This window comes from Enterococcus sp. AN402 (assembly GCF_040719405.1).
Taxonomy (GTDB): Bacteria; Bacillota; Bacilli; order Lactobacillales; family Enterococcaceae; genus Enterococcus; species Enterococcus faecalis.
The window spans coordinates 2,201,787-2,385,000 of sequence record NZ_JBFDTM010000004.1 but is presented as its reverse complement, the minus strand read 5'-3'; the positions used below and the strand labels follow the sequence as shown (position 1 = coordinate 2,385,000).

Here is a 183,214-nt window from a genome sequence, read left to right as displayed (position 1 = left end):
ACGCCTATTTAATTGCCAAAGAATTGGAATTAGATTTAATTCATACACATACTGAATTTGGTGCGGGTATTTTAGGGAAAATGGTTGGGAAAAAAATGAAAATTCCTGTCATCCATACGTATCATACGATGTATGAAGATTACTTACATTATATTGCTAAAGGAAAAGTCGTCCGTCCATCACATGTTAAATTCTTTTCAAGAGTGTTTACAAATCATACGACAGGTGTTGTTTGTCCCAGTGAACGTGTAATTGAAAAATTACGGGATTATGGAGTAACCGCACCAATGAGAATTATTCCAACAGGGATCGAAATTGATAAGTTTTTACGTCCCGATATTACTGAGGAAATGATCGCTGGAATGCGTCAACAACTAGGTATTGAAGAGCAACAGATTATGTTGTTATCGTTAAGTCGAATTTCTTATGAAAAAAATATTCAAGCAATTATTCAAGGGTTACCACAAGTTATTGAAAAATTACCACAAACTCGTTTAGTAATAGTTGGAAATGGTCCCTATCTAGAGGATTTAAAAGAATTAGCAGAAGAACTAGAAGTCAGTGAATACGTTCAATTTACGGGTGAAGTGCCAAATGAAGAAGTCGCCATTTATTATAAAGCTGCTGACTATTTTGTCAGCGCCTCAACGTCGGAAACACAAGGCTTAACTTATACAGAAGCGATGGCTGCTGGCGTTCAATGTGTTGCAGAAGGGAACGCCTATTTAAATAATTTATTTGATCATGAAAGCTTAGGCAAAACTTTTAAGACAGACAGTGATTTTGCCCCAACATTGATTGACTATATACAAGCAAATATTAAAATAGACCAAACTATTTTAGATGAAAAATTATTTGAAATTTCTTCTACAAACTTTGGCAACAAAATGATTGAATTTTATCAAGACACATTGATTTACTTTGATCAACTTCAAATGGAAAAAGAAAATGCGGACTCAATAAAAAAAATTAAAGTAAAATTTACATCTTTAAGAAAATAAACTGCAAAACTTTCCTCCTTCGTTTATACTGAAGGAGGAAAGTTTTTTATTTTAAGAACGGAGGAAGCTACTATGTCTAAAATCGGCTTTATTGGAACGGGTGTCATGGGGAAATCAATTATTCGTAATATGATGAAAAACAATTTATCTGTCAATGTTTATAATCGAACAAAAAGTAAAACAGATGATTTAGTTGCTGAAGGAGCAGTTTGGTATGATACGCCAAAAGCAATTGCGGAAGCGAGTGATATCATTTTTACAATGGTTGGCTTTCCTTCAGATGTTGAAGGCGTGTATTTTAATGAAACAGGGATTTTTCAAGCAGATCTTACAGGTAAAATAGTAGTAGATTTAACCACAAGTACGCCAACCTTGGCTGAAAAGATTGCCAAAAAAGCAGCAGAAGTGGGTGCTCATGCGTTGGATGCGCCAGTTTCTGGTGGTGACTTAGGTGCTAAAAATGGTACTTTAACAATTATGGTTGGTGGCGATCAAGAAAGTTATGACACCGTCTTACCAATTTTCAAAACATTTGGTAAAACGTTTATGCTACACGGCTCAGCTGGAAAAGGGCAACACACTAAGATGGCGAATCAGTTAATGATTGCAGGCACAATGACCGGTTTGACTGAAATGCTCGTTTACGCAAATGCGACAGGATTAACTTTAGAAAAAGTTCTGGAAACAGTCGGTGGTGGTAGTGCTGCAAACTGGTCATTAAGTAATTATGGTCCGCGTATTTTAAAAGAAGATTATACGCCAGGCTTTTTTGTTAAACATTTTATCAAAGATTTAAAGATTGCGTTAGATGAAGCAAAAAAACTTGACCTTCCATTGCCAGCGACGCAAAAAGCGACAGAATTATATGAAAGCCTTGCAGATAAAGGGTTTGAAAATGATGGCACACAGGCCTTAATTAAGCTTTGGTGGACAGATGGCAAGCAACCAACGAATAAAAATTAAAGAACAACAAAAAAATCAAAAAAAATGACGAAAAATCATGCAAGTTAGGCAATGTTTTGTTACAATGGTACAGAACTAGTTTGCAAAAGGAGGCCCACTGATGAAACATTCACAACTTGTGGCGATTATTAAGAGACTGGAAGCAATGATCGAAGCAGCAGATAATGAAGTACAAGTACGCCGCTTTGAACGTGAAGGCGTAGAGAAATGTATTGTAAGTTTTGATAAATCAACAGAAACATTTGAATTAACAGAATCTGATACGCACCAAAGCTATCAATTCGATAACATCGATATTGTAGCAATGGAAATTTACGACTTAATTCAATAATTAATCGTCCTACATTTTAATAAGGGAGTGGAGTAGAAGCACCAAAGCTTCTGGTTCACTCTCTTCTCGTATTATCCAGTCAAGTTGTAGCAATAGCTTAGTGGGAATTTAAGAATTATATAACAAAAATCACTGGCACTTCTCAATCAGGGGAGTGCCAGTGATGCTTTTTAGTTGCACTTCTTTCCTTTTTCTGTGAAAATAGTTTGGGTATCAAAGTAATTGATCCTTTTTTTAAAAGCCTCGTCCCTTGAAAATGCGCCTTTTTTGAAATATTTGAAGAATATTTCATTAAAAATATAGAAAATTCTCTTGCATTCTTTGCTTATTTACGATATAGTTTGAACATCAAATGTTTTGATAATCAAAGTATATGGATGGTGCACAGAATGGAACCTAATTTAGAAACAGTCAACGATTACTTAGTCAGTGTCTTTAATGACATCTTAACGATTGAAGAATCTGAATTGAAAAAATCACAATTTAATGATTTATCCATTACGGAGATGCACACAATCGAAGCAATTGGTATGTACAAGAAAAAAACGTCTTCAGAAGTAGCCAAGGAACTTTCAATTACTGTCGGAACACTTACTGTAGCGATTAACAACTTAGTTAAAAAAGGCTATGTTGAACGTTTGCGTAGTGAAGATGATCGACGTGTAGTAAAGCTTGGCTTAACTAAAAAAGGAAAATTACTTTTTAGAGTCCATCAGCATTTTCATCGTGAAATGGTTAAAAACATTTTGAAAGGCATGGAGCAAGAAGAAGAACAAGCGCTGTTAAGAGCACTAAAAAATCTTCATGATTTCTTGCAAGAATACAAATAAAAAGTGAGGATCCCCATGAAGAATTATGCACGAATTAGTTGTACAAGCCGTTATGTTCCAGAGAATTGTGTCACGAATCACCAACTGAGTGAAATGATGGATACCTCTGATGAATGGATACATTCGCGAACAGGCATTAGTGAACGTCGCATCGTTACGCAAGAAAATACGTCTGATTTATGTCATCAGGTCGCAAAACAGTTATTGGAAAAATCTGGAAAGCAAGCAAGTGAGATTGACTTTATTTTAGTTGCAACAGTGACACCAGATTTCAATATGCCTTCTGTTGCTTGCCAAGTGCAAGGCGCAATTGGCGCCACTGAGGCCTTTGCTTTTGACATCAGTGCAGCGTGTTCTGGTTTTGTCTATGCCTTAAGCATGGCAGAAAAACTAGTCTTAAGTGGTCGTTATCAAACAGGTCTAGTAATTGGTGGCGAAACATTTTCCAAAATGTTGGATTGGACCGATCGCTCCACAGCGGTGCTTTTCGGTGATGGGGCTGCTGGCGTCTTGATTGAAGCGGCTGAGACACCGCATTTTCTAAATGAAAAATTACAAGCAGATGGACAACGGTGGGCGGCTTTAACGTCAGGCTACACGATCAACGAAAGTCCTTTTTATCAGGGGCATGAGCAGGCTAGTAAGACGCTACAGATGGAAGGACGTAGTATTTTTGATTTTGCGATTAAAGATGTTTCACAAAATATTTTATCACTCGTGACGGACGAAACCGTGGATTATCTTCTATTACATCAAGCAAATGTGCGCATTATCGATAAAATTGCACGTAAGACGAAGATTTCCCGCGAGAAGTTTTTAACGAATATGGATAAATATGGCAATACCTCAGCTGCTAGTATTCCTATTTTGTTGGATGAAGCAGTTGAAAATGGGACCTTAATTTTAGGTTCCCAACAACGCGTGGTGCTAACAGGATTTGGCGGCGGCTTAACATGGGGCTCACTGCTCCTAACGCTGTAAAAAACTGTTCACATATAAATGAAGAAAATGACTATTTTGGAGGAATATACACATGGTATTTGAAAAAATTCAAGCAATTATCGTAGAAGAATTAGGAAAAGATGCTGAAGAGGTACAATTAACTACAAACATTCAAGAAGAATTAGATGCGGATAGCTTAGATTTATTCCAAATCATTAACGAAATCGAAGATGAATTTGATGTGAAAATCGAAACAGAAGATGGCATCCAAACCGTTCAAGATTTAGTAACATATGTAGAAAAACAACAAGCAAACTAATACATGAAAATAGGGGGCTGGGACATTTAATTGCTAAATGACCCAGTCCCTAAAAAAACAAGTAAATAAGCCGGAAAAATCCTTTTTTACTTGAATGAAGTGTACTTATCTTAGAACTAAAGGACGTATAAAATCAATGAATCAACAGTTATGTGAGTTGCTTGGAATCAATTATCCCATTTTTCAAGGCGGTATGGCTTGGGTAGCCGATGCTTCATTAGCAAGTGCCGTGTCAAACGCTGGTGGATTAGGGATTATTGCTGGCGGCAATGCCCCAAAAGAAGTCGTAAAAAAAGAAATTAAAAAAGTTAAAGAATTAACGGAGCAACCCTTTGGTGTCAATATCATGTTACTTTCACCTTTTGCCGATGAAATTGTCGATTTGGTTTGTGAAGAACAGGTTCCTGTCGTAACGACAGGTGCAGGCAATCCAGCCAAATACATGGCTCGTTTTAAAGAACATAACATTAAAGTAATCCCAGTAGTTCCTTCAGTTGCTTTAGCAAAAAGAATGGAAAAAATTGGTGCCGATGCTGTCATTTTTGAAGGAATGGAAGCTGGTGGACATATTGGCAAGTTAACCACTATGAGTGGCTTACCGCAAATCGTTGACGCTGTGTCAATTCCTGTGATTGCAGCAGGTGGGATTGGTGATGGTCGTGGTATGGCTGCGGCCTTTATGTTAGGTGCTGAAGCAGTCCAGTTAGGCACACGTTTTTTAATTGCCAAAGAATGCAACGTTCATCCAGATTATAAACAGAAAGTTTTAAAGGCACGTGATTTAGATGCAGTAATTACCTGCCAACATTTTGGCCATCCAGTGCGTACTTTAAAAAATAAATTAACCGCTCAATATAATCAATTAGAAAAGCAAGAACTCCAAAAAGAAGTGCCTGATTTAGAAATGTTTGAAAAAATTGGTCAGGGCGCTTTGCGCAAAGCTGTCGTTGACGGGGATATGGATTACGGTTCCGTCATGGCGGGACAAATTGCCGGGTTAATAAAAAAAGAAGAAACAGCCCAAGAAATCATTGATTCACTCATGTCTGAATGCAAAGCGATTGTACATAAGATGAATCAGCGTTGGGGCTAAGTGAATAATTTTAACAAAAAATGAGGTGTCGTATGAAAACAGCGATTTTATTTAGTGGACAAGGAGCCCAGTATCAAGGGATGGGTGAAGAATTATATCACCAAGAAGCGATTGTTCGGGAAACTTTCGATGAAGCAAGTCATATCTTAGGTTATGAGATGGCAGAACTTTGTTTTACTGAAAATGAACGTTTAAATGAAACAGAATATACGCAACCTGCTATTTTAACAGTCAGTGTCGCATTTTACCGTCTTTTGCAACAAAAAGGACTAACGCCTGATGTCGTAGCGGGTTTAAGCTTAGGGGAATACAGTGCTTTGGTTGCCAGCGGGGCTTTGCGCTTTTCAGAAGCAGTGGCCTTGGTCCAAAAGCGCGGTCAGTACATGACAGAAGCAGCACCACAAGGAACTGGCAAAATGGTTGCTGTTATGAATGCTGAGCGTGAAGTAATTGAGAAAGCCTGCCAAGAAGCCAGTGCTTTCGGAATTGTGGCTCCAGCAAATTATAATACACCACAACAAATCGTGATTGGTGGTGAGGTTGCTGCTGTTGATCAAGCGATGACACTTCTCAAAGAAGCTGGTGTGAAACGAATGATTCCGTTAAATGTGAGTGGTCCTTTCCATACGGCGCTGTTACAACCAGCATCAAAAAAATTGGCTCAGGATTTAGCAAAATTGAACTTTCAAACGATGCAAATTCCTGTCATTAGTAATACGACTGCCGAAATTATGCCCCAAGAGGCAATTCAAGCGTTATTGGAAAAGCAAGTCATGTCTGCGGTACGTTTTGAAGACAGTATCGAAACGATGAAGGCTATGAACGTAGGAACGATGATTGAAGTTGGTCCAGGGAAAACATTAACTGGTTTTGTTAAAAAAATTGACAAAACAATTGAAATGCACCGTGTGGAAGATGTTGCAACATTAAAAGAAACGTTAACAGCACTTACTGGGAGGTAAAAAATGGAATTAACAGGGAAAAACGTATTTATTACTGGAAGCACTCGCGGGATTGGCAAAGCAGTTGCGTTGGCTTTTGCGAAAGAGGGCGCCAATATTGTTTTAAACGGTCGGAGTGAGATTACGCCAGAACAACGACAAGAAATTGAAGCCTTTGGGGTAAAATGTATTGGCCTTTCTGGAGATATTTCCGATTTTGATGCAGCAGGTGAGATGATTCAAGCAACTGTTGACCAATTAGGCTCGATTGATATTCTGGTGAATAACGCTGGGATTACGAATGATAAATTATTATTACGAATGACAAAAGAGGATTTTAATGCCTGTTTAGATATTAACTTGGTAGGAACTTTTAACATGACCCAACAAGCGGTTAAACGTATGATGAAACAACGAAGTGGTCGGATTATTAATATGGCTAGCGTTTCTGGTTTAATGGGAAATGTTGGTCAAGCAAACTACGCTGCGAGTAAAGCAGGTGTCGTTGGTTTTACTAAATCGGTGGCACGAGAAGTTGCGCCGCGCGGTATTACCTGCAATGCGATTGCACCAGGGTTTATCCAAACAGAAATGACGGATGTTTTATCGGAAAAAGTTAAAACACAAATGAATGCGCAAATTCCCTTACAAACGTTTGGGCAAGTCGAAGATGTCGCAGCTACAGCGATTTTCTTAGCTAAAAGTCCCTATATTACTGGGCAAGTAGTGAATGTTGATGGCGGCTTAGTCATGCACGGATAAACGAAAGGAGTCAAAAGGATGAATCGAGTAGTTATTACCGGTTACGGTGTCACCTCGCCGATTGGCAATGAACCTGAGACTTTTTTAGAAAGTTTGAAAACAGGGAAAAATGGTATCGGACCGATTAGTAAATTTGATGTTAGTGAAACAGGTGTCACCTTAGCAGCTGAAGTGAAAGACTTTCCAATGGAAAAATATTTTGTTAAAAAAGATGGCAAACGCATGGATAAGTTTTCGTTATTTGGCATTTATGCGGCCTTAGAAGCAATGGCTATGAGTGGCTTGGATACCAGTCAACTAGATGTGGATCGGTTTGGCGTCATGGTGGGTTCCGGGATTGGTGGTTTGGAAACAATTCAAAATCAAGTAATTCGGATGCACGACAAAGGACCTGAACGTGTGGCACCGTTATTTATTCCAATGGCGATTGGAAACATGGTGGCGGGAAATATTGCTTTACGTGTTGGTGCCAAAGGAATTTGTACGTCAACAGTGACGGCTTGTGCTAGTGCAACCCATTCAATTGGGGAAGCGTTCCGCAATATCAAACATGGCTACTCCGATGTCATTATTGCTGGTGGAGCAGAAGCGCCTATTACAGAAATCGGTATTTCAGGATTTGCTTCCTTGACCGCTTTAACAAAGGCGACTGATCCAGAAAAAGCCTCAATTCCCTTTGATAAAGAACGTAGTGGATTTGTGATGGGAGAAGGTGCGGGTGTCTTTATTTTAGAATCATTAGATCATGCTCTAGAACGAGGCGCAACTATTTTAGGTGAAGTGGTTGGCTATGGTGCTAATTGCGATGCCTATCATATGACATCACCAACACCAGATGGGAGCGGCGCAGCGAAAGCCATGGTACTAGCAATGGAAGAAGCGGGGATTTCTCCAGAAAAAATTGGCTATATTAACGCCCATGGAACAAGCACACAAGCCAATGACAGTGCAGAATCTAAAGCTATTGAATTGGCTTTAGGTAATGCCGCAAAAACGGCGTATGTAAGTAGTACGAAGAGTATGACGGGACATCTCTTAGGCGCCGCTGGTGGGATTGAAGGAATTGCTACCCTAAATGCTTTACAACATCAATTTATTCCGCCAACCATTAATGTGGAAAATCAAGATGAAGCAATTACGGTGAACGTTGTTTTAAACGAAAGCAAAGAGCATAAATTTGATTATGCTTTAAGTAACTCGCTAGGCTTTGGTGGCCACAATGCAGTTATTTGCTTAAAACGCTGGGAGGATTAACATGCAGTTAGAAGAAGTAAAAGCACTATTAACACAATTTGATCAATCAACTTTAACCGAATTCGATTTACGAGAAGGCTCGTTTGAATTATATATGAATAAAAATACAGTTTCTGGACGAAGTGCCGTAGAACCAGTGGCGCAACCACAAGAAACACCAGTAGCCGCTAGTGGTGTGTCAGTGCCTGTTGAAACAGTTTCTGTCGTTGAAGAAACGCCAACCAATACACCGACAGTCAATAAAAAGACAGAAGAAATTACGTCACCTATTGTAGGAATCGTTTATTTACAACCAGCACCAGATAAAGAGAACTTTGTCAAAGTAGGAGACACTGTTAAAACGGGTGACGTTGTGTGTATCGTTGAAGCGATGAAATTAATGAATGAAATTACGGCGACAGTTGACGGTGTGATTACCGAAGTGTTAGTCAACAATGAAGATGTGGTTGAATTTGGTCAGCCGCTATTCCGAGTTGCTAAAGGAGAATAAAACATGAAATTAACAATTACAGAAATTCAAGAAATTTTACCACATCGCTATCCCTTTTTATTATTAGATAGTGTTGAAGAAGTCATTCCCGGGGAACGCGTTGTAGCGAAAAAGAATGTAACGGTTAATGAGCAAGTTTTTCAAGGTCATTTTCCTGGGAATCCTGTTTTGCCAGGAGTTTTAATTATTGAATCGTTGGCTCAAGCAGGCGCCGTGGCATTACTTTCAATGCCTGAATTCAAAGGGAAAACGGCATACTTTGGTGGATTAGATAAAGCAAAATTTAGACAAAAGGTAACACCAGGCGACACATTAATTTTAGAGGTTGAACTTTTAAAAGTCCGTGCTTCTGCTGGAATGGGTAAAGGTGTGGCAAAAGTTAATGGAAAAAAAGTTGCCGAGGCTGAATTAACCTTTATGATTGGATAGGTGAAAAATGTTTTCGAAAGTATTAATCGCAAACCGCGGAGAAATCGCTGTTCGTATTATTCGTGCCTGTCGCGAATTAGGCGTTCAAACAGTTGCTGTTTACTCTGAAGCGGATCAAGAAGCGTTACACACACAGTTAGCAGATGAAGCCATTTGTATTGGACCGGCGAAAGCAACTGATTCTTATTTAAATGTTCAAGCTGTTTTAAGTGCAGCGATTGTTACCAATGCTGAAGCGATTCATCCAGGGTTTGGTTTCTTATCTGAAAATAGTCAATTTGCTTCAATGTGCGAAGAATGTAACATTACTTTTATCGGTCCTAAAGCAGAAACGATTGATGCAATGGGCAATAAAATAAACGCACGTCAACTGATGCAAAAAGCCAAGGTACCTGTTATTCCTGGGAGTGATGGCGTCATTGATTCTGTCGAAGAAGCGTTGACGATTGCTGAAAAAATTGGTTACCCAGTGATGTTAAAGGCAGCTGCTGGTGGTGGCGGAAAAGGAATCCGAAAAGTTCTTTCAAAAGAAGAGTTACCGAAACACTTTACTTCAGCGCAGCAAGAAGCCAAAGCCGCATTTGGTAATGATGATATGTATTTAGAAAAAATTATTTATCCAGCACGTCATATCGAAGTGCAAATTTTAGGTGATCAATATGGGCATGTGATTCACTTAGGAGAACGTGATTGCTCACTACAAAGAAATAATCAAAAAGTGTTAGAAGAATCACCATCGATTGCTATTTCTGAAGAAAAGCGTCAGATGTTAGGCGAAACGGCCGTTCGAGCGGCACAAGCTGTGCATTATGAAAATGCCGGAACCATTGAATTTTTGATGGATCCAGCTGGCGACTTTTATTTCATGGAAATGAATACCCGCATCCAAGTCGAACATCCAGTTACGGAAATGGTAACAGGGATTGATTTAGTCAAAGCACAATTAGAAATTGCTTCAGGTGAACCTTTAGGCTATACCCAAGAGGATGTTATCATGACTGGGCATGCGATTGAGTGCCGAATTAACGCTGAAAATCCTGCCTTTAATTTTGCTCCTTCACCAGGTAAAATTCAAAATCTCTTGTTGCCTAGTGGTGGAATGGGCTTGCGTGTAGACAGCGCTATGTATTCAGGGTATTCAATTCCGCCTTATTATGATTCAATGATTGCAAAAGTCATCGTACATGGTGAAAATCGTTTTGATGCCTTGATGAAAATGCAAAGGGCTTTAAATGAAATTGTAACAGAAGGTATTATTACGAATGCCGAATTCCAATTAGATTTAATTACACATGACAATGTTTTGACAGGTGACTATGACACAAGCTTTTTACAAGAAACATTTCTACCAAATTGGGAGCCAGAAAGCAATCATTAAAGAAAGAACGCCGCAAGAGCTGTGCTCTTGCCGCTAAAATACGAGGAGTAAGCAAATGGCATTATTTAAAAAGAAAAATTACATTCGCATTAATCCAAATCGTGCTGATGCAAATGATGCATCAAAGAAGCCTTCTGTTCCAGATAATATGTGGGCAAAATGCCCTTCTTGTAAGCGAACACTGTATACAAAAGAAATGGGTGCAGAAAAAATCTGTCCGCATTGTGGCTATAGTTTTCGGATTGGTGCATGGGAACGATTAGCGATAACCGTTGATGAAAAAAGTTTCCACAATTGGGACAGTGAATTAGTGACAAAAGATCCACTAAATTTTCCTGGTTATCTTGAAAAAATTGAAAAAATGCAAGAAAAAACTGGGCTAGATGAAGCTGTCTTAACGGGAGAAGCAACAATTGAAGGACAAGCTGTTGCAATTGGAATCATGGACGCTAATTTTATCATGGGCAGTATGGGAACGATTGTTGGTGAAAAAATCACACGCTTGTTTGAGCGGGCGACAGAAAAGCATTTACCAGTAGTGATTTTCACTGCATCTGGTGGTGCCCGTATGCAAGAAGGAATTTTTTCATTGATGCAAATGGCGAAAATTTCGGCCGCTTTGCAACGGCATAACAAAGCAGGGCTGCTGTATCTTACGGTATTGACTGATCCAACGACTGGCGGTGTTACCGCAAGTTTTGCGATGGATGGAGATATTATTTTGGCAGAGCCTCAGAGTTTAATCGGTTTTGCTGGCCGCCGTGTAATTGAACAAACGATTCGTCAAGAGTTGCCAGATGATTTTCAAAAGGCCGAGTTTCTTTTAGAACATGGTTTTGTAGATCAGATTGTGCCAAGAAATCTTTTGCGTCAACGATTGAGCGACTTGTTACGTTTACATTCTTTGGAAGGGTGGCGCTAACATGGAAAAGAAAACAGCCAATGATGTTGTTACCTTGGCAAGAGCCCAAGATCGTTTGACAACTTTAGAATATATAGAAGCCATTTTTGAGGACTTTTTAGAATTTCATGGGGATCGTTACTTTGCCGATGATTTAGCTGTAGTCGGTGGTGTTGCTACTTTGCAAGGGAAACCAGTTACAGTGGTAGGTATCCAAAAGGGTCGAAATCTACCAGAAAATATTGAACGTAATTTTGGTTCACCTAATCCTGAAGGGTATCGCAAAGCGTTACGTTTAATGAAACAAGCGGAAAAATTTAACCGCCCAGTCATTACCTTTGTGAACACTGCTGGTGCCTATTGTGGAATTGGTGCCGAAGAGAGGGGAGAAGGGGAAGCCATTGCGCAAAACCTGTTAGAGATGTCTGATTTGAAAGTGCCAATCATTTCAGTCATCATTGGTGAGGGCGGTAGTGGCGGTGCTTTAGCGTTAGCAGTCGCAGATGAAGTTTGGATGTTGGAACACACGATTTATGCGGTTCTTTCGCCAGAAGGTTTCGCCTCTATTTTGTGGAAAGATGGCAGTCGTGCGAAAGAAGCAGCAGAATTGATGAAAATCACAGCGACAGAGCTGAAGGAATTAGCTATTGTAGATAAAGTAATTCCAGAAGTTATGAACGGTCAGCCTCTGGAACAAGAAAAAATTAATCGCATGTTACAAAAAGCGTTTATTTCAAAATTAACTGAATTAGCTAAATTAGATACGGAAACGTTACTAGAAAAAAGATACCAACGTTTTCGCAAATATTAGAAGTTACTACTCATCAACGAACTTTTCAGGGGTTGATGGGTGGCTTTTTTTATTTTTTCTTTTATTTTACTTGTTCTTTTACAAGGAACGACCGTCCTTTATAGAAATTTTCAGTAAAATGCAGTATAATACAATAGGTAGAGACTGAAGCATAATTGTTTAGTTATGTTTCAGTCTCTTAAAATCGAAGAAACTACATAGTGTCAGTGAGAGGAGTCACGATGTTTTCAAAATATAAACCGACATGGATGATTGATGCGATTTATAAAATTACCCCCGCACAATTAAAAAAACTAGGGATTAAGGCAGTACTAACTGACTTAGATAATACGTTAATTGCTTGGAATAATCCCGATGGAACAGAAGAATTAAAAACTTGGTTATTAGAAATGAAAAATGCAGGAATTACTGTCCTCGTTGTTTCAAACAACAAAGACAGCCGGATTAAACGCGTTGTTGAAAAGTTTGACTTAGATTATGTAGCACGTGCCTTGAAACCAACCGCACGTGGCTTCAAATTAGCAGAAAAAAAATTAGGCTTGAAGCCATCTGAAATGTTAATGGTCGGCGATCAGATTATGACAGATATTCGGGGAGCTAACGCAGCGGGTATACGCAATGTTTTAGTTCAACCGATTGTCGATACAGATGGCTGGAATACTAGAATCAATCGGTTCTTTGAACGGAAAATTATGAAATACTTATCAAAAAAACATCCAGAAATGACATGGAGAGGCGGATTAGAATGACAGAGGCAATTCATTGTATTGGCTGTGGTGCGATTATCCAAACGGAAAATCCTCATGAATTAGGCTATACACCAAAAACAGCTTTCGAAAAAGGAATGGAAACAGGGGAAGTTTATTGCCAACGTTGTTTTCGCTTAAGACATTATAATGACATTCAAGATGTCCAATTAACAGACGATGACTTTTTACGTTTATTGAATGGTTTAGGAACAGAAGATGCACTGATTGTGAACGTAGTGGATATTTTTGACTTTAATGGCTCTCTTATTCCAGGACTACATCGTTTTATCGGAGATAATCCTGTGTTGTTAGTTGGCAATAAAGTGGATATTTTGCCTAAATCATTAAAAAAACCTAAAATGGTTCAATGGATGAGAGAACGGGCCCATGAAGCAGGATTACGCCCTGTTGATGTTTTACTAACAAGTGGCAAGAAACCACAAGAAATGCAAGAGTTATTAGATACGATCGAAAAATATCGTGAAGGCCGAGACGTTTATGTCGTAGGTGTGACCAATGTTGGAAAGTCAACATTAATCAATCAAATCATTCAACAAACAGTGGGTGTTCAAGATGTGATTACGACATCACAATTTCCTGGAACAACGCTAGATAAAATTGAAATTCCATTAGACGATGGCCACTTCTTAATCGATACGCCCGGAATTATTCACCGTCATCAAATGGCACATTACCTAGGTAAAAAAGACTTGAAAATTATTGCACCGCAAAAAGAAATCAAACCGAAAGTTTACCAATTAAATGCTGAACAAACCTTGTTTTTAGGTGGCTTGGCTCGCTTCGATTATGTCCAAGGTGCTAAAAGTTCCTTCATTGCCTACGTTTCCAATGACTTAAATTTACACCGAACAAAAACAGCAACCGTCGATGCTTTTTATGAAAAACATGTTGGTGGCTTATTGCAGCCTCCACGTGCCGATGAAGTCGCTGAGTTTCCTGAATTAGTGCGCTTTGAATTTTCCGTGAAAGAAAAAACGGATATTGTGTTTGCTGGTCTAGGTTGGATTACTGTCACAGAACCTGGTGTAGTCGCTGGTTGGGCGCCTAAAGGTGTCGATGTTTTACGTAGAAAAGCATTAATTTAAATTTTAGAGAGAAGGCAAACAATTTGAAACTTAGAGGAAAACAAAAACGTTATTTACGTAGTCAGGCACATCATTTACAACCTATTTTTCAAGTAGGCAAAGGTGGTTTGAATGACGCAATGATTACACAAATTGATGAAGCGTTGGAAAAACGTGAATTGATTAAAATCACGTTATTACAAAATACAGATGAAGTAGCAGAAGAGGTTGCAGAAGAACTAACAGCAGCCATTCATTGCGATGTGGTACAAATTATTGGTCGCGTGTTGGTCTTATTCAAGCCATCAAGTAAAGAAAAATATCAAAAAATTTCAGCAGCAGTCAAAGAGATTTAATATTGGAGGGATGAACAATGGGAGAAAAAAGACAAGCGCGTCAAGGAGCGGACGTTCTCTTGCAAGAGGAACCGTTACGTTTTCAAACAAGAAAGCAAGTCGGCTTGTTAGGTGGTAATTTTAATCCCGTTCATTTAGCACATCTTGTCATGGCCGATCAAGTTCAAAATCAACTAGGTTTGGACAAAGTTTACTTAATGCCTACGTACTTACCACCACATGTAGACGAAAAGAAAACAATTAGCAGTGAACATCGGTTAGCGATGTTAGAACTAGCAGTGGCTGATAATCCCTGCTTAGATATTGAGCCAATTGAATTAATTCGCAAAGGCAAAAGTTACACATATGATACGATGAAAGCTTTAAAAGAAGCCAATCCAGATACTGATTATTATTTTATAATTGGTGGAGATATGGTGGAATACTTGCCCAAATGGCATCGGATTGATGACTTACTCCATTTAGTTCAATTTGTCGGCATTCGGCGTCCTAATTATCCAACGGAATCTACCTATCCAATTATTTGGGTCGATGTTCCGCAGATGGCGATTAGTTCCACTTTGATTAGACAAAAAGTCAAAAGTGGTTGCTCAACACGCTATCTTCTTCCAGAGAATGTGATAAACTATATTCAAGAGAAGGGACTGTATCAAGATGAGCTGGATAACAAATTATGATGCTGCACAACGTGAATTATTAATGCAAAAAGTTCAAATGCAAATGAGTGAACGTCGTTTTCGCCATGTGTTAGGAGTCGAGGAAACAGCTGTGGCCTTGGCAGCGAAATATGGTGCCGATGAAGCGAAAGCCAGTATTGCTGCTTTGACGCATGATTACGCCAAAGAACGTCCAAACGATGAATTCGAGTTGATTATTCGCCGAGATGGTTTTGATTTGGCTTTATTAAACTATGGCAATGAAATTTGGCATGGCTTAGTTGGGGCGGATATTGTTCAACGGGAATTAGCCATTGATGACGAAGAAATCTTGCAGGCAATTCGTGTGCATACAACTGGGGCTGCTAAGATGAGCTTGCTAGATAAAATTATTTATGTCGCAGATTACATTGAACCAGGACGTGATTTTCCAGGTGTGAAAGAAGCCCGTGAAATTGCCCTTGTTGACTTAGATGCAGCGGTTGCTTATGAAACGAAACATACCTTGTTACATTTGATTGAACAAGAACATAAAATTTATCCAAAAACGTTAGAGACCTACAATCAATGGGTCGTTAATCAAAAATAAAAGAAGAAAGAATTACTAGGAGGGAACTATCATAGATAGCCAGAAAATTTTAGAAATTGCTGTCAAAGCAGCAGATTCAAAACGAGCAGAAGAAATTGTCGCATTAGACGTAAGAGAGATTTCATTATTAGCAGATTATTTTTTAATTTGCCAAGCCAATAGTGAACGTCAAATCAATGCGATTGTTGATGAAATTAACGAACAAGAAGCCAAAAATCAAGTAGAAGTCAAACGTGTGGAAGGTAAAGAAGGCGGAAAATGGATTTTAATCGATTTAGGCGATGTTATTGTCCATGTATTCCAATCTTCAGAACGTGCCTTTTACAATTTAGAAAAATTATGGTCAGATGCCCCAATGGTTGATCTAAGCGCTTGGGTCGACTAAAATGGCCTATGAAACGTTTGCTTTCGTCTATGACGAAGTGATGGACGAAAGCCTATACCAAAAATGGTTGGATTTTTCCAATCGTCATCTCCCACAAGGAACCCAACAAATTCTTGAAATGGCTTGTGGTACAGGCGCTTTAGCAGTTGATTTTGCGAAAAGTGGTTACGATGTGACGGCCTTAGACTTATCAGAAGAAATGTTGATGATTGCTAGTGAACGGGCCTTTGAAGAAGAAGTGCCAGTTCAATTTGTTCAGGGAAATATGCTAGATTTATCTGAAGTGGGACAATACCAAGCCATCACTTGTTTTTCTGATTCACTGTGCTATATGGCTAATCGCCAAGAAGTACAACAAGTGTTCGATGAAGTTTATCAAGCGTTAGAAGAGGAAGGAACGTTCATTTTTGATGTTCATTCTACTTACAAAATTGATTCAGTTTTTCCAGAATATAGCTATCATTATCAAACAGAAGAATTTGCTTTTCTATGGGATAGTTACGCTGGTGAAAAAGAACACAGCATCGAACATTTCTTAACATTTTTTGTGAAAGAACAGGAAACAGATGAGCACTTTGTTCGGTATGATGAATTGCATCAAGAACGAACCTATTCGTTAGATAACTATTTACGAATGTTAGAAAGTGCTGGTTTCATGAACGTCAAAGTTTATGCAGATTTTACAGATGAAGCACCAACTGAAACAAGTGAACGCTGGTTCTTTGTTTGTCAAAGAGATTAATAAGATTTGGCTTATGAGCTTGGGACAGCGCTTAAAAACGTTTGTCTCTTTGCTGATAAGTCCATTTTTTTATAACGGAGGTGGCTAGAGTGAAAGCCTGTGGCATTATCGTGGAATATAATCCCTTTCATAATGGACATCGCTATCATGCCCAACAAGCTCGCCAACAAAGCGGAGCTGAAGTAGTGATTGCTATAATGAGTGGAAATTTTTTACAAAGAGGAGAACCAGCCTTACTAGATAAGTGGGCCAGAGCAGAAGAAGCTTTGCAAAATGGTGTGGATTTAGTCATTGAATTGCCGACAGCTTGGTCGGTACAGTCTGCGGATTACTTTGCCAAAGGCGGTATAAAGTTATTGCAGGCGTTGCAATGTGAGAGCTTATGTTTTGGAACAGATAGTACAAGCGCAATTGATTATGCGGCTTTCGGCCAGTTTGTCCAAGAAAATCAATCCTTAATTGATCAAACGTTCCACGCATTGACAGACAAACAATTGAGTTATCCACAAAAAATGACTGCTGTTTTTCGTCAAGTATATCCTGAAAGCAGGTTCGATTTTTCTTCGCCTAATCATATTTTGGGGATGAGTTATGCAAAGGAAAATGCCACGTATCCAACCCCGATGACGCTCTACCCAATTGCTAGAAAACAAGCGGGCTTTCATGATGCAACGATTTCTGGGAAAGTTGCTAGCGCCACGGCGATTAGGCAAAGTGTTTTTCAACAAGAAATAACGCAAGTACTGCCAACGGTTCCTTCTATAACCGCACAACATTTACAAACACAGGCAATGATTTCATGGGAAAATTATTGGCCCTTCCTAAAGTATAAAATTGTTCAATCCTCGTTAGAAGAGTTACAAGCCATTTACCAAATGACGGAAGGACTTGAATATCGACTAAAAGATCAAATCCAAGCAGCAGGTTCTTTTCACGAATTAATGGAACGTATGAAAACGAAGCGTTATACTTGGACAAGATTGCAACGATTAGCAACCTATATATTGTTAAATATGACCAAAGAAGAAGTTGAAACTGTTTGGCAAGACAGCTATCTCCATGTGCTAGGATTTACGCCAAAGGGACAAGCTTATCTAAAAGAAACCAAAGCACAGATTCAATTGCCGGTAATTTCCAAAGTATCTAAAGAAAACCGCGCAATGCTTTCGTTAGATATTCGCGCCAATCAACTATACCAGATGGGAGATTCTTCTTTAAAAGAACAAAATTTTGGTCGGTTTCCCTTACGATTTTCGCCAGATACCTAAAAAATACTTAACAAAAATCAGTTTCCCCAGTATAATAAACAAGGGATAAGATACTAACAACAAATCAGAGAAAGCGAAGTGAGAATATGGGCCGTAAATGGGCAAATATTAAAGAGAAAAAAGCTGCCAAAGACGCAAACAATAGCCGTGTTTATGCAAAATTCGGGATTGAAATTTACGTAGCAGCGAAGTCAGGAGACCCTGATCCTCATGCAAACCAAAAATTACGGTTTGTAATCGAACGCGCCAAAACATACAATGTACCAAAACATATTATTGATCGCGCTATTGAAAAAGCAAAAGGTTCAGCAGATGAACAATATTCTGAATTACGCTATGAAGGATTTGGGCCAAATGGTTCAATGGTCATTGTTGATGCTTTAACAAACAACGTGAACCGAACAGCAGCAGATGTGCGGGCCGCATTTGGTAAAAACGGCGGAAACATGGGTGTCAGCGGTGCTGTTTCCTACATGTTTGATAATACAGGTATCATTGGCTTTGCTGGTGACGATGCGGATGAAATTTTAGAATACTTAATGGAAAAAGACATTGATGTTCGCGATGTTGTTGAAGAAGACGGTCAAATTATCGTTTACACAGAACCAGAAGATTTCCACCATGCACAAGAAGCGTTAAAAGAAAAAGGCATTGAAGAATTCACGGTTACTGAGTTAGAAATGGTTCCACAAAACGAAGTAACATTAGAAGGCGACGATTTAGCGAACTTTGAAAAAATGTTAGACGTTTTAGAAGATTTAGAAGATGTTCAAAAAGTTCATCATAATGTAGATTTACCTGAATAATCCATTTGTTCGTTTGTTTTAAGATTTAGAAAGTGAGCCATCGGTCATTTTGACTGATGGCTCACTTTTTTTCATATAATACATAGAAAAAAGAAAGTTGATTGATAGGTTCATGTGACACAAAGCATTCAATGACTGGTTCAACTTTTGTCTGTTCCATAAATATTTGTCTAAACAGTTGAATTAATAGTACAATAGTCTAGTAAGATAGATCATTGAACGGGGTGAATAGGCGTGAAAAAGGGAATGTTCGCGTTTTTTGTCGGGCTAGCGGTTTTATCATTAACTGCTTGTCGGGAACCAAAAGAAAAGAAAGTAACCGCTTCAACGGAGGCATCCTCTAAAGTTGAAGAGACGAATACGAATGAAAAAACCAGTGAAACAATTGATAAGACAAATGAACAAGCGAGCAGCAGTATCGAGTCTAACGAATCAGTGAAAAATGAAGAGCAGACAGCTGATGAAAACAATAGTCAGCTAACTGTAGCTGATTTAGATACTACAGCGATTAATGCTGGCGATTTTACTACTTTAGCTGGAACATGGAAAAATGGTAAAGGAGAGAGTTTGATCATTCATCCTGATGGTAGTACAAATACCGGAGGAATGATTACGAAGGATTTACCTACTGATGAGTCGCGACCAATTACAAGCTTAAGTATTAGGTGGGGGCCTACTGGTGCTGCGTTATTATTATATAAAATTGGTGTTGAAAATCCTAACGGCGACCAATCGGATAAGACGAAACCACGATTGTTAATTACTCAAGATAGTGGAAATTATCCTGCGGAAGAGTATTACTATCGTTCTTCTGAAGAGGAAAATCAAGACCAAAATGAAGAGGCAAAAATCATCGATACACAAGAAAAAGCAGAGACATATATTAGAAAGACATTGACTGATGCAGAAAATAATGATACGAACCTTGGATTTTTGGGTATGAATGGAAATGACTTCTTTTTTAGAGCCCAATCGAAACAGATGGTTGCAAATGGAGGGACAGGAACTGTCGGTTTTTACAGAGTATCACCACAAGGAGCAGTCAGAATAACGGATGCACGAGGCAACTAAAGATAGTCTCGTGGCAATCTATTTAATTCCTATAAAAGTAGCAAAATAAGAATGAAATGATCACAAAATCTTCACATTTAGTTTGTAAGATATAAGCATATCAACAAACAACCTTAACAACACAAAACACTTTTTCATTTTTAACTCCTTTCCCGTCCTTACCCAAAGGGCGGGTCTTTTTTTGTGTAAAACTATTCGCTCAAGATACCAAAAAGCCAGCTTGTAGTAAGCTGGCTTTTAACTCTTTACATGTTGGCGCTTGTAGACACGAGATAATATTAAGGTGTTGGAACAGTTGGTGAATAGTTCGTTTTTCGACCATAAAGTTCTTGTGTCGCCGCCGAGATATACGCAGATGAATCTTTTCCTGGGAGGTTATACATTAGATAAATACCATATTGCTCCGCTTTTGTACGTTTGGCATATTGCGCAGCTAGATTTTGATTGACACCAACTTCAACGGCAGAAGCACCTAAACGAGAAGCAGGCATACCTGCAATTTGTGGTGGATTCCAGGTACTATAATAAGGGTTCCAAGCATAATCAATTAAAGAACTCATTTGAGGATTAGCTGAAGAGTTCGCAGCCGCTGGTCCAATATTATAAAAAGTAATTAATTTATCATTACCTAAGCGATTTCTTAAGGCTTGAAGTAACCAAATGAACGAAGAATTATTTGGTTGAGGCGTCCCATTTTTTCCGTATTCAGCATACTCATCATCAAAATCAATACCATCTAAATGATACGTATTAACGACTTGTTCTAATTGAGCTGCAAAGGCATCCGCACTTTCGTAAGTTGGGAAGTTAGCAAAGCCAGCACCTTCATGGTTGCCTAAAATAGACAATAGGACTTTAGTGCCGCGTGCTTGAACTGGACGAATTTGTGTTTCAGCTTCGTTTAAAGTTTGTTGGACCCGTTCATTTAGATATAAGTAAGGTTTTTTATTGACCGTATCATAATTAATATTGGCTGCAAAAATAATCCCCATATCAAAAGCAGGTTGATTGGTTCCAGCTAAAGTATATTTTCCCACATTGTTAAAATCGTGGTTGTTTACTTCTACATACATGACTGTTTTAGGTGTAACAGTTGATGCTGCTTGTACTTCAAATGCAGGTAGTGCAAACAGTAACCCACCGACTAAAAGTATCAAACTTAAAAAAGTTGAAATAATCCCTGTTTTCTTGTTAAAAAAATGAGTGCTCAATTGATGCCCCATAACTTTCTCCTCCTATAAAATAAATATTTTTTGTAAGCGTTAACAAAGATATGTTATCATTTTTATAATTTAAACACAAGAAGAAGAGAACAAAAGTGAGCAAATCCACAGAATATAAAAGCGTCCTTCGCAAAATGGTCTTGCGAAGGACGCTCTTTTACCAATCAAAGAGTAAGGCATAGCCTAAAGAAAGCAGCTCTCGACCAAAATTTTTGATATCTTTTGGAAAAGAAGAAGCCGCAGTGATGCCTGAAACATTTGAGATGCCTGCTCGCTTGGCTAAAAGTTGCGAGCGGTACATGTGAAAGTCACTAGTAACAATCACTAGCCGTTTAAAAGAAAGGAGTTTTTGTGAATTGACAATATTTTCTTTGGTGCGTGTGGCACGATTTTCTAAGAGAATCTGTTTTTCTGGAACACCTTTATTTAGCAAGTATTGTTTCATAACCGCGGCTTCCGTAGCCGGCTCATCTGCTCCTTGCCCTCCGCTAACAATAACGGGTGTCTCGGGGTGTTGTTTAATATAGGGGATAGCCACATCTAACCGAGCTTGCAAAACACGGCTGGGCAGTGCGGTTTCTTTAGACGTCCCTAAAACACGGGCCCCTAAAATTAAAATAGCATCTGGTTTATCGGTGGGTTGCGTATTTTTGCCAGTAAAAATAAGTAGACCTAAAATCAAAAGAATACAAAAGCCAAAACTGACAATGGATAAACTTGTTATTTTTAACCAATGCATGAAACATCCCTCCTTGTAATGTTAGTGTATACGAAGTACCATAGAAAAAGCGATAGAAAACAAAAGACTTATAAAAAAATCTATGTTTTAATAGAAACTTTTGAAGAGAGGGAGCGAATGCATGCGTACAGAAGAAGAAATGTTTCAACTTATTATGGATGTAGCAAAACAAGAAGAACACATTCGAGCTGTGGGAATGGTGGGTTCTCGCACGAATGTGAAAGCGCCAAAAGATAGTTTTCAAGATTTCGACATTGTTTATATTGTAGAACCATGTGCTGAGTTTTTTGAAACAGCAACGTGGATAGCAAAATTTGGACAACCATTAATTATGCAACGTCCCAAGGAAATGACCTTATTTCCCACAGAACCGAAGACGCGGGAAACATTTTTAATGTTATTTGAAGATGGTCAACGTATCGATTTAACGTTGTGTCCTCTCGCAGAAAAAGACAATTGGCATGAAGGCGATTCTTTAGCAATTATCTTGTTAGACAAAGATGAAAATTTGCCACCTTTACCTGTAGCATCTGATAAAAATTATACAGTAACAGTTCCGAATCAGCAGCAGTTTAACGATTGTTGCAATGAATTTTGGTGGGTTAGTACGTATGTAGTTAAGGGGCTTTGTCGGAATGAACTATTTTACGCTGTCACACATCTCTATGAATATTGTCAGCAGGAACTGTTGCGCTTGCTTTCTTGGCAAGCGGCTTGGCAGGAACCGGAGCCAATTTCTATTGGGAAACAATTTAAGTATCTGAAAAATTATGTCACTCCTGACACGATGGATCAATTAGCATCATTGCTGGATTTTTCTAGTAAAGAAGCTTGTTGGAACAGCTTAATAAAGACACAAGCCTTTTTTGACGTCGTCGCTCAGGATTTTGCTAAAATGGCCCAGTTTACGTATCATTTACAAGAAGCAAAAAAAGTCACAGAGTATACAAATTCTTTAAGATTAAAGGATTTACAAGGAAAATAAGCTGAAAACAACGTAAAAATAGTGTATAATTGAAAAAATTAATCTGCGAGAGAAAGGGAACCTTTTTTGATTGTAGATCACCGCAGTTGTTTGTTGCCTAGTCTCTAAGAAATAAACCTAAAATTATTGATATAAAGGATGAACAAATGAAAAAAGAAGAAATGCAAATGCGTAATACACGTCGTCAAAAATCAGGAAAAAATAATAAAAAGAAAGTAATTATTACTTCTTTGGTTGGACTAGCTCTGGTTGCTGGGGGCAGCTATGTTTATTTTCAAAGTCACTTTTTACCAACCACAAAAGTAAATGGAGTTTCTGTAGGCTGGTTAAATGTAAATGCTGCAGAAGAAAAATTAGCGCAAGTTAATCAAACCGAAGAAGTTGTGGTTCAAACGGGGACAAAAGAAGAAAAAATTCAACTTCCTAAAAAATACCAATTGGATCAAAAATTTTTAAAAGACCATTTACACAGTAGCAAGGTGAAGCTACCGTTAAACGAGGCATTCAAAAAAGAACTAGAAGCCAAATTAGCAACTTTGAGTTTTCCAGAGGGGAAACCAAGCAAAAATGCGAGTATCCGTCGAGGCAATGGTACTTTTGAAATTGTTCCCGAAGAAAAAGGCACAGTAGTGGACACACAGCGCTTAAATCAGCAGATTATTGCGGATGTTGAAGCGGGAAAAGGCAACTATCAATACAATGCCAAAGATTTTTATAAAGCCCCTGAAATTACAAAAGAGGATCAAACGTTAAAGGCAACATTGACAACGCTCAATAACAAGTTAAATAAAACAATTACAGTTGATATTAATGGTGAAAAAGTAGCCTTTGATAAAACACAAATTCAAAACGTGCTGAATGATGATGGCACAATCAACAAAGAAAAACTAACTACTTGGGTGACACAATTAGAAACAACATATGGTTCTGCTAATCAACCAGTTTTATTTACAGATGTTCACGGTACGACACGTCGTTTTAAAAACAATGGAAGTTATGGCTGGTCGATTGATGGGGCCAAAACGCAAGAACTACTAGTAAACGCGCTGAATAGCCAAGAACAAATGAATGCAATCACTGCTCCGTTGGTTGGCGATACCAAAGAAAATAGTAAAATTGCCAATAATTACATTGAAATTGATTTAAAAGATCAAAAAATGTATTGTTTCATTGATGGCAAAAAAATAGTCACCACAGATGTCATTACTGGCAGATATAACAAAGGAACCGCAACAGTACCAGGATTCCATACAATTTTATATCGGACAACCGATGTGAATTTAGAAGGTCAAATGCTTGATGGTTCTCGATACAGTGTGCCAGTAAAATATTGGATGCCGTTATTAAGTCAAGGGGGCGTTGTCACACAAATCGGGATTCATGACTCCGACCATAAATTGGATAAGTATGGCGATAAAGAAGCCTTTAAAACCGATGCTGGTAGTAATGGCTGTATCAATACGCCAGGAACAGAAGTTTCAAAAATCTTTGATGTATCCTATGACGGAATGCCGGTAATTATTTACGGACATATCTATGATGATGCACCAGGTGAATTTGATAAACCTGTAGATTACGGCGAAGAAGTATAAAAAGAGATATTAGGCAAGACCGTACTTTGGTCCAGCTGTGTATCTGAAAAGTAAAAATTGGAGACGTCAACCGTAACGACTGACGTCTCCAATTTTTTATTGACAAGCGTCATAACCCGCTCTATGATACAAACAGAACAAGCAATTTAAATTGGGGGAACGAAGATGCCATTTGTACATGTAGAATTAATTGAAGGCCGAACAGAAGAACAGTTAACTAATATGGTCAAAGATATTACAGAAGCTGTGTCAAAAAACGCTGGTGCACCAAAAGAGAATATCCATGTGATTGTCAATGAATTGAAAAAAGACCGCTATGCACAAGGCGGCGAATGGAAAAAATAAGTTTTCAGAGAATTTCTGTTGAATCACTTGCTTTTTCTGAAAATAAGTGGTTAAATAAGTGCATAAATGATTGATGAGAAAGACAACTGAACTTGCCCGCGATCTATTAGAGAGGAAAATCTTGGCTGAAAATTTTCCAGATTGGCACAAGGGATGACCACTTTCGAAACCTTTGTTGAAACAAAGGCGGTCGCACCGTTAACACGCTAGAGGAACACAGATTATTTGTGTTCAAAATTAGGTGGAACCACGATATTTTCGTCCTAGTATTCGTTAGAATACTAGGACTTTTTGTTTTTTAACAAGGGGAACAGGTGGCTGTTTCGTTTAATTGTGAAAAACAGGAACACAATGAAACGCTTCAAATCAAAAAAATTAAAAGGAGAGAATTTTATTATGTCTATTCACATTACTTTTCCAGATGGCGCTGTTAAACCGTTTGATTCTGGGATTACAACATTTGATGTTGCTAAAAGTATTAGCAACAGTTTAGCCAAAAAAGCTTTAGCTGGTAAATTCAATGGTGTTTTAATCGATTTAGATCGTCCTATCGTAGAAGATGGTTCGCTTGAAATCGTGACACCTGATCATGAAGATGCTTTAGGAATTTTACGTCATTCATCAGCTCATTTAATGGCTAATGCCTTACGCCGTCTTTTCCCTAACATTAAATTTGGCGTAGGTCCTGCGATTGATTCTGGGTTCTATTATGATACAGATAATGGAGAATCCCCTGTGACAGCGGAAGATTTACCTGCAATTGAAGCCGAAATGATGAAAATTGTGAAGGAAAATAACCCAATCGTTCGTAAAGAAATCTCACGTGCAGAAGCGTTAGAATTATTTGCTGATGATCCTTACAAAGTTGAATTAATTACAGATTTACCAGAAGATGAAATCATCACTGTCTATGATCAAGGCGATTTTGTTGATTTATGTCGTGGTGTTCACGTCCCTTCAACAGGACGGATTCAAGTCTTTAAATTACTTTCAGTAGCTGGTGCTTATTGGCGCGGAAACTCTGACAATCATATGATGCAACGGATTTACGGCACTGCCTTTTTTGATAAAAAAGATTTAAAAGAATTTATCAAAATGCGCGAGGAAGCCAAAGAACGTGACCACCGTAAATTAGGAAAAGAATTAGATTTATTTATGGTTTCACAAGAAGTTGGTTCAGGGTTACCTTTCTGGTTACCAAAAGGCGCAACCATTCGTCGTACAATTGAACGTTATATTGTGGACAAAGAAATTAGCTTAGGTTACCAACATGTGTATACACCAATTATGGCAGATGTGGAATTATACAAAACATCTGGTCACTGGGATCATTACCATGAAGATATGTTCCCACCAATGGATATGGGCGATGGCGAAATGCTGGTATTACGTCCAATGAACTGTCCACACCATATGATGGTTTATAAAAATGACATTCATAGTTACCGCGAATTGCCAATTCGAATCGCTGAATTAGGGATGATGCACCGCTATGAAAAATCTGGCGCATTATCAGGGTTACAACGTGTTCGTGAAATGACTTTAAACGATGGCCATACTTTTGTTCGTCCTGACCAAATTAAAGACGAATTTAAACGTACTTTGGAGTTAATGGTGGCAGTCTATGCTGACTTTAACATTACGGATTATCGTTTCCGATTAAGCTATCGTGATCCAAATAATACAGACAAATATTTTGATGATGATGCGATGTGGGAAAAAGCGCAAGCGATGTTAAAAGCTGCCATGGATGAATTAGAATTAGATTACTTTGAAGCAGAAGGCGAAGCTGCCTTTTACGGTCCGAAGTTAGATGTTCAAGTAAAAACAGCTTTAGGAATGGAAGAAACATTATCAACCATCCAATTAGACTTCTTATTACCAGAACGTTTTGACTTAACTTATGTTGGCGAAGATGGTGAAAATACACATCGCCCAGTTGTTATCCACCGTGGTATTGTCTCAACAATGGAACGATTTGTGGCTTACTTAACAGAAGTTTACAAAGGCGCTTTCCCTACTTGGTTAGCACCAATTCAAGCAACTATTATCCCAGTTTCTGTAGAAGCGCATTCTGAGTATGCTTATGAAATCAAAGAACGTTTACAAGCACAAGGCTTACGTGTTGAAGTCGATGATCGTAACGAAAAAATGGGCTACAAAATTCGGGCCTCTCAAACCCAAAAAGTACCTTATCAATTAGTGGTCGGGGACAAAGAAATGGAAGATGCAACGGTGAACGTCCGTCGTTATGGAAGCAAAGAAACGTCTGTCGAAGATTTATCAATTTTCATTGACAGCATGGTTGCTGAAGTTCACAATTACAGCCGTTAAAAAAAGAGAAAAAGTCAAAAGGACTTCTGAATTCAGAAGTCCTTTTGACTTTTTTTTAACAAAAAAATAATTAAATATTTCCTTAGAGCTGGGAATAATCCTGATTTTTTGACTATTTTTTGTTACAATGAGAATGCGAAACTTTTTAGTGAAGGGACTAGAGGTATGAAGAAAAACTCATTTATAGATAAAATAAAAAAAACAGATGCCGCAGCAAAGAGTCAACGAGGTAGAAAGCCACATATTCCTTTTCGATTGAACTTATTATTTTTTGTGATATTCACTTTATTTGTTTCATTAATTGTCCGTTTAGGGTATTTACAGATTGTAGAAGGAGAAGAGTTTAACAAAAAAATCACTGCCAATTCTTCACTGCAAATCACGACACCATCCCCTCGAGGACAAATTTATGATTCACAAGGAAAAGCCTTGGTTTCTAACAAAGCCAATTTAGCAATCACTTACACACGAGGAAAAAATATTGAAGGAAAAGATATTTTACCGATTGCGAATAAAGTTAACGAACTTATTAACGTTCCAGTTGATCCAAACTTAACGGATCGTGACAAAAAAGATTATTGGTTAGCGAATCCTGAAAATTTAAAAGCAGCCCAAGCCCGTTTAACCGATCAAGATAAAGAAGATGAAAAAGGCAACAAAATTATGGACGAAGGCACATTGTATGCCAAAGCAGTTGAAAAAGTCACCCCTGAAGAAATTGCGTTTGATGACCGAACCTTACAAGCAGTGACGATTTTTAAACGAATGAATGCCGCGTCACAAATGAACACGGTCTTCATCAAGAATGAAGGGGTAACAGAAGGTGAAATTGCGACAATTGGTGAACACACAGCGGAAATATCAGGTGTTTCAACAGGGACTGATTGGACGCGTGATTATTCTCAAAGTGGTGCATTACGTAGCCTGTTGGGTACCGTTTCAACTGAAAAACAAGGATTGCCAGCCGAAGAAGTCGATGAATATTTGAAAAAAGGCTATGCACGAAATGACCGTGTTGGAACTAGCTATTTAGAAAAACAATATGAAGACGTTCTACAAGGTAAAAAAGCAAAATCAGAAGTCGTTTTAGACAATAACGGAAAGATTGTTTCACAAACCCCAATTTCCAAAGGGGAAAAAGGCTCCAACTTAAAATTAACGATTGATTCAAATTTCCAAAACAAAGTTGATGAAATTTTACAACGAAACTATTCACAAATAGTCAAAACCATTGGACCATACTCAGAAAATGCGTATGTCGTTGCTATGAACCCTCAAACAGGAGCTATTTTAGCGATGTCCGGAGTTAGTCATGATTTACAGACAGGAGAAGTCACACCTAATCCTTTAGGGCCTATTTTAAACTTTGAGGTACCTGGATCTGTTGTGAAAGCAGGTACTTTAACAGCTGGTTATGAGGCGAAAGTATTACAAGGAAATGATACTCTATTAGATGAACCAATTATTTTAGCTGGTACAAATCCAAAAGCTTCTTGGTGGAATAGTGGTGGTCGTAATGCACAAATGCAATTAACTGCTGAACAAGCATTAGAGTACTCTTCTAATGCCTACATGATGAAAGTTGTGTTTAAACTAATGGGTGTAAATTACTATCCTAATATGGTCTTCCCGTATGAAATTGGCGATGACAAAGTTTTCAAAGAGCTAAGAAACGCTTATGCTGAATATGGAATGGGGATTAAGACAGGCATCGATTTACCTGGTGAAAGTCCTGGATATGTAAATAAAGATTTCAAAGATCCTGCTGAAGCGCCTAAAGGCGGAAATCTATTAGATTTATCATTTGGACAATATGATAACTACACACCATTACAATTAGCACAGTACGTTTCCACTGTCGCAAATAATGGTATCCGCGTACAACCCCATGTGGTAGAAGGCATCTATGGCAATGATGAAAATGGAGCTTTAGGAAAAATTTTGAAAGAAATCGAACCAAAAGTTTTGAATAAGGTGAATATTTCTGAAGACCAGATAGGAATTCTTCAACAAGGTTTCTATAATGTGGTAAATGGAACTAGTCAATTGACTACGGCACCAGGTTTAAAATCAGACAAGTTTTCGATTGCTGCTAAAACAGGGACCGCCGAAACGCAAGCAAAGGATGCTAACGGAGTTGTTCACACGACGGTTAATAGTAACTTGGTGGCTTATGCGCCTTACGAAAACCCTGAAATTGCAATTAGCGTTGTTTTACCACACTTAAATGACGAAGAATCAAAACCAAACCAAACGATTGCCAAAGAAGTTTTAGAAGCGTATATGGAAATGTACAAAAAATAAAATTTGTAAAGTAGAACTACTTTACAAATTTGCCCAAAAGGGTAGTCAAATGACAAAAAAAATGGTATGATATTCAAGTCTAAGAAATCTCTTGGAAAGATCAATTATTAGTAGGAGGGGAAAACATGCGCGTAAACATCACTTTAGAGTGTACTTCTTGTAAAGAACGTAACTACTTAACAAATAAAAATAAACGTAACAATCCTGATCGTTTAGAAAAACAAAAATATTGCCCACGTGAAAGAAAAGTTACTTTACACCGTGAAACTAAATAATTTATTTTAATATAGCCTAGAATCCTTGCTTTATAAGGGTTCTAGGCTCTTTTTTTGTTGTTAGGAATTTACTGATTTAGTTATTGATGTAGATTTGCTATTTTAAAAATTTACATAGCTACTGAAAGCATCTGTTGCTTCTTTAGTAACTTCATCAGAAATATGAGTGTAAGTATCCATAGTTATTTGTAAAGAAGAATGTCCTAAACGTTCTTGGATTATTTTAGACCTAACGTTATCTGATTCGAATAATAAGGTTGCGTGGGTATGCCGAAAACCATGACAACCAATAGAATGTAAGTTAGCTTTTTCTGCCAATCTTTTAGAACGTTGGTAAATGTCTTGACTTCGGAACATGGTACCATCAATTTTTGTAAAAATGAGTTGTGTTTTAAATCCACCTTTTTTCATTAAAGCTTCATGCTGTCTAAGTTTCCATTTTTTTAAGATATAAGCAGTCTTGTTATCAAAAGAAATTTTACGAATAGAATTGGGAGTTTTAGGATCGTTTATAGTCAATCCATTTGTACTGATAGCAGTAGTTTTATTTATATTAACTACCTGCTTTTTTAAATCAATATCATTCCAATTCAATGCTAAAGCTTCACCAACACGTATACCAGTAAAAGAAAGTAAGCGAAAAATAGCACAGTCTAAGTCGGCATAGTATTTTAGAACTAAACTTTCTTCTTTGGCTTGATTGGCAATGCTATCAGCTGTATTTAAGAAATGTTCCAGTTCGTCTTTTGTATAGAACTTTCTTTTTGTATTCTTTTCTAATTTCTTTAGCGAACTAGGTTTAGTTATTTTCTTAAATGGGTTTGAGTCTATTATTTCTAAACCAACAGCATAGTCACAAACACGAGAAGCATAACTTAAAAGTACTTTTCCCATTTCATTCTTTTTATACCATTCATTAACAGATTTTTGCACGATCTTGACTGTTAAACGCTCAAGTCGCATTTTCCCGAATGTGGGCAAAATGTGTTTTTTCATACGTCGTTCAGTAGCGATGAATGTGGATTCCCTAACTGTTTTTTTGTATTCGTCCAACCACATATAATAAACTTCTTCAAAAGTGGTTAAACGAGTATGCTCGTTAGCTAGATTTCCATTATCAAAATCTATTTTTTTTTGATTAAGCTTGAGCTGTGCTTCTTTTTTTGTATTACAGTTTCTGATAGTGACATTAATTTGTTTTCCAGTTAAATAATCTACGCCTAAATAGGCAGTTACTTTCCAGTATTTTTTTCCTTTTTTTGTATATTGTTTAAAAGTTGCCATTTTTTATCCTTTCCACTTGGGCAAGCGAATAGAAGGAATGACAAATTTCTAGCACCTCCTTATTAAATTTTAAAGCCCCTAGCATGAATCGAACACGCTAGAACTCACCAGAGAGGGGGATTTATAGTAGAAATTATGTTATAATTGGCCTATGAAGAGGTCATCCAATTGTAAAGGGGTTTTCTATGATGGTTACTGAATACTTAAATATTTTTGCAGTACTTATACAATCTACTGCTACAGGATATTTTACCTATTTCTTAATTAAGAGTAATGACTTGTTAGTTTTATCAAATGCACAAAAAGAAGAAAAAATAGCAGTAGTATCAATATTGTCAGCCATTAATTTAGCTGTATTTTTGTTAGCTCAAAGTATCATTTCTTACAATTTGTCGAATATGGAACCGTACATCCAACAAATTGCGGCTGCAATACTATCATTTGTATTAGTATTAGTAATTGGGTTGTTCGTTTTACCTAAAGCAATTTTATCTTTTTTTTCTTGGATAAATAAACTTAGAAAAAAGAAGGGTAAGCTAGAATTTACACATAGAGCAATTAGAGATACTGCGTTGGATAATTCTTATCATCAATACATCTATGTTTTTGATTTTGCAAACAACTATATCGCTTCTGGCTATTTAAATGTTTATCAATATAATACGGATGAATACAATGAGTTACTATTATATGCACCAAAAGAACCTGAAAAAAGACGAACTGTCGAAGCAGTTGAAATTCTATTTAAAAATAATGATATAAATATTTTGATTGATTATGAGAAAAAAGTGAAATTGTATATAGTGCCTATGGACGAGGCTGTGGGCGAGTAGGTGGCGGAGGAGGTGCTCCTTTGCCACCATTTCTTTTTTCTCCATAATCGGGCATTGTTCTAGTAGTTGGCATTTTTAATATTCCTTTCTAATTTATTTAATTCGTAGTGGTTGACCAGGATAAAAAACAGAGTTGTCAATGCCTGGATTTAATGATAATAGTTGTTCTAAGGTTAAGCCATTTCTTTCAGCTACTTGTCGAGCTCCTTCACCGCTTCGTACTTTGTCATATACAGGTTGTTCAGATTCAGAGCTTTGAGGTTGTTCAATTACTGAAGATGATTGAGTAGATGGCAATGGTTGTTGTGATGTAGAAATTTCCGTGTCAACAGCAGCTAATTCGGTGTACAGGTCTGTTAACTTATTTGCTTCAGCAGTATAAACATCTGTCAGTTTATTTGCCCAAGATTCATATAATGAATAGTCGTCTTTATTAGAAAGTTGTATGTTTGCCATTTCCGAAATTCCAGTATTTGAAATATCTGCTAATTTTCCTATTTTAGAGTTTAAAACCTCAGCTAATGCTGAAACATTGCCTTTTATAGGTTCTCCTTCATTTCGCAGTTCTTCAATCAATATAGGTGTAGTTGTAGTCAACTTTTGAGTATAAGTCTCTAAAATTTGGGAATAGGTAGACCCGCCTAATTCTTTTTGTGTTGTTTCATCTGTTTGTGTACTTGAATAATGTATAGTTGATGACTCACTACTTGAGCTATTAATTTTTTTAGAATCAGAAATATCTTTCTTTTCAGATGTAATTGAGGTAGAACTTGAGTTTTGCTTTGAAACCTGTTTAGTTTCGTTAGAACAAGCAGTAAGCAGTAATAATGATAAACCTAAAGTAACAATTTTTTTCATTTTTAAATTAATCCTCATTTCTGTTATAATATGCTTGTCAGTAAATCTCGAAATGAGGTTTTAAGTCCGTGTTGTCGCATGGGCTTTTTTACTGTGCGTAAGAATAATTCTTTTTGAAGTATGAATGACAAACATCGAAACATTCCGTTCTTAAATTACTATTTATAGAATAAAAATCCATAAAATTATCTAATTTAAATTGTGATTCATCCGTGAGTTCATTTTCTACAAAAATGTTTAATAGAATTATAATTGCTATTTTATTAGCTTCTGCCTCAAATTTTGAATGAAAAGTATTAGAGCGGCTATCATATAACGTTGTATATTTATAGTGTGAAGCGATAAAATGACCGAGCTCATGTGCTAAGTGAAAGGCTTCTGCTCTGTCCTCATGTAATTTTTCGTTTAAAAATACGATTCTTGGCTTAGGGTAGTAGAATCCAGATTCTTCCATTTCCATATAAACCAATTTTAAATTATAATCACTTAGCAATTCTTTCAGTTTTAAATACATACCAACTACCACTCCAATTACTCGTTTTCTTCCAAAGCTTTAGCAATAGCAATTGCTTTACGCATTGTCTCCTTTGAAATTTCTTTTCCATCAAAGGAAAATACAGTATCATCTTCTGATAAATCTACTCTCTTCGATATGTTCTTATTCTCTCTTCCGAGTAAGTAGTCAACAGATACATCAAAGTAGTCTGCTATGCGACTTAATTCATCTGAATTAGGAGTGTTTACTCTCCATTTTGCAAGATAACCGTTCGAATATCCTAAATTCATTTCTAATTGTCTAATAGATAACTTCTTTTGCTTTGCCAATTCTTTTATTATTTCATAAGAGTTCATTGATTTATCAACCTTTCTAAATGCTTACAAAAAAAGTTTAGAAAAATAAGCAGAATTCAGTTGATTAATTCTGAATAATAAGCTATACTATTTTTTGTAAACGAGTTTAACAACTAAAAAGACAACAAAAAATATTATTGATAATAAAACGCCTACCGCCAAGAAAGCTTTTAAATCAATATATTAATGCCTTATTTAACTATGCTCATAGTATAGAGTAATGCTCAGCGTATGTCAACTAAATATAGAAAATAGTTGTTAAATTTGTTTACAAATTTATAGAAGGGAGAAAAATCATGGCAAATGTTCAAGAAACACGTCAAAAAATTTTAGACCATTTTAAATCTAACGATTGGGAAATTCCTGATGTAGCAAGTGCGTTAGGGATTACAGAACAATATCTACGAAAAATCCTAAACAATCCAGAAAAACATCTGAAACAAATGACCGATATTATTGCTTATTACAAAATCAGATAGGAGGTGTAAAAAATGGAAGTGATTTTAACTCCAGAAAATGAAGCTTCTCTAAGAGATTTTGTACACGGAATTATTGTTGATGAAATTGAAAAAGCACGAAGAGATACCGCAGTTGATAAGCGAGTCTTAAATCAAACAGAGATTGCAAAATATTTCAATGTTTCCACAACAACAATAAGGGAATGGGAGAAGCTAGGGCTTCCACATGGATCAGTAAGTAAACAAGGGAAGTTCTACGACAAAGAAGAGTGTCGCAGATGGCTTCTATCACAAAAAAGATAAATCTTGGGCAAGCGAAATTTAGGGAGGAAATAATATGAATACGGATGAAAGAACAGTTATTGCATTGGAAAGCATTGCAAACAGTCTTAGTACTTTGGCAGAAGATACTAAGGCGAAAAATAGATATAAAGAATCTTTGTTTGTTCAAGCATTCATCTTTATTCTCGGTATAGTTGTTGGATGTATGTTAATCCAGCTAGGAACAGACTTGTGGAAATGGTTAATAGTTTAAAAAAGTTATCTGAATCGTTTCTAAAATAAGATGTTGTATTGAAAGAAATATACGCAAAAATAAATGACAAAAGTAGAATATTGTTTGTTCTTTTCCAGTAACTTTTGTAAAGGTCAATCCAGCTACTAGTTAATTGTATTTGATGATTTTTATTTTTTTCATTGTATGCAAAAATTTCAAAATACTTTCGTTCGTAATTGTTCTTGGCTTTATTAGTTAAATAAGAAATATACAGCTTACTTTTCTTTTGGATAACCCAAAATAAAAATAACGCTATCGACACCCAAAAAGAATATTTTTCTAAAAAGGGTATAGATTTTTCTACAACATTATACATTACCTCACCACCTTATCAGTTATTTCAGCAGAGCACTTGCTGATAAGAAAATTATACCAGAAGGGGAAAACAGTAAATGAAAAAATTATATCAATCGAGACTATTTGGCGCATTTCTAGCAATGATTGCATTAGGGATTACGCTAAAAAGTAACTTTACACTTATCGCTTTAATAATAATCGGCACACCCGCATTTATTGTATGGTTTTTCGGTTGGGACGAAGCAAAGTACGAATTAAATGAAAAAAAGACTAACAAGGACGGCCATCCAAGTTAGTCAGTTACAAAAATAAATGTTTACAAAAGTATAACACAAATTAAAACGGAGGAAAAACAATGATTGAAGTAAGAGGTTTAAGTGATGATGTTTACGAATTAATGTTAGCGAATGCTCAAAATAGAATTGTTCAATTAATTCGAACTGCAGCAGCAAATGGTAATACAAGTTGCGTGGTGAATAGTAAAGGTATTACATCAACGTTTTTATTTCAATTAGAAACAGAAGGATTTGATCACGTTGAACTTGAAGAAAACAAAACGAAAATATTCTGGGAGTGGTAAACATGGGAGTAATTGATGTTGCAAATAAAAAGCTTCTATATTTAGAAAATTTGATTAGCCAGATAAAAGAAGCTGAGGAGTATCTAGTAAGTATAAAGAACCCTGCTTTAAATAATAAAAAAGAAGTGATGTCAGATATAGAAATTGGTATACCTACACACTTTATGGGGTCTGGATTTTTCCGAGAAGAAGGACATAGTCGTTGGCACAAAGTTCGGCTAGAAGAAGATTTAGGGATAGTTGGAATTCAAGCAGACATCAAGGAACTAGTTGAAAAGGCTGTAAATGACAGGATAACAGAGATGAAAGACGAACTAAGAAAATCGATTAGTAAATTGGAGGTAGATTGTCACGAATGAATTTGATTCATTAGGAGCTAGACAAGAGCCGCCAGAAGAAAAAGAAGTATTAGAGCCAACGTGGGAATATGACGAAGAAGAGGAGAAACAAATATGAATAGAAAGCAATTGATAATGAGAATGAGTTTAATGGATCAACGTGAAATTTTAGGTTTTGATTTAGATATTGAGGAAACAGCCTTGTACGATGAGTTAAAAAAGGTAATAAAAAAACATGGTCTTAGTTATGAACAAATAAATAGGGTCATCACTGTAATTGATGACCGCTATTTTGAAAATGCGGTTACTAAAAACCGTACTTTTTCTCAATGAGTTTTTCGAGTTCATCCTTAGATTTTTTAATGGGATATTTTTCAGCAGTTTCTTTAGATGCACCCAAAATAAAGAATGATGACGCAAAACCTTGTAACGTCGAAGAACCATCAATAGATTCTTGAACAATTGATAATATTTTCCAACCATGATCAAGCAAAAGATTTACAAGCTCTGTTTCACTAGTATCAATTTTTTCAACTCTATCAACATCATAATTCAGCAACATAATCACCTCACTTTTACGAATAGTATAACAAAGAATAGGAGCAAAAATATATGAGTAACGATTTAGATGTAAAAGCAGATCAAATTATAGTAGCAGTGATTGAACCGTTTTTACCTGCTTTGTATGAATTTCAAGAAAGTACAAAAGATATGATTAAAAAAAATGCAAGAACTTATAAAGAAGCAATGGATTTACAAAGAACGATAGATTCTAAAGTCGACAGCATTTTGTTAGATGTCTTTGGTAATGAGGACATCATGAGAAAGGATAATGCGTTTAGATTACTAAGTGCGACTTTATTATGGACGTACAAAGAAATAGAAAAAGAAGCTATGAATCAAGAAATCAATCCATAGCAAAGTTTGTTGTAAATTTTAGATGTATGCACAATGCTCACTTAAAAATATTATACCAAGAAAGGAACATAAATATGAGTAACGATTTAACACAAATGACACAACGATCTTTAGATGAACAAGTCATCGGAAATTTAAATAGATTGCAAGAGCAGGGATTAGAAATGCCACCAGGTTATAGTCCACAGAATGCATTGAAAAGTGCTTTCTTTGAACTAACCAACAATTCAGGAGGAAACCTTCTTCAGTTGGCAGCTAACAATCCAGAAACTAAAACATCTATTTCTAACGCTTTGCTTGATATGGTCATCCAAGGATTATCGCCAGCTAAAAAACAATGTTATTTCATCAAATATGGAAATAAAGTTCAGCTTATGCGCTCATATTTTGGAACCATGGCTGTATTAGATCGAGTAACTGGAGGGGCAGATATCACGCCTGTTGTAGTAAGAGAAGGCGATGTATTTGAAATTGCTATGGATGGTCCCGACTTAGTTGTTGCTAAACATGAAACGTCCTTCGAAAACCTAGACAACGACATTAAGGCTGCTTATGTGGTTATTAAGCTAGCAAATGGTAAAGAAGTAACAACCGTCATGACAAAGAAACAAATTGATAAGTCATGGAGCAAAGCAAAAACAAAAAATGTTCAGAATGATTTTCCAGAAGAAATGGCAAAAAGAACTGTCATCAATCGAGCTGCTAAATATTTAATCAATACTAGTAACGATAATGATTTATTTGTGCAAGCCGCTAAAGACACACTCGAAAATGAATTCGAACGAAAAGATGTGACACCAGAGCGAGAAGAGCAAGCTGCGGTACTTGAAGAAAAACTATTTTCCAACAATAAAAAAGCTGTTGATCAAGAAAAAGATAATGAACGAATTACACGTGTGGCTGATGTAACAGAGCAACCAGATATCGAACAAGCCAAACCAATTGAAAAAGAAGATTTAATGAAAGCGGCGGACCGAATTTTAGAAGAGCCAGTTCAGGAAACTTTAGATGTGATGGCTGGTTATGAAACCAATCAGAAAGAGAGTGAAGCTGATGTCTCAACGATTGAAGAAGACGATTATCCTTTCTGATGAAAATTATTATTCACAAGAAGCGGACCTAGCTTATATGTCTGTATCTCAATATAAAAAATTTCTAGAATGTGAAGCTGCAGCTCTTGCCAAGTTAAAAGGCGAATGGACACCAGAGAGTGATTCAAAAGCATTGCTAGTTGGTAATTATGTTCATTCTTACTTTGAATCACCAGAAATTCATGAAGCATTTAAAGAAGAAAATAAAAACAAGATGTTTTCTTCAAGAAAACCGTTTGCCCTATTGAAAGATTTCCAAATTGCGGAGCAGATGATTGAAAGATTAAAACAAGAAGAAGCCTTTTTAAATATTTATCAAGGCGAAAAAGAAGTGATCGTCACAGGTGAAATTGGCGGTGCAGTGTGGAAAGGGAAAATTGATTGTTTGAATTTAGAAGAAAAGTATTTTGTAGATATCAAAACAACCAAAGATATGCACGAGAAGAAATGGAATGAACGTTTAAACAGAAAAGCAAACTTCATTGAACGCTTCGGTTACGTGTTGCAAATGGCTGTTTATTGCGAACTGCTTCGACAACAATATGACAAAAATTTCCTTCCTCTCATTGCAGCCGTTTCGAAACAAACACCTAGTGAAGCAAAACTAATCACTCTTAGCGAAGAAAAAATGATTTATGAATTAGAAGAATTAAAAGAAAACATTGAACATGTTGTGCGAGTGAAAAACGGCGAAGAGGAGCCAATTAGTTGTGGAACTTGTGAATATTGTAGAGGACACAACAAAATTACAAATTTTACCAGTATGGACGATTTATAGGAGGTGCATAACGAATGAATACTGGATATATAAAATTGTATCGAAAAGTGACTAATTCATTCGTTTGGACCAATTCCGATATGTTCAAGCTTTGGATACTTTGTTTAATGAAAGCAAGTCATGAAGACAGGAAGTTTTTGTTTAATGGTCAAGAAGTACGCTTGACAAGCGGACAATTCGTCACGGGAGCCCATGCGATAGCAAAAGAGTACAACGAAGGAGCGTCGAGTGACAAAGCGATTGCATGGCGAACGCTATGGAGATGGCTTAAGAAATTTGAAAATGAAGAATTATTGACAATCCAGTCAAACGCTAGATACAGCGTTATAACAATAAAAAATTGGTCTGATTATCAATCAGGTGACAAGCCGTTGACAAGCCAAAGACAATCGAGTGACAAGCCATTGACAACATACAAGAATGAAAAGAATGATAAGAATGAAAAGAATGTTGTAGTAGTAGAAGAGCAGCAGTCAGTTTTTCAACTTTATCAATCAATTTTCGGAATGCTAAATTCGGTCACCACTCAAAATTTAGAGTACTGGTGTAATGATTTATCAACTGAATTAGTAAGTGAAGCTTTAAAAATTTCCGCAAAATCAAATGCTAGAAATTTCAAATATACAGAAAGCATTTTGAGAAATTGGGAACAAGAAGGCGTTAAAACTTTAGATGATGTAAAAGCTTTAGCCGTAAAAAGAGAACGTAATACAACCAAGCAACAGAAATCAAATACAGGTCATTCGGATTATGATGATCTTGGATTTTAGGAAGTGAAAGAATGCAGTCAGCATCAGATGGATTTTCAAAAATGATTAAAACGTTGCTTTATATCACACCTGATCCATGTCCAGAGTGCGGAGGAAATCTTTATGCGTGGCGTGCCAAAAATAAAGATGGGTCCGATAGATGTCCACCAACTTGCATGGAATGTGGCTATAAAGCACGCAAAAAAGCAGAAGACCTCGAAACAGAGAAAATGTTTAACGATAGTTTGAAAGCTAGAGCGATTAATTACTTGAAGTACAGCTCTCTTTATACCGACAAAAATTTAATTAATTGTCGTTTTAAAACTTACAAAACAGTAGACACAGAAACTAAGCTTGCTTTTGAAATTGCCAATCGAGCCACGACTGAAATTCTTTTGAATAAACCAATTCATATGATTCTTTCAGGAAAAAGCGGTGTTGGTAAAAGTCATTTAGCTATGTCAACGGCTTGGGAAGTGTTGGAGAAATCAAACTATGATAAACGCTGCCTATTTATTAGCTATGCGGAACTCTTAGAACAGCTAAGATTTGCCATGAATGATGAGCAAGCTAGAAAAGAGATAACAGGTAGTTTGATGGCAGAGATAAAAAGCGCTGATTTAGTTGTTTTGGACGACTTAGGGGCCGAGTTAGGCGTTAAAGGGAATGACAGTACCAACTTTAATAACGACACCTTAAATCGCATTGTAGAAGCTCGGCAGAATAAAGCAACAGTATTTACAACGAACTTAACAGGTAAAGAAATGAGCCAAGCTTATGGGGAGAGAATCCTTTCTCGCATCATGAGTAATTCACAAGGTTTTGTGATGAAAATTGAGGGAACGTCGGATAAGCGAGTATCAGGTATCTAAAATGTTATTTTTAGCGAATATATTCAGCGTAGGACAGTTTTACAATCAAGCGAATATAAATAGATGTAAAGAAAGAAAAACGGCTTAAAACGCATTTTAAAGCCTTAAAAATAAATCGATAGAAAGGGGAATCATTCAATGCCGTATGTAGTGAAAATTTCAGCCTATCTTGGCAAAGATGGTCGACCAGTAGCCAATTTAAAAGATGCTGTGCTATTTGAGCATAAAGAGACAGCAGCTATTGCAACAATCGTATCTGGCGGAACTGTTTCAGAAGTAAAGGAAGCCATCATAATGCCAGAAAAACCGAATAGGTATACAGCAAAATCTACCAAAGTAGATTTTAAAAAGGAACCAATTGAAAAAGCAACAAAAGATAACCAAGCTTGGATGAAAGGGGCTAAATGAGAATGAAGTGTGTTAGATGTCAAGACCAGCGTGTGATTTGGGGAAAAGACAGATTTAATTATGCAACACCTATTCCATGCCCAGAATGCAACAAAGATGGAAAAGCAGTTCGAGCGGAAACTGCGACCAAGGAAAGGGAGTTAAAACAATGCAATCACCAACAGCCCTGAATAAGCGAGGAAATAAAGTCACGATTGATGGTTACACATTTGATAGCCAGAAGGAAGCTAACTTTTATGTAAAGTTTGTCAAAAATTGTGGGTTGCCTTTTGAAGTTCATCCGCGTTTTAAACTAACTGAACTTACACCAACTGCGGATGGTATAGGCAAAATTTCGGCGATAGCTTATTCACCTGACTTTATCATAAAAAACTTAGATGGGAGTTGGAGACATGTCATTGATATTAAAAACTCTTTTAGCGTGTATGGCATTGACCAATCCGTTAAGCTTCGTTTTCGTCTATTTGCCCTTAGATATGGTCATCCAGTTGAAGCGATTGTTGTTCGTGCTAGAGATTTTAAAGTGATCACACAAGGCGTGACTAAGCCTTTAAACGAAAAAAGACCATTCATAACCGATAATTTCGATTACGAATGGAAAGATGCGACTAATTATTAAACGAAAGCAGGAAAATAAAATGACAAAACAAGTAAATTTTAGACCAGAAGTAAAGAAAGTGACATCTAAATCAAACGGTAATATCGAAGTGTTATTAGTGGTTAGCAACGCTTCATTAAAAGGAAAATATGAAAGTTTAAACGATTTTTTAGGCAAAACAGTATCAACGACCATTGAGCCAGAAACAGTAGAATACAAGGTACCAGTTAACAAGCAGACGAATAAGCCGAATGTCGAATATATTGTGAATAACGACGGAACAGTTGAAGTTCTAAAAGAAGAACAAACTTCTTTAGAAATGGGCGATGATGTGCAAGAAGTCGAAGAAGTTGCTGTGCAAGTATCGAAAGAAACTATTGACGAATTCATCAAGAAGGCAACGACTATCGAATGGCCAGAATCAGTAACAATCAACGTTCGTGGCGTGTTGCATCGAATCGATGAAGGGGAAGCGCTAGAAGAAATTGCGGCTGATCATGATGTTTCAGTTGAAAATTTAATCAACCAAGTTGAACTTGCACGCCAACATTTTGCACCGTTTGCAGATTCTTGGAGCAAAAACAAAGAGAACATCATTTTCCCTGAAAAGACAGTTGAAGATGAAGAAGAAATCGAAGAATAATCTCGTAGAAAGTGAGTGTTCATTTTGCTTGAGATTTATTATACGCCAACATCCGCAATAATTGCGGATGCATTGGCTAAAACATATGAAGTTGTTTCTTTAGAAACAGCTAGAAATATTGCCAAGAAATTTAAAGCTAGTTTGAAGCAGAAGACGGACCTTTATGTGATTGAGGGAATTTTGATTGATGCTGGTTATAAAAATGAGCCAGTGAATTTATAGAAGGGAGTGGAGTTTGTGGCCACAGTAAAGAATTCTTTACTCCTTTGAAATTATGCAGAGAGAAACGAAAATACAATTATTTAACGATCATTTTCAAAATTATAAACGATATGGCATACCAAAAGCACAACTAGTTATTGCAGATATTCCTTATAACCTAGGTAAAAATGCATACGCATCGAGTTCTGCATGGTATGAAGGCGGAAAAATTGAAAATGGAGAATCGGATAAAGCGAATAAAAGTTTTTTTGATACTGATGAAAATTTTAGAATATCTGAATTCATGCACTTTTGCTCAAAAATGTTAAAAAAAGAACCGAAAGAAGTAGGGAAAGCGCCTGCTATGATTGTGTTCTGTGCCTTTCAACAGCTTCAAATGGTGATTGACTATGGTAAAAAGTACGGCTTTAACAATCATATTCCACTAGTTTTTATTAAGAAATCCAGTCCTCAGGTATTAAAAGCAAATATGAAAGTTGTAGGAGCTACAGAATATGCGCTCGTTCTTTATAGAGAAAAACTTCCGAAATTTAATAACGACGGCCGTATGGTTCTAAATTGGTTTGAATGGGAAACGGATAACAGCTACCCAAAAATACATCCGACACAAAAACCGGTACCCGTTATTAAACGATTAATTGAAATTTTTACAGATTATGGAGATGTTGTAATTGATCCATGTGCTGGCAGTGGTTCTACGCTTAGAGCGGCTGCAGAACTTAATAGAAATGCTTATGGTTTTGAAATAAAGAAAGAGATGTATGAAGCTTCTCAGGAAAAAATGTTGTCAAATATCCCAATGGGGCTATTTATATGAACTGGAGAACAGCTGTCATTATTTTAGAAAGTGAGTGAAGAAGATGATTCCCAAAATTTAGAGCGTGGGATAAAAACACCAACGACATGGTGAACGTTAAAACAATTGACCTCGAAAAAGATGGCAGTATTGGTTGCATAGTAGATTATAGTGGTATCAATTTAGATGTGTCTGAATGTGTTCTCATGCAATCTACAGGTTTGAAAGACAAGAACGGCGTTGATGTTTATCAAGGGGACATTATTCGATGTACTCGAGGATGTCCGCATGAAGTAATTTGGTTGGAAGAATATGGCGGCACATTTTTTGGTGGCATGCCTGCATGGTACTTATCAGGATTCAAAAAAGGATATGCGTGGACTGGTGAAGAAGAAGTTATCGGAAATATCCACGAGAACCCAGAGCTATTGGAGGTCGCAGAATGAGTAAAAAAGCCGTTTGGTTATCAGATATTGAATTCATTGAGATGCATAGTAGCGATTGGGAAAGATTGGAAAGTGAAGCGTTTGAAGCAGACGAAAGTGTACAACCACAACTTAATAAAAATCAGGAGCAAGTACTTGGTTGGTTGAAAGTAGACTACTGTAAAAAAGATTCTTTATTTGAGGCACTTGAGCGTATTGGAGAGGTCTACGAAGACCCTAAAACGGAAGAAGCATTCTACTCTTTATCAAGGGTTGAGGAAGCAGAAGTTATTCAGATGTTCGTTGAGTGGTTTTTAGATCAGGAGGGAACAGAATGAGTGAATTGAATCAATTAATTGGTTTTCTTGAAGAACAATTAACAGTAAGCGAACCAACACCTGATTATACTAGGCATAATCAGGAAATTATAACATATATTGAATATCTAAAATTAATGAAGCAGCCGCAGTTCAACGAAAATCAGCAGATTGTACTGGATTGGTTGAAAGAATCATGCAAATTACACGGATTACGTGAAGTTATCGAAATTATGGGGTTTTTATCAACTACTGGTGGAAAAATGAAGTATAAGCAAGTAGCTTATGCATATGGTGATTTAAATGATGATGAATTGAAGCAAGTCTTACAAGCGTTTGTAGATTGGATTGAACAGGAGGAAAAATAATGGAAGAGAAAAAATATACGCTAAATGAGCTTGTGGATCAGTTGATTGGTCCAGTTATGCCTATTGGAGATACGGCAATTGACGAAAAACGAAGCCAAAATTTAGATGAATTAATAAATTTGATTCATCTTTTAAATGGAAAATTGTATGAAGTGACAGTTAGTAATTTAGATATGTATGCTAGTGCGAACGCTGTGATTAACAAAGCTAAAGAAGCATCAAAAGAGCTAAGTGAATGGTTTGTGGAGCAAGAATAGATGAAAGATAAGAAATTTTCACCTCTAACAATTATTTGTGTGATTATAGGCATATGCTGGATTGTCTCAATTGTTGGAATCGGATATTTTATTTCACATCCAGAAATAATTGGCCATTGGTTTAGTCGTTTAATAAGTGGGTTCAAATAGTTTTGAAACTAATGTATTTTAGTTTTTACAATCGATAGTATAAAAAAACTACCTAGTTTCCGCTAGGTAGTTCTGTAAGAAATAATATTAAGTTTATTTTTTATAGTATTTTTATACCAAACCCATTATAAAAAATCAAGTATAAAAAAGCCAACCGACCACTGGTTGACTAAGAAGAATATTTTACCAGAAAAGTGGTAGCTTGTGATATGTGAGGTTACTTTACCCCAAACATTGGTCACAATAAAATTATTTTATCATAAATAGAAAAACTCAACTAGTTTTTTCTAGTCGAGTTTTCCAGATGACATCACTCAAGATGAATTGAGTTGTTTGTATTATATCATGATGAAATAAGGAAATTCAATAAGAGTAAATAAAAAAAGCCGGATTGCTCCGACTGTGAGTAATGTTTTCGACATAGTTATTATACCACAAAAGGAGCGATTCCACTTGATTAAATTGCTAAAAGAAGTAGATTTTCGACAAACAAAAGCGAATGCTAGAAATGTGTTGAAGAATTTTAGACGTTTAGAGCGAATAGCTGGTCGCTCTTTGATAGATTTAAAATCACCAATTATTACAGATATGCCTAAAAGCCAAAGTCACGGGAACAAAGCAGAAGATGCGCTAGTAAAATTAGCAGATGCAGAAGCAGAAAGAGATGCAATTCTATCTGCGCTTATGGCATTAAGCCTAACTAGTAGACAAATTTTGCATTATAGTTTCTGTGTGCAGGACCATTACTCTAATTACAAGATTGCTAGAGAAGTTGGATATTCCGAAAGAAGTATTCAACGAATGAAATCAGAGGCTTTAATTGAATTTGCCGAAGCGTATCGAAATGGAAAAATAATCGCCTATAGATAAAATTTTTGGCGGTTTTTTGGCGGAAAGTTGGCGGTTTTTATCAATATTTAGATGTTATTATGGTAGTGTCAAAAGATAAGGAGACGAGGGTAAGGCATGCATTACCTATCTTAGCTCCGTTTCGCTTATATTTTGAGGCTACCTACAAAAAAATAAAGAATAAGGATGTGGAAAGTCCAGTTCTTTTGGTCTCGTTTAGTCGTAGGTAGCAAATATTGCAATGAACTTGGCATGAAGCTTACACGTAGACGTACGCCGAAAGCACTTGTCAAGAGAGCGCTATGTTAGTTGCAATGCTCACTCACAAATCAGACGTTCTCAAACTAAAGAAATGGGGTGCAATTCCTCTCTCTTTTTTCTACAGGTTTGTGAGTGAGTACTATTAAAAATTGAAAAATCAATAGATTTAAACCTAGTGAAGAGCATTTGAACAATGTGCTAGGGTAGTATGGGGTAAGTCGATAACTAAAATGAATTGGGATACTGATTGATTTTAGTGGTGGATTTTACAGCAATGTAAAAAGGACTAATAGTAAAAGCTATTAATCGCAAAGTACTACGTGGAATTTGTGCAGGTGTAAGGTACGAAACTTTCGGGCGTGACAATAGATGCTCCAGTGGAGAATAATCTAAGTTAGGTGGAAGTGTGAGAAGCTTGGCAGACCTTAGAAACCTCAAACCAAGCGCTTTGCAGAGAAACTGAGAAATCAGTGTTTAACGAAAGAAGTCGGTACGAGTAGCTTAATGCAGCAATTTATTTACAGATGACAAATAATAAAAATGGGACTCTTATGTAAATGCTGAATGTTCAAGTGAAAGTTATTAGCCGTTAGAGCTAGATCATACAGAAAAAGTAAAGAGAAGCTATTAGGTAGCGCCTGATAGTTCAGCCTCTTTGGGTATGTGACTGAATAACACTGTAAACAAAGGAAGCAGAAATAAAAGCCTAAATCTGTTGATTTTTGAGCTTTTAATTATCGCTGTGGCGGAATAGGTAGACGCTCGTACGTGAGATTAGACATTGGAACAACGTATAAGTTCGTATGTAGGGCTTTGGCCCATCGGATAAATCTAATCATGCAAGGTGCAAATCCTTGCCAGCGATATTGAGTTTGCGGTAAATCTCGACTGCCTGTAGCGAAAACCGTACAGAGATTGATCAGCAGTGATGGTATTCAAAGATATAAACCATTCTTATGCTGATGGAATGACAATCTCAAAAATGGCATAGTATAAAAATCCTTTCGGTTGGCGTGTAGCACCTGGGATGCAACGAGCATATAGCGAGATAAGAGGCAGGTTCGATTCCTGTCACGCCAATAGGTAGCTTTGCTACTTAAATAAAAGAATCGTCAATAAATGTTTCTTACTTTAACGGTCGGTTCACCTCCTTTCAGAACAGCCAGCCTGCGAAACAGGATAAAATGGCTAGCAACCTAGTATTGTTATATAAGTGTTAGATTGGCTAGGCAGTCTAATATAAATCTTTAGACTACTCAATAAAAATGAGTGGTCTTTTTTGTACATAAAAAAGCCACTAGACTATGGGTTCTAGTGGCTAGGTAGCATTCGTGCAAAATTTTTGTTGGTTGCTATATTGGATTGTTAATGGTTGCTATTTACAAAAAGGAGTTGCTACCCATAAATAGTATAACAAAAGATAATTTATTGAATCAAGTACATAAAAATAATTAGGAGAGAAAAATATGAAAAGCTATTGGTATGTATCGCTAACACATAAATATCCACAACCGAACCGTACAACTGATTCAGTACGTGTTGTAATGTCGGTGCAGATTAAGAAATACTATTCCATTATTGAGATGACACGAGAAGCTACACCACAAGAAATTGACTATTGTAAGTTGGTATATTGCGGTCATGGATGTTGGAGTGACAAGCATGTACAAGAGAACTTGCAAAAGATTGCTAAAAGATACGTTTAGTTTTATACTTTAGTTATCATGATGAAAAGAAGAGTGAGTCCATGGGGATAATAGGGATTTTAGCATTATTATTTGTCATCTGTTACTTTTGTGGTTGGGGCATCCAATCGTTTGTTAAGTATACAGTGGCTGTTGCAGTATTTGTGTATGGAGGGATAGCGTTAATCATAGTGTCGATAATCAAGGCGGTAACAGGAACAAATCATAATAATCAATCTTAGTAGATCGCTTCGGCGGTCTTTTTTTGTAGGTGATCGTAGATGAGAGTCATTAGGTGCAAACACCAAGGCTGTATTAAACTTGTAGACAGAGAAGAACTGTTTTGTAGTTCACATATAGCCGAACGCAAGAAGTATCTCGAGAAGCGAAAGCAGTGGGGAGAACGAAACAAACAGAGGCAGCGAAGGTACAATTCTGTTCTACGATACAGCAATGACAGAAGTACACGAGAACGCTTCTACCATTCGAAGGCGTGGAAGTCCCTTCGCCAACAGGTACTAGAACGGGATAACTATCAGTGTCAGTACTGCAAGCTACAAGCGATAGTTAGTCCAGCAAAGATTGTTGACCACATCGTTCCAACGCAATTCAATGAATCAATAATGAACGATGTGAATAACTTGGCTTGTTGCTGTCAAAAGTGCCACGACAAGAAGACACGTTGGGAACAAGCATACTACGGGACAGGTTACAACAAAGATGGTACAACTAAAGGGCTAAAAGAAGTCGAAGAGATAGCTGACCTGAATGGGTTAGCTTTTTTGTTTAGACCCCCGGGGCTATAGGCTTTTGGGAGACAGCTCGCTCAGTGGGCCACAGCTCAAAAAAAACTGAATTTCTGAAAAATTTTTTTCTTGCTATTTTGGAGGTGGTAAAGTGGCTAAGGATACTGTTAAATCAACAAATAAGAAGATGCAGGCAACTAAAAAAACGGCAAAAACTTGCTCACAAAACCCCGTAAAAAATGAACAAGAAAAGCTAAAAATACGAACTTCTGCACCGAATCAATTACCAAGTGAAGGAAAATATCTTTGGACGAAAATTATTAAAAATTTCGAATCTGTAGACAGTCTCACGCGGCTAGATGAACCAAATTTAGAATTATTCTGTGCAAACTATGCTATGTATCGGCAAGCTTTGGAATCTGTCAAAGAATTTGGAGTTGTAATCGAAACGGAAACAGGTATGAAGAAGAATCCAGCAGTAGGTGTAATCGATACAGCTTCTAAGACAATGCGGTCATTGAGCACAGCACTGGGATTTGACTATCAGTTCAGGGAAAAAGTGATCAAGGAAGCGGATGAAGAAGTCACAACAGATATATTGGAGGTGTTCAAATTTTGATTGATGTATTTGAAGAATTCTCAAAACTAAACACGGCGAAAATCAAACGTCGTTTCCGAGATGCTGGAACGGCGTATTGTTTTGCTGTATTAACAAACAAACAAATTGCAGGTTACTATATCCAACTGGCTTGTCTTCGTCATTTACGGGACTTAGAGCGATCGATGAATGCTCAATCAGCTTACACATATAACCTGAAAGCTGTCCAAAGCATTTTAAGTTTTGCAGCTATCTGCCCGAATGTAGATACAGGAGAGCCAACAAAACTCATGCCATGGCAAGAGTTTATTTTAAGTCAAATGTTTGGTTGGCGGGATTCGTTAGGTAACAAGCGTTTTAGTCGTGTATTGCTGTCAGTAGCACGTGGGCAAGGAAAGACCTATCTATGTTCAATTATTAGCTGTTACAGCTTTTTGGTCGAATGTGCGGGTTTAGCCAATCAAGACTTGATGGTTGCCTCAAATATCAGTGAACAAGCTCAAAAATTGTATGGTTATGTTAGAACGATGATGCACCAATTACTAGATGGACCATTTTCCAGAGTAGCGGCTGAGTTAGAGATAGAACCACAACACAATCGAGTGATTCAACGTAAAGGCGGAAATATTTTACGACAGATGTCTGCCGAATCTGGAAAGTTTGACTCTTACCATTTTGTTTCTGCTATTTTCGATGAAGCAGGTGAAACAGAACACTCAGAAGTGACGAAAAAAATCACGAGTGGGCAAGTCAAAGTAAGAAACAAACAATTCATTCAAATCTCTACTGCTTACCCAGACCCAACGGTTCCATTCAAACAGGAAGAAGATTTAGTTATCCAATCTGTCGAAAAAGATGACGGAAAAGCAGAAGAACAGCTTTGCCTTATGTGGTGTCAAGATTCGAAAGAAGAGATTAATCGACCGCAAACATGGGTGAAAAGTAATCCATTGCTTGACTTGGAAAGTGATAGAGAAGTATTGCTAAACGGGCTGTTTACACAACGAGGGACAGCAGAATTGTTAGGAGAAGTAGACTCCTTCATTAATAAGAATCTCAATCTTTGGCTGACAGTGAAGTCAAATTCTTATGTCTCATTAGATGACTTCGAAGATACAACAATTCCTAATTTCGATATTAGAGGCAGAGAAGTCTATATTGGGTTTGACGCGAGTCTTTCGTCCGATAATACTGCTTTTGGATTTGTTTTTCCATATCAAGATGAAAATGGTAGCCAGTTGTATCACTTAATGCAGCATTCATTTGTCCCTTATAAACTTTTAGGAAGTATTGAAGGGAAAGAGAAGTCTGATGGTATTGCGTACCGTGATTTGGCTACTAAAGGACTATGTACAATCACAAATGATCCTGTAGGACTAATCGACTTAGATCAGGTCTATGATTGGTTGTTAGAATTTGTCGAAGCAAACCAATTAAAAGTAAAATTGTTCGCCTACGACACTGCACGAACAAATAAACTCACGCAGTTGTTAGAAGAAAATACGAGTTGGGATATTCTAAATCTCAAACAAACCTCGATGGTATTGTCTGAAAGTATTAAGTTCTTGCAGGATGGATTTGTCCGTAAACAAGTGACACACTTTGAGGATAGAATTATGGAAAAAGCGTTGCTTAACGCGGATTTAGAAGAGAACAAAGGTGGTTTAGTCATTGGGAAAAGTAAGCGATCGTTTAAAATAGACGTGGTCGATGCGCTCGTAGATGCCATGTACCAAGGAATGTATCACTTCGAAGGATTTGCGAAGTCAGATAATCCATATGACAAGTTAAGCAATGAAGAAATAGAAGAGATGATACTGAATGGAAAGGTTGGTTTTTAGCTGATGAAAAAATTGTGGTTATGGTTAAAACGAATACGAGAACTTATCTTCGCACAATTACATTCTATTTTGTTTTTAGGCGGTTTGTACTGCTTGGTACGAATGGTCTATTTTTTTAACTCGATTTTAGGGATGGGCGCTTTAGGAATTGCCTTGATTTTTGTCGCTCTTTTGCTGAATCGAGCGAACGGCGGTGACGAACAATGATTTTTCGAAGCATGAAAAAAGATTACACGACAATTCAAGCTGGATATACAAATGTTGGGATTCAATTCGATGGAAACTCATTAATTTTTTCAGGGGATTATGTGGATGCAAAAAAAGCATTGAAGCACTCGGATATCTTTTCAGTTATCCATTTGTTGAGTAGTGACCTTGCCGCCATAGAGTTCGAAACCAAGCGGAAACAAGTCAGCAAAGCACTAAAGAATCCTAACCAAATAGCCAATGGGTACACCTTTTGGCAAGCGGTATTTGCGCAATTGTTGCTCTCTGGAAATGCATATGCTCGAATTTATGGAGACAATCTAACAGGTCGAATTGATACGATAGAATATCTTTTACCTAGCCAGGTGACGGTGAACAAAGATAGTCAAAATACTGCACTTTGGTATGACATTACGTTTCCTGACTCTGAACGGCCAGATGAACGAGCGACACCTGCGGATCAAGTGTTGCATTTTCGTATTTGTTCTACGGATGGCATGGTTGGAAACTCGCCTCTTATCGCGCTTACAAAAGAACTGAAGCTGCAGGATACGAATCAAAAATTCACACTAAACGCCTTTGTGAATGCACTGAACGTCAAAGGGATATTAGAAATCCAACGAACAGATATTAGCGATAAAGCACAGAGGGCCTTCAAAAAGCGGTTTATGGAAACGTTAAAAGAAGACGGTGTTGGCGTTGTCGACCAGTTATCAAAGTATCACTCAATCGAACTGAATCAAGACTTAGCAAAGTTGCTTCGAGCAACCGATTGGACAAGCGATCAGATAGCAAAAGTTTACGGTATTCCGAAAGACTATTTAGGGTCTGAATCGGAACATTCGAATATCGAAATGGTGTCGAATCTTTATACGACAGCTTTAGCTAGATATATCAGACCCGTGATTTCAGAGTTGAAAAATAAATTAGCGTTCGATATCGAACCAAGTACACGACATATTTTAGATATGAACGGTGAATTGTTGGAAAATCGTGTGGCAAATCTTGTGCAGAAATCTGTCATTACACCAGGTGTCGCACAAGAAGTGCTGTTGCAATCAAATGCAGATTTGTTAACGGAAGACATCCTCAAATCGGTAAAAGTCAAAGGATATCCTACATTGCCACCAATACCAATAAATAAGATGAAGGGTGGTGAGAACAATGAACCAAAAGGAAATCAGAGTACGACAAATCCAAATTCAGACGCGTGATACCATCGAAAAAAACACGAATGTGATAAGTGGATACGCAGTCAAGTTCAATGAAGAAAGCGAAAATTTAGGTGGTTTTGTGGAAACAATTGCACCAACTGCATTTCAAAATGTCAATATGCAAGAAGTTTTGTGTTTGTACAATCATGATACAGCAAATATTCTAGCACGTAGCGATAGCGGAAATTTAACGTTGAAAGTCGATGATACGGGGCTTTACTTTGAAGCAAAATTACCTGACACCACCTTAGCACGAGATGTCTTAGCAAACGTTACGGCTGGCAACATCAAAGGGTGTAGCTTTGGCTTTACGGTAAAACGTGACAGTTGGCAGTGGTCAAAAGGATCAGAACCTGATCTACGCACCGTCGAAGAAATTGATAAGCTATTTGAAATCACGCTGACACCGATTCCGGCTTACAAGCAAACGACCGTAGACAAGCGATCATTAGAACACCAACGATCAACTGTAAATCAACGAAAAAAAATACTAGATTATTACAAAATTGGAGATGAATAGCATGGACAAATTGTTAAAAGAGTTATTGGAAAAAAGAGCAAAATATAATGAAACACTGAAGGAAACTCGTTCTCTAGCAGAAACTGGAGAAGATGTCACGAAACAATTCGAAGAACTAGATGAATTGCGTCAGGAAATTTTAGATTTAGAAGAGCGAAAATTGCAGTTCGAAAAACTTAATCAATTAGACGCAATCGAAGAGGACGAAGAAAAACGATTTTCGCCTAAACTATCAAACGGATCGAACACAATGAGAGAAATTACGAACGAGGATCCTAGAAAAGAAGTACGGGATGGTATTAATGCTTATTTGCGTCATGGGGAATTAAGAGAGAGTGTTACAACAATCAACCAAGAGGTCATCATTCCCAAAGATATTTCTTACATCCCTCAAAAAGAAGTTCAAACAGTTTACGATTTATCGGCAAATTTTAATAAAACTGATGTTGGAACAAAGTCGGGGAGCTATCCAATTTTGGAAAATCCAACAGACGCACTTCCTTCAGTAGAAGAGCTTGCAAAAAATCCAGAATTGGCAGCACCAAAATTTCATGAAGTCAAGTGGGAAGTAGGGACATATCGTGGGGCATTACCGATTTCACAAGAAGCCATTTCAGATGCACAAACAGATTTAACTGCTCTAATATCCAATCAAATTTCCCAACGGATGTTAAATACAACCAACAAGTTTATTGCTGCTAAGCTAAAAGCGTTTGAAAAGGTGACTCCAGGCGCTAAAGATGATTTGGTTGATAGCATTAAGGAAATTTTAAATGTGAAACTCGATCCAGCATATGTACCTCAAATCATTTGTACGCAAAGTTTGTACCAAACATTGGATACACTGAAAGACAAACAAGGACAATATATTTTCCACCGTGATGTAATTTCAGCATCTGGTGGAACATTACTTGGTGTTCCTGTCGTGAAAGTACCAGACACCTTGTTAGGTGAAAAAGTTGGTGATCAAGTTGCTTTCATTGGAGACCGTCGTGCAGTGACTGTTTTCGATCGCAACCAAGCATCGGTTGTTTGGGCTGAAAATGGAATCTATGGACGCTACCTAATGGGTGTTTTACGTTTCGATGTGGAAGTAACAGATAAGAAAGCTGGTTTCTTATTATCTATCAACGATACACCGAAACCCTAAGAACGCCCGATATGATTCGGGCGCAACCTATAGTAGTGGAAAGCAATACAGTTAGGTGGTACGAAGATGAATACGAAACTATTGGATATGCTAAAACTTAGTTTGAGAATAGATGGCGATTATGACGATGAAATTCTCAAACGAAATATCATTGCAGCGTCCACCTATCTCAAACAGGCAATCGGAGAGGAAGATTCTGTGATGGCTGATTTTTACTCATTGCCTGAAGTGGAGTCGTTATTTGAGACGGCTTTGATTGCGCTGGCATCCACCTACTACATGTATCGTGTATCTGTGCAGATATCTTCTGTCAATTCTGTGGAACCGGTTAGCCGTGCAATCATTGGACAACTTCGAACAGTCTATCTCATGGAGAGGAGCAAACGCCTTGAAAAAAGTGAATCCTAGCCGATTAACGTATAGAGTCCAACTTGGGGTCATGAAAGATGTCGATACACCTTCAGGCATCAAAAAACCAAAATTTTCTTCTGAAAAAGAAGTGTGGTGCAGTTTGTTTTCACTGTCCACCGCTGAAATTATTCAGTTGATGGGAACAGAACAACATTTTTCTCGTTCTATACTCATTCGTACATTGAAATACGGACTAGGAGATTGGACACACGCACAATTTCAAGGAGTCGTATACAAAATAGCTTCTTATCATCCTGATGCAGACGATGGCCCTAAATCTTTTGATATGCTCGTTTTGAAGGAATTGAGCAAGAATGGCTGATGAGTTAGAAGAACAACTAGAAGCGTTTTTAGAACAAGTGGAGAGCCGTATCCCAACGCTGGAACAAAAGAAGCGTATCACCAAGGCTGGTGCAAAAGTTTACAAAAAAGCGCTAAAAGAGAATACACCTACTAGTGGACACAAAGAAAACAAGCATGTAGTAGATAGCCTAAAACAGAGTACAGATGGCGCGACCGGCAATAGCTCGGTTTTTTTTAGTGCCAAAAAAGGGGATAAGGGGTATATTGCACGACTTCTAAATGATGGTTACATGTCACACGGCGGTAAGGGAAAATCGGCACACACTGTAAAATTCATACCTGGACGCCATTTTGTGGAAACAACTTACCTTGAGACTCAGCCTAAAATTTTAGAAGCAATGAAACAAGCTTACGATGAGGAGATGAGGCGAAAATGATTGTGACAGATGTTCAAAAACTATTGTCGGGTATTAACAATGTGTTCGCCTATCATCTACCAATAGAGTATAAAATGGACAAAACATTCATTTTGCTAACTGAAGTCTATTCTGTAAGAAGTGTTGCTGGTAGCAATGTAACCACAGCTAAGACAGAAGAAGTGCAGATGACGATTACGTATGACGATGAAACAGAACCAGACGAATACGAAGACAAAATTAATGAATTACTGGAATCGAATAATTTTGTGCAAATTTCAGGATACCACCAATATGACCCTGAAATTGCACAGTTTCAAGCAATTCTAAAGTATCAAAAAACAAAATATTTAAGAAAAGAGAGTGACTAACTATGGCAACATTTGGATTTAGAAAAGCGATTATCGCTATTTATGATGAAAATGAAAAAGTAAAAGACACGTTTGTGATCGATCAAAAATCAGGTTCAACAGTGGATGCAAATATCTCAAACATTGCCCCTTCTGGGCAAGCTATTTATGGTTCAGACGGCATATGGAAAAATCCAACTAAAGGTGTCGGAAACATCCAAGTATCCTTTACGGCAAATGCCATTCCTAAAAACGTCATGGATGTTATCTTAGGAAAAGCACGTCCAGACGGATTTGGGCACATTAATAAAGATACGCAGCCACCACAATGTAGCTTTGAAATGATTTCAGAAGATGCAGCAACTGGGAAGACCGGACATGTCGCAATCTTAAATGGCACTTTCTCGGCAACGTCTATTGATATGAAGACAAATACTGCTAGTCAAGTGCATTCACCGGATAAATTGACCTTCAAAGCGGAAACACGGAAAAGCGATGGAGAGATTTATGTGGATGTAGTTGAAAATGAAAAATTCGACAAAGTGAAATGGGAAGCGTTAGTTCGCCCTGGAGCAAAGCCGGACAACGAATCTAAGTACGATGCACCCGAAAGCAAATACGATACAACAACTACTTATGCCTAAAGGGAAAGGATGACAACGATGAAAGCAAACTATGTACAAGCAAACGAAGAAATCAAACACACAGACCACAATGACTTAGTCGACGATACGAAAGAGTTGGAAATAAAAATTAGTCAAATTCCAGCAGGCCCTAAGGGGGACAAAGGCGACACTGGCGCACAAGGACCAAAGGGTGATAAAGGTTCAGATGGAACTAACGGAAAAGACGGTCTTGGTGTGAAAGCCATCGAACTAACCAAAGACGCTTCTGGTCAAATTGTATCAGGGACAATGACGATGACTGACGGCACGATAGCACCGATTTCAGTAAACGCCAAGAAAGTTGAGGAATTCTAATATGTTAGAAGAAAATTTATTAGAACGTATGCCACAAGAGCCAACCGTGAAACAAGTACGGTTGGCTCTTAAATTTGGGAAAGAATTTAATCAATTAGAAAAAATGAGTAAAGAAACAGAAGCTGAATTACAATCACTAGAATATTTTGAAGACTTACTTAATGTGTCGTTAGATTTTTTAAAAGTAATATTGAGATTAAAGCCAAAAGAAGTAAAAGAGCTGGAAGAATGGCCGATGGCACGAATGACGAGTTTTGCTTTCACCTTATTCTATAAACTAATCAATCCAACAGGAGAAACAATAGAAGAAAATGAAAAAAAGTAACCTCTTTAGATGCTTATAATGATTTTTTAGACTTTGAAAAGCGATTATTAGATGATTCTCAATGGGATTTAGCGACAATAGAAAGACAACCTTATTACGTTCTTATGGAACTATATTCTCAAAGAGAAGATGGAAATTTAAACAAAACAAATGCGAAACAAAGCATGGCATCATTCATCGAAAATGGTGGCATACTCACTTGTTAGAAAGGGCGGATGAACGTGGCAAAAGATGAACGCACATTAGAACAAACCATTGCGTTACAGACAGAAGGTGCGATTGCGTCGTTACGTGGTCTACGTTCTGAAGTCAAGCAAGTGACGGATGAATGGAAATTACAGAATGCGCAATTACGTCAAAATGGAGAGTATGAAGAAGCGTACAGAGTCAAAGTAGAAGGTTTAGAACGGGCAATGCAAGAGCAACGACAAGGAATAGAACGACTCAAGCAAACCATGGAAGGAATCTCAACGGAAACTAAGGCGGGAGCCTTAGCTCACGAAAAATTAGCGCAAGAAGTCCTAAAAGCAGAGCGCAATCTCCAAACGATGACCGAGCAACAAGAAAAAGCGAAGAATACGCTGTCGCTCTATGAATCGGGCATTATCCAAGCACGTAGAGAATTAGAACAGTCTGAACGTGTATCCACTAGTTATCAAGAGAAGCTTAGAGCTGAAGGCAAGGAACTAGAAGCAAATCAAGAAAAACGGCGGTTCTTAGGCGAAAAGATTAAGTCTTTGCAAGAACTCCAAGAAAAAGAAAACAGCATTTTGGAGAAAGTCCGTCATAATTCTGGCGAAACGTCTGATGCCTTCAAAAAACAAGCAGTGCGTGTGAATGAACTTGGCACGAAAGTCGCGCATAGTAAGAAAGAATTCACAGAATTGGATAGTGCCATGTCTAAACGTCCAAGACTTAATTTTGCTTCAGTCAGAGAACAACTTGACAAGGTCAATGAAAAAGCTGAAAAAACGCATCATATTTTCGGAAAGATACTCGGTGCTGAACTTATTGGTCGTGCGGCAATTGCTGGGTTGCAAAGCTTGAAAATCCACTTCACAGAAGCGCTACACGCTGGTATGGAATTCAATCAAGAACAGCAAGTGATGAGTGCTGCGTGGAACACGCTAACCAGTGATGCCGAGAAAGCGCAAGCAATGGTGGCGACGATTAATGATATTTCTGTGGCTACAGGTCGCTCGCGCGACTTGGTTAACGAGTTAGAACAAGGATTTTACCATTTGCATTCCAACAAAGAAGAGTCTGACAATCTAACGAAATCTATGCTCAATATGGGTGATGCCGTCGGATTAACTGATGATCAAATCACCACCGTTACACAAGATATGGTGCACGGACTTGCGACTGGAAAACTCAATTTACAAGAACTCAATCAGTTGAGTCAATATTTCCCAATGTTCTCCGAAAGTTTATTGGAATATGAACGAAAAGTGACAGGCAACAGTGAATTAACAATGGCCCAATTACGTAAAATGACTACACAAGGGAACATTAGTGCAGAAACTGTCGAGAAACTGTTTAACAAATTAGGACAAGACAAATACGGTAAAGCTGCAGATAATATGTTGCAAACCATGTCAGGCATGAAACGTACTATTGATTCTCAAGTACCAGCATTGATCGGTGCTTTTGAAAAGCCTATCCTCACTGCTCAAAATCCTTTTTATGGCGCGATATCTAAGTGGGTATCTGATCATAAAACGCAAGATAAGTTCACGGAAATGGGTAATGCTGCTGAAAAGGGTGTAGAGACTATCTTATCTTCCTTTGGAAAAGTATTTGCTAAAGATAGTGCGGTAAATATGGCGGATGGGCTCCTAGATTGGATAACCCAAAAGATCACTGTGGGATCTGACTGGATTGCAGGGCATGCACCGCAAATCATTGATTTTTTTGGAAAAACAAAAGAAGCAGTAGTTGCATTGTTTACAAGAGGAAAAGAAACACTAAATGGATTTTATGAAATTGCCAAGCCTTTTTTAAGAATTATTCAAAAATATCCAAAACAATTTGGTGAATTAATTGCTGTAATGTATTTAGCAAAACCTGCTATCAGTGGTGTTAGCTTAGCGATGAAAGGATTTAGTATTTTCAAAACAGCGAGTGGCTGGGTAGGGGATTTGCTTGGCAATATGAAAACTTTCGAAGGCCTAAAAATAGGCAATCTATTTGGTGGTGGGAAATTAGCAAAAGAAGCAGAGGGTTCGGTACAGTTAGCAAAAGGTTTGGAAGAATCTGTAGGTTTGATAGGCAAATTGGAAAAAGGCGTTCCGATACTTTCGGGACTAACAAGCCTTTTAGAACTTAAAGGTATGACCAAAAACACTGCTGGAGAACATATCGGAGGGGCTTTAGGTAATTTTGGTGGTGCTCTGGGAGGTGCGGCTATCGGAAGTGCAATTCTTCCTGGAATTGGAACAATTGCAGGAGGAATATTAGGTGCATTAGGTGGTTCGAAAATAGGGAAAACACTAGGCGAACAAATACAGACAGGTCTAAAGAAAGCTTTTGCTAGCAAGACACCGATAAAAGACCATTTTGAAAAAGAGACCCAGGGATTATCAGACAAAATTAATGAAGAACTTGTGAAAATCGGAAGTGGCAGTCAAAAATTTAATGAGAACGAAGAGAAAAAGGTTCAAAGCTTATATGATGATTTACAGAAAAAGACAGATCATTATTTTTCTTCAAAGCAAAACCAGTCAAAAAAAGACTTAGACATTTTAGTTAAAAATGGTGTACTAACGCAAGAACAAGCAGATAAAATGCTGAAAAAAGAACAGGAAAACGATAATAAAAAGAAAAAAAATGTAGAAGATGCCTATAAGAATCAATCAAAAATTGTTCAAGACTATTACAAAACGTATGATGAAACGGTAAAACGCCAACAAGACAATGAACAGAAAACATTGGCTGACTATGCAAAAAAATATGGCAAAAATTCTAAGAAGTACAATGATGAAAAGGCAAGAATTGAACAAGAAAACAAAAAAGAGCTTGAAAAAATCCATACGAATTATTTCTCTAAACTTTCAAAAGCCCAACAACAAACAGATGCAACAGTGGCTAAAGAACTAAATATCTCCGCTAAAAAACAAGAAACAATTTTAACAGATTTGAAAAACGCCAAGCATCAAATCAGTTCCAGCGAAATGAAAGAAGCCATTGTGAATTCTCGAAAAGCTCGAGACAAACAGATTGAGGATGCAGAGAAAACATACGATTCTACGAAAGAAAAAGCAGAAAAGAAATATAAAGCAACGGTTTCAGCTGCTGAAAAGGAATATTTTGAATCAGGGACGATTAGTAAACAAAAGTATGATGAAATAGTCAAGAATGCTAAGCATGAACGCGATGACACCATAAGCGCTGCAGATGAGACAAGAGACAAAACAATTACCAAAGCGAAACAAGCTCACTCTGCCATTGTAGAAGAAGCAGAAAAACAGGCCGGCGAGCACAAAGGGGCAACAGACCAAGAAACAGGAGATGTTATTGGTTCGTGGGATGAAATGAAAGACAATATGGCAGGGGTTATTGAAGCAGTTGCTCATGGAATTGGTCACTTGATTCACGCATTAAATGATGGCTGGGGCAATGATTTGATTAAGTTTAAATTTGGCGCTCATGCACAAGGTACAAGTGGATTATCACAAGACGAAATAGCGCTAGTCGGGGAGGAAGGCTTTGAATTAGCTCATCACCCTTCGTCTGGTATTTTCCCTGTGGGAACAAAAGGACCTGAAATACGACCGCTATTAGCGGGCACTTCAATTCTCCCACATGGTCGTTCAAAAGAATTTCTAGCGATGACGCAAGGCCTACCAGCGCACGCTTCAGGTGTTTGGGGAACAATTAGTAACATTTACGACTGGGTGAAAGACAAAGCAGAAGATGCGATGTCTTTTGTTGGTGAAGGCGCAGACAAGTTATATGAAACAATTATCGATAAATTAGGTGTTTCAAAATTTATTCATTCTTTAGGGAATGGTGCGGGACAAGTTGTAGCACAAAGCGCATTTGATAAAATAAAAGATAAAATGATCGGCTACGTTCAAGGCTTATTTGATCAGTTCCAGAGTGAGACTGGAGGTAGTGGCTCTCGAGGAGATTTTCTAAGGATTGCAAAAGAACAAGCAGGAAAACCTTATGTATTAGGCGCTGAAGGTCCAGATGCATTTGATTGTTCAGGACTAGTGAAATGGGCCCTAAAACAGATAGGAATTGATTTTCCGCATTATTCTGGCGATCAATTCAGTGCTACTACTGCCATTGACGAAGAAAAAGCCATACCTGGGGACCTAGCGTTTTTTGGGCCTAACGGAAGTGAACATGTCGGTATCTTTACAGGTAAAAATCGGATGTTTAACGCCATGAACCCTAGAGACGGAATTGGTATGGCCGATATTCATTCCTTTAGTGATCCATTTGTCGGTATTCATCGAATTAACCAGTTAACAGATGGTAGCAATCCATCAATTGGAAATCATCAATGGGGCAATGCAATTACTGCTGCAGCGAAACAGTTAGGGGTACAATTAGCACCCTGGCAAATTCAAAACTTACTGAAACAGATTCAGACAGAATCTGGGGGGAATGAAAAAATTGTTCAAAGTTCTGCTGTTTGGGATGTAAATACAGCATCCGGAAATCCAGCTAAAGGACTATTACAATTTATCCCTCAAACTTTTGCTCAATGGGCAGTTCCTGGACACACGAATATTTTTAGCGGATTTGACCAGATTTTAGCTGCTATCAGACGGCTAAATGCTATGGGTACTTGGAACTTTATTGGACAAGGTCATGGCTGGGAACGTGGAGGATTCGTTAGTAGACATGGCTATTATGAACTAGGAGAAAATGGTCGTGAGGAAGCGATAATACCGCTACACAAAGGCATGCGCTCTTTAGAGATGCTGTACAAAACGATGGCTAAGTTAGGTGTATCTCCTGTTGTTCAAGTAACAAATGACCAAACAGAATTGATTGAATTGGCCAAAGGTCAGCTAAGAGAGTTGGCAGAACAAAATAATTTTTTGAGAAAAATTGTTGAGTTGATGTTAACGCCAAAGGAACAATCAACAGATGATTATCATACGCTTTTAAGAAAAATGCAAAATAATAAAATGGTAGGTGACTATCAGTGGGGATAGAACGAGAGTTACTCATAAAAAAAGGAAACGAGAAGGAACAAAGCACAAAAGATATTTGTGGCCTGTGGTTTCGAGGAATGGAAATAGGAACACCTCAATTACAAATCCCAACGCAATCTATTGCCGGGATAGATGGAGAATTTTTACAAGCAGGTGGGCGATTTGGGGCTACGACATATAAAGCGGAATTTTTTTTAGATGCAGAAGACGAACAAGATTTAGTCTTGGCTAAACAAAAGCTGTGTCAACTAGTCTATGATCGTAAGCTTATCCGTGTTAGAGATTCTATGGAACCTAATAAGGCTTTTTGGGGATATGCAAAACCTACCACTTTCCAAAGCATTCACTATACGCAACGATTATTTTCCGTTGAACTGATTAACCCCGCTGGATTGAGGCGCTCCATTTTCTATAGTGACGACGCAGATGCGCAACAGTATTTTTCTGGCTTTGGAATGAACTTTCCGTACGATAAAGAGGTTCCTTATGAATTCTCAACGAATCACTTCTATGTATACAACGCTTCGGATATTTCAATAGACCCACTCAGACAACGGCATGAGTTCTTGGTGGCACTGCATGCTGACGGAAGTCCTACAATCGAAAATAAAACAACAAGAACAAAAATTAGTTACAAAGGAAAATTGAAGTCAACCGATCAGTTGACGATAGATGGTGTTCAATTGCTGAAGAATGGCGAAAATGTTGGTAGAGATACCGATTATGGTTTTTTGGTCCTTGCTCAAGGGTGGAATAAATTCTCGATTACAAATGCCACGATTCACCGCGTTCGATTTCATTTCCCTTTTTATTATTTTTAGGAAGTGGTGTACATGGAAGTAATTATTGAAAGTTTAGACAAGAGTCAACGTGAAAATCTGTTACCTTACATTGACCCAGAATCTTTTTGCATCGAAGAGGAAGCAAATACTAAGAACCAAATTAGTTTTACCTTGTCAGTCACTCATGCTATCTCTTCGTTGTTAGCCGATATTGAAGCGGTAGTCTTAGTGAATAATCAAACATATATTATCAAACAGTTAGAAAATAGTTATGAACAAGAAACGAAAAAAAAGAAAATAACCGCTACGCATCTGTTCTTCGAGACACAAAATTATCGAAGCTATAGATATGCCGAAGGAAAGAAGACTTATAGTATCCAACAATTATTGGAACATTATTTCAAAGACAATGAACGAGGATTTCGATGGTCGGTACATGGTGAATTTCCTAAAGTGGAAATAGAGAATCTAGGACATGGATCTTTGCGAGACGGAGTGCAACAAGTCCTAGCCAAATACCCTAAAACATATATTCGCATGGATAATTTGTTTATTCACTTTTATACGGAAAAAGAATGGTTACGAAAAAATCAAAAAGTTTTGCATTACTATCACGATACACAAAATGTGACCTTAGCGGTTAATTCATTGGAAATGTCCAATATTGTCAAGTGTTTTGGTGGAAAAGATGACAAAGGGAAAGAGTATTTCCCACCATTTTTTGTAGAAAATTCACAATCGATAAAAGCATTTGGCAAAAAGTATTTAGAAGATATTTCCGATGAACGATTCCGTAAAAAACAAGAGATGACAATCTTTGCGAAAGGGAAATTAAAACCTGAACCAGATATCTCTTTACAAATGATTTTTGCTGGTAACGTGAATCGGCCTATTCTAGGAGAACAATACCCATTTATCCTCCACATGAACGATTACCAAACAGAAGTCACAATTATGAGTTATCGGTGGTATCCATTAGCCCCTTATAAATTGGCAGAAATCACTTTTAATAATCTTGCGAAAAGCTTTCTACAATATCACAATCAAGTGGAAAAAGAAGTCAAAGAAGTAAAAAAAGAACAAAAAAAAGTGAATCAATCGATTAAAGATGTAGATAATAAGCTCAGTACGGTAACTGAAATCGCAGAAGATGCCAAGCAGACTGCCAATCAAGTAGACCAAAAGGCAACGGATGCACAAGAGAAAGCAGAAAAGGCACTGGCCGGTCAAATTTTTGGAAAGGTGGTTGGGGAAGTTGAAAATTATTGAATTGACAGCTCCAGTAGATGATGAAACCTTAGGTCTAAAAAAAGGGGAGCCCTACTATGTCCTAACCACAGCTAAAGGCGTAGATGGTCTAAAGGAATTCATTTTAAAAATCGCTCCTATCTATGCAGTAGCGACAGAAACCAATGATGGATTGCTTTCAAAAGAAGACAAAACCAAATTGGATCATTTAGATCCTGAAGCATTAGAAAAACGATTAAAGTGGTTAGAAGACCACATCAAGGAGTGAAAAATACATGACAAAATTAAATGAAAATCTCCCGTTAGATGGACGAGACATGCGTCTGGCTTTAGATGGGAATTTTCACTTGCTGAATGAAATCATCGATTTCAAAGATCGACAAACGTTAGAACAGCTTGTACGACAAATTTGTGACCTGTATATTAAAACTTATGATAAAGAAATCCATCAAGAGATTCGAGCGATTATCACACCTGACCTCTCTCCACTACAGATTACCCAAGAAGTACTTGCTTTCAGAAAAGATTCTCAAGGAATCGAACAATCCTCGATGTCCGCGCGTTTAATGGCGGAGATTCAATATCTGATTGCGAAGTATCTGGAATCCTCTGATATTTGGAAAAAACCGATTGCGGTGGACGATAGTGGGAGAATCACAACTAACTATTTAGCGGTTTCCTACGTCAAACAAGCAAAACGAATCGGCATTATTGGGGATAGCGTCGCAAGAGGGTATCTTGCAAAGTATAACTTTGGCGATTTATTCAAAAAAGTTTCGGGAGCAACCGTGACCAATACCGCTGTCAATGGTGCACGAATGACGAACAATAATGAAGCGAGTATTTATGCCCAGTCGAAAAAAGTAGGAGGCTGTGATTTAGTCATCATTCAAGGGACAGACGATGATTGGCTAGGAAATGTGCCAATTGGCTCTAAATATGATGATGAAAATACGTCCTATATTGGGGCTTTTTACCGTGTGGTTGACAATATTCGAGCGCTCAACCCAAATGCAAAAATTCTAGTGATGACAGCGACCCTACAGGCTCCAGCAAGTGGGGGTAGTATTAGCCGAACTGATCGATGGAAAAATAAACTTGGAAAAGATTTGCATGACTATACGGATGCTCAGAAAATGGCTTGTAATGATTTACAGTTACCTTATGCAGACTTCATGAAAACCGAATTATTCGAACCCTTGAATCCTGCTTTTCGCAAAAAAATGATGTCTGAAGGCTTACACCCTAACGAGATTGGCCATCAGATGATCGCCCAAGAATTAGCCAAACAAATTTATTATTTTTATGGATAGGAGTGAAAACTATGGCCAATCAAGAGTTAGTTTTTGAGATTACCAAGCAAGCAGAGATGCAAATTCCGCAACAATATGTGACTGGTCGTTTAGGTGACGGTGGGTTAAAAGCCGTGACAGTGAAAGTATTGTCGAATCAGCTACCGTATGATCTAACCGGCTTAAGCGGAAAATTTTTAGGAATGAAAGCAGACGGGAAACGATTGATTGACGATGCTGGGTTTGTGATTCTGGATGCGCACCAAGGTGTTTTCCGCTACGTCTTTCCTCCAGAAGCCTTCACATTTGAAGGGGAATACCAGGAAGCTTTTTTCAAGCTTTATCGTGGGGAACAATGCGATACCACGTTGTCTTTACAGATTAATGTTTTACCGAACAAAATCGAGATGGGCATTAACAGTACCGACTATATTAGTGATTATGAAAAGCTCATCCGAGAATTGAATGAAAAAACGGAAGTGTTTCTCAAAAAGCTTGCGGACAAAGAAAATAGTTTTGAAGAACAAGTCAAAGTGATCCAAGGCGAAGTGAAAAATCTTCAAGACGCGATTGCGAATTTGGAAGAAAAGATTAAGTCCGATGATTTAGTCACAAACAAAGAGTTGGAAGAAAAACTAGCAAAATTCAATTGTATGATTGCTTATGATACCAACCAACGGGAAATTCTTTAGGAAAAGGGGACAATAAAATGACGGAATATATCGATCAGCTTGTAGACAAAGAGGGATCTCTTACTCATCCGAAAACACTCGTACGAGCAATCAAAGATGCAGAAGAAAAATTATTATTAAATGGTGGGGACCAACTCAATTTCCGAGGAGTAAAAAACTTTGTGGATGGCTTACAAGTCAACGGGAAGGACGTACTAACTGAAAATTTCTTGACTGTTGATACGTGCACCGATTTACATGGTGTAACGAAATCGGGCTTTTACCGATACGACGAAAACACCAAGAACATTCCTTATATGGAAAGTAAAGAGTTTGCCAATGGTTATTTCTTTGCTTTATTCAAAGATGATAGTAATGGGATTGTTGTTTTTTTAGGTTCGTATATGTATGTTGAAAAGTATGGAAATAGTTGGAGACAACCCTTTAGTCCATTTCCAGTAAAGCTTTGGGAAGGTGGTGCACAGACCGGAGATATTATCACTCTGCCTGATGAGGCCAATCATTATAAAAGTTTTCGTTTCTATGTCCATTGTACGAATGGTATTCATGAGCTTGAAGCAAACTTTGACAGTGGAAATAATCTATTTCTTACGCCCGTGGGATTAAGTGACACCGGTAAAGGACTATGGGTAGTGGAAATTACGGTCAACAAAGTAAATGAACGACAATTAAAAATAGTGAGTCAAAAATTTTTGAACACAGATAAAGGGACAACGGTTGACCAAGTTCAAAAAAGTCTTTATCGAATTGATGGCTTGCGGTTTTAGTACACGCGTTGACGTGTATTTTTTATTTTCGGTAGGAAGGTGGCACAGCGGGTGACTATTTTAGGCTATTCCATTGAGGACTGGATTGCAGTTTTGACCTTTCTTGGTGGAATTATTTTTGGGTTAATGAAGTTTTATGCATTATTTACGAGAATGGATAATACGTTGAAACGATTGAATGACACAGTAAATTCTATTGAAGGTAGATTTGAAGCACATAATACACGATTAACCCGTTTAGAAGAACAAAACAAAACAATTTTTAGGAGAATGGAGAAGATGAAAAATGATTAATTGGAAAGTTCGGATACAATCAAAATCTTTTTGGCTGACCCTTGTTCCAGCAGTATTATTACTGATTCAAGTAGTGGCGGTCCCCTTTGGTTATAATTTTAAGATTGATGCAATCAATAAAGAATTATTGGATATTGTCAATGCGGTATTTGTCGTGTTATCCATTTTAGGAATCGTGACGGATCATACGACACCAGGGATTTCAGATAGCCAACAAGTATTAGATAGAAAGGAAGGCGAAAAAGAATGACACTAAATGTCGTTGATGTTTCTTCTAATAATACAATTCAAGCAGCGATCACACCAGGTGCAGACGGCTGTATAGTAAAAGCTACGCAAGGAACCACCTATATCAACCCAAGTTGTGATGCTCAGTATCAACTAGCAAAAGAACATGGTTTAAAATTAGGTGTGTACCACTATGCTAGTGGTGGAGACGCTGTAGCAGAAGCGGAATTCTTCTACCAAAATATCAAAGGCTACATTCATGAGGCAATTTTAATTTTAGACTGGGAAGAAGCTCAAAATGATAATTACGAAGACTGTACTTGGTGTGGTAAATTTGTTAATCGAATTCATGAGTTAACAGGGGTCTGGTGTATCATTTATGGGAATCGGCAAGATATCAATCACTGTACAAACTTAGCTAATACCTGCGGGCTTTGGTTTGCAGGGTATCCAACAAACACAGAATGTAACTGGAATGCCCCTGAATTCACTTACAATATCGCGCCTTGGCAAACGATGGTCGGCTGGCAGTATGCTGCCGTGGATGTCGATCGGAGCAAATTCTATTTAACTAAAGAGCAATGGGAGGCATACGCTAAAGGAGAACCACCAGTGTCTCCTAAACCAAAACGTCGTTATGGATACCGAGTAGACGACTTACAGTTTGTGAACGGTATTTGGCAAGTAAGAAATGATGTCTTAGGTCAACCAGATTTTGACTGGACAGAAAACGGGATTAATGTTGCTTATATTGATAAAATTAATCCAGGTACAGGAGAGAATACATCTGATCAAGAGTTAAAAGTCGGAGACTACTTTTCTTTTCAACCGTCATCTGTAGGGATTATTAACGAACAACATGCTTTGAATGGAAAAACAATCTCACATGTGCAATTCCCAGACGAGTTTATTTGGTTGTACACAGAAAGTGTTGAAAAATTAATTTATGGGTAAAAAAATTCTTGCCTGAAAGTAAAAATAATAGTATATTAGACCTACAATAAAGGAGTCATTCACTTAAACCGTCCTTGCCAAGGGACGGTTTTTGTTTTACATAAAAAAATCTGTATAGTATACTTTCTGTAGTGATGACATTCACTATAGAATCTCAATTAATGGCAAAATCACTCACCGTCATACGACAGATTGTGGGTGATTTTGTTTTTATTCGCCTTCCTCAAGTTGGCCCTTTTTTGTTATTTAATTAAATTTAACAAATATGGCAACCAGCTTATTATTAGGCTTATTTACGTGTTTGTAAGTGAAATAATCTTCTTAAACTTGTTTTTATGCCGTTTTTCAAAGGGCTGAAAGCTATATTTTTATTGCATACAAAACATTTGAGTGTTATATTATATATGAGGAATAGATATCATTACCTCGCTTTCTGAATTAGGTTGGGATGATTTCCAATCAAAGTGGGAACGGAGTGCACCCACGATCCCCAGCAGGTGGGTTAACCTAGCGTTGGTCTGCATGGGACGGTAGCCATGTTTTGCACTCTTTTTTTTTGCCCAAAATTACAGAGGAGTTGTAAAAATGCCTAAAGATTTGCAAAAAACTTATAACTTATTTTTATCAAATCTTGATGGGAAGATGGCTGTTATTACAACGCCATTTGTTAAATTGGACTGTTTTTATGTAAAGTTTGACATTCTACAACTCCCACATTTATTGGGTTTACACAAAATTTACAAGGATTCACCTAGAATAATTTGTCAAAAATTGAATGATGGAGTTATTACATATAAACATCTGCAAAGGCACAGCAATTTTGGCACTATAAAAGATCGAGTAGAGCTATTTGAGTTTATTCTAGAAATATTTTTAGAGGGATACAATGATTCAGTGATATATGTTTCTGAAGCAGATAGGTTTGGTTCATCTATGAAACTAGATATAGCTTTTAGTCATCCACATAAAAATAAAATATTAACACTTGGGTTACGTGAAGTAAACGATTGTGTCTATGCTCCAGTCACTTTCTACGTATCAAAGAGTAGTCGCCCAACATTTACTAAATCAAAAAGAGCAAAAATTCTAACTTTAGAACTTATTTCATTTAATTTATAGATTGCTTTAAAGTTTTCAGGACCATTAGCTCAGCTGGTTAGAGCAAACGGCTCATAACCGTTCGGTCACAGATTCGAGTCCTGTATGGTTCATAATGAATCCCTACTTCTCATTGTGAGAGGTAGGGATTTTTTTATTTATTCGGTATATTTTATATGTCTATTCGCTTGCCTTTTTTTATTTTTTGATGTAGATTTTATCTTGTTGTTATAGTCTATTTTGCTAATTTGAATTAAAATGATATTACGCAAACCCTTGTGAGTTCTAGTCTGTCTAAATATGGTGTTGTAGAAAAATTACACCGTGAAACTAAATAATTTAGTTAGATAGAGCCTAGAATCCTTGTTGTGTAAGGGTCTAGGCTTTTTATCTATTGATTCATTACATGTTCATTTGTAGATGGAATGTAGAGGGAGGATTACCCAAGTTTGGCTGAAGGGGACGGTCTCGAAAACCGTTAGGCGAGTAACATCGTGCAAGGGTTCGAATCCCTTATCCTCCGTACCGAGAAGCAGTTGAGTTATTAGTTGCAAATAAAACGACAGAGACGTACACTTAAAGTAGAAAAATACTTAAGAAGAGGTGTCTATTATGTCAAACTATGAAGAAAAAGAAGCGCAAGCATTAGCAAAAATTGCCGACGTTTTGAACAAATTGGATGCAAGTTTAGAAGAGTTGGGCTCGCTAGATGAGGATACAAAAAAACATAGTATGAAGAAATGGATTGTTGAAAAAAAAGCCATTCATGAGATTAAAAAAATTGCACACGAAGCTGGTAAGTATGATAAGTATGATGAAAAAGAATTAGAAAAAGAAATGGATCTGTTGGAAAAGTTTATGTAAAAAAGTGCTAGCTTTTGTTCAACAGTTATTTAAGTTTGAGCCTAGAATTAATCGTTTTGATTTTTTCTAGGCTTATTTTTTATGAAGTAAGCAAATCGTATCGGGAGAGGTATTGAATTAAGAAATAAAGCATGTATTGATTCAGAAAAAAAGTTGTAGTAAAATGTTCGTCACAACTACTTTTCTTATGATTTCATAGAAGGAAAAGTTGGAATAATGAATTGAGAAGAGTCGATTTTTAGGAGATGATTTTAGGTGACTTTTTATCAATTATTGCAGTTAGATCCATTTATTTTAAAACAAAAAATTCATCAAGCGGACACTAAAAAACAGCGGAGATATTTTTGGCGCGCCTTGTTAATAAGGGATATTTTATTAGTTTCGTTTGCGATTTTATGGGTGTCGACGATTACTTTTTTCTTTGGAAAAGCTGTAGCGCCTTTTTCAATTGTATTATTTTGTTTGCTGTTGAGTATCCGTTTCGTCTCATATGGCTACAGGGAAAAACAGGCCTTGTTTAGTTTAGGAATCGTGTTAACAATTCTAGGTGTTAGTCCACTAATTTCACTGATTTCTGTATCATTTTTACAATGGGGTCTTCATTTTATCTGCTTGCTGGCATTGTTTTTCTTAACTGGTAAAAACCCTAAAATGGGTAATCCTGGCTTGTATACGTTCTCCTACTTATATTTAGTTGGCACGGTTCACTATCAATCGTTTCAGCAATTAGAACAAACTTTCTTTGTATTAGTGTTTGCTTATCTACTTTTAGCTTTTGTTTATCATGTGAAACATAAAAAATTGGATCAAGAGATTACTTTTATACAGATGGTTACAGAAAATGGTTTTTTTAATCAAAGAAATATTTGGTTTGGTTATTACGCTTTAGGCATTAGCTTATTACTTTTTATAGGAACGCACCTTCAGATTGACCGCTTTATGTGGGCAACATTTGCTAGTTCGTCATTATTTTCTGGGTATAATACGTTTAAATTGTCTGAACGAGCCGAAGAACGAATAATAGGGGTCGTTATTGGTTCTCTAGTATCGGCTATCTTGTTATTTTATATACCAACGAACCTACTTGGTATTTTAGGAGGACTTTGTTTAGGCTTATGCACATCTTATAAAAGTAAAACGATTTTTAATTGTGTTGGTGCTATCATGGCAGCTTCTATGATATTTGGGCTAGAAACAAGTCTTTACTTAAGAATTTTGTTAAATATGTTGGGGCTAGCTTACGGTTTGCTTTATCATTTTGTCTTTGTAAAAACTATGTCCTATTGCAATCGCAAAGAGTGGCTGAAATTGTCTGAATAAAAGGAGCCTAACATTCTTTCTTGAAAGAATGTTAGGCTCCTTTTATTTTAAAATAGAACCATTGACTATATTTTTTGTAAATAAGAGTTTAAAAATGGCAGAAGCTGGTTACTAATTTGGCTACCAAATGGCTACACAGGATAGTATAGATAAGGATAGTATAGGTAAGGATAGTATAGGTAAGGATAAAGTAGGATATAAACAAATGAATTCAGTGAACACAAGTTACGTAGTAAAATTGTATTTTTGGAAGATAAGTAGAAGTAACTTCATATTGGGAATTTATTGGGAAATTTTAGTATAGTCAACATGATAAATTAGTAGTATGAAGAATCGCTAAAAATGAATTATCAATGCTATAGATGCTTGTTTATATAGCTAAGTTTTAAAAAATAGAATGTTCAATATCTTTAAATCAAGTTAAGTATATTTAAGTGGAAAAATAGAATCGCTTAAATCTAAGAAAAAAATAAGTTTTGTCATTATAGATCGCTTAAGGAGTGGTCTATTTTTGTATATAAAATAATCTAGGAGGTGGACAGTTATTGATAAAAGGGAAAAATAGGAGAGGTACAAACGAATAAGTTAGATTTTGAAAATGAATGTGATCAAAAATAAGAGTAGATGGATAAAAGGAATACATGGAGGATGAACATACTATTTCTATTATCTGTAAAAGTTCTACAAATAAAATATTAAGTGGTTAGAGGAGAGGTACAATGAAAGCTGGAATAAAAAAACATATTCGACAATTATTATGGGATTATCAACATATTGAAAAAAAATTACAAGAGTACGAGGATGTTATGTTAATGAATCGTAATCCTTTTTTAGAATACCCTGTAGAGCAACCAACTGAAAAAATAACTATCAGTCAAATTGCATTTCATAAATTATTTTTACAAACGGTAGAAGATATCTTAGCTGATTCTACAAGGGATGTACAGGATATCTTTTTAGTGAAATATAAAAATGGTTATCCATATAAAAAGAATGAATTTGTTGCTTGTGAGACGTTTTTGAGCGAGTCTACAATTGCTCGACGAGATACAGAATTTATCCATGAAATTGCTTATCGACTGGGTTGGTACGAAATTTGACAAAACGAAACAGGTCAATTCAACTATACTAGGTTTATGAACATATGTTCGCCGTGGACGCACGGAATAACTTATAGGAGGAACAACAATGGCAACAGGTTTAACAAAAAATCAAGCAAAAACATTTATGCAGAAGTATTTAGATACTAATTTGCCGTCTTATCCAGGTGTCTATTATGGAACTTATGGTGGTTCGCCATCATCACATTCAAATTGTACTCTATTTACTACATGGTTCTTAAAGAATTGTACTAATTTAACTTTGCCAACACAAAGCGGGAATGGTTATCAAACGGTAGATTTTGTGTTAAATGCAAATAAAGGAAAATTAGTAAAGAGTAACATTCCAAAGGCATTTTCTTTATTTTCAATAACACCATGGAATAACAATTACTATACACAAGGTGCTGGACATACTGGTATCGTTCTAGGTATTGATGGAAATACAGTAATTACAGGTGAAGCTAATTTTGGTTCGACATTTGGCGGATTAGATGGAGTATATCCTAACAATGGAACTGTAGTAACTACTCATCCATTGAGTACGTTTAACAGTTTAACGGGTGTTACTTTCATTGACTTAAGTCGCTATTATACTGGATGGAATCCAAATCAAAATACAAAACCAGAAGGAGAAGAAGAAATGGTAGAGATTAATAAAAGAGTTATGGTGAAAAAAGATGTAAAATATACTGTGGATACATTACCTTGGGGAAAGAAAGGTTACATTAAAATCAATGGCATTGATAGTTTTGCTGGAAGAGTTATTGATTTGACACAGCAAATGGGAAGTTACTTATATAGTCCTCAAACAAAAGGCTGGACAGACTTTAAAGGGTTTGAAGAAGTTGAGACTATCAATAAAACAATGGTTGTTAAAAGAGCTGGTTTCACTGTTGACCAATTCCCTTGGTTTAAAGGGGTGACAAGATTTGGTGTCAGTGCTGATTATATCAATAAAGAAGTAAAAGTGACTGGGAAAAAGGGTGCATATTATTACATGGATAATATTGGTTGGATCGACGAAAAAGCATTTTTAGATGATGCACAAGCGACTGATATTAAAATTGGGGATAAAGTTATGTTATTGGAGACTGCTAGTGCATATCAGACTGGGGAAACAATTCCAAGTAGTCTTAAAGGAAAATCATATACAGTGATGGAAATTAAAAATGTCACACAAAGCAAATCTAAAAAAGCATTTTTATTAAAAGAATTAATGTCTTGGGTACTAGAACAGGATGTTAAAAAGTAGTAAAAAAGAACCTAGTGATATGTTAGAAAAAATAGAGCGGTAAATCCGCTCTATTTTTTTCTATTTATATAATACATAGTGACTACTTATTCTAATTCACAGATGGTTTTTGCATTGATTTTCTCTCTCAACCCCAGCCAACCACTCGCTGATAACAAGTACCAAAACGGCATAAACTGGATTAGATAGCGAGAGCGGCCGCCTTCAAAGAGCAATAAATACAGAATAGCTCCAATGAAAGCTAATTTTAAAATCGCGTAGTTATTTTTTGAATCTTTTAGAGGGATACTGAACAATAGACCTAGTAATGTGAGTAAATAGAAAAAATGCATATAAATTCGTAGATAGTTACTTTTTTGATTTTGCGGATAATACAGTGACCGCAAGTGTTCTTGCCAACGATTTTTAGAAGGTGTTTCTGGGATTAAATCACCGCCATCCCAACCCCAGTCAAAATCACCATTGGCAGTATTATGACGATTTTTTTGAGCCAGAAAACGGAGATAACCGAAGAATCCTTTATTTTTTAAACGGTCTTGAATCATTTTTATGGTATAAGCTTTTTTGGCTTCTTGTGTAGGCAACTGATTTACTGCTTGTGTATCTGCATCATTGTAACCGCCAGTTCCCGTCAAACCCATCATTACAAAAAGTGTCCAAGGCTTGGCTTGTTCTTTATCGATTTCCGTAATCGTTTGTTTTTCCACAAAAAATTGAAAACTATAATATGCGCTGACGAAACCAGTCAGTAAAAAGAGGGCAACCACGGTTAATTTTACGATAGACTGTTTGTTCCGATTTACTAAAAGAAGTTGCAGCACTTTGATACAACTAAATGCAATAAAAAAGATAATAGACGAAGGTTTCATTAAAAAACACCAAGCTAAGCCAATTCCAATAAACAGTAATAAACAATATTTTACGAAGGGATGGGAAACTTGGTCAAAAAGGCTATATGCAAAAAAGACTAGGTTGATGAACAATAAGACGGCCGTATCTGTATAAGGCGTGAGTAACCATGGAGACAATCCGAAAGAAAGAAAAAATAAACTGTAAGCAACGAAGGCCGTTAATGGATTAAAGACACGTTTAGAGGCATGATAAAAGAGAAATAAACTGCTATTAATAAACAAGCAATTAACCACTTGCCAACTAAACCAAGTATTGCTCCAGCTCCCTGTTACATCAATGAAACGCAAAAATTTATTCAGGTAATACATCATGAAAAAGAAAAATTCGTTATTGGGGTTTAAAGAAAGTACGATTTTTGAATAATCCTTATTTTCAGTGGTAATACTATGAAAGTTGTCAAAAACATCCCAGCCAATCGGCACAGTAATCTGCGTCAGGAGTAAAAGTTGTAGTAAAAATAAACTGATCAAACTACCAATAATAACCACACGATCATGGGCTTTTATTAAGTGCCAGAGCGCTTGAATCTTAGTGTAAAGAAATTTTTTGTTTTTATAAATAATCAACAATAGAATAATTAATAGAGGAAGTAAAACAAGCAAGTGCTTAGGCTTTTCCCAAAGAATTTTTACCAGCGAATAGGGAGAGTTAATTGCGCCGTAAAAGACAAATAAAATAAAAAAAGTAAAAATATAATTTTCTAGATTCAGAATCCGTTTAAAAGTAGCCATATTTTCTCCTTCCATTTTTTAGCTAGACTAGTTCTTATTTTATCATAAAGATTTTAAAATAAGAAAAAAGCCCTTCTTTTAAAAGAAAGGCTTAAAACTTTTCCTTACTTCACTTCTTTGTAACGGAAGAAGAAGCGTAAGACGCTATTTTGGCTAGTTGTTGTTAGTTTATCTGTCGGTAAGACTGTTAGTAAGAAGAAAAACAGACTAATCACAAGAGTGAAAAATAAGAAGACGGGACTGCCACCTGTTATCACAGTATCTGTTTGAACGTCATATTTAAAAGTTGACATAACAGAGAAAACTTGTGTATAGCTACAGGCAATAGAAAGTAGATATAAAACAAGCACGCCCCAACCTGTCATCCCAGCATCACGATAACGACGTACACACATTGCCCACGTTGGTAATAATAAAGCTAACCATAAAACAAGTGCAAAAAGCATCAACGGTAATAAGTTTCCAAAATCATAGGTTTCAAAATATTCAGCTGCTAAAATTGCTGACACGGCTTTGCCGACAATGGCAATATAAAAAATAAGTGCTAAAATGCTTAATACCAATGTCATCCACCAATAACCAGCACGTGTTGTCCGACCTTTAAAATCAACATATCCACGAAAATAATCTTTAAAAGCTTGTCCAAATGTTACTTTACCTTTTTCCTCAATTTTAACCATAAAAACACCCCTTTGTATTTAATAAAATGATTATAACGGAAAGTAATAAAATAGGGAAATGCGAATTCGCATATTTGTGATTTTTTTGATAAATCATATAAAGAGCAGGTTTTATCAAAAAACGGTAAAATAAGAGAAGATATTTTATAATGGAGGAATCATGAATGAAAATCAGTATTAGACATCGCTACATAGCAAAAATTCCAGCATTAGAAGTGACAACAGAAGAGCAAAAAAACGAAGCATTACCTCTAATTGTTTACTATCATGGTTGGCAATCAGCTAAAGAATTATCTTTAACACAAGCAAGAAAATTAGCACACGAGGGGTTTCGGGTCATTTTACCAGATGCCATGAACCATGGAGAAAGAAAAACAGGACCTATTTCCACGATTCCTTCGATTACATTTTGGAGTAGCATTCAATATAATTTGATTGAATTTCCAGTAATTATCCATCATTTTCATAAATTAGGATTGATTAAAGAAAATTGGATTGGCGTGGGTGGTGTATCCATGGGCGGTATTACTACTAGCGCTCTTATGACCCAACATCCTGAGATTCAAGCTGCTGCTTGCTTAATGGGAACACCCTATCCGGCGCGCTATATTCAGCGAGTGATTCAACGGGCGAAAGAATTTGCTATTTTTGTGCCTAAAGACTTGCCACTGTTGCTAAGTTGGGTGCATCAATACGATTTATCACAAACGCCAGAAAGACTACAAGAACGACCGATGCTGTTTTGGCATGGAACGGAAGATGAAAAAATTCCCTATGAAGACATGGCTGATTTTGAACAATTAGTGTCTGGGAAAACGTATGCGAGAAATACGCAATTTATAACGGAAATCGGTGAGCGGCATTTAGTGAAAGGAGAAACAATGGATTTGGTTGTTGACTTTTTTAAAGAAGCGTCAAAAACGTTAGAAAAATAACGGGATTTTTCAAAGAGAAAAGGGGAATCAGCTTGTTTTTTAAGAACACTTTCTATAAACTTAACAGAAAAGGGGTTGAAGGTGTACATGGAGAAAAATAAGTTGAGAAAAGTGGGCTTAACTGCCCTGGAATGGCTAAAACAACATCCAGAAATTAAACAACATAAAGAATCAAGTCTCTATGAACAGTTGTTTGCTAGTCAGCAATGGCAACAAGCACAAACAATCGGAATGATTCGGTCGTTACCGCTAGAATTATCAACACAGCCAATTTTCGAACGGGCCATGCAAGAGGGCAAGCAAGTGGCGGTGCCGCGAACATTTAAAGGAGGCAAAATGCACTTTTATCAAGTCTTTCCAGAGACGGTTTATGACACCAGTGCATTTGGCGTGGAAGAACCTCCGTTAACAGCGGCAGAAATAACAGCTACAGCGATTGATTTATTGATTGTGCCAGGGATTGTTTTCAATCGTGCTGGCTATCGAATAGGCTTCGGCGGTGGTTTTTATGATCGTTATTTGGAACATTTTTTGGGCCATTCATGTAGTTTAGTTTTTAGTGAACAACTCCATGAACAATGGCAACCAGAAGCGTTTGATCAGCCAATCGAACAATTATTTATACAATAGGAGGAATGGAATGAACTATCAAACAGAAATGAAATTGAAACGGCTAAAAAATCAGCCGTTCATTACGTATGCCCTTTTAGGTATTTCAATCATTGTTTTCCTTGGATTGGAATTAACTGGAGGATCAGAAAATATTTTAAACTTAGTTAATTGGGGAGCAATGGTTCGTCCACTGGTAGCTCAAAATCATGAATACTGGCGGTTTATCACGCCAATGTTTCTTCACATTGGGTTTATGCATATTATTTTGAATATGGTTACTCTTTATTATATCGGCGCACAGGTTGAGGCAATTTATGGGCATTGGCGCTATTTGGGAATTTATTTATTGAGTGGGATTGCTGGAAATATCGCCAGTTTTGCCTTTGGGACACCCAACAGTGTCTCAGCGGGTGCTAGTACAGCGCTTTTTGGTTTGTTTGGCGCATTTGTTATTTTAGGACGCCATTTTAGAGACAATCCAGCGATTATGTATATGGTGCAACGCTATTCAATGTTTATTGTGATTAATTTGTTATTTAACTTGTTTAGTAGCTCTGTAGATATGATGGGTCATGTTGGCGGTCTAATAGGTGGACTATTAGTCGCGACGGCTTTTGCTGTTCCAAATCGTGAAGAAGCATTTAATAAGCACGAGCGAATTATGGCCACGTTAATTTTTATTTTTCTTGTCGTAATTTGTCTGTTATTGGGTTTTAAAAAATACGGTTTACCTGTATAATAAGGAAGTGTTTTCGTATGGAAACGTTATATGATGTACAACAACTTTTTAAACAGTTTGGGATGTATATTTATGTCGGTGCACGGATTTATGATATTGAGTTAATGATGATTGAATTAAAAAAATTGTATGAAGGTCAATTGGTAGACCGAGATACGTATTTACAGGCCCGGCATATTTTGCAAAGAGAGCATCGAATAGAAGAATCTAGAGGGAAGCAGAAAGGAATCGACTAAATGGATAAGAAGATTATTGGGATTGATTTAGGTGGAACGACCATCAAATTTGCTATTTTAACAACCGATGGCGTTGTTCAACAAAAATGGAGTATTGAAACGAATATTTTAGAAGATGGCAAGCATATTGTGCCATCAATTATTGAAAGCATTCGTCACCGTATAGATCTTTATAATATGAAAAAAGAAGATTTTGTGGGAATTGGTATGGGAACACCAGGAAGTGTCGACATTGAAAAAGGAACTGTTGTAGGTGCCTATAATTTAAACTGGACGACTGTACAGCCTGTCAAAGAACAAATCGAATCTGCTTTAGGAATTCCGTTTGCCTTAGATAATGATGCCAATGTTGCCGCTTTAGGTGAGCGTTGGAAAGGCGCGGGGGAAAACAATCCCGACGTGATTTTTATTACTTTAGGAACAGGTGTCGGCGGAGGCATTGTTGCAGCAGGAGAATTGCTCCACGGTGTTGCTGGCTGTGCTGGTGAAGTTGGGCATGTGACGGTTGATCCTAACGGCTTTGACTGTACCTGTGGGAAACGTGGCTGTTTAGAAACTGTTTCTAGTGCCACTGGTGTCGTTCGTGTTGCACGTCATTTATCAGAAGAGTTTGCAGGTGACTCTGAACTGAAACAAGCGATTGATGATGGACAAGATGTTTCAAGTAAAGACGTTTTTGAATTTGCCGAAAAAGGCGATCATTTTGCTTTAATGGTTGTGGATCGTGTTTGCTTCTATTTAGGCTTAGCCACAGGAAACTTAGGCAACACGTTAAATCCAGATAGCGTGGTTATCGGTGGAGGTGTTTCTGCAGCAGGAGAATTTTTACGTAGTCGTGTCGAAAAATATTTCCAAGAATTTACCTTCCCGCAAGTTCGAAATAGTACAAAAATCAAATTAGCAGAGCTAGGTAATGAGGCCGGCGTGATTGGTGCCGCTTCACTAGCATTACAATTTTCAAAAGAGAAATAGAGAGGGCTTTTTAGAATGAGTATTTTATGGGTAATCAATGGCATTTTGCTAGTTATTGTACTAGCGATGGTATTCAATGAATTATATTTGAAAATTATGGTGAAACGTTCAGCAAAAATGCTGACGGAAGAAGAATTTAAAGAAACAATGCGTAAAGCACAAGTGATTGATGTTCGTGAGAAAGATACATTTGATGCTGGGCATATTTTAGGGGCGCGCAGCATGCCATACAGCATGTTAAAAACAACAATTGGTTCTCTTCGTAAGGATCAACCTGTTTATCTTTATGATCAGAAGAAAGCTTTAAGTATCCGAGCAGCTAATTTATTACGCAAAAATGGCTATACTGATATTTATATTTTAAAAGGCGGCTATGATGGCTGGACTGGGAAAGTGAAAAAGAGAAATAGTTAATAACAAAAAGAGTTGGTCTTCATTGAGACCAACTCTTTTTGTATAGGAAAGCTTAATAGAGATGTTGCTTTTTGTCAGTCCTCACTTTTTGAGCTACAATAAAGAGAAGAGGTGAAGGCAGATGATTCAAATCAAGCGAGCATATGAAGCACCGACAGAGCAAGATGGCTACCGTGTTTTAGTTGACCGTATTTGGCCACGAGGAAAATCCAAGGAATCTGAAAAGTTAGATGAATGGCTCAAAGAAGTGGCACCAAGTACAGAGCTACGGAAATGGTTTAATCATGAAGCAAATAAATATCCTGAGTTTAAACAAAAATACCAAGAAGAATTGAAACATGAGCCAACTGCCACAGCGTTTAAGCAGTTACAGACGATTGTAAAAAATCAGCCAGTAGTCACGCTGGTCTATGGGGCGAAAGATACAGTGCATAATCAAGCGGTTGTCTTAAAAGAATTATTAGAAAAATAGAGTAGGTGATTGGATGAAAATTGCAATTGTAGGTGCTGGACCCAGAGGCTTATCAGCTGCAGAACGAGTCATTGAATGGGCTCGTAAAACGGAAATAAATGTTCAGCTCACGTTGTTTGATCCATACGGTCCAGGTGGGAAAATTTGGCGAGCAGAGCAACCTAATTATTTATTAATGAACACCGTGATTAGTCAAGTCACTTTATTTACAGATGAATCTTTTAGTGGCGAAGGACCAATTGTCAAGGGTCCCACTCTCTATGAATGGACCCAAACAGAAGCTGCGCAGTACATTCAACAGCAACAACCCTATAATTATCTTGAGTTGTTGAAAGAATGTCATCGCCTTGGACCGAATGATCACTGCTCGAGGGCTTTTTATGGCATGTACCAAAAATGGTTTTATACGTATTTAGCCACGAGGTGTAACGAACAAACATCGCTGACGTTTTTTAAAGAGCCAGTAACTGCTGTGCGGGCAGGAGAGGATAACTATTATGTGTATACTCAATCCATTGAGTTTACGGCAGACAAAGTAATTTTAGCTTTGGGTCACCAAGAAAATGAATTAACGACTGTTGAACAAGAGCTTGCGGACTACGCCAAGGAGCATCGTTTGTTTTATTCTTCTCCTAAAAATGCGGCGGATGCTTTATTGGCACTTGCCAATATACCTGCAAAACAACCCGTTGTGTTAAAAGGCTTAGGTTTGGCATTTTTTGACTATTTATCTGCCTTGACGATTGGCCGCGGGGGTGTTTTTTCTCGTCAAAATGGCCGCTTACGTTATGAACCTTCTGGAAGAGAGCCCATTATTATTGCTGGTTCTGGTCGCGGTTTTCCTTCTCATCCTCGAGGGATTAATCAAAAAGGTTACGGGGAAACCTATCAGCCTGTTTTTTTAACCGAAACCTATTTAGCTGAATGTCGTAAAAAAGGACAGGTTACAGGTGCAGAGTTTTTTGGGCATTTAAAAAAAGAAGTGGAATATGTGTATTACACTTGCTTAATCGAAGAAAAATATCCGCATCTTTCTAAAGAGGCCTTTCAACAGCTGTTTATTCAAACCAAGGGAGCGCCGGAAAGCTTAGCCCACTTTGAAAAACAAGATTGGTTTGATTGGCAAGCGTTAGAACATCCTGAAACAAAGAAAACCACTCATGAAAGTTTTCGTTCGTTTTTACTAGAGTATTTAAAATGGGATATTCAAGAAGCAGAGAAAGGCAATCTTAGCGGTCCTTTGACCACTGCTTTAGACAGTTTAAAAGATTTAAGAGATCAGATTCGCTTTGTTTTGGATGAAGGGTTATTAACGAATGACGAGAGTCAAAAGTGGTTGTGGCATTGGTTTACCCCGTTGAATACCTTTTTGTCAGTGGGACCTTCTGTTGAAAGAACAGAAGAGCTACAGGCGTTAGTTGAACTGGGATTGGTCACGATTCTGGGGCCAGAAATGCGTGTCGAAATGAAAGCGGGTCAATTTATTACTTATGCTAATTTATTTCCGGAAAATCGGTATAATAGTCACTTTTTAATTGAAGCACGCATTCCCAAAGTTAATAATGAAAAAAGTTTGAATCCTTTAACGAGGCAGTTGTTAGCCGATAAGCTAGCTACGCTTCATCAACTGGCATTAGCTGATGGTCAAATAGTCAAAACAGGCGCACTCTTGATTGTGCCTGCCACGAATCAAGTCATCACAAAAGGTGGACAGGTGGCGACAGGCCTTTTTAGTTGTGGTATTCCAACAGAAGGTATTCATTGGTTAACAGCCGCTGCAGCTCGTCCTGGTGTGGATCCTTGGAATATGCGTGATATGGATCGGATTGCTGCCACTATTTTTAATAGTTAAGAAAAATAGTCAGCTCCTTTGGTAAAAAAGAAAGCATAACAAGTGGTCATCCATCGCTTTGATGGATGACCACTTGTTATGCTTAAGAGAATCAACAGAGCCAGAAGCGCTTCTGTTGATTTCTTGGCGTTAGATTTTTTATCTCAACGTCACAGCTATTTTTTAACGTGCAATACGTTTACGCATCGCTTTTTTACGGTTTTCTTCAATCATATCTTCTTTTTCTTCAATTGGATCAATGACTGTTTTTTTAATAGTTGTAGCCACACCGGCTAAAGCAGCAACTGTGATAGCAGTACCGACTAACATACCTGATACAAATTTTTTCATCGTTCATTCCTTCTTTCAAATTGTATTTGTTTCTATTATGACGGAAAAAAGTAAAAAAATCCAATAGTTACAATGATTTTTCATAAACTCTACGACTAATTTAGAGATTTGTTAAAATTTACCAAGTCTTTTCTGTATTTTTATAGGAAAAATGAATAAGGAGAAATGGCCAAATTAAATCCTGTTTACAAAATGAAATAATTCAGAAGTAAACCTTATTTAATGGTACAATAGAAAAAGAAATTAGAGAGAAAAAGGAGCGTATTTATGTCTATTTTAGTATTAGGTGGCGCAGGCTACATCGGCTCACATGCCGTCGATCAATTAATTTCAAAAGGCTATACCGTTGTGGTTGTTGATAATTTATTAACAGGGCATCGTTCAGCAGTTCATGAACAAGCGACTTTCTATGAAGGCGATATTCGTGATAAAGCTTTTTTACGTAGTGTCTTTGAAAAGGAATCAATTGAAGGGGTGTTGCACTTTGCGGCCAATTCTTTAGTAGGAGAATCCGTGGAGAAACCGTTAATGTATTTCAATAACAATGTTCACGGCACTCAAATTGCCTTGGAAGTCATGCAAGAATTCGGAGTGAAACATATTGTTTTTTCTTCCACAGCGGCCACTTATGGCGAACCAAAAGCAATGCCTATTACAGAAGAAACCCCAACGAATCCTAAAAACCCGTATGGGGAAAGTAAATTAATGATGGAAAAAATCATGAAATGGTGCGACAACGCTTATGGAATGAAATATGTTGCTTTGCGTTATTTTAATGTTGCGGGAGCAAAAAAAGATGCCTCAATTGGTGAGGATCACACGCCAGAAACGCATATTGTACCAATTATTTTACAAGTGGCATTAGGCCAACGAGCAGAGCTAAGCATTTTTGGGGATGATTATGATACACCAGATGGCACGTGCATTCGAGATTATGTTTACATTGAAGACTTGATTGCAGCACATATTTTGGCTTTAGAATACTTGAAAAATGGCGGCGAAAGTGACGTCTTTAACCTGGGAAGCAACAACGGTTATTCTGTTAAAGAAATGTTAGATGCTGCACGCGAAGTGACAGGTCAAGAAATTCCTGCGACAATCGCGCCACGCCGAGCAGGGGATCCTAGTACGTTAATTGCTTCTAGTGAAAAAGCCAAACGAGTTTTAGGCTGGCAACCAGAAGTAACTGAGGTCAAGGACATTATCGCCACCGCTTGGCAATGGCACCAAGCTCATCCACATGGATATCAAGAAAAGTAATAGGAGGAATGAATCGATGACCACGAGTCAAATGATTGCCGATTTTACCACACTTGCTATTCAAGCAGGTGGTTGGATGGAATTGGATCGCTTATATCTTCAGAACCGTTTATTATCAATGATTGGTGAACAAGAATTAGGCGAAGTACACATACGGCCTGTGGCAACAACCGCCGCTGATTTGGCGGAACAATTGTGTCAAGTTGCGAGTGCCAACCAACTTGTAAAAACAGAGCAACAAAAAGAACAGTTCATGGTGCAATTGATGGATTTGTTGACACCGCCACCTTCTGTGGTTAATGCTTTTTTTGCACAACATTATGCCAAAGAGCCACAAGAGGCTACCGAGTATTTTTACCAACTTTGTCAAAAAAACGGTACGGTCATTGAACAGGAAGAACCTGTTGTTTTTTCAACAGTCTATGGTGATTTTTTAGCAAATAAGGTCCACAGTGAGGCGTCAAAAGCAACGCTCTCTGCACAAAGCTATCCCCGCTGTGAATGGTGCATGGCAACAGAAGGCTACCAGGGAAGTCAGCAATTTCCTGCGACTACGAACCATCGAGTGATTCGAATGAACTTAGATGGCGAAAGCTGGGGGTTTTCCTTTGTAAAACAGGCACAATATCAGCAACAAGGTGTGATTGCGTTTGAAAAACATCAGGCAGCGAAACGTTCAGTTAAGACTTTTCAGCAATTGTTGAAAATTGTTGAGGTCTTTCCTCATTATTTTGCTGGGATTGATGCTGACTTTGAACAAAATGAGCATGTCTATTATCAAACGGGTTTGCAACAATTTCCATTAGCCGAAGCGAGCATTTCAGAATATGTTGAGTTAGCTAACTATCCTTTAATCAACGCAGGAATGGTGAATTGGCCAGTTGCGACATTTCGCCTAGAGGGACCGAATGCGTCAGAAGTTGCCCAAGCCGCAAATGATATTTTTGAGCAGTGGCAAATGCTAAAACTGCCAACGGATGAGATACAAATCGTTGCCCGACGAAAAGAACTTTTATATGTCATGGACTTAATTTTTAGTCGACCTCAAGCAAAGCCTTCGTTAACGTTAGCAGAAGTCCAAGGTTTAACGACTTGGAACAACCAGAAAACGCAGGCACTTGAAACTGTCGCTTCAGCGTATCAACAGCGATTAAAAGAAGCCAGTGCGTTTGCAGAAACAAGTGAAGGAAAAGCGGCTTTTTTAGCAATGGTTGCGCCAGTGACTCATTAAAAGAAAAAAGATGCCGAATGACTAAAAATCACGTATAATAGATAAGAATGAAAAATAAGGGAGGGTAAAAAATGGCTTATCAAGCACTTTATCGGGTCTGGCGTTCACAACGTTTCGATGACGTAGTAGGACAAAAAGCAATTACTCAGACACTGAAAAATGCGATAGTGCAAAAGAAAACATCTCATGCCTATTTATTTACTGGCCCTCGTGGTACAGGTAAAACCAGTGCCGCAAAAATTTTCGCTAAAGCGATTAACTGTAAACATAGTCAAGATGGTGAACCTTGTAATGTTTGTGAAACCTGTGTAGCCATTACGGAAGGTCGTTTAAATGATGTCATTGAAATTGATGCGGCGAGTAATAATGGCGTGGAAGAAATCCGTGATATTCGTGATAAAGCAAAGTATGCACCGACACAAGCCGAGTACAAAGTTTATATTATTGATGAAGTTCATATGCTATCAACAGGCGCGTTCAATGCACTCTTAAAAACCTTGGAAGAACCGCCACAAAATGTTATTTTTATCTTAGCAACGACTGAACCACACAAGATTCCGTTAACGATTATCTCACGGACGCAACGCTTTGATTTTAAGCGAATTAGTACGCAAGATATCGTCGATCATATGGCCCATATCATGCAGGAAATGGCTCTCGATTATGAGGAACAAGCCCTTTATGTGATTGGGCGTGCTGCGGAAGGCGGGATGCGAGATGCCTTGAGTATCTTGGATCAAACGATTTCCTTTAGTGATGAAAAAGTAACACTGGAAGATGCAATGCAAGTGACAGGCAGCCTAACCTATGAAATGATGGATCATTATATTCAGTGTTGTGTCGCCGGTGATGTTGAACGAGCATTAGAAGGCTTGGAAAGTATTTTAGGCGAAGGCAAAGAAGCGCGCCGTTTCTTAGAAGATTTGTTATTATATTGTCGAGATTTACTGATGTATCAGCAAGCACCGAAGTTATTAGCAGAAAAAGCAGGAACTTTGACAGAAGCATTTAAGGAACTAGCTACACAAACGCCTGCTGAAAAAATCTACCAACTAATCCAAATTTTAAGTGACACACAAAATGAGATCCGCTTTACCAACAATGCGAATATCTATCTGGAAGTAGCCACTGTCAAATTGGCTAAAACGGTGCAACCCAATAAACACAACACGCCAGAAACAACTAATCAAGGTGGTAGTGCAGAGGGAAATCCAGAATTAGCAGATTTACAAAATCAAATCGGGCAACTGAAGAAAGAACTGGCTGAATTAAAGAAACACGGTGTAGCTGCCAAAGAAGCAGATGCGCCACGTCAACAAGCACGACCACAAGCGCCAAAAAGTTCGTTCCGCGTACCCACAGAACGGGTATATCAAGTCTTAAATGAAGCGACAAGAACACATTTAATGAATGTGAAAAATGTCTGGGAAGACTTACTGCAAACATTATCTGTGACTCAACGAGCGATGCTAAAGGCTAGTGAACCTGTCGCGGCGAGTCCTAAGGGCATCGTGGTGGCATTTGACTATGAGATTGTTTGTGCTCGTGCAACAGACGATGAAGAGATGCAGTTAGCTTTCAATAATAATTTAAGCCGTTTGATGGACTATACACCAGAGATGGTCTGCATTACTAGAGAAAGCTGGCCAAAACTAAGACAAAGTTTTATTAACCAAAATCAGGGCAGTTTGAATCATTCTGAACCTGAAAATGAAATGGCTCGTCTAGCGGACGAACCGCCTGTAACAAATGAACATTCACAAGAAAATCCAGTAGTAGATGAAGCAATCGCTATGTTTGGTGAAGAGCTTGTCGAAGTACTAGATGATTAATACGAAGGAGTAGAGGAATTATGATGCGAGGAATGGGCAACATGCAAGGCATGATGAAACAAGTACAAAAAATGCAAAAAGAAATGGCCAAAGCGCAAGAAGCGCTAAATGAAAAAGAATTTATCGGTGAAGCAACCAATCAACTTGTGACAGCGACCTTTACTGGTGATCGCACAATGAAAGATTTGACCATTAAAGAAGACGTGGTTGATCCTGAAGACGTTGATATGTTACAAGATTTAGTCATTATGGCTGTCAACGATGCGTTAGTAAAAATTGAAAAAGAAACCGAAGCAACTTTAGGTAAATACACCAAAGGAATGCCAGGATTCTAAAAAATAAGACAAACGAAAGTATGAAAAACGTCATGCCCAAAAAATCGAACTTTTTGGGCATGACGTTTTTTCTATTTTTGTGGGAAAACTCTTTGGCAATTTTAGTAGTCGCTTCCAAAAAACTATGCTATACTAAAGCCAATTGAAGAGAAACATTTGGGGTGCTATTAGCTGAGATTATACCCATGGAACCTGAAACAGTTAGGACTGGCGCAGGGAAATGTCTTGAAATTTTGACCGATTATTGCACCCAACTACGTTTATTTGTGGTTGGGTTTTTCTGTCTTTTTCAGTCGCGCCTCCTTTTGCTTCTCGCAGAAAGGAGTTTTTTTACGTGGAAAAAAATCGAATCCACAGAGTTACGTTACTAGCTTTAATGATTGCGATGGACGTCGTATTATCGCCGTTAATGCGAATTGAGGGAATGGCCCCTATGTCCAGTGTCATGAACATTATTGCCGGAGTTTTATTAGGTCCTCTTTACGGAACGCTCATGGCACTTGTCTGCGGCTTAATCCGTATGACGTTCTTAGGTATTCCGCCATTAGCGTTAACAGGTGCCGTCTTTGGCGCGTTTTTTGCTGGTTTATTTTATCAATGGGGACAAAAATTAGGCTGGTCGATGCTAGGAGAAATTTTTGGTACAGGCATCATTGGCTCGTTATTGTCCTATCCTGTAATGGTTTGGTTTACTGGCAGTAAGCAGAATTTTTATTGGTTCATTTATACACCACGATTTATTGGTGCCACACTGATTGGTTCAGTGATTGCTTGGCTTGTCTTAGTAAAACTGAAAGAAACTCGGGTATTTAAACAAACACAGGAATTATTTTTGGGAGGGTACTTTTATGAAAACAAGCGTTAAGTTTGAAACGATTTTTCCACTGACAACGGCACCATTAATTCAGTGCATTACGAATGAAATTACGTGTGAATCTATGGCGAATGCATTACTTTATATTGATGCTAAGCCCATTATGGCAGATGATCCACGGGAATTTCCGCAGTTGTTTCAGCAAACCAGTGCTTTGGTTTTGAATTTAGGCCATTTATCACAAGAACGAGAGCAAAGCTTGTTAGCAGCTAGTGATTATGCTCGGCAAGTGAATAAACCGACCGTAGTCGATTTAGTCGGTTATGGCGCCAGTGATATTCGGAGTGAAGTCGGGGAAAAGCTGGTGCACAATCAGCCAACCGTTGTGAAAGGGAATCTTTCAGAAATGCGGACTTTTTGCCAGTTGGTGAGTCATGGCCGAGGAGTGGATGGCAGCCCTTTGGATCAAAGTGAAGAAGCAATTGAGGAGCTGATTCAAGCTTTACGTCAACAAACACAAAAGTTTCCCCAGACGGTATTTTTAGCAACAGGGATTCAAGATGTTTTGGTTAGCCAAGAGCAAGTGATTGTCTTACAAAATGGCGTTCCTGAGTTGGATTGTTTCACTGGCACGGGCGATTTAGTCGGCGCATTAGTTGCCGCTTTATTAGGTGAAGGCAACGCGCCAATGACTGCGGCAGTAGCCGCAGTGAGCTATTTTAATCTTTGCGGAGAAAAAGCCAAGACTAAGAGCCAAGGGCTGGCCGATTTTCGCCAAAATACGTTAAATCAGTTATCTCTTTTAATGAAGGAGAAGGATTGGTTTGAGGCTGTGAAAGGACGAGTGCTATGAGAGAGCAATTGAAAGTTTATTTGGTGACAGGCCGGTATGATTTTAGTGATACTGAATTTTTAAAACGAATTGAAACTGCTTGTCGCAGTGGAGTGACATTGGTCCAACTGCGCGAAAAGGAAGTGTCAACACGGCGCTTTTACGAATTAGCAGTGAAAGTTAAAGCGGTAACAGATGCGTATCAGATTCCGTTGATTATTAATGATCGTGTCGATATTTGCTTGGCAGTGGATGCGGCAGGTGTGCATATAGGGGATGATGAATTACCGGTTGCTCTTGTGCGAAAACTGGTTGGGTCCACAAAAATCGTAGGTGTTTCAGCCAAAACGGTGGCACGAGGAGTTGAAGCGGAAAACGAGGGCGCCGATTATTTAGGCGTGGGCGCAATTTTCCCCACAACGACTAAGGACAGTCCGTTAACTTCTTTGCAGACACTTTCTGAAATTGCTGCAGCAGTCACGATTCCTGTTGTAGCGATTGGTGGAATCAAAGAAGAAAATATAGAACAACTTATGGGAACGGGAGTGGCTGGTGTTTCACTGGTCAGTGAAATTATGCTGGCTGAACAGATAACCGAGAAAGTTCAAGGGTTGATGCGTGTAACGGAGCGAATGTTGGAGGCGAGAAAATGACCGAATATAATTTGACTCCACAAGTAGTCACGATTGCTGGTTCTGATTCTGGTGGGGGAGCTGGCATGCAAGCAGATTTAAAAACATTTCAAGCGCGGCAGGCATTTGGCTTAAATATTGTCATTGCATTGACGGCACAAAATACGTATGGCGTGCAAGAAAGTTTGCCGATTCCTAGTTCATTTATTGATGCACAATTCCAATCACTGGCGGCTGATTTTAAAATTGGGGCAGCGAAAACGGGGATGTTAGCAGATAGTGAGCGTGTCGAAGCTGTTGTTCGCAATTTGCAGAAAGTTGATTTTGGTCCGTTGATTGTCGATCCTGTAATGGTGGCTAAAGGTGGACATCATTTGTTAGAAGCCGAGGCAGTTCAAACGATTAAAGAGCAACTGTTGCCATTAGCAACGGTCGTGACACCTAATTTACCAGAAGCGGAAGTTTTACTAGAGACGACCATCAAGACAGAACAAGAAATGCAGACCGCAGCAAAAAAATTACAGCAATTGGGCACAAAAAATATTATTATGAAAGGCGGACATAGCACAAATCAACAAGCGGCTGATTATGTGTTAATGGAAGACGGTTCGAGCTTTTGGCTAAGTGCACCACGAATTGTAACGAAAAATACTCATGGAACAGGAGATACTTTTTCAGCGTGTATCGCAGCCGAATTAGCAAAAGGTACGCCGTTAGAAGCGGCGATTGTGATTGGCAAACAGTTTATACAAGGGGCCATTAGCCAAGCAATTTCTGTTGGACATGGCCACGGACCTACTAATCATTGGGCCCAATTAACGCAAGATATTCAAGTTATTAAAGCATAAGAAGAGCCTGGGGAAAAATCTAAAATGATTTTTCCCCAGGCTTTAAATAGCTTAAAGTTCCCTCTTAATATAGTTTATAAACGTTTTGTTCACTAATCTTCACATTTTAAATAAATTTCTTGGCCTTGTTCTTGCAAATGAGCCACGTGGGATTCTCCCCAATTACATAAGTTATCTAAGACAGCAGAGAGGCTTTGACCATAATCGCTTAAATAATATTCGACTTTTGGTGGAACTTGGTTGTAAACTTTCCGCTCGATAATGTTGTCTTCTTCGAGTTCCCGTAATTGTTGTGTCAGCATTTTTTGACTAATGCCAGTAATACCGCGTTTTAAATCGCTGGGGCGCATGGCGCCGTGCCGTAAATTACACAGAATAATTGGTTTCCATTTACCGCCAATAACATCCATCGTTGCTTCGACACCAATCGCATATGTACGAGTTTCCAAAAAACATTCCTCCTTAATAGGTTGATAATAACCAAAAGTTACTAAAAGGTACCTATGATACAAAAAAGTAGGTACTTATCAAAATTTCAATCTTAGTATATAGTAATTTTTGTTGAAATTCAAATGTTTTTTAGGAGGAAGAGAATGGAAAAGAAAATTTCACCAAATTTAACGCTCTTTGCATTAGCTATCAATGCTTTCGCAATCGGTTCAACAGAATTTATTAGTGTGGGTTTATTACCAATGATTGTTAAAAGTTTTCATATTAGTCTTTCCCAAGCAGGTTTGACTGTTTCTTTGTACGCTTTAGGTGTGACGATTGGGGCGCCGTTATTAACAATTTTGACAGGAAAATGGAATCGTCGCTCATTAATGCTGGGGATTATGCTTCTTTTCATTAGTGGGAATTTAATTGCTGCGTTTGCGCCAACGTTTATTATTTTATTGGTAGGGCGGATACTTTCTGCATTGGCGCATGGCATTTTCATGTCTGTTTCGACTGTCATCGCCGCAGATGTTGTGCCGCCATCACGTCGTGCCAGCGCCATTGCTATTATGTTTACGGGCTTAACGGTTGCAACAGTGACTGGCGTACCTTTAGGGACGTTTATTGGGCAACAAACAGCTTGGCATATGTCCTTTCTTTTTATAGCCAGTATTGGCTTGGTGGGACTGATTGCTAGTTATTTTTTAGTTCCCAAAAATTTACCGATACCAGGGAAGGTTGACATAAAAGGAATCACGCGGATTTTTACGAACAAACCCCTCGTTTTCTCTTTTCTAATTACTGCTTTTGGTTATGGTGGAACGTTTGCTGCATATACGTACTTGTCACCGTTATTGGAAAATTTAGGCTTTTCAGCCAACGCGGTAGTGATTATTTTAGTTGTTTATGGCGTAATGGTCGCAATTGGCAATACAGTAGGTGGTCACTGGGCAAATAAAAAACCTTTAGATTCGTTAGTAAAAATGTTTAGCTTATTAATTCTGTCCTTAGTCTTTTTATTCATTACTGTTTTAATGGATAACAGTCTTCTAGGCTTATTAGCAAGTTTGATGTTGGGCCTATTTGCCTTTATGAATGTACCTGGTTTACAACTATATGTTGTAGAATTAGCGGAAAAGTATGTTCCAGAAGATATCACTTTGGCCTCAGCTTTTAATATTGCAGCCTTTAATATTGGGATTACCGTCGGCTCAATGACAGGTGGGGTGGTCACAGATCATTTATCAGTAACATATACACCGATTTTTGGTGGTTTTATCGTGCTAATTGCTGTCTTGTTCGTACTTTATATTCGGAAGCAAGAAGAACAAAAAAACAACTATCTTTAGAAAACTAAAAAAAGCAGCTGGTCACTATGGAACTGACCAGCTGCTTTTTTTTTAAGCTTTTTTGCGGAAATAATTCCAGCAAGCAATTAAAACAATTACTAATAAGGTTAACAAGAAAATCAGAGAAATGAGGGAGCCCATCGTTGTCCCCTGAGCAAAATTATCTGCGTGGTCTTGAGCGATATTAATAATCGTCGCTACAATGGCCGTCGCAATAGCGCCAGAAAATTGTTGAAGTGTATTAAATAACGTATTGCCGTCGCCAAAATCTTTCTCCTCTAACAAGCTCATACCAGTCGTCATCATATTACTGTATGCAAAACCTAGACCAATCATATAGGTAACATGTCCAGTGACGAATCCTAATAAAACAGGCATCTCTAGTAAAATTGTTAAAGCTAGCCAACCGATTGTCGCCAAACTTAAGCCAAATAATATAGGTTTTTTAGCGCCGTATTGATCCAACACTCGTCCAGAAAGTGGTGCCAAAATGGCCCCGACTGTAGCACCTGGCAGCATGACTAGCCCAGCTACAAACGCATTTTTTCCAAGGACGATTTGAACAAAGTTTGGTAAGACAAAGGAAATACCTAACAATAAGAATTGACAAACTAAAAAGCCACATAAAAATAAAACAAAGGCGGGATTTTTTAAAATTGTCAAACGAACTAGTGGCTGTTCAGCGGTTGTTGCTCGTTTATAAAAAATAACAAAGCCAATAACGGCTGCCAGAAGTGAAAGCCAGCCAAACAATGTACCAATTTTACTTAAAAACATCAACAAACCACTAAATAACAGGGCAATACCAATTAAACTAACCAAATCAAGAGTGGTGGTTTTTTTAACAGGTATTTCTGGAATAGCAGATAATCCCATAAACAAAGAAAGCAGTAAAATAGGAATTAAGAATAAAAAGATGGCGTGCCAAGATAGGGAAGATGTTAAGATTCCACCATACGTTGGACCAATGGCTGGAGCAATTGAAGTGGTCAATGTGCCTACCCCCATCATCGTTCCTCGTTTTTCTAGCGGGGTAAAGTTCAAAATAATATGAAACATCAGTGGCAAAGCAATCCCAGTGCTAGCCCCTTGGAAGAGTCGGCCTAATAACAAGATACTGAAAGATGGCGAATAGACATCAATCGCTAAACCAATCAAAAAGAAAAGATTCGCAACAATAAATAAGCGTCTTAATGAATAGGTTTTTAATAAATAATTGGATAAGGGCACCATGATAGAAATAACTAATAAATAAATCGTTGTCACCCACTGCACGGTACCGGTGGAAACACCAAATTCCTTTGTTAATGTCGGAAAGGTTACATTCATTGCTGTTTCAATTAATACGCCAGCAAAAGACATAATTCCTGTCGCTAAAACGGCAGGGAATAATCGTACGTTTTTTTGTTCCATTTAATCACCTCTATAGTTTTCATTTTTTCGTAAAAAAATAGAAGCAGTTTCTATAAGAATAGAAACCGCCTCTCTCTCGACACGCAACTTGCGTGTTATCTGTACGATTTGTTTACATGTTGCATTGTAAACAGTTTTTAGGCAATCGTCAAGCAGAAAATAATTAACGTTGCATGAAGAAACTAATAATTGCAAAAATAGCAATGTGAGCTGGATAGAAAATATAAAAGAAATTCCGCATGCCACGGCCTTTTTCACCATTATAAAGAACAATTGGAATCGCTGCTAAAATCATCATCCATTGGTGGTTCACCCCGAATAGTTCTTGGAAATTATAGCTGGCTGCTGAAATCAACGCAACAACGCCAATCGCTGAAATTTGTAACCACTTTTTGCCATGGAATAAATAAAAAGCCACGGCCAAGAGAACAAATAAAAACCCACCTTCTGTCATCATTAGTGATGGCACAATCAGATTGAAAAGTTGGAAACCAATTAAGATAGCAGGGTTGCTTAATATGTCTGGAGAACTAAAAACAACGAGAGGTAGAGCACTGATTAATAAAGGCACAATAAACCAAAGAAGCCCTTTACCAATTTTTTTTTGTTTAAAATAGTCCATAGACTGCATGTAGACCGTACCTAAAAATAACGTCCCAAAAATATTATTGATAATTAAGCCACCTGTTGAAAAATACGCATTTAAAATGCCATTCAGAATCCCCATAATCCAGAAGCCTAACAATAACCGGAACATGTATTTTCGCCGATTGCTTGTGTGAATGAAGCCTTCAGAACTTTCAAATAAGAAAATAGGTGCAGCAATTCGTCCAATCCATCCGAACCAACCAGGCACGCCTAAAAAACTAAAAAATTGCAATAGATGGTCAAAGACCATTGAAATAACCCCAATGACTTTCAAATGAAAGCCAGTTAATGTTTTACCCATAGTATAAACGCCTCTCTTTCATAAAGAACAATATAACAAAGTTCAGAAAAACCAACCATTTATTTGCCTAACAGTTATCTTACAAAATTGTTTGATTTCTTCAGCTTTTGATGAAAGAAAAAAGTGCCAAGACTAGTTTTTATAGTTATTCTATGCTATAGTAAAAGTACATTTTAATAAAAAACATTTGGGGTGCTGTTATGGCTGAGATGATACCCATTGAACCTGATGCAGTTAGTACTGTCGCAGGGAAATGCCGATTTACTTTGATTTTTCACGCACTCATTCTGTCCTAGGATGAGTGTGTTTTCTTTTATCAGGGTTTATTTAAGTCACTCCTTTTGCTTTTTGTTAAGAGAAAGGAGTTTTTTTATTGAAAAAATGGTCATTGCAACAAGTCGTCTTACTCGCTTTTTTAGCCTTTTTGTTTGGCGGTGTTTTTATGGGGGCAGGGTTCCTCTATGCGTTATTGAATGCTGCGCTGTTACCATTAGGACTGAGTCCATTTGCCAATGAGCTTTTATTTGGAATGTGGACCATGGTGGCACCAATTGCAGCGATGCTGATTCCACGAGCGGGAAGTGCTGTTTTGGCGGAAGTTTTAGCCGCTTTGGCAGAAATGCTTTATGGTTCGTATTTCGGACCTAGTGTATTAATTTCTGGTGTGATTCAAGGTCTAGGTAGTGAAAGTGGCTTTTTTGTGACACGCTACAAACGGTACGATACACTAACGTTATTTTATAGTGCGATTGGGACGACTATTTTTAGTTATGTGTATGAATACTTTAAGTTTGGTTATGGCAATTACGGTCTGGGGATGAACATTGCTTTAATTAGCGTTCGGTTCGTTTCTATTTGTTTCTTTGGTATTTTCTTAACGAAAGTTATTTTACGAATGTATCAGTCTGCGCAAGGGTTAGCTGTGAAGGCAAAATGAATAGTATCCAATTAAAAGCTGTGTCCTTTTCACGAGAACAACCCTTGTTTGAAAAGACAAATTTAGCAATTCCTCAAGGAACGTTTTCCTTATTAATTGGCGATAGTGGTAGTGGAAAATCAACGCTCTTACGATTGATTGCCGGATTTGCTTCGCTTGACTATCAAGGAGAAATTTTGATTGAAGGAATGGAACGCCGACAATTATCAACTCGTGAAAAGGCGCAAAAAATTGGCATGCTGTTTCAAAACCCCAGTCAACAATTTACAATGAAAACCTTGGAACGAGAACTGATTTTTGCTTTAGAAAATTTAGGAATCTCGCCTGAAGAAATGAACCGAAAAATCCAAACAGCGCTTCAACTTGTTCAGACTCAAACCTTATTCACACGAGAATTAGCGACGTTATCTGGTGGTGAAAAACAAAAAGCGGCGTTGACAGTTCTGCTAGCAATGAACCCAGATATTCTTTTATTAGATGAACCTTTTGCAAGTATTGATCCAACCTCTCGAAAACAATTTATTCAAATTTTAGCAAGACTCCATCAAGCAGGCAAAACGATTTTGGTGTGCGACCACGATTTCAACGATTACGCTGATGTTGTGGACCAAGTCGTCACGTTGAAAAACGGCCAGTTTGAAAAACAACCGTTGACGTTTATCAAAACAAAACCGCAGACATTTCAGCTCACAAATTCTGTGGTAAAACAACCAATGCTCCAATTGAAAAATTTTCGTTTGTCTCAGGGAAAACGAGTGCTACTTGAAGAAAAAGAAGCGCTTTTGTTTAAAGGAATTACCACGTTGACGGGGCCAAATGGGGCGGGAAAATCCACCTTATTAAAAGCCATCGTTCAGAGACAAAAATATCAAGGAAAAATGTTCTTGGCGGGCCGCCGCTTGCGGGCTTCAAAAAAATTGTATCAACACATGACATTAGCGGTGCAACAAGCCAATCGTCAGTTTGTCACGTTGACTTTACGAGAAGAGCTTTTGTTTGGTCAGAACATGACAGCAGAAAAAAGAAGAAAACAAGAGGAAGCCTTAACTTTTTTAGGTTTAAAAGAAAAACTAGAGCACAGTGTTTTTCAACTAAGTGAAGGGCAAAAAAAGATGGTGCAATTAATTAGTTTGCTGAGCTTAGATTTGGACTGTTTACTTTTAGATGAACCTTTTGCTGGATTAGATGAGCGAGCATGCAATTATTTTGTTGAATGGATCAAAGAAAAAAGTGCGCAACAAGATTTTCTAATCGTCACGCATCGGCTAGAACCTCTCTCTGGCGTGAGCAATTACCGAATAGAATTGCTGCAGCAACAACTGATTATCTGGCAGGAGGGAACCACATGCAAATAAAGCAAACAAATGCAGCAATTTATGCTTCTTTGATTCTTATTTTGACCTTTGAATTATCTTTTTCTCAGTCAATTTTGGCAAATTTGGCGGTTTTTATGGGTTGTGTCATTTTTTTAATAGGCCAGCGAAAATCCCGCTTACTGCTTTGGTTATTTTTCTTGCCACTTTTACCAGCAATCGGGACGTTTTGGTCTATTTATTTGCATGGTACGAGTAGTCAACAAGCCTGGCTTTTGTTTAGTCGAACGTATGCCTTTGCCGGTTTAGGACTAGCTTTTGCTGTAGGCGTTGATTTTGAAGAATTATTGTTGTTATTGGAACAAAAGGGGCTAGCACCAAACTTTGTTTATGGAATTTTAGTGGTGGTTCACGCCTTACCGGAAGTGAAAAGAGAAATTAATGATTTAAAAGAAGCAAGCCTACTCCGTGGCAAAACGTTTCATTTTTGGTCGCCGATGCTTTATGTTAAAACACTGCTCGTTGCTGTTTCTTGGCGAGATAAATATACGGAAGCAATGTCTGCCCATGGCTATGAAGAAGGAGCCACCAGAAGTCGAAAAGAGCATTTTGTGTCAGCAAAAGTCAGTCTTGGGCTTGCTATTTTGATCATCATTTTTACAAATTTGTTTATTTTTCTAACGTAAAGGAGAAACCTATGACATTTACAGAACAAGCCAAAGATCAAGCGCAAGCTTCTTGGCAAGGAAGTTTTCAGCATCCTTTTATCACAGAGTTACATGAAGGAACCTTGAGTCCAATGATTTTTCGCTACTATTTAATTCAAGATCATTACTATTTAAAACACTTTAGTCAACTTTATCGCTTGATTGCGGCACAAACGCAACAACCTCGATTGAAAAAATTACTCTTAACAAATGCGGAAAATCTCGCGTTGGGCGAATTAGCTATTCGTGAAACTTTTTTTGAAGAACTAGCGATTACGGAAGAAGAAGTTGCAGCGACACCGATTGCACCAACCGCTTATCACTATGTTTCTCATATGTATCGCCAACTTATTGAAGGAACGCCTAAGACGGCCGCAGCAAGTATGTTGCCTTGTTCTTGGCTCTATCAAGAAATTGGTGCACAGTTAGTCAAACAACACTCACCAGAGCCACTGTACCAACGTTGGATTGAAACCTATGCTGGGGAGGAAGCGTACCAACACGTCCAAGAGGAACGCCAACTGTTAGACCAATTATATGAAGAAAGTTCACCACAAGAACAAGCAGCTATGATCACCGCTTTTGTTATCAGCAGTGAGATGGAATACGCTTTTTGGGAAATGGCCTATACACACGAAACCTGGATTGGTTAATACAAAAGCAAGTCGTTTAGTGCTCGTAACTAACGACTTGTTTTTGTATTAGAAAGCAGTAATTGTCAGTTGCTTTTTTGACAGGGCGTGATAAGATATTCAGTGACGCAAAATCTGTTATAACTCGTTTAGTAATAACAGAAACGCCTTGCTAAGAAAGGACTGTAGAAGCCTCATGAATTATCCAGAACCGATTGCAAAATTGATTGAAAGTTATATGAAATTACCAGGAATTGGTCAAAAAACAGCGACACGGCTTGCTTTTTATACAATTGATATGAAAGAAGAAGATGCTAATGCTTTTGCAAAAGCGCTAATTAGTGTCAAGAGAGATCTCCATTTCTGTAGTATTTGCGGAAATATTACTGAAGAAGATCCTTGTGAAATTTGCCAAGATAAAAATCGTGACCGTAGTATTATTTTAGTAGTGGAAGAACCAAAAGACGTTATGGCAATGGAAAAAATGCGTGAATATCAAGGCTTGTATCACGTACTCCACGGGGTTCTTTCACCGATGGAAGGAACAGGACCAGAAGATATTAATATTGCCTCTTTGATCAAACGATTGCACGATGATGAAGTGAAAGAGGTCATTATAGCAACCAACGCTACCACTGAAGGAGAAGCGACGGCGATGTATTTATCACGGCTCATTAAACCAGCTGGAATCACCGTTACTCGTTTGGCACACGGCTTGTCTGTCGGCAGCGATATTGAATATGCAGACGAAATAACCTTGCTAAAAGCAGTCGAAGGACGTCGAGAAATTTAAAAGAAACATCGTTGGAAAAAGAAGTTGAAATCGAAGTAGGTCGTTTCTGTGAGAAAATGTCGCAGTTCAAGCTTTCCCGTACTTCTTTTTCAGTTTCTTTTTTTCAGCGGATGCATCACTTTAAATAGGACATAAGGATTTCAATTAGACTGATAGAGCAAGATGAAGTATAATAGATACAAGTAAAAATTGATTGGAGTTTTCGCACGTGCAGGGTATTTTTATCACATTTGAAGGTCCAGATGGCGCTGGCAAAACCAGTGTTTTGAAGGAAGTTTCTGAAAGATTAGCTAAAGAGTCAAAACGAAAAATTGTCACTACAAGAGAACCAGGCGGCATACCGATTGCCGAAAAGATTCGAACAGTTATTTTAGATCCAAGAAATGACAGAATGGATGAGCGAACAGAAGCTTTACTTTACGCAGCTGCTCGTCGTCAACATTTAGTGGAAAAAATCTTGCCAGCTTTGGAAGCAGGTCATTTAGTCCTATGTGATCGTTTTGTTGACAGCTCATTAGCCTACCAAGGCGCTGGGCGTAGAATTGGGATTGCCCCCATTGCTTCAATTAATGCGTTTGCGACAGAAGGTGTCTCACCAGATTTTACAATTTATTTAGACGTTGACTCAGATACTGGCTTACGGCGGATTCAAGAAAATCGAACACAGCAAATTGATCGCTTAGATTCAGAAGGATTAGAATTTCATCAACGTGTTCGTCATGAATATTTGAAATTAGCAGAAGAAAATCCACAACGTATCAAAAAGATTGATGCACGGATGAGTTTAGAACTTGTCGTAGAAGCAACGTATCAGGCGATTATTGAACGTTATCCAGAAAACTTTTAATTATAGGAAGGTGTAGACCATGAAGATTATTTTAGCCATTGTACAAGACAAAGATAGTAACCGATTAGCCAACGAATTTATTGATGCCAATATTCGTGCTACAAAATTATCCTCAACAGGTGGATTCTTAAAAGCGGGAAACAGCACATTTATTATTGGGATTGATGATGAACGTGTCGACGAAACATTAGCTTTAATTAAAGAAACATGTCAATCAAGAAAACAATATGTTTCAACACCTGTGACTTTAGATATCACAATGGATGGCCAAATTCCTTATCCTGTGGAAGTTGAAGTAGGCGGCGCTACTTGCTTCGTCTTACCAGTTGAAGGATTCCATCAATATTAAGATGAATGAAGCACAACAGCTACAGCAAATGCAACCTTTGCTGTACAAGCAACTCCAAAAAAGTTTTGAGCATGGTCGTCTTGCCCATGCTTATCTTTTTGAAGGAGATACAGGAACTGGAAAACAAGAATTTGGCTTATGGATGGCGAAACATGTCTTTTGTACGAATTTAGTAAATCAACAGCCTTGTAACGAATGCCATAATTGTGTGCGGATTAATGAAAATGAACATCCAGATGTTTTAAGAATTGCGCCAGATGGGCAAACCATCAAAGTGAACCAAATCCGTGAATTAAAAGCGGAGTTTTCTAAAAGTGGGGTCGAGACTGCTAAAAAAGTTTTCTTAATTCAAGAAGCAGATAAAATGAGTACCGGCGCAGCCAATAGTCTCTTAAAATTTTTAGAAGAACCAGAAGGACAAATTTTAGCTATTTTAGAAACCACTTCGCTTTCTCGAATTTTACCAACGATTCAATCACGATGCCAAACCTTACATTTTCAACCATTAGTCAAAAAAACATTAATTGATCGCTTAATCAAACAGGGGATTGGTGAAAAGACTGCAACCCTTTTAGCTGAGCTGACAAATAGTTTTGAGAAAGCAGTTGAAATCTCTCAAGATGAATGGTTTAATGAAGCTAGGGAAATCATTTTGCAATGGTTTAATTATCTAAAAAGTAATGATTTACAGGCGTTTATCTACGTTCAGAAGAAAATGGTCAAAGTATTTAAGGAAAAAGAACAACAAGCGCTTAGCTTTGACTTGCTCATGGTTTATTACCGTCAATTATTGGAAGAAAGTGTTGCGACACAGCAAGCCAAAAAAGTAACGGAAGAGCAGGCGGAACGGTTGGCGCTAATTTTGAAAGCACGCCAAAAATGGACTGCCAATGTTAGTTGGCAAAATGTTTGTGAACAATTAGTTATCCAAATGATTCACCCTAAATCATAAAGGAAAAAAGTGCCAAGTGGCATTCAGTTTCATAATATAGTAGGAACTTAGTTGTTTCAGCAAGTTTCTTAACCGATTGAAGCGACGTTCACTTGAACTAGATTAGGAGGAATAAAATGGTAGAAGTAGTAGGAGTTCGCTTCCGTGAAGCCGGTCATATCTATTATTTTGCTCCTGGAAAATCTGAGTATATTTATAATGAGAAAGTACTCGTTGAATCTCAACAGTCAAAACAATTAGCTACTGTTGCTATTCCTAAAAAAACAGTCGATTCAGACGATTTACCAGAGGACCTAAAACCCATTTTAAATAAAGCAACAGCCAATGATTTAGAAAAAGAACAAAAAAATTTGGCTGATGCAGAAGCTGCCAAAAGCATTGCCAATGAAAAAATTCGAGCTCATGACTTAAAAATGAAATTAGTGCGAGTAGAATATACCTTCGATCGTAGCAAAATGATTTTTTACTTTACGGCAGATGGGCGAATTGATTTTCGTGAATTAGTCAAAGACTTAGCGGCTATTTTCCGGACGCGAATTGAGTTACGTCAAATTGGTGTCCGAGATGAAGCGAAAATATTAGGTGGCATTGGCCCTTGTGGCAGACAACTATGTTGCTCAACATTTCTAGGAGATTTTATGCCAGTTTCAATCAAAATGGCTAAAGATCAAGGGTTATCTTTAAATCCTGTCAAAATTTCGGGATTATGTGGCCGCTTAATGTGTTGTTTGAAATATGAAAACGACGAATATGAAGCCGCTAAAAAAGAATTACCAGATTATGGAAAAGAAGTAATAACACCAGATGGCAAAGGCAAAGTCGTCGGGTTGAATCTATTAAGTCGGATTGTCAAAGTTCGTCTGCATGGTCGTGAAATCGCAGCGGATTATGATTACGAAGAAATCAAAGAAGCTACTGCGAAAGTTGCTGCTGAAAAAGGTGATCAAAATGGATAAACGTTCGCTCTATGATGGATTAAATTCGTTGGAAACTGATTTAGACAGTTCCGTGACACAATTAAGAGAAATTAAAGCAGCACTCCATGAGTTGGTAGAAAAAAATACCACGTTGGAAATCGAAAACCAACGCTTACGGGAGCATCTCCAAGAACTGAATAAGTTAGCAGGAAATACAACTGAAACTGAAAAACAAGAGCTATCAAAATCACGTATGAATTTGGAAAAACTTTATGAAGAGGGCTTCCATGTCTGTAATATTTTATATGGTTCAAGACGTGAAAATGATGAAGAATGTGCCTTTTGTCTTGATGTTATTTATGGGGAACGTACGCGTTAAGTCTAGTGGACACTGCAAATAAAAAGGAAAGGTTTGGTTTGACAGTCAATCGATTGTCAAATCAAACCTTTATCTATTTATAGAACGAAAAAGGAAAATGAGGGATGCGCTATGCAAAAACAGAAAAGTTTTGATAAGCAAACAACAAAAGGAAAATTGTATCTTGTCCCAACACCGATCGGCAATTTAGAAGATATGAGTATTCGTTGTTTAAACATATTGAAAGAAGCAACGGTAATTGCTAGTGAGGACACAAGAAACACACAAAAATTGCTAAATCATTTTGAGATTACAACACCACAAATTAGTTTACACGAACATAATTACAAAGAGCGAATTCCTCAACTGATTACACGATTGCTGAATGGTGAAACGATTGCCCAAGTTAGCGATGCAGGTATGCCTTCAATTAGTGATCCTGGCCATGAATTGGTTACAGCATGTCTTGAAGAAGAACTGGCAGTGATTGCCTTGCCAGGACCTACGGCAGGAATGACCGCTTTGATTGCCTCGGGTCTTTTACCACAGCCATTTACGTTTTATGGTTTTTTACCAAGAAAGAAAAAAGAACAGAAAGACGTGTTATCAGCATTAAAAGAAGAGCGGCCGACACAGATTTTTTATGAGTCCCCCTATCGGATTGCTAAAACGGTCGCAACGTTTGCTGAAGTCTATGGTCAAGAACGTCCCGCTGTGATTTGTCGAGAATTAACGAAACTTCATGAAGAGTATTTGCGTGGTACCTTAGGAGAACTAACAGAATATTTAGCAGAAAATACGCTAAAAGGCGAGTGTTGTTTATTAGTTAGCGGATTTACTGGTGAGAAAGAGACAATAGCAGCAATGCCAGCTATTTCCCTCAAAGAACATGTACAAGTTTTAATGGAGGAAGAGGGACGGAGTTCAAAAGAGGCAATCAAAGAAGTGGCCAAATTGAGAAATGTAAAAAAACAAGAAGTATATAAAGAATATCATTCCATTTAAAAAAGGAGAGAAACATGAGTAATTTATTGCGAGCAGAAGGCGTGTCTTATCAAGTAAATGGTCGTAGCATTCTTTCTGATATTGATTTGTCATTTGAAACAGGCAGCAATACAACAATTGTTGGTCCTTCAGGTAGCGGGAAAAGTACATTTTTAAAAATTATATCTTCATTATTAAGTCCTACAGAAGGCGAAATTTTTTATCAAGAAGCGCCAATTACTACAATACCAATCGAAACATACCGCCAAAAGGTTTCTTATTGTTTTCAGCAGCCAACTTTATTTGGTGAAACCGTGTATGATAATTTATTATTTCCATTTACCGTCAGACAAGAAGCGTTTAATCAGGAAAAAGTCGTGGCATTGCTCCAACAAGTGAAATTGCCCGCTGCTTATCTTGAAAAGAAAATAGCCGAACTCTCTGGTGGTGAGCGACAACGGGTTGCTTTGCTACGAAACATTATTTTTGTACCAGATGTTTTATTATTAGACGAAGTTACAACGGGATTAGATGAAGAAAGCAAACAGATTGTCAATCAATTGTTAAACCAATTAAACAAAGAGCAAGGAGTCACGCTGGTTCGTGTCACGCATGATACCGAAGAAATTCAGCAAGCACAGCAAGTGATTCGTATTGTAGCAGGAAAGGTGGCGCCGACAGATGGATTTAGCAGTTAATAATTTATCCTTATTTTTTTCAGCCATGCTAGTGGTGGTCGCATTAATTATTAGTACTAAAGAAAAATTAGGTTTTACCAAAGATATTATTATTAGTGTGATTCGAGCAGTCATTCAATTAGTCGCAGTCGGCTATTTATTAAAATATGTTTTTCAAGTCAATAACCTGATTTTAACGCTCATCATGGTTTTGGTGATTGTTTCCAACGCAGCCTTTAATGCAAAAAAACGCAGCCAGCAATTACAAAAGGGCTTTTTGATTTCTTTCATTGCGATTGGTTGTAGTACAGGAATTACCATTGGTATTTTGATTTTTTCTGGTTCTATTAAATTTATTCCTTCTCAAATCATTCCTATCAGTGGGATGATTGCCAGCAATTCGATGGTGGCAATTGGTTTATGCTATCGCAATTTAGATACTCTTTTTCAAAACCAACGGCAAGCGGTAATGGAGAAACTAGCATTAGGTGCAACTATCAAACTCGCCTCTTTACCAATCATCCAACAAAGTGTGAAAACCGGGATGGCGCCGACGATTGATTCTGCCAAAACTGTCGGAATTGTTAGTTTGCCTGGGATGATGTCAGGCTTGATTTTTGCGGGCGTTGATCCGGTCCATGCGATAAAATATCAGATTATGGTGACTTTTATGTTGCTATCAGCAACAAGTATTGGTTCAGTGATTGCAACTTATCTTGCCTATAAAGGCTACTATAATCAACAAAAACAATTGGTCGTTTAATTAAAAAGCTGGAAATCTGTGTTTATAACTTCACGGATTTTCAGCTTTTTCTGGTTGAAATAAAGAAGTTTCAATCTCCAATTGTCAAATTAAGTGCAACACTTTATCGTAAAAAGGTCATAATTATTCTCTTTTTGTTTCTTTCATTACCAAAGTTTAGTAAAATGAAAGTAGCTTAAATTTCAAGTGAAATAAATTTAATAAAGGAGAACCATTATGAAAGGAAAGATTGTTTCAAGTACGAGTTCAGCCCAAAGTGCTGTCTCAAAGTTGACTGGTATCAACGAACATTTAGAAGCCCCAAAGGTGACCTTTTCAGGAAGTACAGTTTCAGGAATGACCAAAGGCAAACAAGTAAATGCTCAAGCTTTAACAAACTTAACAGATTTAGCCAATTGTGTCTGGAAACAAGCCGAGAAATTCCCCCAAATTGCTGAAAAAATTACTTATCGTGACCAACAATCTGCAAAGCAGTTTGGAGGTGACAAATAGATATGAGTGAAAAAGAGAGAAACGATGAACTCCACGCCACAATCACAAGAAAAATTGCCCAAGTGGAAGAACAGGAAGAGACGTTACGCCGTGAAGAACGTCAGCAAATGGAACAATTAGAGCGCACGGTTCAAGAATTAAAAAGAGAAGAAGCTAAGTACACGGATATTTTTCAACAACTACATTCATTAGGTGATGAAGACGCTCAGAAAATGAGCGATTTTTTGCAAGCGGTTACTCGTGATGTTAGAAATTCCTGTCAGAGTCAGCAACAGACACTTGTTCAACACTATCGCTCATTAAAACTGAAATTAGCTGATGACCGTGAAGCGTTGTTCAGAGAGCGAGGGCAAATGCCATGGTAAGATATGTTCGAGCAGATTCGCAAGCGCTGGTTTCAAGTATGAAAACCACAATTCAACAAGCACGGGAATTGACCATAAAGTTAAATCAAGGCAGTCAACATTTGGTTCAGTCAGTGGATGGCAAACAACTTTCAGGAGCTGCGTATACCGCTGGTAAAGGACTTTTTGAACAAGTCATTATTCCCACAATCAAACGAGCTGATCAAGCCATTCAATCGTTAGAACAGGATTTAGCAAGATATCGTCATGCTGAAATGGCGGTGGAACGCTGGTCGCTGATTGATTCAGAACTGCAACAAGAATTGATTCGTTCGCTACAACGTCAGCTTCGAACCATTGATTATCAAATTGACATGGCGAGACAATTGGAATCTTCTTTGATTGGCGAACTGGCGAAACCGCTTCTTTACGCCATTCATATGGACACACAACGTCTCCATAATGCCAAAGTTGCCTTACTGGACAAGTTGAGAGAAGCCGAACAAAAGCTAAATGGACTCAAACAATTTGACCATCAAACCGCTTTGCTTTTTGAAAATAGTTTACAACAATTGAAAATCGTGACACAATCCATTCAAATACTTAATGGTACCAAAGTGGATTCAGCCACAGGAAAGTATACATTACCAGTTGGTTTTGATCATTCTTGGTTTACTTCCGTGAAAAAACAAAGTGTCACTGATGAACAGAAACAAATTGCGTTAACCAAAGGTATGGTTGAGTTAAACTTGCCTGTAGAAGCCCAGAAATATTATCAAGAGATTATGCAGGAAGCGTTAAAAAACGTTCCTGTGAAGCAATGGGACAAAGCCATTCAAGAACTGAATCAGCTGTTATTGTTTGATGATAAAGGCAACATTTTACGAGTGATGCCGGTTAATTTTGGTGCAGGTAATGGCGTGATTATCCTGAAAAATGGCAAGAATGACAAGGAATTGACCGAGCAAGCCAACAAAGAACTAGACAAAAAACAATGGGAATCATTGAATGACTCATTGTTGCAACTGGCAACAGGCGTAGTGACAACTTTAACTGGCTTAGGGATTACTGGTTTGGACTTGGTAGGCACGTATTTCTCTGGCGGAACGCTGGCAGCTGTTGGTGTCAGCCAAGCAGGAATGGTGGCGGGTGCCACAACTATGGGCGCAGGAGCCATTACTGTCACAGACGCTATTCGGAAAATGGGTGTGGCGACTTCTTCGGTGAGCTATAGCTTTGCACGGAATTATGGACAGCAGCATAAAGATTTGAAACCGAATAATGAATACAAATCAGGGGAACATGATTATGGGTATAAGACAGATGAGTTGGGAAGGGTTTCAAATGCAGATGCTAACTTGAAACTCAAGACACATCAAGGTAGAAAACGACACAATCCGAATACACCAGATAAACAACCTGATGACCATGCGGGACATATTTTTGCAGATATGTTTGGCGGTTCTCCAGAATTAAACAATCTATTGTCGCAAGCTAAAAACGTAAATTTGAAAGAATATGGACGATTAGAACGAATCTGGAAGAAGGCGCTCCAGGAAGGAAAAGAAGTATTTGTAAAAGTGAAAATTAATTATGAAGGAAATTCTTTCAGACCATCAACATATAAAATTGATTACAAAATTGATGGTAATTGGACCAATGAAATTATAAAAAATACAAATTAATTTTAGGAGAATATATATGACTAAAATATTCGAAGATAAAATAACAGATTTACAAGTTGATATGGTTGATAGTGCCTTTCAGTACATTGAAGGAAGAGCTGATAAAATTTATTTATATGCTTCGATTGAAGAAGGAGTACTTTCTTTTAATGTATTTTATCAAATTAACAATAAAATTGTTTTTATGAGTAAAGTAAACGATGCTCTTGAAAACAATGAAAAAAAATATGATGTATCTGATGATGAACAATTAGCCACTTTAGATGCAGGATTAGAATGTTTGCAGAAGCTAGAAAGAGTATTTGAAAAATATGATAAACCTGTTCCTACCCAATTTAAGTTAGTATATGATATAAAAAGTGAACATTTAAAAATGGAATATAAATATGATTTACAGTATTCTAACACTGATGATCTTCATAGTTCAGATATTTTCATGGCTTGGTATGAGGAAGTAAAAAAAGAGGTAGAAAATCCACCATTGGAATTTGGATTTGAATAGAATTTCATTTTTTCTATTTCGATATTTAAAATATTTTTTTATTTAATCGAATAAAAAACTCTCTTTCAGTCAAACTAAAAGAGAGTTTTTTGATGTAAAATGATATTTTTTAGTACTTATTTCGTAGTTTTATAAAATGTTAAATTTTATTATTTTTAATCTAATGTAACGAAACAGGCTCTTCCTTTTGCACCAATAACTGTGTTGGCTTCCCAATGATCTAAGTTCTTTCTATTCTCAGCTTCAAGTGGATACTCATGTATTGTAGGAGTATCATTGAATTTTCCACGGCCTTCCTCTAATCGTTTGCTTCTAGTTTTTCCTTTTCGTCTAAGTTTTCTACGAATACCACGACTGTCTTTAGTGAATCCTTTATTAAACAAACCACGATAAATGGAATGGTAAATAGTATTGTAGCTAATCGTTGTATGTTTTTCCATTTTAATTCTATTCGCTATTTGTTCAGGAGACCATTGATCTTCTAGGAAAAGTTTACAAACCGTTTCTTTAAGCGGAGAAGTATCCAAGACACGTTTTCTACCACATTTTTGTTTGTTTTTTTGATAAGTTTTCTGCGCTAAAGAAGGAGAATACGGTTTTATTTTTGCGGAATGTCGTTTAATTTCCCTCGTAACTGTTGAGGGCGACCATTTGATTAACCGACCTATTTTTCTGAAAGAAAAACCAAAACTATGATATAAAAATATTATCTCTCGCTTTTGTGTAGTAAGATGTGTATATAAATTCCTAGATAAAATTCCCCCAAATGCTCGTGTTAGTCTACACCATTAGACAAGAATTTTATCTATGATTTTTGTGTTGCACTTAAATTGTAAATCTGTTATTTGAAAAAGAACGGACGTTCGTATATAATGGAGGGAGGAGGCGAATCAAAATGATGAGCGAATTACGTTTTCCCTTAAAAAAAGATACGTCGAGAAAAATTATACATATAGATATGGACGCGTTTTTTGCTTCAGTTGAAGAACGAGATCATCCAGAGCTAGTAGGACATCCGTTAGTTATTGCGCGCCATCCAAGTGATACTGGGGGCAAAGGAGTGGTGACCACAGCGAATTATATTGCTCGACAGTACGGTATTCACTCGGCTATGAGTGCTCAAAAGGCGTATGAACTATGTCCAAGTGCCATTTTTAAGCCAGGTAATTATCAGAAATATAGTGAAATTTCTCAAGAAATCCGTGAAATTTTTCGCCGCTATACAGATGTGATTGAACCGGTATCTATTGACGAAGCGTATTTAGATGTAACTGAAAATAAGGTCAACAGTAAGTCGGCTATTAAAATTGCGAAAATGATCCAATATGATATTTGGCATGAATTGCAGTTAACTTGCTCGGCAGGTGTTAGTTACAATAAGTTTTTAGCCAAGTTAGCATCAGATTTCCAGAAACCAAAGGGCCTGACGGTTGTCTTACCAGAAGAGGCCGAAGATTTTTTGAAAGCATTACCGATTGAAGATTTTCACGGAATCGGCAAAAAAACAGTGCCTAAAATGCATGAACTAGGGATTTTTACTGGAGCAGATTTATACAAGCAAGATGAGATGACGTTGATTCGGTTATTCGGTAAAATGGGTTATTCATTGTATCGTAAAGTCCGTGGTATCCATGATGCGCCAGTTCAAGTGACTAGAGATCGTAAGTCGGTAGGCAAGGAACATACTTACGGCACCCCTTTAACGACGGAAGAGCAGGTTACGGCTCAATTGAGACAATTAGCAGCAGGTGTTGAGCATGCATTGCAACGAGTGCAAAAACATGGCAAAACAGTAGTCCTGAAAGTTCGTTATACTGACTATACGACGATTACGAAACGTGTGACATTACCTGAATATATTTCTAAAAAAGAAGACCTTTTCTATCAAGCGAATTTAATTTGGGAAGATATTTTAGGTTTAGAACAAGGAATCCGTTTATTAGGCATTACTTTAACGAATTTAGATCCACTAGCGTATGAAAACATTGTTTTACCTTTATGGGAAAAAAGTTAGCCCTTTAGACACATCCTCAAGAGATGGCTAAAGGGCTAACTTTTTTAAATTGATTTTTTGATTTGTTCATAAGACGTTTCGGCGTCATGACATTTTTCCCAAATAACAGCTTTGCCAGCAGCAAGTGATTTGGGTACATCAATAATCCGTTGATTACTACTGCCACGAAATTGTAAATTTAAATTACGTTTTGCCAGTTCAAAGCGCCCATCAACTAAAATGTCAATTGAATGGAGTAGTTCAAGCTTATCAGGCGTTTCTAAAAGTAGTTCTTCAAAGGTATACCCAGACCAAGACCAGATATCTTTGGCTGAGCCAAATGTTTCCCGCACACGTTTGACTACACTAAGACAAACATCTGTATTCAGAAAAGGTTCACCACCCAAAAGAGTCAAACCTTGGACATAGTCATGGGACAAATCTTCAATAATTTGATTCATTAAAGATTCTGTAAACGGCGTACCGTAATTGAAATTTTGGACAGCTTTGTTAAAACAACCTTCACAAGCAAAGAGACAGCCACTCACATATAAACTATTGCGTACACCTTCGCCATCAACAAAGTTGAACGCTTTGTAATCGGCAATCTTTTTTTGGCTGTAGTCTTCGGTTTTCCATTCTTGTGGTTTCGGATTACGCATCAGCAAAACTTCTTTCTATAGAATAATCGAGTTTAATTTTTTAAATGTTTAACACGAGAGGAAATTTCTTTGTGACGACCATGTACCATTGGGCGAGCTTGCGGGTTACCTAAATAACCACAAGTCCGTTTAACGACATCACAAGTCTTAGGATCATGATTGCCACATTCTGGACATTCAAAGCCACGTTCAGTTGGATGGAAGTCCCCTTCAAAACCACAGGCATAACAATGATCAATTGGCGTATTGGTTCCTAAATAGCCAACTTTGTCATAAGCGTAATCCCAGACAGCTTCAAGTGCTTTGGGATTTTGCTGTAACATGGGGTATTCACAGTAGTGGATAAAACCACCAGAACAGTATTTTGGATAATCCTTTTCAAAATCAAGTTTTTCAAAAGGCGTTGGATTTTTGCGTACATCATAATGGAAACTATTTGTGTAATATTCTTTATCTGTAATATTTTCGACGATGCCAAATTTTTCAGTATCTAAACGGCAAAAACGGTCAGTCAAGCTTTCGCTCGGTGTAGAGTAGACACTAAAATGATAGCCGTATTCATTGCCCCAGTTGTCGGCATTTTTTTTCAGTTCTTTTAAAATATCCAGTGTAAAGTTTTTGGCCTCTTGATTGTCCTCCCAAGCACCGCCGTAAAAGGCAGAAGCCACTTCATACAAGCCAATATAGCCAAGTGAAACCGTGGCACGTTTGTTTTTAAACAGTTCATCTACGGCATCCTGTGTAGCTAAACGTTTTCCAAATGCACCATACATGTATAAAATCGGCGCATTCGCTGGTTTAGCTTCTTTAACACGTTCAACCCGATAAACCAAAGCATCTTTAACGATCGCCAAACGTTCATTTAAAATTTGCCAGAACTTTTCTTGGCTTCCTTGCGCTTCTAAAGCGATTCTTGGTAAGTTCAAGGTCACAACGCCTAAATTCATTCGGCCAACATTTACTTCTTCACCTTGTTCGTCTTTCCAGCCTTGTAAAAAGGAACGACAGCCCATTGGTACCTTAAAACTACCTGTTAGTTCAACGATTTTATCATAGTTTAAAACATCAGGATACATGCGTTTCGTTGCGCATTCCAGTGCCAGTTGTTTAATATCGTAGTTTGGATCAGTAGGTTGCGCATTGACGCCGCGCTTAATTGTGAAAATCAGTTTTGGGAAAATAGCTGTTCGTTTTTCAATCCCTAAACCATTAATTCGGATTTGTAAAATCGCCCGTTGAATTTCTCGCTCAAACCAGTTGGTACCTAAACCAAATCCCAGAGAAGTAAAAGGGGTTTGTCCATTGGAAGTAAATAAGGTATTAATTTCATACTCAAGACTTTGCATGGCATCAAAAATATCTTTTTTCGTTTTCTTCCGAGCGAATGCTTTTTGGCGTTCTTCTCCTTCAATCCATTCTTGCGCATCTGCTAAATGTTTTTCATAATTACGTTCCGCAAAAGGCGCTAATAATTCATCAATCCGATCGGCAGAGCAACCACCATATTGACTGGAAGCTACATTGGCAATAATTTGAGAAATTTGTGCAGTGGCCGTTTGAATTGATTTTGGTGATTCGACATCAGCGTTCCCAATTTTAAAGCCATTGTTTAGCATGCCTTTAAAATCAATTAAACAGCAGTTTGTCATGGGAGTATATGGATGATAATCTAAATCGTGGTAATGAATGTCGCCTTTTTGATGGGCATTAGCCACGTGTGAAGGCAACATCTTTAAACCAATTGATTTTCCAACAATCCCAGCGGTTAGATCACGTTGCGTATTAAAAACGTCACTGTCTTTGTTGGCATTTTCGTTCACGACAGTCTGATCTTTATTAATTAATTTGCCGATAGATACATTAATATCAGTCGCTTTACTACGCTCAAAATCACGTTGGGTTCTGTAATGAATGTATTCTTCGGCTAAGGCATATTCGTTGTTGGATAGCAGAGTATGTTCCACAATATTTTGAATTTCATAAATTTTTACGTTATTGGTAAAACGTTCGGCAATTTCTCGATTGACATCGGCAACAATCGATTGGACTTTTTGATGTGTCAAAGGAGTGACTTGGTCATGTATTTTTTGTTCAGCTTTGATCAAAGCATCGTATATTTTTTGATCATCGAAAGTCACTAAACGACCATCTCGTTTGACGACTTTAATTGTTGAGAGATTAACATCCTCGGCTTTTTCATCAGTAATCTTCATCATTTTATCCAGCTCCTTATATCTCGTTAGTAACTATCCTAATACAAAGGTCGGCTAAATTCAATCGATATATTGCGTATTTTTAGTAAAATATCACTAGACAAACACTATATATTGTGCTTGTGCTGTTTTGAAAAAATATGAAAACAAATGAAGAAAAGGATTGAGCAAATTTTTTTGCGTGAAAAAAATTCTTTGTCCAAATTAAAAAACAGCAAAGAGTTTTTTGCCAAATTGCTAAAAGCAACACTAAAAAATAACAATTATTAAATAATAATTGTTTGCGGATTTATTCACGAAATGCCAATTATTCTTTGACTACCGAACGATATTGTAAGATAAAACGATGTTCATTCAGATTTTTTCTTGGTAAAATAAGAGTAATAACAAAACGTTGGAGCGAGAAAAATGAAAAAAATTGTAGAAGTAAACCATGTCAGCAAGACATATGGTCGTTTAAATAATAAAACAGAAGTATTAGATAATATTTCGTTTACCGTTGATGAAGGCGAATTTGTGGGGATTATGGGTCCCAGCGGTGCTGGGAAATCGACACTGTTGAATGTCTTATCCTCGATTATTTTGCCAACCGCAGGAATCGTGCGCATCGCCGGACAAGATATTTTAAAAATGCGAGATAATCAATTAAGTGATTTTCGAAGAAACGAAATGGGGTTTATTTTTCAATCGTTTAACCTAATTGATACGTTAAATGTGAAGGACAATATTCTGTTGCCTTTAGCTGTAGAAAAAGTTTCATTAGAAGAAATGGATAAACGTTTGTTACATGTGACTTCGATTTTGGGGATTCAGGAGCTTTTATCTGCTTATCCACCAGAGATATCTGTGGGACAAAAACAAAGGGTAGCAGCTGCTCGTGCTTTGATTACGAACCCTAAAATTATTTTTGCAGATGAACCAACTGGCTCGCTGGATTCAAAATCAGCAACAGAATTGTTGAAATATTTAGCTGAAATTAATCTACATGATGATGCCACAATTTTGATGGTGACACATGACCCGTACACGGCCAGTTTTTGCAATCGCATCTTATTCATTAAAGACGGTGCGATTTTCTCAGAAGTTGTTCGTCAAGGATCACGTAAGGAATTTTTTAATCGTGTGATAGATATGCAAGCAACGATTGGTGGAGGCGGGCGCGCAAATGATTTTTAAACTATCATTAAAAAATTTAAAAGCTCATGTACCTAACTATCTGGTTTATTACATTAGTATGACTTTTGCAGCGGTCGTTTATTATTGTTTCCGTGCGATTGCTTACAACCAGCCTCTTGTCGCAGGTGCAGGCCGTGATATCGAAATTAAGCGATCTTTAGGACTCGGTAGTACCTTAGTCACGATTATTATTTTGGGCTTTATGTTGGCAGCAAATCGCTTTTTTATAGGCAAACGTAGCCAAGAAATTGGCTTGTATCGATTAATTGGCTTGAGAAAGAGCCAAGTTTCACTAATTTTTTTAGTGGAAAATTTAGTTTTAGGCTTTGTTTCACTAATTAATGGGATTATTTTAGGAGTGATTTTCACCAAGTTGTTTTCAATGATTTTAGCCAAAGTTATGTTTTTAGAAGTCCCCAGTTTCTTCTATATTTCTTGGCGTTCCGTTATTGAAACCGGTGTAGCTTTTGCATTTATGATTTTGATTGTCTGCTTAAGAAGTATTTGGATGATTTATCGTTATCCATTGTCGCAGCTTATGCACCAAGAAAAAATTGGTCAAATTAATTATAGTCGTTTAACGAAACGGCGGCAGTTTCTAGGTATTTTAGGACCTATTTGTTTACTGGCTGGTTATTTTATTGCGTTTGATTTTCGGAATTTAGCGACAGGTATTGTGTATAAACAATTAAATGATTCATTGGATATCTCGATTCCGATGATTATTACATTGACGCCTTTTATCATTTTGGGTCTATGTGTGGTGGGAACTTATTTATTTTTCCGTTATACCATGTATTTTATCATTCGCTTATTTAATCATAGAAAAAAATGGTATTACCAAGATTTACGCATGATTACTTTAGGCAATGCCAAACGCTACTTATTTAAAAGTAGCAAAACACTCACTGGTTTGACCTTATTAATTGCGACAGCCTTGAGTGGGATTGGCGTGATGGTTTTTGTGTATACGATTAGTATGCACACGGTCAACAGTGATGGCCCCGTGGACTTTTTAGTTTCACAGGAAAGCTATCCTAAATTGAAGAAAGTTCTTGATGAAGCGAAGGACACCAAAATAAAAAATGAAGTGACACTTTCTTATAAAATTACTGGAATTGAACGCAGTTTGCGAATTGGTCAAGCGCAAGAGGAACAAGAAACGATTGAAGCAGTTAATGTTTTATCTTTCTCCAACTACCGTAACTATCAAAAAATTAATCCTTATTTAAACGATTTACATTTAAAAAATGACCAAAGTGTTATCTATATGGATAGCTTTACCAATATTTTAAGTGGTATGTCTCGTTATGAATCGAAACTGCAATTTGTTGAAGGAGAGAAGGCACAACTGCAACAAGTGCTGCCTAACTATCTAGGCAATTTTTTATTGCAATATTCCTTACCAACGATTGTCGTTTCCGATGCCCTTTATCAGAAAGTGACAAAAAATTCCATTCAGTATCAGATTAACGCCGTAAATGTTGACACGAAAAGCCGTGAAAAACTTTATGAAGCCGTAAATAAACAGATTGCCACAGAATGGCAAGCGCCAATTTTGTATAAGTATGAAAAAAATAACCAGCAGTTGAGTGGTTTTGCCAAACAAATGCCTAACGAAGAGGTAAAGAATACGCAAGATGATGTCACAGAAACTTGGCGGCTAAATATGAATGATCGCTACGCCTCTTTACGCTATGAACGAAAAATTAACGGCTTGACTTTATATGTCTCCATGTTTGTGGCGATTTTAGCGTTGTTTATTACGGGCAGTATTTTGATGTTACGACAACTGTTTTCAGCTGTAAGTGAGCGTCAAGATTACGTGACTTTAAAACGGATGGGTGTTTCTAGTAAAGCGATAACTAAGCAAATTTATCGACAGAATAGTTTGATTTTCTTTCCGCCGATGGTCATTGGGATTTTGCATACTACCTTTGCCATTTATTTGCTAAGCCAATTTATTAAGAGTCCAGGATATTTGTTAGTATATCTTTCTTGTGGAATCTTAATAATTGTTTATCTAATTTTTTATATTTTAACGTCTGCCATTTATGCGCGGATGATTCGACACATCCATTTTTAAAAAACTGTAAAAGCCGTTGTGAAGCGGTTTTTACAGTTTCTTTATGCGAAAAAATTATGAGAGTTCCGTTTATGAAAATCATGAAAATTTAAGAAGTGACGAAATTGTTAGTTTTTTTATTAAATTGTAAGAAATTTCAATGGACTTTGCTGAAATATAGCATAAAATAATGGATAGCGATTAACCTTAGGAGGTGAATGATAATGAAAACAACTTTTCAGAAAATTCTCAATAACGAAAGTCTTAAATTCATCGGTAAAACGTTATTTTATTCTTTCATTGTCATTGCATTAATTTATCTTTATCATTACAAGAATATCAATGGAGGAACCTTCATTTATAACGAGTTTTAAGGAGGCGGCTATACATGGAAAAAGTAATTAATATGATTCAAACGATTGATGAATGGGCACGTAAAGAACCCCAACGTCCTGTTTATTTAACCGAAGAAAAAGTCTCTACGTATGGAGAGTTAAAAGAAAAGTCAGACAATCTAGCCGCTTATTTAGCTGAGCTGAAAACGGACAAGTCAGCGATTGTCGTATACGGAGAATTAGATTTTGAAATGATTGTGAGTTTTTTAGGCGCATCGAAAGCTGGTTTTAGCTATATCCCCATTGATGCACATACACCAAAAGAACGTATTGAACTAATTCTAAACGTAGCCAAACCAACCGCAGTGATTGCTGTGCATGAATGGCCTGAGTTAGCCACCGAAGTGCCAGTAATTACGGCGGAAGAATTAACAGAAATGATGATGCATGCACCTCGGCATGCGCCTGCGTTAATACCTGTCACAGGAGCAAGTAATTACTATATCATTTTCACTTCAGGGACAACTGGCGTACCAAAGGGTGTGCAAATCAGCCATGATAATTTAGTTAGCTTTACGAATTGGTTGTTGCAAGATTTTGGTTTAGAAGAAGGGGCCCGCTTTTTAGCACAGGCACCTTATTCGTTTGATTTATCAGTGATGTCTATTTATCCCGCATTGGCGTTAGGCGGCTCATTAACTCCGTTACCCAATGAAATCATTAACGATTTTAAACAATTATTTACGCGTTTGCCACAATTAACAATCGACGTCTGGGTTTCAACACCGTCCTTTATTGAATTGTGTCTAATGGAACCAAGCTTCGATGGTGAACATCTACCAGCACTGTGCACGTTTTTATTCTGTGGAGAAGAATTACCAAAACAAACGGCTGAGAAATTAGCCGCTCGTTTCCCAACTGCGCATATTTATAATACGTATGGGCCGACAGAAGCGACTGTAGCGATTAGTGCCATTGAAATCACTCAAGAAGTTTTAAAAAGTGTCCAACGTTTACCAATTGGGTATGTGAAAGAGGATACGCAAATTTATATTATGGAAGGCATGTCAAAATTACCTGCAGGTGAAATTGGTGAAATCGTCATTGCTGGACCAAGTGTTTCCAAAGGCTATCTAAATAATCCTGCGAAAACAGCTGAAGCTTTTTTCCAATTAGATGGCGTACCAGCTTATCGCACAGGCGATGCTGGAAAGTTAGTCGATAACCTATTGCAGTATGAGGGACGCTTAGATTTTCAAATTAAATTGCATGGCTACCGCATTGAGTTAGAAGAAGTAGATCATCACTTAACGAATGTTTCCTACGTGAAACAAGCAGTCGTTGTGCCGAAATATCAAGGAAATAAAGTCCAACAATTAATTGCCTATGTCGTTCCGAAAGCACATGAATTTTCAAGTGATTTTCAATTAACTAAGGCAATTAAACAAGAATTAGCCACGTTGACAATGGACTATATGATTCCGCAAAAATTTGTATATGTTGAACAATTACCTTTGACAAGTAATGGTAAAATTGATCGGAAAGGGTTGATGAATGAGGTGAATGCCACATGATGAATTTTCCTCATATGATTCCCTATAATGCGCCGTATTACTTTGTTCTGCTAATTGCGGCCTTGTTGCCGATGATTTTAACTTTAGCCATTAAAGGGACACGTTGGCCTTGGTACCAAACACTCGTGACACTGGTCTTTCTATATATCAGTTTTGGTGGCGAATTTTGGCAACAAGGAGTCGCTCTGATTGTATATGTTATTTATCAAACATTACTAACGTGGGGCTATGCGGCTTATCGAAAAAATAAAAATGCAGGTTGGGTCTTTTATCTGGCTGTCTTTTTAGCTATATTACCGCTTGTTTGGGTGAAAGTTTCTCCCTTCATGACAGGCAAAACAACCTTACTTGGCTTTTTAGGGATTTCTTATTTAACCTTTAAAGCGGTCCAAGTGGTCATGGATTTACGGGATGGCGTAATGAAAGAATATCATCCGTTTCGTTACATTCAGTTTCTCTTGTTTTTCCCGACTATTTCTTCAGGACCCATCGATCGTTATCGGCGCTTTGAAAAAGATTTGAAAAACCCGCCGAGTGCGGAGAAATATTTAGACTTTTTAGAAAAAGGAATTTTCTATTTATTTTTAGGATTTTTATATAAGTTTATTATCAGTCATTATCTTGGTGGTGTCTTTTTACCACATGTGGAAAAAATGGCCTTGGCACAAGGCGGTTTATCCTGGTGGACAGTTGGCTATATGTATAATTACAGTTTGTATCTATTCTTTGATTTCGCAGGCTATAGTTTACTGGCCGTTGGCACAAGTTATTTAATGGGCTATGATACACCAATGAACTTTAACAAACCGTTCCTAAGTTGGAATATTAAAGAATTCTGGAATCGTTGGCACATGACCTTATCTTTTTGGTTCCGTGATTACATTTACATGCGCTTAATGTTTTTCTTAATGAAAAAGAAAGTCTTTAAAAGTCGGATCGTGACTTCTAATATTGGTTACTTTGCGTTGTTCTTAATCATGGGCATTTGGCATGGATTAACGTGGTTCTACATCGCTTATGGGCTCTACCATGCAACACTAATTTGTGTGACAGATGCTTGGCTACGTTTTAAGAAAAAACATAAAGACAAGATACCATCAAACAAATTTACACATGCATTTGCAGTCTTTTTAACTTTCCAAGCGGTTTGTGTCAGCTTCCTGATTTTCTCAGGATTTTTAGACAAACTATGGTTTAAATAAATAAAAATAAAAATAAAAATAAAAATATAAAGGGGCAATTTATAATGAACATTCAAGAAACAGTATTAAACATTTTAGAAGATATTACAGGAACAGACGAAGTTGTGAACAATCAAGACATTCAATTATTTGAAGAAGGATTATTGGACTCTTTAGCGACGGTTCAATTATTAGTAGAAATTGAAGGACAATTAGGAATCCAAGTTCCTGTATCAGACTTTGACCGTGAAGTATGGGGAACACCAAAACAAATCATTCAACAAGTGGAAGCTTTACAATAATGTCTAGAAAAAAACGACTAATCAGAATCTTAGGTCCAGTGCTTTGTTCAGCGGTCTTGGTTGCAGTGTTCTTTTTTGCACCGTTCAGAATCAATTTAACTTCCGAAAAAACGTTGAAGGAAGCATCAACGTCAATGGCACCGAACGTTTTAAAAGGCAATGTGATTAAAAACAAAGCAGTGGCTTCTGGTAAATATGTTCCTTTTTTTGGCTCTTCTGAATTAAGTCGATTTAGTGCTTTCCACCCTAGTGTGCTCTCTGAAAAGTATCAACGGAACTACCGACCGTTTTTACTAGGAGAAGCGGGCACACAGTCATTAACCCAAGCGATGGTCATTCATTCGATGGGCGATGCGATTGCCAATAAGAAAGCGGTCTTTATTTTATCTCCGCAATGGTTTGTCAAAAAGGGTGTACCTAATGATAGTTTTGGTGCACACTATTCACAATTACAAACCTATCAATGGTTAGCTAATTTAACCGAATTAACCAGCGGTGACCAATATCTAGCACAACGTTTGACCAAATTTCCAGTTGTTCAAAAAGACAAAGTCTTAATGGAAACCTTGGCAAATCTGCAGGCAGGGCAACTTCCCCAACGCTCTCAACGAGATTATTTTATAATGAATCTCCGTTTCTTGAATCGTGAAGATGAATTGTTTAGCCAAATTGGCATGGTTAGCAGAGAACCAATTGTTGAAAAAGATATGAAACAATTACCTGCTACTTATAATTTTAATGAATTAGATCAGCTAGCTGGAAAAATTGCGGCAAAAGCCATTAATAATAATAAATTTGAAATTAGTAACGGTTTTTATCGCCAACGGATTAAACCAGTTTTACCGAAATTAGCTCATTCACAAAAGAAATGGGATTATCGTTTTTCTCCAGAATATGGTGATTTCCAAGCTGCGTTAGAACAGTTAGCAGAAAAAAATGTCGATGTTTTATTTGTGATCCCACCTGTTAACAAACGTTGGTCGGACTATACGGGCTTGTCACAAGATATGTTGCAACAAGTAGCACGCAAGCTGAAATATCAACTTCAAGAGCAAGGGTTTACTAACATTGCTGACTTCTCAACATGTAGTAATGAACGCTACTTTATGGCGGACACGATTCATTTAGGTTGGCGTGGTTGGCTCGCTGTTGATCGTCAAGTAGATGAATTTATGAAACAACCTGCGTCTAAAAAGTTAGCGTATCAAATTGATGATCGTTTTTATCAGACAGATTGGCAACAACAAAATCCATTGGTCTTACCTCAATTTTAAGAAGGCAAGATGGATCAAGTACCAATTATCTGAAGCGGACTAGAAACGCTTCGTAACAATGAAAATAGCCTGTACCTGCCGTTGAATAACGAGCGTGCAGGCTGTTTTTTCGTTTATTTTTAGTGGAGAACGTTGCTCAATTTATTTTTTTGTAAGTATTTTTTTAGTTCGTGTTATAATGGATAAAATTGGTTTTTGAGGGGAGTTATTTTTATGGATGCAAAAGAAGAAAAAATGTTAATTGATTTAACAAGTGCTAAAGGGATTGCTGGGAATGAAGACGAAGTACGTTCGTTATTTAAAAAGTATGCAGCACCGTATGCGGATAAATTTTTATATGATGGCCTTGGCAGTATTATTGCAAAAAATGTTGGTGATAAAGAAGGACCAAAAGTCTACATTTCTGGGCATATGGATGAAGTCGGTTTCATGGTTACCCAAATCACAGAAAAAGGCTTTTTAAAATTTCAAACCGTTGGCGGTTGGTGGGGGCAAGTGATGTTGGCCCAACAAGTTCAGATTAAAACCACGACTGGTAAGGTTTACCATGGTGTCATTGGGTCTAAACCACCACATGTGTTAACAGCGGAAGTTCGTAACAAACCCTATGAGATTGCAGATATGTTTATTGATATTGGTGCAAGTAGCGATCAACAAGTTGCAGAATGGGGGATTCATCCAGGAGATATGGTGACACCATATATTGACTATCGTCGCATGAATGATACAAAATTTTTATTGGCAAAAGCGTGGGATAACCGAATTGGTACGGCCGTTTCATTAAAAGTTTTAGAAAATTTAGCGACAGAAGGGCACCCCAATATTTTATTTGCAGGCAGTGATGTGCAAGAAGAAGTGGGGCTACGCGGTGCGCAAACAAGTACGCATCTTGTGAATCCAGACATAGCGTTTGCTTTAGACACAGGAACAGCTGGTGACACACCAGGAATGACACCTAAAGAAGCCGACTCTGTTTTAGGTGAAGGGCCACAAATTTTGATTTATGATGCATCAATGATTCCGCATAAAAAATTACGTGATTTTGTTATTCAAGTGGCGGAAGAAAATAACATTCCCTTCCAATATACAGTGATTACAGGGGGAGGTACGGATGCTGGCCGCATGCATTTAACGCGCAACGGGATTCCATCATTAGCCATCACGGTGCCTGTTAGATATCTGCATTCACATACCTCAGTTATTCATGAAGATGATTATTTCAACACAGTCAAATTAGTCACAGAAGTGGTGAAACGTCTAGATAAAGAAACAGTCGCTAAATTGACTAGTTATTAGTTTCAGAAAGGATGGAATGAATGAAAAGTTTAGTAACAAATTCGCAACATCGTGCCAATGCTCGCAGAGCTCTTGATGGGCAATGGGGGATCATGGCTTGGTTAACTTTCTTAGGAGTGGTTTTACAGAGCTTCTTAACATCGATTGTGCAAAATTTATTTTCTGGTGAAAATCAAGTTTTTCAAAGTAGTTTTGCCGCAGTATTACTGCAAATTTTTGTTTTATTCGCGTTAAGTTATGCGCTATATTACGCAGCCTTGAAGGTGTTGCGTGGTGAAAAGGTGCGGGTCAATATTTTAATGAGTGTTTTTCAAGGAAAATATTATGGTCCGCTATTTGTGGTCAACCTACTTCAAAAAGTACTTGAACGTGTAATTGGTTTGTTATTTTTGTTACCAATTTTATTTGGGGCAGGGACAACCTTGTATTTCAAATTGATGTTTAATACAGTTACACCAGAGGAAATCCAAGCCTTTTTCTTAAATGATTTTTCCTTTTTCCTAGCGTTTGGCGTCGCCTCTATCTTAATCTTTTTAATTGGTTTATTTGTGAGTGGCGTTTTTCAATTTGCTGTGTGGCTACGTTTTGATAATCCAGAACTGCCAATTATGATGGCATTGAAACAGGCGTTATATTTAATGAAAAATCGTTTTTGGCAATATTTATGTTTACAATTTTCTTTTATTGGTTGGTATATTGTGGGCTTTTTAGCTATTGGTATCGGTCTATTATGGGTGATTCCTTATAACTATGTAGCGTTAGCTAGTTTTTATCAAACTGCCTTAGAAGAAAAAGGTTTAGCCGAAGAATAAAAAAGAAGCTTGAATCCTTCGTTATCTCGACAAAGGGTTCAGGTTTTTTCTTTGGTCTTTTTGTGAAAATTTAAGCGTTTTAACCTCGTTTTTCCGTTATTTTATGGTAACATGGAAGTATCGTATTGAAGGAGGTTGTCCACACATGAAATTGACTGTCTTAGGCTGTTTAGGTGCTTATCCATACAAAGGAGAAGGAACGAGTTCCTATTTGTTAGAATCTGAAGGCTTTCATTTGCTTATTGATGCAGGCAGTACGACATTAGTGCGTTTAGAAAACTATCTAGATCCATTGAAATTAGATGCTGTCATTCTGTCGCATTACCATCATGACCATATCGCAGATTTAGGTGTTTTACAATATTATCGTCAGCTTTATCCAACGCTGGAACCGACGCCTATTTTGCCAATATATGGCCATACACAAGATCAAATGCATTTCAAAGAACTAACGCTTCCTAACGTTTCCGAAGGGAAAGAGTATTTTGAAGCAGAAGAGTTGGCAGTAGGACCATTTTTAATTACTTTCATGGAAACGATTCATCCTGTCACTTGTTACGCGATGCGGATTGTTGAAAAAGCGACTGGCAAAGTCTTTGTCTTTACAGGAGACTCTGGTTACTTAGCAAGTTTTGAAGACTTTGCAAAAGACGCCGATTTATTCTTAGCGGATACGTACTTATTTGAAGGTAATGAACGACATCATGCACATTTTACGTCAAGAGAAGCGGGTGAAATTGCCAAAGCAGCACAAGTCAAACAATTGATGTTGACCCATTTACCACAACATGGGTCATTGGAACAACTACGGGAAGAAGCGCAAAACTATGCTGGAACGGAAATTCCAGTGACATTAGCCCAACCAGATTTAACAGTTGAGATTTAAAAAAGTAACTATACCAAGGGAGAGAACCGATTGTGATTTTTGTACCGAATGAAAATAATGACCCACGAGTGAACTTAGCAATTGAAACATATTTGTTAACAGAAATGCCTTTAGATGAGCCCATTCTTTTATTTTACATTAACGAGCCGTCAATCATTATTGGCCGTAACCAAAATACAATTGAAGAAATTAACAAAGAATATGTAGATGAGCACGGCATTCATGTTGTTCGTCGCTTAAGTGGCGGCGGCGCCGTTTATCATGATCATGGTAATTTGAATTTTAGTTTTATTATGCCAGATGACGGCAACTCTTTCCGTGATTTCGCAAAAGTTACCCAACCAATTATCCAAGCATTGCACGACTTAGGCGTTGAAGGTGCCGAATTAAAAGGGCGCAATGACCTAGTGATTAATGATATGAAGTTTTCAGGAAATGCGATGTACGCTACCAACGGCCGCATGTTTGCGCATGGAACCTTAATGTTTGATAGTGATATTGATGAAGTTGTAAATACATTGAAAGTACGGAAAGATAAAATCGAATCTAAAGGTATCAAGTCTGTTCGTTCACGGGTAACAAACATTAAACCATTTTTATCTGAAGATAAACAAGATATGACAACGGAAGAATTCCGCCAAGAAATTCTTTTGAAAATTTTCGGCGTAGATTCGATCGACCAAGTTAAAACGTATGAATTAACTGATCAAGACTGGGCGGCTATTAACAAAATTTCAGAGCAATACTATCGCAATTGGGATTGGAATTATGGTAAATCACCTGCATTTAACTTAGAACGTCGCCATCGTTTTCCAATTGGTTCAATTGAAATGAAAATGAATGTGGCGGATGGTGCCATTCAAGAAATTAAAATCTTTGGGGACTTCTTTGGTCTTGGTGAAATTAAAGATGTTGAAGATATTTTAACCGGCGTGAAATATGATAAAGCTTCTTTAGAAGAAGCCATTGATCAAATTGACGTTAAAAAATACTTTGGCAATATCGAAAAAGAAGATTTGCTTGGGTTAATTTATTAAAAAAAAGACAGCCGTTTCAAACGGTTGTCTTTTTTCTAGCTAAAAATAATTTTTAGCTTTTAGAAAGGTAGTGCTATGTGCAAAATCGTCGAAACGATTTTTATCAGGGAACTATCAAATAGCTCGCCTGCATATGTACTTGAACCAAGTCAAGTCCGGGAATTTGGTTATGTGCTTCACTATAAATCACTATCTGTAAAGAGTATACAAGATTTCCTTTCTTTTGTGATATCAAATTTTTACAGACAAAGTAGTAAAATTTGACGTTTCTTATTTTGGCAAGGTTATAGGCTTGTTTTGGGGCTTGAAATAGCAAGAATTAATAGTGATTTAAGGGAAAATATTAACATATGTAGAAGTATTTTTATAAGAAATAACGAGAAAAAATCAATAAGTATGTTCTTGAGGGCTACTTTTTGACGTTTTCTAATTAAAACTTAATAAAAAATAGCAGAAACAAAGAAAAAATGTGCTTACAAGAAGTAATCCGCATTTAGCTAGGAAGTTAAGAATGTGCATGTTATTTTCAAACAAATAATAAGAATCCTATTTCAATCCTTTACAGAGGAACAAGGACTTCGTATAATAAAGGGACGAAAAGGAGCGAAAGTGATGAGAAACGAAATGATGCATCGACCAGTCGTTAAACCAGAATTGGTTGAGTATATGCGTACAAAACAAAAGAAACTTCCCGGAGAATTAGGTGCAGTGGAGGCGGAAGCCAATGAAGCAGGGGTGCCGATTATTCCGCACGAAACAGTAGTTTTTCTACAATTTTTGCTAGGACAACTAAAGCCCAAAAATATTTTAGAAATCGGGGCAGCAATTGGTTTTTCTTCAAGCTTGATGGCCCAATTTGTTGGTGAAGATGGTCACGTGACCACGATTGATCGTTTTGACGTAATGATAAAAAAAGCGAAGAAAACCTACCAACGCCTAGACTTAGAAGAAAAGGTCACTCTTTTAGAAGGACAAGCAGCTGAGATTCTACCAACGTTGGAAGGACCTTATGACTTTATTTTTATGGATAGTGCCAAATCAAAATACATTGAATTTTTACCTGAATGTTTACGGTTGCTACCAGTTGGCGGCGTTTTAATGGTGGATGATGTATTTCAAGCTGGGACAATTTTAGACCCTGCTGAGGAAGTACCGAAAAAAAATCGAGCGATTCATCGTAAATTAAACCAATTTTTAGATGTAGTCATGACGCACCCTGATTTAACTTCTACTTTAGTTCCTCTTGGTGATGGAGTTATTTTAATTACCAAAGAGAAAGAAACGATTATTTTAGATAGTTAAAGAATGTCTTCACAAAAAGAAAGCGAATCATTAAAAAGCAAGTTCTTTTAATGATTCGCTTTCTTTTTTATGTTATTTAAAAAGTTATCTCGCTATTTCTAATTGAGAATGATAATCATAAAATTCTCAATAGGACAGTATTATGTGTTAATAAAACCTCTTTTGTTTATAATTATTCTATTGACGGAATAATTATAAACTGTTATCCTTAAAGAGTAAAAAAACAGAGGAGGAACGACAATGAATTTAATTAATCAAAAACTTTTTGACTTTGAATGTGATGCCTATCACGATGGTGAATTTACACGAGTATCAACAGAAGATATTTTAGGAAAATGGAGTATTTTCTTCTTTTATCCAGCTGATTTTTCTTTCGTGTGTCCTACGGAATTAGGGGATATGCAAGAGCATTATGCGCATTTACAGGAATTAAATTGTGAGGTTTACTCTGTTTCAGAAGATAGTCATTATGTGCATAAAGCATGGGCTGACGCTACAGAAACGATTGGAAAAATTAAATATCCAATGTTAGCCGATCCCAACGGTCAACTTGCTCGTTTCTTTGGCGTTTTAGATGAAGCTTCTGGAATGGCTTACCGTGCTTCATTTATTGTGAGTCCAGAAGGTGAGATCAAATCTTATGAAATCAACGACATGGGTATTGGTCGTAATGCTGAAGAACTTGTTCGTAAATTAGAAGCTTCTCAATTTGTAGCAGAACATGGTGATAAAGTTTGTCCAGCCAATTGGCAACCAGGAGAAGAAACAATTGCGCCAAGCTTAGATTTAGTTGGTAAAATTTAAATTCACTTTGTAAATAGAGGTCAAAGAGTTGGATAAAACAGAGAAAATGTTTTGTTCAGCTCTTTTTCTGAAACACAGAAGAAAGAGGAGAAGCAAGTGACAGAAGAAATCTACGATTTGATTATTATTGGTGGCGGATCAGCTGCTTTATCTGCAGGTATCTATGCAGGTCGCGCAATGATGGATACCTTAATTATTGAAAAAGACAAAATTGGCGGACAAGTAACGACGACTTCTGAAATTGTGAACTATCCAGCGATTCGTCACACAACAGGTCCAGAACTAATGGAAGAAATGCGCATTCAAGCACAAGACTTCGGTGTAGCTTTTACAAAAGACGAGATTATTGATGTTGATTTTAGTCAAACGATAAAAACTGTTCAATCAGCGAGTCAAACCTATCAAGCATATGCAGTATTGATTGCGACAGGGGCCTCTGCTCGTAAAATTGGTTTCCCTGGTGAAAGTGAATTTACAGGACGCGGCGTGGCCTATTGTTCTACTTGTGATGGGGAGTTTTTCCAAGGCCTAGATATTTTTGTGATTGGTGGCGGTTATGCAGCAGCGGAAGAGGCCGTTTATTTGACACGTTACGGTAAATCAGTAACGATGATTATCCGAGAACCCGATTTTACATGTGCAAAATTAACTGCGGAGGCGGCTAAAAATCACCCGAAAATTAAGATTGTTTATAACACAGAAGTGAAAGAAATTACGGGAGATGATTTTGTCCGGAAAGCTGTGTTTGTCAATAACCAGACGGGAGAAGAAACGGTTTATGAAGCGCCAAAAGACAGTACATTTGGTCTGTTTGTTTTTGCTGGAAATAAACCAAGTACAGAAATTTTTGAAGGAAAAATTGCCTTAGACCGTGGGTATGTGCCAACAACTGAAAATATGGAAACCAATATTCCCGGAGTTTATGCAGCAGGAGATTTACGAATAAAAGAATTACGTCAAATTGTGACGGCGGTTGCAGACGGTGCAATTGCCGCCACTCATGCGCAACGTTACGTGACAGAACAAAAAACACAGGCGGGCCAACCGATTGTAACGAAGCGAATGACTGAACGATTAGCTAATCAATCTGCCCCTGAAACAAACAGTCAGCAACCAAAAGAAAAACAGCCAGCGAAAGTTACTGGTAAGCATCAGTGGTTCCCAGAAAGTATGCGCCAACAATTAAGCGGTATTTTCGCTAAACTAACCAAAAAAGTGACATTGCTTCAGTTTTTGGATGCAAGTGATGAAAAATCATTGGAACTTCAGTCATTCTTAACAGAATTTGCAAGTCTGGATCAGAAGATTACTTTAGAAACGATTTTGAAAGATACTGATCCAGCCAAAGAATTGCTGTATGGGATTGAAAAAATGCCTAGCGTTGTGCTCTTAGATGCGGCAGGAAACTATACAGGAATTAAATTTAGTGGTATTCCTAGTGGCCATGAAGTAAACTCGTTGGTTTTGGCGGTTTATAATGTCGGCAGCGAGGGGCAGCCGTTAGAAGCAAGTCTGCAAAAGAACATACTTGCATTGCCAAAAAGAAAAATAGAAATCTTTGTTTCACTAACATGTCATTTCTGTCCCGATGTCGTGGCGGCTTGCCAACATATTGCATCAATTAATCCTCATGTGGAAGCAGAAATGGTGGACATTAGTCTATTTCCAGAGTTGAAAAAAGAAAAGAAAATTATGAGCGTTCCAGCAATGCTGATTGATGGAGAACAAATGATTTTTGGTTCAAAAACAATGACCGAAATTATTGAAGCCTTGGCTTAAAAGAGGCGGAAAAAGTAATTAGCCTAAAGAACCTAAGTCATTCAAAAAAGTGAGAAATACGTCGAGATGACGTATTTCTCACTTTTTTCGCATAGTTAGTCAAGTATCTCTTTTGATTAGGCGATTGAGTTTCCTAAAAAGAATTAAAAAGACACAACAGCAAATGAACAATAGGCTTCCTGTTAGTGGTAAAAAGATACCTTGCATGTAGCTATCGATATGCATTAAACCAGGTACCTCGCTGAAAAAATCATGGATAAACTGTTGAATGGGCTTATTGGCTAGAAAAGCAGCTAAAGGCAAAATAAAAATCAAATAATAGATGGGTTGTAAGGCATAGCTAATTAAAATTTGTAATTTTGTCGTACCTAAAAGAGCTAAGATCAGTAAGTCGTTTTTTTGCTCTAAAAAAGTTAGGAAGAAAGCTCGGCAAATATAACTAATCAGGAAGAAAAAGAGGGTTCCAGCGCTGATTCCAGCCAAACCTCTGAAAATTTTCAATGGAGGAATCACTGCATAATTATCAAGAAGAATCATTTGTGAAAGCCATCGAGAAAACAACAAAGTCAATAATAGAGCAGAAAAAGTCAGAAAACTAATAATAAAGATAAGAATCAACGTACTAAATTGGTTTTTTGAGCGCCACGCATTTTTGAGAGAGTCTGTGAATAAGTAAAGAATCGAATACATCATCGCGTCCTTTCTGAAAAATTTTTGTTTTAGGGGAAAAGTTATGTAAAAGAAAAGACGTTATCTCCTGCCAACTAGCCACTGAAAGAGATAACGCCTTCGCTGGAAACAAGAACTGGATTATTTCACCAATACTAATTTTTTTAAAGGTTCAACCCCAAATCGTTGTTCTTGCTGTAAAAGAATTTCGGCACAAGCACGGCTATCTTCTAAAGCATCATGATGATTATTTAAAGTGATATTGAGGTTTTCACAAACGGTATTTAATTTATGATTAGGAAATTCAGGAAACAGTTTGCGACTCGTTTTGACTGTACATAAAGAAAGGTAATTAGGTTGTTCTAAGCCATAGTAATCTAAACAGCCAGCCAAAACACTACAATCAAAACTTGCATTGTGAGCGACCATTAACCGATTTGGTTGAAAACAATGCTGAATTTGTTGCCATACTTCAGGGAATTTGGGCGCATTGACAACATCTGATTCATGAATGCCGTGAATTTGCGTATTTCGCCAGAAAAAAGGTGTTTCTGGTTTGATTAACGTGTAAAATTCATCCACAATCCGACTATTTTCTACTTTAACAATTGCAATGGAACAGGCACTATGTTTATCATAACTAGCTGTTTCAAAGTCAAAAGCGTAAAAGTTCATTAAAAAAACTCCTTTCAACGCGTTGAGTAACACTTAAAAATCAAGTACAACTTCCACTGGACAATGATCACTACCAAGAATATCTGTATGGATTTTAGCACTGACTAAACGTTCATTCAAGGATTCTGACACAACGAAATAGTCAATCCGCCAACCTGCGTTATTTTTTCGTGCGTTAAAGCGATAACTCCACCATGAGTAGATGCCCTCAGCTTCTGGATAAAAATAACGGAATGTATCAGTGAAGCCACTGTCTAATAACTCAGTAAATTTTTGCCGTTCTTCAGGCGTGAATCCCGCATTTTTTTGATTGGTTTTCCAATTTTTTAAATCAATCTTTTGATGAGCTACGTTTAAATCACCGCAAAGAATTACGGGTTTTTCTTGATTTAATTCGTTTAAATAGGCACGAAAAGCATCTTCCCATGTCATTCGATAAGCTAAACGCTTTAGTTCAGCTTGTGAGTTTGGTGTGTAGCAAGTGACCGTGAAAAATTCTGGATATTCTAAAGTGATCACGCGGCCTTCTTGATCGTGAGCCTCGATACCTAAGCCATAGCGAACACTTAACGCTTCTTCTTTAGCGAAAATTGCTGTGCCAGAATAGCCTTTTTTTTCGGCATAATTCCAATACTGATGATAGCCAGGAAGTTCTAAATCAATTTGCCCAGCTTGTAATTTTGTTTCTTGTAAACAGAAAAAATCTGCATCTAATTCATTAAAAACATCCATAAAATTCTTTTTAACAACCGCTCGTAAGCCGTTGACATTCCAAGAAATACATTTCATTGTTGAAACTCCTTTCAAATAAGAAACGCTTTTGCTCGTTTCAGTGCAAACCAGAACCAAAGAAAAGGTCGCTTGGTGCTTTCTTCTATTCTAATACTTTTTAAAGAAGTTTTAAATACTTGAAAAGAAAAAGAGAAAATGACTGATTTTTGGAAAGAAGTAGTCTATGATAAAATAGTAAAAAGAGCAGAAATGAGGACAAATGAATGAAAATTGGAGTCATTGGTTTAGGAAACATTGCACAAAAAGCGTATTTGCCAACTTATAGTGAATGCCGCCACTTGGCAGAGTTTGTATTGGCAACTAGAAACCCAGAAACACGACAAGAAATCGCTGATCAGTATGGCTTTACAGAAACTGTTGGGACCATAGAAGAATTGATTGAAGCGAAGATTGATGCTTGTTTTGTCCATGTAGCCACAAAAGTGCATGGTGCAGTCGTTCGCCAATTATTGCAGGCTGGTATTCACGTCTTTGTGGACAAACCTTTAAGTGAAGAGCTTGCTGAAGTCAAAGAATTACAAGCATTAGCAGCAGCAAAAAATCTGCGCCTGATGGTTGGCTTCAATCGTCGTTTTGCCCCTTATACGGAAGTATTGAAAAATATTCCTGAAAAACAAACAATTTTTATTAAAAAGAACCGCATCAATACAACGAGAGAAACAAGTTTTATGATGTATGATTTATTTTTACATGTCGTTGATACCGCAGTTTATTTAGCGGAAGGACCGCTCCACGTGGTGCAGTCAAAATTAGTGGAAGAAAACGGTCATTTAAAACGAGCAATTTTACAATTAGAAACCGAACAGACAACGATTGTTTGTTCCATGGATTTACACTCTGGGGCCAATACAGAAACTTTTGAAGTCACCAGCCCCACAGGTACTTATCGCTTGGAAAATTTAACGCATTTGACCATCCAAACAGAAGAAGAATACCAAGTAAAAGAGATGGGAGATTGGACGCCAACATTGGAAAAAAGAGGTTTTTACCAAATGGTTACTGCTTTCATTCAGGCCATTCAAAAACCGCAAGAGCAAGAGTTAAAACAAGAAAAAGTCTATGAAAGTCATGCGTTATGTGAAGAAATGCTACGCCAACAACAACGGCATGTTCTTTAAAGAGGACTAGCAACTTTCTTTCTATCATGCTAGAATAAGACAGATATTTTGAAAAGAAAGGACTAACTTTCGTGAACACTAAAGCTATGTTAGAAACATTAAACGAAATTACTTTATTAGTAGATGAACCATTAAAAAACGTAACCTTTACCAAAACAGGCGGCCCAGCTGATGTGTTGGCCTTACCCAAAACAAAAAAAGAAGTCGAAGAGATTGTGGCGTATTGCCGAGAACAAGGACTTTCATGGTTAGTATTAGGCAATGCTAGCAACTTGATTGTTCGTGATGGAGGTATTCGCGATGTCGTGATTATGCTAACAGAAATGAAAGAAATCAAAGTAGCCGGTACTACCATGATTGTGGATGCTGGTGCCAAGCTGATTGATACAACCTACGAAGCCTTAGCAGCTGATTTAACTGGTTTTGAATTTGCTTGTGGTATTCCAGGAAGTGTCGGCGGTGCTGTTTATATGAATGCTGGAGCATATGGCGGGGAAATTAAAGATGTTTTCCAGTCTGCAGAAGTGCTGTTGGCAGATGGGACTATCCAAACAATGACGAAAGAAGACTTGAATTTCCGTTATCGTCATAGTGAAATTCAAGAATTACATTGTATTGTCTTGCAAGCAACGTTTGCTTTAGAAAAAGGAAACCATGCAGAAATTAAAGCCCAAATGGATGAATTAACGGAACTTCGTGAACTGAAGCAACCGCTAGAGTATCCCTCTTGTGGCAGTGTCTTTAAACGCCCTGTTGGTCATTTTACAGGGAAATTAATCCAAGATGCTGGCTTACAAGGCTTAAAATGGGGCGGTGCTCAAATTTCCGAAAAGCATGCGGGATTTATTGTTAACATCGATCATGCAACCGCAACAGATTATGTGGAATTAATTGCACATATCCAAGAAGTGATTAAAGAAAAATTTGATGTTGAATTACAAACGGAAGTTCGAATTATTGGTGAAGAAGTCTAAAAAATAAGCTAGGGAGGCAAGTCATTTTGACTTGCCTCCCTAGCTTTAAATCCTAAGATAAAGGTCGTAAATTTTACTCGTCTTCTAAATTTTCCAATTCTACAACTTTAAAGTTTTTCCGCTCTAAATGTTCTACAATGGCTGTACACGTTTCGGCAGTTGTGCCGGCTGGCAAAGTAATAAGTGTGCGACGAACAAATTCTTCACTATCAACATCCAATGTAATACAGCTGGCGATGCTGCTATATTTGGCAATGATTTTTGAAATGGCTGCTAAGTCGCCTTGTTGACCAACTGAAGCAATTGTTAAAACGTAGCTCCCTTGTTTTACATTCCAAGATTGCGCTAAAATATTTAATAAGGTGCTGTGTGTTAAAATGCCGTAAAAATAATTATTTTCATCTAAAACAGCAATGTAAGGTAGTTCTTTAATAGTAAAAAATACCTTGAAAAATGAAGTGTTGACATAAATAAATTTTGTGGCATTTTTTAACAAATAGGTAACAGGTAAACTCATATCACCACCGTTTGCTTTATGGCGGTAAATATGCATTTTATAGATATTTCCTCGGAAAATTTTTCCAGATTCGTCTAAAATTGGGACACAACGGTAACCTGAGTCTTCTAAAATAGAAAGAGCTTCTTCTAGAGTACAAGATTCATTGACGGTTGTTAAATTATCTTTTTTAATAACTACAGATTTTAATAACATAAACAGGCCTCCTAAGGGTTCATTTTTAATAAATTTATCATATCATAACTTAGCAGAAAACAATAGCTGAGACCTCAGAATAAAAGCAATTTTGTTAAAATAAATAGAAAATAAAGAAAAATCAGATATTTTATAAAAGAAATCAAGCACGTATTCGCGATAATGGTAAAAAATTACGTAAGAATCGGCACGGCGCTTCTTTAAAAAGTAAATTAAACTTTGACAACTTTTTCGAATAATGGTACTGTTAAGAAGTAAATTTGTGAATAGAGGAGGTCGAAGAACATGGCAACAAAGAAAGCAGCTCTTGCTTGTTCCGTTTGTGGCTCTCGCAACTATTCTAAATCCGTTAGTGAAGGTAAACGTGGCGAACGCTTAGAAATCAATAAATTCTGTAAATATTGTAATCAATACACGTTACATAAAGAAACGAAATAGATTTAGAGGAGGGTATCAACATGAAATTTTTCCGCAGCGTTGCTGATGAGATGAAGCAAGTAACTTGGCCAACAAAAAAACAATTGCGTAAAGATACATTAGTTGTAATTGAAACATCTATTTTATTTGCAGCATTGTTCTTTATCATGGATACTGTTATCCAAACGGCATTTGGCTGGATTTTAAAATAATTAATTCTAGTATTTCCCGACGAGGGGTGCTATAATAGTATTCGAGAAAAAGCTTCGGGAAACTGAGCTTTTTTTATTTGCTCGAAAAAAATAAACTAAAACATTTAAAGGAGCCGAATCAGTAATGGAAACTTTTGAAAGAAATTGGTACGTATTGCACACCTATTCAGGCTATGAAAATAAAGTAAAAGCAAACATTGAATCACGTGCACAAAGCATGGGAATGGGCGATTATATTTTTCGTGTCGTTGTACCAGAAGAAACAGAAAAAGAAGTCAAAAATGGTAAAGAAAAAGAAATCGTTCATAAAACTTTCCCTGGTTATGTGTTAGTGGAAATGATTATGACCGATGATTCTTGGTATATTGTTCGTAACACGCCAGGCGTAACTGGTTTTGTAGGCTCACATGGTGCTGGTAGTAAACCCGCTCCTTTATTACAAGAAGAAATTAACCACATTTTACGTTCAATTGGCATGAGCACCCGTCAATCAGACTTAGAAGTAGCGCTAGGCGATACAGTGAAAATTATCGAAGGTGCCTTTTCTGGTCTTGAAGGTGTTGTGACAGAAATCGATGAAGAAAAACAAAAATTAAAAGTAAACATCGATATGTTTGGTCGTGAAACAAGTACAGAATTAGACTTTGAACAAGTCGATAACATTGATTAATAAACAAGCTGACAAACTATTGTTCAGCTGATTGATACAGATTGTAGGGTCTGGAAAAGCAGTCAACTGACTTCTTTTCCAAGCCCTTTTTTAGTTCATCGCAGAAAGGAATGAAAAAAATGAAACATGCCCAAAAATATCGTTATTTTTCTTTGCTAATGGGTCTTGTTCTATTATTAAGTGCTTGCCAAATTGGAGCAAGCACGAAGAATGACAACCAAGCCGCCACAAAAGAAGCAACTGTTGAGTTAAACCGCACAACAACACCAACACTTTTTTTTCATGGTTACGCAGGAACTAAAAATTCGTTTGGCTCGTTACTGCATCGCTTGGAGAAACAAGGTGCCACAACTCAAGAATTAGTGCTACTCGTTAAACCTGATGGGACCGTGGTTAAAGAGCGAGGAGCTTTAAGTGGCAAAGCGACGAATCCCAGTGTTCAAGTTCTATTTGAAGATAATAAAAACAATGAATGGAATCAAACAGAATGGATAAAAAACACATTACTCTATTTACAAAAAAATTATCAAGTGAACAAAGCCAATATTGTCGGGCACTCTATGGGTGGTGTTAGTGGTTTACGTTATTTAGGAACCTATGGGCAAGACGCATCGTTACCTAAAATTGAAAAATTCGTCAGCATTGGGGCACCTTTCAATGATTTTATTGATACGAGTCAACAGCAAACCATCGAAACGGAACTAGAAAACGGCCCCACAGAAAAAAGTAGCCGGTATTTGGATTATCAAGAGATGATCAATGTTGTTCCAGAAAAACTGCCCATTTTATTAATTGGTGGTCAATTAAGTGCAACAGATTTAAGTGATGGAACGGTACCGTTATCTAGTGCCTTAGCAGTCAACGCCTTGCTAAGACAGCGAGGAACTCAAGTCACTAGCCAGATTATTAAAGGAGAAAATGCACAACATAGCCAATTACATGAAAATCCTGAAGTAGATCAATTGCTAATTGAATTTCTATGGCCGAGTAAAAAATAGCAAAAAGGCACATGTTCCATAAAAAATGGAACATGTGCCTTTTTCTATACTTGGGCTAGCGAAATAGCTTTTTTCAGCTATAATAAATAAAATTATTTATTTTTAGGAGATATTGGAATGTAATCCTCATGATTTAAATAAGCACAAATCAAGGCTTCAAAGGTGATTAATGTTTGGCCAAAAAACATTTGTGGCTGAGCGACACTTGTTGAAAACGGGCTGTAAGAGTCAGTTGAAAAAACGAGATCTGCCAGTCGACCAAGAGTTGAATTTTTGGCGCCAACAAAAGAAATGATAGGATGTTTTTTCTCTTTCGCAAGCAGAGCTGTTTCTTTTAGGTATTTTTCTTCACCAGAATGTGAAAGAATGATAAAAAGAAAATTCTGATTATTTTGACTATTTATCGAATGAGTATAGGCTGTTGTGATACTGGGGATGCCATGAAAATTGAAAACTTCACTAATGTAAGCCGCCAAATGTCGTGAAAAGTCATGACCTAAAATAACAAATAAATGACTCTTGTGTTTGGCAAGCAGTTGACAAAACTCGTTGGTTGTTTCAAATGAAGGCGCTGTTTCAAAAGGGATTGGCTGAGAAAAATGGGCTTCTTTTAATTTGTAAATAAGTTCATTATAACCTGATAAATTTAATTTTTTGGCTAAACGAATGATGGAACTAGGCGAAGAAAAGCAGTGTTTGGCAACTTCCCGAATACTCAAATCGGCCGCATTCGTACTTTGTTGATCCAAATAATACAAAATCTGACTTTCTGTTTTCGTTAAATGATACGTTTCTTTTAAGTAATCTAAGTTCATGAGCAAACCTCCTTTATCAGATTATAAATAATTTTGTGGGAAAAAGGTATCAAAAAATAAAAAAATGAGGTGTTTTTATGAAAAGGGCAACAAAGCAAAGGCTGTCTTTGACAGCAATCATGGTTTTACTTCTCTCGGGCTGTGGAAGTGTTGGGAAAGAAACCAAAAAGCAAGAACAACAGGTATTACGGGTCGGGATTGATTCGGAATTATCAACGGCAGACGTGTCGTTGGCAATGGATAATACAGCAGCAGATGTAATGAGCCAAGTAGGGGAGGGACTTTTCTCCTTTGACGAAAAAGGAGAAGCGAAACCAGCATTGGCAACTGAAAAAGTACAGCCCTCCAATGATGGTTTAAGCTATACTTTTACGATTCGAAAAGATGCAAAATGGAGTAACGGCGAGCCAATCACAGCCAATGATTTTGAATACTCTTGGAAGCGCACAGTGGACCCAAAAACAGCTTCCCCGCAAGCGTATTACTTTGAAGGGCTAAAAAATTATCGTGCTATTGTTGACGGTGGCAAATCTAAAGAAGAGTTAGGAGTAACAGCCATTGATGACCATACCTTGGAAGTAGAGCTAAGCTATCCTATGAGTTATTTTCAACAATTATTGGCGGTGCCAGCTTTTTATCCTTTAAATGAAGCATTTGTCGAAAAAACGGGCAAAAACTATGGTACATCAGCTGAGTCAACACTTTACAATGGCGCCTTCACATTAGAAGGTTGGGATGGCACGAATAATACTTGGTCCTATGTGAAGAATAAAAATTATTGGGATCAAGCGAATGTTTCGCTAGATAAGGTGGATGTCCAAGTCGTTAAAGAAGTCAATACTGGGAAAAATCTTTTCGAAGGGAAAGAATTAGATGTTGTAAAAATTTCTGGAGAAATTGTTGCACAAGAACAAGGCAATGCAGCTTTGAAAATTCGTGAAATTCCTGGAACGTATTATATCCAATTAAATACGCAAAAAGATCTTTTGGCAAATAAGAATGCACGTCGAGCGATAGCATTATCATTGAATTCTGAACGTTTAGCTAAAAATGTTTTAAATGATGGCTCAAAAAAAGCACTTGGCTTCGTGCCAACAGGTTTCACTAATCAAGAAACGCAAAAAGATTTTGCAGAGGAATTAGGAGATTTAAATCCTAGTGAACCAGAAAAAGCGAAAGAGTTATGGCAAACGGCTAAAAAAGAATTAGGAATTGAAAAAGCGGAGCTAACGATTTTAAGTTCGGATACAGAAAATGCTAAAAAAATCAGTGAGTATGTTCAAGGAGCTTTAGCAGATAATTTAGAAAATTTAACAGTCAATGTTTCGCCAGTTCCTTTTAATAATCGTTTAGAAAAAAGTCGCAGCGGAGATTTCGACATTGTGGTTGGTGGCTGGACGCCGGTATATGCTGATCCAATCGATTTTTTAAACTTATTGCAATCAAAAAATTCCAATAATTTTGGTAAATGGTCTAATAAGAACTTCGATCAGTTGCTTCAAGAAGCAAACGTAACTTATGCAAACAAATATGAAGAACGTTGGAAAACATTACAAAAAGTGGATCAATTGGTTGCGGAAGAAGCACCCCTAGTTCCTCTTTATCAATTAACAGAAGCACGCTTAGTGGCCGATTCTGTCCAAAATTTAGTCTATGGTCCATTAGGTTCAGGCTATTACAAATCAGTCTCTATCGGCGACAAGTAAAGGTTGGGAAAAAATGAAAAAAAGTCAAGCTGTTCAATTAATTCAGGAACTTTCAAATGCTAATGGTGTTTCAGGCTTTGAAACAGAAGTCGTTAGAATCCTTCAACACGCAACTGCGGATTTTACTATTCAACGGCTAGATGCCATTAAAAATTTATATCTTGAGAAGAAAAATAATCTAAGTGAAGGTCCAGTAGTGCTTTTTGATGCTCATAGTGACGAAGTGGGTTTTATGATTCAAGCAATTAAAGAAAACGGCTTGTTGCGTTTTCTTCCGTTAGGTGGTTGGGTCCCTAATACGATTTCTGCACAAAAAGTTCGGATTCGTAACCGGGAAGGTACCTATCTGCCAGGCGTAGTTACTAGTCGGCCCCCTCATTTTATGACACCAGAGGAACGTCAGCGACCGTTAACCATTGCTGATTTGACGATCGACATTGGGGCTACCTCAAAAGAAGAAGTAATTGAAACGTACAAAATCGATCTTGGTGCACCGGTCATTCCAGATGTGACGTGCTGTTACAACGAACAGACAGATCTTTTTTTAGGAAAAGCTTTTGATTGTCGCATTGGCTGTGCTTGCTTAGTGGATGTCATGGAGGAGTTGAAAGAAGAGACGCTTCCATTCAAGTTAGTTGCGACAGTAACTGCACAAGAAGAAGTTGGCGAAAGAGGAGCACTTATTGCCGCAAAGCAAGTCAATCCTGATTTAGCTATTGTTTTCGAAGGCTGCCCGGCTGATGATACGGCAGAAACGCCAGAGATGATTCAATCAGCAATGGGAAAAGGACCGATGTTACGTTATTTTGATGTTTCTATGATTACGAATCCGGAATTTCAAGAGTATGCACTAGAGATTGCTAAAATACACAAAATTCCTGTTCAAGTTTCTGTTCGAAGTGGTGGTGGAACCAATGGCATGGCGATTACACAAGTTCAAGGAGCCCCGACGATTGTTGTAGGAATTCCTGTCCGTTACGCTCACACACCCCATTGCTATGTAGATTTTCAAGATTACCAAGCGGCGAAAGAATTAGTCATTCAATTAATCAAAAATTTAGACGCCGACAAAATTCAAGCACTGGTTCAGCCATTGTCAAAGGAGTGGAACAAATGAAGATTTATGTGTCATGCGATATTGAAGGATTAGCAGGTATTGCGACATTTGATATGGAAAAAGAAGACACCGTTTTATTCCGAGAATTATATCACCAACATGTGGCTTGGTTGATTGAAGGGATTCAAAAGAGTGCTAAAAATGAACAAATTACAGAAATTACTATTGCCGATTCGCATAGCCGTGGATTGAATTTAGCTTATGCGCGCTTAGCAGAAATGGATGAACGAATTTCCTTAGTGAGCGGCTTTCCTCGCATGGATTATATGATGAGTGGCTTGGATAGTAGCTATGATGTAGTCTTTTTCTTAGGTTATCATGCCGGTATTGGTAAACAAAAAGGGAATATGGATCATGGGTATAGCGCTAGTGTTGCTTATGATTTAAAAATAAACGACTTAGCGATGAATGAAACGACAATTAATGCAGCTTACGCTAGCGAATTAGGTGTCCCTGTTGGTTTAATTATCGGTGAATCAGGCTTAGAGGAACAACTTTTTCAAGAAAAAATGATGCCCGAAGTTCCCTTTGTTTCCACCAAAGAATCTCTGGGACGTTATGCAATCAAAAATAGACCCATGCAACAAGTTCGAGAAGCTATCGTAGCAACTACAAGTCAGGTGTTAACTTCCTTTGCGTTGTCTGAATTACCCAAATATACTTTGCGAACGCCAGCAACCGTAAAATTGCAATGTGTGACGACAGCACAAGCAGATCGTATTGAAATGTTACCAATGATTAAACGCATTGATGGTAGAACCGTTTCATTTGTGGGTGAAACGATGAAAGATGTCATGAATGGAATTGTCGCTGTGGTTGGTTTAGGCGGAACAAGTTATTAAAGAAGAAGCTTACGGAAAAAACGAATGGACGTTTTTTTCTGTAAGCTTCTTGCTATAGTTATTTCTATTTTTGTTTCTCTAGAATTTCTTTGCTTAAACGTTGTGCAGTTGGTGTCACCGCAAGACCGCCTTCAGCGGTTTCCTTGAAAATTTGTGGCATTTGGCGACCCACTTGGTACATAGCGTGTATGACTTCATCTGGTGGAATGACACTTCGAATCCCCGCTAAAGCCATGTCAGCTGAGATGAAGGCTTGAGAAGAACCTAATGCATTTCGCTTCACGCAAGGGACTTCAACAAGTCCCGCAACAGGATCACAAATGAGACCCATCATATTTTTTATCGTAATGGCTACAGCTTGCGCAGATTGATCAGGCGTACCGCCAGAAGCCGCAACTAAAGCGGCACTGGCCATTGCACTAGCAGAACCGACTTCAGCTTGACAACCACCTTCGGCACCACTGATTGAGGCATTGTTGGCAATCACTAAGCCAAAAGCCCCAGCTGTAAATAGAAAATCCAATTGTTGCTGATGCGTTAACTTTAAGCGATCAATAACTGCCAACAAGACGCCAGAAACTACTCCGGCACTGCCTGCGGTTGGTGTAGCACAAATCAAGCCCATTTTTGCATTAACTTCATTAACAGCAATCGCATTTCGCACGGCTTGTAAAATGGTCTCACCGCTTAAAAAATTGCCTGAATGTATGTAATCATTTAAGCGGGTTGCATCGCCACCAGTTAGCCCTGTTACTGAGGTAACACCAGCGATTCCTTCAGCGACAGATTGTTTCATAACGGCTAGATTTTTTTCCATTGTTTCAATAATTCGTTCACGAGAATACCCGCCATGAGCCATTTCTGTTGCAATCATTAATTCGCTCACAGAAGGGTACTCTTTCGCTTGAGCTACCAAATCTTCAATTGAATAAAACATCGTATTACTCCTTTACGTTCATTTAGTCAAAATAGTTGACGCTATATATATGAGGGATTTCAGTTAATTGCATGACAATGTCACCGACTTCGGCTTGATCAACTTCAATAATCATAATCGCTTTTTCCCCTTTAGATTCTCGGGTAACGGTCATTGTACTAATATTGATATCGCTAGCTGAAAGGATGTTGGTCACCTTAGCAATCATGCCAGGAACATCTTGATGGACAACGATAAATGTTGGCGTGCCCATACTTAAAGACAATTTGAAGCCATTTAATTCAGAAATTTGAATGTTTCCACCACCAATTGAAATTCCTGTCACAGATAGTTTTCGGTCGCCAGAAGAAACCACAATTTTAACGGAATTAGGGTGGTCTGCTTTTTCACTTTTAGGAATAAAACAAACTTCCATTCCTTGTTCATAAGCAATTTCCAAAGAATTGGCTAATTGCTCATCATCTGGTTCCATACCTAAAAGGCCGCCAACTAAGGCGATATCTGTTCCGTGACCACGATAAGTTTTGGCAAAAGACTCATATAAATAAATGTCAACGCTATCAGGTTGCTGTCCAAAAATACTCCGAACCACTTTTCCAATTCTTGCCGCTCCAGCTGTATGAGAACTGCTTGGACCAATCATAACAGGTCCGATAATATCAAAAACACTATTAAAGCGTAACTCTTCCATTTCAGCACCTTCTTCATTAGAATATGTTTTCATTGGAAGTCTAACACAAAAAATGGCGGGGAACTAGGCAATCGCTTGTGTTTTAGCGAATAATTTAAATTTTTATCAGAATGAAAGCAAGGGGCCTTCGTTGACAAATCAGTGAAGAGATGCTAAATTCTAGATAATAAAAGACGAAAAGAGGGATTCGTGCGTTGAAAATTTAAGTTAATTTTTTAGAGAAACTGTATAACTTTGCCTGAATATAGCGGGTGGAGTGTGCGGATTTTCGGAAATTAGCTTAAAGAATTCAGCCACGGGTCTTTTTGTATACCTTGGATTGATGCCGCTGATTTCCGTAAAGCTGCATCAATTTTGCTTTATGGAGGTATATTTATGTCGAAAATTGAACTAAAACAACTATCTTTTGCCTATGATAATCAAGAAGTATTGCTTTTTGATCAGGCAAATATCACGATGGATACCAATTGGAAATTAGGATTGATTGGCCGCAATGGCCGTGGGAAAACAACCTTATTAAGATTGTTACAAAAGCAGTTGGATTACCAAGGAGAGATTCTGCATCAAGTCGATTTCGTCTATTTTCCACAAACAGTTGCAGAAGAACAACAGCTCACTTATTATGTCTTACAAGAGGTGACTTCTTTTGAACAGTGGAAATTAGAACGAGAATTAACGCTTTTAAACGTTGATCCTGAAGTTTTATGGCGTCCCTTTTCTTCTTTATCAGGCGGCGAAAAGACGAAAGTTTTATTAGGTCTTCTTTTTATTGAAGAAAATGCCTTTCCTTTAATTGACGAGCCAACAAATCACTTAGATCTAGCTGGCAGACAACAAGTGGCTGAATATTTGAAGAAAAAGAAACACGGGTTTATTTTAGTCAGCCACGATCGGGCATTTGTTGATGAAGTGGTTGATCATATTTTGGCGATTGAAAAAAGTCAATTGACGCTGTATCAAGGGAATTTTTCTATTTATGAAGAGCAAAAAAAATTAAGAGATGCTTTTGAACTAGCAGAAAATGAAAAAATCAAAAAAGAAGTCAATCGCTTGAAAGAAACCGCTCGTAAAAAAGCGGAATGGTCGATGAACCGTGAAGGTGATAAGTACGGCAATGCTAAAGAAAAAGGAAGCGGGGCGATTTTTGATACAGGAGCCATTGGTGCCCGGGCAGCGCGCGTAATGAAGCGCTCGAAACACATTCAACAACGTGCCGAAACACAATTAGCAGAAAAAGAAAAACTATTAAAAGATCTTGAGTATATTGATCCTTTGTCAATGGATTATCAGCCAACGCATCACAAAACATTATTGACGGTGGAAGAGCTTCGTCTAGGCTACGAGAAAAATTGGCTATTTGCGCCAATTTCTTTTTCAATAAACGCGGGAGAAATTGTTGGAATAACAGGAAAAAATGGCTCAGGAAAATCGAGCTTGATTCAGTATTTGTTGGGGGATTTTTCTGGGGATTCAGAAGGCGAAGCCACTTTGGCTCACCAATTAACCATTTCTTATGTGCGCCAAGATTATGAAGACAATCAAGGAACTTTATCCGAATTTGCAGAGAAAAATCAGTTAGATTACACCCAATTTTTAAATAACTTACGAAAACTTGGGATGGAGCGCGCCGTTTTCACTAATCGAATTGAACAAATGAGTATGGGGCAACGGAAAAAAGTCGAAGTAGCCAAATCATTGTCTCAATCAGCTGAACTTTATATTTGGGATGAACCCCTTAATTACTTGGATGTGTTTAATCATCAACAATTAGAAACGCTAATCTTATCTGTGAAGCCTGCAATGCTAGTGATTGAGCATGATGCGCATTTCATGAAGAAAATAACGGATAAAAAAATTGCCTTGAAATCATAAAAACATCTTGAAAAAGTAAAGGGAATCCTGTATAGTAATAGGGTATGTTTTAAATGTACGTTGAGTGGGAGGGGAAATCTCAACCCCATTAACCACGCACGAGAACTTAAGGAGGTATTTTCGTGGCTAAAAAAGTAGAAAAAATCGTTAAATTACAAATTCCTGCGGGGAAAGCAACACCAGCTCCACCAGTAGGTCCAGCGTTAGGTCAAGCAGGTATCAACATCATGGGATTCACTAAAGAATTCAATGCTCGTACAGCTGACCAAGCAGGCTTGATTATTCCAGTAGTAATCTCTGTATATGAAGATCGTTCATTTACATTCATTACTAAAACACCACCTGCTGCAGTCTTATTGAAAAAAGCTGCAAAAATCGAAAAAGGTTCAGGTGAACCAAACAAAACTAAAGTTGCAACAGTTTCAAGCGATCAAGTGAAAGAAATCGCTGAACTTAAAATGGCAGACCTAAACGCCGCTGACGTTGAAGCAGCAATGCGCATGGTTGCAGGAACTGCACGAAGCATGGGTATCATCGTAGAATAATTTTTATTCCACACTTACTCAAAGAAGTAGCTTCTCAGTTCGTTTCATATTTAAAGATATGAAAGACGTGGGAGGTACAACCGTTATAACCACAATCAAGGAGGAAACAAAATGGCTAAAAAGAGCAAAAAAATGCAAGAAGCATTGAAAAAAGTTGATGCTACAAAAGCTTACTCAGTTGAAGAAGCAGTAGCTTTAGCAAAAGATACAAACATCGCGAAATTTGACGCAACAGTTGAAGTTGCTTACAAATTGAACGTTGACCCTAAAAAAGCAGACCAACAAATCCGTGGAGCAGTTGTGCTTCCAAACGGAACTGGTAAAACACAAACTGTTTTAGTATTCGCTAAAGGCGAAAAAGCTAAAGAAGCTGAAGCTGCTGGTGCAGATTTCGTAGGCGACGACGACATGGTTGCAAAAATCCAAGGTGGATGGTTCGACTTTGACGTAGTTGTTGCGACTCCTGACATGATGGCTACAGTTGGTAAATTAGGCCGTGTCTTAGGACCAAAAGGTTTAATGCCAAACCCTAAAACTGGTACTGTAACAATGGACGTTACAAAAGCTGTTGAAGAAGTTAAAGCTGGTAAAGTAACTTACCGCGTTGACAAAGCTGGTAACATCCACGTACCAATCGGTAAAGTTTCATTTGATAACGAAAAATTGGTTGAAAACTTCAACACAATTAACGACGTATTATTGAAAGCTAAACCATCAACTGCTAAAGGTCAATACATCAAAAACATTTCAGTAACAACAACATTTGGACCTGGAATCCACGTTGACCAAGCTTCTTTCTAATTTGAAAGAAAATAATTAAAAAATTCTTGACTCACTCACTTACCCTATGGTAAAGTGAGTGAGGTTAATAATTAACTGTACCGAAGACAGTAGGTGACGCAAGTCTTAATTTCCTACCGAGGACAATTGTTGAGTTATATACAATTCGGTCCCTCTATGTCTACGGTGGCATGGAGTTTTGTTGTTTTACACGACTTTTTGAAAAAAAGCCGATGTAAAACAATACTTGACGAACGAAGTGAGCGAAGTTTCATTTGATTCTTCTACTTTACATATCGTAAACCAAGTCCAACTCCACCATCAAAATCAGGAGGTGAAATAAATGAGTGAAGCAGCAATCGCTAAAAAAGAAACCCTAGTTCAAGCAGCCGCTGAGAAATTTGAATCAGCAGCATCAGTTGTAATCGTGGACTACCGTGGTTTAACAGTTGAAGAAGTCACTAACTTACGTAAACAATTACGTGATGCAGGCGTAGAAATGAAAGTCATCAAAAACTCAATCCTTTCTCGTGCAGCTAAAAAAGTTGGTTTAGACGGCTTAGACGAAGTCTTTACAGGCCCAACTGCTGTCGCATTCAGCAACGACGATGTAGTAGCACCAGCTAAAATCATCGACGAATTTGCTAAAGATGCAAAAGCATTAGAAATCAAAGGTGGCGTCATCGAAGGAAAAGTTTCTTCAGTGGAACAAATTACTGCCTTGGCAAAACTACCAAACCGCGAAGGTTTACTATCTATGCTATTATCTGTATTACAAGCGCCAGTCCGCAACGTGGCTTACGCTGTCAAAGCAGTGGCAGAGAAAAACGAAGAAGTTGCTTAATTGCAGTCTAATTCAAACAAATAAAAAACAAACAATTTTAATTTAAATGGAGGAAATTCAAAATGGCATTAAACATTGAAAACATCGTTGCTGAGTTAGAAACAGCAACTATCTTAGAACTAAGCGAATTAGTTAAAGCTATCGAAGAAAAATTTGACGTATCAGCAGCAGCTCCTGTAGCAGTAGCTGGACCAGCAGCAGGTGGAGCAGCAGAAGAACAAACTGAATTCACTGTTGAATTAACAGCAGCTGGCGATCAAAAAGTTAAAGTTATCAAAGCAGTTCGTGAAGCAACTGGCTTAGGCTTGAAAGAAGCTAAAGCTGTAGTTGATGGCGCTCCTGCACCAGTTAAAGAAGCTGTTTCTAAAGAAGAAGCAGAAGCTTTAAAAGCTGCTTTAGAAGAAGTTGGCGCTTCAGTAACAGTAAAATAATTATTTTTGATTATTATGAGCTAGAAACCTTGTCATATAAGGGTTCTAGCTCTTTTTTTGTTTTTTGACCATACTTTTGACCATCCCTCAAAAATTAACGTAATTTGAAAACTTTTCTGCTACTACATCTTTTTGTTTTTTAGTTACATGAGTGTAGATATTTAATGTAGTCTGTACATCAGAATGGCCTAACCGATCTTGAACTTCTTTGACTGATAAGCCAGCTTCAAAAAGTAGACTACAATGAGTATGTCTAAACCCGTGAATATTTAAATGTGGCAAATCATGAAGCTCGCATATTCTCGCTAAGATATCATTAAATCTTGTTAATGCGATATAGTTATTATTCTTTGAAGCGAAAACTAATTGATTTGGCTGTAAGGCATTCTGCCCGTATGCTAATAAATACTCTCGTTGATTTTTTCGGTATTGCTCAAGTATTTCAATTGTTTTTCCATCAAGTGAAATTGTGCGATTTGAACTTGGTGTCTTGGGAGTCGTGGCAACAACTTTGTTTTTTTCATTCAAAGCAGCTGTTTTATTGATTATAAGTTGCTTATTCTTAAAATCTACATCATTCCAAGTAAGAGATAATGCTTCACCTTTTCGTATTCCAGTAAAAGCAAGAAGTCTGAAAAAAGGAAGCGTTAATGGGAAAGAATCATTTTCACAGTAAATAAGAAATTGTTTCAATTCGTCTGACTCTAAATAAACTACTCTCTTTTCATTCACTCGATTTTTTCCCTTTGAAAAAGAGACATGGGACATCGGATTATCTACCAAAACATTCATTCTGATAGCAAAATCAAATATTCTGGATACATAAGATTTCAAAGCTCGATGAGTTGCATATTTTTCTTTCCATTCATTAATGACATTTTGACAATAGGGAACGGTGTATTTAGAAATTCGCTTGTTACCAAATTTTTTTGAGATGTTTTTATCAAAGAGAAATTTTACACGTTGATACGTACTTTCTTTCACAGTATCTTTATACTGCCTGATCCATAAATCTTTAATTTGGGTGAAGGTATAATTTTTTTCTGGTGTATATTTATTGTCTTTTACGTCAACATTTAGTCGAGCTAATGCAATTTTTGCCTCTTTTTGGGTTTGGAATCCTCGGCGTGTAGTATACATTTTCTTACCAGTCAGGGGATCAACACCCAAATATGCTTTAAACATATAAGCGGTATTACCATTTTTCTTTTGATATTTTTTTATCATGATTTTCTCCTTTGTAATTCGCCAGTATATCAAAGGATATTTTTTCTCCTCTCTAAATTAATAATAGACAGCTTTCTAAACTCAATCAAGGTTTAAAGTTTTAGTTGGTTCAAGAATTTCTTAATATCTTCACGATCAAACCGCATTTCTTTACCAAACGGGATTACTTTTAATCCACTATCAATCCATCCGTTTAAGCGACCATCTCCAATTTTTAAAATTTGTTTGACTTGCTTACGATTTGGATAGGGTGGTAGTTCATCTATTTCATCATCAAGTTTTTTTGAATCTTGTAGTGCTTGGATAACATTTTGAATGACAAGTTCGATCAGAATATCATCAAACTCAATTGGAACTTCTACTTTCATAATATTTGCACCTCTTACACAAGGAAATTGCCACCACGAATGATGAATTCAATGAACAACTTTTCCTTTGTCTTTCTTTATTTTTGTATAAGTAACATTTGATTCTTCAAATTCAGTAATTTGTTCATACTGACCAGCTTCGTTTAGCACTGTTAAAAATTTTGGTGTTTTGCGAATATAATCAGTCGAGAACAATATATCAAGGTTATTTTTGTTGATCTTTTTCTCTGTCAATCTTTTGGTTTGTTTAGGAAGTTTTAGGTTTTGAGATTTGAAAAAGGCTTTTTTCTTATGTTCCTTGATATCCAAATCTTTATCAAAATATTTGCTGATATATCTTCCTCTATTTTCCACAGCATCCACATCAATCTTATTAATCCAAACAAGTCCATGTCCCCAAATATCCATTAATTGTTCATGTGGAATAAAAGGGAAGGAAAACAGAATAATATGATAGTGAATGGCGCCACGCTTTTGTTTTTCCCACGTTGCTAAACACTTAATTTGAGATTTCTTCGTTTTAAATAATTGATAGTTTAATCGTTTAATAAATTTTTTGAATTCATCATTCGTAGTGGCAATATTTTGTATGTTTTCTTTAAAGGTGAGTGTCAGAAATTTTGTGTTAGAATCAAAATTTTGATCAATTAATCGAGCGATTTCAAAACGCATATTTCGATAATGTTTAGATTTTCGTTTTAGACTGTTATATTGTTTGTCTGCTGATAATTCATTGAATTTTTTCTTCGGTTCTTTTAAGTTTTTAATCCATTCAGGAGTTTTATGTGGATAATCATTGTTTTTCTTTTCATCGAGTTTATAAACTACAGGTTTTTCATATTCCCAAATTTCTATATACGTAGGAGTTTCAATGATTTTTTGATTGTAAATTTTTAACAATCATTATCACTCCTTACTGATGTTTAGAATGTATTCAATTTTTAATGAACAAGGATGAATCTTTCTTTCGACAGATGTTGTTCTATAAATCAAGTAAAGGAGCAGAAATGCTTTGCATTTCCGCTACCCCGCTCATTTATTGTGCGATTTTTTACGTCGCAAGCAGCTTTGGGCTTGGTGCCCAGCTACTCACGACTAAATCACACAACAAACGAGCAGGAAATTTAAGAGTTAGAATTGTTTGTCGAAGAAGTAGGGTTATTGGAATGTTTTTTATGGACTAAATTTACAGAAGTAGCTGTTGCTGAGAGTCCATAGCTGACAAACTGTCCATTAGACCGCCCCCAAGGAGAAACGACAAGATTATCAAATGTAACAAGCGCAGTTCCTTTCTCATCTAATTCTTCTTTGGTTACGATAGGAGATTCACTGGCAACTTTAACGTTGATTTTTTCGAACCTAAGCCTTGGCAATATGCATTCATAGCTCCAGCCTAGAATTTCCCCATCTCGTTGCCATCTTGAAACACTCACAACTTGATATTCTTTCTCTAATTTTTCTTTCGGTAAGGTTAGATCGTTGATTTTAATAGGCATATCGTTGTTCCTTTCTGATGTACGATTTTATATACGATTCATTTAAAAAAATGTAGGGTACCTCTACAACATAGATAATATACGTTTTAGTATACGATGTCAATGGTTTTTGTGAAAAAATATATACGAATCAATATACGTGTGTTATGCTGTATATGAAATCATATAGGAGGAGATAGAAATGTTTGGATTGCTACAACCGAATAAAGAGAAAGTTGGTGCTCGGCTCAAACAGATCAAAGACGAAATGAACATTTCGTTTACGGAGTTTGGCAATCGTTTAGGTCTGAAAAAGCCGACAATTAGCTCTTATGTACAAGGATATAATTTAGCTCCGATTGATGTGATTGAGAAAATTGCGAAAATCAGTGGCAAGTCAGTCGGTTGGTTTTACTTTGGTGATATAGAGGAATATATTGCAGATTATCTTAAATTGAAAGGACAAGCTGATTTAATTAAGGCATATCCAGAAGTAATCAGTCAAATTAAAGAAGAATTTTTTTCTGGAGATTTTAAAAATCCTGGCTGGGAGAATGAAGTAGGATATCCGGTTGAGGAATTTATTGATGATTGCTTTGCGGATATTTTACCAGATATTATGAGTCGCTATGTGTCTGATATCGTAAATGAAAAAATTATAAATTCAGAAAAGCTAAGTGGTTTGACTGAGAAAGAAAAAGAAGAGGCAGCAACTATTATTACTTCGGATACCAACGACTATATTGAAATGAGTGGTGAGATAAAGTACGGAGAAAAAGAAAAGATCGGCAAGATGGTAGAGGATGCAATTGATAATCTTGAAAGAAAAGGAAGCATTGAATTTTCAGAAGAATATATGATTGGAAAATTGATTAATGTGTTAGATGACGATAAAGCAACGGAAAAGCTGATTTCTGGATTGTCACAAGTGATGACAGATAAGCCGTTTTCTACCTTTTTTGGTGGAAAAGAGTTAGTTGAGATATTTCAGACTATGCGACCAGCGTTGATGAAATTGTATGTGGAGAAATCGGTGGATGAGGTTTATGAGTGGTTTGAGAAGTGAGTCTTAAGGCCTTGGGATGTCGCTTTTAAATTAATTATTGTGATATACTCAGTATGACAGAGTTCTGCTTAAAAGTAATAAAATAGAATATTTTTGATAATTTGCGAAAAGGAGAAGTTTTAATGGCCATAAAGAAGCTTACTTTAAAAGAAAGTATGAGTAAAAATGTTCAAGCAATTATGCCTCAAGAAGATGAAAAAAAAGAGTTTGAACAGAAACTGATTTCTTATCTAGAAACATTAAAAGCAAAGGAAAACGAATCCGAAGAACATCAAAAAAATATAATTTCAGATTTTCTGAAAGCTATTCTTCCTAACAATTTCATTAATACAAGTAATCGAATTGATCTAGCCATATATAATGGGCAAGATAGTAACAGTTCTCTTGGTGTTGCTATTGAAACAAAGAGGTTAAAAAATGAAAGTGAAATGATGACAACGAAAAATTTGAATACGAAAGCTTTTCAAGAGGTTATTTCATATTACCTTTTCGAACGTGTTGTTTCGGAAAATTTAGAGATAAAAAAAGCGATTGTTACTAATGGTCTTTCATGGTTTATTATCGAAGCGAGTGAGCTTGAAAAGCATTTTTATAAGAATAAAAGACTTAGAGACTTATACGATAAATGGAGAAAACGTCAATTGGCAAGTCCAAATACAGACTTCCTTTATACAGAAGTTATTAAACCAGAAATTGATAAAGCAATAGAAAAAGGAATTAGAATTGCTCATTTTGATTTGAGGGATGCTTTGATATCTACAAAACCATTCAAATTAAAAAAAAATAACCTCACTCAGCTATACCGTTTTTATTCTTCAGAAAATCTTTTAAATAAGGAGATTTTTACTGATTCGAATAAATTGAATAAAGTATTTTACGATGAGCTTCTCTATATAATGGGATTGGAAGAAGTTAAGGAAGGTTCTTCTAAAGTAATTACACGATTGAAACCTGGGAAAAGACAGTATGCTTCATTAGTAGAATCAATAATTAGTAGGTTAGATCAAATCGATGTACCTGAAAAAAAACAGTATGAGAATGCCATTCAGTTAGCAGTTGTATGGGTAAATCGTATTTTATTTCTAAAGCTCTTAGAATCTCAATTAGTTGCATTTAATAATAATGACAAGAAATTCAAGTTCTTAACCTACGAAAAAATCAAATCTTATGGTGATTTAAGCGACTTGTTTTTTGGTATACTCGCAAGGCGTCATGAAGATAGAAATTCTAGACTAGAAGAAAAATTTAATTATATCCCGTATTTAAATAGTTCTCTTTTTGAAGAAACTGAACTTGAGAAAAGTCGGTATGGAATTAAAATTGATCAATTAAGAGAAGAAAATATAAAAATATATAATAAAACTATTTTAAGAGGTAATAATGGCAAACGTCAAACTGGTGAAATTGATTTTCACAAATATTTATTTAAATTTTTAGATAGTTTTGATTTTTCAACAACAATTACTGGGAAAATAAATTCTAAAAATGAATTGATTAATGCTTCTGTGCTAGGATTGATTTTCGAAAAGATTAATGGTTATGCTGATGGGTCTTTTTTTACTCCAGGAAAAATTACAATGTATATGTCTAGAAAAGCAATTCGATCTACAGCAGTTGATAAAATTAATTTAGCTTTTGGATGGAAAGCAAAAAATATTCAAGATATAAAAAATTATGTAAATGAGATTGAAAGCATTGGTGAGCGTACTGCAAGACGTTTAGAAATCTCAAATGTAATAGACACTATGAAAATATGTGATCCTGCTGTAGGATCAGGACATTTTTTAGTATCAGTATTAAATGAGATCGTTGCACTTAAATCGGAATTACGGGTTCTTTTTGATGAAGATAATCATCCATTAGAGATTAATGCCTATGTTACGAATGATGAGCTGATTATTCAAGATGGGTATGGGGATAATTTTTATTATAATAGAGGTAATGTGAATAGTTTAAAAATCCAAAAGGCTTTATTTATACAAAAGCAGTCGATTATCGAAAATTGCCTATTTGGTGTAGATATTAACCCGAATTCTGTGAACATCTGTCGCTTACGTCTTTGGATTGAACTTCTTAAAAATTCTTACTATGCAGAATCAGGTGAGCTAGTGACGTTACCTAATATTGATATCAATATAAAAATTGGAGATAGTTTGCTTCATAAATTTGATTTTGACTTTAGTTTTGATATGCGAAAAAATGATTTCAAAGAATATTTGAGTTTAGTGAAAGAATATAAAAATACTAATAATAAGCATACAAAGTCAGAAATTTTTGAGAAAATCACAAAAATTAAGAGTTCATTTGATGACACCGCAACAAGTCCAGAACTTAGAAGATTAAAGAAACTTCAAAAAGAATTAAGTGTTGCTGGTCTAGTTGATTTGTTTGGAGATGAAAAAGAGGAACAAAAACGATTTGATGAAATTAGTAAAGAACTTTCAAAAGCACAAAAAGATTTTGATAAAGCTATGCAAAACCCAATGTTTGCAAATGGATTAGAGTGGAGAATGGAATTTCCAGAAATTCTTAGTGAGGATGGGGAATTTGAGGGGTTTGATCTTGTGATTGGTAATCCTCCTTATATTTTTGCACGTAATCAATCGTTTAGTGAAGATATGAAAAAATATTTTTCAGAAACTTATGATGTCAGTGAGTATCAAGCTAACACCTACACACTATTTATTGAATTAGCTTACAAGCTGATGCGAAAAGGAGGAACATTTAGTTACATTATTCCTAATAATTTTCTGACTATACAAACAAATTCTAAAATGCGTAAATTTATTACTGACGAAACTAGTGATGTTGTTTTGATAAATTCTTTAGATAAGATTTTCACCGATGCTAGCGTTGATAATTGTATTCTTTTTTTCAAAAAGAATGCTCCGAACTGGATCGAGGCTTTAGAATTAAAAGCTGGAGAATTTAATCCTGTGGGGCGTGTAGAATCAAACTTTTTTGGGGATAATCCGGTTTTTAGTATTTCTATGATTAAATTTAAAGCGGCTATCAATGCATTTTGGAAAGTTAATTCTTTTCCTATCCTCAATAGACCGGAAATTGCAACAGTAACAACTGGAATAAAAGCTTATCAGATTGGTAAAGGAAAACCGAAACAAAAAAAATATGATAAAGAAAATAGAGTGTATCATTCAAAAAATCAAATAGATGAAACTTATGTCAAGTATCTTGAAGGAAAAAATGTTAGTCGGTATAATTTAACATGGAATGGAGAATGGATTAAGTATGGAGATAACTTAGCTGAGCCACGCTATTCGATCAAATTTGATAGTCCTAGAATATTAGTTCGACAAATCCCCACCAATAAATCATATGCAATTGAGGCCGTGTATACGGATTCCCATTTAATAAATGATATAAATTCGATGGATATAATCAATATTCAAGTTGATCCTTTATATGTATTGGGTATAATCAATTCAAAGTTACTAACTCTATGGTTTATGATGAAATACGATAAATTTCAACGTCGAATTTTTCCTCAGTTTAAAGTTAATGAACTTGGAAATTTTCCAACTCCAACTGCATGTAATGAACAACAAGAAGATATTTCAAAACTTGTTCAACTACTCATGGATCAAATAAAAAAAGAAAAGAAAGATGAAACCAAAATTTTGATGCTGAACAATCAAATAGACGAATTGGTAATGCAACTTTTTGGGCTCACTGAAGATGAAAAAAGAAGTGTTAGAGACTTTGAAGTATAATCCTTCTAGATGTTTGTATCCTGTTAGTTGTTATATCAATGTAAACAAAACTAGGAAAAAAATTCTTGACAGAGTTTTTGGTAGGAACTATTTGATTTTTAGTATTTTTGTCCGTTTTACATTTTTAAGAAACGCTATAAAACAGGTTTTCTCACTTCAATTTATAGTGGCTCTTTCTCCCCACTCAATGTAAATTTCGATATACTGGCGATTTTTTGACTATCTTTTTGACCATACTTTTCAGATTATACTGAGTAATATCAGAGTTTTTCTTTCTATTATAAATCGTAGAAATCCCATTCTAATCAACAATAGAGTTAATGGAGCTTCTATATTATCAACACAGTAAAATAATTCATTCAACTTTTGAATGTTCGAGAACCCTTGTGTGGCAAGGGTTCTTTTTTTATAGCAAACGGTAGTTGTCTTTTGCTAAAACAACTACCGTTAGTAAAATATCTATAAAATTTAATTGTCTACTTTGACAAATTAACAACAATACAATCATCTACCACTCGGATAGAATCTTTGCTAGGCCAGACATTCATTTCCGCTTGTAAAGCTTTGTGTTTTTCAAAATCTTCTGGTGTAGGATCATTAAAATTTAATCCAAATGTTTTCATATAGAGTAAAGTATTTAAACTAGTATGCACCGAGTTAGGCATGAATTCAAATAATGAGACACCGTTTGTTTCCCCTTTTATATTTGAAACATTCCGAGGAGAACGATTTCCATACATTAAAAGTTTATAGGATTCTGGATTCTCAATTTCCATTGAATAAATATTATTTGTAATCATTTCCGCAGTACGTAAATCTTCTTCCGCTGTTAGATACTCAGAATATTCTAGGTTGGTTGTTTCCCGAACTTGAATAAAAGTAAAGAGAATTACTATGCCAACTAATAAATGTTTAAGCACAAAGTTGTATCCCCAGTAAATCATAATAAAGATGAGTAATAACGCTAAAACAGCAGGGAAGTTAGGTACTTCACCTCTAATTGCTGGACGTTTTCCACCTAAAATTGTAAACATGAGTGGGGTGATTAGAATACCTAACAAGGTAATAAAGATGAAGAAAACATTTTTGCGTTTCAGATAGGACATATTAATTAATACAATGACCAGTAAAAGAATACATATCAAAAACAGCGGTGTAAAAAAAGTGTCTCCGACTGGAGGGAAGAATAGTTCTTTGGCGTAATCTTTAATATCGTTGATAGAATCTATCAAGGGGCGTTTACCCCAAAGAATCATATTATCTAGATAGGAGCTTTCAACGTTTAAAACTTTTTTTGCTAACACCGTCATTAGTTGAGATAGAACGAGAGATGAAATAGCTAGTAGAATAAAATGACCAATTTTGAAGGCATAGTCTTTAAAAGAAATTTTAAGGTCATTCAACTGAGCAAAATACAATGCCATTAAAATCTTGAATAAAATTAAGGTACACGCAAATACAAAGAATGATTGGTACATAGTAAGTGTAAATGTCAGCAACAAAAAGCCGAATAATTTAAAAATTTTATTGGGAATATGGTAAATAGCAATGAGAGAAAGTATAACCAAACAGATACCTAATGAAAATTCAAAATTTTGTAGGACGAAGTAAAATTGTTCGCTAAATAATTGACTGGTTGGAAAAATACTTGGGATAATATATAAATACTTTTTGTTATAAATCTGCTTAGTTGAAAGATCAACATAATAGCACAACAAGATAGTGGCAATAGCAAAGAAAATAATAGCTAACAAATTTAAAAAATAAACATTTACATAGTTGTATGTTAAAAGCTTTAAAGCTACTAATCCTGGTCTACCAATCGAAACCCAATGTTTTAAGTAGCCTCTGTAGTTAGTCATTAAGTGCATAGTATCAATAGCGTAAGTATTGTTAAATAGTTTAATACCATAAGTAGCAAAGACGATTAAAAAGCTGTAGATGGCTAAACCTTTGTTTTCTTTAATAAAATGTTTCATTTTTCTCTCCAATATTGTTTATTTGCTAAAACTTGTAAATTATTTATTGATTTTGATTAGTCTATATATCACACTCCCACCTATAATAAAACCCTAATTAATTATAAAATAGATAAATTATAAGAACTACCTAAATTTGAAAATTATTAAATAAATCGTTTTTTTCTTTAACTACAGATAAGCAACAATTTATTTTAAGTCAAAAACTGTTGACGATATTGTCGAGGTGTCATCTCTTTTTTCTGGAAGAAAAATTTTGAAAAATAAGAAGGTGAAGAAAAACCTGCTTCAAAACTGATTTCCGTGATGGTTAAGGAACTTTTTCTTAACAGAGAACAGGCTTTTTGCAATTTTAAGTTTTGTACATAAATACTAGGATTTGTTTGTTCATAACGCTGAAACAGCTTAAATAAATAGCTACGATCAATGTTATATTCAGAAGCTAATTGACTAATTGAAAGATTGTTTGAAAAATTTTCGTGAATAGCCATTTTAATTTGGTTAAATAATTGTTGGCTTTGGTTTTCGTGCTGTGTAACGGAATGATGCTCTAGATAATTCAACAATTGAAAGCTTTCACTTAAACTGCCAAAATGATTATGTTTCTTCGCTTCTTGGTAAATATTTTTAAATAAACTTTCTAATTTCTTATCAACAGTTCCTTTTAAAATACAATTTTCGGTAGTCAGGCCTATTTTTTCTAAATACTGAGACGAAAGATCTCCAACAAAACCGACCCAATGATAGGTCCAAGGATTTTGCCGATTAGGATAATAAATATTGCGACAATTGGCTGGAATCATAAACAAATCGCCAGCGGTAATGTGTTGTTTTTCCATAAAGGGTGTTGAAAAATAGCCTTCACCATCGCTACAATAATGCAAAACCCAATAATTAATGGGGGCAAACTCAGTTGGTTTTGTCGGACGGCATTTTTCATAGCCAGCTTCATAAAGATGAAATTCTTGGCTAATAGGTTGATCATTAATCAGGATGCTGACATTATTTGTAAAAACATTTTGCATGCTATCACCTCTTTATAAGAGTATGTAAAGGCTTTCTAAAAGTCAACATCTTTACAAGAAATAGGCAACATTTTTTATTTTCAAAAAACTGTAAGCGTTTTACAATGTGTGAGTACTAATTAATTTGATAAAGAGAGGATGTAGTAAAATGGCAACACATTCACGGGAACGATTAGGTTCTGTCGCATTGATGCTCATGACTTTTTCAGCGGTTTTTGCCTTTCCCAGCATTGTTAACAACAGTATTCAGATTGGCCTAGCAACTATTCCAGGCTATTTATTCGGCTCTATTTTTTACTTTTTACCATTTATTCTAATGATTGCAGAATTTGCTTCTGCTAATTCTGAAAATGAATCAGGTGTTCACAGTTGGTTGGAATCTGTGTTAGGACCTAAATGGGCATTTTTAGGTGCTTGGTCGTATTTCTTTGTCAACTTGTTTTTCTTCTGTTCATTACTACCGAATACATTGATTTATGGTTCATACGCTTTTTTAGGTCAAAACGTTTTTCAAGGAAACCATAGTACTAAAATAATTGCAGTGATTTCTATTCTGTTATTTTGGTTAATGACATGGGTTTGTATTAAAGGGGTTTCGTGGATTTCGAAAGTGACTAGCTTAGCGGGTGGTGCTCGTTTATTTATGGGCGTGGCTTTTGTGGTTTTAGCCTTTGTCGTCGTGTTTGGTTTTGGCAATGAACCAGCACAAGAGTTTACCACGACGTCAATTATGCCAACTTTTAATTGGACTTTTTTCATGACGATGGCGTGGATTTTACAAGCTGTTGGCGGTGGTGAAAGTATCGGCGTATACATTAAGGATGTTAAAGGCGGCAATAAAACGTTTGTCCGCACGATGATTGGTGCGACGATTGCGGTCGGCATCATGTATATTCTTGGTGCCGTTGCTGTAGGTTTGGTAGTGCCAACGGACGTCTTAAAAGGAAACTTTTCAAATGGTATTTTTGATATCTTTAAAATTTTAGGTACGTATTTCCATATTCCCGCAGCAATGATGGTGCGCTTAGTAGGAATTATCTTATTTGTCGGAAGTCTTGGTTCTTTGGCTCTGTGGACGGCAGCACCAGTTAAAGTATTTTTCTCAGAAATTCCTGATGGGGTCTTCGGTAAGTGGCTAGTGAAAACGAACGAAGAGGGAAATCCAACCAATGCTTTGTTAGTTCAAGGAATTATTGTGACGATTTTAGTTGCCATTCCAGCATTAGGAATTGGAAATATGGATAGCTTTTTAGAAACGTTAATTAATATGACAGCTTCTACGTCATTAGTGCCTGTCTTGTTCTTGTTAATCGCCTATATTGGGCTTCGTTGGAAAAAAGAAACAATGCCGAGAAGTTTCCGCTTTGGTAATCGAACCTTTGGCTTAATTGCGGGGATTTTCTTATTAGCCATTTTTATCTTTGTATTCTTTATGTCAACTGTGCCAGATCCAAAATTAATCATGGAAGAAATCAATGGCACGTTACCGAAAGGAACCGCTAGTCCACTGGGCATGTTGGCGTATAACATCATTGGGTTAATTGTCTTTATGGGCTTTGCTTGGATTTGTTGGAAACGATATGAAACAAAAGAAAAAAATGAAGTTGGTAAAGGAGAAATGGATTATGAAGACTTGGGAAAATTATAAAGTAGATAGTATTAATCGGTTGCCTGGACGAGCACACTTTTCGAGCTTTCCCTCGAAAGAAACAGCGTTACTAAATGAAAATAAATATACACAAGCATACAAAAATTTAAACGGACGCTGGCATTTTCTTTTTTTAGAAGCGCCAGAATACAGCCCAGAAAACTTTTTTGCGACGGACTTTGATACAAGCCAAATGGATCTAATCACTGTTCCTGGAAATTGGCAAGTCCAAGGATATGGCAAAATGCATTACTCTGATTTATGGTACAATTTTCCCATTAATCCGCCGTATGTACCAACGGAAAACCCAACAGGTATTTACAAACGGACATTTGCTATAGATGAAACATTTCACGATAAAAAAATCATTTTACGTTTTTGTGGCGTAGATTCAGCTTATCATGTTTGGGTGAACGGCCATGAAGTTGGCTACAGTAAAGGTGCACGAAATGAAGCAGAATTTGACATTACGCCTTACGCTAAAATTGGTGAAACAAATGATTTAACGGTGCGAGTCTATCAATGGTCAGATGGTACGTATTTAGAGGATCAAGATATGTGGTGGTTAAGTGGTATTTTTCGTGATGTTGAATTACTCGGTGTACCAGAAAATGGGCTGGAAGATTTCTTTATTATTTCCGATTTAGATGATTCGTATCAAAATGGCCACTTGGCAATTACGGGTAAATTTTGGCAAGACAAAGGACAACAAGTTCAATTGGAGTTGATGGATCAGCAGGGAAAAACGGTTCTTAAAGAGACTGTCGCAGGAAATCAAGGTACGGTTGAATTTTCAGCAAGTTTACCGTCTGTCACTGCTTGGTCAGCTGAAAAACCATACTTGTATCAACTATTTATCACTGTTTTTTCTGAAGGGGAAGTCGTCGAAGTTATTCCGCAAAAAGTTGGTTTCAGAAATATTCATGTATCTGGTGAGACTTTCTTAGTCAATGGTGTGGCCATTAAACTAAAAGGAATGAATCGTCATGATTATAATCCGAAAAATGGTCGAGTGGTTAGTCGTAAAGAAATTGAAAAAGATATTCGTTTAATGAAACAATTTAATATTAATGCCATTCGAACCAGCCATTATCCAGCATCTGCTTATTTCTATGATTTATGCGATGAATATGGAATGTATGTGATTGATGAAACTGATTTGGAATGTCACGGCTTTGAATTAACCGGAGAATATGATTGGATTAGCAACGATCCAGAATGGGAAACGGCTTATGTTTCTCGGATGGTACGGATGATTCAACGGGATAAAAACCATCCATCAATTCTCTTTTGGTCGTTAGGAAATGAATCTGCGTTTGGTCATAACTTTATTGAAATGGCCCGTATTGCCAAAGAAATGGATCCAACACGTTTAGTTCATTATGAAGGTGATTTTGAGGCAGAGGTCACGGATGTCTATTCTACAATGTATACGTGGTTGGAACACCCAACTAGAGAATTACTGATGAATACGATTATTGAAAATTCAAAAAAACCGCATATTTTATGTGAATATTGTCATGCGATGGGGAATGGCCCTGGGAATTTAAAAGAATACCAAGAGCTATTTTATGCTCATGATAAATTACAAGGTGGCTTTATTTGGGAATGGTTTGACCATGGCATTGAATCGGTAACAGATAACGGTGAAGTTTATTATCGTTATGGCGGCGATTTCGGCGATGATCCAAGTAACAAAGATTTTTGTATTGATGGGATGTTGATGCCTGACCGTACGCCATCTCCTAGCTTGTATGAATACAAAAAAGTCATTGAACCCATTACAACTAGCGCTATTGACGTTCTGTCAGGTGAATTCTCATTATTGAGTCGGTTTGACTTTGAAAACTTGGCTATCTTTAAGCTGGTTTATACAATTACTGAAGATCAAACAGTGATTCAATCAGGGACAGTAGCAGTGCCAGCAATTGCTGCTAGAGAAGAAGGAAGACTGCACTTACCTTATCATTTAGATTTTCCTAAAAAGGCAGGAGCCGCCTATTATTTAACTCTTTCATATCAATTGAAAGAAACGACCGCCTATGCATCTGCTGGTCATGAATTAGCTACCGCACAGTTTGAATTGCCAATTGCAACACCAGGGATTGAGATCACACCAGTTGGCTCGCTAATGGCAAAGGAAATTGGCCCTCATTTATACATTGAAGGACCAAACTTTTCAATTAATTTTGATAAAGTGAAGGGCGCCTTAACGAATGTGACACGAGATGGTAAAAAATTATTGCATAAAGGGCCGAAATTTACATTTTGGCGGGCACCGATCAGTAATGATATGGAAATTATTGATGAAATGAAGAAGAAATATTTCTTACATTTAGAGCATGAAATTGTCCGTTCTTTTGAGTGGAAAAAAGTTGATGATTTTATCCAAGTCATCGTAAAAACAATTAACGGAACGACTAACAGTGCTTGGCATTATCAATGTACCTATCAGTATTTAATTGCACCAAATGGCGAAATTTTCTTCGATTTAAAAGGTAGTCCTGCTGGTAAAATTGAAAATGCGCCAGATATGTTACCACGTTTGGGTGTGACTCTCCATTTAGACAAGTCTCTATCAGAAGTAAAATATTTCGGTAAAGGGCCGAGAGAAAACTATGTAGATTCACAAGAAGCTGGTTTACTTGGCGTTTATGATGCTACAGTGGCGGAAATGTTCACTAATTATGTTGTTCCACAAGCCAATGGTAACCACATGGCGACTAAATGGTCCGCATTCACGGATGATCGCGGCCAAGGGGTAGTAGCAACAGCGGCTGATTCATATAATTTTAGTGTTTCTTATTTTGAAGAACAAGCGCTAGATGCTGCTAAGCATACCAATGAATTACAAGAAAGTGAGTATGTTGTTTTAAATATCGATTACAAACAAAACGCCCTAGGTAGCTACTCTTGTGGCCAGTGGCAATTAGAAAAATACCGGACTACGTTTGAAGAATTCCAATTGGCATTCCGCTTAACACCTTTTAATAATAAAGAGATTCAAGCAGCGGATGTCGCACATGAACGAGTAAAACGACCAACAATTTCTTAAATAAAAGCTCAGAACAGTGCACTTCGGTCTCCTGTTCTGAGCTTTTTTAATGAAATTATCAGAAATTATTGCTTTTTTTTCATGGAAACAAGCAAACTATTTTGTTATCTAATAAAAGTAGTCCATAATAGTAACGTAGCGAATTATTCGCTAGATAAAGCATTTAGGAGGAATTATTTTATGCATACTTTATGGGTTTTAATCGTTGGTGCTGTTATCGGTGCTATCGCTGGCGCACTTACAAGCAAAGGTCAATCAATGGGTTGGATTGCGAATATCGTTGCCGGTTTAGTTGGTTCATTTATCGGAGAAAAAATCTTAGGTAGCTGGGGTCCTCACGTAGCAGGTATGGCAATTGTGCCATCAATTATTGGGGCAGTAATTTTAGTTGCTGTGGTTTCATTCTTCTTCGGACGAAAAAATAGCTAATTAAGTAAATAATTGTTTAATTAGTTAAAGGCACCAAGTCTCACGAATTTCGTGAAACTTGGTGCCTTTTTTTATTTTCTCGTTAATTTTACGACAACTTCACAACGAGCGGTTTGTGGAAACATATCAACAGATTGTAAATAGTCTACTTGATATACTTTGGCTAATTGAACTAAATCACGTGCTAACGTGGATACATTACAAGAAATATACACCATTTTCTTAGGTGGTTGTTTCAAAAGGGCCGTTAATAATTTACGATCCAAACCAGTCCGTGGGGGATCAACTACAATGGCATCAGGTTTAAAGCCTTCTTTGAACCATTTAGGTAATAAGTCTTCAGCTGTTCCAACAGCATAATGTGTGTTCGTAACACCAAGTCGTTTTGCATTGAATCTAGCATCGTCAATTGCGGCGGGAATGGTATCCATACCACGAACTTGATGCGCTTGTTTCGCTAAACTTAAGCCAATGGTCCCGACGCCACAATAAGCATCAACAACAGTTTCGTTTGGTTGTAAATCTAAGGCCTTGATTCCTTCATTATATAAAACTTCCGTTTGTTCTGGATTCAATTGGAAAAATGCTCGCGGCGATAAATCAAAGACAACGTCGTTAATGTGTTCTTCAATGCTTTCTTTGCCCCATAAGTGAAGGGTATCATCACCCATTACTAGAGAGGTTTTTTTATTTTGGACATTTTGCATAATAGAAACAACTTCTGGTAATTGTTCATTAATTGCGCGAACCATTTTTTCTTTTTGTGGAAATTTCTGCGATTGTGTAATGAACACTACTTGGACTTCGCCAGTTTGGATGCCCACTCGAACCATTAATGTTCGAAAGATACCACTATTTTTACGTTCATCATAAATTGGTAATTGAAATTTATTCAATAAATCAACTAATGTATTCATCACCTTGGTTGTCGCAGGCTGTTGGACCAAACAGTTATCAATCGGTACTAATTGATGTGAATCAGCTTGATAGAGACCAGCTTCTACTTGGCCATCGATTTGGCGTAATTGGAATTGGGCTTTATTTCGATAATTCCAAGGATTCTCCATCCCAATTGTTTTTCGTAGTTCATAGTTTTGATAATTGGCTGGTTTAAATTTGTTAAGTGCCTGCTTTAATAAATCTTTTTTAAAGTCTAATTGTGCTTTGTAGGCTAAATGTTGTAGTTGGCAGCCGCCACATGTTTCATAGACAGGACAAGGAGGGACCACGCGATCTTTAGCAGCTTTTTTGACAGATTGAAGGGTTCCTTCAGCAAATTTTGGTGTAACATTTGTGATCGTGGCAGTCACTTCTTCTTTCGGTAGCGCCCCAGGAACGAAAATAATTAATTTTTTATAATAGCCGATACCTTCGCCATTAATTCCTAATCGTTTAATTTTTAAAGAAATTTGTTGGCCTTTTTTTACTAGTTGTTGGGTCATATTCTTTCATCCTTTAGTCATCTCACATTTTTCACTTCCTCCCATTTTAGCACATTTTTATTTATTTGGCTTCCAAGGATTCTATGGTATAGTAGAATATATGTTCTGATTTAGAGGGGCAGGAGAATAAGATGACAACAATCACACGAATTAGTAAAGATAAAGGTGAATTTTATCTACTTTGGCTATCTTCAGGCGAAAAACTGCGTGTCTCGGAAGATATTTTAGTACGGCAGCGTCTGCTAAAAGGCCAAGAGTTATCAGATACTTTAATAGAAGAAATAAAAAAAGCCAGTTCTTATGATGTCGGGTTACAAATGGCGATGAATTATTTAAGCTATCAATTACGTTCAAAGAAAGAGATTTTTACTTATTTAAAAGAGAAAGAAATTGTACCTGAAGATCGAGTAAAAATCGTTCAACGTTTAGAAGAGCTGCGGTTGTTGGATGATGCAATTTTTAGTGAAAGTTACGTACGGACAGCTATGCGAACCAGTGATAAAGGACCACGAAATGTGGCACAACAATTAAAGCAAAAAGGCATTAGTGAAGAAGATATTCAGCATGGCTTGACCTTTTATACGTTAGATGAACAGCTTAATGTTGCCACAGCAACTGCAGAAAAAGCCATGAAACGCTATCGAACTAAAAGTTTTAAAGATGCACTTCAGAAAACGCGTCTGCATCTGATGCAAAAGGGCTTTACAAATGAAATCATTGATCTAGCTTTGGAATCTTTAGCTTTTGAAAAGGACGAAGAACAAGAACAACAAGCGTTAAACAAGGAAGGCGAACGTTTATGGCGTGCTAATCAGCGATTTGATTTTTCTAAAAAAGTCCAAAAAGTCAAACAAAGCTTATTCCAAAAAGGGTTTGACTATGATTTGATTCAGCAATTTATTAGCGAAAAGGAAGTAGAACATGACGAATAAAGAGCCTTGGGAGGCGTGGAGTCCCGAAAAAGTTAGTTCATTCCAGGAAGATTTTTTAGCTTGGTATGAACGAGAAAAACGCAATTTACCTTGGCGAGCGAATACAGATGCATATCGTATTTGGATTTCTGAAATTATGCTACAACAAACTCGCGTAGATACAGTCATTGATTATTTTTATCGATTTATGGAATGGTTTCCGACGATTCAAGATTTAGCGGAAGCGCCAGATGATAAGTTGTTGAAAGCTTGGGAAGGGTTAGGTTACTATTCACGAGCGCGTAATTTAAAAGTGGCAGCGCAACAGATTGTTTCAGAATTTGGTGGGAAAATGCCTGACACAATCGAAGATATTCGGAGTTTAAAAGGAATCGGCCCCTATACAGCTGGTGCGATTGGCAGTATTGCCTTTAATCTCCCCGAACCAGCAATTGACGGTAACGTCATGCGGGTAGTGAGCCGTTTATTTGAAGTTGATGCAGATATTGCAAAAGCGAGTAGTCGTAAAGTATTTGAAGCGGCGATGCTTAAAATCATCGATCGTGAGCGTCCAGGGGATTTTAATCAAGCCTTAATGGATCTAGGATCAGCCGTCTGCACCCCAACTTCCCCTAAGTGTGAAAGCTGTCCGCTTCAGCAATATTGTGCGGCCTATCAGGCAGATAAAATGACCGCTTATCCAGTCAAATCAAAAAAAGTTAAGCCGAAAGATGTGTATTATGTCGGCACTATTATTGAAAATAAAAAGCAAGAATTTTTATTAGAACAACGCCCTGAAACCGGTTTGTTAGCCAATATGTGGCTGTTTCCGATTGAAGAAATTAGCAAAAAACAATTTCAACAATTGCAAAAAATGGCGCAACCAGTAGAAACGGAAAAACAATTAACTTTAGAGTTAGATCCTGTAACAGAGCCTTTGGTTGCTGAAGAACCTGTCAGCTTTTTTACGGACTATGAAACAGTTGTCTGGCAAAAACGTGCCTTAGGCGAAGTCGTTCATATTTTCAGTCATTTGAAATGGCATATCTTAGTCTTTTATGGCCGAAATACAGGCGAATTAGCCACACTAGAGTCGCAGCGATGGGTGGCAGCACAACAATTTTCGGACTATGTTTTTCCAAAACCACAGCAAAAAATGGTGGAATTGTTCAAAAAAGAACACAAAAATAAATAACAAAAAAGAGAGACTTTTAAACAAACAAGCCTCTCTTTTTTGTTTCCTCTAGGTTATACCCCTATATAAATTCTGCTATGTTTAGTTTTGAAGGGGACTGGTAAGATAGACTTGTCTCTTGTCTGCTTAGAGGAGTAGTAATGATGGTGGAGACTTTTCAAGAGAGAGGAAGTACAGCCAATGAGTAGGAAGCGAAAAATCAGCTTAATTAGTTTAGTCATCATTTTGTTTTTTGTCACAGTCGGCTCAGCATACTTTGCTGTAGCGGGTAGCTATTTAAAGAAAACAATTGATAAAGGCTATGTTCCCATAAAAAATGATTATAATGAAGCGCAAAATAAAGATAGTCAATCGTTTTTGATTATGGGGCTAGACAATACAATTGAACGGAAATTAGGCACAACTAGGACTGATGCTATGATGGTGATTACCGTGAATAACAAGACGAAGAAAATAACCTATTTAAGTTTGCCACGGGATAGTTTTGTGCAAATTGATGCGAAAAATTACCAAGGGATGCAGCGAATTGAAGCCGCCTATACCTACGATGGACCAACAGCTTCTGTTAACACAGTTGAGAAATTATTGAATATTCCAATCAATCATTACGTTGTGTTTAACTTTTTATCTTTTATTAAGTTAATTGATGCGGTTGGTGGCATAGATGTCAATGTCAAGCAGGCGTTTGATGGTGTCACCAAAGACGGGCCAGGATCCATTCATTTTGATGCAGGGAAACAGCATTTAGATGGTACGAAAGCTTTATCTTATGCCCGTGAAAGACATAGCGATAACGATATTATGCGTGGATTCCGACAACAAGAAATTATTCAAGCAGTTGAAGACAAGTTGAAATCTGGTCAATCAATCATGAAAATAATGGACATTATTGATTCGTTAAATGGAAACATTCAAACTGATGTGGATTCCAATGAATTGACTCATTTAGTCAAAGAAGGTTTGACTTGGACCAATTATGATAAACAACAGCTTTCTTTTGACTGGCGCACTTTTAGTAATGAAGGGCGCAGTATGGTTGAACTATATCCAGATAGTATTGAAAATGTCCGTCATCAATTACGTGTGTCTTTAAATTTAGAAAAGCCAGATGAACGAGATCAAGACGGCTATGTCTTCCATACGAACGGTGAATTTTTATATCAAAGTGATTATACCGTTCAAGATGAATCAGCTGAGGAAAACGAAATGACTTCCATCAACGGCAATACGTATATTGGTGTTCCTGGCAATACACAGACCGGCCCGTTGCCATCAGTTAAAACGGAAAATGGCTTTATAAAATAATTTATTTTCCAAGTGTAGAAAATCCGAACATAACAGATTAAATAATCCGCTTACTTATTATTCTTCTAAGGAAAAAACGAAGGATTTTAGCAAGGAAACAGCGTATCATTTGATATAAACCCAACATTCCCTTTATAATGAGAGTAACAAGCAAATTTTTGTTACTTAGAAGGGGAAGGGAGCAAGGAGTTATGTTTAGTTATACAGATACCATTTTGTCAATTATGCAAAGAATTGAAGTATACAACGAAATTTTCAAAGCCATCTCTAAAGAAGTTCAAGAATACGGTTGTAATCAGGCTGCACATCGGAGAGGCCGTGACACTTATATGTTTTGCCGAAATAATGTGAATCGTTTTTTTACAGAAGAAATGATGTTTCGTAAAAATTTAGAGCCGTATTATGATAAAGAAGCAACGAAAATCTTGCTAGAAGGATTAGATACGTATAAAGAAGGAGTATTTTTCTGGTTAGAGGCATTAAGTGAATCTTGCCAAGTGATAGATGAATTGAAATATCAATTAGGAATCCGCCAAAAAGAATCCTCTTATTTATTAATTAATCAAGCTTGTAAAGAAGCCTGTGAGGGCATTCAAAGCGCTCATAGTGTTCATAAGATGTAAAAAGTTAGGGATAGCTGTCAATCTGGCAGTTATCCCTAACTTTTTTATTTCAATATCATCTGATAAGCATAACGTTCGCCATCGTTAACATCTAAAATCACGTCACCTTGATAAACAAAGCCAGCTTTTTTAATCAGGTGCTGCATAGCGAGATTTTGTGGATGTGTATCAATTCGAATATCAGTAGCACCTTGCAAACGAGCGGCTGTAACCAGTGAGCGCAAAAGCACCAAGGCCAGTCCTTGACCTTGAAAGGAACTTTTTAGAGCAACACGATGAATTGCCGTATACGTAGCTTGAGAATGAGGTTGCCAAGAACCATTAAAAATCGCTTCATAAGCAGGATCAATCTCCGAACATAAAACACCAACGCCTGCCAAGGCATCCTCAACCATTAAAATATAGCAAGTTTGCTGGTCGATATCTTTTGCTAAAATTTCTTGATTCGGGCCATCGCCGTTTTGCCATTGGGGAATGCCACTTTTTTGTAAGGTGCGGCGTCCATCTTCAATGATAGCAAGGATGTCAGGCAAATCAGAAGGTTCTGCTTTTCTTAAGTAAACAGTCAAAAAATATTCCCTCCTCTTAGAACCCTGTCGTTGTTTTCAATTGGTAAATTTTTGAAGGGCGGCCAATGCCAACGGGACGTTCACCTAACTCTTCAAAATATTGTGTCATGGCTTTTTTAAAATTTGAATGGTCAATGCTGCGATAATCAACGCCGAGGAACTTCGCAAAAACTTTACGGGCTTCCGTAATGGTGAAATCTTTTCCTAAGACTTGAAGCACTTGCGGTTCATGTTCCATCTTATCAACAACACGATTAAACGCCTTAATTATAATTTCACTATGGTCGAAGGCTAATGTATCTTTACCAAGAGAGGCCGCTGTTTTCAAGTCTAAAGTAATTTCCACATCTTCATGAGATAACGTGATGTGTTGACCATGCCGTTCAAGATTGAACCAATGGACTTCTTTGGCATCGTCGCCAGCAATTAAAGGTTCTTCACCAATAAAGGCTAAATAGCTGACTGTCACGACCCAGCCACGAGGATCTCGATCTGGGCGACTAAAGCTGTGTAATTGTTCAATATTTTCTTGAGAAATCACCACACCAGTTTCCTCTTTTGTTTCTCTTAAAACACTATCTTCAGTAGATTCGTTACGATTAACAAAACCGCCAGGAAGCGCCCATGAGTTTCTAAAGGGGTGACCTTTACGTTGAATCAGTAAGACTTTTAATTGATCAGCTTCCTTGTTGTAACAAAGAAGAACCATATCAACGGTTAAAGAGGGTTTTTCATATTCAGGTAATTCTTGTTGATGATACCAAGTTAAAAACTCTGCTAAGCTAGCTTGGCGTTCATAATAATTTTTTTCTTCGGCTTTAGAAGCAAATTGTGGCACAATTGCTCCTCCTTTCAAAAAGAAACATGGTTTTCTTTTATTGTATCATTAAGTGGCTGAAATACAATATTCAAGCGTAAAAAGAAAAGCAAGCCTGGGACAAAAATCACTTTGGATTTTTGTCCCAAGCTTCTACTATAAGAAGTTTGTTCTAAACGTTGTTTATTGTGTTAATTCTAATAATTTATTTTTCAAATCTTCTTCCATATGGCCAAGTTCGATCTCGGCAGCTTGGCGTTTTTCTTTTCCTTCTTGTTGAATACGTAATGTTTCTTGGATAGTTTCAATTAAATCATTTTGTGTTTTTTGTAATGTTTCAATATCGACTAGGCCACGTTCGTTTTCTTTTGCTGTTTCAATTGCAGAAATTTTTAGCATTTCTGAATTTTTCTTCAGTAAGTCATTGGTGGTTTCAGAGACTTGACGTTGAGCAGTCACAGCATCTTTTTGACGGAGTAAGGTCAAGGCGATGACTACTTGGTTTTTCCATAACGGAATCGCTGTATTCACCGATGATTGAATTTTCTCAGCCAAAGCTTGGTTAGTATTTTGGATTAAACGAATTTGTGGGGCTTGTTGAATCGTAATTTGACGAGCCAAGCGTAAATCATGGGTTCTTTTTTCTAAACGGTCTAGGAATTGGTTATAATCATTAACAATTTGGACATCCATTTGATCTCCAGATTCTTCCGCTTTTTTCATGGCTTCAGGAATAATTTGCGTCCGTAGTTCTTCTGCTTTTAATTCCCCAGCGGCAATATAGATGTTTAAGGCATCAAAATAATCTTTATTTTTTTGATACAATTGATCTAACATGGCATTATCTTTTAAAAGACCATCTTTTTCATGGGTTAATTTGACAGCAATTTTGTCAATTTGCGCACCAATTTTTTGATATTTGGCGGTAATTTCGTAAACGGATTGTTTGACTTTACCTAACATTTTTTGAATAAAGTTGCCTTCGCCAGCACGTAATTCATTGGGATTGGCTTCATTTAAACGAAACATTAAATCGGTCAGTGAATCACCAACAGGACCAATGTCTTGTGCTTGAACGTGGTTTAACATCGCTTGCGAAAATTCGCCAAGTTTGATTTGGGCATTTGAACCATAGGTAATTACTGCTTGTGAATCTTGGACGTCAATTTTTGAAGCTAACTCTTTTGCTTGGGCTTGACGTTCTTGTGGTAATTTATCAATTAAACGAGGAGCTGCTTGCTGTTCTTTTAACTCAGATAGTTCATTTTGTTGCGTTGGTGTTAGTTCATCCATTGATGAAAATGGATTACTTAATAAATCGTCCAATGTATTGGTTACAGATGTTGTTTCTTTGGGTTGTTGCTCAGTCATTTTTTTTCCTCCCTAATGATTATTGCTGGTCTTCGTTTACTTGAGGTGATTCCTCAGTTGCAGCTTTTTGCGACAAGCTGCTTTTAGCGATCGACATTTCGACATCTAAATCGTCTAAGTCATCGGAAACGATTTCCTCATAATCATTTTTAACTAATTTTGACAATTGGTCAATGATTTGTGCGCTTTCTTCTAATTTTTCATACGTTTGTTTGTTTTTTACTTCATGTTGTTCGATTTCTAAATGTTTACTTGTTAAGTCAACGATATTTGGTAAATGTGTATAGAGAAAGTGATTGGCTAAGTGTAACTTTTTAGGTTCTTTCACTAACTCTTTAAACAGAGCTTTAGAAACCTTCGTTGTATCATTACGTAAGTCAATCGCCCGTAATTTAGTTGAACGATTCATGTTTTCTTGTAATTGTATGATTTGTTTTTTGGCTGTGCTCATTGTACTTCTGAAAAAATCAATTTCTTGTGGAGATAACCCCAACTCACGATAATGGGCTTCTTTATCTTTCGTTAAGTAAGGCATTTGATCGCTTTTGTCGGCGGCATTTTTCTTTTTTCGATAGAGAACGAATACTAAAAAGCCTACCAGAATCACAAAAGCGAAGAAGCCATATTCTCTAGCGACAGCAATGATTAAGGCTCCTAAAAGAATATAGCCAATCAGTAATTTTGTATTTAATTTGTTCATTTATATAGTTCCTCCTATCTATCTAATCCTCGAAAGAGTCAGCTCTCGTTACAATAGTTATTTTAGCATACTCTGTGAGAGAAAAGACATACAGCGGAAGATGTATTTTATGATTTAGTGAAATCCTAAGAAAAAAAGTATAAAACGCAAAAAAAGACCCGTCCTAATTGGGGGTAGGACGGGAAAGGAGTTAAAAATGAAAAAGTGTTTTGTTAGGGTTGTTTGTTGGTATGCTTAAATAATACAAGGAAGTTGTGAATTTTTTATGTCTATTTTTTTTCGAAAATGTAATTTTTTTCTAAAGCAATAAATTTTTTTCTTTGAAAAGGGTTTAACTAGAGAAGAAGGGGTGCGATTTTTATCATTTTAGGGTATGATAAACAAGAAAGGTTGGTGAAAGATATGTTAAATTATGAGGACTTCGAAGAAAAAACACTTCAACGTCGAGAAATTTTTAAAGGAAAGATTATTGATGTTTTTTTGGATGACGTGGCTTTACCGACAGGCGGCACAGCTAAACGCGAATTGGTTTTTCATTCAGGCGCAGTAGCTATGATTCCGTTAACCGCAGAAGGAAAAATCGTCTTAGTTAAACAATTTAGAAAACCCTTGGAACAAGTGATTTTAGAGATTCCGGCGGGAAAAATTGATCCTGGAGAAGAAAATCAACTGGAAACGACGGCTATGCGGGAATTAGAAGAAGAAACTGGGTATCGTGCAGGTCAGCTCACCTACATAAATTCAATGTATCTGTCACCAGGATTTGCTAATGAAAAATTGGCTCTCTATTTGGCAACGGATTTGCAGAAAGTCGAAAATCCACGTCCTCAAGATGAAGATGAAATCTTGGAACTTTACGAGCTAACAATAGCTGAAGCCAAAGCAGAAGTGGCAAAGGGCACGATTTGTGATGCCAAAACACTTTTTGCTATACAATACTGGGAATTGTATTTACTGCAGAGACAGTTTAAGGAGGACACGCAATGAGCAAAGGTCCGTTAGTCACTCGGACAGAGCTTCGCAAACGCAGAGAAGCAGAAGAAAAAGAAGCAGAACGTCGTCAGCAGGAAGAACAGAAGCTGGCGGAAAAAGCGTATAAGCGAAAAGAAAAAGAAATTTCGACGTTTTATCGTAAAGAAAAGAAAAAACAAAAACCAATCAACAAGTCACGAGTAGGAGAATACTCGAAGCGTCGAGAACGGAGTACTTGGTTAAACAAGGCAATTATTATTGTAGCGATTTTATTAGCCGTTGTGGCGTATATCGTTTTGAATTTATAGAAAAGAGGAATCACTATGAAAATTGGAATTATTGGAGCAATGGATCAAGAGGTCAAAATTCTAAAAGAAAAATTGACAGACACGATGTCATGGGAACGAGCAGGCGCTTTATTTGTTTCTGGTTCGTTAGGAAGACATGAGGTGATTGTGGTTCGTTCAGGAATTGGTAAAGTGGCCTCAGCTGTGACCACGACTTTATTGATTCATCAATATGGCGTAAATATGGTGATTAATACAGGTTCTGCTGGTGGTATCGGTGAAGGACTAAAAGTTGGCGATTTAGTCATTGCAGACAAATTAGCTTACTTTGATGTTGATGTCACTGGTTTTGGTTATGCCTATGGACAATTGCCTGGTGGTGTGCCTTTGTATTTTGAAACAAGTGAATACTTGCGGATGGAAATTGCGAAAGCCGCTGAAAAAACTGGTTTAGCTATTCGTAAAGGATTGATTGTTACTGGAGATACTTTTGTGGATAGTGCTGAGAAAATCGCCAAAATTAAGAAAGAGTTTCCTGAAGCCTTAGCTTGTGAAATGGAAGGCGCAGCAATTGGCCAAGCGGCTTCACAGTTCAATATTCCATTCTTAGTTGTACGGGCAATGAGTGATACAGCAGATGGCGAAGCAACTCAAAGCTTTGACGAATTCATCGATGAAGCTGGGAAAAAATCAGCCGAAATGGTTATTCATTTTGTCGAGAACTTAGTTTAAAAAGAGAAAGAAACAACCATCATTTCATCAATGAAATGATGGTTGTTTCTTTTTGCTTATTGTCATTTAATGAAAGGTTTTTAAATACTGTTCTTTTTGTTTACGCGTTAATTTTTTAAAGGCGGCTTCGGCTTTGGTGGCCGCGCTACGTGTTTCAAATTTCTCTGTATGAATCATTTTGACTGGGCGGCGTTTGGCTAACCGTGTATATTTTGCACCAGTTCCGCTATTATGTTCGGTTAATCGACGTTCTGGCTCAGTTGTATAGCCACCGTAAAAGGAACCATCTTGGCAAAGTAAAACATAAAAATAATGGGATTTCTTATTCTCCATACAGCATAGCCTTCATTTCTGCTTCGTATTCGTTCTTCTCATTGTATGTAAAAAGAGGTGGTAACACACGAAAACCGTCTTTTTTGCCTTGCTTAATGCCTTCAATTAGTAAAACATTGGCTTCTTTGCCTGGCTTCGGATAAACAAACCGAGCTTTTTTCGGCGCAATATTGGCGTTTTCCATGGCATGTAAAATATCAAGGAAACGATCAGGTCGATGAACCATTGCGAGGCGACCATTTGTTTTTAATAAATCCGCCGACACAGTGACCACTTCTTGAAGAGACGTGTGAATTTCATGACGGGCAATCGCTAAGTGCGGGTTTGGATTTTTTTGGCTAGTTGGTCGTTCTTTAAAGTATGGGGGATTACATAGTACTAAATCGACAGAATCTTTTTTGATGACCTCTGTCGCTTGTTTTAAATCACGTTCATACATCGTTACTTGTTTTTCCAATTTATTTAATAGAATACTTCGTTGACCCATATCCGCCAAACGAGGTTGTAATTCGATTTGGTCGATCATTGCAGCTGTTTTCCGACTAACGAAGAGGCCGACCGCGCCATTGCCAGCACATAAATCGACAATCTTGCCTTTTTTTGGTAGTTGCGGAAAATTAGCCAATAAGACTGCATCAATGGAAAAAGAAAAGACTTCTTTGCTTTGAATAATTTGAATATCATCCGCATATAATTGATCAATCCGTTCGCCGGATAATAACATAGATTAAGAACCTCCAACTTTTCATCTGATTGTTCATGTATTATACTACTTTTAAACCCGTATGACAAAATCTGTTCCCTAGATTAGTAGGGACATGTTATTTCTCTAATTGATAGACGTAAAAAAAGCTTGTCAAAAGGTAGAGCTTTCGGCATACTAGAAAGCGGAGAGAAGAAAGGAAGAAAATTATGTTTTTTACATTTATGCGTGGCGTGGTTCGCGTCATTTTATTTGTGATTAATGGAAATGCACATTATGAAAATAAAGAAAAATTACCAAAAGACCAAAACTATGTCTTAGTTGCGCCGCATCGAACATGGTGGGAACCGCTGTATTTAGCTGTTGCTGGCAGTCCTAAGAAGTTTAGCTTTATGGCAAAAAAAGAGTTGTTTAAAAATCCTGTTTTACGTTTCATTTTAAAACATGCGAATGCGTTTCCGGTGGATCGTGAGAAGCCCGGTCCCAGCGCGATTAAAACACCTGTCAAAATTTTAAAAAATTCTGATTTAAGTTTGATTATGTTCCCCAGTGGCACGCGTCATTCCTCAGAATTAAAAGGTGGGGTAGCCTTGATTGCTAAAATGGGGCGAGTACCTATCGTGCCATCTGTTTATCAAGGTCCGTTAACTTTAAAAGAGTTGTTTAAACGTAAAAAAGTAACGGTTCGTTTTGGGGAGCCAATCGATATTAGCGATATTAAAAAAATGGATAAAGACGGTTTAGCTGAAGTGGAACGTCGGATGCAAGAAGCATTTGATCAGTTAGATAAAGAAATTGATCCAACTTTTAAATATGAATCAACGGAGAAAGAATAAAACAAACCGCTACAGAATAGAAATGTTACTGGCAGGTAGTCTCGTCAAAAGATGATGCTCCCTGTCTTTTTTCTTGCGTTAAGAAAAAAGTTTGTTAAAAATCTAATTCTTCTGTCCGATTTTCTTAAAAAATACCAGAAATTTGTTATAATAATAAGAAGGACTTTTTTAGGCGGTGAAAAAATGAAATTTTTACATACAGCAGATTGGCATATTGGCAAAAAATTACATGGTTTTGATTTATTGGCAGAACAAAGGGAAGCCTTTGAACAAATCTTAGCAATTGCGAAAGAAGAGCAAGTGGATGCTGTTGTAATCGCTGGAGATTTGTATGATCGCTCTGTTCCAGCAGTTGAAGCAGTCGAGATTTTTAATGAAATGATGATTCAAATGAATCTCAAAGAGCATTTCCCCGTGTTAGCTATTTCGGGAAACCATGATAGCAGCACGCGTTTAGAAACAGGAGGCCCTTGGTTTAACCAAACGCAATTTCATTTGAATACGCGTTTAGAACAAGCCTTTCAACCAATTGAAATCGACAATACCCAATTTTATTTGTTGCCTTATTTTGAACCGATTGCGGCTCGCTTATATTTTGAAGATGAAACGATTCGAACGATTCAGGCGGCGATGGAAAAAGTTGTCGCGAAAATGCAGGAATCTTTTCTCCCCAACAAAAAACAAGTGTTAGTTAGTCATTTTTTTGTCGCTGGCAGTGAAAAAACTGATTCTGAAACAAAATTAACAGTGGGTGGTTTGGATGTTGTACCGACGGCTTTGTTAGATCCTTTTGATTACGTCGCGTTGGGCCACTTACATGGAAAAAATGCGTTGCAGGCACCTAATGCTCGATACAGTGGCTCGCCTGTAAAATTTTCTTTATCAGAAATGACACAAGAAAAGGGTGTATGGCTTGTTGAAACAGAAACTGAAGTTCATTTTCAATTCCGTGCTTTGAAACCATTGCGAGACATTCAACAATTGACGGGCTCGTTTCAGCAGTTAACGGATCCCGCTTTTTATCAAGAAGTGAATCGGGAAAATTATTTACATGTCCAATTAACCGACCGAGCGATCATTCCCAACATGATGAATCAATTGCGAAAAATTTACCCCAAAATTATTGGGCTGGAACGTTTGAATGGTCGAGAAACAAGCAGCGGAAATCAGAAAAAAGTGGTACAAATAGAACAACGCTCACCTGAAGAACATCTGCATGACTTCTTTAACGATGTGACAGGAGAGGCCTTGACAGAACAACAAGCACAATGGGTCCAAGAAGAACTGAGTACACTTAATCAATTAGAAAGAGGGAAGTAATAGGATGAAACCATTATCTTTAACATTGAAAAACTTCGGACCGTATATTAATGAAACCATTGATTTTACGAAGTTTGAAGATTCTTCACTTTTTCTAATTAGTGGAAAAACAGGGTCTGGGAAAACAACGATTTTTGATGGAATGAGCTATGCTTTGTTTGGTGAAAGTTCTGGGAAATTACGTTTAGGCAAAGAAATGCGTTCCACATTTGCTGACCCCTCAGAAGCCACTGAAGTTACTTTGCTTTTTAAACATAACGAGTATCTCTATGAACTGAACCGCCTTCCCGAACAAGAACTTTTTAAAAAACGTGGCACAGGAGTCCGTAAACAAAGTGCCAAAATTTCTTTAATTGTCAAAGATGCTCAAGGGAAAGAACTACGAGCCTATTCTAAAAGACGTGAAGTGGACGAACTCATTCAAGAATTATTGCATTTGAATGCCAATCAATTTGCTCAAATTGTATTGTTACCACAAGGAGAGTTTCGGACTTTTTTAATTGCTAAAAGTGATGAAAAAGAAAAGGTTTTGCGTAATTTATTCGGAACAGAATTGTATCAGTTGTTCAGCGAAAATTTAAAAGAACGCTTAAAAATTGCCAATCAAGAGATTCAAGAAACCCAGCAAAAAATTGAACTGAAAACAGAACAGTTGCATTGGTCAGAAGAACCTGAACCGACAATGACACTTTTTGAAAAACTTCAATTATTAGAAAGCCAACAACAAGAGGCTCAGCAACAACTATTAGTTGAAAGAGAACAAATTACAACCTTAAAACAAGCCAAACAAGCAAAAGAGCAAGTTCGTTATGCTATTGAAGAACGACAAAACTTGCAACAGCAAAAAGAAGAATTATTGGAAAAGAAAACAAAACAAGCTGAACAGGAAACCGTCATTGAGCGGTTAGAGGAACAGATTCAGCAATTAAAATGGAGCCAAAAACAGCAATCTTTAGCTGAAAAAGTCTTTGAAAAACGAAGTGAAAAACAACAAAAAGAGCAAGAAACAAAGTCCAAACAACAAGCTCTTATGGAAACGCAACAAGCATTGACAGATTGGCAAGCAATCATGAGTGAGTTGGAAGAACAACAACCATTGATTGCTGAAAAACAAGAACGTTTTCAAACGATTCAACGTCAATTACCACAATACCAAGAATATGAACAGTTAGCCCAACGACAAATAGCAGAACAAGCCAATTATCAAGCCATTCAAAAAGAGTATGAATCTTGCCAACAGGAAAAAACAACATTAGCGGATAAAGTGGCAACAGCCAAACAATTTATTGAACAAGAAGGAACACTTGAAAAAGCAAATTTTGAATGTTCTAGTGTAGCAGATCATTGGCAAAATTTTGTAGAACGTTGGCAAAAAAATCAAAAAGCTTGGCAAAAAATTAGTCAAAACCAAGGGGAATTGCACGAGTTGACACAACGGTTTGCTGTTGAACAGCAACAAAAAAGCGCCGAAGAAGCGAAGTTGCAGACAAAGAAAAGTCAATGGGCCTCTTTACAAATCCAACGATTAAGCTTGTTACTTGAAGAGGGGGAACCTTGCCCAGTTTGTGGCTCTTTAGAACATCCAAAGCAACAAACTCATCAAGAAGTTTCCTTAGAAGAGATTAATCAAGCGGAACGGGAATTAACGGAAGTTGAAAAAACGGTACAACGATTTACTGAAACGCTCTCTGCATTAGGGGCGGAAAAGCAACAGAAAGAAAGCCAATTACAAGAACAGGAAGCTGCGTATACTGAGGAACAAGAACAATTAGCAGCGCAGTTTGCTGACTTGCAGTTGCCGTTAACAGGACTAACTTTTTCACAAGTAACACCTGCAGAAATTGCGGAAGTTGAGTCGCAATTAGCTAAAGAAAAACAACAAATAGCACAAAAACTAACGGAAATTTCAGTCGAAAAGGACCATCTAGCGGAACTAGAAGAACAAGTAGCTGAAAATTCCCAACGCTTTGAAGTGCTCCGACAACAAGTAGAAACAATGCAACAAAGTCTGGAAAGAATCACTATCCAGCAGCAAATGATTGCTAGCCAATTATTGGATGCAACCGTCACATACGAAGAAATGACTAAACGACAAGCTTTGCTTCAAGAAGAACTCTCTGCATTTGAACGTCAAAAAGAAAACGTGACGACACAAGGAGAAACCTTGAAGAAAGAAGAAATGATCCTTGAAAGTACGTTGACTCATTTGGAGAAAGAACAACAAACACTTCAACAAACAGTCGCACAACTTGAGAGTCAGTTAAACGCAGTTTTAACGGAACAAGGAGTGACAGAGGACCAATTGACGGAGTGGTTGAAAGAGGTACCGACACTAGAAAGTCAGCAAGAACAAATTGCTTTATTTGAACAAGAGCAAACCCAACTGACTATCCAACTCGCTGAAATTGAGAAAAAATTATCTAGTGATACGTTCCCAGAATTATCTTTAATCACCACAGAAATTGAACAAATAACACAACAAATTGAAGAACAAGAAAAAAAATACTATCAACTGCATGAAAAAATGCTGAACAACCAACAGTTGGTTCAAGAAATTAATGCGCAAAGAACAACAATTGAAGACAAATTTGAGGAAGTTGCTGCACTACAACAGTTGGCAGATACGGTGAATGGCAATAATCCTAAAAAAATTAGTTTTGAACGGTATATGTTACAAACGTATTTAGAAAGAGTGCTGACAGTCGCTAATCAGCGTTTAGACCGCCTGACCAATAGTCGTTATCAATTTGAATTGAATCACGAAGCAGGCAGTTATCGGAATCAAACGGGGCTAGAAATCAATATTTATGATGACAATTCAGGGACGGTACGCAGCGCTCACACGTTATCAGGCGGGGAAAGTTTTATAGCAGCGTTAGCTTTGGCACTTTCTTTAGCAGAAGTGATTCAAGAACAAGCAGGCGGAGTCTTAATTGATGCGTTGTTTATTGATGAAGGCTTTGGTTCCTTAGATGAAGAAGCATTGGAAATGGCAATGGAGGCGTTAGAAACGATTGAAAATGAAGGCCGCATGATTGGGATTATTAGTCATATTGGCGAATTAAAAGCACGAATTCCACAACAATTACAAATAAAAAGCAATGGGAATGGTCAAAGTACCGTTCACTATCAGCTAGCTTAGTAGAAGAGGAGGTGAGTCGATGAAATGGAGTATTCCAGAGCGAATCGTTGAACAAGGACGCGAATATATGCAAGAAGGCCGGGTCTTATCTATCGTTCAAAATCCAGAAAAAAGGATCTGGTTGTCTGAGGTTTTAGGGGAAGAACTTTATCTTGTTGAATTGGATGGTACCGCCAAAGAACAAGATGTTTGTGAATGTCAATATTGGATGGAACATGGCTATTGCAAGCATACAGTGGCAGTTGAACTGGCACTGAAACAACGAGGCGTGTCAAGAATTATTCAAGCGAATCAAACAGTCAGTTTTGAGAAAACAAATCGATCAACAGCTGAAATGTTTACCAAAGGCTTTGCCAAATTAAGCAAAGCTTCTGCCGAAGTTCCCTTGCAGCCTTTACGTTTAGAATTTCATTTAGATGTGATCGAAACGAATAATTACTATCCAGAATTATCAACGATTGGTCTTTCTTTAAAAATTGGTTTAGAAGGCACCAAACCTAAAACATATATTGTGAAAAATATTGGTGATTTTTTACAAGCATATGAAAAAGAAATGACTTTTATGGTGAATAAACAACACCAATTTACTTTGCTACATGATTCTTTTTCAATGGAGATTCAAGAAATTTTAACAGAACTTGCGGCAATTTATCATACCAGCCAATTATTAGGTGCAAACGGTATTCAAGTTAAAGGGAAAATCGACAAACGTTATCTATTATTACCAATTGATCGCAGTCAATCGTTAGTTGAAAAAATGAATCGAACGGGTCAGTTTATATTGACCAATCAAACTCATAAGTATCGCTATCTAACGTTCAAAGAAACCAGTTTGCCACTTACGTTTACAGTGCAAAAAACCGAGGAACAAAGCTTCAAATTAACTATTCAGAATCCTATTACAACGTTTCTAGCCCACTATCACTGGGCGATTGCGGATCAAACGGTTTATTTACTAACAGAAGAGCAGGAAGCCATCTACACCACGTTACTTCAATTAATGAAACGCTTGGAAGAGCCGTCAATTATTTATGAAAAAGAAACAGTTTCTGATTTATTTAGTGAAGTGTTACCATTATTGGAAAAAATTGGTCGAGTGTCTGTTGAAGAATCAGTTGAAGAATTAGTCGTCCATCATCCTTTAAAAGCAGTCTTTATTTTTAAGAAAATTAAAGGTCGGATTAACGCTCGGATTGACTATCACTATGGAGAAGTCATTTTCTCGACAAACCCGAAATATGCTCAATTACCTGAAGTCAATCAAGAAATCGTTCGAGATAAAGCAAAAGAAACAGCAATTAAGCAACAATTTCAACAGTTTGCCTATCAGCAAACAACCACAGGCTTTGAAAAAGTCTTACCTGCTGGGGAGTCCTTGTATTATTTCTTTAAAGCCGAAGTACCAGCTTTCCGTCAATTAGGAGAAGTTCGGATGGGACGGAAATTACGGGAATTGTATTTAGATGCCCAGCATCATCAACCAACGATTGAAGTTGCGGAAGGGGATTCTTGGTTGGATATTCGGTTTGATGTCACTGGCATTGATGAAACCGAAATCGATGCAGTATTGACTAGTCTGCTACGTAATGATGCTTTTTATACGTTAAAAAGTGGTGAAATTCTTGCTTTTGACTCAGAGGAATTTTTCCATACAAGTGCAATTTTAACGAAGCTTCGAAAAAATATGCATCAAGAAGACAATGTCATTCATGTGCCCAAAAATCAAGGTCTCATGATCGAAAGTTTATTAGAAGACAACGAGCGGGCACATTTTTCAGATTCCTTTAAAAAAATGGTCACGGATTTAACGCATCCAGAAAACTTTGAAGCGCAAGTCCCCAAATCCTTACAAGCAACGTTACGCCATTACCAAGAAACAGGGTATAAATGGCTGAAAATGCTTAGCCATTATCAATTTGGCGGTATTTTAGCTGACGAAATGGGTTTAGGGAAGACACTGCAAACCATTACCTATTTACTTTCGGAAAAAGAAGAAGAGCGCTTGAAAGGGACAGCTTTGATTGTCGCTCCTGCAAGTTTAACCTATAACTGGTTAGCCGAAGTCAAACGTTTTGCGCCAACCTTAAATGTTCAAGTGGTTTCTGGCAACCGCCAAGAACGAGCAGCGCTTTTACAAAATAGCACCGAAGATATTCTGATTACTTCTTATGCAAGTATGCGACAAGATGTTCAGCTTTATCAGGAAATGCGTGTCGGCTATTTGATTTTAGATGAGGCCCAAATGGTTAAAAATAGTGGGACTAAAACGGCGCAAGCCTTAAAAAGTTTAAAAGTACCCCAACGTTTTGCATTAAGTGGCACACCAATTGAAAATAATTTAGATGAACTGTGGTCAATTTTCCAAATGATCTTACCGGGATTGTTCCCAGGCAAAAAAGCCTTTCGAGAAATTAAGCCGGAAGAAATTGCCAAAATGATTCAACCATTCATTTTACGACGAGATAAGAAAACGGTGCTCGCAGACTTACCAGAAAAAATTGAAAATAATATGTACAGTGTCTTAACAGAAGAACAAAAAACGGTTTATTTGGCCTATCTAAAACAAATGCAAGCAGATGTCAGTCAAATGGATCAGGCGACCTTCAAGAAAAATCGTATGAGTATTTTAGCAGGCTTGACCCGTTTACGACAAATCTGTTGCGATCCGCGTTTGTTTATTGAGGATTACACAGGAGGTTCTGGCAAAGTGGAACAAGTCAAAGACTTTTTAGTGGCTGCCAAAGAAAACAATCGTCGGGTTCTATTATTTTCTCAGTTCACAAGCATGCTTTCTATCTTAGAAAAAGAATTGAATGAATTAGGTTTAGAGACGTTCTATTTACGAGGAAGTACGAAGCCTCAAGATCGGTTAACGATGGCGAATGCCTTCAATGAAGGAGAAAAAGATGTCTTCTTAATTTCATTGAAAGCAGGGGGAACCGGACTAAACTTGACTGGTGCAGATACAGTTATTTTATACGATTTATGGTGGAATCCCGCAGTCGAAGAACAAGCGGCTGGTCGGGCGCACCGCATGGGACAAAAAAAGGTTGTTGAAGTGTGGCGGATGATTGCAGAAGGAACGGTTGAAGAAAAAATGAATTCCTTACAGCAAGAAAAACGCGAGCTGTTCCAAAAAGTGATTCAAGGAAATGAAGAGCAATTAGCGAAAATGACGGAAGAAGATATTCGCACAATTTTAAGCATTGGGGAATAGCCGTTCAACTTAGTTGCTATCTTATTTAAAGAGAAATGGAGTAATTCGTTTGAAACAAAAAGAATATATGGAATATCGGCCGCTAGGTGAAGAAATTGAACGGATTCGTAAAGGAAAAAATATTCCTCTGCGTGTCTTTGATGAAAATGGTGTTTCTAGTCGAAGTTATCAACGCTTTGTCCAAGGAAATAGTGAATTGCGTATTTCGGATTTAGCCATTATTGTCGAAATCTTGTCTATTTCGCCGATGGAAATGACAGAAAAATTAACGCCAATGTCCAAAACAGTTTTAGCTAAGGAGCAGTTTAATCAAGCAATCTTTAGTAAAAATTTTCAAGAAAGTAGTCGAATCGTTGCAGATTATCGGGCGTATTATGATAAATCGTCTTTTGCTTTAGGAAAGCAAGAAGTAATGTATTCGATGTTGGCGTTGGAATATCTTTTTAATCCTCAAACGGTTGTGACAAAAGAGGAAATTATTGCATTAGAAAATCAGATTCTGGAACGATTAATTAATGCCGATGTGTATACTATTTTTAATTTGAAATTTTTAGCATTACAAAAAAACGTTGGCTTGCAGCCGTTTCCAACTTCGTTACTTTTTCGTGTACTACAATCTGTCAATGAGCGGGAAATTATT

The 183,214-nt window shown here is 37.2% G+C and carries 199 protein-coding genes, 3 tRNA genes, 2 pseudogenes, 2 riboswitches and 1 other annotated feature (2 of these 207 only partly in view); of the genes and pseudogenes, 168 read left to right on the top strand and 36 right to left on the bottom strand.

Features of this window, described 5'->3' with window-relative positions; translation table 11 throughout:
• From bgsB to AB1I62_RS12930, 25 genes are all read left to right on the top strand, one after another.
• Positions 1–1,001, top strand: partial view of a cell wall glycolipid biosynthesis glucosyltransferase BgsB gene (gene bgsB / locus AB1I62_RS13050; protein ID WP_010825503.1) — the 3' portion only. It extends 223 nt beyond the left edge of the window; only the last 1,001 of its 1,224 coding nucleotides appear in the window; its start codon lies off the left edge, out of view; its stop codon occupies positions 999–1,001.
• Positions 1,002–1,073: 72 nt separating this feature from the next.
• Positions 1,074–1,964, top strand: coding sequence for an NAD(P)-dependent oxidoreductase (locus AB1I62_RS13045; protein WP_002356274.1), 891 nt, complete (start codon positions 1,074–1,076; stop codon positions 1,962–1,964).
• Positions 1,965–2,064: 100 nt separating this feature from the next.
• The gene (locus AB1I62_RS13040; RefSeq protein WP_002379802.1) at positions 2,065–2,295 is read left to right on the top strand and encodes a YkuJ family protein; all 231 of its coding nucleotides are present in this window, start codon (positions 2,065–2,067) and stop codon (positions 2,293–2,295) included.
• A gap of 389 nt (positions 2,296–2,684) precedes the next feature.
• Positions 2,685–3,125, top strand: coding sequence for a MarR family winged helix-turn-helix transcriptional regulator (locus AB1I62_RS13035; RefSeq protein ID WP_002362455.1), 441 nt, complete (start codon positions 2,685–2,687; stop codon positions 3,123–3,125).
• 15 nt (positions 3,126–3,140) lie between these two features.
• Positions 3,141–4,106: a beta-ketoacyl-ACP synthase III gene (locus AB1I62_RS13030; RefSeq protein ID WP_002359378.1), complete on the top strand. Its 966-nt coding sequence runs from the start codon at positions 3,141–3,143 to the stop codon at positions 4,104–4,106.
• A gap of 52 nt (positions 4,107–4,158) precedes the next feature.
• Positions 4,159–4,386, top strand: coding sequence for an acyl carrier protein (locus tag AB1I62_RS13025; RefSeq protein ID WP_002356278.1), 228 nt, complete (start codon positions 4,159–4,161; stop codon positions 4,384–4,386).
• 136 nt (positions 4,387–4,522) lie between these two features.
• On the top strand, positions 4,523–5,479 hold the full coding sequence (gene fabK / locus AB1I62_RS13020; RefSeq protein ID WP_002356279.1) for an enoyl-[acyl-carrier-protein] reductase FabK: 957 nt from the start codon (positions 4,523–4,525) through the stop codon (positions 5,477–5,479).
• 32 nt (positions 5,480–5,511) lie between these two features.
• Positions 5,512–6,441, top strand: coding sequence for an ACP S-malonyltransferase (gene fabD / locus AB1I62_RS13015; RefSeq protein ID WP_048737838.1), 930 nt, complete (start codon positions 5,512–5,514; stop codon positions 6,439–6,441).
• Positions 6,442–6,444: 3 nt separating this feature from the next.
• A complete protein-coding gene (gene fabG, locus AB1I62_RS13010; RefSeq protein WP_002356283.1) occupies positions 6,445–7,182 on the top strand; it encodes a 3-oxoacyl-[acyl-carrier-protein] reductase in 738 nt (245 codons plus the stop codon).
• Between the two features lie 18 nt (positions 7,183–7,200).
• Positions 7,201–8,436, top strand: a complete 1,236-nt coding sequence (fabF, locus tag AB1I62_RS13005; RefSeq protein WP_002382453.1) for a beta-ketoacyl-ACP synthase II — start codon at positions 7,201–7,203, stop codon at positions 8,434–8,436.
• 1 nt (position 8,437) lies between these two features.
• Complete coding sequence (gene accB / locus AB1I62_RS13000; protein ID WP_048737840.1) at positions 8,438–8,926, top strand: acetyl-CoA carboxylase biotin carboxyl carrier protein; 489 nt, start codon at positions 8,438–8,440, stop codon at positions 8,924–8,926.
• 3 nt (positions 8,927–8,929) lie between these two features.
• Entirely contained in the window at positions 8,930–9,355 is a 426-nt protein-coding gene (fabZ, locus tag AB1I62_RS12995; RefSeq protein ID WP_002356286.1) for a 3-hydroxyacyl-ACP dehydratase FabZ, read from the top strand.
• Between the two features lie 7 nt (positions 9,356–9,362).
• On the top strand, positions 9,363–10,733 hold the full coding sequence (locus AB1I62_RS12990; RefSeq protein ID WP_016617176.1) for an acetyl-CoA carboxylase biotin carboxylase subunit: 1,371 nt from the start codon (positions 9,363–9,365) through the stop codon (positions 10,731–10,733).
• Positions 10,734–10,788: 55 nt separating this feature from the next.
• Positions 10,789–11,655 (top strand): acetyl-CoA carboxylase, carboxyltransferase subunit beta, encoded by an 867-nt coding sequence (accD, locus tag AB1I62_RS12985; protein WP_002356293.1) that lies wholly within the window; start codon positions 10,789–10,791, stop codon positions 11,653–11,655.
• 1 nt (position 11,656) lies between these two features.
• Positions 11,657–12,445 carry an acetyl-CoA carboxylase carboxyl transferase subunit alpha gene (locus AB1I62_RS12980; protein WP_010709894.1) on the top strand — a complete coding sequence of 263 codons (789 nt, stop codon included), beginning with the start codon at positions 11,657–11,659 and terminating at the stop codon, positions 12,443–12,445.
• A gap of 221 nt (positions 12,446–12,666) precedes the next feature.
• On the top strand, positions 12,667–13,194 hold the full coding sequence (locus AB1I62_RS12975) for a YqeG family HAD IIIA-type phosphatase (RefSeq protein WP_002356296.1): 528 nt from the start codon (positions 12,667–12,669) through the stop codon (positions 13,192–13,194).
• Positions 13,191–14,300, top strand: coding sequence for a ribosome biogenesis GTPase YqeH (gene yqeH / locus AB1I62_RS12970; RefSeq protein ID WP_104874830.1), 1,110 nt, complete (start codon positions 13,191–13,193; stop codon positions 14,298–14,300). Before AB1I62_RS12975 ends, yqeH begins: the two co-directional genes overlap by 4 nt.
• A 23-nt stretch (positions 14,301–14,323) precedes the next feature.
• Positions 14,324–14,635, top strand: a complete 312-nt coding sequence (gene yhbY / locus AB1I62_RS12965) for a ribosome assembly RNA-binding protein YhbY (RefSeq protein ID WP_002356298.1) — start codon at positions 14,324–14,326, stop codon at positions 14,633–14,635.
• 17 nt (positions 14,636–14,652) lie between these two features.
• Positions 14,653–15,312, top strand: coding sequence for a nicotinate-nucleotide adenylyltransferase (locus tag AB1I62_RS12960; protein WP_002365150.1), 660 nt, complete (start codon positions 14,653–14,655; stop codon positions 15,310–15,312).
• A complete protein-coding gene (gene yqeK, locus AB1I62_RS12955; RefSeq protein ID WP_002356300.1) occupies positions 15,290–15,880 on the top strand; it encodes a bis(5'-nucleosyl)-tetraphosphatase (symmetrical) YqeK in 591 nt (196 codons plus the stop codon). The genes AB1I62_RS12960 and yqeK overlap by 23 nt, the downstream gene beginning before the upstream one ends.
• A 46-nt stretch (positions 15,881–15,926) precedes the next feature.
• Positions 15,927–16,265, top strand: coding sequence for a ribosome silencing factor (rsfS, locus tag AB1I62_RS12950; protein ID WP_033072556.1), 339 nt, complete (start codon positions 15,927–15,929; stop codon positions 16,263–16,265).
• Position 16,266: 1 nt separating this feature from the next.
• On the top strand, positions 16,267–17,007 hold the full coding sequence (locus AB1I62_RS12945) for a class I SAM-dependent methyltransferase (protein WP_002356302.1): 741 nt from the start codon (positions 16,267–16,269) through the stop codon (positions 17,005–17,007).
• Between the two features lie 80 nt (positions 17,008–17,087).
• On the top strand, positions 17,088–18,275 hold the full coding sequence (locus tag AB1I62_RS12940) for a nucleotidyltransferase (RefSeq protein ID WP_002376446.1): 1,188 nt from the start codon (positions 17,088–17,090) through the stop codon (positions 18,273–18,275).
• A gap of 86 nt (positions 18,276–18,361) precedes the next feature.
• Complete coding sequence (locus AB1I62_RS12935) at positions 18,362–19,081, top strand: YebC/PmpR family DNA-binding transcriptional regulator (RefSeq protein ID WP_002356305.1); 720 nt, start codon at positions 18,362–18,364, stop codon at positions 19,079–19,081.
• A gap of 234 nt (positions 19,082–19,315) precedes the next feature.
• Entirely contained in the window at positions 19,316–20,152 is an 837-nt protein-coding gene (locus AB1I62_RS12930; RefSeq protein WP_048737843.1) for a DUF6287 domain-containing protein, read from the top strand.
• Positions 20,153–20,430: 278 nt separating this feature from the next.
• Here AB1I62_RS12930 and AB1I62_RS12925 read toward each other — a convergent pair whose 3' ends face one another.
• Positions 20,431–21,375: an endo-beta-N-acetylglucosaminidase gene (locus tag AB1I62_RS12925; protein ID WP_002382461.1), complete on the bottom strand. Its 945-nt coding sequence runs from the start codon at positions 21,373–21,375 to the stop codon at positions 20,431–20,433.
• A gap of 157 nt (positions 21,376–21,532) precedes the next feature.
• Positions 21,533–22,114: a YdcF family protein gene (locus AB1I62_RS12920; protein WP_002359392.1), complete on the bottom strand. Its 582-nt coding sequence runs from the start codon at positions 22,112–22,114 to the stop codon at positions 21,533–21,535.
• 121 nt (positions 22,115–22,235) lie between these two features.
• Here AB1I62_RS12920 and AB1I62_RS12915 point away from each other — a divergent pair, with 121 nt between their 5' ends.
• The 6 genes from AB1I62_RS12915 (at position 22,236) to rpmG (AB1I62_RS12890) (ending at position 29,949) form a co-directional block, all read left to right on the top strand.
• A complete protein-coding gene (locus AB1I62_RS12915; RefSeq protein WP_048737845.1) occupies positions 22,236–23,099 on the top strand; it encodes an aminoglycoside 6-adenylyltransferase in 864 nt (287 codons plus the stop codon).
• A 146-nt stretch (positions 23,100–23,245) separates the two neighbouring features.
• A complete protein-coding gene (locus AB1I62_RS12910; RefSeq protein ID WP_010820244.1) occupies positions 23,246–24,691 on the top strand; it encodes a L,D-transpeptidase family protein in 1,446 nt (481 codons plus the stop codon).
• A 165-nt stretch (positions 24,692–24,856) separates the two neighbouring features.
• Positions 24,857–25,036, top strand: a complete 180-nt coding sequence (locus AB1I62_RS12905; protein WP_002356318.1) for a 2-hydroxymuconate tautomerase — start codon at positions 24,857–24,859, stop codon at positions 25,034–25,036.
• Between the two features lie 396 nt (positions 25,037–25,432).
• On the top strand, positions 25,433–27,370 hold the full coding sequence (gene thrS / locus AB1I62_RS12900) for a threonine--tRNA ligase (RefSeq protein WP_048738006.1): 1,938 nt from the start codon (positions 25,433–25,435) through the stop codon (positions 27,368–27,370).
• Positions 27,371–27,535: 165 nt separating this feature from the next.
• The gene (locus tag AB1I62_RS12895) at positions 27,536–29,674 is read left to right on the top strand and encodes a penicillin-binding transpeptidase domain-containing protein (RefSeq protein WP_367019334.1); all 2,139 of its coding nucleotides are present in this window, start codon (positions 27,536–27,538) and stop codon (positions 29,672–29,674) included.
• 125 nt (positions 29,675–29,799) lie between these two features.
• Complete coding sequence (gene rpmG, locus AB1I62_RS12890) at positions 29,800–29,949, top strand: 50S ribosomal protein L33 (protein WP_002356321.1); 150 nt, start codon at positions 29,800–29,802, stop codon at positions 29,947–29,949.
• Between the two features lie 102 nt (positions 29,950–30,051).
• On the opposite strand, the gene AB1I62_RS12885 is transcribed toward rpmG (AB1I62_RS12890), so the two are convergent.
• A complete protein-coding gene (locus AB1I62_RS12885) occupies positions 30,052–31,233 on the bottom strand; it encodes a site-specific integrase (RefSeq protein ID WP_002367292.1) in 1,182 nt (393 codons plus the stop codon).
• A gap of 185 nt (positions 31,234–31,418) precedes the next feature.
• Between AB1I62_RS12885 and AB1I62_RS12880 the strand changes: the two genes are divergently transcribed.
• Positions 31,419–32,066: a hypothetical protein gene (locus AB1I62_RS12880; RefSeq protein WP_142429067.1), complete on the top strand. Its 648-nt coding sequence runs from the start codon at positions 31,419–31,421 to the stop codon at positions 32,064–32,066.
• A gap of 93 nt (positions 32,067–32,159) precedes the next feature.
• Here AB1I62_RS12880 and AB1I62_RS12875 read toward each other — a convergent pair whose 3' ends face one another.
• The 3 genes from AB1I62_RS12875 to AB1I62_RS12865 form a co-directional block, all read right to left on the bottom strand.
• Entirely contained in the window at positions 32,160–32,924 is a 765-nt protein-coding gene (locus tag AB1I62_RS12875; protein WP_236691869.1) for a LysM domain-containing protein, read from the bottom strand.
• 88 nt (positions 32,925–33,012) lie between these two features.
• Complete coding sequence (locus tag AB1I62_RS12870; RefSeq protein WP_002365134.1) at positions 33,013–33,438, bottom strand: ImmA/IrrE family metallo-endopeptidase; 426 nt, start codon at positions 33,436–33,438, stop codon at positions 33,013–33,015.
• A 17-nt stretch (positions 33,439–33,455) separates the two neighbouring features.
• Complete coding sequence (locus AB1I62_RS12865; RefSeq protein ID WP_002365133.1) at positions 33,456–33,776, bottom strand: helix-turn-helix transcriptional regulator; 321 nt, start codon at positions 33,774–33,776, stop codon at positions 33,456–33,458.
• A gap of 296 nt (positions 33,777–34,072) precedes the next feature.
• On the opposite strand from AB1I62_RS12865, the gene AB1I62_RS12860 reads away from it, so the two are divergent.
• The 7 genes from AB1I62_RS12860 to AB1I62_RS12830 all read left to right on the top strand — a co-directional run bounded on the left by AB1I62_RS12860 (position 34,073) and on the right by AB1I62_RS12830 (position 36,338).
• Positions 34,073–34,255, top strand: coding sequence for a hypothetical protein (locus tag AB1I62_RS12860; protein WP_002365132.1), 183 nt, complete (start codon positions 34,073–34,075; stop codon positions 34,253–34,255).
• Positions 34,256–34,267: 12 nt separating this feature from the next.
• The gene (locus AB1I62_RS12855; RefSeq protein WP_002365131.1) at positions 34,268–34,537 is read left to right on the top strand and encodes a hypothetical protein; all 270 of its coding nucleotides are present in this window, start codon (positions 34,268–34,270) and stop codon (positions 34,535–34,537) included.
• A 34-nt stretch (positions 34,538–34,571) separates the two neighbouring features.
• A complete protein-coding gene (locus AB1I62_RS12850) occupies positions 34,572–34,769 on the top strand; it encodes a hypothetical protein (protein WP_342813672.1) in 198 nt (65 codons plus the stop codon).
• Positions 34,770–35,182: 413 nt separating this feature from the next.
• Positions 35,183–35,383, top strand: a complete 201-nt coding sequence (locus AB1I62_RS12845; protein WP_123836122.1) for a hypothetical protein — start codon at positions 35,183–35,185, stop codon at positions 35,381–35,383.
• A gap of 59 nt (positions 35,384–35,442) precedes the next feature.
• Positions 35,443–35,667 carry a hypothetical protein gene (locus AB1I62_RS12840; protein ID WP_367019333.1) on the top strand — a complete coding sequence of 75 codons (225 nt, stop codon included), beginning with the start codon at positions 35,443–35,445 and terminating at the stop codon, positions 35,665–35,667.
• A gap of 2 nt (positions 35,668–35,669) precedes the next feature.
• Entirely contained in the window at positions 35,670–36,026 is a 357-nt protein-coding gene (locus tag AB1I62_RS12835) for a hypothetical protein (protein ID WP_367019332.1), read from the top strand.
• 93 nt (positions 36,027–36,119) lie between these two features.
• Positions 36,120–36,338, top strand: coding sequence for a hypothetical protein (locus AB1I62_RS12830; protein ID WP_002370011.1), 219 nt, complete (start codon positions 36,120–36,122; stop codon positions 36,336–36,338).
• On the opposite strand, the gene AB1I62_RS12825 is transcribed toward AB1I62_RS12830, so the two are convergent.
• On the bottom strand, positions 36,313–36,567 hold the full coding sequence (locus AB1I62_RS12825; protein WP_002393052.1) for a hypothetical protein: 255 nt from the start codon (positions 36,565–36,567) through the stop codon (positions 36,313–36,315). The two genes, AB1I62_RS12830 and AB1I62_RS12825, sit on opposite strands and share 26 nt — an antisense overlap.
• 50 nt (positions 36,568–36,617) lie before the next feature.
• On the opposite strand from AB1I62_RS12825, the gene AB1I62_RS12820 reads away from it, so the two are divergent.
• The 49 genes and pseudogenes from AB1I62_RS12820 to AB1I62_RS12580 all read left to right on the top strand — a co-directional run bounded on the left by AB1I62_RS12820 (position 36,618) and on the right by AB1I62_RS12580 (position 73,521).
• Positions 36,618–36,923, top strand: a complete 306-nt coding sequence (locus tag AB1I62_RS12820; protein ID WP_002400767.1) for a hypothetical protein — start codon at positions 36,618–36,620, stop codon at positions 36,921–36,923.
• 74 nt (positions 36,924–36,997) lie between these two features.
• Complete coding sequence (locus AB1I62_RS12815; RefSeq protein WP_142429071.1) at positions 36,998–38,014, top strand: recombinase RecT; 1,017 nt, start codon at positions 36,998–37,000, stop codon at positions 38,012–38,014.
• Positions 37,977–38,792: a PD-(D/E)XK nuclease-like domain-containing protein gene (locus tag AB1I62_RS12810; RefSeq protein WP_367019331.1), complete on the top strand. Its 816-nt coding sequence runs from the start codon at positions 37,977–37,979 to the stop codon at positions 38,790–38,792. Before AB1I62_RS12815 ends, AB1I62_RS12810 begins: the two co-directional genes overlap by 38 nt.
• Before the next feature lie 14 nt (positions 38,793–38,806).
• The gene (locus AB1I62_RS12805; RefSeq protein ID WP_049098630.1) at positions 38,807–39,562 is read left to right on the top strand and encodes a DnaD domain-containing protein; all 756 of its coding nucleotides are present in this window, start codon (positions 38,807–38,809) and stop codon (positions 39,560–39,562) included.
• An 11-nt stretch (positions 39,563–39,573) separates the two neighbouring features.
• Positions 39,574–40,413: an ATP-binding protein gene (locus tag AB1I62_RS12800; RefSeq protein ID WP_367019330.1), complete on the top strand. Its 840-nt coding sequence runs from the start codon at positions 39,574–39,576 to the stop codon at positions 40,411–40,413.
• A 138-nt stretch (positions 40,414–40,551) separates the two neighbouring features.
• Positions 40,552–40,821 carry a hypothetical protein gene (locus AB1I62_RS12795; RefSeq protein ID WP_042889076.1) on the top strand — a complete coding sequence of 90 codons (270 nt, stop codon included), beginning with the start codon at positions 40,552–40,554 and terminating at the stop codon, positions 40,819–40,821.
• A 148-nt stretch (positions 40,822–40,969) separates the two neighbouring features.
• Positions 40,970–41,440 (top strand): DUF1064 domain-containing protein, encoded by a 471-nt coding sequence (locus tag AB1I62_RS12790; protein WP_367019329.1) that lies wholly within the window; start codon positions 40,970–40,972, stop codon positions 41,438–41,440.
• Between the two features lie 19 nt (positions 41,441–41,459).
• Entirely contained in the window at positions 41,460–42,062 is a 603-nt protein-coding gene (locus tag AB1I62_RS12785; RefSeq protein ID WP_367019328.1) for a hypothetical protein, read from the top strand.
• A 15-nt stretch (positions 42,063–42,077) separates the two neighbouring features.
• Positions 42,078–42,284 carry a hypothetical protein gene (locus AB1I62_RS12780; RefSeq protein ID WP_002367277.1) on the top strand — a complete coding sequence of 69 codons (207 nt, stop codon included), beginning with the start codon at positions 42,078–42,080 and terminating at the stop codon, positions 42,282–42,284.
• Positions 42,285–42,336: 52 nt separating this feature from the next.
• On the top strand, positions 42,337–43,101 hold the full coding sequence (locus tag AB1I62_RS12775; RefSeq protein ID WP_127341826.1) for a site-specific DNA-methyltransferase: 765 nt from the start codon (positions 42,337–42,339) through the stop codon (positions 43,099–43,101).
• Positions 43,102–43,154: 53 nt separating this feature from the next.
• A pseudogene (locus AB1I62_RS12770) lies at positions 43,155–43,526 on the top strand (YopX family protein); the annotation flags it as partial.
• Positions 43,523–43,843 (top strand): hypothetical protein, encoded by a 321-nt coding sequence (locus AB1I62_RS12765; RefSeq protein WP_367019326.1) that lies wholly within the window; start codon positions 43,523–43,525, stop codon positions 43,841–43,843. The pseudogene AB1I62_RS12770 and the gene AB1I62_RS12765, both read left to right, overlap by 4 nt.
• The gene (locus AB1I62_RS12760) at positions 43,840–44,190 is read left to right on the top strand and encodes a hypothetical protein (RefSeq protein ID WP_367019325.1); all 351 of its coding nucleotides are present in this window, start codon (positions 43,840–43,842) and stop codon (positions 44,188–44,190) included. The genes AB1I62_RS12765 and AB1I62_RS12760 overlap by 4 nt, the downstream gene beginning before the upstream one ends.
• A complete protein-coding gene (locus AB1I62_RS12755; protein ID WP_367019323.1) occupies positions 44,190–44,447 on the top strand; it encodes a hypothetical protein in 258 nt (85 codons plus the stop codon). Before AB1I62_RS12760 ends, AB1I62_RS12755 begins: the two co-directional genes overlap by 1 nt.
• A 603-nt stretch (positions 44,448–45,050) precedes the next feature.
• Complete coding sequence (locus tag AB1I62_RS12750) at positions 45,051–45,467, top strand: ArpU family phage packaging/lysis transcriptional regulator (protein WP_367019322.1); 417 nt, start codon at positions 45,051–45,053, stop codon at positions 45,465–45,467.
• Positions 45,468–46,716: 1,249 nt separating this feature from the next.
• Positions 46,717–46,787 (top strand) — tRNA-Arg (locus AB1I62_RS12745).
• A 386-nt stretch (positions 46,788–47,173) separates the two neighbouring features.
• Positions 47,174–47,413 (top strand): hypothetical protein, encoded by a 240-nt coding sequence (locus tag AB1I62_RS12740; RefSeq protein ID WP_033596952.1) that lies wholly within the window; start codon positions 47,174–47,176, stop codon positions 47,411–47,413.
• Positions 47,414–47,454: 41 nt separating this feature from the next.
• Positions 47,455–47,634, top strand: a complete 180-nt coding sequence (locus AB1I62_RS12735; protein WP_033596954.1) for a hypothetical protein — start codon at positions 47,455–47,457, stop codon at positions 47,632–47,634.
• Between the two features lie 39 nt (positions 47,635–47,673).
• Entirely contained in the window at positions 47,674–48,198 is a 525-nt protein-coding gene (locus tag AB1I62_RS12730) for an HNH endonuclease (protein ID WP_051582955.1), read from the top strand.
• Positions 48,199–48,289: 91 nt separating this feature from the next.
• Positions 48,290–48,757: a phage terminase small subunit P27 family gene (locus tag AB1I62_RS12725; protein WP_051582956.1), complete on the top strand. Its 468-nt coding sequence runs from the start codon at positions 48,290–48,292 to the stop codon at positions 48,755–48,757.
• Complete coding sequence (locus AB1I62_RS12720; protein ID WP_239644830.1) at positions 48,754–50,577, top strand: terminase TerL endonuclease subunit; 1,824 nt, start codon at positions 48,754–48,756, stop codon at positions 50,575–50,577. The genes AB1I62_RS12725 and AB1I62_RS12720 overlap by 4 nt, the downstream gene beginning before the upstream one ends.
• A 3-nt stretch (positions 50,578–50,580) precedes the next feature.
• Entirely contained in the window at positions 50,581–50,784 is a 204-nt protein-coding gene (locus AB1I62_RS12715; RefSeq protein WP_033596958.1) for a hypothetical protein, read from the top strand.
• The gene (locus AB1I62_RS12710) at positions 50,781–51,998 is read left to right on the top strand and encodes a phage portal protein (RefSeq protein WP_074653372.1); all 1,218 of its coding nucleotides are present in this window, start codon (positions 50,781–50,783) and stop codon (positions 51,996–51,998) included. Before AB1I62_RS12715 ends, AB1I62_RS12710 begins: the two co-directional genes overlap by 4 nt.
• Complete coding sequence (locus AB1I62_RS12705) at positions 51,949–52,518, top strand: HK97 family phage prohead protease (RefSeq protein WP_074653369.1); 570 nt, start codon at positions 51,949–51,951, stop codon at positions 52,516–52,518. The genes AB1I62_RS12710 and AB1I62_RS12705 overlap by 50 nt, the downstream gene beginning before the upstream one ends.
• 1 nt (position 52,519) lies before the next feature.
• Complete coding sequence (locus AB1I62_RS12700; RefSeq protein ID WP_051582958.1) at positions 52,520–53,668, top strand: phage major capsid protein; 1,149 nt, start codon at positions 52,520–52,522, stop codon at positions 53,666–53,668.
• Between the two features lie 66 nt (positions 53,669–53,734).
• The gene (locus AB1I62_RS12695) at positions 53,735–54,076 is read left to right on the top strand and encodes a head-tail connector protein (protein ID WP_033596964.1); all 342 of its coding nucleotides are present in this window, start codon (positions 53,735–53,737) and stop codon (positions 54,074–54,076) included.
• Positions 54,066–54,401, top strand: a complete 336-nt coding sequence (locus AB1I62_RS12690; RefSeq protein ID WP_239644831.1) for a phage head closure protein — start codon at positions 54,066–54,068, stop codon at positions 54,399–54,401. The genes AB1I62_RS12695 and AB1I62_RS12690 overlap by 11 nt, the downstream gene beginning before the upstream one ends.
• Positions 54,394–54,819 carry an HK97-gp10 family putative phage morphogenesis protein gene (locus AB1I62_RS12685; RefSeq protein WP_033596967.1) on the top strand — a complete coding sequence of 142 codons (426 nt, stop codon included), beginning with the start codon at positions 54,394–54,396 and terminating at the stop codon, positions 54,817–54,819. Before AB1I62_RS12690 ends, AB1I62_RS12685 begins: the two co-directional genes overlap by 8 nt.
• Positions 54,816–55,169, top strand: a complete 354-nt coding sequence (locus AB1I62_RS12680; protein ID WP_033596969.1) for a hypothetical protein — start codon at positions 54,816–54,818, stop codon at positions 55,167–55,169. The genes AB1I62_RS12685 and AB1I62_RS12680 overlap by 4 nt, the downstream gene beginning before the upstream one ends.
• Positions 55,170–55,171: 2 nt before the next feature.
• Positions 55,172–55,792, top strand: coding sequence for a major tail protein (locus tag AB1I62_RS12675; protein WP_033596971.1), 621 nt, complete (start codon positions 55,172–55,174; stop codon positions 55,790–55,792).
• Between the two features lie 9 nt (positions 55,793–55,801).
• On the top strand, positions 55,802–56,128 hold the full coding sequence (locus AB1I62_RS12670; protein ID WP_143113808.1) for a collagen-like protein: 327 nt from the start codon (positions 55,802–55,804) through the stop codon (positions 56,126–56,128).
• Between the two features lies 1 nt (position 56,129).
• A complete protein-coding gene (locus AB1I62_RS12665; RefSeq protein WP_033596973.1) occupies positions 56,130–56,453 on the top strand; it encodes a phage tail tube assembly chaperone in 324 nt (107 codons plus the stop codon).
• Between the two features lie 221 nt (positions 56,454–56,674).
• On the top strand, positions 56,675–61,627 hold the full coding sequence (locus tag AB1I62_RS12660) for an NlpC/P60 family protein (protein ID WP_161634700.1): 4,953 nt from the start codon (positions 56,675–56,677) through the stop codon (positions 61,625–61,627).
• Positions 61,618–62,448: a phage tail domain-containing protein gene (locus AB1I62_RS12655; RefSeq protein WP_033596975.1), complete on the top strand. Its 831-nt coding sequence runs from the start codon at positions 61,618–61,620 to the stop codon at positions 62,446–62,448. Before AB1I62_RS12660 ends, AB1I62_RS12655 begins: the two co-directional genes overlap by 10 nt.
• Positions 62,449–62,460: 12 nt before the next feature.
• Positions 62,461–63,678: a phage tail protein gene (locus AB1I62_RS12650; protein WP_033596977.1), complete on the top strand. Its 1,218-nt coding sequence runs from the start codon at positions 62,461–62,463 to the stop codon at positions 63,676–63,678.
• Complete coding sequence (locus tag AB1I62_RS12645; RefSeq protein ID WP_033596978.1) at positions 63,665–63,925, top strand: hypothetical protein; 261 nt, start codon at positions 63,665–63,667, stop codon at positions 63,923–63,925. The genes AB1I62_RS12650 and AB1I62_RS12645 overlap by 14 nt, the downstream gene beginning before the upstream one ends.
• A 7-nt stretch (positions 63,926–63,932) precedes the next feature.
• Complete coding sequence (locus AB1I62_RS12640) at positions 63,933–64,970, top strand: SGNH/GDSL hydrolase family protein (protein WP_080482577.1); 1,038 nt, start codon at positions 63,933–63,935, stop codon at positions 64,968–64,970.
• 11 nt (positions 64,971–64,981) lie between these two features.
• A complete protein-coding gene (locus tag AB1I62_RS12635) occupies positions 64,982–65,641 on the top strand; it encodes a phage baseplate upper protein (RefSeq protein ID WP_051582962.1) in 660 nt (219 codons plus the stop codon).
• A 17-nt stretch (positions 65,642–65,658) separates the two neighbouring features.
• On the top strand, positions 65,659–66,408 hold the full coding sequence (locus tag AB1I62_RS12630; RefSeq protein WP_367019321.1) for a hypothetical protein: 750 nt from the start codon (positions 65,659–65,661) through the stop codon (positions 66,406–66,408).
• A 51-nt stretch (positions 66,409–66,459) separates the two neighbouring features.
• Positions 66,460–66,702: a hypothetical protein gene (locus AB1I62_RS12625; protein WP_033596984.1), complete on the top strand. Its 243-nt coding sequence runs from the start codon at positions 66,460–66,462 to the stop codon at positions 66,700–66,702.
• Positions 66,695–66,952, top strand: a complete 258-nt coding sequence (locus AB1I62_RS12620) for a phage holin (protein ID WP_033596986.1) — start codon at positions 66,695–66,697, stop codon at positions 66,950–66,952. Before AB1I62_RS12625 ends, AB1I62_RS12620 begins: the two co-directional genes overlap by 8 nt.
• Complete coding sequence (locus tag AB1I62_RS12615; protein ID WP_367019320.1) at positions 66,949–67,884, top strand: lytic exoenzyme target recognition domain-containing protein; 936 nt, start codon at positions 66,949–66,951, stop codon at positions 67,882–67,884. Before AB1I62_RS12620 ends, AB1I62_RS12615 begins: the two co-directional genes overlap by 4 nt.
• Positions 67,885–68,469: 585 nt before the next feature.
• The gene (locus tag AB1I62_RS12610) at positions 68,470–69,003 is read left to right on the top strand and encodes a PBECR4 domain-containing protein (protein ID WP_367019318.1); all 534 of its coding nucleotides are present in this window, start codon (positions 68,470–68,472) and stop codon (positions 69,001–69,003) included.
• 18 nt (positions 69,004–69,021) lie between these two features.
• A tRNA-Ile gene (locus tag AB1I62_RS12605) sits at positions 69,022–69,095 on the top strand.
• Between the two features lie 320 nt (positions 69,096–69,415).
• Positions 69,416–69,505, top strand: a tRNA-Ser gene (locus tag AB1I62_RS12600).
• A gap of 89 nt (positions 69,506–69,594) precedes the next feature.
• Complete coding sequence (locus AB1I62_RS12595; RefSeq protein ID WP_002382470.1) at positions 69,595–69,846, top strand: hypothetical protein; 252 nt, start codon at positions 69,595–69,597, stop codon at positions 69,844–69,846.
• A 255-nt stretch (positions 69,847–70,101) separates the two neighbouring features.
• The gene (locus AB1I62_RS12590) at positions 70,102–71,166 is read left to right on the top strand and encodes an FUSC family protein (protein ID WP_104859453.1); all 1,065 of its coding nucleotides are present in this window, start codon (positions 70,102–70,104) and stop codon (positions 71,164–71,166) included.
• Between the two features lie 719 nt (positions 71,167–71,885).
• Positions 71,886–72,266 carry a hypothetical protein gene (locus AB1I62_RS12585; protein WP_002362349.1) on the top strand — a complete coding sequence of 127 codons (381 nt, stop codon included), beginning with the start codon at positions 71,886–71,888 and terminating at the stop codon, positions 72,264–72,266.
• A gap of 88 nt (positions 72,267–72,354) precedes the next feature.
• Positions 72,355–73,521, top strand: a complete 1,167-nt coding sequence (locus tag AB1I62_RS12580) for a CHAP domain-containing protein (protein WP_002370554.1) — start codon at positions 72,355–72,357, stop codon at positions 73,519–73,521.
• A gap of 86 nt (positions 73,522–73,607) precedes the next feature.
• On the opposite strand, the gene AB1I62_RS12575 is transcribed toward AB1I62_RS12580, so the two are convergent.
• Together AB1I62_RS12575 and AB1I62_RS12570 are read right to left on the bottom strand one after the other, a co-directional pair.
• A complete protein-coding gene (locus AB1I62_RS12575; RefSeq protein ID WP_164978416.1) occupies positions 73,608–75,179 on the bottom strand; it encodes a hypothetical protein in 1,572 nt (523 codons plus the stop codon).
• Between the two features lie 89 nt (positions 75,180–75,268).
• The gene (locus AB1I62_RS12570; protein WP_002379789.1) at positions 75,269–75,844 is read right to left on the bottom strand and encodes a DUF805 domain-containing protein; all 576 of its coding nucleotides are present in this window, start codon (positions 75,842–75,844) and stop codon (positions 75,269–75,271) included.
• A 164-nt stretch (positions 75,845–76,008) separates the two neighbouring features.
• Here AB1I62_RS12570 and AB1I62_RS12565 point away from each other — a divergent pair, with 164 nt between their 5' ends.
• The 8 genes from AB1I62_RS12565 to AB1I62_RS12530 all read left to right on the top strand — a co-directional run bounded on the left by AB1I62_RS12565 (position 76,009) and on the right by AB1I62_RS12530 (position 82,076).
• Positions 76,009–76,779: an alpha/beta fold hydrolase gene (locus tag AB1I62_RS12565; RefSeq protein ID WP_002356329.1), complete on the top strand. Its 771-nt coding sequence runs from the start codon at positions 76,009–76,011 to the stop codon at positions 76,777–76,779.
• A gap of 87 nt (positions 76,780–76,866) precedes the next feature.
• On the top strand, positions 76,867–77,409 hold the full coding sequence (locus AB1I62_RS12560) for a 5-formyltetrahydrofolate cyclo-ligase (protein WP_002397476.1): 543 nt from the start codon (positions 76,867–76,869) through the stop codon (positions 77,407–77,409).
• 10 nt (positions 77,410–77,419) lie between these two features.
• On the top strand, positions 77,420–78,130 hold the full coding sequence (locus AB1I62_RS12555; protein ID WP_002362481.1) for a rhomboid family intramembrane serine protease: 711 nt from the start codon (positions 77,420–77,422) through the stop codon (positions 78,128–78,130).
• Between the two features lie 17 nt (positions 78,131–78,147).
• Positions 78,148–78,366 carry a YqgQ family protein gene (locus tag AB1I62_RS12550; protein ID WP_002356332.1) on the top strand — a complete coding sequence of 73 codons (219 nt, stop codon included), beginning with the start codon at positions 78,148–78,150 and terminating at the stop codon, positions 78,364–78,366.
• The gene (locus AB1I62_RS12545; RefSeq protein ID WP_002356333.1) at positions 78,367–79,338 is read left to right on the top strand and encodes an ROK family glucokinase; all 972 of its coding nucleotides are present in this window, start codon (positions 78,367–78,369) and stop codon (positions 79,336–79,338) included.
• Between the two features lie 15 nt (positions 79,339–79,353).
• Positions 79,354–79,752, top strand: coding sequence for a rhodanese-like domain-containing protein (locus AB1I62_RS12540; protein ID WP_002356334.1), 399 nt, complete (start codon positions 79,354–79,356; stop codon positions 79,750–79,752).
• A 121-nt stretch (positions 79,753–79,873) separates the two neighbouring features.
• The gene (locus AB1I62_RS12535) at positions 79,874–80,224 is read left to right on the top strand and encodes a DUF488 domain-containing protein (RefSeq protein WP_002359411.1); all 351 of its coding nucleotides are present in this window, start codon (positions 79,874–79,876) and stop codon (positions 80,222–80,224) included.
• A gap of 13 nt (positions 80,225–80,237) precedes the next feature.
• Entirely contained in the window at positions 80,238–82,076 is a 1,839-nt protein-coding gene (locus tag AB1I62_RS12530) for an FAD/NAD(P)-binding domain-containing protein (protein ID WP_048737855.1), read from the top strand.
• A 162-nt stretch (positions 82,077–82,238) separates the two neighbouring features.
• Here the strand turns inward: AB1I62_RS12530 and AB1I62_RS12525 are convergent, their stop codons facing one another.
• On the bottom strand, positions 82,239–82,406 hold the full coding sequence (locus AB1I62_RS12525; RefSeq protein WP_002356337.1) for a DUF3042 family protein: 168 nt from the start codon (positions 82,404–82,406) through the stop codon (positions 82,239–82,241).
• A gap of 267 nt (positions 82,407–82,673) precedes the next feature.
• On the opposite strand from AB1I62_RS12525, the gene galE reads away from it, so the two are divergent.
• The 8 genes from galE to thiD all read left to right on the top strand — a co-directional run bounded on the left by galE (position 82,674) and on the right by thiD (position 90,190).
• Positions 82,674–83,666 carry a UDP-glucose 4-epimerase GalE gene (gene galE, locus AB1I62_RS12520; RefSeq protein ID WP_010824854.1) on the top strand — a complete coding sequence of 331 codons (993 nt, stop codon included), beginning with the start codon at positions 82,674–82,676 and terminating at the stop codon, positions 83,664–83,666.
• Positions 83,647–84,897 carry a UDP-glucose--hexose-1-phosphate uridylyltransferase gene (locus AB1I62_RS12515; protein WP_164978393.1) on the top strand — a complete coding sequence of 417 codons (1,251 nt, stop codon included), beginning with the start codon at positions 83,647–83,649 and terminating at the stop codon, positions 84,895–84,897. Before galE ends, AB1I62_RS12515 begins: the two co-directional genes overlap by 20 nt.
• Before the next feature lie 71 nt (positions 84,898–84,968).
• Positions 84,969–86,729, top strand: a complete 1,761-nt coding sequence (gene dnaX, locus AB1I62_RS12510) for a DNA polymerase III subunit gamma/tau (protein ID WP_002395639.1) — start codon at positions 84,969–84,971, stop codon at positions 86,727–86,729.
• A 20-nt stretch (positions 86,730–86,749) separates the two neighbouring features.
• Positions 86,750–87,064 (top strand): YbaB/EbfC family nucleoid-associated protein, encoded by a 315-nt coding sequence (locus tag AB1I62_RS12505; RefSeq protein ID WP_002382484.1) that lies wholly within the window; start codon positions 86,750–86,752, stop codon positions 87,062–87,064.
• A gap of 147 nt (positions 87,065–87,211) precedes the next feature.
• Positions 87,212–87,300: riboswitch (TPP riboswitch) on the top strand.
• 140 nt (positions 87,301–87,440) lie between these two features.
• Complete coding sequence (gene thiW, locus AB1I62_RS12500; protein WP_002356342.1) at positions 87,441–87,929, top strand: energy coupling factor transporter S component ThiW; 489 nt, start codon at positions 87,441–87,443, stop codon at positions 87,927–87,929.
• The gene (locus AB1I62_RS12495) at positions 87,913–88,731 is read left to right on the top strand and encodes a hydroxyethylthiazole kinase (protein WP_002359422.1); all 819 of its coding nucleotides are present in this window, start codon (positions 87,913–87,915) and stop codon (positions 88,729–88,731) included. Before thiW ends, AB1I62_RS12495 begins: the two co-directional genes overlap by 17 nt.
• Complete coding sequence (thiE, locus tag AB1I62_RS12490) at positions 88,728–89,363, top strand: thiamine phosphate synthase (RefSeq protein WP_002368794.1); 636 nt, start codon at positions 88,728–88,730, stop codon at positions 89,361–89,363. Before AB1I62_RS12495 ends, thiE begins: the two co-directional genes overlap by 4 nt.
• Positions 89,360–90,190 (top strand): bifunctional hydroxymethylpyrimidine kinase/phosphomethylpyrimidine kinase, encoded by an 831-nt coding sequence (gene thiD, locus AB1I62_RS12485; RefSeq protein ID WP_002381400.1) that lies wholly within the window; start codon positions 89,360–89,362, stop codon positions 90,188–90,190. Before thiE ends, thiD begins: the two co-directional genes overlap by 4 nt.
• 92 nt (positions 90,191–90,282) lie before the next feature.
• Here thiD and AB1I62_RS12480 read toward each other — a convergent pair whose 3' ends face one another.
• Positions 90,283–90,639, bottom strand: coding sequence for a helix-turn-helix domain-containing protein (locus AB1I62_RS12480; RefSeq protein ID WP_002356348.1), 357 nt, complete (start codon positions 90,637–90,639; stop codon positions 90,283–90,285).
• 144 nt (positions 90,640–90,783) lie between these two features.
• Here AB1I62_RS12480 and AB1I62_RS12475 point away from each other — a divergent pair, with 144 nt between their 5' ends.
• Positions 90,784–91,974 (top strand): MFS transporter, encoded by a 1,191-nt coding sequence (locus AB1I62_RS12475; RefSeq protein WP_010706833.1) that lies wholly within the window; start codon positions 90,784–90,786, stop codon positions 91,972–91,974.
• Positions 91,975–92,025: 51 nt separating this feature from the next.
• Here the strand turns inward: AB1I62_RS12475 and AB1I62_RS12470 are convergent, their stop codons facing one another.
• Both AB1I62_RS12470 and AB1I62_RS12465 read right to left on the bottom strand, forming a co-directional pair.
• The gene (locus AB1I62_RS12470; protein ID WP_104859540.1) at positions 92,026–93,387 is read right to left on the bottom strand and encodes an MFS transporter; all 1,362 of its coding nucleotides are present in this window, start codon (positions 93,385–93,387) and stop codon (positions 92,026–92,028) included.
• A gap of 163 nt (positions 93,388–93,550) precedes the next feature.
• The gene (locus AB1I62_RS12465; RefSeq protein ID WP_104859541.1) at positions 93,551–94,336 is read right to left on the bottom strand and encodes a TraX family protein; all 786 of its coding nucleotides are present in this window, start codon (positions 94,334–94,336) and stop codon (positions 93,551–93,553) included.
• A gap of 178 nt (positions 94,337–94,514) precedes the next feature.
• A riboswitch (TPP riboswitch) is annotated at positions 94,515–94,605 on the top strand.
• Positions 94,606–94,709: 104 nt separating this feature from the next.
• Here AB1I62_RS12465 and AB1I62_RS12460 point away from each other — a divergent pair.
• From AB1I62_RS12460 to AB1I62_RS12380, 17 genes are all read left to right on the top strand, one after another.
• On the top strand, positions 94,710–95,273 hold the full coding sequence (locus tag AB1I62_RS12460; protein ID WP_002359429.1) for an ECF transporter S component: 564 nt from the start codon (positions 94,710–94,712) through the stop codon (positions 95,271–95,273).
• Entirely contained in the window at positions 95,270–96,628 is a 1,359-nt protein-coding gene (locus tag AB1I62_RS12455) for an ABC transporter ATP-binding protein (RefSeq protein WP_104874906.1), read from the top strand. The genes AB1I62_RS12460 and AB1I62_RS12455 overlap by 4 nt, the downstream gene beginning before the upstream one ends.
• Positions 96,619–97,272, top strand: a complete 654-nt coding sequence (locus tag AB1I62_RS12450; RefSeq protein WP_002362491.1) for a CbiQ family ECF transporter T component — start codon at positions 96,619–96,621, stop codon at positions 97,270–97,272. Before AB1I62_RS12455 ends, AB1I62_RS12450 begins: the two co-directional genes overlap by 10 nt.
• Before the next feature lie 11 nt (positions 97,273–97,283).
• Positions 97,284–97,946, top strand: a complete 663-nt coding sequence (gene tenA, locus AB1I62_RS12445; RefSeq protein ID WP_048737859.1) for a thiaminase II — start codon at positions 97,284–97,286, stop codon at positions 97,944–97,946.
• Positions 97,947–98,121: 175 nt separating this feature from the next.
• Positions 98,122–98,718 (top strand): recombination mediator RecR, encoded by a 597-nt coding sequence (gene recR / locus AB1I62_RS12440; RefSeq protein WP_002356363.1) that lies wholly within the window; start codon positions 98,122–98,124, stop codon positions 98,716–98,718.
• A gap of 208 nt (positions 98,719–98,926) precedes the next feature.
• Positions 98,927–99,565 carry a dTMP kinase gene (gene tmk, locus AB1I62_RS12435; protein WP_002356366.1) on the top strand — a complete coding sequence of 213 codons (639 nt, stop codon included), beginning with the start codon at positions 98,927–98,929 and terminating at the stop codon, positions 99,563–99,565.
• A gap of 19 nt (positions 99,566–99,584) precedes the next feature.
• Positions 99,585–99,914 (top strand): cyclic-di-AMP receptor, encoded by a 330-nt coding sequence (locus tag AB1I62_RS12430; RefSeq protein ID WP_002356367.1) that lies wholly within the window; start codon positions 99,585–99,587, stop codon positions 99,912–99,914.
• Between the two features lies 1 nt (position 99,915).
• Complete coding sequence (gene holB / locus AB1I62_RS12425; protein WP_002384059.1) at positions 99,916–100,866, top strand: DNA polymerase III subunit delta'; 951 nt, start codon at positions 99,916–99,918, stop codon at positions 100,864–100,866.
• Positions 100,867–100,982: 116 nt separating this feature from the next.
• On the top strand, positions 100,983–101,822 hold the full coding sequence (locus tag AB1I62_RS12420) for a stage 0 sporulation family protein (RefSeq protein WP_002356371.1): 840 nt from the start codon (positions 100,983–100,985) through the stop codon (positions 101,820–101,822).
• Positions 101,815–102,162: a DNA replication initiation control protein YabA gene (locus tag AB1I62_RS12415; protein ID WP_002356372.1), complete on the top strand. Its 348-nt coding sequence runs from the start codon at positions 101,815–101,817 to the stop codon at positions 102,160–102,162. Before AB1I62_RS12420 ends, AB1I62_RS12415 begins: the two co-directional genes overlap by 8 nt.
• Before the next feature lie 111 nt (positions 102,163–102,273).
• Positions 102,274–103,146, top strand: coding sequence for a 16S rRNA (cytidine(1402)-2'-O)-methyltransferase (gene rsmI, locus AB1I62_RS12410; protein WP_002359438.1), 873 nt, complete (start codon positions 102,274–102,276; stop codon positions 103,144–103,146).
• Positions 103,147–103,160: 14 nt separating this feature from the next.
• Positions 103,161–103,823 carry an ATP-binding cassette domain-containing protein gene (locus AB1I62_RS12405; RefSeq protein ID WP_048737860.1) on the top strand — a complete coding sequence of 221 codons (663 nt, stop codon included), beginning with the start codon at positions 103,161–103,163 and terminating at the stop codon, positions 103,821–103,823.
• Positions 103,807–104,565, top strand: coding sequence for an iron export ABC transporter permease subunit FetB (gene fetB / locus AB1I62_RS12400; protein ID WP_002356377.1), 759 nt, complete (start codon positions 103,807–103,809; stop codon positions 104,563–104,565). Before AB1I62_RS12405 ends, fetB begins: the two co-directional genes overlap by 17 nt.
• Before the next feature lie 216 nt (positions 104,566–104,781).
• Positions 104,782–105,057, top strand: a complete 276-nt coding sequence (locus tag AB1I62_RS12395) for a TIGR04197 family type VII secretion effector (RefSeq protein WP_010712771.1) — start codon at positions 104,782–104,784, stop codon at positions 105,055–105,057.
• Positions 105,058–105,059: 2 nt separating this feature from the next.
• Entirely contained in the window at positions 105,060–105,422 is a 363-nt protein-coding gene (locus tag AB1I62_RS12390) for a hypothetical protein (protein ID WP_010712770.1), read from the top strand.
• Positions 105,416–107,086 (top strand): DNA/RNA non-specific endonuclease, encoded by a 1,671-nt coding sequence (locus tag AB1I62_RS12385; protein WP_048737863.1) that lies wholly within the window; start codon positions 105,416–105,418, stop codon positions 107,084–107,086. The genes AB1I62_RS12390 and AB1I62_RS12385 overlap by 7 nt, the downstream gene beginning before the upstream one ends.
• 16 nt (positions 107,087–107,102) lie before the next feature.
• Complete coding sequence (locus AB1I62_RS12380; protein ID WP_048737865.1) at positions 107,103–107,588, top strand: immunity protein YezG family protein; 486 nt, start codon at positions 107,103–107,105, stop codon at positions 107,586–107,588.
• A gap of 161 nt (positions 107,589–107,749) precedes the next feature.
• Here AB1I62_RS12380 and AB1I62_RS12375 read toward each other — a convergent pair.
• Positions 107,750–108,346 (bottom strand): annotated as a pseudogene (locus tag AB1I62_RS12375) (IS30 family transposase); the annotation flags it as partial.
• A gap of 140 nt (positions 108,347–108,486) precedes the next feature.
• Here AB1I62_RS12375 and dinB point away from each other — a divergent pair.
• Complete coding sequence (gene dinB / locus AB1I62_RS12370) at positions 108,487–109,602, top strand: DNA polymerase IV (protein WP_289876407.1); 1,116 nt, start codon at positions 108,487–108,489, stop codon at positions 109,600–109,602.
• 44 nt (positions 109,603–109,646) lie between these two features.
• On the opposite strand, the gene nrdG is transcribed toward dinB, so the two are convergent.
• Positions 109,647–110,243, bottom strand: a complete 597-nt coding sequence (nrdG, locus tag AB1I62_RS12365) for an anaerobic ribonucleoside-triphosphate reductase activating protein (RefSeq protein WP_002356379.1) — start codon at positions 110,241–110,243, stop codon at positions 109,647–109,649.
• Between the two features lie 32 nt (positions 110,244–110,275).
• On the bottom strand, positions 110,276–112,459 hold the full coding sequence (nrdD, locus tag AB1I62_RS12360; RefSeq protein ID WP_002385686.1) for an anaerobic ribonucleoside-triphosphate reductase: 2,184 nt from the start codon (positions 112,457–112,459) through the stop codon (positions 110,276–110,278).
• A gap of 405 nt (positions 112,460–112,864) precedes the next feature.
• Here nrdD and AB1I62_RS12355 point away from each other — a divergent pair, with 405 nt between their 5' ends.
• From AB1I62_RS12355 to AB1I62_RS12290, 14 genes are all read left to right on the top strand, one after another.
• A complete protein-coding gene (locus AB1I62_RS12355; RefSeq protein WP_002356382.1) occupies positions 112,865–113,632 on the top strand; it encodes an ABC transporter ATP-binding protein in 768 nt (255 codons plus the stop codon).
• Positions 113,622–115,718 (top strand): ABC transporter permease, encoded by a 2,097-nt coding sequence (locus tag AB1I62_RS12350; RefSeq protein WP_002384061.1) that lies wholly within the window; start codon positions 113,622–113,624, stop codon positions 115,716–115,718. Before AB1I62_RS12355 ends, AB1I62_RS12350 begins: the two co-directional genes overlap by 11 nt.
• A gap of 203 nt (positions 115,719–115,921) precedes the next feature.
• Complete coding sequence (locus tag AB1I62_RS12345) at positions 115,922–116,071, top strand: teichoic acid D-Ala incorporation-associated protein DltX (RefSeq protein ID WP_002356384.1); 150 nt, start codon at positions 115,922–115,924, stop codon at positions 116,069–116,071.
• 14 nt (positions 116,072–116,085) lie between these two features.
• Positions 116,086–117,606, top strand: a complete 1,521-nt coding sequence (dltA, locus tag AB1I62_RS12340) for a D-alanine--poly(phosphoribitol) ligase subunit DltA (RefSeq protein ID WP_048737868.1) — start codon at positions 116,086–116,088, stop codon at positions 117,604–117,606.
• On the top strand, positions 117,603–118,808 hold the full coding sequence (gene dltB / locus AB1I62_RS12335; RefSeq protein ID WP_002382500.1) for a D-alanyl-lipoteichoic acid biosynthesis protein DltB: 1,206 nt from the start codon (positions 117,603–117,605) through the stop codon (positions 118,806–118,808). The genes dltA and dltB overlap by 4 nt, the downstream gene beginning before the upstream one ends.
• 44 nt (positions 118,809–118,852) lie before the next feature.
• Complete coding sequence (gene dltC / locus AB1I62_RS12330) at positions 118,853–119,089, top strand: D-alanine--poly(phosphoribitol) ligase subunit DltC (protein ID WP_002356389.1); 237 nt, start codon at positions 118,853–118,855, stop codon at positions 119,087–119,089.
• A complete protein-coding gene (gene dltD / locus AB1I62_RS12325) occupies positions 119,089–120,363 on the top strand; it encodes a D-alanyl-lipoteichoic acid biosynthesis protein DltD (protein WP_002356390.1) in 1,275 nt (424 codons plus the stop codon). Before dltC ends, dltD begins: the two co-directional genes overlap by 1 nt.
• 213 nt (positions 120,364–120,576) lie before the next feature.
• Positions 120,577–121,659: a M42 family metallopeptidase gene (locus AB1I62_RS12320; RefSeq protein WP_002367214.1), complete on the top strand. Its 1,083-nt coding sequence runs from the start codon at positions 120,577–120,579 to the stop codon at positions 121,657–121,659.
• A 20-nt stretch (positions 121,660–121,679) separates the two neighbouring features.
• Positions 121,680–122,471 (top strand): DUF975 family protein, encoded by a 792-nt coding sequence (locus AB1I62_RS12315; protein WP_002356392.1) that lies wholly within the window; start codon positions 121,680–121,682, stop codon positions 122,469–122,471.
• A gap of 145 nt (positions 122,472–122,616) precedes the next feature.
• Positions 122,617–123,357, top strand: coding sequence for an MBL fold metallo-hydrolase (locus AB1I62_RS12310; protein ID WP_002356393.1), 741 nt, complete (start codon positions 122,617–122,619; stop codon positions 123,355–123,357).
• 32 nt (positions 123,358–123,389) lie between these two features.
• Positions 123,390–124,394 (top strand): lipoate--protein ligase, encoded by a 1,005-nt coding sequence (locus AB1I62_RS12305; RefSeq protein ID WP_002388433.1) that lies wholly within the window; start codon positions 123,390–123,392, stop codon positions 124,392–124,394.
• Positions 124,395–125,006: 612 nt separating this feature from the next.
• Positions 125,007–125,696, top strand: coding sequence for an O-methyltransferase (locus AB1I62_RS12300; RefSeq protein WP_082153371.1), 690 nt, complete (start codon positions 125,007–125,009; stop codon positions 125,694–125,696).
• A gap of 240 nt (positions 125,697–125,936) precedes the next feature.
• Positions 125,937–126,500: an alkyl hydroperoxide reductase subunit C gene (gene ahpC / locus AB1I62_RS12295; RefSeq protein ID WP_002356396.1), complete on the top strand. Its 564-nt coding sequence runs from the start codon at positions 125,937–125,939 to the stop codon at positions 126,498–126,500.
• A gap of 96 nt (positions 126,501–126,596) precedes the next feature.
• Positions 126,597–128,279 (top strand): FAD-dependent oxidoreductase, encoded by a 1,683-nt coding sequence (locus AB1I62_RS12290; RefSeq protein WP_048737872.1) that lies wholly within the window; start codon positions 126,597–126,599, stop codon positions 128,277–128,279.
• A 99-nt stretch (positions 128,280–128,378) separates the two neighbouring features.
• On the opposite strand, the gene AB1I62_RS12285 is transcribed toward AB1I62_RS12290, so the two are convergent.
• The 3 genes from AB1I62_RS12285 to AB1I62_RS12275 all read right to left on the bottom strand — a co-directional run bounded on the left by AB1I62_RS12285 (position 128,379) and on the right by AB1I62_RS12275 (position 130,412).
• Entirely contained in the window at positions 128,379–128,969 is a 591-nt protein-coding gene (locus AB1I62_RS12285; protein ID WP_048738010.1) for a hypothetical protein, read from the bottom strand.
• 120 nt (positions 128,970–129,089) lie between these two features.
• Positions 129,090–129,623: a 3'-5' exonuclease gene (locus AB1I62_RS12280; protein ID WP_010823130.1), complete on the bottom strand. Its 534-nt coding sequence runs from the start codon at positions 129,621–129,623 to the stop codon at positions 129,090–129,092.
• Positions 129,624–129,656: 33 nt separating this feature from the next.
• On the bottom strand, positions 129,657–130,412 hold the full coding sequence (locus AB1I62_RS12275) for an exodeoxyribonuclease III (RefSeq protein ID WP_048737874.1): 756 nt from the start codon (positions 130,410–130,412) through the stop codon (positions 129,657–129,659).
• A 206-nt stretch (positions 130,413–130,618) separates the two neighbouring features.
• Here AB1I62_RS12275 and AB1I62_RS12270 point away from each other — a divergent pair, with 206 nt between their 5' ends.
• Positions 130,619–131,533 (top strand): Gfo/Idh/MocA family oxidoreductase, encoded by a 915-nt coding sequence (locus AB1I62_RS12270; protein ID WP_002376508.1) that lies wholly within the window; start codon positions 130,619–130,621, stop codon positions 131,531–131,533.
• A 71-nt stretch (positions 131,534–131,604) separates the two neighbouring features.
• A complete protein-coding gene (murB, locus tag AB1I62_RS12265) occupies positions 131,605–132,507 on the top strand; it encodes a UDP-N-acetylmuramate dehydrogenase (protein WP_002356404.1) in 903 nt (300 codons plus the stop codon).
• Between the two features lie 73 nt (positions 132,508–132,580).
• Here the strand turns inward: murB and cbpA are convergent, their stop codons facing one another.
• Complete coding sequence (gene cbpA / locus AB1I62_RS12260; RefSeq protein WP_002365057.1) at positions 132,581–133,219, bottom strand: cyclic di-AMP binding protein CbpA; 639 nt, start codon at positions 133,217–133,219, stop codon at positions 132,581–132,583.
• A gap of 285 nt (positions 133,220–133,504) precedes the next feature.
• Here cbpA and rpmG (AB1I62_RS12255) point away from each other — a divergent pair, with 285 nt between their 5' ends.
• From rpmG (AB1I62_RS12255) to AB1I62_RS12240, 4 genes are all read left to right on the top strand, one after another.
• Positions 133,505–133,657: a 50S ribosomal protein L33 gene (gene rpmG / locus AB1I62_RS12255; protein ID WP_002356408.1), complete on the top strand. Its 153-nt coding sequence runs from the start codon at positions 133,505–133,507 to the stop codon at positions 133,655–133,657.
• A 20-nt stretch (positions 133,658–133,677) separates the two neighbouring features.
• Positions 133,678–133,848 carry a preprotein translocase subunit SecE gene (secE, locus tag AB1I62_RS12250; protein ID WP_002356409.1) on the top strand — a complete coding sequence of 57 codons (171 nt, stop codon included), beginning with the start codon at positions 133,678–133,680 and terminating at the stop codon, positions 133,846–133,848.
• Positions 133,849–133,972: 124 nt separating this feature from the next.
• Positions 133,973–134,518: a transcription termination/antitermination protein NusG gene (gene nusG, locus AB1I62_RS12245; RefSeq protein WP_002384070.1), complete on the top strand. Its 546-nt coding sequence runs from the start codon at positions 133,973–133,975 to the stop codon at positions 134,516–134,518.
• 110 nt (positions 134,519–134,628) lie between these two features.
• On the top strand, positions 134,629–135,516 hold the full coding sequence (locus AB1I62_RS12240) for an alpha/beta hydrolase (protein WP_048737876.1): 888 nt from the start codon (positions 134,629–134,631) through the stop codon (positions 135,514–135,516).
• A 92-nt stretch (positions 135,517–135,608) separates the two neighbouring features.
• Here the strand turns inward: AB1I62_RS12240 and AB1I62_RS12235 are convergent, their stop codons facing one another.
• Complete coding sequence (locus AB1I62_RS12235) at positions 135,609–136,331, bottom strand: MurR/RpiR family transcriptional regulator (protein WP_002394133.1); 723 nt, start codon at positions 136,329–136,331, stop codon at positions 135,609–135,611.
• Positions 136,332–136,408: 77 nt separating this feature from the next.
• Here AB1I62_RS12235 and AB1I62_RS12230 point away from each other — a divergent pair, with 77 nt between their 5' ends.
• From AB1I62_RS12230 to AB1I62_RS12220, 3 genes are read left to right on the top strand one after another with little or no spacing between them, the layout of a single operon-like run.
• Positions 136,409–138,037, top strand: coding sequence for a peptide ABC transporter substrate-binding protein (locus AB1I62_RS12230; RefSeq protein ID WP_048737879.1), 1,629 nt, complete (start codon positions 136,409–136,411; stop codon positions 138,035–138,037).
• 13 nt (positions 138,038–138,050) lie between these two features.
• A complete protein-coding gene (locus tag AB1I62_RS12225) occupies positions 138,051–139,154 on the top strand; it encodes a M20/M25/M40 family metallo-hydrolase (RefSeq protein WP_002356417.1) in 1,104 nt (367 codons plus the stop codon).
• Positions 139,151–139,996 (top strand): M55 family metallopeptidase, encoded by an 846-nt coding sequence (locus AB1I62_RS12220; RefSeq protein WP_010823125.1) that lies wholly within the window; start codon positions 139,151–139,153, stop codon positions 139,994–139,996. Before AB1I62_RS12225 ends, AB1I62_RS12220 begins: the two co-directional genes overlap by 4 nt.
• Before the next feature lie 64 nt (positions 139,997–140,060).
• Here AB1I62_RS12220 and sdaAA read toward each other — a convergent pair whose 3' ends face one another.
• Together sdaAA and sdaAB are read right to left on the bottom strand one after the other, a co-directional pair.
• Positions 140,061–140,933 (bottom strand): L-serine ammonia-lyase, iron-sulfur-dependent, subunit alpha, encoded by an 873-nt coding sequence (sdaAA, locus tag AB1I62_RS12215; RefSeq protein ID WP_002367199.1) that lies wholly within the window; start codon positions 140,931–140,933, stop codon positions 140,061–140,063.
• A gap of 22 nt (positions 140,934–140,955) precedes the next feature.
• Positions 140,956–141,624, bottom strand: coding sequence for an L-serine ammonia-lyase, iron-sulfur-dependent subunit beta (gene sdaAB / locus AB1I62_RS12210; RefSeq protein WP_048737883.1), 669 nt, complete (start codon positions 141,622–141,624; stop codon positions 140,956–140,958).
• 375 nt (positions 141,625–141,999) lie between these two features.
• Between sdaAB and lsa(A) the strand changes: the two genes are divergently transcribed.
• The 5 genes from lsa(A) to rplL all read left to right on the top strand — a co-directional run bounded on the left by lsa(A) (position 142,000) and on the right by rplL (position 146,096).
• The gene (gene lsa(A), locus AB1I62_RS12205) at positions 142,000–143,496 is read left to right on the top strand and encodes an ABC-F type ribosomal protection protein Lsa(A) (RefSeq protein ID WP_048737885.1); all 1,497 of its coding nucleotides are present in this window, start codon (positions 142,000–142,002) and stop codon (positions 143,494–143,496) included.
• A 122-nt stretch (positions 143,497–143,618) separates the two neighbouring features.
• A complete protein-coding gene (gene rplK / locus AB1I62_RS12200) occupies positions 143,619–144,041 on the top strand; it encodes a 50S ribosomal protein L11 (protein WP_002356424.1) in 423 nt (140 codons plus the stop codon).
• Between the two features lie 111 nt (positions 144,042–144,152).
• Complete coding sequence (rplA, locus tag AB1I62_RS12195; protein WP_002356425.1) at positions 144,153–144,842, top strand: 50S ribosomal protein L1; 690 nt, start codon at positions 144,153–144,155, stop codon at positions 144,840–144,842.
• Between the two features lie 62 nt (positions 144,843–144,904).
• Positions 144,905–145,034, top strand: a sequence feature (ribosomal protein L10 leader region).
• 130 nt (positions 145,035–145,164) lie between these two features.
• Positions 145,165–145,665, top strand: coding sequence for a 50S ribosomal protein L10 (gene rplJ, locus AB1I62_RS12190; RefSeq protein ID WP_002356426.1), 501 nt, complete (start codon positions 145,165–145,167; stop codon positions 145,663–145,665).
• Between the two features lie 62 nt (positions 145,666–145,727).
• Positions 145,728–146,096 carry a 50S ribosomal protein L7/L12 gene (rplL, locus tag AB1I62_RS12185; RefSeq protein ID WP_002356427.1) on the top strand — a complete coding sequence of 123 codons (369 nt, stop codon included), beginning with the start codon at positions 145,728–145,730 and terminating at the stop codon, positions 146,094–146,096.
• Positions 146,097–146,183: 87 nt separating this feature from the next.
• On the opposite strand, the gene AB1I62_RS12180 is transcribed toward rplL, so the two are convergent.
• The 4 genes from AB1I62_RS12180 to AB1I62_RS12165 all read right to left on the bottom strand — a co-directional run bounded on the left by AB1I62_RS12180 (position 146,184) and on the right by AB1I62_RS12165 (position 149,187).
• Entirely contained in the window at positions 146,184–147,323 is a 1,140-nt protein-coding gene (locus tag AB1I62_RS12180; protein ID WP_104859469.1) for a tyrosine-type recombinase/integrase, read from the bottom strand.
• A 92-nt stretch (positions 147,324–147,415) separates the two neighbouring features.
• On the bottom strand, positions 147,416–147,691 hold the full coding sequence (locus AB1I62_RS12175; RefSeq protein WP_104859468.1) for a helix-turn-helix domain-containing protein: 276 nt from the start codon (positions 147,689–147,691) through the stop codon (positions 147,416–147,418).
• A 48-nt stretch (positions 147,692–147,739) separates the two neighbouring features.
• Positions 147,740–148,591, bottom strand: coding sequence for a Rep protein (locus AB1I62_RS12170; protein ID WP_104859467.1), 852 nt, complete (start codon positions 148,589–148,591; stop codon positions 147,740–147,742).
• 224 nt (positions 148,592–148,815) lie between these two features.
• Positions 148,816–149,187 (bottom strand): hypothetical protein, encoded by a 372-nt coding sequence (locus AB1I62_RS12165; protein WP_104859466.1) that lies wholly within the window; start codon positions 149,185–149,187, stop codon positions 148,816–148,818.
• Between the two features lie 181 nt (positions 149,188–149,368).
• On the opposite strand from AB1I62_RS12165, the gene AB1I62_RS12160 reads away from it, so the two are divergent.
• Positions 149,369–150,232, top strand: coding sequence for a helix-turn-helix transcriptional regulator (locus AB1I62_RS12160; RefSeq protein WP_104859465.1), 864 nt, complete (start codon positions 149,369–149,371; stop codon positions 150,230–150,232).
• 122 nt (positions 150,233–150,354) lie between these two features.
• The gene (locus AB1I62_RS12155; RefSeq protein WP_202250972.1) at positions 150,355–153,963 is read left to right on the top strand and encodes a TaqI-like C-terminal specificity domain-containing protein; all 3,609 of its coding nucleotides are present in this window, start codon (positions 150,355–150,357) and stop codon (positions 153,961–153,963) included.
• Between the two features lie 476 nt (positions 153,964–154,439).
• Here the strand turns inward: AB1I62_RS12155 and AB1I62_RS12150 are convergent, their stop codons facing one another.
• Complete coding sequence (locus AB1I62_RS12150; RefSeq protein ID WP_048737888.1) at positions 154,440–155,942, bottom strand: glucosyltransferase domain-containing protein; 1,503 nt, start codon at positions 155,940–155,942, stop codon at positions 154,440–154,442.
• A 194-nt stretch (positions 155,943–156,136) separates the two neighbouring features.
• Positions 156,137–156,967, bottom strand: a complete 831-nt coding sequence (locus AB1I62_RS12145; RefSeq protein WP_002356429.1) for an AraC family transcriptional regulator — start codon at positions 156,965–156,967, stop codon at positions 156,137–156,139.
• 148 nt (positions 156,968–157,115) lie between these two features.
• On the opposite strand from AB1I62_RS12145, the gene AB1I62_RS12140 reads away from it, so the two are divergent.
• The 3 genes from AB1I62_RS12140 to AB1I62_RS12130 all read left to right on the top strand — a co-directional run bounded on the left by AB1I62_RS12140 (position 157,116) and on the right by AB1I62_RS12130 (position 162,099).
• On the top strand, positions 157,116–158,615 hold the full coding sequence (locus tag AB1I62_RS12140; protein ID WP_002359464.1) for an amino acid permease: 1,500 nt from the start codon (positions 157,116–157,118) through the stop codon (positions 158,613–158,615).
• Positions 158,548–161,670, top strand: a complete 3,123-nt coding sequence (gene ebgA / locus AB1I62_RS12135; RefSeq protein WP_161796748.1) for a beta-galactosidase subunit alpha — start codon at positions 158,548–158,550, stop codon at positions 161,668–161,670. Before AB1I62_RS12140 ends, ebgA begins: the two co-directional genes overlap by 68 nt.
• Before the next feature lie 180 nt (positions 161,671–161,850).
• The gene (locus tag AB1I62_RS12130) at positions 161,851–162,099 is read left to right on the top strand and encodes a GlsB/YeaQ/YmgE family stress response membrane protein (RefSeq protein WP_002356434.1); all 249 of its coding nucleotides are present in this window, start codon (positions 161,851–161,853) and stop codon (positions 162,097–162,099) included.
• A gap of 71 nt (positions 162,100–162,170) precedes the next feature.
• On the opposite strand, the gene rlmD is transcribed toward AB1I62_RS12130, so the two are convergent.
• Positions 162,171–163,541, bottom strand: a complete 1,371-nt coding sequence (gene rlmD / locus AB1I62_RS12125; protein WP_016634575.1) for a 23S rRNA (uracil(1939)-C(5))-methyltransferase RlmD — start codon at positions 163,539–163,541, stop codon at positions 162,171–162,173.
• Between the two features lie 131 nt (positions 163,542–163,672).
• Here rlmD and recX point away from each other — a divergent pair, with 131 nt between their 5' ends.
• The 4 genes from recX to AB1I62_RS12105 all read left to right on the top strand — a co-directional run bounded on the left by recX (position 163,673) and on the right by AB1I62_RS12105 (position 167,575).
• On the top strand, positions 163,673–164,473 hold the full coding sequence (gene recX, locus AB1I62_RS12120; protein ID WP_002356439.1) for a recombination regulator RecX: 801 nt from the start codon (positions 163,673–163,675) through the stop codon (positions 164,471–164,473).
• A complete protein-coding gene (gene mutY / locus AB1I62_RS12115; RefSeq protein WP_048737895.1) occupies positions 164,463–165,647 on the top strand; it encodes an A/G-specific adenine glycosylase in 1,185 nt (394 codons plus the stop codon). Before recX ends, mutY begins: the two co-directional genes overlap by 11 nt.
• 180 nt (positions 165,648–165,827) lie before the next feature.
• A complete protein-coding gene (locus AB1I62_RS12110; protein ID WP_048737897.1) occupies positions 165,828–166,952 on the top strand; it encodes an LCP family protein in 1,125 nt (374 codons plus the stop codon).
• 137 nt (positions 166,953–167,089) lie between these two features.
• Positions 167,090–167,575, top strand: a complete 486-nt coding sequence (locus AB1I62_RS12105) for a hypothetical protein (protein ID WP_161796749.1) — start codon at positions 167,090–167,092, stop codon at positions 167,573–167,575.
• A 44-nt stretch (positions 167,576–167,619) separates the two neighbouring features.
• On the opposite strand, the gene AB1I62_RS12100 is transcribed toward AB1I62_RS12105, so the two are convergent.
• The 4 genes from AB1I62_RS12100 to AB1I62_RS12085 form a co-directional block, all read right to left on the bottom strand.
• Entirely contained in the window at positions 167,620–168,144 is a 525-nt protein-coding gene (locus tag AB1I62_RS12100) for a GNAT family protein (RefSeq protein ID WP_010827689.1), read from the bottom strand.
• A 16-nt stretch (positions 168,145–168,160) separates the two neighbouring features.
• Entirely contained in the window at positions 168,161–169,000 is an 840-nt protein-coding gene (locus AB1I62_RS12095) for an NUDIX hydrolase (RefSeq protein ID WP_002384084.1), read from the bottom strand.
• 144 nt (positions 169,001–169,144) lie between these two features.
• A complete protein-coding gene (locus AB1I62_RS12090) occupies positions 169,145–170,332 on the bottom strand; it encodes a toxic anion resistance protein (RefSeq protein WP_002356447.1) in 1,188 nt (395 codons plus the stop codon).
• Positions 170,333–170,351: 19 nt separating this feature from the next.
• The gene (locus tag AB1I62_RS12085) at positions 170,352–171,032 is read right to left on the bottom strand and encodes a 5-bromo-4-chloroindolyl phosphate hydrolysis family protein (protein WP_002356448.1); all 681 of its coding nucleotides are present in this window, start codon (positions 171,030–171,032) and stop codon (positions 170,352–170,354) included.
• A gap of 402 nt (positions 171,033–171,434) precedes the next feature.
• Between AB1I62_RS12085 and AB1I62_RS12080 the strand changes: the two genes are divergently transcribed.
• The 3 genes from AB1I62_RS12080 to AB1I62_RS12070 are packed head-to-tail and all read left to right on the top strand — an operon-like array spanning position 171,435 to position 173,023.
• Positions 171,435–172,019, top strand: coding sequence for an NUDIX hydrolase (locus AB1I62_RS12080; protein ID WP_002356449.1), 585 nt, complete (start codon positions 171,435–171,437; stop codon positions 172,017–172,019).
• Positions 172,016–172,312 (top strand): cell wall synthase accessory phosphoprotein MacP, encoded by a 297-nt coding sequence (gene macP / locus AB1I62_RS12075; protein ID WP_002356451.1) that lies wholly within the window; start codon positions 172,016–172,018, stop codon positions 172,310–172,312. Before AB1I62_RS12080 ends, macP begins: the two co-directional genes overlap by 4 nt.
• A 15-nt stretch (positions 172,313–172,327) precedes the next feature.
• Complete coding sequence (locus AB1I62_RS12070) at positions 172,328–173,023, top strand: 5'-methylthioadenosine/adenosylhomocysteine nucleosidase (RefSeq protein ID WP_002356454.1); 696 nt, start codon at positions 172,328–172,330, stop codon at positions 173,021–173,023.
• A 66-nt stretch (positions 173,024–173,089) separates the two neighbouring features.
• On the opposite strand, the gene AB1I62_RS12065 is transcribed toward AB1I62_RS12070, so the two are convergent.
• Both AB1I62_RS12065 and AB1I62_RS12060 read right to left on the bottom strand, forming a co-directional pair.
• On the bottom strand, positions 173,090–173,356 hold the full coding sequence (locus AB1I62_RS12065) for a GIY-YIG nuclease family protein (protein ID WP_002356455.1): 267 nt from the start codon (positions 173,354–173,356) through the stop codon (positions 173,090–173,092).
• Positions 173,346–174,080, bottom strand: coding sequence for a tRNA1(Val) (adenine(37)-N6)-methyltransferase (locus tag AB1I62_RS12060; RefSeq protein WP_010821789.1), 735 nt, complete (start codon positions 174,078–174,080; stop codon positions 173,346–173,348). Before AB1I62_RS12060 ends, AB1I62_RS12065 begins: the two co-directional genes overlap by 11 nt.
• Before the next feature lie 188 nt (positions 174,081–174,268).
• Here AB1I62_RS12060 and AB1I62_RS12055 point away from each other — a divergent pair, with 188 nt between their 5' ends.
• The 5 genes from AB1I62_RS12055 to elrR form a co-directional block, all read left to right on the top strand.
• Positions 174,269–174,895, top strand: a complete 627-nt coding sequence (locus tag AB1I62_RS12055; RefSeq protein ID WP_002356461.1) for a 1-acyl-sn-glycerol-3-phosphate acyltransferase — start codon at positions 174,269–174,271, stop codon at positions 174,893–174,895.
• Between the two features lie 183 nt (positions 174,896–175,078).
• Positions 175,079–176,215: an exonuclease SbcCD subunit D gene (locus AB1I62_RS12050; RefSeq protein ID WP_048737900.1), complete on the top strand. Its 1,137-nt coding sequence runs from the start codon at positions 175,079–175,081 to the stop codon at positions 176,213–176,215.
• Positions 176,216–176,219: 4 nt separating this feature from the next.
• On the top strand, positions 176,220–179,357 hold the full coding sequence (locus tag AB1I62_RS12045) for an SbcC/MukB-like Walker B domain-containing protein (protein ID WP_048737902.1): 3,138 nt from the start codon (positions 176,220–176,222) through the stop codon (positions 179,355–179,357).
• 19 nt (positions 179,358–179,376) lie between these two features.
• On the top strand, positions 179,377–182,574 hold the full coding sequence (locus AB1I62_RS12040; protein ID WP_002356465.1) for a DEAD/DEAH box helicase: 3,198 nt from the start codon (positions 179,377–179,379) through the stop codon (positions 182,572–182,574).
• Between the two features lie 67 nt (positions 182,575–182,641).
• Positions 182,642–183,214, top strand: the 5' portion of a protein-coding gene (gene elrR / locus AB1I62_RS12035; protein WP_002389794.1) for an Rgg family transcriptional regulator ElrR. 333 nt of this gene lie beyond the right edge of the window; 573 of the gene's 906 nt are visible here — the first part of the coding sequence; it begins with the start codon at positions 182,642–182,644; its stop codon lies off the right edge, out of view.

Coding starts and splice junctions, on each gene's coding strand:
- AB1I62_RS12285 (WP_048738010.1), bottom strand. CDS start 128,969: ATGTATTCGATTCTTTACTTATTCACAGACTCTCTCAAAAATGCGTGG.
- AB1I62_RS12085 (WP_002356448.1), bottom strand. CDS start 171,032: ATGAACAAATTAAATACAAAATTACTGATTGGCTATATTCTTTTAGGA.
- AB1I62_RS12475 (WP_010706833.1), top strand. CDS start 90,784: ATGGAAAAGAAAATTTCACCAAATTTAACGCTCTTTGCATTAGCTATC.
- AB1I62_RS12710 (WP_074653372.1), top strand. CDS start 50,781: ATGATTTTTCGAAGCATGAAAAAAGATTACACGACAATTCAAGCTGGA.
- AB1I62_RS12180 (WP_104859469.1), bottom strand. CDS start 147,323: ATGATAAAAAAATATCAAAAGAAAAATGGTAATACCGCTTATATGTTT.
- AB1I62_RS12620 (WP_033596986.1), top strand. CDS start 66,695: ATGATTAATTGGAAAGTTCGGATACAATCAAAATCTTTTTGGCTGACC.
- AB1I62_RS12860 (WP_002365132.1), top strand. CDS start 34,073: ATGGCAAATGTTCAAGAAACACGTCAAAAAATTTTAGACCATTTTAAA.
- AB1I62_RS12345 (WP_002356384.1), top strand. CDS start 115,922: ATGAAAACAACTTTTCAGAAAATTCTCAATAACGAAAGTCTTAAATTC.
- recX (WP_002356439.1), top strand. CDS start 163,673: ATGACAACAATCACACGAATTAGTAAAGATAAAGGTGAATTTTATCTA.
- AB1I62_RS12570 (WP_002379789.1), bottom strand. CDS start 75,844: ATGGTTAAAATTGAGGAAAAAGGTAAAGTAACATTTGGACAAGCTTTT.
- AB1I62_RS12080 (WP_002356449.1), top strand. CDS start 171,435: ATGTTAAATTATGAGGACTTCGAAGAAAAAACACTTCAACGTCGAGAA.
- AB1I62_RS12730 (WP_051582955.1), top strand. CDS start 47,674: ATGAGAGTCATTAGGTGCAAACACCAAGGCTGTATTAAACTTGTAGAC.
- accB (WP_048737840.1), top strand. CDS start 8,438: ATGCAGTTAGAAGAAGTAAAAGCACTATTAACACAATTTGATCAATCA.
- AB1I62_RS12420 (WP_002356371.1), top strand. CDS start 100,983: ATGGTAGAAGTAGTAGGAGTTCGCTTCCGTGAAGCCGGTCATATCTAT.
- AB1I62_RS12560 (WP_002397476.1), top strand. CDS start 76,867: ATGGAGAAAAATAAGTTGAGAAAAGTGGGCTTAACTGCCCTGGAATGG.
- AB1I62_RS12585 (WP_002362349.1), top strand. CDS start 71,886: ATGAAAGCTGGAATAAAAAAACATATTCGACAATTATTATGGGATTAT.
- AB1I62_RS12050 (WP_048737900.1), top strand. CDS start 175,079: ATGAAATTTTTACATACAGCAGATTGGCATATTGGCAAAAAATTACAT.
- AB1I62_RS12060 (WP_010821789.1), bottom strand. CDS start 174,080: ATGTTATTATCCGGCGAACGGATTGATCAATTATATGCGGATGATATT.
- AB1I62_RS12045 (WP_048737902.1), top strand. CDS start 176,220: ATGAAACCATTATCTTTAACATTGAAAAACTTCGGACCGTATATTAAT.
- AB1I62_RS12880 (WP_142429067.1), top strand. CDS start 31,419: ATGATGGTTACTGAATACTTAAATATTTTTGCAGTACTTATACAATCT.
- rplL (WP_002356427.1), top strand. CDS start 145,728: ATGGCATTAAACATTGAAAACATCGTTGCTGAGTTAGAAACAGCAACT.
- recR (WP_002356363.1), top strand. CDS start 98,122: ATGAATTATCCAGAACCGATTGCAAAATTGATTGAAAGTTATATGAAA.
- cbpA (WP_002365057.1), bottom strand. CDS start 133,219: ATGTTATTAAAATCTGTAGTTATTAAAAAAGATAATTTAACAACCGTC.
- AB1I62_RS13025 (WP_002356278.1), top strand. CDS start 4,159: ATGGTATTTGAAAAAATTCAAGCAATTATCGTAGAAGAATTAGGAAAA.
- dltD (WP_002356390.1), top strand. CDS start 119,089: ATGTCTAGAAAAAAACGACTAATCAGAATCTTAGGTCCAGTGCTTTGT.
- AB1I62_RS12685 (WP_033596967.1), top strand. CDS start 54,394: ATGGCTGATGAGTTAGAAGAACAACTAGAAGCGTTTTTAGAACAAGTG.
- thrS (WP_048738006.1), top strand. CDS start 25,433: ATGTCTATTCACATTACTTTTCCAGATGGCGCTGTTAAACCGTTTGAT.
- AB1I62_RS13030 (WP_002359378.1), top strand. CDS start 3,141: ATGAAGAATTATGCACGAATTAGTTGTACAAGCCGTTATGTTCCAGAG.
- dltA (WP_048737868.1), top strand. CDS start 116,086: ATGGAAAAAGTAATTAATATGATTCAAACGATTGATGAATGGGCACGT.
- AB1I62_RS12635 (WP_051582962.1), top strand. CDS start 64,982: ATGGCCAATCAAGAGTTAGTTTTTGAGATTACCAAGCAAGCAGAGATG.
- AB1I62_RS12565 (WP_002356329.1), top strand. CDS start 76,009: ATGAAAATCAGTATTAGACATCGCTACATAGCAAAAATTCCAGCATTA.
- AB1I62_RS12735 (WP_033596954.1), top strand. CDS start 47,455: ATGGGGATAATAGGGATTTTAGCATTATTATTTGTCATCTGTTACTTT.
- holB (WP_002384059.1), top strand. CDS start 99,916: ATGAATGAAGCACAACAGCTACAGCAAATGCAACCTTTGCTGTACAAG.
- AB1I62_RS12505 (WP_002382484.1), top strand. CDS start 86,750: ATGATGCGAGGAATGGGCAACATGCAAGGCATGATGAAACAAGTACAA.
- rplJ (WP_002356426.1), top strand. CDS start 145,165: ATGAGTGAAGCAGCAATCGCTAAAAAAGAAACCCTAGTTCAAGCAGCC.
- AB1I62_RS12150 (WP_048737888.1), bottom strand. CDS start 155,942: ATGAAACATTTTATTAAAGAAAACAAAGGTTTAGCCATCTACAGCTTT.
- dinB (WP_289876407.1), top strand. CDS start 108,487: ATGAGCGAATTACGTTTTCCCTTAAAAAAAGATACGTCGAGAAAAATT.
- AB1I62_RS12870 (WP_002365134.1), bottom strand. CDS start 33,438: ATGTATTTAAAACTGAAAGAATTGCTAAGTGATTATAATTTAAAATTG.
- AB1I62_RS12495 (WP_002359422.1), top strand. CDS start 87,913: ATGAAAACAAGCGTTAAGTTTGAAACGATTTTTCCACTGACAACGGCA.
- AB1I62_RS12875 (WP_236691869.1), bottom strand. CDS start 32,924: ATGAAAAAAATTGTTACTTTAGGTTTATCATTATTACTGCTTACTGCT.
- nrdG (WP_002356379.1), bottom strand. CDS start 110,243: ATGCGTAATCCGAAACCACAAGAATGGAAAACCGAAGACTACAGCCAA.
- AB1I62_RS12935 (WP_002356305.1), top strand. CDS start 18,362: ATGGGCCGTAAATGGGCAAATATTAAAGAGAAAAAAGCTGCCAAAGAC.
- yqeK (WP_002356300.1), top strand. CDS start 15,290: ATGAGCTGGATAACAAATTATGATGCTGCACAACGTGAATTATTAATG.
- AB1I62_RS12630 (WP_367019321.1), top strand. CDS start 65,659: ATGACGGAATATATCGATCAGCTTGTAGACAAAGAGGGATCTCTTACT.
- yqeH (WP_104874830.1), top strand. CDS start 13,191: ATGACAGAGGCAATTCATTGTATTGGCTGTGGTGCGATTATCCAAACG.
- AB1I62_RS12695 (WP_033596964.1), top strand. CDS start 53,735: ATGAATACGAAACTATTGGATATGCTAAAACTTAGTTTGAGAATAGAT.
- AB1I62_RS12555 (WP_002362481.1), top strand. CDS start 77,420: ATGAACTATCAAACAGAAATGAAATTGAAACGGCTAAAAAATCAGCCG.
- AB1I62_RS12220 (WP_010823125.1), top strand. CDS start 139,151: ATGAAGATTTATGTGTCATGCGATATTGAAGGATTAGCAGGTATTGCG.
- AB1I62_RS12905 (WP_002356318.1), top strand. CDS start 24,857: ATGCCATTTGTACATGTAGAATTAATTGAAGGCCGAACAGAAGAACAG.
- AB1I62_RS12230 (WP_048737879.1), top strand. CDS start 136,409: ATGAAAAGGGCAACAAAGCAAAGGCTGTCTTTGACAGCAATCATGGTT.
- AB1I62_RS12055 (WP_002356461.1), top strand. CDS start 174,269: ATGTTTTTTACATTTATGCGTGGCGTGGTTCGCGTCATTTTATTTGTG.
- AB1I62_RS12145 (WP_002356429.1), bottom strand. CDS start 156,967: ATGCAAAATGTTTTTACAAATAATGTCAGCATCCTGATTAATGATCAA.
- mutY (WP_048737895.1), top strand. CDS start 164,463: ATGACGAATAAAGAGCCTTGGGAGGCGTGGAGTCCCGAAAAAGTTAGT.
- AB1I62_RS12615 (WP_367019320.1), top strand. CDS start 66,949: ATGACACTAAATGTCGTTGATGTTTCTTCTAATAATACAATTCAAGCA.
- AB1I62_RS12515 (WP_164978393.1), top strand. CDS start 83,647: ATGGATATCAAGAAAAGTAATAGGAGGAATGAATCGATGACCACGAGT.
- AB1I62_RS12575 (WP_164978416.1), bottom strand. CDS start 75,179: ATGGAAGGAGAAAATATGGCTACTTTTAAACGGATTCTGAATCTAGAA.
- AB1I62_RS13045 (WP_002356274.1), top strand. CDS start 1,074: ATGTCTAAAATCGGCTTTATTGGAACGGGTGTCATGGGGAAATCAATT.
- AB1I62_RS12670 (WP_143113808.1), top strand. CDS start 55,802: ATGACAACGATGAAAGCAAACTATGTACAAGCAAACGAAGAAATCAAA.
- AB1I62_RS12380 (WP_048737865.1), top strand. CDS start 107,103: ATGACTAAAATATTCGAAGATAAAATAACAGATTTACAAGTTGATATG.
- thiD (WP_002381400.1), top strand. CDS start 89,360: ATGACCGAATATAATTTGACTCCACAAGTAGTCACGATTGCTGGTTCT.
- AB1I62_RS12795 (WP_042889076.1), top strand. CDS start 40,552: ATGCCGTATGTAGTGAAAATTTCAGCCTATCTTGGCAAAGATGGTCGA.
- AB1I62_RS12675 (WP_033596971.1), top strand. CDS start 55,172: ATGGCAACATTTGGATTTAGAAAAGCGATTATCGCTATTTATGATGAA.
- AB1I62_RS12975 (WP_002356296.1), top strand. CDS start 12,667: ATGTTTTCAAAATATAAACCGACATGGATGATTGATGCGATTTATAAA.
- AB1I62_RS12855 (WP_002365131.1), top strand. CDS start 34,268: ATGGAAGTGATTTTAACTCCAGAAAATGAAGCTTCTCTAAGAGATTTT.
- AB1I62_RS12535 (WP_002359411.1), top strand. CDS start 79,874: ATGATTCAAATCAAGCGAGCATATGAAGCACCGACAGAGCAAGATGGC.
- AB1I62_RS12580 (WP_002370554.1), top strand. CDS start 72,355: ATGGCAACAGGTTTAACAAAAAATCAAGCAAAAACATTTATGCAGAAG.
- AB1I62_RS12430 (WP_002356367.1), top strand. CDS start 99,585: ATGAAGATTATTTTAGCCATTGTACAAGACAAAGATAGTAACCGATTA.
- AB1I62_RS12110 (WP_048737897.1), top strand. CDS start 165,828: ATGAGTAGGAAGCGAAAAATCAGCTTAATTAGTTTAGTCATCATTTTG.
- AB1I62_RS12165 (WP_104859466.1), bottom strand. CDS start 149,187: ATGCCTATTAAAATCAACGATCTAACCTTACCGAAAGAAAAATTAGAG.
- AB1I62_RS13035 (WP_002362455.1), top strand. CDS start 2,685: ATGGAACCTAATTTAGAAACAGTCAACGATTACTTAGTCAGTGTCTTT.
- AB1I62_RS12990 (WP_016617176.1), top strand. CDS start 9,363: ATGTTTTCGAAAGTATTAATCGCAAACCGCGGAGAAATCGCTGTTCGT.
- rpmG (WP_002356408.1), top strand. CDS start 133,505: ATGGCAACAAAGAAAGCAGCTCTTGCTTGTTCCGTTTGTGGCTCTCGC.
- AB1I62_RS12350 (WP_002384061.1), top strand. CDS start 113,622: ATGATTTTTAAACTATCATTAAAAAATTTAAAAGCTCATGTACCTAAC.
- AB1I62_RS12825 (WP_002393052.1), bottom strand. CDS start 36,567: ATGTTGCTGAATTATGATGTTGATAGAGTTGAAAAAATTGATACTAGT.
- dltC (WP_002356389.1), top strand. CDS start 118,853: ATGAACATTCAAGAAACAGTATTAAACATTTTAGAAGATATTACAGGA.
- AB1I62_RS12650 (WP_033596977.1), top strand. CDS start 62,461: ATGGAAGTAATTATTGAAAGTTTAGACAAGAGTCAACGTGAAAATCTG.
- AB1I62_RS12240 (WP_048737876.1), top strand. CDS start 134,629: ATGAAAAAAATGAAACATGCCCAAAAATATCGTTATTTTTCTTTGCTA.
- AB1I62_RS12960 (WP_002365150.1), top strand. CDS start 14,653: ATGGGAGAAAAAAGACAAGCGCGTCAAGGAGCGGACGTTCTCTTGCAA.
- AB1I62_RS12270 (WP_002376508.1), top strand. CDS start 130,619: ATGAAAATTGGAGTCATTGGTTTAGGAAACATTGCACAAAAAGCGTAT.
- AB1I62_RS12450 (WP_002362491.1), top strand. CDS start 96,619: ATGCAAATAAAGCAAACAAATGCAGCAATTTATGCTTCTTTGATTCTT.
- rpmG (WP_002356321.1), top strand. CDS start 29,800: ATGCGCGTAAACATCACTTTAGAGTGTACTTCTTGTAAAGAACGTAAC.
- AB1I62_RS12925 (WP_002382461.1), bottom strand. CDS start 21,375: ATGGGGCATCAATTGAGCACTCATTTTTTTAACAAGAAAACAGGGATT.
- sdaAB (WP_048737883.1), bottom strand. CDS start 141,624: ATGGAAGAGTTACGCTTTAATAGTGTTTTTGATATTATCGGACCTGTT.
- AB1I62_RS12275 (WP_048737874.1), bottom strand. CDS start 130,412: ATGAAATGTATTTCTTGGAATGTCAACGGCTTACGAGCGGTTGTTAAA.
- AB1I62_RS12760 (WP_367019325.1), top strand. CDS start 43,840: ATGAGTGAATTGAATCAATTAATTGGTTTTCTTGAAGAACAATTAACA.
- secE (WP_002356409.1), top strand. CDS start 133,678: ATGAAATTTTTCCGCAGCGTTGCTGATGAGATGAAGCAAGTAACTTGG.
- AB1I62_RS12090 (WP_002356447.1), bottom strand. CDS start 170,332: ATGACTGAGCAACAACCCAAAGAAACAACATCTGTAACCAATACATTG.
- ahpC (WP_002356396.1), top strand. CDS start 125,937: ATGAATTTAATTAATCAAAAACTTTTTGACTTTGAATGTGATGCCTAT.
- thiW (WP_002356342.1), top strand. CDS start 87,441: ATGATTGCGATGGACGTCGTATTATCGCCGTTAATGCGAATTGAGGGA.
- macP (WP_002356451.1), top strand. CDS start 172,016: ATGAGCAAAGGTCCGTTAGTCACTCGGACAGAGCTTCGCAAACGCAGA.
- thiE (WP_002368794.1), top strand. CDS start 88,728: ATGAGAGAGCAATTGAAAGTTTATTTGGTGACAGGCCGGTATGATTTT.
- AB1I62_RS12715 (WP_033596958.1), top strand. CDS start 50,581: ATGAAAAAATTGTGGTTATGGTTAAAACGAATACGAGAACTTATCTTC.
- galE (WP_010824854.1), top strand. CDS start 82,674: ATGTCTATTTTAGTATTAGGTGGCGCAGGCTACATCGGCTCACATGCC.
- fabF (WP_002382453.1), top strand. CDS start 7,201: ATGAATCGAGTAGTTATTACCGGTTACGGTGTCACCTCGCCGATTGGC.
- AB1I62_RS12810 (WP_367019331.1), top strand. CDS start 37,977: ATGTCTCAACGATTGAAGAAGACGATTATCCTTTCTGATGAAAATTAT.
- AB1I62_RS12355 (WP_002356382.1), top strand. CDS start 112,865: ATGAAAAAAATTGTAGAAGTAAACCATGTCAGCAAGACATATGGTCGT.
- AB1I62_RS12740 (WP_033596952.1), top strand. CDS start 47,174: ATGAAAAGCTATTGGTATGTATCGCTAACACATAAATATCCACAACCG.
- fabD (WP_048737838.1), top strand. CDS start 5,512: ATGAAAACAGCGATTTTATTTAGTGGACAAGGAGCCCAGTATCAAGGG.
- AB1I62_RS12895 (WP_367019334.1), top strand. CDS start 27,536: ATGAAGAAAAACTCATTTATAGATAAAATAAAAAAAACAGATGCCGCA.
- AB1I62_RS12525 (WP_002356337.1), bottom strand. CDS start 82,406: ATGAAAAAATTTGTATCAGGTATGTTAGTCGGTACTGCTATCACAGTT.
- AB1I62_RS12885 (WP_002367292.1), bottom strand. CDS start 31,233: ATGGCAACTTTTAAACAATATACAAAAAAAGGAAAAAAATACTGGAAA.
- AB1I62_RS12765 (WP_367019326.1), top strand. CDS start 43,523: ATGAGTAAAAAAGCCGTTTGGTTATCAGATATTGAATTCATTGAGATG.
- AB1I62_RS12700 (WP_051582958.1), top strand. CDS start 52,520: ATGGACAAATTGTTAAAAGAGTTATTGGAAAAAAGAGCAAAATATAAT.
- AB1I62_RS12910 (WP_010820244.1), top strand. CDS start 23,246: ATGAAAAAAGAAGAAATGCAAATGCGTAATACACGTCGTCAAAAATCA.
- sdaAA (WP_002367199.1), bottom strand. CDS start 140,933: ATGTTTTATTCAATTGAAGATTTGGTAGCTCAAGCGAAAGAGTACCCT.
- AB1I62_RS12070 (WP_002356454.1), top strand. CDS start 172,328: ATGAAAATTGGAATTATTGGAGCAATGGATCAAGAGGTCAAAATTCTA.
- AB1I62_RS12640 (WP_080482577.1), top strand. CDS start 63,933: ATGACAAAATTAAATGAAAATCTCCCGTTAGATGGACGAGACATGCGT.
- nusG (WP_002384070.1), top strand. CDS start 133,973: ATGGAAACTTTTGAAAGAAATTGGTACGTATTGCACACCTATTCAGGC.
- AB1I62_RS12790 (WP_367019329.1), top strand. CDS start 40,970: ATGCAATCACCAACAGCCCTGAATAAGCGAGGAAATAAAGTCACGATT.
- AB1I62_RS12850 (WP_342813672.1), top strand. CDS start 34,572: ATGAATACGGATGAAAGAACAGTTATTGCATTGGAAAGCATTGCAAAC.
- AB1I62_RS12980 (WP_010709894.1), top strand. CDS start 11,657: ATGGAAAAGAAAACAGCCAATGATGTTGTTACCTTGGCAAGAGCCCAA.
- AB1I62_RS12785 (WP_367019328.1), top strand. CDS start 41,460: ATGACAAAACAAGTAAATTTTAGACCAGAAGTAAAGAAAGTGACATCT.
- AB1I62_RS12300 (WP_082153371.1), top strand. CDS start 125,007: ATGAGAAACGAAATGATGCATCGACCAGTCGTTAAACCAGAATTGGTT.
- AB1I62_RS12530 (WP_048737855.1), top strand. CDS start 80,238: ATGAAAATTGCAATTGTAGGTGCTGGACCCAGAGGCTTATCAGCTGCA.
- AB1I62_RS12845 (WP_123836122.1), top strand. CDS start 35,183: ATGAAAAAATTATATCAATCGAGACTATTTGGCGCATTTCTAGCAATG.
- AB1I62_RS12680 (WP_033596969.1), top strand. CDS start 54,816: ATGATTGTGACAGATGTTCAAAAACTATTGTCGGGTATTAACAATGTG.
- AB1I62_RS12405 (WP_048737860.1), top strand. CDS start 103,161: ATGAGTAATTTATTGCGAGCAGAAGGCGTGTCTTATCAAGTAAATGGT.
- AB1I62_RS12040 (WP_002356465.1), top strand. CDS start 179,377: ATGAAATGGAGTATTCCAGAGCGAATCGTTGAACAAGGACGCGAATAT.
- AB1I62_RS12470 (WP_104859540.1), bottom strand. CDS start 93,387: ATGGAACAAAAAAACGTACGATTATTCCCTGCCGTTTTAGCGACAGGA.
- AB1I62_RS12665 (WP_033596973.1), top strand. CDS start 56,130: ATGTTAGAAGAAAATTTATTAGAACGTATGCCACAAGAGCCAACCGTG.
- AB1I62_RS12830 (WP_002370011.1), top strand. CDS start 36,120: ATGAATAGAAAGCAATTGATAATGAGAATGAGTTTAATGGATCAACGT.
- rsmI (WP_002359438.1), top strand. CDS start 102,274: ATGCAAAAACAGAAAAGTTTTGATAAGCAAACAACAAAAGGAAAATTG.
- AB1I62_RS12815 (WP_142429071.1), top strand. CDS start 36,998: ATGAGTAACGATTTAACACAAATGACACAACGATCTTTAGATGAACAA.
- AB1I62_RS12395 (WP_010712771.1), top strand. CDS start 104,782: ATGAAAGGAAAGATTGTTTCAAGTACGAGTTCAGCCCAAAGTGCTGTC.
- AB1I62_RS12415 (WP_002356372.1), top strand. CDS start 101,815: ATGGATAAACGTTCGCTCTATGATGGATTAAATTCGTTGGAAACTGAT.
- AB1I62_RS12175 (WP_104859468.1), bottom strand. CDS start 147,691: ATGAAAGTAGAAGTTCCAATTGAGTTTGATGATATTCTGATCGAACTT.
- AB1I62_RS12390 (WP_010712770.1), top strand. CDS start 105,060: ATGAGTGAAAAAGAGAGAAACGATGAACTCCACGCCACAATCACAAGA.
- AB1I62_RS12840 (WP_367019333.1), top strand. CDS start 35,443: ATGATTGAAGTAAGAGGTTTAAGTGATGATGTTTACGAATTAATGTTA.
- rplA (WP_002356425.1), top strand. CDS start 144,153: ATGGCTAAAAAGAGCAAAAAAATGCAAGAAGCATTGAAAAAAGTTGAT.
- AB1I62_RS13040 (WP_002379802.1), top strand. CDS start 2,065: ATGAAACATTCACAACTTGTGGCGATTATTAAGAGACTGGAAGCAATG.
- AB1I62_RS12835 (WP_367019332.1), top strand. CDS start 35,670: ATGGGAGTAATTGATGTTGCAAATAAAAAGCTTCTATATTTAGAAAAT.
- fabG (WP_002356283.1), top strand. CDS start 6,445: ATGGAATTAACAGGGAAAAACGTATTTATTACTGGAAGCACTCGCGGG.
- AB1I62_RS12800 (WP_367019330.1), top strand. CDS start 39,574: ATGCAGTCAGCATCAGATGGATTTTCAAAAATGATTAAAACGTTGCTT.
- AB1I62_RS12235 (WP_002394133.1), bottom strand. CDS start 136,331: ATGAACTTAGATTACTTAAAAGAAACGTATCATTTAACGAAAACAGAA.
- AB1I62_RS12610 (WP_367019318.1), top strand. CDS start 68,470: ATGCCTAAAGATTTGCAAAAAACTTATAACTTATTTTTATCAAATCTT.
- fabK (WP_002356279.1), top strand. CDS start 4,523: ATGAATCAACAGTTATGTGAGTTGCTTGGAATCAATTATCCCATTTTT.
- AB1I62_RS12140 (WP_002359464.1), top strand. CDS start 157,116: ATGGCAACACATTCACGGGAACGATTAGGTTCTGTCGCATTGATGCTC.
- accD (WP_002356293.1), top strand. CDS start 10,789: ATGGCATTATTTAAAAAGAAAAATTACATTCGCATTAATCCAAATCGT.
- AB1I62_RS12225 (WP_002356417.1), top strand. CDS start 138,051: ATGAAAAAAAGTCAAGCTGTTCAATTAATTCAGGAACTTTCAAATGCT.
- AB1I62_RS12280 (WP_010823130.1), bottom strand. CDS start 129,623: ATGAACTTTTACGCTTTTGACTTTGAAACAGCTAGTTATGATAAACAT.
- AB1I62_RS12915 (WP_048737845.1), top strand. CDS start 22,236: ATGCGTACAGAAGAAGAAATGTTTCAACTTATTATGGATGTAGCAAAA.
- nrdD (WP_002385686.1), bottom strand. CDS start 112,459: ATGATGAAGATTACTGATGAAAAAGCCGAGGATGTTAATCTCTCAACA.
- AB1I62_RS12105 (WP_161796749.1), top strand. CDS start 167,090: ATGAGAGTAACAAGCAAATTTTTGTTACTTAGAAGGGGAAGGGAGCAA.
- tenA (WP_048737859.1), top strand. CDS start 97,284: ATGACATTTACAGAACAAGCCAAAGATCAAGCGCAAGCTTCTTGGCAA.
- AB1I62_RS12455 (WP_104874906.1), top strand. CDS start 95,270: ATGAATAGTATCCAATTAAAAGCTGTGTCCTTTTCACGAGAACAACCC.
- AB1I62_RS12550 (WP_002356332.1), top strand. CDS start 78,148: ATGGAAACGTTATATGATGTACAACAACTTTTTAAACAGTTTGGGATG.
- AB1I62_RS12465 (WP_104859541.1), bottom strand. CDS start 94,336: ATGGGTAAAACATTAACTGGCTTTCATTTGAAAGTCATTGGGGTTATT.
- AB1I62_RS12595 (WP_002382470.1), top strand. CDS start 69,595: ATGTCAAACTATGAAGAAAAAGAAGCGCAAGCATTAGCAAAAATTGCC.
- AB1I62_RS12545 (WP_002356333.1), top strand. CDS start 78,367: ATGGATAAGAAGATTATTGGGATTGATTTAGGTGGAACGACCATCAAA.
- AB1I62_RS12315 (WP_002356392.1), top strand. CDS start 121,680: ATGAAAAGTTTAGTAACAAATTCGCAACATCGTGCCAATGCTCGCAGA.
- AB1I62_RS12155 (WP_202250972.1), top strand. CDS start 150,355: ATGGCCATAAAGAAGCTTACTTTAAAAGAAAGTATGAGTAAAAATGTT.
- ebgA (WP_161796748.1), top strand. CDS start 158,548: ATGAAACAAAAGAAAAAAATGAAGTTGGTAAAGGAGAAATGGATTATG.
- AB1I62_RS12065 (WP_002356455.1), bottom strand. CDS start 173,356: ATGGAGAATAAGAAATCCCATTATTTTTATGTTTTACTTTGCCAAGAT.
- AB1I62_RS12945 (WP_002356302.1), top strand. CDS start 16,267: ATGGCCTATGAAACGTTTGCTTTCGTCTATGACGAAGTGATGGACGAA.
- AB1I62_RS12920 (WP_002359392.1), bottom strand. CDS start 22,114: ATGCATTGGTTAAAAATAACAAGTTTATCCATTGTCAGTTTTGGCTTT.
- dnaX (WP_002395639.1), top strand. CDS start 84,969: ATGGCTTATCAAGCACTTTATCGGGTCTGGCGTTCACAACGTTTCGAT.
- fabZ (WP_002356286.1), top strand. CDS start 8,930: ATGAAATTAACAATTACAGAAATTCAAGAAATTTTACCACATCGCTAT.
- AB1I62_RS12160 (WP_104859465.1), top strand. CDS start 149,369: ATGTTTGGATTGCTACAACCGAATAAAGAGAAAGTTGGTGCTCGGCTC.
- AB1I62_RS12775 (WP_127341826.1), top strand. CDS start 42,337: ATGCAGAGAGAAACGAAAATACAATTATTTAACGATCATTTTCAAAAT.
- AB1I62_RS12385 (WP_048737863.1), top strand. CDS start 105,416: ATGGTAAGATATGTTCGAGCAGATTCGCAAGCGCTGGTTTCAAGTATG.
- AB1I62_RS12820 (WP_002400767.1), top strand. CDS start 36,618: ATGAGTAACGATTTAGATGTAAAAGCAGATCAAATTATAGTAGCAGTG.
- fetB (WP_002356377.1), top strand. CDS start 103,807: ATGGATTTAGCAGTTAATAATTTATCCTTATTTTTTTCAGCCATGCTA.
- rlmD (WP_016634575.1), bottom strand. CDS start 163,541: ATGACCCAACAACTAGTAAAAAAAGGCCAACAAATTTCTTTAAAAATT.
- AB1I62_RS12755 (WP_367019323.1), top strand. CDS start 44,190: ATGGAAGAGAAAAAATATACGCTAAATGAGCTTGTGGATCAGTTGATT.
- AB1I62_RS12310 (WP_002356393.1), top strand. CDS start 122,617: ATGAAATTGACTGTCTTAGGCTGTTTAGGTGCTTATCCATACAAAGGA.
- AB1I62_RS12130 (WP_002356434.1), top strand. CDS start 161,851: ATGCATACTTTATGGGTTTTAATCGTTGGTGCTGTTATCGGTGCTATC.
- AB1I62_RS12865 (WP_002365133.1), bottom strand. CDS start 33,776: ATGAACTCTTATGAAATAATAAAAGAATTGGCAAAGCAAAAGAAGTTA.
- dltB (WP_002382500.1), top strand. CDS start 117,603: ATGATGAATTTTCCTCATATGATTCCCTATAATGCGCCGTATTACTTT.
- AB1I62_RS12705 (WP_074653369.1), top strand. CDS start 51,949: ATGAACCAAAAGGAAATCAGAGTACGACAAATCCAAATTCAGACGCGT.
- AB1I62_RS12540 (WP_002356334.1), top strand. CDS start 79,354: ATGAGTATTTTATGGGTAATCAATGGCATTTTGCTAGTTATTGTACTA.
- AB1I62_RS12805 (WP_049098630.1), top strand. CDS start 38,807: ATGAATACTGGATATATAAAATTGTATCGAAAAGTGACTAATTCATTC.
- AB1I62_RS12320 (WP_002367214.1), top strand. CDS start 120,577: ATGGATGCAAAAGAAGAAAAAATGTTAATTGATTTAACAAGTGCTAAA.